Genomic DNA, 227040 nt, shown 5'->3' with positions numbered 1-227040 from the left:
CCACGATCGCCGAGATCGTCCGCGACGCGGGCCTCAAGAAGCAGGCCTGAACACGCGGGAACGTCACGGTGTCATCAGGGCGACGCTTGCGACCAGCCAGCCGAGCTTGCACAGGAGGTGGAGGGCCTGGTCCTGTGCGAAGCTGATCTTTCCCCGGATCTTCGCTTCGTCGATCAGGACGTGCAGGACCCATTCGGCAAGGCCGAGCAGGGCGCTTCCCGTCACCAGCAGCACCACGGCGCCGTGGATGCCGGCATGGGCGACAAGGTGATAGGCCCGCAGCGGCCCCTCGACCTTCGCCTTCACCAGGAAGTCCGATTGCAGGGGATAGTCGGCCAGCCAGTGCCCTGCGCACAGCAACAGACCCATGGTCAGAATTTCGTTCGTCATCGAATGAACTGTGCAGGTTGGGCGTTATGGTCATGCCGCCGGCGGCCGGGGATCCATGCAATCGGCGGGGTGAACCGCTGTTCTATTGAACCGTCCGCATCGCGCTGTTCCCTGGGGAACAGGCTGGCCATGCCGATATGTGGCCTTGTATCCATTGGTCCGCGACAATGCGCCGCCCGCCGCGCCAAGGGCCTGCGGGGCGGCCGCGATGCGGCGTTTGACGGAGGAGGGCGGGTGGCCGGCAGCGATTCCGGCGAAACTAGAGCAGGAAGTCGCCTTTGCCGAGCGCCAGCTTGCCGTCGAGGTCGAGGCGAAAATCGGCGGCCTTGTCGCCGTCGATGTCGCCTTCCACGATGGTGACGGCCTTGCCGTTCGCCGTCGCCGTGTACCAGCGCAATTCGCCGGCATCGCCCGTGAAGGCCTTTCCCCGCGCAAGAAGGGTGAAGCTGTGGCCGGCCTCGGGGCCGTTGGCATCGATGGCGGAAAGGTCGATGCGGTCGCGGCCGGGTTCGAAATCCGTGATGCGGTCGCGCGCCGCAAGGCCGATTTCGGCGGCGCTGCGGAAAACGAAGGTGTCGGCGCCGGCCCCGCCCGTCAGCCGGTCGGCACCCGCCCCGCCGTTCAGCCAGTCGTTGCCTGCGCCGCCTTGGAGCCTGTCGTTGCCGGCAAGGCCCAGAAGCGCGTCATGGCCGCGGCCGCCGGAAAGCGTATTGGCGTGCGAGGACCCGACGAGGAGATCGGCGTCGTTGGCGGTCGAATCATGCGCCGTGCCGTCACCCGAGAGATTGCGGAGGGACGCGGAGGCGACCTGCAGCTCCTCCAGCGCCATGCCCTTGCCGATGCCGTGGGCCGCCTTCAGCCGGGCAATGGCGGGGGCATATTCCCCGAAGATTGAATCGATGCCGGAAAACCCTTTGATGCGGCCGGCGGCATCGGCGTCGAAGCGGCTTTCATAGGAGAGGATCTTATCCCGATGGGCGGCATACATGCGGCCGGCATCGAGCGCTTCTGCCGTCGTCGCCGTGCCTTCCCTCGCGAAGAGCTTGAATTGCTCGGCCTCGACGTAACGCCGGTTGGCGATGCCGGCATGGCCGCCGCCGTTGGAATTGTAGCGGATCTCGTACCAGGCCTCCGCCCGGTCGCCGGCAAGGATCGCGGCCTTCAGCTTCGGCCCGAGCAAAGAGGGCGCGTTGTAGGCCATGCTGAACAGCACGGCGCGCTCGGTGGAGTTTGGGATGCCGGCGAGCCATGTGTCGATCGCCGCCTCGTAGCGCGGCGAGAGCGCGGTCAGCGCCGCCTGGATCTCGGCATTCGAGGAGAAGGCGAAGGTCTTCGGCACGCCGGGATCGCGCGTCGCGTTCCAGTCGGCCATGACCGTGTCGAGCCGGCTGTTGAGCAGGGCGGTCTCGCCTTTGGAATAGCTCTGGTCGATGACGGCCTTCAGCTTGGCCTGCAGCGCCGCGCTCCAGCCGCTGCCGGCGATCGCCTTCAGCACGGGTTCGAGATTGTAGCGCAGGTTGAAGCCGATGCCGATCGTCGGTGCCGGATCGGCCGACGTGTCGAGATAGGCGCGCCGGGTCGAGCCCTCCAGTCCGAGGAGCAGGTCGAAACCCGTCTTCCGGTAGGCGGACGTGGAGAGCCCGGTGAATTTCAGCATCGTTTGTCCCGTTTTCATCGCGTTCGGGCAGCCTAGCGCCCGCCGGGTAAAGGCGGCGCTCACGAAAAGGGGAAACGCTTTGCTAACGCCGCCCCTTGCAACCCGGTCGTACACCGCCATATTGCCGCCAAGACGAATGGAGACGGATGGCATGAGCGAGAGCAGGATCAGGACACCGCAGGAGGTCGTCGGCTTCTGGTGCGAGACGCTGACGGCCAAGGACTGGTGGCAATCGACGCCGGCGCTCGACGCGCATGTGCGCGAAACCTTCGCCGAGACGCATTTCGCCCTCTCGCAGGCGGTGACGGCGCCGTGGCGGGCAAGCCCGGAGGCCCGGCTTGCCGCCATCATCGTGCTCGACCAGTTTCCCCGCAACATGTACCGCGCCTCGCCGATGGCCTTCGCCACCGACTGGATCGCCCGGCGCGAGGCGCGTCTTGCGCTGGAGGTCGGCGCCGATAAGGCCGTTTCCTATGACCGGCGGCATTTCTTCTACATGCCGCTCGAACATTCCGAGGCGCTTGCGGACCAGGATCTTTCCGTCGAGCTCTTCGAGGCGCATGGCGACGAGATGTATCTCGACTATGCCGTCCGCCACCGGGACGTCATCGCCGAGTATGGCCGCTTTCCCCATCGCAACGCCTTTCTCGGCCGCGTCTCGACTCGGGAGGAGGAGGCTTACCTCGCCGAGCCGGGCGCCGGCTTCTAGTTCCGCGGGCATGCCGGTTTAAAATGGCCGCATTCGCGGCTAGAAGGGTGCGCAACCGCATGCCTGTGCTGCGTCGTCTGTTTCCGTTCAACGAGGATGGCCTGTTGCCGACCTTCCGCCTTCTCTCCGTCCTTCTTGCGGTTCTCCTGCTTGCGGCCGCGCCCGCCCGGGCGCAGACCGCGGCCGCACCCGCCATCGACGCGACGCAGATCGAGCAGGCGAGCAGCGACCTCGACCGCGCCAGCGGGCAGCTCAACGCGATTCGCGAGCGGGTGGAGCGGTACAAGGATGACGACGCGCGGCTCGTGGAGCTGAAGATCGAGGCCGAAGCGCTGAACCGGACGATCCTGGCCATCTCGGTCGCGACGCGGCCGCGGCTGGAGGCGATCAAGGCGCGCCAGACCGAACTCGGCGACCCGCCGGCCGAGGGCGCGCCGGCCGAAGCCGCCGTCGTGGTGGAGGAACGCAAGAAGCTTGCCGCAGAGCGCAACGAAATCAACGCGCTGACCGGGGAGGCGGAAAACCTTTCCATCGAGGCGACGAAGCTTTCGAACCGCATCACGGAAATCCGCCGCCGGCTGTTCACCGATGCCATCCTCAAGCGCACGGACATCAACACGGCGCTTTTCACGGAGGCCTCCGGTGCGCTCACGAACGAGACGGCGACGCTCGGCCGCACGGCGACGGCCTGGCTGCAGTTCGTCTGGAAGTTCAAGCGCATGCAGCTTCTGGGCGCCGTCGCGCTGTCGCTGGTGGCCGCGCTCGTGCTGCTCTCCGGCGGCTACCGGCTGTTTTCCCCCGTCATCACGCGTGCCGTGCAGCAGCAGAAGCCGCACTATATCACGCGGCTTTCCGTCGCCTTCTGGTCGACGATCCTGCCGAGCATCGCCGTGGGCGCCTTTGCCGGCACGAGCTATTTCTTCCTCGATACGTTCAACGTGCTGCGCTCCGACATCGCGCCGATCGCCTCGGTCGCGCTGGGCGTGATGGTGGCGATCTTCTTCGTGGCGCAGCTTGCCAATGCGGTCCTGTCGCCCGGTGACGGACATTGGCGGCTGGTTCGCGTGTCCGATCGCGGCGCGCAGCTTCTGTGGCTCTTGATCTTCAGCATGGCCATCGTCAACGGCGCCGACTATTTCCTCGGCACGATCAGCGAGGTGCTGGGCTCTCCGGTCGTGCTGACGGTGGTGAAAAGCTTCTTCGCCTCGATCATCATCGGCGCGCTGCTCGTCGTCACCGCCTTCATCAAGCCGGTGCTGCACCAGGGGGAAACGCCCGACGCGCAGGGGCGGCCCTGGCCGCGGTCGATCTTCGTCCTCCTGATTCTGACCGGCCTCGGGCTCATCTTCGCCTCGCTGCTCGGCTATGTCGGCATGGCCCGCTTCATCGCCACGCAGATCGTCGTCACGGGCGCGATCGTGGTGACCATGTATATCGGCTTCCTCTCCGGCCGCGCCGTCTCGGCGCCCAATGCCTTTGCCGAAACGGCGGTCGGCAAGCGGCTGGAGGAGCGCTTCGGCCTGGGCCAGGTGACGCTCGATCAGGTGGGGCTCGCCGCCGGGCTCAGCATCTATCTGCTGATCTTCGTCTTCTTCGTGCCGCTCGTCCTGCTGCAATGGGGCTTCCAGGTCGCCGACATCGAATCCTGGGCCTACCGCATCTTCACGGAAATCCGCATCGGCAGCATCACCATCTCGCTGATCGGCATCTTCGCGGGCATCCTGCTCTTCGTCGCCGGCCTCCTCATCACCCGCTGGTTCCAGAAATGGGTGGACGGCAATGTCCTGGCGCGCAGCCAGGTCGATGCCGGCGTGCGCAATTCCGTCCGCACCGCCGTCGGCTATGCCGGCGTGGCGCTGGCCGGGCTTGTCGGCATATCGGCGGCGGGCATCAACCTGTCCAGCCTCGCGCTCGTTGCCGGTGCCCTCTCGCTCGGTATCGGTTTCGGCCTGCAGAACATCGTCTCGAACTTCGTCTCGGGCCTCATCCTGCTCGCCGAGCGGCCGTTCAAGGTGGGGGACTGGGTGGTGGCCGGCACGACCGAGGGCTTCGTGCGCCGCATCTCCGTGCGCGCCACCGAGATCGAGACCTTCCAGCGCCAGACGGTGATCGTGCCGAATTCGGTGCTGATCAACGGGCAGGTCGGCAACTGGACGCATCGCAACAAGCTCGGCCGCATCGACATGGCGATCAGCGTGCATGCCAGCAACGATCCGCGCAGGGTCCAGGAGATCCTCACCGAGGTCGTGCGCGGGCAGCAGGGGCTGCTGCGCAATCCCGAGCCCACGGTGGTCTTCCAGGCATTCTCCTCGGCGACACTGGATTTCGAGATCCGGGCCTTTCTTGCGGATATCCTCAACGGCACGGGCGTGAAGTCCGATCTGCGGGCCGCCGCCCTCGAACGGTTCCGGGCCGAAGGCATCGCCATCGGCGCGCCGGCGGCGGCGGAAGTGCCGATCAAGATCTCGCCGGAAGGGGCCGATCTCATCACCAGGCTGCTCGACCAGGCGACCCGGGAGAATCGCCGGCCGGCGGCGGGCCGGCGCCGCAAGCCGGCGGAGGACGGGCCTAAGACCTGACCGCCGTGCCCGATTTGCGGCACATGAACGCCGCATTCACGCTCCATTCAGCCGTTTCCCCATAAAACACATGCAAATCCCGGCGCGGAACGATAGTGTTCCGCAAGGGCTTGTGAACAGGGGCGGCGCCGAGGCGCCGGGCAGAGATGAAGCGAATGATCATGATGCTGCTGGTGTCGGCCGCGATGTCCGCTCCGGCCATGGCGGCCTCGGTGACCAACAAGGACGGCGACACCCAGGTGCTCGTCATCGTGGAGGGCGGCAGCCGCATGGAGGTTGCGCTCGAGCCCGGCGCGACGGAGACGATCTGCCCGTCCGGCTGCTTCCTCACCCTGCCGAACGGTGACCGGATCGCGCTGAACGGCGGCGAGAATGTCGAGATCCAAGGCGGCTCGGCTTCGGTCAAGTAAGCTTCGAGGCGGATATTTCCAGCGGCGCGGAAGATCAACCGCGCCGCTTTTCTTTGCGTGACTGCCTTGTGCCCGGGCGGAAGAGTTCCGCCCACCGCTTTTTCATGCCCTCTAAATTTAACGCTTTCGCAAAGGGTTGCGGCTACGTCTTAATCTGGGGAACATCGTTATTACGAAGGCATATCCATGGCATTTGTCGGCATTTCCGGGATGCAGTATTCCGGCGCGTCTCTCTCGCATCACCGCATCCTTATTGCCGAGGACTCGAATGTCTTCACATCCATGATCTCCAAGCGCCTGAAGGAGCTTTTCGACATCGACGTGGAGATTTGCCGCAGCTTCGAGGAAATCGAACTGGCCTATGACAAGTCCAGCGAGAAGATTACGCTGGCGATCTCAAACATCAATCTGCCGGGCGCCGAAAACGGCGAGGCGCTGAACTATCTGGTCGACCTCAGCATTCCGACGATCGTCTTCACCGGCACGTTCCAGCAGAAGACGCGCGACCAGCTGCTGTCCAAGGAGATCGTCGACTACATCCTGAAGGACAATATCTTCGCGGTCGACATGCTGGCCGAATCGGTCTGCCGCTTCCTCACCAACCACAACCACCACGTCCTGATCGTCGACGACAGCGCGACGGCCCGGGCGTTGCTGACGACGCGCCTCAAGCGCTACAACTTCCGCGTCAGCGCGGCGGAAAGCGGCTCGGCGGCGCTCGCCCTCCTGAAGGCGAACCCCGATATCGGCCTGATGATCACCGACTACAACATGCCGGATATCGACGGTTTCGAGTTGACGCGGCGCATTCGCGGCACGGTCGGGTCGCATCAGCTGCGCATCATCGGCGTGTCGTCCTCCACCGATCGCCTGCTTTCCGCCCGCTTCCTCAAGGCCGGCGGCAACGATTTCATCATGCGCCCGTTCATCGACGAGGAATTCTACTGCCGCGTTAATCAGAACCTCGACACGCTGACCCAGATCAAGACGACCCAGCGGCGCCTGACGGCCTGATTCTCCACAGGATTTTCGTGATTCACCCGGATATGTCCCTTACGTAGCGTGAGATATTTCTTCCCGGATTAACCAGTTGGTAAAACCGGTGGTTTGTAATGCGTTCCAGACCGGAACATCATCAGGGTACTGGACGACGTGGGAGTGGATACAAATCCGCAGCGAGGGCCTGCATTCTTGCGCCATTCCGGCCAGCAGGTGCTGCTCGTGGAGGACTCGCGCATGTTCTCCACCGCGCTCAAGTACCGGCTCGAGCGGGAGCTCGGCCTTTGCGTCACCCATTGTTCCAGCATGGCCGCGGTCCGGGCGATCTTCCAGGGCGATGCGCCGGAATTCGTGCTGGCCGTGCTCGACCTCAACCTGCCCGACGCGCCGAACTGCGAAGCGCTCGACTATGTGATCTCGAAGGGCATTGCGCCGCTGGTCTTCACCGGCTCCTTCAGCGATGCGACCCGGGACCAGATCCTCGCGAAGAACGTGCTGGACTATGTCGTCAAGGACAATCCGTCGGCGATCCAGCAGCTGGTGCTCGCCGTCGACCGCATTCTGACGAGCGGCAAGACGCAGGTGCTCGTCGTCGATTCCGACCCGGAGAGCCTGCAGCGGCAGGTGAACCTGATCGCCAAGCAACGCTTCCAGATCATCGCGGTCGAAAGCGGGGCGGCGGCGCTCGATGCGCTTGATTCGCATGGCGGCATCGACATGGTGGTCTGCGATCTCGCACTTGCCGACATGGACGGCTTCGACCTCCTGAACGAGATCCGCCAGCGCCATGGCGACGATGCCGTGCGGGTCGTCGGCCTGTCGACCTCGGAAGACCGCATGGTGGCCGCCCGCTTCCTGCGCGCCGGCGGCGATGAATACATCCAGAAGCCGTTCCTCGTCGAAGAGTTCAACAGCCGCATCTTCCACGTCGCGGCGATCCAGAAGCGCGTGCAGTCGCTGCACCGCATCGCCGCGCGAGACTATCTCACCGACATCTACAACCGCCGCTACTTCTTCGAGGCGGGGCCGCGGCTCGTCGACCAGGCGCTGCGCCGGGGCGAGCCCATGTCGATCGCCATCCTCGACATCGACCATTTCAAGCGCCTCAACGACACCTATGGTCATGAAGTCGGCGACATCGTGCTGAAGGCCGTCTCGCGCCGGCTCAAGCACCGGGTCGGCGACCGCCACCTCCTGGCGCGGCTCGGCGGGGAGGAGTTCGGCATCATCTTCCACGGCCTGGAACTGGAAGGGGCGCTGGACTATTGCGAGCGGCTGCGCCTGGAGCTGGCGGCCCAGCCGATCAATGCGGACGGCGAGCCCCTGACGATCACCGTCTCCGCCGGCCTTGCGGCGATTTCCGGCCGGGAAACCTTCGACAACTACCTGAACGCCGCCGACCAGTTCCTCTACATGGCCAAGCATGCCGGCCGGAACCGGGTCTTCTCCGAACTGTCGCTGATGAGCGCGCTGGCAAGCTGAGCCCCGCCGCGGCGGGGCCTGGAGCGTTTCCGCTTTTCTCCGGATCGCGAAAAAGCTCCATCCTCTTGTTTCGCCGTAGTTCCGGACGCAAAACCGCTTCGCACTTTTGCTGGAACTGCTCTAATCGATCAGCGGGCGATGGCCGACAGCGTCAGCTTGCGCTCGGCGCGCTCCTGCTGGGGCGAGCGGTTGTAGAGTTCGCGGTAACACTTGGAGAAGTGCGAGGCGGAGACGAAGCCGCAGGCGACCGCCACTTCCACCACCGGCATCGAGGATTGCACGAGCAGGTGGCGCGCCCGGTCAAGCCGGATCTCGAGATAGTAGCGGGCGGGCGAGCGGCCCATCTCCTGGCGGAACAGCCGCTCGATCTGCCGGCGCGAGAGGTCCGCGCTGTCGGCGATCTCCAGCAGCGACAGCGGCTCGGAGAGGTTGCTCTCCATCAGTTCGATGATCGACAGCACCTTGGCGTTCTGCACGCCGAGGCGGGCGCGCAGCGGCAGGCGCTGGCGGTCGTGCGGCCCGCGCACGCGGTCGGTCAGCGCCTGTTCGCAGACGCGGTTGACGAGGTTCTCGCCGAAATCCTGGTCGATCAGGTTCAGCATCATGTCGAGCGATGCGGTGCCGCCGGCACAGGTATAGATGTTGCTGTCGATCTCGTAGAGGTCGGCATAGACGTCGGCCTGCGGGAAGGCTTCGGCGAAGCCCGGCAGGTTCTCCCAGTGGATCGCGCAGCGCTTGCCGGTGAGCAGGCCCGCCTGGGCGAGCACATGGGCACCGGTGCACAGCGAGCCGACGGCGATGCCGCGGTTGTAGACCTCGCGCAGCCAGGCATTGACCGACTTGTTGGAGAAGTCCTCGACATAGATGCCGGAACAGACCAGCACCATGGAGGGGCGGTTCTCGCCGCCGAGATATTTGCGCTCGTCGGCGAGCGAGGAGTTCACCTCGATGCCGATGCCGCTGGAGGAGAGCACCTGCTGGCCGTCCGTCGAGGCGAGACGCCAGGTATAGGCCTCGTAGCCGAGCATGCGGTTGGCGATGCGCAGGGTCTCGATCGCCGCCGAGAAGGGCAGCATGGAGAAGTTGGGCACCAGGAAGAAGACGAGAGAGCGCTTCTTGACGTTTGGCTTGTTCATCGGAGTGTCCATGCTGGAGGCGCGATGTCGCAATCGTTGCAGGCTGTCCGGCAGGCGCGCTAGTATTTTTGCGACACCGAAAGGGATGGTTACGACTGAATCCCACTGCGTATCGCTGAAATGCCAGTGCCTTCCGGCGGAATTGTGTCCATGCCTTCGCACTTGCACATTTGCGACCCTGCCGCCGGCATCGTCCGATTGCGACAGCTTGCCCCGATACACGGGAACCGCGTCGTTCCGTTTGACAACCACGCCCGCCTCGCGACATAGGAAGCAGGATTTTTGCAGGGTGATGTCGATGCTGCCAGATGGATATTCGGATGTGCCGGCGGGCAAGCTCGCCGCCGTGGTGACCTGCCTTGAAATGCGGGCACCGCCGCCCGAGCGCGCCGATCCCGAACAGGCCGGCATCACGCTCGAGCGCATCGCCCGGCCGGAGATCGCCTGGTATCGCGACCTCTACGGCCGCATCGGTGCCGAATGGCTCTGGGCCTCGCGCCTTGCCATGGCCGAGGCCGATCTCGCCGAAATCCTCCATCACCCGGATGTCGAGGTCCATGCCGTGATGAAGGACGGGCGGGGCGAGGGGCTGCTGGAGCTGGATTTTCGCGAGGCGGGCGTCTGCGAGCTCGCCTTCTTCGGCCTGACGCCGGCGATCATCGGCAATGGAACGGGGCGCTGGCTGATGAACCGGGCGATCGCGCGGGCCTGGTCGCGGGAGGGACATCCGCCGATCCGCCGCTTCTGGGTGCATACCTGCACGCTCGACGCGCCGCAGGCCCTGTCATTCTATATCCGCTCCGGCTTCACGCCCGTGAAGCGTCAGGTGGAGGTCTTCGACGATCCGCGGGTGACGGGCATCCTGCCGGAAACGGTGGCGCCAAAGGTGCCGATCCTGCGGCCATGAAAAAAAACCGCCGGAGGGACGTTTGACGTCAGCTCCGGCGGTGTTCGGCGTCGTCTTCCTTTGGCGGGTTGCCGCTACAGTCGTCCGTCATCGTGTGGTCTTGTCCCACGAACGGAAGCCTATGTCCTTGCGCTGGTCGAAGGACAGGCCTTCCAGCTCGCGCTCGGTGCGATAGCGCCGCCAAGCGGAGACGATCCGTTCGAAGGCATCCCGGACGGGACGGGACAGGCTGCCGGCGTGACGGGTGCCAGACGCACGCCGTACCGGACGATGTTCCAATGCTATTGCCATTTCAGGGTCCTTTCGAGCTTGGGAGGTTTCGAAAGGTCGCGACCTTGATCGTGACTATGTCGTAACCTCATGCATCAATCAAACGAATATATTTGATTGGATTGATCAGTGTTCCTCATGGTTGGCAACGGCCGGCCAGTTGATGTCGTCCTTGAGGTAGGGCGGCAGCTGCGCCAGTTCCTCGGCCGTGTGGCGGGCCGCATTGCGCCGGCGGCGGGCTTCGATCGCGTCGCCCACGAAGCGCCGTATTGCGTAGTAAAATCCGTTTCCACGAACCGTAACGGCGAGATCGGCGCCGTTCGCGTATGATTTCTGCGTATCCATGGCGTTTTTCCTTTCACTCGTTGGCTTGTGAGGTTGACTATCCGCCCATCTCGGTTTTCAATCAAACGAAATGAAGTGACAGTTTGCTTCAGATTTTCTGATCCATGGAGGTAGGCATGAACCTGCTGATGCGCCAGACGCTCCCCTTGCTGGAACTCGACATCCTGAAAACCTTCGTGGCGATTGCCGAGACCGGCAACTTCACCACCGCCGCCGAGACGGTGCACCGCACGCCGTCCGCCGTCTCCATGCAGATCAAGAAGCTGGAAGAACTGCTCGGCTGCACGCTGTTCCGCCGCGATGCGCGCTCCGTGGTGCTGACGCATCATGGCGAGGTGCTGCTCTCCTATGCGCGCCGCCTGATCGCGCTCAGCAACGAGGCGGTGTCGCGCTTCATGATGCCGGAAATGAACGGCGTGGTGCGGCTCGGCGCGCCGGACGACGTCGGCGAGCTCATCCTGCCGGAAGTGCTGCGCCGCTTTGCCGAGACCTATCCGTCGATCGCCGTCAACGTGTCGATCGAGACGAGCGGCAACCTGCGCCGCGCCGTCGCCGAGCGGCGGCTCGACCTTGCCATCTTCAATGCCACCGACGGCACGATCCCCGTTCCGGGCGAGGTCCTGCTCAAGGAACAGCTCGTCTGGGCCGGCAAGAACTGCGGCAATGCGCATCTGAAGAACCCGCTGCCGGTATCGGTCTGGGAAGAGGGCTGCATCTGGCGTGCGCGGGCGCTGGAGGAGCTGAGCCGTTCGGGCCGCGATTTCCGCGTCGCCTATTTCTGTGCCCATCACATGGGCCAGCGCGCCGCGATCCGGGCGGACCTCGCGGTCGCGCCGCTGGCGCGCTTCCTGGTGGGGGACGACATGGTGGCGCTCGGCGAGAAGGACGGCCTGCCGGATCTCGGCCACTACCTGATCGGCCTCGTCGTCAACGAGGAGGCCGAGACGCCGGCGCTCGCCGTGGCGGACTATATCCGCGCCGCCTTCGCCCGCATCGAGCGCCGGCCGATGGACATGCTGCAGGTCGCCTGCTGAGACAGGGGCGGCTGATACCCCTCTCTGCCCTGCCGGGCATCTCCCCCACAAGGGGGGAGATCGGCAGGAGTCGGGCACCTTGCTTAAATCGCATCGCTCAAGATGGGCGAAACGCTGCTCCATCCAATCTCCCCCCTCGTGGGGGAGATGCCCGGCAGGGCAGAGGGGGGCAACTCCGAGCCCGGAGGCCGCCGCTATTCCCTGCTGCGCCGCCTGCGCCGCCCGCCACCTTCGCCGCCGCCGTCGTCGGCCAGCACCTTGCGCTCCGGCAGGGTCACCACCTTGGCAAGCTCCGGGAAGGGGTCCACCTTGTTGGGCAGCGCCATGGCGTTGACGAAGAGCTGCTGGAAGCTGGGCTCCAGCGCCGTCTCGATCTTCTCGATGCGGGCCACGGTGCGCTCGATCTCGCGGCGGTGGTCGCGGTTGAGGAGGGCCATGAGCGCGCCCGTGCCGGCGGCATTGCCGACGGCCTTCACCTCGTCGAGGTCGCAGTCCGGGATGAGGCCGAGCACCATGGCGTATTTCGGATCGATGAAGGAACCGAAGGCGCCGGCGAAGCGGATCGTGTCGACATGGTCGATGCCCTGCTTTTCCATGAGCAGCTTGATGCCGGCATAGAGCGCGGATTTGGCGAGCTGGATGGCGCGGATGTCGTTCTGCGTCACGGTGATGCGCGGTTCGCCGTCGTGCAGGAGATAGGAGAAGGTACGGCCGTTCTGAAGGATGCGCGGGCTCCTCTCCGCCATCGCGCCATCGACCACGCCGTCCTCGGAGATGATGCCGGAGAGATACATTTCCGCGACGACCTCGATGATCGCCGAGCCGCAGATGCCGGTGACGCCGACGCTGGCGGCGGCCTCGGCGAAACCGTCCTCGTCCGACCACTTGTCGACGCCGATGACGCGGAAGCGCGGCTCCAGCGTCGCGGGATCGATGCGCACGCGCTCTATCGCGCCCGGGGCGGCGCGCTGGCCGGAGGAGATTTCCGCGCCCTCGAAGGCAGGTCCCGTGGGCGAGGAGGCGGCAACGACGCGGTTCCTGTTGCCGAGCACGATCTCCGCATTGGTGCCGACATCGACCAGCAGCATCATGCGATCCTGCCGATAGGGGCCCTCGGCGAGGGTCGCGCCAGCGGCATCCGCACCGACATGGCCGGCGATGCAGGGCAGGGTGTAGAGCCGGGCGCCGCGGTTCACCTCGATGTCGAGTTCATGCGCCCAGTATTGCAGCGCGCCCGACACGGCGAGCGCGAAGGGCGCCTGGCCGAGCTCCGTCGGGTCGATGCCGAGGAAGAGGTGGTGCATGATGGGGTTGGCGACGAACACCATGTCGAGGATGTCGTGCCGGTCGACCTCGCCTTCGGCGCAGACCTTGCCGATCAGGCCGTTGACGGCCTCGCGCACCGCCTTCGTCATGGCTTCCCGGCCGTCCGGGTTCATCATGACGTAGGAGACGCGGCTCATCAGGTCTTCGCCGAAGCGGATCTGCGGGTTGGACGTGCCGGAAGAGGCGACGATGCGGCCCGACAGCAGCGAGACGAGATGCATGGCGATGGTCGTCGAGCCGATGTCGCAGGCGATGCCGTAGGCCTCGTTCTTGAGGCCCGGATAGAGGGCGACGATGAAGGGGCGCGATGAATCCATGTCGCGGTGGATGGCGGCGGTGACGCCCCAGTTGCCCTTGCGCAGGATCGACTGCACCTGCGGGATGAGGTGGGGGGCGATGAGCAGGTCCTTCCAGCCCCAGTCCTTCTCCAGCATCACCTTCAGGCGGTCGAGGTCGCCGAGCGGCTTGTGCATGTCCGGCTCGTCCACCTCGACATAGCAGAGCTGGATGGCGGCGTTGCGCTCGATGACGCGATCCGTCGCGGCCTTGCGCACGACCTGCGCGTTGATGACGGTGTCCTGCGGCACGTCGACGACGAGGTCGCCGAGGATGAGGGCGGAACAGGAGAGGCGGCGGCCTTCCGGCAGGCCGCGGATCTTCTCGTAGCGCTCCTCCTTCGGCCCCTTTTCCGAGATATGGTCGAGCGAGGAGACGATCTTGTGCTTGGCGAAATTGCCTTCCTGCACCTCGATCTGACAGCGCCCGCAGGTCGCGCGTCCGCCGCAGACGCTCTCGACATAGACGCCCAGCTTGCGCGCGGCTTCCAGGACCGGCGTGCCGACCGGGAAGCGGCCGCGCTTGCCCGAGGGCATGAAGAGGACGAACGGTTCCTTTGCCGAAGCTTCCGTCATGTTGGTCTCGTTCTCACCTTCGATGCGCATCGGTCGTACTTTCTCTTGGGCGTCAAGCGGCGCATCTCAGCCCTTCTTGGCCGAGAGACGTCGCACATTGCGGCGCACGCGCTTGCCATAGGGTTTCAGCGCGGCTTCGGAGACGGCGCGGGCCGTGGCTTCGGGCGAGGCCGCCGTCATCATGGCCTTGGCAACAGCAAAATTGGCTGCCACGACGCTTTCCGCCGTGGCAGCCATCTTTTCGGTGACCATCCGGGTCATCTCGGCGGTGTTCTGCGTCGATCCCGTCAGCGCCGCCATCTGCATCTCGTGGCAGCGCATGGCGATCACGAGAGGCGCCTCCAGCCAGAGGCTGAAGGCGTCGCGACGAAGCTGGCGCCTGCCGGCCACGTTATTCTCGCGCCGCGCCGGCGCCGGCGCGGGCTGCGCGGCCGCCACGGCGACCGCCGCCGGCTGCCGGTGCTGCGGATGCGGCCGCGACGGCGCCGCCTTCGGCGGGCTTGTGGTCGCGGTAGGTCATGATCCAGTTGGTGCAGTTGGCATCCGTGCCGTTGAGCACGTTGGCGGCGCGCACGGCCTCCATTTCCTGCGGGCGGCAGGGGTTCATGATGGCCGAGGTCATGCCGGCGCCGATGACCATGGGGATGAAGCCGGCATTGATGCCGTGGCGGTGCGGCAGGCCGAAGGAGATGTTGGAAAGGCCGCAGGTCGTGTTGACCTTCAGCTCGTTGCGCAGGCGATAGAGCAGCTGGAAGACCTGGCGGCCGGCATCGCCAAGCGCCCCGATCGGCATGACGAGCGGGTCGACGACGATGTCGTGCGGCTTGATGCCGTGGTCCATGGCGCGCTCGACGATCTTCTTGGCGACGGCGAAACGCACGTCCGGGTCCATGGAGATACCGGTCTCGTCGTTGGAGATCGCGACGACCGGCACGTCGTACTTCTTGACGAGCGGCAGGATGGCTTCGAGCTTCTCCTCCTCGCCGGTGACGGAGTTGACCAGCGGGCGGCCCTTGGCGACCTTCAGGCCGGCCTCGATGGCGGCCGTGACCGACGAGTCGATGGCGAGCGGGATATCGACGAGGCCCTGGACGATCTCCAGCGTCTGCACCAGAAGGCCCGGCTCCGTCTCGTTCGGGTTGACCGAGGTCACGCCCGCATTGATGTCGAGCATGGTGGCGCCGGCGGCGACCTGTTCCAGCGCGTCCTTGATGACGGTCTCGAAATTGCCGGCCTGCATTTCCGCGGCCAGCTTCTTGCGGCCGGTCGGGTTGATGCGTTCGCCGATGACGCAGAAGGGCTGGTCGAAACCGATGACGATTTCGCGGGTGGCCGAGGCGACGATGGTGCGTGTCATATAGGGTCCTCTGGGGCGGGGCGCTGGGTCTGGTCTAGCGCGCGATTTCCGGTGTTGCAATGCTGGCGGCGGGCGGAGAGGAAGCCCCCTCATCCGGCCCATCGGGCCACCTTCTCCCCCTGGGGGAGAAGGTGCCGGCAGGCGGATGAGGGGGATATCTCCAACATAGGCGTTCGTCTTCCGGTCAATGGGGATGATGGGCGGCGGTCTCGGCCATCTGCTGCTGGTTCTGTTCGACGCCCTGGCGGGTCCTTTCGATGCGTTCGGCAACGAGCTGGTCGACCGGGTTCGGCTCGCGCTTCCAGGGCTGGCGGCCCTTCAGCACGCCGGAATCATGCACGATCTCCGCGACATATTCCTCCTGCCGGTAGGCCATGACGTGAATGCCGGAAACGCCCTCGATCTCCTTCACCTCGTTGATGATGTCGATGCAGAGCTGCTTGCCTTCCTTCTTCTGGTCCTGGGCGCCCTCGAGCCGCGCGATGACGGAATCGGGAATGTGGATGCCCGGCACGTTGGAGCGGATCCACTTCGCCGTCTTGGCCGAGGCCATCGGGCCGACGCCGACGAGGATGTAGCATTTCTCGTCGAGGCCGAGGTCGCGCACCTTCTTCATGTATTCGCGGAACATCGGCACGTCGAAGCAGTACTGGCTCTGCACGAACTGCGCGCCGGCCTCGATCTTCTTGGCGAGGCGATAGGGGCGGAAGTCGTAGGGCGGGGCGAAGGGGTTGATCGCCGCGCCGAGGAAGACCTTCGGCGGCGTCGTCAGCTTGCGGCCGGAGAGGAACTTCGAATTGTCGCGCATGATGCGCACGGTCTCGAGCAGCGACATGCAGTCGAGGTCGAAGACCGGCTTTGCGCCGGGTTGGTCGCCGGCCTGCACGCCGTCGCCGGTCAGGCACATGATGTTGCACACGCCCATGGCCGCGCCGCCGAGCACGTCGCCCTGGATGGCGATTCGGTTCTTGTCGCGGCAGGCGATCTGCATGATCGGCGCATAGCCCATGCGGGTGAGCAGCGCGCAGATGCCGACGGAGGACATGTGGCAGTTGGCGCCCGACGCATCGACCGCGTTGATGCCATCCACCCAGCCGTCGAAGACCGCGGCGCGCTCGTAGACGTCTTCCGGATTGGCGCTGTCGGGCGGGTTGAGTTCCGTCGTGACGGCGAATTCGCCGCGGCGCAGCACGCGCTCCAGCCGGCCGAGCGAGGAATGGCCGGGCAGGGGATCGAGCGGCAGGTGCGGGCCGAGCGGGTTTTCATCGATATGCGCCATGGATCAGGCGTCCTTTCCGGCAGCGGCGGCTTCCCTGGCCGCGGCAGCCTCGGCCGTCACGCGCAGCCAGGAGGAGGTTTCGCGCAGCGACTGGTTCACCGGTTTCTGCACGTTCATGATGGCATCCCCCTTCGCCATGTTCTGCGATCCCTTCCAGGCCTGGACCCAGACGCAGGGCATGTCCGGCTCCACTTCGCAATTGCCGTTGGCGCGAACGCCGCCGCAGGGGCCGTTGCGAAGCTGCTTGGGACAGTTCATCGGGCAGGACATGCCCGTGGACGACAGCGCGCATTGGCCGCACATGCGACAGTCGAAGAGAAAACCCTTCACATGGCGTTCGACGAAGGTGATCGGCCGCTCGACGCGCTGGTAGCCGAGAAGCTTCCAGACGGGGTGCAGCAGCAGGAAGCCCTGGGCGAAGCGGTGGTAGAACCACTCGAAGAAGCGGGAATGGCGCACGGCCCACAGGCGGACGGTGTATTTGTGCCGGGCCCGGCGGCTCGGCGACACACCGGCCGGGGTGAAGGCGCCGGTGGCGGCCTTCTTGGCGGGGGCGGCATTGCCCGGTTTCTGGACGGCGTCAGCCATTGTCGCGGCCTCCGGCCTTGACGAGGGCGACGAGCCGCTCGCGGTCATAGGCGGCTTCCAGCTCGGCCGCGGCCCTGTCGGCTTCCGCCTCCAGGTCGTCGGAGACCGGAACGGGATCGGCCTTGCGCCATTCGGCGAGGTAGTCGTCCGTTTCGGCCGCGCCGGTGCGCATGGCGCACATGTCGATCGCCTCGGTGAAGCGCAGCGACAGTTCCCGCTTGGCGCTCGTGCGGCCCTTCTTGATGATGACCTGGGCGGGGATGTCGCGCCAGTAGACGATGATGCGGTCTGCCATGTCGAAAATTCTCCTCGCGCTGACAATGCGGTCTGGCCGCGCCGCGGGCTTCACTCGCCACGACTGCCCCATGCTCAAAAACGACGCGGGATTCGACTATACAGAAGGTTTTACCAGATGCCGCGGGTCACGCCGTTCCAGAGCCAGGTCCAGATTGGCGGATGATACCATTGCCGCGAGGGCGCCGCTATTTTCAATGGCTTGAGATTGCCGGCCGCCGCATTGCGCATCGCCTCGACGATGATGCCGGTCGAGGCCGCCGTCTGGAGCAGCGGATAGGTGTGCATCGTGTCGCGTTTGGAAGGTTTGACGCGCTGCTGGTAGAGCACGTCGCCGGTGTCGACGCCGGGATCGACAAGATGCACGGTGGCGCCGAAATTCTCCTCGTCGCGCGCGATGCGCGCCCAGTAGCCGCCCTGCAGGCCGCGATATTGCGGGTTGATGCCGGCGTGGAAGTTGAGGACGGGGCAGGGGATCGCGGCAAGCGTTTGCGCCTTCATCATGCGGCAGCTGACGAGGAGCAGCGCCGCCGGGTGGATTTTCCCGAGTGCTTCGAGAAGTTCGGGGCTGTTGGCGGAGGGTACTGCTATGCGGCGAATTTGCGAATCGGGCGAGGGGTTTACGCCGAACTCCTCGATGATTTCCTGAGCGCGTTTCGTGGTGAAGCGCTTGCCGTATTTCGAGACGACCATGGTCGCGAGCTGGCCGAGCGCCTGCACCCAGCCGAGCTTCTTCGCCCGGCGCCGGATGAAGAGCTTTTTCGATTCGGGCTGTTCCTCGATGACGACGAGGCTCGGGAAAGCGGCCTTGAGGGCGTTGACGACGATTTCCGGGTTGGGGCCGGGCTGGATCAGGAGGGCGATGGTCGGTGCCGTCATCGAGGAGCCTATGCATTTGCGTCCGCCCCTCATCCGGCTGCCGCCACCTTCTCCCCGCAAGCGGGGAGAAGGAAATGCCGCGTCGGTTTCCTCAATCATGACCGGTTCGTCGGGCACGTTCCCTCTCCCCGCTTGGGGGGGGGAGGGTTAGGGTGAGGGGCAATTTCGGCCGACACTGTCGCGCGCGGAGTTTATCGCCGTCTTAAGGCAAGGCGGCATCCGGCCGGATTGGCTAACCGTTCCTTACCGCGCGCGCAAAAGCTCGCCCGTCAGGTCGCCGTAGCCGGTGAAGCGGTATTCGTAGGCGAGGCCGAGATAGTCCGCCGCCTCCTTCGCCTTCTGCTGCAGGCCCTCGTCCTCGACCTGCGAGAGATAGACGAGCTTCTCGTAATTGCCGAAATACATGTCCTTCAGCTGCGGATAACGGTCGAGGCCGAGCGGTTCGATGACGAAGGCGCGGAACTGGCGGGCGAGGAAATCGGTGAGGAAGAAGGAGGTGACGTCGTCGTCCTTGGCCGCAAAGGCCTCGTTGCCGGCGAAGAAGGAGTAACAGTGCGGGCCGGCGATGCGCTCGACGCCCTCGCGCTCGCAGAGCCGGTCGAGCAGGCCGCCGGTGCCGCAATCCGCATAGCCGACGAAGATGCGCGAAAACCCCTCGGCGCGCGCTTCGGCGACCGCCTGCTCCACGCCGGGGGTGATCTTTTCCGGATGGGCGTGCCAGATGGCGGGAAGACAGAGAAGGTCGATATGGGAAAGACCGTTCGCCTCGCGGATTGCGAGGACCTCGCGGGCGATGGCGCCGCAGGCGATGACGCGAACTTTTTCCGCGTTCATGCGTTTACCGGTGGGATTTCCATCCCGAAGTTCTGCGTCAACCACATCCATGAAAAGGGACTCCAATCATGACTGGGACGAACCTGACCCGTATGACCATCGTTCTCGCCGCGCTCCTGGCGCTCAGCGCCTGCGGCAACACCATTCGCGGCATGGGGCGGGATACGGCCAATGCCGTGGATGCGACGCAGGCCGCCGGCCAGGACATCGACAACGCCGCAAACTAAAGGTCGTCAGCAGACGGCGCCGATTCAAGACCGGCGCCGTCGAATTCACGATCAGCCGGCAAGCATGTTGTGCTTGCGCTTCATGAATTCCTTGGCGGTTTCCACGGCCACGGCCGCATCGCGGCAGTAGGCGTCGGCGCCGACGGCCTTGCCGAATTCCTCGTTCAGCGGCGCGCCGCCGACAAGAACGACGTAGTCGTCGCGCAGGCCCTTTTCCTTCATCGTGTCGATGACGACCTTCATATAGGGCATGGTGGTCGTCAGCAGCGCCGACATGCCGAGGATGTCCGGCTGCTCGCGCTCGATGGCTTCGAGATAGTTCTCGACCGGGTTGTTGATGCCGAGGTCGATGACGTCGAAGCCGGCGCCTTCCATCATCATGCCGACGAGGTTCTTGCCGATGTCGTGGATGTCGCCCTTGACGGTGCCGATGACCATCTTGCCCTGCTTCGGCGCGCCGGTGGCGGCGAGCAGCGGGCGCAGGATCGCCATGCCGGCCTTCATCGCATTGGCCGAGAGCAGAACTTCCGGCACGAAGAGGATGCCGTCGCGGAAATCGACGCCGACGATGCGCATGCCTTCGACGAGCGCCTGGGTCAGGACGTCGTAAGGTGCCCAGCCACGCTCGAGCAGGATGTTGGTTCCTTCCTCGATTTCCTCCTTCAGGCCGTCGTAGAGGTCGTCGTGCATCTGCTGCACGAGCTCTTCGTCGGAGAGATCGGCGAGAATGATTTCGTCGTCGGACATGTTGTTTCCTCGTCTCCAGTGGCGCTGCGGGCGGCAGGCTCGTCGTACAAGAAATATCCTTCCTCTTGCGCGGACCTGATTTCGAAAGCGACGTCGCATATGGTGAAAAGCGACCCGCCGGACGCTTCTGTCATCCATAACGCGTAAAGCCGTGAATTGACAGTGCAAACCGAGGGATGGCGCTACGATCGCCGTCGCAATCCGGCTATAGTCGCCACGGTGCCGATATCCAGCGTGCGCCACCGCTTGGCGCTTTGAGAACCGTCCCGCCCCGGCGGCTTGCTAGCATAGGACGAGAGGCGCTTCTCCAGCGCCGGAAGAACAAGGAAAGACGGATCATGAGCGAGGACATTCAGCAGGTGGCAAGCGAGGGCGCCAGTGAAGGCGGCGGACGCCGGTCGCGTGAGGGGCGCGGTGCCGCCGCGCGGCGCGCATCGCGCACGGGAGGCGGTCCGGGCCCCTCGCTGCCCTACATCACCCGCAAGATCAAGGAATACGAGGTCCTCGACGAGGAAGGCCTGCAGCTCATCGAGGCGAATGCCGACCGGGTGCTGGAGGAGATCGGCATCGAGTTCCGCGAGGATCCGGAAGCGCTCCAGCTCTGGAAGGAAGCCGGCGCCGACGTCAAGGGCGAACGCGTGCACTTTCCGAAGGGCCTTTGCCGCGAGCTCCTGAAGACCGCGCCGTCCAGCTTCACCTGGCATGCCCGCAATCCCGAGCGCAGCGTGCATATCGGCGGCAAGGCCACCGTCTTCGTGCCGGTCTACGGCCCGCCCTTCGTGCGCGACCTCGAAGGCAACCGCCGCTATGCGACGATCGAGGATTTCCGCAACTTCGTGAAGCTCGCCTATATGGCGCCGTCCATGCACTCCTCCGGCGGCACGGTCTGCGAGCCGGTGGACGTTCCGGTGAACAAGCGTCACCTGGACATGGTCTACAGCCATATCAAATATTCCGACAAGCCGTTCATGGGCTCGGTTACCGCGCCGGAACGCGCGGAAGACTCGATCGCCATGGCCAAGATCGTCTTCGGCGACGAGTTCGTCGAAAACAACACGGTCATGATGAACCTCATCAACGCCAACTCGCCGATGGTCTTCGACGAGACCATGGTGGGCGCTCTGAAGGTCTATGCGCGGCATAACCAGGCCTGCGTCGTCTCGCCGTTCATCCTGTCGGGCGCGATGAGCCCGGTGACGGTTGCCGGCACGCTGACGCAGATCCTGGCCGAGGTTCTCGCCGGCGCTTCCTTCACCCAGCTCATCCGTAAGGGCGCTCCGGTATTGTTCGGCACCTTCGCCGCCTCGATCTCCATGCAGTCGGGCGCGCCGACCTTCGGCTCGCCCGAGCCTTCGCTCGTTTCCTACGGCGCGGCGCAGCTTGCCCGCCGTCTCGGCATTCCGTTCCGGACCGGCGGTTCGCTCTGCGGCTCGAAGATCCCGGATGCGCAGGCTGCCCACGAATCGGCCAACACGCTGAACATGACGCTGCTTGCCGGCACGAACTTCGTGCTGCATGCGGCCGGCTGGCTGGAAGGCGGCCTCGTCGCCTCCTACGAAAAGTTCATGATCGACCAGGACCAGCTCGGCATGCAGCAGAAGTTCGCCGAGGGCATCGACCTTTCGGAGAATGCGCAGGCGCTCGATGCGATCCGCGAGGTCGGCCCGGGCAGCCACTATCTCGGCTGCGCCCATACCCAGGCCAACTTCCAGACCGCCTTCTACCGCTCGCCGCTCGCCGACAACAACTCGTTCGAGCAGTGGGAGATCGAAGGCCAGAAGCGCATCGAGGACCGCGCCAACGCGCTCTGCCGCACCTGGCTGGAGAGCTACGAGGCGCCCTATCTCGACCCGGCGATCGACGAGGCGCTGCTCGCCTACGTCAAGAGCCGCAAGGACTCGATGCCGGACGCCTTCACCTGAAAGGGTCCCGATCGCGCCAGGGAGCAAGGCGGAGCAACGCGGGTGGCGGACATGATCCAGAAGGAAGTCTGGCGTCCCCACTATGAACTCAAGGGGGACGTGACCCGGTGAGGGGGCGTCGCCCCGATCTCGATACGATCCGTGCGGCTCTGAAGCCGCACGGTCTTTTTTTGCGCGGCACCGTGAACTTCGCCGGGGACGAGGCGGCACCGGACCTTGCGGATGGCCGCCCTGCGGCCAGCGTCGCGCTCGTCGGCAATATCGGCAGCTCGATCTGGCCGGCCTTTTCGCGCTGGCGGGCCGAGCGGGCGGATCGCGGCGGCCCTGACCCGCTCGACGCCTGGTCGAAAGAGGTCGTCCAGGCCGTCGCTGCGGCGGCCGGCGCGACCGCCTGGTTTCCCTCCGATCCGCCCTGGCAGCCGTTCCAGCGCTGGGCGATGCGCGCGGAAGGCCTGAAGGCCTCGCCGCTCGGCATCCTCATCCACCCCGTCTACGGCCTCTGGCACGGCTATCGCGGCGCGCTCGGCTTTTCGATGCCGGTCGCGGATGCGCCTCTGCGCGCCGCGCCGCACCCCTGTGAGCACTGTCGCGACAAGCCGTGCCTGACGGCCTGTCCCGCCGGTGCCGTCCGTCTCGACATGTTCGACGTGCCCGCCTGCCGGGCGCATCTGCGCATGCCGGCGGGGCAGGGCGGCTGCATGGTCGCCGGCTGCCTTTCCCGCGCGGCCTGTCCCGTGGGGGCGGCCTATCGTTACGACGAGGCCCAGCTTCGCTTTCACATGGCGGCGCTGTCGCTTTGATCTTTTGTCGGGCCTGCTGCTAAATTCGCCGCATTGCCGGCGGAGCCAGGGGCATGCGCGCCCTTCTGTTCCTTTCCTTCCTTCTTGCCGCCCTGACCTTGCGGAGCGTTGCCATGGCCGAACCGCCGAAATGCGCCGAGATCGAGCATCTTTCCGGCCGCTACACCGTCTGCACCTTCGACCCCGCGCAGGAGACGATCCGGCTCTTCGGCGCGGCGACGCTCGCCAGCCGCGGCGCGCGCTATGACCAGCTCAACACCCACCTCCTGCGCAACGGTCAGCACATGACCTTCGCCATGAACGGCGGCATGTATCACCCCGACTACGGGCCGGTCGGCCTGCTGGTGGAAGGGGGGCGGGAGGCGGGCGCGCTCAACCGGGGCGATGCGTTCGGCAATTTCTTCCTCAAGCCGAACGGCGTGTTCTGGGTTGGCGAGGGCGGGGCCGGCGTGATGGAGACGGAGGCCTTCGCCAGGGCGGGGCTTTCGCCGCGCGAGGCGACGCAGTCCGGGCCGATGCTGGTCATCGACGGCAAGATCCATCCGCGGTTCCTTGCCGACGGCACGAGCCTGCAGATCCGCAACGGCGTCGGCAGCCTTCCCGACGGGCGGATCGCCTTCGTCATCTCGAACGATCCGGTCCGGTTCCACGACTTCGCGACGCTCTTCCGCGACCGGCTGCACAGCCGCAACGCGCTTTTCCTCGATGGCAGCATTTCCAGCCTCTACGCCCCGGAAATCCGGCGTCACGACCGCAATGCCGTGATGGGCATCATCATCGCCGTCGTGAAAAATCTGCCCTGGTGAGAAATTTTTTCGGAAGGGCACCCAAGGATCGTCGCCCGACGCACGTCTGAAAGGATAGTGCACAGCAATCGGGATGGACCCGTGGAAACAGAACTCGTCGAAAAGGCGGCATCGGGCGACAGGCAGGCTTTCGCCGCGCTTGTCGAGAGCCGCTATGATTTCATCCATGCCGTCGCCTGGCGGTGGTGCGGCGACCGGCAGGATGCCGAGGACGTGGCGCAGGAGGTCTGCATGCGCCTTGCAAGCGCCATCCGCGGCTTCAAGGGCGCGAGCCGCTTCGGTACCTGGCTCTATACGGTGACGCTGAACGCCGCGCGCGACCAGCTGCGCAAGCGGCGCCGGGCCGAATGGCGCGACGCCGCCTATCTGCGCGAACAGGCGGTGCTCGACGGCGCCCCCGCGGAGGACGGCAACGAGGAACTCTGGCAGGCGGTGCGCCAGTTGCCCGAAAAGCAGCGCGACGCCGTGCTGCTGATCTATGGCGAAGGCCTCAGCCATGCGGCCGCGGCCGATGTGCTCGGCTGCGCCGAAACGACGATTTCCTGGCATGTGCACGAGGCCCGCAAGCGCCTGAAGGTGCTCTTGCGCGATGCGGCCGCGTGACGGAAGGACAGACGATGAGTGATCTCGACCTCGAAAAACTCGCCCGCGACAGGGCCCCTGCCGCCGACCCCGCGGCCCGCGCCCGCGCGCTCGCCGCCGCCATGGAGGCGTTCGACGGCGCGGAAAAAAATGCGGCCAGCCCCCAAGGATCGTCCGCAGGCGGGCGTCAAAGCTCCATCTTCAACCGGATATGGAGCCCCATCATGAACCGCAGACTTCTCGCCGGCTCGGCCCTTGCCACGCTGCTCGTCGTGCCCGTCGCCGGCCTCGTGACCTATGAACTGGTGAACAACGGCACCGTGCCGCTCACCGTGACGACGGAGGTCGCCGAAACGTCCGGCGGCCAGGATCTGCGCGCCCGCCAGCAGGAAGCCAAGAAGACCACGCCGAACGCCGGCGAGCTTTCCGCGGCCCTGCAAAGCGGCGAGGCCCGGGACGGCAGCGCAGGGCAGGCGACCGGGGCGGAGGCGAAAGCGGAGGCCGCGCAGCCGACCGACAGGCTGGCTGCCGAGCCTGTTCCGCTTGCCGAAGGCCGGGAAGAGGAGGCCGTCGCGGCCGCGCCGGATTCCTTTGCGCTGGGCGAGGCGGTCGCCACGCAGTCGCTCAGCCGCGCCATCACGCAGCCCTCCGCGACGGCGGACGCCATCGCGATGCCCGTGCCCGCGGAGGACCGCGAGCGTTTCGCCTCGGCCGATCCCAACCCGGTCAAGAGCGTCGCCACCGATCCGGTCTCGACCTTCTCCGCCGATGTCGATACGGCGTCCTATTCCTATGTGCGTCGCGCCCTGCTCGGCGGCGGCCTGCCGGACCGGGAGGCCGTTCGGGTGGAGGAACTGGTCAACTACTTCCCCTATGACTGGAAGGGGCCGGAGACGGCGGAAAAGCCGTTCAACGCCACCGTCACCGTCCTGCCGACGCCGTGGAACAAGGATACCGAATTGCTGCATATCGGCATCAAGGGGTTCGATACGGCGGCGACGGCGCAGCCTGCCGCCAACCTCGTCTTCCTCATCGACGTTTCCGGCTCGATGAACGAGCCGGACAAGCTGCCGCTCCTGAAGGGCGCCTTCCGCCTGCTGGTCGGCAAGCTGAAGGACACGGACACCGTCTCCATCGTGACCTATGCCGGCAATGCCGGCGTGGTGCTGGAGCCGACCGCGGCGAAGGACCGGCAGAAGATCCTCGACGCCATCGACACGCTGCAGCCGGGCGGCTCGACGGCGGGCGCGGAGGGCATCGAGACGGCCTACCGGCTGGCCGAGAAAGCCTTCAAGACGGATGGCGTCAACCGCGTCATGCTGGCGACGGACGGCGACTTCAACGTCGGCCCGGCAAGCGACGACGACCTGAAGCGCATCATCGAGGAACGGCGCAAGAGCGGCATCTTCCTCTCCGTGCTCGGCTTCGGCCGCGGCAACTACAATGACGGCATGATGCAGACGCTGGCGCAGAACGGCAACGGCACGGCCGCCTATATCGACACGCTGGCCGAGGCGCAGAAGACGCTGGTGGAGGAGGCGGGCGCCTCGCTCTTCCCCATCGCCAAGGACGTCAAGTTCCAGATCGAGTTCAACCCCGAGCGCATCGCCGAATACCGCCTGATCGGCTACGAGACCCGCGTGCTCAACCGCGAGGATTTCAACAACGACAAGGTGGATGCGGGCGACATCGGCTCCGGCCACCGGGTGACGGCGATCTACGAGGTGACGCCGAAGGGCAGCCCCGCCGTGCTGAACGACCCGCTGCGCTACGGCAAGGAGAACGCGGCAGCGGCGCCCGTGGCCGAGAGCGGCGAGCTCGCCTTCCTGAAGATGCGCTGGAAGAAGCCGGATGGCGACACGAGCGAACTCGCCACCCTGCCGGTGACCGATGCCAATGCCGTCGCCGACGTGAACGCCGCCGCGCCGGATGTGCGCTTCTCCGTCGCCGTCGCCGCCTTCGGGCAGAAGCTGAAGGGCGTGAGCGCCCTGCAGGACTATGCCTACGGCTCGATCCTCGGCCTTGCGGAAGCGGCGAAGGGCAACGACCCGTTCGGCTATCGTGCGGAGTTCCTGAAGCTCGTCCAGCTCGCCGGCGGCCTTTCCGGCGAGAAGGCGCAATAGGGCAGGCCGCCTTGCCTCAGGCCCGCCGGACTTTGTCCTTGCGGGCAGAGGCAATCGGTACTCCCTCTGCCCCACCGGCCATCTCCCTTTGAGGGCAAGGGATTCGCGCATAGGGGCAGGACGATGCCGCGACCCCTTCTCCCCCGGGGGGAGAAGGTGGCCCGAAGGGTCGGATGAGGGGGTGAGGCAGGTGCGATATTGCAATCATTTACGCCTTCGGTCTCCCCCTCATCCGCCTGCCGGCACCTTCTCCCCCTGGGGGAGAAGGGGTTGCGGCGACGATTGCATTCCATAGGCGATTGCCTTGCCCTCAAGGGGAGATGGCCGACAGGCCGTAGAGGGAACGCCCCGCCATGCGAAACCACCATGCCGCAAGCCGAAGAAACGACCTACGCGGCAGGCTTTTCCTTCGTATCGTGAAGATTGCTTGCGGAGGCGGGCGCGGCATCGCCTTCGCCCCGTCTGCGGGGAGAAGGCGGCGGCAGCCGGATGAGGGGCGCCGTCCAGCGGCGCTCCCTGACCTGCGGCAGGTGGGCATAGCCGCGCTCGCTGCCCTCGACCAAGGTCAGCCCCACATCGCGCAGCAGCCGTATATCCCGCCGCGCAACGAGCAGCCGCAAGGCCTCCCGCTCCGCCTGCCTGCGGCGAAACCGCATCCATTGTTCCAAGAGTTTTCCGATGATTCCCATGGCCTTGCCTTCCCTTGCAGGGCAAGCCAAGCAAAACCGTAGACATTTCACAAACGAATAGCGATTATGGCAGGCATCAGCAAAAGCGATGGCGCCAATGTATCCACCTCTCGAAAGTGACCTGCTCCGCATCTTCGTCGCCGTCGCCCAGGCCGGCAATGTCACGCATGCTGCCGACAGGCTCGGGCGAACGCAGTCGGCGATCAGCATGCAGGTGCGCAAGCTGGAGGAATCGGTGGGCGCGACGCTCTTCGAGCGCGGTCCGCGCGGCGTCGCCCTGACGCGGGAGGGCCAGCGGCTGCTGCCCTATGCGCGGCGCATCGTCGGGCTCGTCGATGAGACCACGGCGGCTATGCGCACGGTGCCGCTGGACGGGCCGGTGCGCGTCGGCATTCCGGAGGAATACAACCAGACGGTCCTGCCCAATGCGCTGGCGGCCTTCGCGGAAGTCCATCCGGATACCGAGGTGACGGTGCTGTGCGGCTACACCGCCCAGCAGCTTGCGGCGCTGGAGGCCGACGAACTGGACCTTGCCATCATCTTCGACTGGTGCGACGGGGTTACCGGCGAGCTGCTGGCGATCGACCCGACGGTCTGGGTCACCTCCGTGGCGCACAACCGGCACCTGGAGCGCCCCATGCCGATCGCCGTCTACTGGCGCTCGAGCTGGTGCCGGGACTTTGCCCTGCGCTCGCTGGAGCGGCACGCGATCCCCTTCCGCATCGCCTATACCTGCGACACCAGCGGGGGCCTGCGCTCGGCGGTCATGAGCGGGCTCACCGTCGCGCCGCTATCGCGCAGCAACATTCCGCCCGGCACGCGCGAGCTGACCGCGGCGGACGGCTTTCCGCCGATCGATGCCTCGCGCGTCGTGCTGAAGCGCAATCCCCGGCGCAGCGGGCCGACCATCGACGGCATGGCCGACATGATCCGCAAATCCTTCGGGCCGCTGGCGGTGCCGGCGGATCAGGCCTTCGGATAGGCCCGTTCGAGGCCGCCCGAGCGGGTAAGGCCGGTACGGAAGGCGACATAGGCGGCATGCTGGCTGGATCGGGCGGCCTCGGTCAGCCGCATCTGCAGGCGCGCTGGCGCCGTCTCGCCCAGCCATTCGCCGAGCCTTTCCAGCTTCAGGGAATTGAGGAAACGGGCGCCGGCGGCGCGGTTGAGATAGAGGTCGAGGCCTTCGAGCAGGTTCTCGTCCTGCTTGGGATTTTCCATCAGAAGGCGCAGATAGGCCTGGTCGGCCTCGCCGAGGGCACCCAGCTTGTCGGCCACGGTCTCCCGGTCGGGAAAGGCTGCAAGATCGGCACTCATGATCGTCCCCCAAGAATCGCTCTGATGCTCATTTCTAACGCAATTCCGGACGCAAAACCGCTGTGGACTTTTGCTGGAATTGCTCTGGATAGACAGGGACAAAGCGGGTCGCCAGCCTGTGACCGAATTTTTGGACTAAAAATCCAATATTGACAAATTATCTATCTTTGGGTTGTTTGTCCGCATGTACGACTCATCAAACGCCGACCTGCTGCTTCGCCAGCACACCGCGACGGCCGCGGCCATCTCGACCCTGCTCTATCCCCATGCCGAGGTCGTGCTGCACGATCTCGAAACGGGATTGATCGCCGGTATCTGGAACGCCTTTTCCGGCCGCAAGGCGGGCATGGAATCGCTCGTCGAGGAGGCGCTGGAGGAGGCCGGCGAGGGCGGCATCTACGGCCCCTACGAGAAGACCGGCGAGGACGGGCGGCGCCTGAAGTCGGTGACGGCGGTGCTGAAGGACGATTTCGGCCAGGCGCTCGGCCTCTTCTGCATCAACATGGACGTGTCGCATTTCGATGCCGCGGCAAAGCTGCTTTCGGCCTTTGCCGGCGCGGCGGCCACCCGCCCGGCCTCGCTTTTCGCCGGCGACTGGCGCGAAGAGATCAACACGGCGCTGCACGACTGGCTGCGCACCCGCGGGCTGGCGCTGACGGCGCTGAAGAAGGGCGACCGGGTGGCGCTCGTCGCCGCGCTCGACGGGCGCGGCCTGTTCCAGACCCGCAATGCCGTCGACCATCTCGCCGGCCTCATCGGCGCCTCGCGCGCCTCGATCTACAATTATCTCGCCGATGCCCGGCGCCAGAGCCAGAAGGACAGGACCCCGTGACCACGCTGCCGGATTTCCGCCTCGAAACCCATTTCTCGCGCTGGGAGTTCAAGGCGCGCCACCACATGACGGCAAGCGATGCTGAGACGATGACCATGTCGGACCTGCTGGCGCTGGCCAGGCCTGAGGATCGCGAGGCCTGGGAGCACGTCGCGCTCGGCTATACCGAGACCTGGGGCGCGCCCGAACTGCGCGAGACCATCGCGACGACCTATGACACGCTGTCGGGCGCCGACATCCTGACCTTCGCCGGCGCGGAGGAGGGGCTTTACTGCGCCATGCTGGCGCTGCTTGCGCCCGGCGACCACGCCATCGTCACCGTGCCGAACTACCAGTCGATGGAGACGATGCCGGTCACCGTCGCCGGTCATGTCACGGGCATCGCGCTCCGGCCGGAAAACCGCTGGCAGCTCGATCTCGACGACGTGCGCGCCGCGCTGCGCCCCGAAACAAAACTCATCGCCGTCAATTTCCCCAACAACCCGACCGGCACCATCGCCGACCAGGCGGTCTTTCGCGGCCTCGTCGATCTTTGCGCCGGGCGCGGCATCCATCTCTTTTCCGACGAGGTCTATCGCGGGTTGGAGATCGACGCCGCAAAACGCCTGCCGCAGGCGGCCGACCTGTTCGACAAGGGCATTTCGCTCAACGTGATGTCCAAGGCCTACGGCCTGCCGGGCCTGCGCATCGGCTGGATCGCCAGCAAGGACCATGCCTTGCTGGCGCGCATGGAGAAGATGAAGCACTACCTCTCCATCTGCAATGCGCGCCCCTCCGAGGTGCTGGCCGGCATCGCGATCAAGGCGCGTGAAACGATCTTCACGCGCAACCGCGCGCTCTGCGCGGAGAACATGGCAAGGCTCGGCGCCTTCTTTGCCGATTATCCGGATCTCTACGAATGGGCCGAGCCGGACGGCGGCTGCGTCGCCTTCCCGCGTTATCGCGGCGCCGACGGCGTCGAGGCGCATTGCCGGCGGCTGGTGGAGGAGAAGGGCGTGCTGCTGCTGCCCTCCAGCCTCTATGTATCCGACCTCCTGCCCGTTCCGCAGGATCGTTTCCGCGTCGGCTTCGGCCGGCGCAACATGGAGGCGGGGCTGTCGGCCTGGCGGGAATTTCTCGCGGAGGAAGCGCGCTAGCCCTTGTGCAGGATGTCGGTCGCCTTGTGGTCGTCGTCGACGCCGTCGATCAGCAGCACGTCGCCATCCGCGTTGCGGGTGCGCAGCGGCAGGATCGCCTGGTAGGCGGGCGAAGCGTACCAGGCCTCGGCGGCGCTGCGGCTCGGGAAGGACAGCATGACGACGTCGCCGGAGAAGCTGCCCTCCAGCACGCGCTTGTTGCCGTCACCGTGCAGCACGAACCGGCCGCCGAAGGGGGCCATGGTGGTGTCGATCGCCTCGAGATAGGCGATGATCTCCGCCCCGAAGGCGACATTGCGAAGATGGGCGAGGGCATAGGTGGTCATGGGTCTCTCCTGTGCGTGGCGGTATGGGAGAAACCTACGGCGCCCTCCGCGGCAGATCGATTACCTTGCGGGTAATGCCGGCGCCTATCTGCTTCCAGAGGTCAGGGCAAGGGAAAGCCGCCCGCGGCGTGGCCGGGGCGGCTGATGATCCTTCGTGCCGGTGGCTGGCCTCAGCCGCGGCGACGGCTGCGTTCGCGGGCGGGCGCGGCGGCGCTTTCGTCGGCGGTCTTGTTGCGCAGCGGGCCGATCGTCTCGATGATCGCGGCGAGCGTCGGGCGTTCGCGCGGCTCGTGCGCGTCGAGCGCCACGCGCATGGCGGCAAGGTGTTCGCAGGACGTGCCGCAGCAGCCGCCGATGATGCGCGCGCCGGCATCACGGGCGAGGCGGGCATATTCGGCCATCAGCGGCGGCGTGCCGGAATAGTAGATTTCCGCGCCGCGATATTCCGGGATGCCGCAATTGCCCTTGACGACGACGGTCGCGGACGGGTCGGCGCCGGTCATGTCGAGCAGCGAGGAGAGGATATCGGAGGCGCCGACGCCGCAATTGGCGCCGACGGCGAGGGGACCTGCGCCGATATCGCCGGCAACGCCGTGGATATCCCGCGGATGCAGGCCCATCATCGTCTTGCCGGCCGTGTCGAACGAGCCGGTATAGACGAAGGGCAGGCCGACCTTGGTGGCGGCTTCCGCGGCGGCGCGGATCTCCTCCGGCGAGGACATGGTCTCGATCCAGGCGACGTCCGCGCCGCCGGCCTTCAGGCCCTCGATCTGCTCGGCGAAGGCGGCGACGGCATCGTCATAGGTCATCGCGCCGAGCGGCACGAGCAGTTCGCCCGTTGGGCCGACGGAGCCGGCGACGATCACCGTGCGCGGCGCCTTGTCGGCGACCGCGCGGGCGATCTCGGCGGCCTTCCTGTTGAGGTCGAAGACGCGGTCCTGCGCATGGTGCAGCTTCAGGCGATGGCGCGTGCCGCCGAACGTGTTGGTGAGGATGATGTCCGCCCCGGCATCGACGAAGTCCTGGTGCAGCTTCGTGATGTTGTCGGGCTTCGCCTCGTTCCACAGTTCCGGCGCTTCCCCGGCTTCGAGGCCCATGGCGAAGAGCGAGGTCCCGGTCGCGCCGTCGGCGAGCAGGAAGGGCTTTTCGGCAAGAAGCTGGGCAAGCGGGTTCGTCGCGGTCATCGGCATATCCTTCTGTTTGTCACATCATATAAAGATTTCTTTATGTGATTGCAACGACGGATTGGCGGCTGGTTCGAGGAAGGCAGCTGAGGAAGGCCACAAACCTCTCTTCCGTCATGGTCGGGCTTGACCCGACCATCCACAGCCGCGGGTGCCGTGTGGACCCTCGGGTCAGGCCCGAGGGTGACGGAGGAGAGGGAAAGGGGTGAGGAGAGGATAGGAGAGAAGAGGGTGAGGAGAGGAGAGGAGAGGAGAGGGAGCAGACCCATTCCCAAACGAGGAAAGGGCGCCCCGGGGCGCCCTCTTTGTTCGTCTGTGGGCGGTTCAGGCCGCCTTCGCCTCGTGGCTGGTCGGCGTCACCATGCTGGAGATGATGGCGTTGAGGCTGATCGCGCCGATCGGCCGGCCCGCCTCGTCGACGACATGGGCGAGCGTCTGGTTGGCCGCCGTCATGGCGCGGGCGGCCATTTCGAGCACCGTGCCCTTGGCGATCGGCATGCCCTCGGGATTGCCCGAGAGCGGCGCCATGATCGTCTCGACGTTGACGACGCGGCCGCGGTTCACCTCTTTCACGAAGGCGGTGATGTATTCGTCCGCGGGGTTCAGCACGATCTCCTGGCCGGTGCCCTGCTGCACGACCATGCCGTCGCGCAGGATCGCGATCTTGTCGCCGAGGCGCAGCGCCTCGTCGAGATCGTGGGTGATGAAGACGACGGTCTTCTTCAGCTCCTTCTGCAGCTCGAGCAGCACGGTCTGCATGTCGACGCGGATCAAGGGGTCGAGCGCCGAATAGGCTTCGTCCATCAAGAGGATGTCGGCATCGTTGGTCAGCGCACGGGCGAGGCCTACGCGCTGCTGCATGCCGCCCGAAAGCTGGTTCGGATAGTGGTTCTCGAAGCCGGCAAGGCCGACGCGGGCGATCCACTGCTTGGCGCGCTTCTCACGCTCCGCCTGCGCCACGCCCTGGATCTCGAGGCCGTAGACGGTGTTTTCCAGGACCGTGCGGTGCGGCAGCAGCGCGAATTTCTGGAACACCATCGCCGTCTTGTGGCGGCGGAATTCGCGCAGGTCGTTCTCGCTCATCCGGCAGACGTCGACGCCGTCGTAGAGCACCTCGCCGGCGGTTGGGTCGATCAGCCGGTTGATGTGGCGGATCAGCGTCGATTTTCCAGAGCCGGACAGGCCCATCACCACCATGATGCCGCCGGCGGGCATGGAGATGTTGATGTCGCGCAAGCCCAGCACATGGCCGTATTTCTGGTTCAGCTCGGCCTTGCCGAGGCCGTTCTTGACCGCATCGACATAGTCGCCGCCGCGGGGTCCGAAGATCTTGTAGAGATTGCGGACCTCGATTGCATGACTAACCATGAATTACCTCCGAATGCTTCTGCAGCCGCTTGCCATAGGCCTGGCTTGTACGGTCAAAGATGATGGCGATGGCCACGAGCGCGAACCCGTTGAGGAACCCGACCGTGAAGAACTGGTTGTTGATGGCCTGGAGCACGTTCTTGCCGAGCCCCCCGACGCCGACCATCGAGGCGACCACGACCATGGCGAGCGACATCATGATGGTCTGGTTGATGCCGGCCATGATGGTGGGCAGGGCGAGCGGCATCTGCACGTTCCTCAGCTTCTGCCAGCCGGAGGAGCCGAAGGCGTCGGCCGCTTCCAGCACCTCCTTGTCGACGAGACGGATGCCGAGATTGGTGAGGCGGATCATCGGCGGCACGGCATAGATGACGACCGCGATGAGGCCCGGCACCTTGCCGATGCCGAAGATCATCACGACGGGGATGAGGTAGACGAAGCTCGGCATCGTCTGCATCACGTCGAGGATCGGGTTGACGAAGGCCTGCACCCGGTCGGAGCGGGCCATGAGAATGCCGATCGGGATGCCGACGATGACGGCGATCAGCGTACAGACCGTCACCATGGCGAGCGTCACCATCGTGTCGTTCCACAGGCCCAATAGCCCGATGGCGCACATGGAGGCGGCGGTGCCGATGGTGATCTTGGTGTTGCGGCTGCCGAAATAGACGATGGCCAGCATCGCGATCAGGATGATCGGCCAGGGCGAGCTGACGAACAGCCGCTCCAGATAGTTCAGAAACCACTGCAATGGCTGGACCATCGCATCGATGATGTTGACATAGCTCCTGACGAGGCTCTTGAAGCCGTCGTCGATGACTTTTCTTGCGCCGCGGATACTCGCGTCACTGAAGGCTGGAAACTTGCAAAGAAAGCCTGGCAACAGTTCGCATAGGCCTGCCATCCTCTTCCCCTCTTCTACCGGAAGTTATTGTCCCGTTCTGCAAGAGCGTTTTCTTGCCTTGCGAACGGGACGGCGCGCACAGGGATATTCTTGTTCTGGTTCCCGGCTTGCAGTCCGTCTTCTCACGAACGGCTGCCTGATACTGTGCTGTTTGCGACCTCTGCAGTTTCTTGAGCGGGCGTCGGGCGGTTTGCCTGCACCCTTGTTCAGGTCGCCGGAAAGCCGGCAGCCGGAAAAGGCTGCCGGCAGGCCGTCGTCAGAGCGCGGCCTTGACCTTTTCCGCGATATCCGGAGCGACCCACTTGGTCCACATGTCCGGATAGGTTTCGAGGAAATGCTTGGCGGCGTCCTCGTTCGTGCCCTGGTTCTCGTCCATCCAGGCAAGCACCTTGCCGACCGTGCCGTTGTCCCACTGGCGCGTCTTCATGTAGTCCATGGCAACGCCGGCCTTTTCGGAGAAGGCCTTGGTCACGACGGTGAACACGTCGGAGGTCGGATAGGAGTTGACCTTGGGGTTGGGGCAGTCCGGCACGGCGGTGCAGGCGTCCCAGTCGGCCTTGTCGTGTTCGACGCCGAAGGAGAGCTTCGTCATCTCGTACTTGCCGAGAATGGCGGTGGGCGCCCAATAGTAGCCGAGCCAGCCGCTCTTCTTCTCGAAGGCGTTGGCGATCGAGCCGTCGAGGCCCGCCGCCGAGCCCGTGTCGACGAGCGTGAAGCCGTCCTTGTCCGCATCCAGCGCGCGGTAGAGATTGTCCGTCGAGACCTGGCAGTTCCAGCCCGAGGGGCAATTGTGCACGGCGCCCTTGGAGGAGTCTTCCGGCGCGGGGAAGAGTTCCGGATGCTTCAGCGCGTCCTGCACGGTCTTGATGTCGGGATGCGCGTCGGCGAGGAATTTCGGGATCCACCAGCCCTCGACGCCGCCTTCCGAAAGCAGCGGCGCGAGCTGGATCAGGCGGCCTTCGGCGATCGCCGCGTCGAGCGGCGTGCGCACGGCGTTGACCCACATTTCGGGCGCGACGTCCGGCTCGCCCTTCTCGTTCATGGAGGTGAAGGTCGGCATCGTGTCGCCGGTCACCAGCGTGACGGTGCAGCCATAGCCGTTTTCGAGGATGAGCTTGTCGACATGCGCGGCAACGCCCGCCGAGGCCCAGTTCATCTCGGCGATCGAGACCTCGCCGCAATCTGCCGCCTGGGCAGAACCGGCAAAGCCGTAAAGGCCGGCAGCAAGGATGGTTGAAGCAAGGAGCTTCTTCATGGATTAAGACCTCCCAGTCTTGGATGCAGCGATCAACCCGGAAGGCAGCGCAGGCTACTGCGTTGTCCCGACTGCCCGAAAGTTTTGCGACAGCCACGGGGATCCGATGCCAGGTGAGGCGAGCCAATCCCCCTGCTGCAGCGACGCCGAGCCTTTTTCTGGTTTGCCGGCGGAACCCTGTCACCGGCGACCTATCTTCGTGCGTCACAAGGGCAGCCTACGGGTTCTCATAGAGAAATCAACCTCCTGTGCGGCCAGGCCATGGCCGCTGGGTTGTCCCGGAGCGCCGAAAGGCTGAAATTCCAGCAACCTTGCGGTGGAAAAAATGGGCGTTTGCTCGCATCAGGGCAAATGATCAGGGTGCAATTCGCGAGGGCGGGTGCGATGGTCGCTGAAAGCGGACAAATCCTGTCCCGAATGCGCCGCTTCGGGCCTTCGATCAATTATCGCAAAAATTTTCAAAAAAGTTCGTGATTCACCTTTGCTTAAGCTTCCGATAACGGTCCGGTAAGGATGTGCCGCTATTGGTTCTTTCACGGCGGGGGACACCGCCGCCTGCTCCGGAAAGGTATTGCGTACCGGGGTGCCTGGGCTCCGACGCGTTCTTGTCGGACGCCGCCATGCGTATTTTGGCAAGCCGTGCATCACCGGAAGGGATGCACGGCTTTCGCCGTTTCAGGGCTGCGAAAGGCAATAAAAAACGCCGCCTCCCGGAGAGAGACGGCGCTGGATACGAGCGGGACCTGACGTCGCGCTCGAAGGATCAGCCGACGTTGCGCGTGCGGATGAAGCCGAGCGGGCCGAGCGGCGCGTCCATGACGACGTTGCGCACGCGGGACTGGCTCTGGGGGGCTTCGCCGTTCCAGGCGATCTGTACGAAGTTCGGCTTGCTGAAGATGAACAGCATTGTCTTTGTCCTTGAAACCCGAAGCCACGCGCCTCGGCTGTGTGATGGCGTTGATATAGGCGTTCTCCGGACGGAAAGCCATGGTCGTTCACGGCGCGATATGTCGCAAAAAGAACAGCATGACAGCCATGCTCGCGGCGCATGGCGACCTTCCGGGAAAAAGCGGCGCCGGCGGCGCGAAGATTGCGGCAAGATTGCGGTAAGTCAGGGCTTTTCGGTAACGAACGGGAATGCTACGAGGGCCGCATGACCAGAACGATCATGCTCCAGGGCACCGGCTCGGATGTCGGAAAAACGGTATTGGTGGCGGGGCTCTGCCGCATTGCCGCCAATCGCGGGCTGAAGGTGCGCCCCTTCAAGCCGCAGAACATGTCGAACAATGCCGCCGTCTCGGCCGATGGCGGCGAGATCGGCCGGGCCCAGTGGCTGCAGTCGCTGGCCGCCCGCGTGCCGTCCTCCGTGCACATGAACCCGGTGCTCCTGAAGCCGCAATCGGACGTCGGCAGCCAGATCATCGTGCAGGGCAGGGTGTTCGGCCAGGCGAAGGGGCGCGACTACCAGGCGCTGAAGCCGAAGCTGATGGGCGCCGTCATGGAAAGCTTCGAGACGATCGCGGACGGCGCCGATCTCGTCGTCGTCGAGGGCGCGGGCTCGCCGGCGGAAATCAACCTCCGGGCCGGGGACATCGCCAATATGGGTTTTGCCACGCGCGCCGGCGTGCCGGTCGTGCTCGTCGGCGACATCGACCGCGGCGGCGTCATCGCCTCGCTGGTCGGCACCCACGCCATCCTGCCGGAAGAGGACCGGCGCATGGTCGCCGGCTATCTCATCAACAAGTTCCGGGGCGATGTGACGCTGTTCGACAGCGGCATTGCCGAGATCGCCCGCTTCACCGGCTGGCCCTGTTTCGGCGTCGTGCCGTGGCTGAGAGAGGCGGCGCGCCTGCCGGCCGAGGATTCGGTGGTGCTGGAGCGGCTCGCCAGGGGTGGGGGCGGCGCGCTGAAGGTCGCCGTGCCGGTCCTCTCGCGCATCGCCAATTTCGACGACCTCGACCCGCTGAAGGCCGAGCCGGAGGTGGACCTCGTCTTCGTGCGGCCGGGCGAGCGGCTTCCGGCCGATGCCGGCCTTGTCGTCCTGCCGGGCTCCAAGTCCACCATTGCGGATCTCCACGAATTCCGTGCCGCCGGCTGGGACCGCGACCTTGCCCTGCACCGCCGCCGCGGCGGCCGGGTCATCGGCATCTGCGGCGGCTACCAGATGCTCGGCAGCCGCGTCACCGACCCGCTCGGCATCGAGGGCAGCGAGCGGGAGGTCGAGGGGCTCGGCCTGCTGGCGGTCGAGACCGAGATGGCGCCGGAAAAGACCGTGCGCAACAGCACGGCCCGCTCCCTGCAATATGACGTGCCGCTCGAAGGCTATGAGATCCATCTCGGCCGCACCACCGGGCCGGACACGCTGCGTCCCCCCGTCAGCATCGACGGCCGGCCGGACGGCGCGATCTCGTCCGACGGGCGGGTGATGGGCACCTATCTGCACGGTCTTCTGTCGAGCGACGCCTACCGCGCCGGGCTGCTTGCCGATTTCGGCATCAAGGGCGGCGGCTTCGATTACCGGGCGAGCGTCGATGCAGCGCTCGACGGCGTGGCGGCGGAGCTGGAGGCGGTTCTCGACCCGCGCTGGCTCGACGGCCTTTTAGCCCGGGCTGATTAAACCGGCCTTCTGAAACGTTCAGCCATCGGGTTCTTCCGCTGCCGGCCTGCCGCACCAAAGTTGCGCCAGAATTCGGTGCGAGGAGTGACGGAAATCCGCCCGGGATCGCCGGGCGCTGGCGCCTTCGCGCGATCCGAAAGGGTGGGATATATGGGTTCTGGACCTCTCGCACGCTCCGTTCTGGTGCGGCTCGGCATCGCCGGCATCGTCGGGCTGTCGCTCGCCGGCCAGCCGGCGGTCGCCTTTGCCCAGGCTGCGACCGGCAAGGAGGCCGGCAGCGCCGGCAAACGCTGGGAAGAGGAGTTCTCGCTCTGGCAGAAGGTCTCCGCCGGCAGCGATGTCGCGCAGTATGAAGGCTACCTGAAGCAATATCCGAACGGCACCTTCGCCTCCATGGCGCGCCTGCGCATCGCCGAACTGCAGGCCACCGCCAAGGCGAAGCCGGCGACGGGCGCCTCCGAGCAGGCCGAGGCGGATGCCAAGGCCAAGGCCGACGCGGCGGCGGCCGCCGAAAAGGCGAAGGCTGAGGAACAGGCTGCCGCGGAAAAGGCCAAGGCTGAAGAAGAGGCCCGCAAGATCGCGGAGGCCGAGAAAGCCAAGGCGGATGCGGAAGCGGCGCGTGTGAAGGCCGAGGAAGAGGCGCGAAAAGTGGCGGAGGCCGAAAAGGCCAAGGCCGAGGCGGAAGCCGCGCGCCTGAAGGCCGAAGAGGATGCGCAGAAAGCGGCGGAAGCCGAAAAAGCCAAGGCCGACGCAGAGGCCGTGCGGCTGAAGGCGGAAGCCGACGCGAAGAAGGCGGAAGAGGCTGCCGCGGCGCGCAAGCTTGCCGAGGAAAAGGCTGCGGCCGAGGAGAAGGCGCGCGCGGAAGCCGCCGCGGCGGAAAAGGCCCGCGCCGAAGAGGCCGCGCGCCTAAAGGCGGAGGCGGAAGAGAAGGAAGCGGCCGCCCGCAAGCTCGCCGAGGCGCAGGCCGCCGAGGCCGAGCGGCTGAAGGCGGAGGCCGCGGCCGCCGCCGAGAAGGCCAGGGCGGAGGAAGCCGCCCGCCTGAAGGCCGAGGCCGAGCGCCAGAAGGCCGAAGAGGCCGCCGCTACGGAAAAGGCGCGTGCGGAAGAGGAAGCCGCTGCCCGGCGCGAGGCCGAGGCCCGGCGCGTCGAGGCGGAAAAGGCTGCCGCGGCCGAGAAGGCGCGGATTGAAGAGGAGGCCGCCGCTGCCCGCAAGCTTGCGGCGGAAAAGGCCGCCGAGGTGGAACGGTTGAAGGCGGAAGCCGCGAAGGCCGCTGCCGACGCCGAGGCCAAGGCCGCCGAGGCGGCCCGCCTTGCCGAGGAAGCCGAAAAACGCGCCGAGGAAGCGGCCGCCGCCGAACGGGCTGCGCAGGCGAACGACACCGCCGCCCGCGAAAACGAAGCGCAGGACGCGGACACGAAGAACCGCGGCCTTGCCGTCGAGCGCGCCGACGATGCGGCGAAACGCGAGGAGGAGACCTTCCAGAAGGCCGTGCTCGACGGTTCGGAAAAGGCCTTCCGCGCCTATCTCGATGCATATCCGGACGGCCGTTTCGTCGCCGATGCGCGCGAGCGCCTTGCGGCGCTGGCAGACACGGCCCGGCAGGCGGCCAAGCCGAAGCAGGAAAGCGAAACGGCCACCGTGGAGACTGAGCGGAAGGCCGAGCAGCCGGTCGTCGACCGCCGCGAGGCCTATATGGATCGTTCGACCCGCGTGCAGGCGCAGCGCTGGCTGAGCATGCTCGGCTTCAACACCTATGGCGTCGACGGCGTTTTCGGTTCGCGCACCCGCGCCGCGATCGCCGCCTGGCAGGGGGCGTCCGGCTACCGTGCCGACGGTTACCTCTCCCGCCAGCAGTACCGCGCCCTCCGGCAGGCCGCGCAATATGCCGAGGCCCGGCAGAATCGCCAGCGCCGCTACCAGCAGGACTACGACGTGCTCGAAGGCCCGGTCGACGGCTATTACGAGCGCTACTACCGCGACGACGGCTATTACAATGGCGGCGGTGGCGTGGTGATCATCCCCGGCTATTGAGATCGCGACGGCCGGACGGCGGTTTCAGCACAGGTGATGACGCTGCCGGTCGATTGACTTCCCAGGGGCGGAAGCATAATCATCCGGGATATTGGATGGTTCCCGGATCCGGAAACGGATCGGGGAGTAAATGGGAATGTGACGCGGCGGACCCAACCAGGGCGCTGCAATCACGGCCGACCCCGCGACTGTAGAGTGGCGAGGGACGCCCATCCGGACGGGAGGATCTGCGCGGAACGGGGCAATGGTGCCTTCGACCCGCGCCGTGACAACCAGCCGGAAAAGCCACTGGGTGGCATCGCGATCAGCAGGGGTTGGACGCCTCTTTCTCTACGAATCGTCCGCCTTTTCGCGATGCCGGAGCCTGGGAAGGCGAGGGCGACCCGCAGGCGTTTTTCAACGCCGGACGCTGCGAGCCAGGAGACCTGCCAGCCAATGCGAAGGACATTTCGTCCGACCTGGGGAGGTTTCCCCGCCGCCTGCACGGAGGTTGTCATGGCTGTTTCGACTACGTCTTCTGTTACCCTTTCCGCCAACGACCGTCTCGTCGCCGGCGTTTTCGCTCTCCTGCTCGGCGCCTTCCTGGTGTTCGGCGCGGGCCTTGCGAATTCCGCCGTGCTGCATGACACGGCCCACGATACGCGTCACTCCTACGGCTTTCCCTGCCACTAAGGAGTTTTCGACATGATCGTTCGTTATCTCCTGGCCGCCCTGGTGGCCGGGCTGTTCTCCGGCGTGCTGATGACGGCCGCCCAGGAGGCCCGGGTCGTTCCGCTCATCCTGCATGCCGAGGAATTCGAGGGCGGCGACGAAGCCGCGCCCGCCGCGGAAGGCACCACGCCCAGCACCGGTACGGAGGGCGCCGCACAGACGCAGGACCATTCCTCGCTCGGCGCCGTCATCCTGGACGTCGCCTCGGCGCTTTCGCCGGTTTCCGTCGCCTATGCCCATGAGGGCGAGGATCACGAGGAGGGCGGCATCATGTTCGGCATGAGCCGGTTCTCCGGCACGCTGCTCGCCAACCTCGTCACCGGCGCCGGCTTCGGCCTGCTGCTCGCCGGCTTCAGCCTCGTTTCCGGCCATCCGATCACGGTGGCGAACGGCGCGCTCTGGGGCGCGGCGGGGTGGCTTGCCGTGCACATGCTGCCGGCCATCGGCCTGCCGCCGGAGCTTCCGGGCTTCCCCGCCGCCGATCTCGGCGACCGCCAGGTCTGGTGGATCGCGACCGTCATCCTTTCGGCGGCCGGCCTCTACCTGTTGTTCCTCAAGCAGAACATCGTCGCCAAGGTCATCGGCATCGTTCTGATCGCGGCGCCGCAGGTCTATGGCGCGCCGCAGCCGGGCGACATCTCCAGCAACGTTCCGGCCGTGCTCGGCGCGGAATTCGCCGTCGCCGCCCTGGCCACGACCCTGTTCTTCTGGATCGTGCTCGGCCTCTCGCTCGGCTTTGCCAACGAGAAGATCGCCAAGGCTGCCTGACATGACATCGACATCGCCCGGAGCCGTCCTGGTTCTGGGCGGTGCGCGTTCCGGAAAATCCGCTTTTGCCGAGAGGCTGGTCGCCGAGACCGGCCTCTCGCGTCATTATATCGCCACCGGCCGCGCCTTCGACGACGAGATGCGCGCGCGCATCGCGCGGCACCGGGAGGATCGCGGCGACGGCTGGCAGACCCATGAGGAGCCGCTGGCGCTCGCCGCGCGCATAAGGGACGTGGCGCGGGCCGACCGGGCCGTGCTCGTCGACTGCCTGACGCTGTGGGTGACGAACCTGATGCTGGAAGAGCGGGACATCGCCGCCGAATCCTCCAGCCTCCTGGAGGCCATCCGGCAGGCGCCCGGCCGCATCGTCCTCGTCTCCAACGAGGTCGGCCTCGGCATCGTGCCTGACAATCGCATGGCGCGCGAATTCCGCGATCATGCCGGGCGGCTGCACCAGAAGGTCGCCGCCCTCGTGCCTGAAGTCTATTTTGTCGCGGCCGGACTGCCGCTGAAAATGAAGGGTTGAGCCATGCTGCAACAGAAGATCCCCGCCACCGTCATCACCGGCTTCCTCGGCGCGGGCAAGACGACGATGATCCGCAACCTCCTGCAGAATGCGGGCGGAAAACGCATCGCGCTCATCATCAACGAGTTCGGCGATCTCGGCGTGGACGGCGACGTGCTGAAGGGCTGCGGCGCGGAGGCCTGCAGTGAGGACGACATCATCGAGCTCACCAACGGCTGCATCTGCTGCACCGTCGCCGACGATTTCATCCCCACCATGACGAAGCTCCTGGAGCGGGAGAACCGTCCGGACCACATCGTCATCGAGACCTCGGGCCTTGCCCTGCCGCAGCCGCTCGTCGCGGCCTTCAACTGGCCCGAGATCAAGACGCAGGTGACGGTCGACGGCGTCATCACCGTGGTCGACAGCGCCGCCGTCGCCGCCGGCCGTTTTGCCGACGACCACGACAAGGTGGATGCGCTGCGTGTCGAAGACGAGAACCTCGATCACGAGAGCCCGCTGGAAGAGCTTTTCGAGGACCAGCTCACCGCCGCCGACCTCATCGTGCTCAACAAGACCGACCTGATCGATGCCGAAGGCCTGAAGTCGGTGCGTGACGAGGTCGCCTCCCGCACCGCCCGCAAGCCCTCGATGATCGAGGCGAAGAACGGCGAGGTCGCCGCCGCCGTGCTGCTCGGCCTCGGCGTCGGCACGGAGGACGACATCGCCAACCGCAAGTCGCACCACGAGCTGGAGCACGAGAACGGCGAGGAGCACGACCACGACGAATTCGACAGCTTCGTCGTCGAGCTGCCCGCCATCGCCGAGCCGGCCGCCTTCATCGAGCGCCTCAAGGGCGTGATCGCCGAACACGACGTGCTGCGCCTCAAGGGCTTCGCCGACGTGCCCGGCAAGCCGCTGCGCCTGCTCGTCCAGGCCGTCGGCAGCCGCGTCGACCACTATTTCGAGCGCGCCTGGGCCCCGGGCGAGGCCCGCGGCACCCGCCTCGTCGTCATCGGCCTGCACGACATGGACGAAGCCGCCGTGCGCGCGGCCATCGCCGCGGCGGTGTGAGTTTCGGCATGAGCGTGCGGCAGTCCCTCCCTTCGGCGTTTCAGGTACGGTTTGGCCTTTGTGGGCGTGCCGTGCCGGTGGATCCTCGGGTCGAGCCCGAGGATGACGGAGGGGAGGAGAGGCCGCAGAGCCTATCGATCGGCGCGGCAGGGACAACCGCGGCTGTTGTCCACTGCCCCTTCCTCCTGTCGTCATCCTCGGGCTCGACCCGAGGATCCGCCCTCCCGGCACGCCGGCAAGGGCAGGGCAATCGCATATGGCGTTCGACGTTGCCGCTCTCCCCTTCTCCCCACCGGGGAGAAGGGGGGGGGGCAACGTTTTCCATCCATATGCGATTGCCCTGCCGGCAAAGCGGAGGCGCTGCATGCACCTCCTCCTAGCGCAGAAGGGAACCATTGCCGACGGCCGCGAGGCGATCGACCTTGGCCAGACGCCGGGCGACATCCTCTTCCTTTCCGCCGCCGACACGGAGCTTGCCGCCATCGCCGCCGCCCATCGCGCGCGCGACACGCAAACGCGGCTGCGGCTCGCCAGCCTCGCCACGCTCTCCCATCCGATGTCGGTGGATACCTATATCGAGCGCACCGCCCGCCACGCCAAACTCATCGTCATCCGCGCCCTCGGCGGCGCCAGCTATTTCCGCTACGTGCTGGAAGCGCTGCTGGCGACCGCCGTTGCCAACGGCATCAGGCTCGTGGCGCTACCCGGCGACGACCGGCCGGACGAGGGCCTCGCGCCCTTCAGCCGCATCGACGACACTGACCGCCAGACCCTCTGGGCCTATCTCAACGAGGGCGGCGCCGACAATGCGGACCGCTTCCTCGCCTATGCCGACGCCCTGGTCTTCGGCGGCACCAAGCCGGAGCCGGCAACGCCGCTGGAAAAGGCCGGCATCTGGTGGCCGGGGCGGGGCGTGGTCGATATCGAGGCGTGGCGGGCGCTGGCAGCGCTCCCCCCCTCCGGCCTGCCGGCCATCTCCCCCTCCGGGGGGGAGATCGATGGGGCCGCGGTTTCCTTCCCATCTGGCGACGCTGCAACCCCGGACGGTGTCGAGGGGGCACGGCCTGGCCTCCTGCCAATCTCCCCCCTTGAGGGGGAGATGGCCGGCAGGCCAGAGGGGGGTGTTGCGCCTCCCGCCTCGGAGGAACGCGCTTCCCCCACCGCCGCCATCTGCTTCTACCGCGCCTATGTCCAGAGCGGCGAGACGCGCCCCGTCGAAATGCTGATCGAGGCATTGGCGGCCGAAGGTGTCCGCGCCCTGCCGCTCTTCGTCTCCAGCCTCAAGGAGCCCGTCTCCATCGAGACGGTGCGGGCCGCCTTCGCCACGGCCCGGCCGGAAGTGGTGCTGAACGCCACCAGCTTCGCCGTGTCCGCCCCCGGCGCCGGCCGCAAGCCGACCGTGCTCGACGAGACCGGTGCGCCGGTCCTGCAGGTCGTCTTCTCCGGCTCCTCGCGCCAGGCCTGGGAGGCCTCCGGCCAGGGGCTGACGGCGCGTGACCTCGGCATGAACGTCTCGCTGCCGGAGGTGGACGGCCGCGTGCTCGCCCGCGCCGTCTCCTTCAAGGCGGCCGCGCGCTACGACGAGCGCGTCGAGACCAACATCGTCAGCCTCGATCCGGTCGAGGACCGCATCCGCTTTTCCGCCCGGCTGGCCGCCGGCTGGGCGCGGCTGCGGCGTGCGGCGCCGGCGGAACGCCGCATCGCGCTCGTCATGGCGAACTATCCGAACCGCGACGGGCGCCTCGGCAACGGCGTCGGCCTCGACACGCCCGCCGGCACGATGGAGGTGCTGCGCGCCATGGCGGCGGAAGGCTACGCGGTCGAAGGCCTGCCGGCCGACGGCGACGCGCTGATCGCCCACCTGATGGCCGGCCCGACCAATGCGGCGGGCGACGGGCGCGAAATCCGCGAAACGTTTTCCCTCAACCATTACAAGGCCTTCTTCGCCTCCCTTCCGAAACGGATTCAGGCGGAGATGACCGCCCGCTGGGGCGCGCCGGAAGACGATCCCTTCGTCATCGGCGACGTCTTCGCCCTGCCGCTTGCCCGTTTCGGGGAGACGCTGGTCGGCATCCAGCCGGCGCGCGGCTACAATATCGATCCGAAGGACACCTATCATTCGCCGGACCTCGTGCCGCCGCACGGCTATCTCGCCTTCTATGCCTTCCTGCGCGGGCATTTCGGCGCGCATGCCATCGTGCACATGGGCAAGCACGGCAATCTCGAATGGCTGCCGGGCAAGGCGCTGGCGCTGTCGGAGGCCTGCTATCCGGAAGCCGTGCTCGGCCCGGTGCCGCATCTCTATCCCTTCATCGTCAACGATCCGGGCGAGGGCACGCAGGCCAAGCGCCGCTCCGCCGCCGTCATCATCGATCACCTGACGCCGCCTTTGACCCGCGCGGAGACCTACGGCCCGCTGAAGGACCTCGAGGCGCTGGTCGACGAATATTACGACGCCTCCGGCGGCGATCCGCGGCGCATCAAGCTGCTGACGAAGCAGATCCTCGACCTCGTGCGCGACATCGGCCTCGACCGCGACGCCGGCATCGCCCGGACGGATGGCGAGGCGGCGGCGTTGCAGAAGCTCGACGCCTATCTCTGCGACCTCAAGGAAATGCAGATCCGCGACGGCCTGCACGTCTTCGGCGTCTCGCCCGAGGGGCGGCTTCTGACCGACCTGACGCTGGCGCTCGCCCGCGTGCCCCGCGGCCTCGGCGAGGGCGGCGAGGCGAGCCTGCAGCGGGCGATCGCGGCGGATGTTTTTGCGGAGGCCGCATCCCCCTCTGCCCTGCCGGCCATCTCCCCCTCAAGGGGGGAGATCGATGGGGGCACGCACCCTGTTCCATCTGCCGCCGAGGCGGTTGGCTTTGACGCGGCGGGGAAAACGGAAACAGGCTCCCAGCCGATCTCCCCGCTTGAGGGGGAGATGCCCGGCAGGGCAGAGGGGGGTGGCTTCCATTTCGACCCGCTCGACTGCATCCCCTCCGATCCCTGGACCGGCCCGCGCCCCGCCATCCTCGCCACGCAGACCGACACCCCCTGGCGCAGCAAGGGCGACACGGTCGAGCGCATCGAACTGCTCGCCGCAAGGCTCGTGGACGGGACGCTTGCCTGCCCGGAAAACTGGCACGCCACCCGCGCCGTGCTCGATGTGATCGAGGCCACCATCCGCCCCGCCATCGCCGCCTGCGGCCCGGCCGAGATCGCCGCGCTGCTGCGCGGCCTCGACGGGCGCTTCATCGAGCCGGGCCCTTCCGGCGCGCCGACGCGCGGGCGGCCGGACGTGCTGCCGACGGGCCGCAACTTCTACTCCGTCGACAGCCGCGCGGTACCGACCCCGGCCGCCTGGGAGCTCGGCCGCAAGTCCGCCGAGCTCATCGTCACCCGCTATGCGCAGGACCACGGCGAATGGCCGACCTCCTTCGGCATCACCGCCTGGGGCACCTCCAACATGCGCACCGGCGGCGACGACATCGCGCAGGCCATGGCGCTGATCGGCGTGAAGCCGACCTGGGACATGGCCTCGCGCCGCGTCACGGGCTTCGAGATCATCCCGCCGGCCGTGCTGCGCCATCCGCGCGTCGACGTGACGCTGCGCATTTCCGGCTTCTTCCGCGATGCCTTCCCGGAGCAGATCGCGCTGTTCGACCGGGCCGTGCGCGCCGTCGGCGCGCTGGACGAGGACGATGCCGACAACCCGATCGCCGCCCGCATGCGGGCGGAGGCGGCTGCGCTGGCAGCCAAGGGCGCGTCCGAGGACGAGGCGCTGAAGCAGGCCGGCTTCCGCATCTTCGGCGCGAAGTCCGGCGGCTACGGCGCCGGCCTGCAGACGATGATGGACGAGGGACTGTGGACGGAGCGCGGCGACCTTGCCGAGGCCTGGCTCGCCTGGGGCGCGCATGCCTATGACGGGACGAGCGACGGCGTGCCGATGCGCGAGCGGCTGGAGGCGCGCATGAAGAGCCTGGAGGCCGTCGTGCAGAACCAGGACAGCCGCGAGCACGACCTGCTCGACAGCGACGAATACTATCAGTTCGAGGGCGGCATGGCCGCGGCGGCGGAGCACTTTTCCGGCAGGCAGCCGGTCGTCTATCACAACGACCTGTCGCGGCCGGAAAAGCCGGTCGTGCGCACGCTGGAGGACGAGATCGGTCGCGTCGTGCGCGCCCGCGTCGTCAATCCCAAATGGATCGACGGCGTCATGCGCCATGGCTACAAGGGCGCCTTCGAGATCGCCGCGACGGTCGATTTCATGTTCGCCTTCGCCGCCACGACCGGCGCGGTGAAGGACCACCATTTCGAGGCCGCCTACCAGGCCTATGTGCTCGACGAGCGGGTGCGCGACTTCCTGATGGAGAAGAACCCGGCGGCGCTTGCCGAAATGGCGGCGCGGTTCGCCGAGGCGATCGACCGGCAGCTCTGGACGCCGCGCTCGAACTCCGCGCGCTTCGAGCTGGACATGCTCGGAAAGAGGAGGGCTTCGTGATGCAGCTTGCCGGCCGCTGCCTTTGCCGTTGCCTGACATTTTCGTTTTCCGGCGACATCGTCAGCACCGGCCATTGCCATTGCGAAAGCTGCCGCCGTGCCACGTCCTCGCCGGTGACGACATTCTTCTGCGTGGCGACGGAGAACCTTGCGTTTCAAGGCGATACGCTCCGCCACTACGTGTCCTCGCCGGGTGTGCGGCGCGGCTTTTGTGGCAATTGCGGCTCGCCGATGAGCTACGAAACGGACAAGCGGCCGGGCATCATCGATCTCTACGTCGCCTCGCTGGTCGATGCGAGCGGGGTTGATATCACCCAGCACGGGTTTTGGAACGAGCGGGTTTCCTGGCTGCATTGCGAGGACGACCTGCCGAAACGGGAAGGCTGACATGAGCGAAAACCACGACGAAACCGCCGGCATGAACGAAGCCGAGCTCGCGCGCCATTCGGAGAAGATGGCGAAGAAGAAGCAGGCGCGCGAAAAGATCATGGCGACGAAGACGGACGAGAAGGGCCTCGTCATCGTCCATACCGGCAAGGGCAAGGGCAAGTCGACCGCCGGCTTCGGCATGATCTTCCGCCATATCGCGCACCGAAAGCCCTGCGCCGTCGTGCAGTTCATCAAGGGGGCCATGGTGACGGGCGAGCGTGACCTCATCGAGGCGCATTTCTCCGATCTCTGCCAGTTCTTCACGCTGGGCGAGGGCTTCACCTGGGAAACGCAGGACCGCGCGCGCGATGTCGCGATGGCCGAGAAGGCGTGGGAGAAGGCGAAGGAGCTGATCCGCGACGAGCGCAATTCGATGGTGCTGCTCGACGAGATCAACATCGCGCTGCGCTACGACTATATCGACGTCAATGAGGTGATCGAGTTCCTGAAGACGGAAAAGCCCTACATGACGCATGTCGTCCTGACGGGTCGCAACGCCAAGGACGAGCTGATCGAGATCGCCGACCTCGCGACCGAAATGGAACTGCTGAAGCACCCGTTCCGCTCCGGCATCAAGGCGCAGCAGGGCGTGGAATACTGATCGCGAGGGAAGCGTCGCCCCTCATCCCCCTGCCGGGACCTTCTCCCCGCAGGCGGGGAGAAGGAGGAAAACGGCGCGCCCGTCGCTCCTCGCCCCGCCTGCGGGGAGAGGATGCCGGCAGGCAGGTGAGGGGTCCTTTCGACGTCGTGCCCTCAGGTCATGACAGGCGGGCTGAAATCCGTAATCACCACCCCAGCCAGATGCGGAGCGGATGGCCCGGATCGGCCATCAGGCGGATGGCGAGCGCGATCGAGGTGATGACGAGGAGCGGCTTGATGATCCTGGCGCCGTTCTTCATCGCGACGCGCGAGCCCGCCTGTGCGCCGAGGAACTGGCCGATGCCCATGACGAGGCCGACCTTCCACAGGACGACGCCATAGGCGAGGAAGACGGCGAAGGCGCCGACATTCGAGCCGAAGTTGAGGAGTTTGGTGTGCGCCGTCGCCTTCAGCACGCCGAAGCCTGCCAGCGTCACGAAGGCCAGCATGAAGAACGAGCCGGTGCCCGGGCCGAACACGCCGTCATAGAAACCGATCAGCGGCACGATGGTGGCGGTGAAGAGGAAGACGCCCATGCGGCGGTGCTTGTCGACATCGCCGATATTCGGCTTCAGCCCGAAAAACACGGCGATGGCCACGAGCAGGAAGGGCAGGATCGCCTTCAGCAGGTCGCCCGGCACCACGGTGGCGAGCAAGGCGCCGAAGGCCGACCCCAGCGCCGAGAGCACGGCCATCGGCATCTGCTCGCGAAGCCGGACATGGCCGGCGCGCGCATAGGCCAGCGTCGCCGAGCCGGAGCCGAACAGGGCCTGAAGCTTGTTCGTGCCGAGCGTTTCGAGCGGCGGGATGCCGGCGATCAGCATGGCGGGGATGGTGATCATGCCGCCGCCGCCGGCGATGGAATCGATGAAACCGGCAAGGAAGGCGGCGAGGAACAGGAAGAGCAGGATATGAAGGGCGATATCGGCCACGGCGGGACTCGGGGAATGCGAGGAGAGGATTGCCAGCCCTTCTGTCAGACTGCGCGGCAAAAGCAAAGCCCGGCGGCCTTGCGCGCATGAAGGTGCTTGCGTCGGCCGGGCAGGACTAGTCAAACAGGCTGGCCGCCGATGTCCCGGCGGCGCCATGAGGGGAGGCCGCGATGCGCGCAGATCAGCAAACGGATGGCGAATGGGAACGGGCGGCGGCCGCGGAGCTGGGGTTCGATCCCGCGCTGGCGCGCAAGCTGCTCGCCGGCATCGAAGCGGGCCTCATCCGCGATGTGCATGCGGTGCTGGTCAGCCGGCACGGCAAGCTGGTGCTGGAGCACTATCGTGAGGCGCCCGACGAAAGCTGGGGCATGCCGCTCGGCACGGTCGCCTTCGACGCCTTGACGCTGCACGACCTCCGGTCGGTGACGAAGAGCGTGGTCGGCCTGCTCTACGGCATCGCGCTCGACCGGGGCCTCGTTCCGCCGCCGCAGGCGCCGCTTCTGGCGCAGTTTCCCGACTATCCGGATCTTGCCGCCGATCCGGCGCGCGCCGGCCTGACGATCGGCCATGCGCTGACCATGACGCTCGGGCTCGACTGGGACGAAGACCGCTCCTATGCCGATCCGCTGAACAGCGAGATCGCCATGGAGAACGCACCGGATCGCTATCGCTTCGTCCTGGAGCAGGCGGTGCTGCATGCGCCCGGCACGCACTGGGTCTATTGCGGCGGGGCGACGGCGCTGGTCGGGGCGGTCATCAAGCGGGGCACCGGCCGGCGGATCGAGGATTTCGCCCGCGAGGCGCTGTTTCAGCCGCTCGGCATTTCGCGGTTCGAGTGGCTGAGTGGGGCGGATGGCGTCGCCTCGCCGGCCTCCGGCCTTCGCCTTTCCGCGCCGGACCTCCTGCGCATCGGCCGCCTCGTGCTGGAGGGCGGGCGTTCCGGCGGGCGGCAGGTCGTCTCGAAGGCCTGGCTCGACGCCTCGCTGGCACCGGCCATCTCGACCGGAGACGGGCTCGACTACGGCCATTTCTGGTTTCTCGGCGCCGCGCCGGTGCCGGCCTTCGGCGGGGAGCGGCCGTGGATGGCCGGCTTCGGCAATGGCGGCCAGCGGCTCTGGCTGATGCCGGAGGCGGATATCGCCTGCGTCATCTTTTCCGGCAACTACAATGCGCCGGACGCCTGGGTGTCGCCGACGCGCCTTTGGCGGGAGATCGTGCTGGCCAATCTCGTCTCGGCCTGAGGCATGGCGCATCCGGCGCGGGCGATGCCGCAATCCGGTTTGACCGGCCCCACGCCCTCCGGTACTAAGAAACCCAGCGACGGTGCCCGCAGGGCGGGCCGAGCGGTGTCCGGTGCGGCCGACCCAGAGGGGCTTCATCCGGAACCGTCGGTGGACGGCAAGGCCGGGCCCTTTCGCGTGGAATTTTGCGAGAGACCCCAATGCGCGCCAAGGCCCCATCCCCTGACACTGGACGACGTCTGCTCGTCCTCGGCCTCGGCTGCGAACGCGGCACGCCGCCGGCGGAACTGCTCGATCTCGCCCTCTCCGTCATCCCGGCCCCCGAGGGCGTTGCCTTCGTCGCGACGCTGGACGCACGCGCGGAAGAGCCGGCCATGCATGCCGTCGCCCGGCATTTCTCCGTGCCGCTGGTGACCTTTCCGGCCGTCCGGCTCGAAGCCGAGACGCCCCGCCTTGCCAATCCTTCCGACCGCGTCTTCGCCATCACCGGCTGCCACGGCGTCGCAGAGGCGGCGGCGCTGGCGCAGGCGGGCAGCGGCGGCAGACTCATCGTGGAAAAGACGAAGTCGGCCCATGCCACGGCGGCGATCGCTGAGTCTTTCCAGCCGCTTGCGGCGTTTTCCTGCGGCATCGATTCCGCGCCTTCGTTTTCCGATTCAAGCCGGGAGCCTGCCTGATGCACAGCCTGTTCGCCGCCCTCCCGCCCATGGAAAGGGGCAGTGTCTGGCTTGTCGGCGCGGGCCCGGGCGATCCCGGCCTCCTGACGCTGCACGCCGCCCATGCGCTCCAGCAGGCGGATGTCATCGTGCATGACGCGCTGGTCAATGCCGAGTGCCTGTCGCTTGCCGGCCCGGACGCGGTGCTGGAATTCGCCGGCAAGCGCGGCGGCAAGCCCTCGCACAAGCAGCGGGACATCTCGCTGCGGCTCGTCGAGCTGGCGCGCGCCGGCAACCGCGTGCTGCGGCTGAAGGGGGGCGATCCCTTCGTCTTCGGCCGCGGCGGCGAGGAGGCGCTGACCCTCATCGAGCACGGCATTCCCTTCCGCATCGTGCCGGGCATCACGGCCGGCATCGGCGGGCTTGCCTATGCCGGCATCCCGGTGACGCATCGCGAGGTCAACCACGCCGTCACCTTCCTCACCGGCCATGATTCCTCCGGCCTCGTGCCCGACCGCATCAACTGGGAGGGCATCGCCAAGGGTTCGCCCGTCATCGTCATGTACATGGCGATGAAGCATATCGGCCAGATCGCCGCCAACCTCATCGCCGGCGGCCGTGCGCCGGAGGAGCCCGTCGCCTTCGTCTGCAATGCCGCGACCGCCGAACAGCAGGTGCTGGAAACGACGCTGGCGCGCGCGGAGGCGGATGTCACGGCCGCGGGCCTCGAGCCGCCGGCCATCGTCGTCGTCGGCGAGGTCGTGCGCCTGCGCGCCTCGCTCGACTGGCTCGGCGCGCTGACGGAGGGCCGCGCGCTGGCGCCCGATCCGTTCGGCTCGCGCAAGTTGAAGGACCCGGCATGAGCGGACTGCTCATCGCCGCGCCCGCGTCCGGCTCCGGCAAGACGACGGTGACGCTGGGCCTGGCGCGCGCCTTCGCCGATGCCGGTCTTAGCCTCGTCTCCGGCAAGGCCGGGCCGGACTACATCGATCCCGCCTTCCACGCCGCCGCCAGCCGCAAGGCCTGCCTCAACTACGATCCCTGGGCGATGCGTCCGGAGCTCATCCGCGCCAATGCCGCGCGGCAGGCCGGCGCGGGGGATTTCCTGCTGGTCGAGGCGATGATGGGCCTTTTCGACGCCGCCGCCGACGGCACCGGCGCGCCGGCCGATCTTGCGGCATTGCTCGGCCTGCCCGTCGTGCTCGTCGTCGATTGCAGCCGCATGTCCCAGTCCGTCGCCGCGCTGGTGAAGGGCTACCGGGACCATCGCGGCGATGTCCACGTCGCCGGCGTCATCCTCAACAAGGTCGGCAGTGCCCGGCACGAGGCCATGCTGCGCGGAGCGCTGGAGGCGAGCGGCATCGCGATCTTCGGCGTGCTGCGGAGCGATCCGCTGCTTGCCCTGCCGGAGCGCCATCTCGGCCTCGTGCAGGCCGGCGAGCATGGCATGCTGGAGACGTTCATCGCCCATGCCGCCGGCGTGGTGACGCGGTGCTGCGATCTGGACCGCCTTGTCGCCATCGCCACGCGACGGGGAGGCGCGCGGGCGGAGGGCACCGTGCCGCGCCTGCCGCCGCTCGGCCAGCGCATCGCGATCGCCCGCGACGTCGCCTTCGCCTTCACCTACGAACATCTTCTGATGGGCTGGCGCATGGCGGGGGCGGACCTCTCCTTCTTCTCGCCGCTGGCCGACGAGGCGCCCGCGGCCGATGCGGATGCCGTCTATCTGCCCGGCGGCTACCCGGAACTGCACGGGGCCGCTCTTGCCAATGCCGCTGCCTTCCGTCTAGGCATGCAGGAGGCAGCGCGCCGGGGGGCGCGCATCTATGGCGAATGCGGGGGCTATATGACTCTGGGGGAGGCTCTGGTTGCGGCGGATGGATCCCGCTACGGCATGCTCGGCCTCCTGCCGCTCGTCACCAGCTTTGCCGCGCGCCGCCGCCATCTCGGTTACCGCCGCGTGACGCCGCTTGCCGGCGCGGGGTTTTCGGCGCCAATGACCGCCCATGAATTCCACTATTCGACCGTCGCCAGCGAGGGCGCTGCGGAGCGCCTCTTCGCCGTCACGGACGCGGTCGGCGAGGACCTCGGCGAGGCAGGGCTTCGCTGCGGAACCGTCAGCGGCTCCTACATGCATCTCATCGATCTTGCGCCGGAGGCGGCATGACCGCGCCGCGCATCGTTCACGGCGGCGGTGTCGCCGCCGCCGCCGGGCGCTTCGGCGGCCGGCCGGAGGACTGGCTGGACCTTTCCACGGGCATCAACCCCAATCCCGCGGCGCTGCCCGAAGTGGATGTCGCCGCCTGGCACCGCCTGCCGGACCGCCACCGCCAGGATGCCGCCCGCTCCGCCGCCGCCGGCTATTATGGCACATCGGGCGCGCTGCCCTTTCCCGTGCCCGGCACGCAATCCGTTATCCAGCTCCTGCCGCGTTTCGCCGCCGCCGGCCGGCGCGCCGCCGTCGTCTCGCCGACCTATGGCGAATATGCCCGCGTGCTGGAAAATGCCGGCGTGGCGGTGGATCGCATCGCAGGCCTTAATGCCGCGAGCGATGCCCATGACCTGGTGGTCGTCGTCAATCCGAACAATCCGGACGGCCGGCTGTTCTCGCGCGAGGCGCTGCTCGACCTTCACCGGCGCGTTGCCGGCAGCGGCGGCCTTCTCGTCGTCGACGAGGCCTTCGGCGACATGCGCCCCGAAGCCGCCATCGCGCCGCTCGCCGGCGACAACATGCCGGGCCTTCTCGTCTTCCGCTCCTTCGGCAAGTTCTTCGGTCTTGCTGGTCTCCGCCTCGGTTTCGTGATCGGCGAGGCGACGGTCGTCGACCGGATCGAGGACGGGCTCGGCCCCTGGGCGGTGTCCGGCCCGGCGCTGACCATCGCCACCGGCCTGATGACATCAGACACCGCCGCCATCCGCCGGTCGATCGACGCGCGCAAGGCGGCGCTCGAATCCGTCCTTGCCGGCGCCGGACTCGATATCGTCGGCGGCACCGGCCTTTTCGCGCTGGTCGACCATGCGGATGCGCCCGCCATCCACGAAAGGCTCTGCCGCCGCCACATCCTCGTTCGTCCCTTCGACTACAATGCGCGCTGGCTGCGCTTCGGCCTTGCGCCGGATACGACCTCGGATGCCCGGCTGGCGGCGGCGCTGGCGGAGGTGATGGCCGGGCGATGAGCGAAACGCTTCTCCTCCTTTTCCTGGCCCTGCTGCTCGACCGCCTTGTCGGCGACCCGGACAGGCTCTGGCGGCGCGTGCCGCATCCGGTCGTGCTGTTCGGCCGGGCGATCGGGCTGATGGACAAGCTCTTCAACGGCAAGCGCCTCTCGGCCGATACGAAGCGCTTCAACGGCGCCGCCGGCATTGCCGTGCTGCTCGCCGCCAGCGCCTTCCTCGGCTTCTTCGTGCACCGGCTGCTCGCGCCGCTCGGCATCGTCGGCGCCCTCGTCGAGATCGCCGTCGTCGCGATTTTCCTGGCGCAGAAGAGCCTTTACGATCATGTGCGTGCCGTCTCCAGCGGCCTGAAGCGCGGCGGCCTTGCGGGCGGGCGGCAGGCCGTGTCGATGATCGTCGGCCGCGATCCGGCAACGCTCGACGAGCCGGCCATCTGCCGCGCCGGCATCGAGAGCCTGGCGGAGAATTTTTCCGACGGCGTGGTGGCGCCGGCGCTCTGGTATGCGCTTTTCGGCCTGCCGGGCCTGTTCGCCTACAAGATGCTGAACACGGCCGATTCGATGATCGGCCACAAAAACGCGAAATATCTCGATTTCGGCTGGGCCTCGGCCCGGCTGGACGATCTCGCCAACTGGCCCGCCGCACGCCTCTCCATCCTCTTCCTGGCCGCCGGGGCGTGGGTGGTGAAGGGCAGGGCGGCGGCGCGCCATGCGATCGGCACGGCGCTGCGCGATGCGGGCCTCCACCGCTCGCCCAATTCCGGCTGGCCGGAAGCGGCCATGGCCGGCGCGCTCGGCATCGGCCTTGCCGGCCCGCGCATCTATGGCGGCACGCGCGTCGACGAGCCGATGATGAACGCCAGCGGGCGCACCGTCGCGACGGTGGCGGATATCGATCTGTCCTTGCGGATCTTCTCGGCCGCCTGTGCTGCTCTTGCTGCCGCTGTATTGCTGGCGGCGCTTCTTGCCGCTTTGTTGTGAGCGCGCCGCGCGGCATTCAATAGAATTTTACATCTTAACTTCGTTTTCTTTTCGTGGCTCCGTCAATATTGTGGAAGGCTGAAACGTCTATATTCTGTCTCGGTGCGAGACTGGCATTAGGGTCTGCACTCCATCAGGATAGGTGTTCTGTTGTCATGGACGGGATTGGATGGAAGCAAACAAGCGCAAGGCAAGGCCCCTTGGCCTTGTCGAGCATTGTTTGCGATCAGGCGGCCCGTCCATGATAACCCTTCGGGCAAGCCGCATTTTGTGCCTGCGGGCGTCAGAAAGGTTTGAAAATGCAGCCATTTCCTGCACCTTTCCTCCTACTCAGGCACAAAATGCGGCTTGCAGAACACCTATCCTGATGGAGTGCAGACCCTAAAGCCATGCGCAAACGAATAGAGGGGAAGTCATGCGTATCTTCTTTGCGACCGCTGTCGCGTTCCTTCTTGTGTTGTTCCAGACCCAGACCGCTCTGTCGGCCAATCTGACCGCCCGGATCAGCCTTTCTTCGCAGACCATGGTCGTTACTCAGAACGGCGCGGTGAAATATCGCTGGCCCGTCTCGACCGGCCGCAAGGGCTATGGCACGCCGACGGGCGCCTGGTCGGCGAAATGGGCCTCGCGCAACCATCGCTCGCGCAAGTACAACAATGCCCCGATGCCCTATGCGATCTTCTTCAAGGGAGGATATGCCGTGCATGCGACCTATGAGACGAAGCGCCTTGGCCGTCCGGCCTCGCACGGCTGCGTGCGCCTGCACCCGGACAATGCGGCGACCTTCTTCCAGCTGGCCAACCGCAACGGGCTGTCCAACACGCGTATCGTCATCACGCGCTGAGACGTCCGCTCAGTCGTTGCCGGCATAGCGCATCAGCCGCTCCATGTCGGGAACGGTGACGTGGCGGTTGTTCTCGATGCGGATGACGTTTTCCTTGCGCAGCTTGGTGAACTGCCGGCTGACGGTCTCGATCGTCAGTCCGAGGAAGTCGGCGATGTCGGCGCGCGAGAGCGGCAGCTCGAAGGCCGACCTGTCGACGCTCTCCGGGTCGATATGGGTGGCGATCAGGTAGAGGAAGCTCGCCACCTTCTCCTGCGCTGTCTTGCGGCCGAGCGTCAGCATCCAGTCGCGCGCCTCGTCCAGTTCCTTCAGGGCTTGCCGGTGCAGCTTGTGCTCCAGTTCCGGCGTCCTCTTGACCAGCCGGTCGAGAACGGCGCGCGGGAAGTTGCACACTTCGCTTTCGGTTGCCGCCTCCGCGGTGATGGCGCTTTCCTCCAGGAAGGGGCGGCCGAGGAAATCGGGGGCGAACTGCAGGCCGACGATCTGCTGGCGGCCGTCCGCCATCACCTTGGTCAGCTTCACGACGCCGCGCATGATGTTGGAATAGTTCACCACCGTCTCGCCCTGGCCGATGACTTCGGCGCCGCTTTCCAGCCGGTGGCGGACGGAGTGCTTGTTGAGTTCGGAAAGCTGCTCGGAGGTCAGCGCGCCGCACACGCCGCCATGGCGTGCCTCGCAGGCGCGGCAAACGAGAGGAATGTCGGAGTTATGGATATCTTGGCGGCGAATTTCCATGTCGGCTTTTCCTTTCGCCCGGCGGCTCCGCGGCGCAATACTGCCGTGCTACCGCACGCGGTCGTGAACATAAAGCGTGCCGCCTCGCGGCAAAATAGCGCTTCCTGACTATTGTCAAATCCTAGCGCACTCATTCCGGCTTTCACTTGATCAAAATCAAATGGTGGCGACCGTTTCGGGTTTATTTCCCGTGTGAGCAAGGAGATGACCATGCAGCACGCCCTCGTCGAACGCCTTTCGTCGCCGGTTCCACGCTATACAAGCTATCCGACCGCGCCGCATTTCAACGAAAGTATCGGGCCGGAGGTCTATGCGCAGTGGCTCGGGTGCCTTGCGGCGGAGAATCGCCTTTCGCTCTATGCCCATGTTCCCTATTGCGACCGGCTGTGCTGGTTCTGCGCCTGTCACACCAAGCAGACGCTGCGCTACGAGCCCGTCGAAGCCTATCTCAAGGGCCTGCATGCGGAGATCGCCGCGATCGGCACGCGGGTGTCGCGGGCGGTGCCCGTCACGGCGCTGCATTTCGGCGGCGGCTCGCCGACCCTCCTGCGACCGGATGACATGCGGGCGCTGAAGGCCTGTCTGGAGACGAATTTCTCCTTCGCGGCGGATGCGGAAATCTCCGTGGAGATGGATCCGAACGATCTGGACGAGGCCCGGCACGATGCGCTGGCCGATATCGGCATGACGCGCGCCAGCCTCGGCATCCAGGATTTCGATCCCAAGGTCCAGAAAGCGATCAACCGCATCCAGACCTTCGAGCAGACCCGCGGCGTGGTGGAGGCCGCGCGGGCGCGGGGCGTGCGTTCGGTCAATTGCGACATCCTCTACGGGCTGCCCCACCAGACGCTGGAGACGCTGGCCGAGACGGTCCTAGCCGTCCTCTCGCTTGCGCCCGACCGCATCGCGCTTTTCGGCTATGCCCATGTGCCGTGGATGAAGAAGCACCAGACGATGATCGACGAGGCGGCGCTGCCTGGCGTCGTCGCGCGGTTCGAGCAGATGGCGCTGGCGGCCGGCATGCTGGTTTCGGCCGGCTACGAGGCCATCGGCATCGATCATTTCGCGCTTCCTGCCGACCGGCTCGCCGTGGCGGCGCGGCAGGGCACGCTGCGCCGCAATTTCCAGGGCTATACCGACGACCAGGCGGATGCGCTGGTCGGGCTTGGCGCCTCCTCCATCGGCCAGCTTTCCGAAGGCTACATCCAGAACATGCCGGCGACGGGCGAATACCTGCGCCGGGTGGAGGAGGGCGGTCTTGCCGCCGTCCGCGGCTATGCGCTGACCGGAGAGGATCGCGCCCGCGCCTTCGTGATCGAGAAGATCATGTGCGATTTCGGCTTTTCCTTCGCTGCGCTCGCCGTGCGCCATCCGGCCTTCTCCGGCGTCATCCGTTCCGAGGCGATCGGGTTCGTCGCTGCGGACCGCGACGGGCTCGCCCGCATCGAGGGCGACCGGTTCGTCCTGACCGCGGCGGGGCGGCCCTTCGCGCGCACCGTCGCCGCGGTCTTCGATGCGCATCTTGCGAGCGGGCGCGGGCGGCATTCCATCGCGGTCTGACCGGCGGCCCACGGCCATGCTGTTTGCGCAACACAGCATCGCCGACTGCGCAGGGCCCTCATCAAACCCATTGGCAATTGCGTCTTATTTCCATATAGGATCGCCCGACTATAGATTCATGAGGTATGGGCGTGACTGCTACATTCGACAAGGTTGCCGACATCATTGCTGAGACGAGCGAGATCGACCGCGAGACGATCACGCCCGACAGCCACACGATCGACGATCTCGGCATCGACAGCCTCGACTTCCTCGACATCGTCTTTGCGATCGACAAGGAATTCGGCATCAAGATCCCGCTGGAACAGTGGACGCAGGACGTCAACGAGGGCAAGGTCGCGACGGAAGAATACTTCGTCCTGAAGAACCTTTGCGCCAAGATCGACGACCTGCGGGCCGCCAAGGCCTGAGGCAACGGCGTCGGCCGCCCTTGCGGCCGCGCTCCTGACGATCCCGGTGCTTGTGGCGCACGGCCTGCCGTTTCCGGCAGGCCTTTCGATTTCCGGAACCTGCCGGAGGTATCCCGATGCTGCTCGAATATTTCCAGATGATCGATCGCGTGGAGGCCGTCGACGGTGCGCGCCGCGTGCTGAGGGCCCGCTCGGTCGTGCCCGCGAAAAGCCCTGTTTTCGAAGGTCATTTTCCCGGCATGCCGCTCGTCCCGGGCGTGCTGCTCATCGAGACCATGGCGCAGGCCTCCGGCTTCCTCGTGCTCGCCGCGACGGATTTTGCCGCCATGCCCTTCCTGATGAGCGTCGACGGCGCCAAGATGCGCAGCTTCGTCGAGCCGGATGCCGTGCTCGACATCGAGGCGGTGCTGGAGCATGACGGGTCGGGTTATGCCGTCACCAAGGCGAAGATCTCGTCTGCCGGCAAGAAGGTCTGCGATGCGCAGCTGAAGCTGCGCACCATGCCGTTTGCCGAAGTGCCGCTTGCCGATATCGTGCGGGCGCGCGCCGGCGAGGTGGGGTTGTTCGAGGCGCTCGACGCGTCTGCGGAAGGAAAGTGAGCATGGCGAAGGCGAACAACGATGTGGTGATCACCGGCGTCGGCATCGTCACCTGTCAGGGTGTCGGGGCGGCGGCGCATGTGGAGATCCTTGGCGGCGCGGGCGCGCCGGCGCTGAAGATCGAGACGGAGCGCTTCGCGCCCTATCCGGTGCACCCGATGCCGGAGATCGACTGGAACCAGCAGATCACCAAGCGCGGCGACCAGCGCCAGATGGAGAACTGGCAGCGCCTCGGCGTGTTCACCGCGGGCCTTGCGCTCGACGATGCCGGCTTCAAGGATGATGCGGACGCCTGCGGCACGATGGACATGATCGTGGCGGCCGGCGGCGGCGAGCGCGATATCGCGGTCGATTCGCTGATCGTCGACGAGGGCCTGAAGCGCAATGACCGCGAGCGCCTGCTCAACGAAAAGTTGACTACCGAGCTGCGGCCCACGCTCTTCCTCGCCCAGCTTTCCAACCTGCTCGCCGGCAACATCTCCATCGTCCACAAGGTCACGGGCTCCTCCCGTACCTTCATGGGCGAGGAGGCGGCCGGCATTTCCGCCATCGAGACGGCCTTTCACCGCATCCGCTCCGGCCAGTCGACGCACACGCTCGTCGGCAGCGCGCTGGTGGCCGAGCGACAGGATGTCATCCTGCTTTACGAAGCGATCGGCGCGCATGCGACGGGCGGCTGGACGCCGCTCTGGTCGCGCGACGAGAAGGCCGGCGGCGGCATCGTCACCGGCACGGCCGCGGCCTTCCTCGTGCTGGAATCGCGCGCCCATGCCGAGGCGCGGGGTGCGCGCATCTATGCGACCATCGACGCCATCGGCGGCGACCGCGGCCCGCGGGACGAGGGACGGCTGGAAGCCCGCCTCGAGCGGCTGGCCGAGGGCGCTGCGGCCGGGGCCGGGACCGTGGTCTTCTCCGGCGCGTCCGGCCAGCACGGCCCGACGGCGCGCGAGAAGGCCTGGCTCGACACGCGTTTTGCCGGCAGCCCGGTGCGCGGCTTCAGCGCGGTCACCGGCCAGGCGCTGGAAGCGCAGTTCCCGCTCGGCCTTGCCATCGCCGCCCTGACGCTCGGCGCGGGCGTCAAGGTCGCTCCGTTCGATGCCGCGGCCGAAGCCGCGATGACCGCAGCGGCGAAAAGCGCCGTGGTCACGACGGTCGGCCATGGCCGCGGCGAGGGCGTCGCAATCCTTTCCGCAGAGAAGTAGGAGCCGGCCATGACGAAAGCCGCTTACAGGGATCATCTCGGTCGCCCGATCGTCGCCGTCACGGGCATGGGCGTCATCACCTCGCTGGGGCAGGGCCTCAAGGACAACTGGACCGCGCTCGTCGACGGCGTGTCGGGCATCCACGGCATCACGCGCTTTCCGGTCGACGGGCTGAACACCCGCATTTCCGGCACGGTCGATTTCATCGAGCTGCCCGTCGAGAACCCGGTCGAGCGCTCCTATGCCTATGCCCGCGAGACGGCGGACGAGGCGCTGGCGCAAGCCGGCCTTTCCGGCGATTTCGGCGGTCCGCTCTTCCTTGCCGCCCCGCCGATCGAGCCGGACTGGCGCGACCGCTTCGCGCTTGCCGACCGCGCCCCGCCGTCGCAGCGTCCGGGCGATGCCTATGACCGCTTCCTTGCGGTGCTGCGTGAAAAGGCCGAACCCGCCCTGCACGAAGCCTGGGCCTTCGGCGCGATCTCCGAACGCCTCGCCGACCGTTTCGGCACCCGCGGGCTGCCCGTCACGCTGTCGACCGCCTGCGCTTCCGGCGCGACGGCCATCCAGCTCGGCGTCGAGGCAATCCGCCAGGGCCGCACCGACCGCGCGCTCACCATCGGCACCGACGGCTCGGTGACGGCCGAGGCGCTGATCCGCTTCGCGCTGCTCTCGGCGCTGTCGACGCAGAACGACCCGCCGACCAAGGCGTCCAAGCCGTTCAGCAAGGATCGCGACGGTTTCGTCATCGCCGAAGGCGCGGCCACACTGGTGCTGGAATCGCTCGAATCCGCCATCGCGCGCGGCGCGAAGGTGCTCGGCATCCTCAAGGGCTGCGGCGAGAAGGCCGATCATTTCCACCGCACCCGTTCCTCGCCGGATGGCGGCCCCGCCATCGCGACGATCCGTGCGGCGCTGGAAGATGCCGGCATCGACGAGAGCGGCATCGGCTATATCAACGCCCACGGCACCTCGACGCCGGAAAACGACAAGATGGAATATCTTTCCATGTCGACGGTCTTCGGCGACACGCTGGCGAATATCCCGGTCTCCTCCAACAAGTCGATGATCGGCCATACGCTGACGGCGGCCGGCGCCGTCGAGGCCGTGTTCTCCATCCAGACCATGCTGACCGGCACCCTGCCGCCGACGATCAACTACACGAACCCCGACCCGGCCATCGTGCTCGACGTCGTGCCGAACGTGAAGCGCGATGCGCGTGTTTCCGCGGTTCTCTCCAACTCCTTCGGCTTCGGCGGCCAGAACGCCAGCCTCGTCATGACGGCCGAACCCGCCTGATAGGAATTTTGCCATGCGCGCCCTCCAGCTTCTCGATGACCGCAAGCTCGAACTCACCGACATCCCGGAGCCGGAGGCGCCCGGCCCCGGCGAGGTGACGCTGCGCGTCAAGGCCGTCGCCCTCAACCATATCGATGTCTGGGGCTGGCGCGGCATGGCCTTTGCCAAGCGCAAGATGCCGCTCGTCATCGGTGCGGAGGCGGCGGGCGTCGTCGAGACGATCGGTCCCGGCGTTGCCAACGTGCTGCCCGGCCAGCTCGTCTCGATCTACGGCGCGCGCACCTGCGGCCTCTGCAAGCCCTGCCGCGAAGGCCGCGACAATCTCTGCGAACATGTCGGCGGCGTGCACGGCTTCCATCTGGATGGTTTCGCGCAGGAGAAGGTCAATCTTCCCGCCCGCCTGCTCGTGCCGGCCCCGCCCGGCGTCGATGCGGTCGGTGCGGCGCTCGCCCCCGTCACCTTCGGCACGGTCGAGCACATGCTGTTCGACAATGCGAAACTCGAATCCGGCGAGACGATCCTCGTCCATGCCGGCGGCTCCGGCGTCGGCACGGCGGCGATCCAGCTCGCCAAGAAGATCGGCTGCACCGTCATCACCACCGTCGGCTCGAACGACAAGATCGAGAAGGCCAAGGCGCTCGGCGCCGACCATGTCATCAACTACCGCGAGGACCGCTTCGAGGGCGTCGTGCGCAAGCTGACCAGGAAGAAGGGCGTCGACGTCGTCTTCGAACATGTCGGCAAGGACACCTGGGCGGGCTCCATGCTCTGCATGAAGCGCGGCGGGCGGCTCGTCACCTGCGGCTCCACCTCCGGCGTTTCCACCGACATGAACCTGATGATGCTGTTCCAGCAGCAATTGAAGCTCTTCGGCTCCTTCGGCTGCCGCATGGAGAACATGGCGAATGCCATGCAGAAGATGGCGCGCGGCATCGTCCATCCGGTCATCGATACCGAAGTGACCTTCGACGGCATCGCGACGGCCCTGGAGCGCATGGAATCGCGCCAGATCTTCGGCAAGATCGTCCTGAAGCTGGATTGACGCCGTGCGGATGATCGTCACACGCCTCGTTCTGGCGCTCAGGAAGTTCAAGCAATGGCTGGTGGCGCAATGCGTCTTCGGCCTGCTCAGCCTTCTGAAGCTCCTGCCGGCGGACGGTGCGATCAACTTCGCCGATCGCGTGGCGCGCTGGATCGGCCCGAGGACGCGCCGCCACACGCTGACGCTCACCAACCTCAGGAACGCCTTTCCGGAAAAGACCGAGGCGGAGATCACGGCGATCGCGCTCGATGCCTGGGGCAATATGGGCCGGCTTGCGGCCGAATATGTCTTTCTCGACCGTCTGTTCGACTTCGATCCCGCGCGCACGGCGCCCGGCCGCATCGAGGTCTCCGGCATTCCGCTCTTCGTGGACCTACGCGACAATCCGCGGCCCTTCATCGTCTTCACCGCGCATACCGGTAATTTCGAGCTCCTGCCGGTCGCCGGCGCCGCCTTCGGGCTGGACGTGACGGTGCTCTTCCGGCCGCCGAACAACCCCTATGTCGCGGAAAGGGTCTTCGAATTCCGCCGTGAACGCATGGGGCACCTGGTGCCCTCCCATGCCGGCTCGTCCTTCACGCTTGCCCGCAAGCTGGAGGCGGGCGGCCCGGTCGGCGTGCTGGTCGACCAGAAGTTCAACAAGGGGCTGCACACGACGTTCTTCGGCCGGAAGGTGCAGACCAACCCGTTGCTTGCCAAGCTGGTGCGCCAGTTCGATTGCGAGGTCTATCCCGCGCGCTGCATCCGCCTGCCGGGCAACCGCTACCGCCTGGAACTGGAACCGGCGATGGACATTCCCCGCAAGGAGAACGGCGCCGTCGATGTCGATGCGACCGCGCAGATACTGAACGACAAGGTCGAGCAGTGGGTGCGCGAATATCCGGGCCAATGGCTGTGGTATCATGACCGCTGGAATATCAAGCGCGGCCTTATTACTTGATTGCTTACTATTCTTTCTTGCCTTGCGAAACCTGAATACGTTCAGCTTCCCGATTTACGCGAATTTTATCGAATTTTGGGTTTGACATCCTCCCGTTCGCTGTTACCATTTTGCTAATGTAAGCGCTTTTGGCGGCATATTTGGGAAGGTAACGGTCAAATTCTATCGGGCTTTGGACAGTTTAAATAATGTAGTGGTGCAATTGCTGTACATTTCAGCAATTCGGGGAGCATGAATTGAAAGCTCTTGTAGAGTTGTTCTGGTTTAAGTATTCACAACTCCAGCATGCCGTGAGGACGGGAAACGACAGGCTCGTTTCGATGCTGGACAAGGAAATCGAGCCGGCGCTTGCCGCCGTGCTGCAAAAGGAGGCGAGCGACGCTTCCGAACTCCGTTCTCAGTTCCAGTTCGTGGTGGATCTCCTGCGGGAGGAGGCGGACGACAAGACCTGCGTGCTCCGGCAGGCCCATCATTTCAAGCTGCTGATGGATCGTTACTTCGGGACGGAAGAGGCCGTCGCGCCGTTCCGCATGGGCATGCCGGAGGTCACGCGTCCCGCCGCCGCGCCGCGCGTGGCGGAGGACGGGCTGCTCAACGAGGCGATCCTCGACAGCCTTCCCGACCGTGTCGCCGTGATCACGACGGACTACCGCTACCTCTATTCCAACCCGCTCAATGCCGAGCGTTTCAGCGAAAAGCCCATCGACCTCGTCGGCCGGCACATCGTGGAGTTCATCGGCGTGCAGCGTTTCGAGAGCCGCGTGAAGCGCAATCTCGACCATTGCTTTGCCGGGGACGTGGTGGAGTATGACTATGTTTCCCCGCGCCGGGGCGAGGTGGTCACGCGTTGCCGCATGACGCCCTGCATGTCGGCGGCCGGCAACGTGCTCGGCGCCATCCTCGTCCTTCAGGAGACGGCACGGTCCCAGGGACCGCTCGCCGCCTGATCCTTCAGGAGGTGAGGCCGGTGCCGCGCAGCATGAACTGCTGTTCGAAGGCGATGTGGCGCCGGATCGACTCGAAGAAGCCGCGGAGCATGTAGCCCGCGGCTTCCGCGTTCACCGTGCCGTCGCCGCTGCCGAGCCGGGTCAGCGTGTCGGTCAGCTCCTCCGCAAAGCACTCGTCCTCGACATGCTCGAATTTCAGCCGGGCGATGGAATCGATGAGTTCCCGGTCGCCGGAGGCGATGCGCTCCAGCAAGGGGAAGACCGTCTCCTCCTCGTAGCGGTGGATGCCGTTGACCAGCGGAATCAGCGACTTGGCCGCATACATGCATTTCTGCCGGTTGACGTTTGCCGGCAGGCTGTCGGCGATGTCCTCCAGCGCCTCGCAAAGCGTCAGCTGTGCGTTGTGGGCCTTCTTCAACCAGTCCAGCGAAACGGCGTCCGTCGGGCGATCGGAAAGCAGCCGGGCGATCCCTGTATAGTCCGTCATGTCAGTTCCCTCGTTTCGGGAGTGCCGCTGCGTTTCGACGCGCGGCTGCGTCAACCTGTCCCTTGATGCCGCTCGCATCCGGTCTTCGCCTTGATCCATGTCAAGGATGCTTCCGGCCGCATCTGCGAAGGCTCAGTCGAGCGCAAGGGCCGATTCCGCGAGGGAACCGGCCGTTGCGGGAAATCGACGAGTTGGGGGATGCCAACGATGAAATTTGTAACGGAAACGATCGTCCTGGCCGTGGGGGCGTTCATCGCGCTGCTCGGCGCGGCGTTTGCCCAGGACAGGCTCTTCGAGGCCCATATGTGGGTCCTCTTCTTCGTGCTGCTTGCCAGCACGCTCTTCATGGTCCGGCGCATCTCCTTCGCGCCGGCCGTCGCGACCAAATCATCGCAGGATGACGAGGGGTATTTCGACGAGGTCGTCAAGTACGGCGTCATCGCGACGGTGTTCTGGGGCGTCGTCGGCTTCCTGGTCGGCGTCGTCGTGGCGCTCCAGCTGGCCTTCCCCGACCTCAACATCGAGCCCTTCCTGAATTTCGGCCGGACGCGCCCGCTGCACACCTCGGCCGTGATCTTCGCCTTCGGGGGCAACGCGCTGATCGCGACGTCCTTCTACGTCGTGCAGCGCACCTCGCGCGCCCGGCTCTTCGGCGGCAATCTCGGCTGGTTCGTGTTCTGGGGCTACCAGCTCTTCATCGTCATGGCCGCCACCGGCTACCTGCTCGGCATCACGCAGAGCCGGGAATATGCCGAGCCGGAATGGTATGTCGATATCTGGCTCACCATCGTCTGGGTCGCCTATCTGATCGCCTTCCTCGGCACGATCATGACGCGCAAGGAGCCGCACATCTACGTGGCGAACTGGTTCTTCCTGTCGTTCATCGTGACGATCGCCATGCTGCACGTCGTCAACAACCTGGCCGTCCCGGTCTCGTTCCTCGGCGTGAAGAGCTATTCGGCCTTCTCCGGCGTGCAGGATGCGCTGACGCAGTGGTGGTACGGCCACAACGCCGTGGGCTTCTTCCTGACGGCCGGCTTCCTCGGCATGATGTACTACTTCATCCCCAAGCAGGTGAACCGTCCGGTCTATTCCTACCGCCTGTCGATCATCCACTTCTGGGCCCTGATCTTCATGTATATCTGGGCCGGCCCGCACCACCTGCACTATACGGCGCTGCCCGACTGGGCGCAGACGCTCGGCATGGTCTTCTCGATCATGCTCTGGATGCCCTCGTGGGGCGGCATGATCAACGGCCTGATGACGCTCTCGGGCGCCTGGGACAAGATCCGCACCGATCCGATCGTGCGCATGATGGTCATGGCCGTCGCCTTCTACGGCATGGCGACCTTCGAAGGCCCGATGATGTCGATCAAGTCGGTCAACTCGCTCAGCCACTATACGGACTGGACCATCGGCCACGTGCATTCGGGCGCGCTCGGCTGGAACGGCCTCATCACCTTCGGCGCGATCTACTTCCTCGTCCCGAAGCTGTGGAAGCGCGAGCGGCTCTATTCGATCCGCATGGTCAACTGGCATTTCTGGCTCGCCACCCTCGGCATCGTCGTCTACGCCGCCGTCATGTGGGTCGCCGGCATCCAGCAGGGCCTGATGTGGCGCGAATACGACGAGCAGGGCTTCCTGGTCTATTCGTTCGCCGAAACGATCGCCGCCATGTTCCCGTACTACGTGCTGCGTGCCGCCGGCGGTGGGCTGTTCCTCCTTGGGGCGCTCATCATGGCCTACAACGTGACCATGACAATCCTCGGCTACCAGCGTGACGAGGCCCCGATCCCGGGCGCCGCGCCGAAGCTGCAGCCGGCCGAATAGGAGGGACCCGATGTCCATTCTTGACAAACACGCGATCCTCGAGCGCAACGCGACGCTTCTGCTCGTCGGCTCGCTCTTCGTGGTCACCATCGGCGGCATCGTCGAGATCGCCCCGCTGTTCTACCTGGAAAACACCATCGAGAAGGTGGAGGGCATGCGGCCTTATTCGCCGCTGGAGCTTGCCGGTCGCGACATCTACATCCGCGAGGGCTGCTACACCTGTCATAGCCAGATGATCCGGCCGTTCCGCGACGAGGTGGAGCGCTACGGGCATTATTCGCTGGCGGCGGAATCGATGTACGACCATCCGTTCCAGTGGGGCTCCAAGCGCACCGGCCCGGACCTTGCCCGCGTGGGTGACCGCTACTCGAACGAATGGCACGTCCAGCACCTGATCGAGCCGCGCTCGGTCGTGCCGGAATCGGTGATGCCGAGCTATTCCTTCCTCAAGGACACGCGGCTGGAGGTGAAGAACGTCGCGATGCACCTGTCGGCCAACCGCGCGGTCGGCGTGCCCTATACGGACGAGATGCTCGAAAACGCCGAGGCCGACCTCAAGGCGCAGGCCGACCCCAATGCCGATACGTCCGGTATGGAGGCCCGCTACCCGAAGGCCAAGCTCGGCGATTTCGACGGCGATCCGGCAAGGCTCACCGAAATGGACGCGCTCGTCGCCTATCTGCAGATGCTCGGCACGCTGGTGGACTTCTCCACCTATGACGACGCCGCCGGTTACCGCTGAGGAGGACGCCCATGGAAACCTATACCGCCATGCGGCACTTCGCCGACAGCTGGGGACTGCTCGCCATGACGCTGTTCTTCCTTGCCGTCGTCGTCTTCACCCTTCGCCCCGGCGCCCGCAAGGCCGCCGAACGGGCCGCTGAAATCCCTCTCAAGGAGGACTGATCATGGCCGAGAAGCATATTGACGAAATCTCGGGCGTCGAAACCACCGGCCACGAATGGGACGGCATCCGCGAACTGAACAACCCAATGCCGCGCTGGTGGGTCTGGACGTTCTACGCCACGATCGTCTGGGCGATCGGCTATACGATCGCCTTTCCGGCCTGGCCGCTGATCTCCGATGCGACGACCGGCATGCTCGGCTGGTCGAGCCGCGCCAATGTCGCCGTCGAGCTTGCCGAGGCCAAGCAGGCGCAGGCCGGCTTCGTCGACCGCATCGCCAAATCCTCCCTGCAGGAGATCATGGCCGACCCGCAGCTCTCGCAGTTCGCGATCGCCGGCGGCGCCTCGGCCTTCAAGGTCAACTGCGCCCAGTGCCACGGTTCGGGCGCGGCCGGCGCGGCGGGCTTCCCCAACCTCAACGACGACGACTGGGTCTGGGGCGGCACGGTGGACGACATCTACCACACGATCGCCCACGGCATCCGCCATGCCGGCGACGACGAGACCCGCATCTCGGACATGCCGGCCTATGGCGATATCCTCCAGCCGGAGGAGATCAAGCAGGTCGCGGCCTATGTCGTCAGCCTGACGGGCACGCCGTCGGATGCCGGCCTCGTCGAGCCCGGCAAGCAGATCTTCGCCGACAACTGCGCCGCCTGCCATGGCGATGACGCCAGGGGCAACCGCGAGATGGGCGCCCCGAACCTTGCCGACGCCATCTGGCTGAAGGGCGAGGGCGAGGCCGCCATCGCCCAGCAGGTCCGTTCGCCGAAGCACGGCGTCATGCCCGCCTGGCTTCCCCGCCTCGGCGATCCGGCCGTCAAGCAGCTTGCCGTCTTCGTGCATTCGCTGGGCGGCGGCGAGTAGGCGCCGGTTCTCTCAAACGACGAAGGCCGCGGAAACCGCGGCCTTTTCTTTTTTGGCAATCCGGCTGGCGGCGCGGCGCTCAGGCGACGACGGTGTTCCGGCCCATCGATTTCGCCCGGTAGAGGTTGCGGTCGGCGGCGGCGAGCGCCTCGACGGGATCGAAGCGTGGCGCGCAATGGAAGACGCCGATGCTGATGCCGAGCGCGATCCGCAGGCCCGACGGCGCGTGCAGGTCGATCGCCTCCACTGCCTCGCGGATCGTCTGGGAATGGTCGAGCATGTGCGCCGGCGTAGCCTCGTCGAGGAAGACGGCGAATTCCTCGCCGCCCAGCCGGCCGACAAGGTCGTTCCTGCCCGCAAGGTCGCGCAGCACCGCCCCGACGAGGCGCAGCGCGTCGTCGCCTGCGGCATGGCCGAAACGGTCGTTGACGGACTTGAAGTGATCGAGGTCGAGGAAGAGCAGGCCGCCGGAACGGCCGCCGTGGCCGCGGGCGTGGAGTTCGGCCATGAAGGTCGCGCGGTTAAGCACGCCCGTCAGCGCGTCGCGCTGTGCCTGGTGCTTGAGGCGGGCATAGGCCTCGGCAAGTTCGTCCTTCGCGCGGGCAAGGGCGGCATTGGCGGCGCGCAGCCGGTCCGCCTGGTAGAAATGCAGGGCCGAGACGGGAATGGAGATGGCGATCGGGCAGGCGATCGTCATGACGAGCCCGGCGCCCGCCACCTCGCCGCCCATGAGGGGTACGAAGGCGAAGCTGATGGCGAGGGATGCCAGGGTCGAGAGAGCGCCGACCGCCAATGCCTTGCCGAGGATTTTGTACATGGAGAGAGCCCGCGTGCCTTTTTGATCGCGGACCCTGACTAGGAGCGTCTTATTGAAAAAGCCTGAATTCGTTCGGTAAAAGGCGCTCGGCCGTTCACATTGACGTTACGGCAGGCACATCAGCGGTCGGACCAGACCGCCAGTTCGTAGCCGTCGGGGTCCGTGAACTGGAAGCGCCGGCCGCCGGGAAAGTCGAAGATCGGCTTGACGATCGTCCCGCCGGCCGCCGTCACCCGCTCCAGCACCTCTTCCAGCGCATCGGCAAAGAGGATGACGAGCGGGCCGCCTTTGGCGTTGACCGGGGCGAGCGTCGTAAAGCCGCCGGTGAGGCGGCCGTCCTGGAACTCGCAGTATTGCGGGCCGTAGTCGGTGAAGGTCCAGCCGAAGGCGCCGCCGTAGAAGGCCTTGCTGGCCGCGATGTCCGCGACGTTGAACTCGATATAGTCGATCTTGCGATCCGCGCCCCTGGTGCTCATTCCTGCACGTCCCTTTCTTCCATCAGTCTCGCCAGCGTCTCGAGGTCCTGCGCTATATGCGCCGCATCCCGTTCGAAGGCTTCATCGTCCATATCCGGTTGCCGCAGCAGCAGGAACATCACCTCCGCGCCATCGCCGTTCGGTGCGATGCGCAGCGCATTGTCCACCACCCGCCCGTCCGGCAGCGTCACCCGGTGGTCGATGACGCCGAAATCGTTGGGCGGGGCGAAGCGCACGCGCACATTGCCGATCGGCCCGCCATCGGCGATCCAGTCCTCTCCGTCGCGCGTCAGCCCGGCGGCAAGGCCCGAGGCCCAGAGCGGCATGTTTTCCGGCCGGGCGGCAAAGGCGTGGACGGCGCGCCAGTCGCGCCGGATGGTGCGGTGGATGATACGGGCGGGCAGGGTGGTCATCGGTTTTCTCCATTCGGTGCCACGATACGCGGTCCCGCACCGAAGTCTTGAACAAAACGGACAGTCAGCCGCGCATCTGCCGCCGGATCTCGCCGGGTGTCAGGCTGGTCAGCGCCAGCACCTCCCGGTTCATGTGCGCCTGGTCGGCAAAGCCGGCATCGGCGGCAAGGCCGGCAAGGGAAGCGCCGGGCCTTGCGATCCGGCCGAGCAGGTCCTGCAGCCGGAGGATGCGGGCCAGCGTCTTCGGCCCGTAGCCGAACTCGGCGATGCTCATGCGCCGCAGCGTGCGCGCCGTCACGCCGATCTCGGCGGCGATGGCGTCCGGCGGCCGGCTTGCGGCGAGCGCATGCAGAGCCGTGGCATCGGGCCGCGAGGCAGGAAGCTCTCCCATCCCGGCTGCGAAAAGCGCCTGAAGAAGCCGCAGCCTTTGCAGCGGGCCCGAGGCCGCAAGCAGGCGGTCGTGGTGGGTGATCAGCCCGTGCGCGCGGATATCGGCGAGAGGCACGACCTTGCCGGTCAGCGCGTCGAGGTCGCAGCGCAGCAGGTGGCGCGCGATGCCGGGCCGCAGGCGCAGCCCGAGGATCGTCTCGCCCGGCCGGAGCCTTGGAAAGGCGGCCGTGCGGTCCGGCCCGGCAACGAGAAAGCCCTCATCCGTCCACAGCAGGTCGACGCAGCCATCCGGTACGACGGCGATGCGTGCGGCGGGCGGGCCCTCCGGCGCACGATGCATCCAGCTGCAGCGGATGACGGCCGAGAGCGCGCCGGCCGCGGCATATTCGCGGTAGTCGCCGTAGCGCTTGGCCAGGATGGTCTCCGTCATCGTGTCCTCTCCGTGCGGCAACCCGCCACGCCCTGCCATTTCCGAAACTTGACGTAGATCAACGATGGAGGCCGTCGTTGGCGTCATTGTGCCGGCACAACGACAGGTGCGGCCGACGACATGCAGCAGAATACCACGACGATCTACAATTCCATCGAGCGCCATGAGGCGGAACCCGTCAACTCGGCGAAGGTTCGCAAGCCGCTCTATGAAAAGCGCAAGAAGATCTTCCCCAAACGGGCGGAAGGCCGCTTCCGGCAGTTCAAGTGGCTGGTGATGCTGATCACGCTCGGCATCTACTACCTGACGCCGTGGATCCGCTGGGACCGTGGGCCGCATGCGCCGGACCAGGCCGTGCTCATCGACCTTGCCGGCCGCCGCTTCTATTTCTTCTTCATCGAGATCTGGCCGCAGGAATTCTTCTTCGTCGCCGGGCTGCTCGTCATGGCGGGCTTCGGGCTGTTCCTCGTCACCTCGGCCGTCGGGCGCGCCTGGTGCGGCTATGCCTGTCCGCAGACCGTCTGGGTCGATCTCTTCCTCGTCGTCGAACGGGCGATCGAGGGTGACCGCAATGCGCGCATGAAGCTCGATGCCGGGCCGTGGACGCTGGCCAAGATCTGGAAGCGCGTCAGCAAGCACGCCGTCTGGCTGGTGATCGCGGTGGCGACGGGCGGCGCCTGGATCTTCTACTTCGCCGATGCGCCGACGCTGCTCGTCAATTTCGCGACGCTCAAGGCGCCGCCGGTCGCCTATATCACCGTCGCCATCCTGACCGCGACCACCTACATTTTCGGCGGGCTGATGCGCGAGCAGGTCTGCACCTATATGTGCCCCTGGCCGCGTATCCAGGCGGCGATGCTCGACGAGAGCTCGCTGGTCGTCACCTACAACGACTGGCGCGGCGAGCCGCGCACCCGCCATGCCAAGAAGGCGATCGCCGCCGGCGAGAGCGTCGGCGACTGCGTCGACTGCAATGCCTGCGTCGTCGTCTGTCCCATGGGCATCGACATCCGCGACGGCCAGCAGCTCGAATGCATCACCTGCGCGCTGTGCATCGATGCCTGCGACAACGTGATGGACAAGATCGGCAAGGAGCGCGGCCTCATCGCCTATGCCACGCTGTCGGACTATTCGGCCAACATGGCGCTCGCCACCGCCGGCGGCACCGTGCCGGTGGATCCGAAGCGCGTGCGCGGTGCCGACGGCGCCTTCGACGGCAAGATCCGGCACTTCGACTGGCGCATCATCTTCCGCCCGCGCACGCTGCTCTATTTCGGCGTCTGGTCGCTGGCGGGCCTGGCGCTGCTTTTCGCGCTGCTTTCGCGCGACCGGCTGGACCTCAACGTCATCCACGACCGCAATCCGCAGTTCGTCGTCGAATCGGACGGCTCGGTCCGCAACGGCTACGCGGTGAAGCTGCTCAACATGATCCCCGAGCCGCGCGTCATCACCGTGTCGATCGAGGGCATGCCCGGCGCGACGATGAAGATCGCCGGCCATGACAGCGCCGACGGCCGCAGCGTCGACGTGCCGGCCGATCCGGACAAGGTGACGGCGCTGCGTGTTTTCGTCACCCTGCCGAAGGATCGGCTTGCAGAAGCGGCCGAAGGCTTCCAGATTATCGCGGAAGACCGGCAGGGCCACGAGCGCGACGTCTATTCCGCCAATTTCAACACGCCGGGAGCAAAGTGATGGCCATGGAACGCAAGGAACAGGGATTCGTCTTCACCGGCTGGCACATGGCGGGCGTCATGGTGCTGTTCTTCGGCACGATCATCACGGTCAACCTGATCATGGCCTGGAATGCCTCGAACAGCTGGAGCGGCCTCGTCGTGCCCAACACCTATGTTGCCAGCCAGCAGTTCAACGGTAAGGTGGCGGAGGCGCGGGCGCTCGCGGCCAGCGGCATCGAGGGCGACCTCACCGTGACGGAAGGCCGCATCGCCTACCGCGTCACCGATGCGAAGGGCGTCCCCCTTGTCGCCGACGACGTCTCGGCGGTCTTCAAGCGGCCCGTCGACGAGCGCAAGGATTTCACGGTCGCACTCGAACCGGCGGGCGAGGGGCTATTCGTGGCCGAGCAGGCGGTGCCGGCCGGCCAGTGGGTCGTCGATATCAGCACGAAGCGGGACGGCGAGAAGGTCTTCCACCAGACCGTGCGCACCGTCGTTGCGGGAGGGTCGAAATGAGCTGCTGCGCACCCGGCACGGAAGGCGCCGTCGAGGCGCAGCGCGCGGCACTGCCCTCCTCGGAGGAGCTGATGCTGGCGAGCCGCCCGGTCGGCGAGGGCCTGCGCCAGAGCGACCTCAGCGTGCCGGGCGTCTATTGCGGTACCTGCATCACCACTGTCGAGGGCGCGCTGAACGCGCTGCCGGCCGTGGAGCGCGCGCGCGTCAACCTCTCCACCCGGCGCGTTTCGGTGGTCTGGAAGGAGGAGGTCGCGGGCCGGCGCACCGATCCGCAGGAGATCGCCGCCGCCATCCGCGCCACGGGTTACGACACGCATCTCTTCTCGCTGGCGGCGGAAGGCGACGACCGGCTGCGCAACCAGCTGATCCGCGCCGTCGCCGTCTCGGGCTTCGCGGCAACGAACATCATGCTGCTTTCGGTCTCCGTCTGGTCGGGTGCCGAGGCCGCGACGCGCGACCTCTTCCACTGGATCTCCGCGCTGATCGCCGGCCCGACGCTGATCTATGCCGGGCGCTTCTTCTACCAGTCGGCCTGGAATGCGCTGTGCCACGGCCGCACCAACATGGACGTGCCCATCGCGCTCGCCATCACGCTCTCCTATGTCGTCTCGCTCTGGGAGACGCTGCACAGCGCCGAGCACGCCTGGTTCGACGCCACGGTGAGCCTGCTCTTCTTCCTGCTCATCGGCCGCACGCTCGACCACGTCATGCGCGACCGCGCCCGCTCGGCCATCACCGGCCTTGCCCGCCTTTCGCCGCGCGGGGCGATGGTCATCCGGCCGGACGGCAGCCGCGACTACCGGCCCGTCGAGGAGATCGCCGTCGGCGAACACCTTTCCATTGCCGCCGGCGAGCGCATCCCGGTCGATTGCCGCGTGCTTTCGGGCGCAAGCGACATCGACCGCTCGATCGTCAACGGCGAGAGCGATCCCTTCGCCGCCGGGCCGGGCACGCGGCTGGAAGCGGGCGCGATGAACCTCACCGGTTCGCTCACCGTCGAGGCCGTCGCCACGGCGCGCGATTCGTTCCTGTCGGAGGTCATCGGTCTCATGGAGGCCGCCGAAGGGGGAAAGGCCCGCTATCGCCGCATCGCCGACCGCGCCGCGCAGATCTATTCGCCGGCCGTGCACCTGCTGGCGCTCGCCTCCTTCCTCGGCTGGGGTTTTTACGACGGCGACTGGAAGCATGCCATGCTCGTCGCCATCGCGGTGTTGATCATCACCTGCCCCTGCGCGCTCGGCCTTGCCGTGCCGGTGGTGCAGGTGGTGGCCGCGGGGCGCCTGTTTGCCGGCGGCGTGATGGTCAAGGACGGCTCGGCCATGGAGCGCCTTGCCGAGATCGACACCGCCGTCTTCGACAAGACCGGTACCCTGACGCTCGGCAAGCCGCGCCTCGTCGACCGGGAAAGGCTCAACCGCACCCATCTCGCGCTTGCCGCGGCGCTCGCCGCCCATTCGCGCCATCCGCTGTCGATGGCGCTGGCGGGCGCCTGGCCGGGGCCGATGCCGCTTGTCGAAAGCGTGACGGAAGTGGCCGGCGGCGGCCTTCAGGCCGAGACGCCCCAGGGCCTCTATCGCCTCGGCAACCGCGCCTTCGCCGGCGGCGGCGCCGCGGCCGGCGGGGAGGAACACGGGCTTTCCGAGGTCGTGCTCTCGCGCAATGGCAAGGTGCTGGAAACCTTCCGCTTCGAGGATGCCCTGCGGACCGGCGCAGGCGAGGCCGTCGCCACGCTGAAGCGCGCGCATATCGCGATGGCGATCCTCTCCGGCGACCGTGCTCCGGCCGTTGCCCGCATTGCCGGCCTGCTCGGCATTCCCCGCTGGCGCGCGGCGCTGTCGCCCCGGGAAAAGACGGAAGCGGTCGCCGAACGGGCGGCCGCCGGCCACCGCGTGCTGATGGTCGGCGACGGCATCAACGATGCCCCCGCGCTCGCTGCCGCCCACGTCTCCATCGCTCCGGCGACGGCGGCGGATGTCGGCCGGCAGGCGGCGGACTTCGTCTTCCTGCACGAGAGCCTGGAGGCCGTGCCCTTCGCGCACGAGACCGCCTGCCGTGCCGGCCGCCTCATCCGGCAGAATTTCGCGCTCGCCATCGGCTACAATGTTATCGCCGTGCCGATCGCCATCCTCGGCCACGCGACGCCGCTGATCGCCGCCATCGCCATGTCGACATCGTCGATCATCGTCGTGGTGAACTCGCTGCGCCTGCGCGGGCAGATACCGGCCTTCGCCGTGCGGGCGGCGGACGAGGCCCGCCCGCTTGATTCCCTGGTGCGCGCGGCATGAACACGCTGATCTTCCTCATCCCCATCGCGCTCTTCCTCGGCGGGCTCGGGCTCGCCGCCTTCCTCTGGTCTTTGAAGAGCGGGCAGTATGACGATGTCGAGGGCGCCGCCTGGCGCGTCCTCGATGATGGCGACGACAAGCCGCAGCGCTGACGGCACGCCGATATGGGGTCATAGAAACCATGCAAGTGGCGGTGAAAATCCCGCCGAAGCCAAACAATCCCTTGTCGTAAATCGATTTGAATGCCAAAACACCACCGCTGGAGCGGAGCTCCTCACTCTCTTTCTGCGCGGCGTTTCCGGCATGGGTCCGGAAGCATCCCACGCCGCGCCATCCTACGGAGGTATGAACGTGGCACAGGCGGAAATCGGTCTCATCGGTCTCGGCGTGATGGGGTCCAACCTTGCGCTCAACATTGCCGAAAAGGGCAACAAGATCGCGGTCTTCAATCGCACGGTGGCGCGCACGAAGGAGTTCTACGAGGAGGCCGGCGCGCTCCAGGGCCAGATCGTGCCCTGCGAGACGATCGAAGAGTTCGTCGCCGCCATCCGCCCGCCGCGGCCGATCATCATCATGATCCAGGCCGGCGCCGCGGTCGACCAGCAGATGGACCTGCTGCGCCCCTATCTCGAACGGAACGACATCATGATCGATGCCGGCAACGCGAACTTCCGCGACACGATGCGCCGCTTCGATGCGCTGAAGGACAGCGGCCTCACGTTCATCGGCATGGGCGTTTCCGGCGGTGAGGAAGGCGCGCGTCACGGCCCCTCCATCATGGTCGGCGGCACGGAGGATTCGTGGAAGCGCGTCGAGAAGGTGCTGACCTCGATCGCCGCCAAGTACAAGGACGAGCCCTGCGTCGCCTGGCTCGGCGAGAACGGCGCCGGCCACTTCGTCAAGACCATCCACAACGGCATCGAATATGCCGACATGCAGATGATCGCCGAGATCTACGGCATCCTGCGCGACGGCCTGAAGATGAGCGCCTCCGAGATCGGCGCCGTCTTCGGCGAATGGAACAAGGGCCGCCTGGAATCCTACCTCATCGAGATCACCGAGAAGGTTCTTGCCGCCAGGGACCCGATCAGCGGCAACCCGATCGTCGACATGATCCTCGACAAGGCCGGCCAGAAGGGCACGGGAAAATGGTCCGCCATCGAGGCGCAGAACATGGGCGTGCCGGCGACCGGCATCGAGGCCGCCGTCGCCGCCCGTTCGATCTCCTCGTTCAAGACGGAGCGCGAAGCCGCCGAAAAGATCCTCGGCCTGCCGGACGTGCCGGCGCTTGAGGTCGCCGACAAGGCTGCCTTCATCAAGGACCTCGAAAGCGCGCTGCTCGCCGGCAAGATCGGCGCCTATGCGCAAGGCTTCGCGGTGATGTCCGCCGCCTCGAAGGAATATGGCTGGAACCTGCCGATGCCGACCATCGCCAAGATCTGGCGTGCCGGCTGCATCATCCGCTCGCAGTTCCTCGACGAGATCACCAGTGCCTTCACCAAGGCGCCGGATGCGGCGAACCTCATCGTCACCCCGGCCTTTGCCGCCATGGTCAAGGAAACCGACGGGGCGCTGCGCCGCGTCGTCGCCGCCGCCGCGCTGCATGGCCTGCCGGTCCCGGCGCTCGCCTCGGCGCTCGGCTATTTCGACAGCTACCGCCGCGCCCGCGGCACGGCCAACGTCATCCAGGCCCAGCGCGACTTCTTCGGCGCCCACGGCTTCGACCGCGTCGACGGCGCCGACAGCCATCACGGCCCGTGGGGCTCCGGCCTTAACGCCTGACGACAACAGACGGCCCGGTCCAAGACCGGGCCGTTTGCTTTCGATGTCATGGATCTGCCCCTCATCCCCCTGCCGGGACCTTCTCCCCGCAGGCGGGGAGAAGGGGGTGCCGAACCGTTTTCCTTCATTCTGCTGAAGGGAGGAAACCGGTTCGCCCAGCCTTCCTCGCCCCGCCTGCGGGGAGAGGATGCCGGCAGGCAGGTGAGGGGCGAGCCTACGCGTCGTCCGTCGGGATCGGGTAGCTCAGCGTTTGCAGCTCCTCCGCCGCCGTCCCCTCGATGCGGCCGATGACGGCCTTGGCGAGTTCCCGGCCGGCGAGGCGGATGTCCTCGCGCATGGTCACGACCTCCGGCCGCAGCCATTGCAGGAACATGTGCGGCTCCTTCGACACCATGTCGATGTCGTGGCCGAGCTTGCGGCCTTTCGCCTCCAGCGCGGCGATCAGCGCCACCGCGCCGCCGCCGCTGCCCGAAACGATGCCGTCCGGCCCGTCCGGCGCGCTGAACAGGGTCTCGGCGGCCCTGCGGATGTCGACGAGGCCGTTGTCGAGATTCACCTGGTTGAAGGGCAGGGCCATCGCGCCGAAATCGCGGATGCCCTTTTCGAACCCCGCCCGCATGTGCAGGTAGAAGGTGAGATAGGGCGGCGGCTGCAGCAGGATGAGCCGCTTGCGGCCGCGCTCCACCAGCTTCCGCACCGCCTCGTAGGCGAAGCGCTCGTTGTCGAAATCGTGATAGGGATGGGTGAGGCCCATTTCCGTGCGCCCGTGCGTGGCGAAGGGAAAGTTGCGCTCCATCATCAGCGCGACGCGCGGGTCCTTCGGCTCGGTGCGCGAGATGATCACACCGTCGGCCGCCCCCGTCTCCAGCACGTAGCGCACCGGGTCCAGCGCGTTGCCCTGCGTGCGGTAGGGCGTCACCACGAGATGGTACTGCGTCGTGGCGAGGACTTCCGAAATGCCGACGACCATGGGGCTCGTCAGGCCCATGATCTCCTCTTCGAGGCTGAGGATCAGGCTGATGACGTTGGTCTTGCCGGTGCGAAGACGCACGCCGGCGCGGTTCGGCTGGTAGCCGATCTGGCGCGCGACGAGGCGCACGCGCTCCTTCGTCTCGGCGCTGATGTCCGGCGCGTCCTTGAGCGCCCGCGAAACCGTGGTGATGCCGAGGCCGGTCATGAAGGCGATCGTCTTCAGCGTCGGCCGCTCGCTCGGATGCGGAAGCGCCGCCGCCGGGCCTTCGCTCATCGTCTTGTCCATCCCCTGCCTGCCACCTCTTCGCATTAGCGGTCGGTTATACATATTTTAACCAGAGCCGCCACTCCTTCATGGGCTTCGCTCCAAAACTGTAACGATGCAGGTTGTTTGTCGAGCGAAAAATGCACGGACTCGCCTTTGCACCGGCGCCGGAATGCCTGTTGCGTTGCGAAAGCGCCAGGTGTTCTACCGCCGGCCCATGGTCTCCATGATCGTTACTGCTCTAATAATTAAATCAATAATAACAATCTATTATTGAGGGGAGCCGAGAGGCTTCCCGCGTTGCGCAATGGGGCGTATTCCCTCCTCGAAAATTCCCGGTACTGGGGAAAACGGGATTTCTGGCCCGGACCCGGTTGCGTGATTAAATCGATTGGGTTACGTTTTACTGCAACGTTTCAGTGAGGGAGGAGACTCATGAAAATGCGCTTTATGGCTGCCATGCTGGCGGCAACCGTGGTCCTGCCGTCCGCCGCCGCCTATGCGACGGACCTGGAGGTGACCCATTGGTGGACGTCCGGCGGGGAGGCCGCGGCGGTCGCCGAGTTCGCAAAGGCGTTCGACGCCACGGGCAACAAGTGGATCGACGGTGCGATCGCCGGCGCCGGCAGCACGGCCCGCCCGATCATGGTCAGCCGGCTGACCGGTGGCGACCCGATGGGCGCCACGCAGTTCAACCATGGACGCCAGGCGGAGGAGCTGGTCGAGGCCGGCCTGCTGCGCGATCTCACCGACGTGGCGACGCGCGAGAACTGGAAGGAGATCATCAAGCCGGCCAGCCTGCTCGACAGCTGCACGGTCGACGGCAAGATCTATTGCGCGCCGGTCAACATCCATTCCTGGCAATGGCTGTGGCTGTCGAACGCCGCGTTCGAAACGGCGGGCGTGCCCGTGCCGAAGAACTGGGACGAGTTCGTCGCCGCCGCGCCGGCGCTGGAGAAGGCCGGCATCGTGCCGCTCGCCGTCGGCGGGCAGGCCTGGCAGGCGGCCGGCGCCTTCGACGTGCTGATGGTGGCCATCGCCGGCAAGGACACGTTCAACAAGGTGTTCAAGGACAAGGATGCCGACGTCGCGGCCGGGCCCGACATGGCCAGGGTCTTCAAGGCGGCCGAGGATGCGCGGCGCATGTCCAGGGGCACGAACGTGCAGGACTGGAACCAGGCGACCAATATGGTGATCACCGGCAAGGCCGGCGGCCAGATCATGGGCGACTGGGCGCAGGGCGAGTTCGCGCTCGCCGGCAAGGTCGCGGGCAAGGACTATACCTGCCTTCCGGGCCTCGGCGTGAACGAGGTCATCTCGACGGGCGGCGACGCCTTCTATTTCCCGGTTCTGGCGGACGAGGAGAAATCCAAGGCGCAGGAGGTGCTGGCCTCCACGCTGCTCGCGCCGGCCACCCAGGTCGCCTTCAACCTCAAGAAGGGCTCGCTTCCCGTGCGCGGCGACGTGGACCTCGCCGCGGCGAACGACTGCATGAAGAAGGGGCTCGACATCCTCGCCAAGGGCAATGTGATCGAGGGCACCGACCAGCTGCTTTCGGCCGACAGCCAGAAGCAGAAGGAGGATCTCTTCTCCGAATTCTTCGCCAATCCCTCGATGACGCCGGAAGACGCGCAGAAGCGTTTCGCCGCCATCATCGCGTCGGCGGACTGATCAGGCGGGCAGTTCCAGCAAGGCTGCGCGGCGGCCTTGCATGCGGAATTGCCGGGAAGGCATCGGCCGGCGGTTCGCCGCCGGCCAGGCGGCGCCCCATGGGCGCTGCCCCTGATCGAGACCAAGGAGGAAGTGACCCATGACGGGCCAGGCACACACCGGTCGTCCCCGCAGACTGCTGCGCAATCTCAGCTCAAAGATTGCCTCCATTCCCATGATGCTCACCGCCGTCGTCATCTTTCTCGGCGGCACGATCTGGACCGTCGTCTATTCGTTCACCAATTCGAAGCTGCTGCCGCGGGCGAACTTCGTCGGCCTCGACCAGTACGAGCGCCTGTGGGACGCGCCGCGCTGGATCGTCTCGATCCAGAATCTCGCCATCTACGGCGCGCTGACACTGGTCTTCAGCCTGGTGGTGGGCTTCGTGCTGGCGGCGCTGATGGACCAGAAGATCCGCTTCGAAAACACCTTCCGCACGATCTTCCTCTATCCTTTCGCGCTGTCCTTCATCGTCACCGGCCTCGTCTGGCAGTGGATCCTGAACCCGGAATTCGGCGTGCAGTCCGTCGTGCGCGCGCTCGGCTGGACGAGTTTCACCTTCGATCCGCTCTACAATGCCGACATCGTCATCTACGGCGTCCTGATCGCCGGCCTCTGGCAGGGCACCGGGCTCGTCATGTGCCTGCTGCTGGCGGGCCTGCGCGGCATAGACGAGGACATCTGGAAGGCCGCGCGCGTCGACGGCATACCGATGTGGAAGACCTATCTCTTCATCGTCATCCCGATGATGCGCCCCGTCTTCATCACCACGCTCGTCATCATCGCCAGCGGCATCGTCAAGGTCTACGACCTCGTGGTGGCGCAGACGAGCGGCGGGCCGGGCATCGCCTCCGAAGTGCCGGCGAAATATGTCTACGACTACATGTTCCAGGCGCAGAACCTCGGCCAGGGTTTTGCCGCCTCCACCATGATGCTCGTCACGGTCGCCATCATCATCATCCCCTGGGCCTATCTCGAATTCGGAGGGCGCAAGCGTGTCTGACAGCGTTACTCTTCCCGTCCCCGCTGCCACCGCCAGGGCCGGGGCCGAACCCTGGGGCGCCAAACCCCGCCGCGCGCTTTCCGGCCGCAACATCATGCTCTACGGCACGCTGCTCGTGGCGGCGCTCTATTACCTGCTGCCCCTCTACGTGATGATCGTCACCTCGCTGAAGGGCATGCCGGAAATCCGCCTCGGCAACATCTTCTCGCCGCCGCTGGAAATCACCTTCGAACCCTGGGCGAAGGCCTGGGCGAGCGCCTGCACGGGCCTCAACTGCGACGGCCTGTCGCGCGGCTTCTGGAATTCCGTGCGCATCACCGTGCCTTCGACGCTGATCTCCATCCTCGTCGCCTCGGTCAACGGCTATGCGCTGGCCAACTGGAAGTTCAGGGGCGCGGACATCTTCTTCACCATCCTCATCGTCGGCGCCTTCATTCCCTATCAGGTGATGATCTATCCGATCGTCATCGTGCTGCGCGAAATGGGCATCTACGGCACGCTGATCGGCCTCGTCATCGTGCACACGATCTTCGGCATGCCGATCCTGACGCTGCTCTTCCGCAACTATTTCTCCGCCCTGCCGGAGGAGCTGTTCAAGGCGGCGCGCATCGACGGGGCGGGCTTCTGGCAGATTTATTTCCGCATCATGCTGCCCATGTCGCTGCCGATCTTCGTCGTCGCGATGATCCTGCAGATCACCGGCATCTGGAACGACTTCCTGTTCGGCGTCGTCTTCACCCGGCCGGAGGTCTACCCGATGACCGTGCAGCTCAACAACATCGTCAACTCCGTCCAGGGGGTGAAGGAGTACAATGTCAACATGGCCGCGACGCTGCTCACCGGCGCGGTCCCGCTCATCGTCTATTTCGTGTCCGGGCGCCTCTTCGTCCGCGGCATCGCCGCCGGCGCCGTGAAGGGGTAAGCCATGCAGAATTCCGTATCGATCAAGGACCTTTCGCTCAGCTTCGGCGCGGTCAACGTGCTGGAGAACCTCAACCTCGACATCGGCGACGGCGAGTTTCTCGTCCTCCTCGGCTCGTCCGGCTGCGGGAAGTCGACGCTGCTCAACTGCATCGCCGGCCTTCTGGAGCCGACGGGCGGGCAGATCTTCATCAAGAACAGGAACGTCACCTGGGAAGAGCCGAAGGACCGCGGCATCGGAATGGTGTTCCAGTCCTACGCGCTCTATCCGCAGATGACGGTGGAGAAGAACCTTTCCTTCGGCCTGCAGGTGGCGAAAATGCCGCGGCCGGAGATCGACAAGCGCATCGCCCGCGCCGCCGAGATCCTGCAGATCGGCCCGCTGCTCAAGCGCAAGCCTTCCGAGCTTTCCGGCGGCCAGCGCCAGCGCGTGGCGATCGGGCGTGCGCTTGTGCGCGACGTCGACGTCTTCCTCTTCGACGAGCCGCTGTCCAACCTCGATGCGAAATTGCGCTCGGAGCTGCGGGTGGAGATCAAGCGGCTGCACCAGTCGCTGAAGAACACGATGATCTATGTCACCCACGACCAGATCGAGGCGCTGACGCTCGCCGACCGCATCGCCATCATGAAGAGCGGCGTCATCCAGCAGCTCGCCGATCCGAACACGATCTACAACGCGCCGCGGAACATGTTCGTCGCCGGCTTCATCGGCTCGCCGTCGATGAACTTCCTGCGCGGCGAGATCGCCGGGCGGGACGGCAGGCCGGTCTTCACGACGAACGGCGTCGATTTCGCGCTCGACGGCTACGATGCGGCCGAGACGCTCCGGCCCGGCCGCAAGGTCGTGCTCGGCGTGCGGCCGGAGCATGTGTCGGTCAACGGCGAGGGTGCCGAAACCCACCAGGCCACCGTCGATATCGAGGAACCGATGGGCGCCGACAACCTGCTCTGGCTGAAACATGCGGGCCATACGCTCTCCGTCCGTGTCGGCGGCGCGCGGCGCTTCGCACCGGGCACGGCGGTGAAACTTTCCTTCGACATGGGGCTGGCCTCGCTGTTCGATGCGGAGACCGAGGAGCGGATCTAGCATGCTGGAAATCGTGACCACCCCCCTCTGGCCTGCCGGCCATCTCCCCCACAAGGGGGGAGATCGGATGGGGCAATGTTTTGCCCATCGCAGGCGTTGCAGTCCAAGTCATGTTCTCCCCTCCTGCCAATTTCCTTTCTTGAAAGCAGGGCGACCGCTTATGGAGCGGAACGGCTGCTCCATCCCCTTCTCCCCCGCGGGGAGAAGGTGCCGGCAGGCGGATGAGGGGGAGGTCGAAGGCGTGAGTGATCCGTTCGAGCCACCCCCTCATCCGGCCCTTCGGGCCACCTTCTCCCCGCGGGGGAGAAGGGGATTTCAGCGCCGGCTTGCCTCATTTGCAATTGCCTTTCCCTCAAGGGGGAGATGCCCGGCAGGGCAAAGGGGGTGTTTCCCCGCATTCATGCTTCAGGGATAGGCGAATGATCCAACAAACCGAAACCACCGCGATCGACCTCTCCGGAACCTGGACGCTCACCGGCGCCGGTACCGGCCACACCGCGCCGATGCCCGTGCCCGGCGACGTGCACAGCGCGCTTCTTTCCGCCGGCCTCATCCCCGATCCCTATGCCGGCCGCAACGAACGGGATGTGCAATGGGTGGCGCTGGAGGACTGGGCGATCGAGCGGACCTTCGACGTCACGCCGGAAATGCTGGAGGGCGACTGGTATCTCGACATAGGCAGCATCGACACCGTCGCCTCCGTCTATGTCAACGGCGTGCTGGTGCTCGATGCCGACAATTGCTTCCGCCGCTACCGGCCGGACGTCACCGAGGCGCTGAAGGCCGGCGAGAACGTCTTGCGGGTGCTGATCCATTCCAGCATCGCCGCCGGTGCCGCGCGGCAGGCGGCGCAGCCCTTCTTCATCCCCTGGCACCCCGGCAATTCGCCGATCCCCAACGGCAACATGCTGCGCAAACCCCAGTGCCATTTCGGCTGGGACTGGAACATCGCGATCGCCCCGCTCGGCATCTACGGCGCAATTTTCCTGCGCCGGCTGGAGGTCGCCCGCATCGAGCATGTGACGACCCGGCAGTTCCACCATGCCGACGGCGCGGTCGATCTCTACGTCACCGCCACCTTCCATGCCGAAGCGCCCGGCATCCTGCCCGTGCATTTTTCGCTCGGCGAGGAGCGGGTCCGGCTCGATATCGGCGTCAATGCCGGGGAGACGCAACTCACCCACATGTTCCGCATCGAGAGGCCGGCCCTCTGGTGGCCGGCGGGCCATGGCGAGCAGGCGATCTATGCCGTCCGCGTCGAGACGCCGGGCGAGACGGTGGTGCGCCGCATCGGCCTGCGCCAGGTCGAGCTGGTCACCGACAGGGACGAGGCCGGAAGCCGCTTCGCCCTGAAGGTCAACGGCCGCGAGATTTTCTGCCGCGGCGCGAACTGGATTCCCGCCGACGCGCTGCCCTCCCGGATCACGCCGGCTGGCGTGCGCGACCTCCTGCAATCGGCCACTGAAGCCAACATGAACATGATCCGCGTCTGGGGCGGCGGTTTCTACGAGCCGGACTGGTTCTATGATTTCTGCGACGAACTCGGCCTGATGGTCTGGCAGGACTTCATGTTCGCCTGCAATCTCTATCCCTCCACCGTCGATTTCCTCGACAATGTCGCCGCCGAAGTCGATTACCAGGTCAAGCGGCTCGCCTCGCACCCCTCCATTGTGCTCTGGTGCGGCGACAACGAACTGGTCGGCGCGCTGACCTGGTTCGAGGCGAGCCGCGAGAACCGCGACCGCTATCTCGTCTCCTATGACCGGCTCAACCGCACCATCGAGCTGGCGATGAGGAAGGCGGCGCCCGGCGCGATCTGGTGGCCGTCGAGCCCGGCCTCCGGCACTCTCGATTTCGGCGATGCCTGGCATGCCGATGGTTCCGGCGACATGCACTACTGGTCCGTCTGGCACGAGAACAAGTCGTTCGACGACTACCGCACCGTGCGCCCGCGCTTCTGCTCCGAATTCGGCTTCCAGTCCTACACCTCCATGCCCGTCATGAGGTCCTTCGCCGCGCCGAAGGACATGAACATCGCTTCGCCGGTGATGGAGAGCCACCAGAAGAATGCCGGCGGCAACGAGCGCATCGCCGGCACCATGTTCCGCTATTTCCGCTTCCCGAAGGATTTCGAGAGCTTCGTCTATCTCAGCCAGATCCAGCAGGGCCTCGCCATCCGCACCGCCGTCGACTACTGGCGCTCGCTGAAACCCCATTGCATGGGCACGCTCTACTGGCAGCTCAACGACACCTGGCCGGTCGCCTCCTGGTCGAGCCTCGACCATGGCGGCAGCTGGAAGGCCATGCATTACATGGCGCGCCGCTTCTTCCAGCCCGTCGCCGTGGCGGCGATCCCCTCGCGGGATGGCGAGACCATCGGCTTTTCCGTCGTCAACGACACGGTGGAGGCGGTGGCGGTGAAGCTCGACACCTGGCTCGTCCCGCTTTCCGGCGAGCGCCGGCCCTACCGCAGCGCCGAAGGCCGATGCGGGCCGGACAGGGCGGAGATGCTGTTCTCCGTCTTTTCCGCCGACCTGCCGGAGGACACGCTGCTCTTCTGGTCCTTCGAGGCGTCCAACGGCATGCGCGGCGAGGGGCACCACGTGCACGGTACCTACAAGGCGCTGGAACTCGAACCGTCCGGCCTCACCCTCGACGTTTCGCCGCGCGAGGACGGCGCCGTCGCCGTCACAGCCAGCGTCAGCGGTCTTGCGCTCCATGTCATGCTCGAGGCCGATGTCGCCGGCCGTTGGTCGGACAATGCCTTCGACCTCACGGCGGGCGAACGGAAAACGGTGATCTTCACCCCGGCCGAACGCGGCGCGGTTCCGAAAATCCATTGGCTCGATCTTCATTCCTGCCAGACGCAATCCGAGTAACCCGAGGAAATTTTCATGCAGACAGTCAGCTTCCAGCTCTACAGCGCCCGCAATTTCCAACCCTTTGCCGAGGTTTTCCGGATTCTCGCAGATGCCGGCTACAAGCAGGTCGAGGGCTATGGCGCCCTTTATGCCTCGCTCGACGATGCCGCGATCCAGCAGGTGAAGGCCGACCTCGACACCAACGGCCTCACCATGCCCACCGCCCATTTCAGCCTCGACATGCTGGAGGCGGAGCCGGAGCGGGTGCTCGCCATCTGCCGCACGCTCGGCATCGCGGCGGTCTACTGCCCCTATCTTCTGCCGGAGGACCGCCCGGCGGACGCCGCCGGCTGGTGCGCCCTCGGCGCGCGGCTGCAGAAGGCCGGCGAACCGATCCGCAAGGCGGGCCTTACCTTCGGCTGGCACAACCACGACTTCGAGTTCTTCGCGCTGCCCGACGGCACCGTGCCGCTGGACCATCTCTTTGCCGGCGGGCCGGACCTTGCCTGGGAGGCGGATATCGCCTGGATCATCCGCGGCGGCGCCGATCCCTTCGCCTGGATCCGGAAATATGGCGACCGCATCGCCGCCGTGCACGTCAAGGACATCGCGCCGAAGGGCGAGAACGCGGAGGAGGACGGCTGGGCGGATGTCGGCCACGGCGTGGTGCCGTGGGGCGATCTCGCCAAGGCGCTCGCCGGCTCGCCTGTCCAGCACTTCATCGTCGAGCACGACAATCCCAGGGACATCGCGCGGCTCGCCATGCGGTCGATCGCGACCATCAAGGCATTCTGAGGACTGACCATCATGAGCAAGGAATACGGAGTCGGCATCATCGGCTGCGGCAACATATCGAGCGCCTATTTCAGGCTGATCCCGACCTTCAGGAACCTGAAGCTGGTCGCCTGCGCCGACATCAACCCGGCCGCGTCCAGGGCGCGCTCGGAGGAGTTCGGCGTGGAAGCGCAGGAGATCGACGCGCTGCTCGCCAATCCCGCCGTCGACGTCGTCGTCAACCTGACGGTGCCGGAGGCGCACTACCCGGTCTCGAAAAGGGCGCTGGAGGCGGGGAAACACGTCTATTCGGAAAAACCCTTCGTGCTGACGCTGGAGCAGGGCGAGGACCTGCGCCGCATCGCCGATGCCCGCGGGCTGAAGGTCGGTTCGGCGCCGGATACCTATCTCGGCGGCGCGCACCAGTTCGTGCGCCATCTCATCGACAGCGGCGCGGTCGGGAAGATCATGTCCGGCACCGCGCATGTGCTGGGGCCGGGCATGGAGAGCTGGCATCCCAACCCGGATTTCTTCTTCGCGCCGGGCGGCGGGCCGATCCTCGACATGGGGCCGTATTACGTCAACAACCTCGTCAACCTCGTCGGGCCGGTGCGGCGCGTCGTGGCGCTCGCCAACCGGGCACATGAGGAGCGCACCATCGGCAACGGCCCGCGCCTCGGCGAGAGGGTGCCGGTGGCCGTCGCGACGAACATCCATGCCATCCTCGACTTTGCCAGCGGCGCGCAGGTCGCGCTGATGGCGAGCTGGGATGTCTGGGCGCATCGCCACCAGAACATGGAGCTCTACGGCACCGAGGGCGCCGTCTTCGTGCCCGACCCGAATTTCTTCGGCGGCACGGTGGAGGTCGCCGGCACGGACCGCGAGCCGAGGGCGGTGGAGGTCTGGGACCATCCGCTGACGGCGCAGAACTATGAGTTCGACTGGGGCCTGCAGGCGAACTACCGTGGCATCGGCCTTGCCGACATGATGGAGGCGGTGACGACCGGCCGCGACTACCGCTGCTCGCTCGACCGGTCGCTGCACACGATCGATGTCCTGACCGCGATCCTGCGCTCGGCGGAGGAGGGCAGGGCGATCGACATCGTGACGACCTGCACGCAGCCCGCGGCGCTGGGCATCGAGGAGGCGCGGGCGCTTTTGCGATGATATCGCCTGCGGCCTGCCCCTCATCCGGCCTGCCGGTCCCCTTCTCCCCGCAGGCGGGGAGAAGGGGATGTGCCGCGCCGGTTTCCCCGAGCAATATCCGCTCGTGGGGCAAGTCCTCTCTCCCCGCTTGCAGGGCGAGGGGCGAATGCCTCTTGTCGCGATGCGCGCGAGAGCGGTATTGAGACTCGCCCATAAAGAACGAAGGAATTTATCATGGCCTGGCAGCCTGCGGACAACCGTTACGACACGATGACCTACAACCGGCTGGGACGGTCCGGCCTGAAGCTGCCGGCGATCTCGCTCGGGCTGTGGCACAATTTCGGCGACGACACGCCGCATGACCGCAAGGTCGACATGTGCCGCACGGCCTTCGACCTCGGCATCACCCATTTCGACCTCGCCAACAATTACGGCCCGCCGCCCGGCACGGCCGAAACCGCCTTCGGCGAGATCCTGCGCACGGATTTCGCCCATCTGCGCGACGAGCTGATCATCTCGTCGAAGGCCGGCTACGACATGTGGCCGGGTCCCTATGGCGAGTGGGGCAGCCGCAAGTACCTGATCGCCTCCTGCGACCAGAGCCTGAAGCGCATGGGCCTCGACTATGTCGATATCTTCTACTCCCACCGCTTCGACCCGGAGACGCCGCTGGAGGAGACCTGCGGCGCGCTCGACCATATCGTGCGCTCCGGCCGCGCGCTCTATGTCGGCATCTCCTCCTACAATTCGCAGCGCACCCGCGAGGCCGCGGCGATCCTGAAGGACCTCGGCACGCCCTGCATCATCCACCAGCCGAGCTATTCCATGCTCAACCGCTGGATCGAGACGGACGGTCTCGTCGATACGCTGGACGAGCTCGGCATCGGCTCCATCGTCTTCTCGCCGCTGGCGCAGGGCATGCTGACGGCGAAATATCTCGGCGGCATTCCGGGCGACAGCCGCGCGGCGCTGAACCACTTCCTCAAGACGGATTTCATCCGTCCCGAGATCATCGACAACATCCGCAAGCTGAACGAGATCGCCGAGCGGCGCGGCCAGACGCTGGCGCAGATGGCGATCGCCTGGGTGCTGCGCGGCGGGCGCATCACCTCCGCGCTGATCGGCGCCAGCCGCTCCGCGCAGATCGTCGATTGCGTCAAGGCGCTGGAGAAGCCGGACTTTACCGCGGAGGAGCTGGCGGCGATCGACACCTACAGCCAGGGCGCGGACATCAACCTCTGGAAGAAGTCCGCCGAACTCGACTGACGGGATCGCTCGCCCGGCGGCAAGGCCGGGCGGCCTCCTCATCCTCTCACCCCGCCTGGCGAACCCAGAGCGGGAAGGGGTCCGGCAGGTTCGTCCAGCGCGCCGGCTCGAAAGCATCCGCCTCGACGAGACAGGTGTCGAGCCGGCGGCGGAGCGCGGCTTCATCCATCGGGTCCGCGCCGATGAAGACGAGCTCCTGCCGCCGGTCGCCCCAGACGGGATCCGACACGCGGGCGATGGCCTCGACCGCCGCCGGGTCCTGCGGCCAGTGCGGGCGCGGCACGGCGGCCCACCAGAGGCCGAGCCGGCCGCTCCTGACCAGCGCGCCCGCCTGGCTCAGTTCGCCGACATGGTGCGGCCGGGTGGCGAGCCAGAAGAAGCCCTTGGCGCGGATGACGCCGGGCCAGCTCTCGTTAAGGAAGGCTTTGAACCGGGCCGGATGGAACGGCTTCCTCGCGCGGTAGACGAAGGCGCGGATGCCGTATTCCTCGGTCTCCGGCACATGGTCCCTGAAGCCGTGCAGTTCCTTGAACCAGAGCGGGTGCTCGCTCGCCTTCTCGAAATCGAAGCGGCCGGTGCCGAGGATGTCGGCGAGGTCGACGCGGCCGAAATCCGTTTCGATGATGCGGGCGGAGCTGTTAAGGCTGCCGACGATCTGGCGCGCGGCGCGCAGGTCGTCGGGGCTCGCCGCGCCGGTCTTGTTGATGACGACGACATCGGAAAACTCGATCTGCTCGACGAGCAGCTCCACCAGCATGCGCGTATCGCCTTCGCCGGCGGTCTCGCCGCGGTCGGCGAGAAAGTCCTCGGAAGCGTAGTCCTTCAGCAGGTTGGCGGCGTCGACGACGGTCACCATCGTGTCCAGCCGGGCGACATCCGAAAGGCTCCGGCCGTTCTCGTCGCGGAAATCGAAGGTGGTGGCGACGGGCAGCGGCTCGGAAATGCCGCTCGATTCGATCAGCAGGTAGTCGAAGCGGTTCATCTCCGCCAGCCGGCGGACCTCGGCGAGGAGGTCGTCGCGCAGCGTGCAGCAGATGCAGCCGTTCGTCATCTCGACGAGCTGTTCGTCGGTGCGCGAAAGGTCCGCCCCGCCATCGCGGATGAGGGCGGCGTCGATGTTGACCTCGCTCATGTCGTTGACGATGACGGCGACGCGCAGGCCGCTGCGGTTGTTCAGCACATGATTGAGCAGCGTCGTCTTGCCGGCGCCGAGGAAGCCGGAGAGCACGGTGACGGGAAGGCGGTTGTCCATGATGTGATTGCCTTTAATGTTATACCATTACATTCGTGAGGCTGAAAAAGGCGGGATGCTCCCGCCTGGTTCTTCGTCGTCTCGCTCCGGCCGGGGCAGGGCGGTCGCCCGTGGAGTTCGACGGTGCCGCTCGCCCTTTCCCCTGCGGGGAGAAGGTGGCCTACGGGTCTCGCCAAAGGCGAGCCCGAGGCAAAGCTCCGGGTCGGATGAGGGGGCACAGGCGGAGATCGTTTGTGTCTTCGCCACCCCCTCATCCGCCTGCCGGCACCTTCTCCCCGCGGGGGAGAAGGGGGTGTGGCGATGGTTTCCCCACAGGCGATCGCCCGCTCAGCTTGCCTGTCCGAGGCAATCGCGCAGCGACGTCGCGATGCTTCGCATCAGGGTGAAATAGAGGTCCGCGCCGGGCTCCAGCGTCGCGGCTTCCGGGTCGAGCGTGCCGGATTTCGCGTCGGTGCCCTCGATGACGACGTTCACCAGCTTGGGCTCGAACTGCGGCTCGGCGAAGACGCAGGTCGCGCCGAGCGTCTTCACCTTCTCGCGGATTTCCGTGAGGCGCGCGGCGCCGGGCATGGTTTCCGGGCTGACGGTGATGGAGCCGGCGGTTTTCACGCCGTAATGGTGCTCGAAATACTGGTAGGCGTCATGGAAGACGATGAAGGGCTTGTCCTTCACGGGGGCGATGGTCGCGGCGATCTCCTTGTCGAGCATGCCGAGCTTTTCGGTGAGGGCTGCGAGGTTCGCCTTGTAGGCGTCGGCATTGCCCGGATCCTTTTCCGACAGGACGCGGGCGGCTTCAGCGGCGATGGCGCGGGCATTGTCGGGGCTCAGCCACAGATGCATGTCGAAGGCGCCGTGTTCGTGCCCTTCATGCCCAGCTTCGCCGGCATGGCCCGCATGGTCGCCTTCGGCCTCCTTGTCGTGGTCGTGGCCTTCCTCGCCGTGGGCGTGATCATGGCCGTCCTCGCCTTCATGCGCATGCGCCTCGAACGGGCCGCCTTCGCGGAAGGGCAGCTTTTCGAGGCCGGGCGCGTCCTCCAGCTCCACGACGGTCGCCTTGTCGCCGAGCGCTTCCAGAGGCTTTTCGAGGAAGGCTTCCAGGCCGTGGCCCACCCAGAAGACGACGTCGGCATCCTGCAGCGCCGCGGCATTGGACGGCTTCAGCGCATAGGTGTGCGGCGAGGCGCCGCCCTCGACGATCAAGGCCGGCTCGCCGACGCCCTGCATGATCGCGGCGACGAGCGAATGGATCGGCTTGATCGACACGACCACGTCCGGCGTTTCGGCCCGCGCGGCGATGCTGCCGGCGGAAAGGAGCGCGGTGGTGAGGAGGAGGGCGCTAACGGCCTTTTGCATGGGGATCTCCGTCTTGAATGGCAATGTAATGTTATTACATCAATTGCGTTATGCTATAACGTGTGCCATACCCTGACGCAACAGGCTTTTGGAAAAATGATGCTGCAGACCCCGACCAAGACCGTCCAGCCGCTCGTCTCGCTTGCGGGCGTCGGAGTTCGCCGACAGGGCCGCTGGCTCGTGCGCGGCGTGGAATTCTCCATCGCGCCGGGCGAGATCGTCACGCTGATCGGCCCCAACGGTTCCGGCAAGTCGACGACCGCCAAGACGGCGATCGGCGTGCTCAAGGCCGACGAGGGCAGGGTGGAGCGCAAGGCCGGCCTCAAGGTCGGCTACGTGCCGCAGAAGCTGTCCGTCGACTGGACCATGCCGCTGACCGTCGACCGGCTGATGACGCTGACCTCGCCGCTGAAGGGCGCGGAGATCGACGCCGCGCTGGAGGCGACCGGCATCCGCCATCTCGCCCGCGCCGAGGTGCAGCACCTTTCGGGCGGCGAGTTCCAGCGCGCGCTGCTGGCCCGGGCGATCGCCCGCAAACCGGACCTCCTGGTGCTCGACGAGCCGGTGCAGGGCGTCGACTTTTCCGGCGAGATCGCGCTTTACGACCTCATCAAGACGATCCGCAACACCACCGGCTGCGGCATCCTGCTGATCTCGCACGACCTGCATGTGGTGATGGCGGAGACCGACACGGTCATCTGCCTCAACGGCCATGTCTGTTGCCGCGGCACGCCGGAGATCGTCAGCCAGAGCCCGGAATATCTGAAGCTCTTCGGCGCCCGCGCCGGCCAGACGCTCGCCTTCTACAACCACAACCACGACCATACGCACCTGCCGGACGGCCGCGTGCTGCATGCCGACGGCTCGATCACCGACGACTGCCGGCCGGACGACGGGCGCCCCGTCGATATCCTGCCGACCGGCGGGCGGGCGGGGCCGATGCGCATCGGCCATGTGCATGGGCCGAACTGCGGCTGCGACCACGGGCCGGCGCCGACCGACCGCGGCGAGGAGCGGCGCAATGCTTGACGATTTCTTCATCCGTGCCCTCGTTGCCGGCGTGGGGCTGGCGATCACCGCCGGGCCGCTCGGCTGTTTCGTCGTCTGGCGGCGCATGGCCTATTTCGGCGACACGATGGCGCATTCGGCGCTGCTCGGCGTCGCGCTGTCGCTGCTGATGGAGTTCAACCTGCTGCTCTCCGTCTTCATCGTCGCCGCGTCCGTCTCGCTCCTCCTCCTGTTGCTGCAGCGGCGCGGCACGCTTTCCACCGATGCGCTGCTCGGCATCCTCTCGCATGCGACGCTGGCGATCGGCCTCGTCATCGTCTCCTTCATGACCTGGGTGCGCATCGACCTCGTCGGCTTCCTGTTCGGCGACATTCTCGCCGTCACGCGCGCCGACGTGGACCTCGTCTGGGGCGGCGGCATCCTCGTCACCTTCGCCATCGTCTGGATGTGGCGCCCGCTGATCGCCTCGACGGTCAACCCGGAGCTGGCGGAGGCGGAAGGCCTGCAGCCGGAACGCACGCGGCTTGCCTTCATGCTTCTGATGGCGCTGGTCATCGCCATCGCCATGAAGATCGTCGGCATCCTGCTGATCACCTCGCTTTTGATCATCCCCGCCGCCACTGCCCGGCGCTTTTCCACGAGCCCGGAGATCATGGCGGTGCTTGCCTCCGTCGTCGGGGCGCTCGCCGTCGTCGGCGGGCTCTTCGGTTCCTTGAAATTCGACACGCCCTCCGGTCCCTCGATCGTGGTTGCAGCACTGGCCCTGTTCATTCTAAGCCTGCTCACCAAGCCGAGGATGAGCGGAGCGGAACATTCGGCGGCAAGCCAGGGAGGTCGGGCATGACCACGCAACCATTGACGCGCAACCAGGGCCTCGTCTTCGACGTGCTGACGCATTCCGAAGGCCCGCTCAGCGCCTATTCGATCCTCGACAAGCTGCGCGACGACGGGTTTCGCGCGCCGCTGCAGGTCTACCGGGCCCTCGACAAGCTGCTGGAGTTCGGCCTCGTGCACCGGCTCGAAAGCATCAACGCCTTCGTCGCCTGCGCCCATCCGGAGGAGGGCTGCCACGCCCACGGCATCACCGCCTTCACGATCTGCGAGACCTGCGGCAAGGTCACCGAGTTCCACGACCATGTCATCGAGGACCGGCTGAAGGGCTTTGCCAAGGACCGCAACTTCAAGACCGGCAAGACGACGATCGAGATCCGCGGCACCTGCGCGGGCTGTGCCTGAGGCTTTCCGCTTTCCTCCGGATCGCGGAAATGCCCTGCTCATGCTGAGTTGACGACGTCCGCGAACCTCTCCTGCGTCATGGTCGGGCTCGACCCGACCATCCATGCCGCGGGTGGAGCTTGGATCCTCGGGTCGAGCCCGAGGATGACGGAGCATTTGGAGCGATGGCTGTCATCGAACTGCATCCGTTTGTTTTTGTGTAAAGCCGCTCCGCACCCTTGCGGGGATTGCTCCCGGTTCAGCTGGCCTGCCGGTTGAAGATCGCCTCGACGGCACGAACGGTCGAAGGGCCGAACTGGCCGTCGAGCTGGCCGGTATAGACGCCGGCATCGGTCAGGATGCGCTGCAGCTCCTTGCGGAAGGCGAGCGACCAGGCGCGGCTGTTCTCCTTCACCTGCCGAAGCGATTCCTGGTGGCCGAGGCGAAGCGCCCGTTCGAACCAGCGGGCCGCTTCCTTCGGATCCGCGTCCTTGACGTCTCCGTCGAGAAGCGCGGCGACATTGTGGACGCCGTATGTGTTGCCCTTGTCGGCGGCCATGCGGTACCAGCGCATCGCCTCCTCCTTGTCCTTCTTCACCGTCCGGCCGTTTTCATAGAAGGTGCCGATATTGTTCATGCCCTGCGCGTCGCCCGCGGCGGCGGCCTTGCGGTACCAGTGCATGGCCTCGACATCGTCGCGCTTGACGCCGCGGCCGTTTGCCAGCGCCCAGCCGAGATTCGTCATCGACGCGGCGCTGCCGCCGTCGGCAGCCTTCCTGTACCAGGCGAACGCTTCCTTCAGGTCCTGTTTCACGCCGAGGCCGAGGTCGTAGAAGTCGCCGATATTCTGCATGGCAACGGGGATGCCGGCATCGGCGGACTTGCGGTACCATTCCAGCGCCGCGTTCAGATCCTCCGGCACGCCCTTGCCGTTGCGGTAGAGCAGGCCGACATTGTTCATTGCGAGGCCATTGCCGAGCTCGGCCGACTGGCGGAACCAGCGCATGGCCTCGGCATAGTCCTGGGACGTGCCTTCCCCGTTCTCGTAGAGGATGGCGAGGTTGCGCATGGCCTGGTGGTTGCCGAGATCGGCCGCCTTGCGGTATGCCGCCAGCGCTTCGGGAAAACGGCCGCCGTGATCCAGCGCGCGGCCGAGCTGGTAGAAGAAGCGCTTTTCCTGCGGATTGTCGCGGATCGCCGCCTCGCAGGCCGGGATGGCGCGGGCGAAGTCTATATCGTAAAAGCCTATCGGCTTCGTGGAAGCGAGCCTGAACGGGTCGTTTTCGGCAGCCGCAAGGCGGTCACACTCCGTTTCGCCCGTCGCCTCCCGCATGCTGACGACGGGCGCGAGATCGGCCATGCGCTGGCGGGCTATGTTGGCGAAAGCGCATGTCGGGAAAAGCCGCAGGTGATCCTCGAACATCACCTTGTCCTTGCTCTCGCGGATCTCGGCCCAGTGTGCCGCCGCATCCCGGCAGGGATCGTTGTGGCCGATCGTGCCGGAGGCATCGGGCGCCAATCCCTTGCCGAGCATGACCGTTTCGAACAGCGAGCCGGTTTTGAAGGGGCGCTGCTTGCCGCCCGTCGCCTCGAACACGTCCTTGGCGACGGCCCGGAGCGCCGCTTCGACCTCGAGGCCCGGCACGACGAGGTGGCGGGAAAGCGCCGTCGCATAGGGGCTCATCGTGCCCTCGCCATCGAGCGCCACTTCGCCCGGCGCCGTGGCATAGCCGATCAGCATGTTGCTTTCCGCGCTGTCCACCCGCGCAAGGCCGCGGGTCGGGATGCCGCGGGTGGAGAGCCGCTTCATGGAGGTCAGGAACGGGTTGTCGCGGCAGGCATCCAGCAGCACGAGCTTCAGCTTCGTGGCGCCCGCCAGCGCATGCAGCAGGTCGTCGAGCAGGATCGTCTCGTATTTGACATCGCGGTCCGAGGCGAGCTTCGCATCGACCGGAATGAGGAAATTGTCGCCGTTCACCTCGATGCCGTGGCCGGAATAGTAGATGAGGCCGATATCGGCGCCGGTGGCCTTCTCCTCGAAGGCGGCCAGCGCCGCCGACATCGCCGCGCGGCCGGCATCCTGCAGCACCGTCACCTCGAAGCCGGCGCCCTCCAGCGTCGCCTTCATGGTCGTGATGTCGTTGGGCGGGTTCTTCAGCACGGTCGCCGGCGCGGCATAGCCGGCATTGCCGATCAAGAGGGCGGCCTTGCGCTCGGCAAGGGCCGGCTGGCCGATGACGACGGCAAGAAACAGGATGGCGAGACGAAGCAGCATGGTCCCCTCACGCGGCCTTCATGGATGGCGGGGGAAGTATGCCGCAACCTTGTCGTGCGGGGAAGTTTCGCCGGTGGATTTTTCCGGTCGAATGCGTGGATCAGAGCGCCTTGAGGCCGTTCTTGAAGCGCTGCCAGTTGCGCACATAGCTTTCGGCCGAGCGGGTGAGGCCGGCGATGGCGGCCTCGTCCAGCGTGCGGATCGCCTTGGCGGGCGACCCGACGATCAGGGAATTGTCCGGGAAGACCTTTCCTTCCGTCACCAGCGCATTGGCGCCGACGAGGCAGTTCCTGCCGATGACGGCGCCGTTCAGCACCGTCGCACCCATGCCGATCAGGGAGTTGTCGCCGATCGTGCAGCCGTGGATGATGGCGCCGTGGCCGATCGTGCAGCCTTCGCCGATCACCACCGGCTTGCCGGGATCGGTGTGCACGATGACGCCCTCCTGGATGTTCGAGCGCGCGCCGACGGTGATCGGCTCGTTATCGCCGCGCAGCGTGGCGCCGAACCAGATGCCGACATCCGCGCCGAGCACCACGCGGCCGATGACATTCGCATCCGGCGCCACCCAGTAGCGCCCGCCTTCGGGAAGCGTCGGCTGCTTGTCGTCGAGGGCATAGAGCGGCATGGGGTCCTCCGGCGGTTCTGATTCCTCCCGCCACTCTAGCACCCCGCCGGGCGGGCGGGGAAAGAAGCGAGGGTGGTTTTTTGGCCGGTGATGGGGTATGAGCCCGGCCATGACGAACGCAGCGACATTCTACCAGCAGGCCGTGACGGCGGGGACGAAGATTTTCGCCACCGCGCCGATGATCGACTGGTCCGACCGGCATTATCGTGTCTTCGCGCGGCAGCTGACGAAGAACGCGCTGCTCTTCACCGAGATGATCGTCGCCGACGCGATCCTGCGCGGCGATCGCGACCGGCTGCTCGGCTTCGATGCGGTGGAACAGCCCGTCGCGCTGCAGCTCGGCGGCAACGATCCGGCAAAACTCGCCGAGGCGTCGCGGATCGGCGAGGGGTTCGGCTATGCCGAGATCAACCTCAATGTCGGCTGCCCCTCGGACCGGGTGCAGTCCGGCACGTTCGGCGCCTGCCTGATGCGCGAGCCGCAGCTCGTGGCGGACTGCGTGGCGGCGATGAAGGCGGCGGTCGCCATTCCCGTCACCGTCAAGTGCCGCATCGGCGTCGACGACCAGGACCCCGAGGTGGCGCTGCGCGACCTCGTCTCGCGCGTGACGCTCGCCGGCACGGACGCCGTCTGGGTCCATGCGCGAAAGGCCTGGCTGCAGGGGCTCTCGCCGAAGGAGAACCGGGACATCCCGCCGCTCGACTACGGCCTCGTGCGCCGGCTGAAGGCGGAGAACCCGGACCTTTTCGTCGGGCTCAATGGCGGGCTCCACACCTTGAGCCAGGCGCTCGAAGAGATGACGGGGCTGGACGGCGTCATGCTCGGACGGGCTGCCTATCAGGATAGCGGCATCCTGACGGGCGTGGACGATCTCTTTCCGCATCCGCTTCACGGGGGCAGCCCGCTGGCCGGCCGTGTCTCCGATCCGGGGGCGCTTTCCGCCGACGATTGGGAGGCGGTGCGGGACGCGATGATGGCCTATGCGGGCGATGTGATCGCCCGGGGCGGACGGGTGGCGCATGTGACGCGGCACATGATCGGGCTCTTCCAGGGGCTTCCGGGGGCGCGGAAATACCGGCAGATCCTTTCCACCGATGCGACCAAGCCGGGGGCGGGGCCGGAGGTGATCGCGGCCGCCTTCGCGGCGGTGCTGTCGGGGCGGAGCGAAGCGGCCGCGGCGGCGGAGTAGCGCTTTCTGTGCACCGCCCCGGGCTCACCACAATTTCGTCCCCTCGGGGTCGGAGACTTTGGAGCAGTTCCGCTTTTCTCCGAATCGCGAAAACGCTCTAGCCCTTTGTTTTGCCGCATTTCCGGACGCAAAACCGCTTCGCACTTTTGCTGGAAATGCTCTAGACAGACGACGCAGTAGAAGAAGACGGACAGGTGGCCGCGTGATCGATCCCTATGCCATGCTCGGACTAGAGCGCGATGCCGACGACAACCAGGTGAAGGCGGCCTACCGCAAGGCCGCCAAGGGCATGCACCCGGATTCCGGCGGCGACGCGGACCAGTTCGCCCGCCTGCAGACCTGCTACGACCTCCTGCGCGACCCCGTGCGGCGAAAAGTCTTCGACGATACCGGCTTCGACCCGCAGCTCGCCGATCCGCGCGACCTCAAGGGCCTGATGCTGCTCGAACCGCTGGTCAACGACGTGATCCTCGACGAGCGCGAGCCCGGCAGCTTCGATCCGCTGGCGGCGATGCGCCGGAAGCTTTCCGACGACATCGTCAAGAGCCGCTTCCACATCCTGGAGCTGGAGCGCCACCGCAACCGCGTGCGCCAGCATATCGACCGGCTCGGCCGCAAGGCGGGCACGGATTTTCTCGGCTCCATGCTGCGCGCCCGCTCGCAGTCGATCGCCGAGGCGATCCGCACCGCGGAAGGGCAGATCCAGGCCATCGAGCAGGCCTATTCCATGCTGGAAGGCTATTCCTACGAGCTCGCCGCCGCGCTCGACCCCCTGCCGGTCGAGGTGAAGGGCGAGGCGGCGGAATAGGCCGGCCGCGCCGTCTCAAACCGTCAGCGGCGGCTCGTCGCCCTCGTAGCGCACCGGCGGCTTTTTCGCCCGCGCGGCGGCGAAGGCGCGGAACTCGGTAAGCGCGGCGCCCCGCAGGAGCGGGCGGGCGACCTCCACCGCGGCGTCCTGCAGGGCGCGGGTCTCGCGCCAGGGCGAGGCGAAGGAGAGCTTGCCCCAGGAATTGCCGAGATCCCGGACGTCGCGCGCGACCGCGGCGACGTCGTCGAACAGGCGGCGCTGCGCCGCGTCGAGATTGGCGAGGCAGCAGGGCTCCTGCGTGCCGTGGAAGAACCAGGCGCAGCGCCCCTGGCGGCGGCAGGCGCGGATGCGGCAGACGCGCTGCGGCAGGGCCAGCATCTCGGCCGCGCGGGCGAGCAGGTGACGGTCGGGCGGGGGAAGCTGGTACGTCCTGGGCATCGGGTTTCCTCTGAGATGGGGGAGGCGGGACCGGGGGTGCAGACATGCCGCGTCCGGCGCTCGCTCCGGGCTTGAAGTCGTGCGGACACGGGTCCGCATCGCCGCGCGTGGAAAAGAACCGCGCCGGGGTTCGTGCATCGGCTTTCGGACGGGGCGCTGGAAGCCGCCGGGTCAGAAATATGTATATGACGCCTTTCAGCGCCCCGTTCGGCGGTTTCTGCCCGCGACTTGGGTCTCTCTGCAAAGGCCGGGTGCAAGAATGTTGGCCGCCGGTTTCCGGGACGGGTTCTGTCCGGTTTTGCGCGCCGGGCGGGCTCGCCCTGAGCCCGGTCCGGACGGAAAGGTTTTTACGCCTTTCCCGGGAAAACGCCGCTCCGGCGGACGATGCCGACGCATCCGTCACGCCCGGCCTCCTTGTGTGCCGCACAGGCACGCCCGACGCGCCGTCCGGGGCTGAAACGACAGGGCCGGTCCGACGCCCTGGCGCTTCCCCCGTGTCGCCGGAGGGAGACCATTTTCCGCGAGCCCCCTTGGCGACGGCTTACGTCCGTCCCCCGCCAAAAGCGCCGACCCCGCCTCGCCGCAACGCCTTGCGGTGTATCCGCGGCGGGATGAGAGGAGTATGGCATGGGTGGGTGGGGGTGGGGAAAATCGCTTTGTTGTGTTGTTTCCGCGCTGAATTTTATTAGCTTAAAATTATTTGTGAAAATCTATCTAATCGTTACTCCATTCGAGTTCTCTGGCGTAATTTTGAAGCTTCGTAAGAATATATTGCGCAACGGAAGATCTATTCTTTGAAGACAAGAAGTCTCCTGATCTCCAAGTGTACTCGATACACGTCACGTCGTCGTTACCATGAATAGCGTTGTCTAGGAATGAGCGGGCAAAATGGTAATTTTGTTTCACAGCTCACATTTGTGAATGAAACAGATTTTTCTGTAAGAAGCCCTTCTATGGAGTCGCGCATGACGCGATTCAAGTTCTTGTCTCTTCCTAGGTTGAAACCTTGTTGGGCGAGGAGATCGAATGCCGCTGCCGCGTCTTCTGGCGGAGTCCCCCGTGCTTCAAAACGAGAGATTTTTTCACCGGATACAAGTTTTCCTAGATCTGACCTACTTAAATCTCGAACCGCTCGTGCAGGCCCGTATCGGCGATATCCGATTTGGTCGAATAAAGGCATTGTATCGGTATAGTTTCGGATACAAGATGCAGCAGCTGTTGGAGGTAGTGAAATTGCACGTGCGTTGAGCTGGACGATTGTCCTTGTCAGAAGACCGCGTCGACTACTCCACCATCGACCTACAACGCTTTGTGATGTAACGGAAATAAGCGCATGCGCATCAAGTAAACCATAATGAGAGGGGGATGTCAGTTGTGACAATACTCCTGGAGTGTTGCTTTCACTCACAAATGCGATAACCAACGAAACCGGCTTCTCAAGTTCTTGTCTGAGTTTTAATACCTGCGCATTAAATTCTTGTGATATTTTTCTCAGATATGCGCCTAACGTCGGATAGGAGCCGGGGTCAAAATTATCAGGATCGACTCCCAGCATTTCTAGGTTCTCAATTTTATTTGATAAGCTAAGTGTATGCTTTGCTATGTTTATCCAAGTTCTTCTTTCTGGTCCGTTCCAAATTATTGGAAGCTTAATGGCCGTTTCTCCCGATATATTTACATAACGTTCAGCCAGCGCATTTGCGGTATTTTGATTTGTCTCCGGCCAAAAGATAATAGAGGGAACGCCACCACTATTCGTTCGCAAAAACCGTTTTATTGCAGACAACTCACTATCTGAGGGAGGATTGTTTTCTCTATGGTCAATATTTACTGGGATAAGTTTTCGATTGTTCGTGGGAAGTTTTCTCGAAAACCCAGATACTGCCTCAGTCAATCCTTGATATGTTAGCTCTCCTTCATAATTCATAGTAGCCGTAAAATCGGATGGAAGCCATTGGCCTATATTTTCAACAAAAGTAGTTTTCCCTATTCCGGTATTGCCGAATAAAGGAACAAGAACGCCTTCGTCCCGAGTGACTACATCTGTTGCAAGTGCTCGTATGCCTAGTACGTCGCTATTGTTTGGTGGAATAAGTATTTTTGCAACATCTGCGCCGAGCTTGCTTGTGAGTCGCTCGTATCGATCCGGAAGAGAGAGTTGTGCTAGTATGTGTTCATGCATAAATTATGCTCCCCGGGCTTCCGTATTTTTTTAAAGTAATTATGTAATTTATATTGTTAAGTATGTGTTTGGCAAGTGTGTTTGATTTTTTTGAGTATAAGCTATAGTTTTCACCTCAATATTTTACCGCCCCGGCCGCCCCGTTTTCCCCTTCGTGCGCCCCTTGCGCTTTACCTCCGCCGGATCCTCATAGCTCCCGACGCCGATCTTCCCCCGTCGGACCGGCTTGGCGTCCTCGGCGCTCGCCGCGCGGTCGGGCTGGCCTTCGGGGAGGGGGGCTTGGCGCTTCTTGGTGCCGATGGTTTCCGGGGGGCGGTCCGGCAGGTCTCCGGTGACGGGTTTTTCGGTGCGGCCGACGGTCATTTCGTCGAGCGTGTTCTTGCGGAAGAGGGATCTGCCCGCCGGGGTCGCGACGTCGCGGCCCATCTCGTCCAGGTGCGGCTTGCGGAAGAGGGGGCGCTCGGTGTCGGTGCCCGGGCCCATGTCGTCGAGCGAGGGTTTCTGGAAGAGGGATTTTGAGGCGACTTCTGCGGCTGTGGCTGTGGATCCTCGGGTCAGGCCCGAGGATGACGGAGGAGAGGTGGGGCGCGATTTTCCCGAGGGCGTGCCGGAGGGGGAAGGGCCGGCCTTTCCGCCCTTGCCACCTTCCTGCGCCTTTGCCTCGTCCCGCGCCATCGGATCGTCCATGACGGCGAGTTCGGCGGCCTTGAGGCGCTTGATCTCGTCGCGGATGCGGGCGGCGGCTTCGAAGTCGAGGTCGGCGGCGGCATCGCGCATCTGCTTTTCGAGCGCTTCGAGATGGGCCTTCAGGTTGTTGCCGACGAGGTGGCCGGCATCGGCGAAACCCTTGCCGGAGACGCCGGAAATGTCGGCGCGGACGTGGTCGCGCTCGTAGACCGAATCGAGGATGTCGGAGATCTTCGCCTTCACCGATTCCGGGGTGATGCCGTTGGCCTCGTTGTAGGCCACCTGCTTTTCGCGGCGGCGGCTCGTCTCGTCCATGGCGCGCTGCATGGAGCCGGTGATCTGGTCGGCATAGAGGATGACCTTGCCGTCGACGTTTCGCGCCGCGCGCCCGATGGTCTGGATGAGGGACGTCTCCGAGCGCAAAAAACCTTCCTTGTCGGCGTCGAGGATGGCGACGAAGCCGCATTCGGGAATGTCGAGGCCCTCGCGCAAGAGGTTGATGCCGACCAGCACGTCGAAGGCGCCGAGGCGCAGGTCGCGGATGATCTCGATGCGCTCCAGCGTGTCGATGTCCGAGTGCATGTAGCGCACGCGAACGCCCTGTTCGTGCAGGTATTCGGTAAGATCCTCGGCCATGCGCTTGGTGAGCACGGTGACCAGCGTGCGGTAGCCGGCCTGCGCGGTCTCGCGGATCTCGCCCAGCACGTCGTCGACCTGGCTTTTGGCCGGGCGCACCTCGACGGGCGGGTCGATGAGGCCGGTCGGGCGGATGACCTGCTCGGCGAAGACGCCGCCGGACTGCTCCAGCTCCCAGCCGCCGGGCGTCGCCGAGACGGCGATGGTGTCCGGGCGCATGGCGTCCCATTCCTCGAAGCGCAGGGGGCGGTTGTCCATGCAGGAGGGCAGGCGGAAGCCGTATTCGGCCAGCGTCGCCTTGCGGCGGAAGTCGCCGCGGTACATGGCGCCGATCTGCGGGATCGTGACGTGGCTTTCGTCGATGAAGATCAGCGCGTTGTCGGGCACGTATTCGAAGAGGGTCGGCGGCGGCTCGCCGGGGCGGCGGCCCGTCAGGTAGCGCGAATAGTTCTCGATGCCGGCGCAGGAGCCGGTGGCCTCCAGCATTTCCAGGTCGTAGCGCGTGCGCTGCTCGAGGCGCTGCGCCTCCAGCAGGCGGCCGGCCTTTTCCAGTTCGGCGAGGCGGTGCTTCAGCTCCTCGCGGATGGACTTGATCGCGCCGTTCAGCGTCGGGCGGGGGGTGACGTAGTGGCTGTTGGCGTAGATTTTTACCGATTTCAGGTCGCCGGTCTTCTGGCCGGTCAGCGGGTCGAACTCGGTGATCGCGTCGATCTCGTCGCCGAACATCGAGATGCGCCAGGCGGCATCCTCAAGGTGGGCGGGGAAGATTTCTATGGTGTCGCCCCTCACGCGGAAGGAGCCGCGCTGGAAATCCATCTCGCGGCGCTTGTATTGCTGGGCGACGAGGTCGGCGAGGAGCTGGCGCTGGTCGAGCCGTTCGCCGACCTCCATCTGGAAGGTCATGGCGGTGTAGGTCTCGACCGAGCCGATACCGTAGATGCAGGAGACCGAGGCGACGATGATGCAATCGTCGCGCTCCAGCAGCGAGCGCGTCGCGGAGTGGCGCATGCGGTCGATCTGCTCGTTGATCGACGATTCCTTCTCGATATAGGTGTCCGAGCGCGGGACATAGGCCTCCGGCTGGTAGTAGTCGTAGTAGGAGACGAAATATTCGACCGCGTTTTCCGGGAAGAAGTTCTTGAACTCGCTGTAGAGCTGCGCGGCCAGCGTCTTGTTCGGCGCGAGGATGACGGCGGGGCGCTGCGTCTCCTCGATCACCTTGGCCATGGTGAAGGTCTTGCCCGAGCCGGTGACGCCGAGCAGGACCTGGCTGCGCTCGCCGTCGGAAAGGCCGTCGACGAGGTCCTTGATGGCCGTCGGCTGGTCGCCGGCGGGCTGGTAGTCGCTGATCATGCGGATCGGAATGCCGCCTTCCGACTTTTCCGGCCGGGCGGGGCGGTGCGGCGTCCAGAGCTTGCCGTCCTTGAACAGCGGGTTGCCGCTCTCGATGAGCTTCGACAGGGCCTCCACCGTAGCGGTGACGCCGGAGCCCTTCTCCAGCGCGGCGGCATCCTCCAGCGAGACGTCGAGGCCGGAGACGGGCATCAGGCCGGCGGCGGCGCGGGTCTTCGGGTCGGACGAGCCGCCGATCGAGACGCCGCGGGATGTCTTGGAGACCGTGACCTGCTCGGTGTGGCGGCGGGCGGCGTTCTCCACCGTCTTGCGGTGCTTGCCCGCCTTGGAGGCGACCTCGCGGCGGCTCTCGACGCTCGCGGCCTCCGCCTCGGCCTCGAGCTGCTTCACCCAGTCGGAGACGCTGCCGCTGAGCGGCGCGCCCTCAAAGTCCGACTGCGGGGCTTCCTCGAAACCGGGGTTCGAGGGCGGGGATTTCTTCGGTGATCTGGCCATGCGGGGAATATGGAGAGAGTCATCCGGAAAGGAAAGGGGGCGTGAGTACAAAAGGGAAACGAATTTGCCGCCGCCCCCGGCCGTTATCCTCGAAACACGGTCTGGGAGCGCGCATGAGCACGGTGGACGAGGCGGCAATGATGCCGAAGGAGGGTTCGCTGGACGCGCTGCACGGCGCGGTGGCGGAGTACAACGCGGCGCGGCCGAAGGTGGCGCGCGACATGTATGTCACCGTGACGCTGCTGCTCGGCGTCTACCTGCTCTTCTCCGTGCTCGTGCTCTATCTCGTCGCGACGCAGATCGAGGAGGACTGGACCTTCGTCACGCTGGCCGCGCTGATCGTCGGGGGGACCTTCGTCTGGAAATTCGCCGTGGCGCCGGCAAAGCGCTTCCAGCAGACGCTGCGCAACCGCATGCTGCCGCTGGTCTTCGGCTTCGTCGACGAGGTGCAGTACGTTCACGGCGCGACGCCGCGCTTCATCGCCGGCATGCCGGGCAAGGAGTTCGTGCAGCGCGACCGCGCCGTGCATGGCGACATGATCGCCGGCGTGCACGAAGGGCTGGCCTTCACGCTTTCCGAAACGGAGCTGAGCACCGGCAGCGGCAAGAGCCGGCAGACCACCTTCAAGGGCGTGATCTTCCATTTCCTGCGGGAGGAGGAGTTTCCCGGCCTCTTGATCGCCGCGCGCAAGCCGAACGCCGTGCACCGCTTCATGCGCGACCTCTTCGGCGGCTCCCGGCTGGCGCTGGTGACGAGCGGCAATGTGGAGGTGGACGTGTCGCACGAGTTCCGCACCGACCGCGCGGAGGCGGCGACGCCGATCGTGCAGGGCACGCTTGCGAAGGCGCTGGACTATCTCGCGAGCGTGTGGCGGGACGATGTGGTGCGCCTCGCCCTCACGGGGCGCGAATGCTACCTGCTGGTGCCGACCAGGAAGGATTTCTTCGAGCTGCCGCCGGTGGATACGCCCATCGACTTCGACCGCTACATCCGGCCGATGATCCGCGATCTCGTGACGCTGCTGGCGACGGCGCAGCTCGTGCGCAAGATCGGCTAGGAACACGAAACGCCGGCGGGGGCCGGCGTTTCGCGTCGCCTGGGAGGAGCGATCAGAGGATGAAGTCACCCTTGTAGAGGTCGCCGAAGGAATCGACTTCCAGGATGAAGTCGGCCTTCTTGTCGCCGTTGACGTCGCCCATGACGAGCTTGGTGTAGTGGCCGTTGTTGAGCTGGGTCTCGGTCCAGGTCAGCTCGCCCTTCTTGCCGCTGAAGGCCGCGCCTTCCTTGGCGACGAAGGTGAAGGCGTCGTTCTTCTTGGTGCCGGCGATGGCGTCGATGGCGGAGAGGTCGATCTTGTCGCGGCCGTCGAACGTGTTCGACTTGAACTGCTCGATCACGTCGCGGCGACCCTCGGCCTTGCCGATCTCCGCAATGCTCTTGAAGACGAAGCGGTCCCCGCCGTCACCGCCCCACATCTTGTCGACACCGGCGCCGCCGATGATGACGTCGCGGCCATCGCCGCCGTGGATCTGGTCGTTGCCCTTGCCGCCTTCGATGTAGTTCTTGAAGTCGCCGCCATAGATGATGTCGTTGCCATTGCCGCCGTAAATCTTGTTGTAGGCGCTGGAGTGGCCGAAAATCCGGTCGTTGCCGCCGTAGCCGTAGATCTTGTAGACGGAATCGCCGTTCATCGGGTCCGCCATCAGGAAGTTGTTCTTGTTGTCGCCTTTGAGTGTAGCCATGGAATATCTCCGGAATCATGAAGCATCGGCGGCGTCCAGCCAACCGGTGCGCATGAATGGTCGGGCGCTGTCCGGCTTGTGAAGCGCAGGAGCGGCGAAAGGATGCAAAGCGCCAGCCCAACGGGCGGCCTTTCGGTGAACGGCTGATTTTCGTCGCTGAACGGCACTCGACAGTTTTCAGGGAAAAAACGATTATTCGCGCAATGAGCACTGTATCGAGTCTGCCATTCATTCCTCACGCCGAACAGAGCGAGTCGCAGCTGCAACGGGCAACGTTGCGCTTCGGCGGGCTGTATCTGCTTGCCGTCTTCCTGAGCTCCAGCCTGCTGTGGGGGCTGGCGGGCACGGATCCGGTCGACTCGGCCGTCGGCAAGGTCTTTCTCCTGGCGATGGCCGCGCTGCTGGCGGCGCTGCTGACGATGCTGCTGGTCCGGCTGAAGGCGCTGCCGCTGCCGGCGAAGGCCGCGCTCTGCTTCACGCTGTCGCTCGTCGGCGGCGTGCTTTACTGCGGCATCGACCATGCGATCTACGCGATCTGCGTCTATCCCGCGGCGCCGGTGTGGGACATGACGGGCATCGCCTACAACGTCATCTACGGCACGTCGCTCTATTTCGGCTGGAGCTGCCTGTTCCTCGCCCTGTGCTACAGTTTCGACCTGCGCGACCACGAGCGGCGGTTGGCGCTGATGCGCGAGGAGGCCATGGCGGCGCAGATGCGGGCGCTGCGCTACCAGCTCAACCCGCACTTCCTGTTCAACACGCTCAATTCGATGGCCGGGCTGATCGAGGAGGGCGAGCGCGACGATGCGCGCGACATGGTCTTCTCCCTCTCGGCCTATCTGCGCACGACGCTGGCGCTCGATCCGCTGCAGGACCTGCTGCTGGAGGAGGAAGTCGCCTTGCAGACCGGCTACCTCACCATCGAGCAGCGCCGCTTTTCCGACCGCATGGGGGTGGAGATCGACCTCCCGGAGGAGCTGCGCAAGGTCCTGGTGCCGAGCCTCATCCTCCAGCCGCTCGTCGAGAACGCCGTCAAGCACGGCGCCTGCCGCAAGGCGGGCGGCGTGACCATCGCCATCCGCGCCAGGCAGGAGGCGGGGCGCCTCTGGCTCCTCGTCGAGAACGACATGGCGCTTGCCGACCAGCTGCCCGGCGCGGCGAGCTTCGGCATCGGCCTCAGAAATGTCGGCGAGCGCCTGGCGCGGCGCTTTCCCGGCGCGAGCGGGTATCACTACGGTCGGACCGGCGATGGCCGGTTCCGCGTGACCCTGACCATGCCCATCAGGACCGCGTGACCGCATGACCGAAATTTCCGTTCTTATCATCGATGACGAACCGATCGCCCGGCGTCGCATGGTCCGCATGCTCGCGGCGATCGACGGCGTGAGCGTTGCCGGCGAGGCCGGCGACGTCCCGCAGGCGCTCGAGCAGATCGCCGCTCTCGCACCCGCCGTGCTGCTGCTCGATATCCAGATGCCCGGCGGCAGCGGCTTCGACGTGCTGGAGCAGACCGGCCCGCACGCGCCGCTGCCGATCTTCGTCACCGCCTTCGACCATCACGCCATCCGCGCCTTCGAATGCAATGCCGTGGACTACCTGACGAAGCCGGTGACGCCGGAACGGCTGCGGCAGGCGCTCGAGCGGGCGCGCGCGATGATCGTCGCCCGCGAGAACCGGGACGCGGTGACGGAGCTGCGCGAAACCGTCGCCGCGCTGCGCAAGGCGCTGCGCGAACAGGCGACGCGGCCGACGCAATTCTGGGTGAAATCGCGCCGGGAGACCATCCGCATCCCTGCTGAAAAGGTGCTGCGGTTCCAGGCCGCCGGCGACTATGTGCAGCTGCACGCCGAGCAGGGCAGCTTTCTCTACAACGAGAGCCTCTCGGCGCTGGAGCGGCGGTTGCCGGCGGAGGATTTCCTGCGCATCAGCCGCAGTGCGATCGTGCGGCGCGACCAGGTGGTGCGCGTGAAGCGCGGGCCGCTCGGCGTGCTGCATGTGGTGCTGCGCGACGAGACGGAGATCAAGGTCGGCCGGACCTACCTGCGGGCGGTGCGGGACGGGCTGATGCAGGGGTGAGGGCGGGCGCGTCGGCGCCGGCCAGCAGATCGCGCAGCATGTCGGCGACATGCTGGACGGCGCGATCCTTTTCGCGGCGGCGGTGCCAGGCGATGTGCAGCGGAAAGCCGGGAACGGGGATCGGCGGCCGGGCGACGTGGAAGCGGGCCGCCGCATCCGCCGGCACGCAATGGCTCGGCATCATGGCGATGAGATCGCTTTCCTCAAGGAGCGGCGGCACCATCAGGAAGCTCGGCACGACGATGCCGACGCGGCGGCTGCGGCCGAGGGCGGAAAGCTGGTCGTCGAAGCCGCTGCGCGTATCGCCGCGGCCGGAGACCAGGATGTGCGGATAGGCGAGCCAGCCGTCGAGCGAGAAGCCGCGGGCGGCCGGATGGTCCCGGCGCATCGCCACGACATAGTGTTCCTCCAGCACCGTCTCGCAATGGAAGGCGGCCGCGTCGACGCTGGGGAAGACCGAGACCGCGATGTCGCTCGCCCCGCGCGCCAGAGCCTCCAGCGCCGCCGATGCGCCATGCCAGGGCTGGATGACGATATCGATGCCGGGGGCGGAGCCGGCGAGCGCCCGGTGCAGCGGGCCGACGATCAGGATGCCCGGATGGTCCGCCGTGACGATGCGCACCGTCCGGCGGATCTCGGCGAGCGGTTCCTCCGGCGCATCGACGACGGCGGCGATGCCGGCGAGGAGGGTCTTCAGCGGGTCGCGCAGCGCGTCCGCCCGCGGCGTCAGGCGCATGCCGCCCTTGCCGCGCTCCAGCAGCGGATCGCCGAACAGGTGGCGGCAGCGGTCCAGCGCGCTCGATGCCGCCGGCTGCGACAGGTTCAGCTTTGCGGCGGCGCGCGAGACATGCGCCTCGTCGAGCAGGGCATCGAGCACGACGAGAAGGTTGAGGTCGATCGATCGCAAATTCATGAAATCGATAATAGCATATATGAATCATCCATTGGAATGATTTCATGCTGGGCGGCATCCTGGTTGCGTCAACACAGGAGACGACGCCATGAGCAAGACACTGATCCTTCTCTTTCACCCCGATCTCGCCCGCTCGCGTGCCAATGCCGTGCTCGCCGCCTCGGCCCTGCGGCTGCCGGATGTCGAGCTCATCGACCTGTACGCGCTCTACCCGGACGGCAGGATCGATGCCGGCGAGGAGGCGGCCCGGCTGCTTTCGGCCGATCGCATCGTGCTGCAATTCCCGATCCAGTGGTATTCCACGCCGCCGCTCCTCAAGGCCTGGCAGGATGCGGTGCTCACCCGCATGGTCTATATCCACGACGAGGCGGAGGGCCGCCTGCTGGCGGGCAAGCCGCTGCTCGTCGCGGCGACGGCGGGCAATGTGCCGGAAGCCTATGCCCCCGGTGGCGCCAACCGGTTCACCATGGCGGAGCTGCTGCGCCCGCTGGAGGCGACCGCCCATCGCTGCGGCTTGCCGTGGCAGCCGCCCTTCCTCGTCTACCGGGCGGACACGCGCGACGAGCTCTCGCTGTTTTCCGCCGGCCGGGACTATGCCGCCCCGCTCGAAGCCTGGCGTAAGGCGGGCGAGCCGGAGGACGATCCGCGCCGCTATCTCGTCGAGGCCTGGGGGTGAGCCTTGGCGGCGATCGCTCCTGCATCGCCCGAAAAGCCGCGGCGCGGCGGTGGGCGGGGCTGGCCGCGCGGCTCCATGTCCCGCAAGCCGTGCCGTTCATAGCCGGGCAGAATTTGGGGTCCGGCATGCTGCGGGCGCTGCATCCCTTCAACGGCGGGCCGATGCTCGCCGTCGCGCTGGTCGTCCTCGCGAAGGCGGAGCGGCGGCCGGACGGGGGGCTGTCCCTCCGGGCGATTTCGGAGCGGCGGCCTTGACGGCGGCGGCGGGTCGGGTATGCCCTTGTCCGACCTCCTTAAGAATCAGGATTCGCGATGTCCTTCAGCCTCACTCCGGCGGCCGTCTGGCCGATCGTGCTGCTCTGCCTCTCCAACGTCTTCATGACCTTCGCCTGGTACGGGCACCTGAAGTTCAAGTCCGCACCGCTCCTCGTCGCGGTTCTGGCCAGCTGGGGCATCGCCTTCTTCGAATATTGTCTGGCGGTGCCGGCCAACCGCATCGGCCACGAGGTCTATTCGGCGGCCCAGCTCAAGACGATCCAGGAGGTGATCACCCTTGTCGTCTTCGCCGGCTTCTCGGTCTTCTGGCTGAAGGAGAGCCTGACCTGGAACCACGCCATCGGCTTCCTGCTGATCGCAGCCGGCGCGACGTTTGTGTTCAAGGGATAGGGCTCCTAAAATAGTCGCATTCCGGCGTAAGCATGGGACGGATCGGATGAGGCTTGCGTGACCACGACCTTTACGACCATGGCGTCGATACGTTTCGGCTACGGCCGAAGGCCAGGCGAGGCGGCGCCGGAGAGCGTCGATGCGCTCCTGCGCCAGGTGGAGCGCGGGACCCGCGAGACCTGCCTCTTTCCCCACGAGGGCATCGAGGGACGGCGCGCGCGCTTTTCCGCCTACCGCGAGCTCAACGTCGCCTACAAGGCGGCGCGCGACAAGGACATGCTGATGACCGTCGGCATGCGTCCCATCAATCCCTACAACATCGCGCTCGTCAACAGCATGCAGCGCGACCGGCACCTGAAGGTCCGCCAGGCCGCCTTTTCGCCCAACGGTTTCTACGAGCGGCTCGTCGCCTTCTGGTGCGATCATTTCACTGTCGATGTGCGCAAGGGCGGCGTCATGCGGCTTCTGGCGCCGATGCATGAGGCGGAGGCCATCCGCCCGCATCTTGCCGGCTCCTTCTCCGATCTCCTGAAGGCAGCCGTGCTGCATCCAGCGATGCTCGCCTATCTCGACCAGACCGCCTCCATCGGACCGAATTCTCCGCAGGGGGTGGAATCCGGCCGCGGTCTCAACGAGAACCTCGCACGCGAGCTCATCGAGTTGCACACGATGGGCGCGGGCAGCGGTTACAGCCAGGAGGACGTGCGCTCGGCCGCCTATGTGCTGACGGGGCTGTGGTGGTATCGGGCACCGGTCTACGAGACGGTCTTCCGCCGGCGTTCGGCCGAGCCGGGCGTCTACCGGGTGCTCGGCAAGGACTACGGCGGCAAGCGGCGGGAGATCGAGCAGATTTATGCATTGCTCGACGACCTTGCTGCACGCAAGGAGACCCGCCGCCACATCTGCCGCAAGCTCGTCGTGCACTTCCTGGCCGACGACCCGCCGGAGCCGGTGGTGGAGGCGATGGTGGCGGCGTGGAAGCGCAGCGACGGGCGATTGCTCGATGTCTACCGGGCAATGCTGGAGCATCCGCGGAGCTGGGAAGAGGAGGGGCGCAAAGCGCGCCAGCCGTTCGACTTCGTTGTCGCTGCGCTTCGGGCGCTGGACGTGCCGGCGAAGACGCTCGAGCCGGTCTATGGCGCGAAGAAGGCCGACCGGCCGGCGGCCGATATCGCTGTGCTCGAGGATGTGACGATGATGACGGCCGACGGCAGGCCGGCGCTGAGGGCCAATTGGCTCTCTGCCGGGACCGTCGAGCGGTTCGGGCAGCCGATCTGGTCGGCGCCGAGCCCGGCAGGCTGGGAGGAGGGGCTTTCCGCCTGGATCACTGCCAGCCAGCTCACCGAGCGCATCGCCTGGGCGCGACGGCTCGTGGCACGCTTCGGCGGCGAGATCGATCCGCGCGTCTTTCTGGAAGCGACGATGGGGGATGCCGCACGGGCGGATACGATCGAGACCGTCTCGCGGGCGCCGAACCGCGCGGTGGGGCTGGCAATGGTGCTGGCCTCGCCGGAATTCAACCGGCGTTAGGAGCAAGGCATGGCACGCGAGATCAACCGCCGAGCCTTCCTGTCCGGGGCCTGCTGCGTGGCGGCCTCGCCGCTTGTCACGCCTGTCAGCTTCGCGGCCATGCCCGGCGACAACCGGCTGGTGACGATCGTGCTGCGCGGGGCGATGGACGGGCTGGCGCTGGTGCAGCCCTATGGCGATCCGGCACTGAAGGTGCTGCGGCCGAAGCTGGCGCTCGGCGCCGACATGGGGCTGCTCGATCTCGACGGCTTCTTCGGCCTGCATCCCGCCGCGGCGGACCTGATGCCGCTGTGGAAGGCGGGCGAGCTCGGCTTCGTGCATGCGATATCGACGCCCTATCGCGACGGCCGCAGCCATTTCGACGGGCAGGACATGCTGGAAAGCGGCGGCGCGGCGGTGCGCGACGAGCGCACCGGCTGGCTCAACCGCGCCATCGCCAGCATTCCGCGCTCCGCCGGCCGCCGGGCGATCGACGTCACCACGACGGCCGAGCTGATCCTTTCGGGCAGCAATCCGGTCGATGTCTGGTCGACACTCGCCGACCTTGCGCTCGCCGAGGACGAGCAGGCCTTCTTTGTCCAGCTCTATCGCAACGATCTGCTCTTCGCCGCCGCAATGCGCGAGGCGACGGCGACGGACATGCTGTCGGACACGGTCCATGGCACGGAAGACAAGCGCGCCACGGGCATTGCCTCCGTCGCGAAGCTGACGGCGGGCATGCTTGCGGCCGACCACCGGATCGCCAGCTTCTCCATTACGGGCTGGGACACCCATCTCAGCCAGACGCGTACCTTTCTGCGGCCGGTCGAGGATCTTGCCGTGGCCATCACAACGCTGAAGGCGAACCTGTCGCCGGCGGTCTGGCGCAAGACGGCGATCCTGGCGATCACCGAATTCGGGCGCACGGCGCGGGAGAACGGTTCGCAAGGCACCGACCACGGTACGGGCGGCCTTGCCGTCCTGGCGGGCGGTGCCGTGGCGGGGGGCAAGGTCTACCGCGACTGGCCGTCGCTTTCGGACAGTGACCTGCTCGACGGGCGCGACCTTCGCCCGACCACGGACCTGCGCCAGCTGGCGGCGGCCATGCTGCGCCAGCAGTTCGGCATTTCGGCGCGGGACCTCGAAACCGCGGTCTTCCCCGGGCTGAGCTTCGACAGGCACGCGGCCTATCTGCGCGGCTGACCCTATTCCAGCATGTCGAAGGCGCGGAAGATCCAGCTCAGCTGGTAGACGATGCCGAGGCCGACAAAGGCGGCGTGGAAGCGGCGGCTGGCCGTTGCGGCGGCAAGAAGGCAGAGCGCGATGAAGGCGACGTTGCGGATCGGATATTCATAGCCGAAGGAGCCGAAATAGGCCTTTCCCTTCAGTGCCGTATCAAGGAGATCGACCGCGAAGACGAGGGCGAAGGCGCCGAAGAACCATTTGCGGCGCGAGTAGAAATAGTCCTCGTAGCCGGCATAGTCGTCGAGCGTCGTGGGAAACAGCAGCACGGCGAGCAGGAAGAACAGGCAGCAATAGCTGATCAGGAAGAGATAGACGCCGAAGCCGATCGTCGTCAGCGCCTGCAGGCGGAACTCCCACCACCAGAAATGCAGGAGGAACAGGAGGAGGAAGCCGGCCCAGGCGAGGTGGACGGGATAGGGCTTCAGCTTGCCCGGATGCTGGATGAAGAGCGCGACGCCCGTCAGCAGGCGCGCAAGGCTGAGGCTCACCACCATGCCGATGACGACGCGCACATGGCTGAAGATGGCGGGATCGGGGGCGGTGTGCTCCATGGCGGGCCTCCCGGCCGCTATTCGACCGGAACGGGGGTCGGATGGCCGTCCTTGTCGAGCGCGACCATGACGAAGGTGGCGCCCGTGACCTTTTCCAGCGTGGTGGTGAGATAGCGCTGTGCCCAGGCCTCGACCGACAGCGTGATCGAGGTGCGGCCGACGCGCACGATATCCGTATAGATGCTGAGCGTGTCGCCGATCTTCACCGGCAGGTCGAAGGCCATTTCCTTGACCGCGGCGGTGACGACGCGGCCCTGCGCGCGCTCGGCGGCGCGGATGCCCGAGGCAAGGTCCATCTGCGCCATGACCCAGCCGCCGAAAATATCGCCCGCGGCATTGGCATCGCCCGGCATGGCAAGCGTGCGAAGGGTGAGTTGTCCATTGGGCCTGCTGGTGTCGGTCATGCGCATCCTCTTCCTGGCTGATACCGGTCTAACGGAATGCGCGCGATGGCGGAAGAGGGCAAGTCGCGGCCGGCCGAAACCCGACGATCGGTATTTTCGAGTATTTTCAAACTCTAAAAATTGATGATCGCAATTTTAGGCGATTTTAAAGGGTTTCCCGGACTTTCGGAAAGGTTGGAGTGCCGCGTCCATTGAGGAGAGCCCGGTGAAGAATCTCAGAATATCCATGCGCCTGTCATTGCTCGTCGGTCTTGCCTTGACCATCGTCGTCGCGGCGCTCGTCTACAGCCTTTATCATTACCAGGAAGCGATGGTGGCCGAGCGCAAGTCGAAGCTGGCGGCGATGGACGAGAGCATGCTGACGCTCTTCCAGCACTATCACGCGCTCGAGACCGCCGGCACGCTGACCCGCGAAGAGGCGCAGACGCGGGCGAAGGACGCGGTGCGGGCGCTGCGCTACGAGGACAGCGGCTACTTCTGGATCAACGACATGAACGCCGTGATCGTCATGCATCCGATCAAGCCGGAGCTCGACGGCACGGACCAGTCCGGCATGGCCGACCCGACCGGCAAGAAGATCTTCATCGAATTCGTGAAAGCCGTGAAGGGAAGCCCGACCGGCCAGGATTTCGTCGACTATCTGTGGCCGAAGCCGGGCTTCGAGCAGCCGGTGCTGAAATATTCGCATGTCGCGGGCTTTGCCCCGTGGGGCTGGATCGTCGGCACGGGCGTCTATGCGGACGACCTTTCCGCCATGTTCCGCCGCAACGCCATCGAAACGGCGGTCATCCTCGCCCTCGGGGGCCTCGCCATCATCCTCGCCGCCTACGGCATCGTGAAGAGCGTGACCGGTCCTGTCTCGCGCCTGAAGGCCTCGATGCAGGCGATCGCCGATGAGGATGTGTCCGGTGACGTGCCGGAAACGGACCGCAAGGACGAGATCGGCGAGATGGCCAAGGTCGTTTCGATCCTGCGCCAGTCGGTTGCCGAGCGCGCCGAGCTTCGTCTTCGCGAGGGCGAGCAGCAGGTTCGCCTCGAGGAGGAGCGCAGCGAGGGCGAGCGCCGCCAGCAGGCCGTGAGCCAGGGCCAGGCGGACGCCATGAACACGGTCGGCCAGGCACTGGAGCGCCTTGCCAATGGCGACCTGACGGTCTCGATCCAGGCGATCGCGCCGGAATATGCCAAGCTGCGCGACGACTTCAACCGTGCCGTCGATGCGCTCTCCAGCGTCATCAACGCCATTGCCCGCTCCACCGACATCGTGCACGGCAGCGCCGGCGGCATCGCGGAGGCGGCCAACAACCTGTCGCACCGCACGGAGCAGCAGGCGGCCTCGCTGGAGGAGACCGCCGCCGCGCTCGACGAGATCACCGCGACGGTGCGCAACGCCTCCGACCGCGCCGCCGAGGCGAGCCGCATGGTGGCCGAGACCAAGCAGTCGACCGGCCGCTCCGGCACGATCGTTCGCGATGCGGTCGCCGCGATGAGCCGCATCGAGGACGCGTCCAGCCGCATCAGCCAGATCATCGGCGTCATCGACGAGATCGCCTTCCAGACCAACCTTCTCGCCCTCAATGCCGGCGTCGAGGCGGCGCGGGCAGGGGAGGCCGGCCGGGGCTTTGCGGTCGTGGCGCAGGAGGTGCGCGAGCTTGCCCAGCGCTCGGCCAACGCGGCCAAGGAGATCAAGGGGCTGATCAGCAATTCGGCGGCCGAGGTCGGCACCGGCGTGGCGCTGGTGCGCTCGACGGGCGATGCGCTGACCGAGATCGAGGCGCTGGTCAACAAGGTGAACGACCAGGTGAACTCCATCGCCACCGCCGCGCGCGAGCAGGCGACCGGCCTTGCCGAGGTGAACACGGCCGTCAACCAGATGGACCAGATGACCCAGCAAAACGCCGCCATGGTGGAGGAAACCAACGCGGCCGGCCAGACGCTGACCCAGGAAAGCGAGCAGCTGAAGACCCTGCTCGGCAATTTCCGGCTGAACGCAGCCGGAGCGGCGGACCACCGGCGCCGCGCGGCATAACGCAAAAGACGATCTCCGGACACGCTTGCCCCGGTGCCCAAGGCGCCGGGGTTTTTCGTTGGGGCGTGCGCAATTGTAGTGGGGAGGTCAGCCGGAAGGCCTGTGTCTCCCCCATAAGGCAATGTTGTCCTGTGTAGTAGCACCCCCCTCTGCCCTGCCGGGCATCTCCCCCTCAAGGGGGGAGATTGGCAAGAGGCGAGGGCAAAGTTCAACCAGCGACGTTTGAAATGGGCGAGACGGCTCTCCGTCCAATCTCCCCCCTTGAGGGGGAGATGCCCGGCAGGGCAGAGGGGGGTGCCACGGAGCAAGCTCATGCCCATCAATCTCGCGGGGCGCCTGGGAACGGTTCCTTTACCCTGTTGCGCGAAAATCCTCTGGAAATGCAGGACGATCGCTTTTCGCGTCCGGTTTCGGGCCTGTCCCGTCCGAATGCGGACAAAAGCGGCCTGCACCATGACCAGACAACAATGTGCGCAACCGGGACCCGCGGGACGCGGGGCAGGGCTGGCGGAAGTGACAATGGGTATTGCGTTTGTTTCTCGTCTGCGCCGACCGCTCGGGCTGTTCCTCGTCCCGGCGATGCTGGCCGCCTGTTCCGGGGGGATGACCCCGCCCGACGACATCGTCGGCGCCATCCGGCCGTCGGAGGAGGTTTCGCAGCGCCCCGCCGCCGATATCGGCGATACGGGTGGGGATCTCGCGGATTACCCGGTCGAGGCTGATACGGCGATGGCCGCGCCTGCACAGAAGAAGCGCCTGCCGATGATCGACAGCGACGAGGCGATGGGCATCACGGAGCCCGTCCAGGCCTCTTCCGGCGTGCTGACCGTGCCGGAAGGCGGCGTCAACATGGATGCGGAGCTCGGTGTCGGGCGCGTCGAAGGGCTGGCGGAGGCGCAGGCGGGCGAGATCGCGGAGGGCAACGCCACCCAGGTCGTCGTCGGCGGCATCGGCTCGGAGACGCCGCAGCAGGTCGGCCAGCCGGCGACGATCCCGATGTCGGAGGCCGGCGTCGAGCTTGGCGAGGCGCCGGACGGCGGCGGCTATCTCCAGGTGCCGGACAAGGCGACGACCCGCCGCCGGCAGGCGAGCGGAGGCGAGCAGGTCGCCTTCCTGCCGCGCCTCAACAACCCGATGCAGATGCCGGAGACCATGGGCGGCATGCCGGCCTCGGAAAAGGCCTGTCGCCAGCGCCTGGCAAAGCTCGGCGTCAAGTTCCGCGACGTGCCGCGCATTTCCCGCGGGCGCTCCTGCGGCATCGCCTGGCCGATCGAGCTGTCCGGCCTTTCCGGCGGCATCCAGATCAAGCCGGCCGCACAGGTCAACTGCCAGATCACCGAGGCCTTCGCGCGCTGGGTGAAGCACGAGCTGGTTCCCTCCAGCCGCGCGCGCTACCTCTCGGGCGTCTCGGCCATCCACCAGATGTCCTCCTATTCCTGCCGCACCATGAACTCGCAGCGCGGCGCCGCCATGTCGGAGCACGCCAAGGGCAACGCCATAGACGTCGGCAAGATCGTGCTGAAGAACGGCAAGGCGATCGCCATCGAGAAGAAGGGCTTCTTCGCCTTCCGCGAGAAGGGACTGCTGAAGTCGGTGCGCAGCGACAGCTGCAAGTACTTCTCCACCGTGCTAGGCCCCGGCAGCGACCGCTATCACAAGGACCACTTCCACTTCGACCTCAGGGTGCGCAAGTCCGGCTACAGGCATTGCAGCCTGTAGCTGCCTGATCCCGGGACAAAAAAAGACCGGCGGGGCCGCCGGTCGAAAAGGGGTGGCAGCGCGTAGGGTGCGGCTGCCTGGAACGTCACATTCCATCACCGGCGCCGGCGCGGACCGGCGAAGATGCAAGGCGGGCTTCCGCGGAGGAAGCGGGCGGATGGGAACCGCCGATCGCTCCCTCAGGGTCGGGAGCAAGGCCGCTGCGCGCAGGGCAATGGAAACGCCTGGAGAGCGGGGTGCAAGGGCGTTCCGGGCGGCCTCGCGTGAGACAATGGTTGAAATGGGTCACGGTTTGATGACAGTGCGGCTTTCGCAAATGCGAAATTCCCGCGAGTCGCCGCCGTCCTGGCGGATCCCCTGGAGCCTGCCATGCCGTCCGTCGCCGATCTTGCCCTCTTCGCGCTCGCGCTCGTCGCGGCGGGTGTCGTGTCCGGCCTGCTCGCCGGCATCTTCGGCATCGGCGGTGGGGCGATCCTCGTGCCGGTCTTCTACCAGGTGTTCGGCTATCTCGACGTGCCGGAGGCGGTGCGCATGCACCTGTCCATCGGCACCTCCATCGCCATCATCGTGCCGACCTCGATCCGCTCCTTCACCGCGCACCGGCTGCGCGGCGCGGTCGACACGGACCTCCTGAAGAGCTGGCTCGTCGCGCTGCCCTTCGGCGCCATCCTCGCCTCGGTCATCGCGGCGGTGATCTCCAGCGTCGGCCTCCGCCTCGTCTTCGTCGCCATCGCGCTGCTGGTCGCGCTGCGCATGCTGTTCAACCGCGATACCTGGCGGGTCGGCAACGAATTGCCGACGGGCATCGGCAACCAGGTGGCGGGCGTCGTCATCGGCACGCTTTCCGGCCTGATGGGCATCGGCGGCGGGGTGCTGAACAACACCTACATGACCTCCTTCGGCCGGCCGATCCACCAGGCGGTGGCGACCTCCTCCGGCGTCGGCGTGCTGATCTCCATCCCCGGCATCGTCGGCTATATCTGGGCCGGCTGGGGCGAACCGGGCCTGCCGCCGTTCTCCACCGGCTTCATCAACTGGGTCGCCGTCGCGCTCATCGTGCCGATCGCGCTCATCGTCACGCCATGGGGCGTGCGGCTGGCGCATTCGATGAGCAAGCGGCAGCTCGAGATCGGCTTCGGCATCTTCCTCATCCTCGTCTCGCTGCGCTTTCTCGCCAGCATCTACGGCTGAGCGACTTTTTTGCGCCCTCAGGGTGAAAATCGGCGAAGGGCACGCCATATAGGGTGTCCTTCCGCATGAAATCCCTCTCTTCGGACCTCCCATGGCGCCCATCGTTTCCATTCGCAATCTCACCAAGAGCTACGCATCGGGGTTCCAGGCGCTCAAGGGCGTCGATCTCGACATCGAGGAGGGCGAGATCCTCGCGCTGCTCGGACCGAACGGTGCCGGCAAGACGACGATGATCTCGATCATCTGCGGCATCGTCACGCCGAGCGGCGGCTCGGTGACGGTGGCCGGCAGCGACATCCTCACCGACTATCGCAAGACCCGCGCGATCATCGGCCTCGTGCCGCAGGAGCTGACGCTCGACGCCTTCGAGACGGTGTGGAACACGGTCGCCTTCTCGCGCGGCCTGCACGGCTGTCCGCCGAACCCGGCGCTGATCGAGCGCATCCTGCGCGACCTCTCGCTCTACGACAAGAAGGACACGATGCTGCGCCACCTTTCCGGCGGCATGCGGCGGCGCGTGCTGATCGCCAAGGCGCTGTCCTACGAGCCGAAGGTGCTGTTCCTCGACGAGCCGACGGCGGGCGTCGACGTTTCGCTGCGCAAGGACATGTGGCAGCTCGTCGAGCGCCTGCGCGCCTCCGGCGTCACCATCATCCTGACGACGCACTATATCGAGGAGGCCGAGGAGATCGCCGACCGGATCGGCGTCATCAACCACGGGCAGATCCTGCTGGTCGAGGACAAGAAGGCGCTGATGGCGAAGCTCGGCCGCAAGCAGATGACCGTGGAACTGGCCGAGCCGCTCACGGCGGTGCCCGATGCGCTGTCGTCCTATGGGGTGACGCTGGCCGAGGGCGGCGGACAGCTCGTCTACGAGTTCGATGCCTCCGGCGAGCGCACCGGCATTTCCTCGCTCCTTTCCGCGCTGTCGCAGGCGGGGCTTCGGGTCAGGGACATCTCCACCGAGCAGAGTTCGCTGGAAGACATTTTCGTGGAACTGGTGGGAGAGGGCCGATGAACATCGAGGCGATCAAGTCCATCTACGCATTCGAGATGGCGCGCACGCGCCGCACGCTGCTGCAGAGCATCGTGTCGCCCGTCATCACCACCTCGCTCTACTTCATCGTCTTCGGCGCGGCGATCGGCTCGCGCATGCAGGAAATCCAGGGCGTTTCCTACGGTGCCTTCATCGCGCCCGGCCTCATCATGCTGACGCTGCTCAACCAGTGCATCGGCAACGGCTCCTTCGGCATCTACTTCCCGAAGTTCACCGGCACGATCTACGAGATCCTGTCCTCGCCGATCTCGACGCTCGAGATCGTCATCGGCTATGTCGGCGCGGCGGCGACCAAGGGGCTGATCGTCGGCACGATCATCCTCGTCACCGCCTCGCTCTTCGTCGACATCTCGATCAGGCATCCGTTCATGATGGTGCTGTTCTTCGTGCTGACGGCCGTCAGCTTCAGCCTGTTCGGCTTCATGATCGGCATCTGGGCGAAGGACTTCGAGCAGCTCAACCTCTTCCCGATGCTGATCATCCCGCCGCTGGTCTTCCTCGGCGGCAGCTTCTATTCGATCGACATGCTGCCGCCCTTCTGGCAGGCGGTGAGCCACTTCAATCCGGTGCTTTACCTCGTCTCCGGCTTCCGCTGGAGCTTCTACGAGATCGCCGACGTGAGCCCCGTCGTCAGCCTCGTGACGGTGCTCGGCTTCCTGGCGGTGTGCCTGACGATCACGGCCTGGATCTTCAAGACGGGCTACAAGCTGAAGAACTAGTCCTTCAGCCGCAGTTCGTCGCGCGTGATCTCGATCGAGCCGAGCGTTTCGAGGAAGCTCATGCCGAGCAGGCTCTGTTCCAGCCGGCCCTGTTCCGTGACCATGCCGCGGATGGCGCCGCGCAGGATGGGGCCGATCGCGACCTGGCGCAGCGTGACGGGCGCGGCTAGCGCCCGGCCGTTGGCGGTGGAGACGTCGATGGAGAAGACGAGGTTGTCCGGGTTGATGCCGAGGCGCATGGCGTCCTCGTAGGACAGCACGACGGAGCTGGCGCCGGTATCGACCAGCATGCGCAGCGGCGTGCCGTCGATCGTCACGTCGGCCTCGTAATGGCCGGAGACGCCCTTGTGGATGACGAGGATCTGCTCGCCGTCGGCGCCCGTCGTCACCACCGCGCGGCCGGGGATGAGGCCGGCGGTGAGCCGGTTGCCGACCTCCTGCAGGTCGAAGCGGTAGAGGTAGCCGGCGGCGAGCGCGAGCATGATCAGGAGCCAGATGCCGGCCTGGCGTATGCTTTCGCCCCATTGCCGGCGCCCGGCCAGAACACCCGCCGCCATCATCGTGGCAAGCGCCGACAGCGTGACGAGGCGGCCGAAATCGTTGTTGTCCATGCCCATCGTGCGGCCGTTGTCATGGTTGAGGATCAGGGCGCCGAGGCCGACGGCGAGGATGCCGAGAAGGACGTAGAGCCTCATGCTTCGTCGCGCTCCCGGGCCATGCGGGCGCGGCGGGTCTCGCGCCGCGGCTTGCGCTCGACGGTGGCGAGGCGGGCCGGCAGCTCGGCCATGATGGCGCGGCGCTCATCGGACGAATAGAGCGTCCAGGCGCCGATTTCATCGCGCGTGCGGCCGCAACCGAAGCAGTAGCCGGTCACCATGTCGATCGAACAGACGAGGATGCAGGGCGATTCCATCGCGGCTCCCGAAAATTGTCCTTCCTATATCGGCAGGTCAGAGCGCCAAGGCAAGGGCGAAGAGCACTGACATTTCCGCGAGCTGCTGCGTGGCGCCGATCGTATCGCCCGTATGCCCGCCGATCTTGCCGAGGGCGGCGCGGTTGAAGGCGATGACGGCGGCGACGGCGAGGACGAGCGCCAGCCCGAGGGAGAGCACGCCGCCGTGCGGCAAGAGGAGGGCGGCGGCAAGGAGGATGCCGCTTGCAAGCGCGACGGTCGTCGCGCCGCCGTCCGGCTCGCCGACCGAGGCGGCGACGCCGCCCTGCCGGGCGGGCGGCAGCAGCGACCAGTGCCAGACCATGGCGGTGCGGCTGGCCGCGGCGACGGCAAGCAGCGCCATGCCGAGGCCGGACGGGGGGAGGGTGGTGGCAAGGGCGGCGATGGCCGCGGCGCGCAGCCCGAAGGAGAGGATCAGCGCGACGGCGCCATAGGAGCCGATGCGGCTGTCCTTCATGATGGCGAGCGCGCTCTCGCGGTCCCGCCCGCCGCCGATGCCGTCGGCGCTGTCGGAAAGCCCGTCCTCGTGCAGCGCGCCCGTGACGAGGACCTGGGCGGCGAGCGTGGCGAAGGCGATGAGCAGCGGCGGCGCATGGAGGGCCGAGAGGAGGGCGGCAAGGGCGGCGACAGGCAGCACGATCAGGATACCGGCCAGCGGGAAGGCGCGCACGGCGCGCGACAGCCGCCCGTCATGGCCGATGAAGTGGCGCTGCGGCACCGGCACGCGCGAGAGGAAGGCGACCGAGCGGGCGGTGTCGTCGATGTAGTCCTGAATGGCCAAGTGAGTCCCCGTTAATGGAAAGGGGGTGCCGTACGGATGGATCCTCGGGTCAAGCCCGAGGATGACGGAGGAGGGGGGCGGTCGGCGACAAAAGCGATGCCGCGACCGCTGTAAGGCCGCTTCGGACGCTTGTGTGCTCCCGGACCGCTTGCGGACGCCTGGACCGCGCTCACCTCTGCCGCCAGCCTGCCCGTTCCTGCCCATGCCTGCACAAGTCTCCGGACCGTCCTGGCCCTTCCTCTCCTCCGTCATCCTCGGGCTTGACCCGAGGATCCACCCGCACGGCACGCCGCCAGACGTCCCATCCGCAAAACGCGGCGCCGGCCGCCGCAAATGCGGTTGTCGGATTCGCGCCCTGCCTCTATTAGGAGACACCAAACACCCGCCTTTGAAAGCCGAAACTTAAGGAATTCCCCAAGATGAGTGCCAGCGGCCTGCCGTTCGATGATTTTCGTGAATTGCTGCGCAACCTGCCCGGTCCCGATTCGGCCGCGCTGGTGGCGGCGCGCGAACGCGACAGGCAGCTCACCAAGCCGCCGGGCGCGCTCGGCCGGCTGGAGGAGATCGCCTTCTGGCTCGCCGCCTGGACCGGCCGTCCGCCGGCCGTGACGCGCCCGCTGGTCGCCATCTTCGCCGGCAATCACGGCGTCACCCAGCAGGGCATCACGCCCTATCCGTCCTCCGTCACCGCGCAGATGGTGGAGAATTTCGCGGCCGGCGGCGCGGCGATCAACCAGATCTGCGTGACGCACGATCTCGGCCTCAAGGTCTTCGACCTCGCGCTCGACTACCCGACCGCCGACATCACGGAGGAGGCGGCGCTCTCCGAGCGCGACTGCGCCGCCACCATGGCCTTCGGCATGGAGGCCGTCGCCGGCGGCACGGACCTCCTGTGCATCGGCGAGATGGGCATCGGCAACACGACGATCGCCGCGGCGATCAACCTGGCGCTCTATGGCGGCACGGCGGAGGAATGGGTCGGGCCCGGCACCGGCTCGGAAGGCGCGGTGCTGGAGCGCAAGGTGGCGGCGGTGAAGAAGGCCGTCGACTTGCACCGCGCGCATCTTTCCGACCCGCTCGAAGTGCTGCGCCGCCTCGGCGGCCGGGAGATCGCCGCCATGGCCGGCGCGATCCTCGCCGCCCGCATGCAGAAGATCCCCGTCATCCTCGACGGCTATGTGGCGACGGCGGCCGGCGCGATCCTGCGCGCGGCCAATCCGGCGGCGCTCGACCATTGCCTGATCGGCCATGTCTCGGCCGAGCCGGGGCACCTGAAGTCGATCGAGAAGCTCGGCAAGACGCCGCTGCTGGCGCTCGGCATGCGGCTCGGCGAGGGCACCGGCGCGGCGCTTGCCGCCGGCATCGTCAAGGCGGCGGCCGCCTGCCATTCGGGCATGGCGACCTTCGTTCAGGCGGGCGTCAGCAACCGGACGTAACGGGCGGCCGGCAAAAAGCCTCAATGGCAGGATTGAGACCTCGAGGCACGCCCGTCACACGGGCGTGTTTCATGAGAGCGGCGACAACGGGATTGCGGGAATGGGTCAGGCACCAATCGAGAAGAAGACGGGCATCAGCCACCTGTTCGCGGCCGCGACCTATTCGGCGGCCGGCGCGCGGCGGCTGCTCGGTGAATCCGCCTTCCGCCACGAGCTGATCGCCTTCGGCGTCGCCATGGTGCTGTTCACCGTGGTCGGCGCCTCGTTCTTCCAGTACGTTGCCATGGCGATCCTCTTCCTCCTGATGATCGCCTTCGAGGCGCTCAACACGGCGATCGAGGAGATCGTCGACCGCGTCTCGCCGGAAATCTCGGAGATGGGCAAGCACTCGAAGGACCTCGGCTCCTTCGCCGTCTTCTGCCTGATCACCGCCAATGCCGTCTATGCCGGCTATGTGGTGGTGTCGCAGTTCATCTGAGCGGTTTCGGGCAGGCTCAAGGCTCCCCGGGTCGAGCCCGAGGATGACGAAAGAAGATAGGGGTGGCTGTCCATGACGGCGCTTCCCCATGCCGCACCGGTTCCATGATCGCACAGCCTATCGTCCCCGCTGTCATCCTCGGGCTCGACCCGAGGATCTGCGAGCCGCATCGCTGCGATCGTCTCAGGCAAAACTCTTCTTGCGCGGGGCGACGGCCTGGGTCTCGGTGACGGCGGGCAGGCTCTGCAGCACGCGCTTGGCCGGCAGGATGGCGATGGCCTCGGTGCCCTCGCGCAGCCTGGATTTCAGGATGAACTCGCCATTGTGCTTGGCGAGGATCGCCTGGACGATCGGCAGGCCGAGGCCGGTGCCCTGTTCGGCGCTCTTGATGGCGATGGAGCCCTGGCCGAAGGCGGAGAGCACGACGGGGATCTCCTCCTCCGGGATGCCGGGGCCGTTGTCCTTGATCGAGATGTACTGGCCGCCGCCGGCAGTCCAGCCCGCCTTGACGAGGATCTCGCCGCCCTGGGGCGTGAACTTCACGGCATTCGATAAGAGGTTCAGGATGACCTGGCGCAGGGCCTTCTCGTCCGCCCAGACGGCCGGCATGTCGCCTTCGACCTGCTCGGAAATGGTGATGTTCTTCGCCCGGGCGCGCAGCTGCACCATGCCGATGCAGTCCTCGGCGATATCGACGAGATGCACGCTGTCCTCCGACAGGTCGTATTTGCCGGCCTCGATGCGCGAGAGGTCGAGGATCTCGTTGATGAGGTTGAGCAGGTGCTGGCCGGAGCGGTGGATGTCGGAGGTGTATTCCTTGTAGACCGGGTTGCTGAGCGGCCCGAGCACCTCGGTCGACATGACCTCGGAGAAGCCGAGGATGGCGTTCAGCGGCGTGCGCAGCTCATGCGACATGGAGGCGAGGAAGCGGGATTTGGCAAGGTTCGCCTCTTCGGCGCGCCGGCGCGCCTCGTCCGACATGGACTTGGCCACTTCCAGCTCGGCGATCAGGTCGTCCTTCTCCGATTGCGAGGAAAGCAGCTGCGCGCTGGTGTGGCGCAGGCGGTTCGTCATGAAGATGAGGAAGATCAGCGCGGCGGAGATGATCGCCGCCATGCCGAAGGTCGCGGGGTCGGGGCGCAGCAGGGCCGAGACGGAGAGCGCGACGACCGTCGGCAGGAAGGCATAGAGCACCGCATGGCGCAGCATCAAGGTGCTGATGGCGGTGACGGCCAGCGCCACGAGCAGGGCCGAGCCCTTGTAGAAATCGAAGGTGACCTCGCCGCACGGGCCGCAGGTCTGCAGGGAGAAGGCGGCCCAGGTGAGGCCCATGGCGACCTGGGCGGCGAGGAAGACGCGCTGCCAGCGGCGGGTGTTGTCGGCGGTGATCTCCTGCGCGCGCGCCCTGCGGGCGACGATCATGCCGAGCGCATGCACGCTGAGGGCCAGGATCCCCCAGGCGACGAGGCCGACTTCCTGCGTGAGGTAGACGCCGACGGCGGCGATCAGCATGACCACGACGGGAATGGCGAGCGCGCTCTGGGCGGCGGAGGCGACGTGCAGCTGCAGCATCTCGCGCTCGAAGCCGGGCGCGATGCCCGTGGCGGTCTGCAGGCGTTCCCGGGTCGCGCGGACGGTGCGCGAAACAGCCTTGTTTCTATGGCTGCGCGACTTGTCGACGATGATCTTGTCGGTCGATGTACTGACGCCGGTACTCATCACGATTGCAACTGTTGCGGACGGCGTTGAATTCTAGGGGGGAATCCTTAAGAAGATGCTGCCGCGCATAAACCATTTGCGAACCATTCCGGCATTTTCCGGAACAGCCCGCCGGCAGCGCGCCACCATCGTGACGTAACGGCATGACGCCGGGGTATTTGCGCCTTTCTCCGAATCGCGAAAACACCCTATCTCTTTCATTTTACGCGGTTCCGGAGGCTGGCTGCCCGCGCGCGCCTTTGCCGGAACCGCCCTTCGCGAGGAACGGAATTCCATGGGGCTTACCAGGCGGGCGCGCGATGTCGGCGTGGCGATGGCGATCCTGGCGCTGACGGCGCTGATCGTGGTGCGCGTCGGCGGCGGTGGCGGCGAGACCTTCACCGGCGCGGCGCGGGCGGCGGACGGCGACACGCTGACGCTCGACGGCCACCGCATCCGGCTCGTCGGCATGGACTCGCCCGAGCTGACGCAGACCTGCCGGCGCGACGGCGCGGACTGGCGCTGCGGCGCCGCCGCGCGCTCGCGCCTTGCCGAGCTGCTGCGCGAAGGACCGATCACCTGCCGGACGCAGGGCACGGACAAATACGACCGCTGGCTGGCGCGCTGCGAGAACACGGCGGGCGATCTCGGCGCGCGCATGGTGCGCGAGGGGCTCGCGGTCGCCTATGGCAGCTATGAGGACGAGGAGCAGTTCGCGCGGGCGGAGCGCAAGGGCCTGTGGGGGGCGGAATTCGACATGCCGCAGCAATGGCGCAGGACGAACGGCCGGCCGCAGGAAGATGTGCACGATGCGGAGCCGGGCATCCTCGACGGGATTCTGCGCGTTTTCGGGCTTTAGGCATTCCAACCTTTTGTTTCGCCGCGCTTCCGGGCGCAAAACCGCTTCGCACCTTTGCGGGAATTGCTTTAGAACGGACGCATGATGGACGATGCGGAACCCGACGGCGCGATTGCCGCCCTTGGCGCGGCGATTACGGCCTGTCGGCTCTGTCGCGACGCGCCGGCGAAGGGGCCCCGGGACCGGCTGCCGCACGAGCCGCGGCCCGTCGCTGTCCTCTCCGATGCCGCGCGCATCCTGATCGCCGGCCAGGCGCCGGGGCTGCGGGTGCATGAAAGCGGCCTGCCGTTCAACGACGCGTCCGGCGACCGGCTGCGCGACTGGCTCGGCGTGACGCGCGAAGAATTCTACGATCCGCGGAAATTCGCCATCGTGCCGATGGGCCTCTGTTTCCCGGGCTACGACGCCCATGGCAGCGACCTGCCGCCGCGGCGCGAATGCGCGCCGCTCTGGCGCGCCCGGGCGATCGCCGCCATGCCGCAGATCGACCTGGTGCTGGCGATCGGCCAATATGCCCAGGCCTGGCATCTGGGGGCGGCGAAGGCCGCCAGCATGACGGAGACGGTGCGCGACTGGCGCCGGCACCTCCATCGCAACGCGGGGCCGGCCGTGCTGCCGCTGCCGCATCCGAGCTGGCGCAACACCGGCTGGCTGAAGCGCAATGCGTGGTTCGAGGCGGAGGTTCTGCCCGAGTTGCGAAAGCGGGTGAAAACCCTTACGGAATGAAATGCAATTCTTTCAATTTGCTGCAATCGCGGTATATGAGGGAATTAAATTTCGTAGGGGAAGTCAATGGACCGTCTGGACCGCAAAATCCTGCGCCTCTTGCAGGAAGATTCCACGCTCGCCGTGGCCGATCTCGCCAAGAAGGTGGGGCTCTCGACCACGCCCTGCTGGCGGCGCATCCAGAAGATGGAAGAGGACGGCGTGATCCGCAAGCGCGTCGCGCTGCTCGATCCGGTCAAGATCAACACCAAGGTCACGGTCTTCGTGTCGATCCGCACCAACGCCCATTCCACGGAATGGCTGAAGCGCTTTTCCGAGGTGATCGTCGAATTCCCCGAAGTGGTGGAATTCTACCGCATGAGCGGCGAGGTGGATTACCTGCTGCGCGTCGTCGTGCCCGATATCGCCGCCTATGACGCCTTCTACAAGCGCATGATCGCCCGTATCGAGATCCGCGACGTCTCCTCGGCCTTCGCGATGGAGCAGATCAAGTACACGACCGAGCTGCCGCTCGACTACATGGTCGTGGACAACCAGAAGAGCGGCGAGGAATAGGCGCTTTGCGCCGCTGCGGCCGGGCTTTCAGGAATCCGGCCGCTTGAAGGTCACGACCACCGTCTTCCAGGCGCCATAGGGCGCAAGCTTCGCCAGCCCGGCAAAGGGCGCGCAGCGCACGACCGCGCGCACCGTGCTGGCGGCGAAGGTTTTTGTCGCGGCATCGCCGCCGACCGGGCCGTCGATTGCCGGAGAGCCGTCGAGTTCGCCCGCTTCCGTCAGGGAGAATTTCACCCGGACCGCCTGCACATGGTCCGGCAGGTCCGCGGGCAGCAGCCAGCACGCGGCGATCTTGCCGTGCAGGGCGGCGGCGAGCGCCTGCCGGCCCGCGTCGTCCGCCAGCGCCGGGGCGGCAAGCGCGGCCCCGGCGGTCAGGGCGAGGAGGGCGCGGCGGAGCGCCACGTCATTTCCCCTGAAGGCGCGCGAGCAGCGAGGACGTGTCCCAGCGGTTGCCGCCCATGTCCTGCACGTCGCCGTAGAACTGGTCGATCAGCGCTGTGACGGGCAGTTTCGCGCCGTTGAGGCGGGCTTCCGAAAGCACGATGCCGAGGTCCTTGCGCATCCAGTCGATGGCGAAGCCGAAGTCGTACTTGCCGGCGATCATCGTCTTGTGGCGGTTGTCCATCTGCCAGGAGCCGGCCGCGCCCTTGGAGATGACCTCGATGACCGCCTCCATGTCGAGCCCCGCCTTCATGCCGAAATGGATGCCCTCGGCGAGCCCCTGCACGACGCCGGCGACGCAGATCTGGTTGACCATCTTGGCAAGCTGGCCGGCCCCCGCCGGACCCATCAGGCCGACCATGCGGGCATAGGCGCCGATGACCGGCCGCGCCTTGTCGAACGTGTCCTTCTCGCCGCCGCACATGACCGTCAGGACGCCGTTTTCCGCGCCGGCCTGGCCGCCGGAGACGGGCGCGTCGACGAAGGCGAAGCCCTTTTCGCGGGCCGCGGCGTCGAGCTCGCGCGCGACTTCGGCGGAGGCGGTGGTGTTGTCGATGAGGATGGCACCGGGCTTCATGCCGTCGAAGACGCCGCCCTCGGCGATGGTGACGGAGCGCAGGTCGTCGTCATTGCCGACGCAGGTGAAGACGAAATCGGCACCCTCGGCGGCTTCCGCCGGGGTACGGAAGGCCTTGCCGCCGAATTCGGCGGCCCATTTCTCCGCCTTGGCGAAGGTGCGGTTGTAGACCGCGACCTCATGGCCGCCCTTGACCTTGAGGTGCCCCGCCATGGGATAGCCCATGACGCCGAGACCGATGAATGCAACCTTTGCCATGCTGTAACCTCCTGCAATCCTTGGCAGGAGGTGTAGCGGATCAACGGTTTTTGGGAAAGTGCTTCTCGTCGGATGCGGTGGGTGCGCCGGTGGATCCTCGGGTCGAGCCCGAGGATGACGGAGGGAGGGTGATGCTGCTCGGGCTCGACCCGAGGATCGGTCGTCATCCGCAAACGGCCGCGTCAGCCGCGGTATTTCGCCAGCACGAGATGGCCGGGGATGGGCTCGCCTTCTTCGAGGCGCACCGTGATGTCGGTGATCTCGACGATGTCGAAGCCGGTCTCCTCTAAGCGCTGGCGGACATAGGCGGCGGCATGGGCAAAACGCTGGTGCGGGCCGACCATGAAGGGGCGGCCGGCGAAGGTCTCGTCGGGCAGGGTCTCGGAGGAGAAGATGAAATGGCCGCCGGGCACGAGGTTTTCGGCCGCGCCGAAGAACAGCGGTTCGAGCGCGCCGAGATAGGGCAGCACGTCCGTCGCGGTGATGAGGTCGAAGGGCTCGTCGTCGTTGTCGTCGAGGAAATCGACGGCCTCGGCGACATAGAGCGTCTCGTAGAGATCCTTGTCGTGCGCGATCTCGACCATGTTCTCCGAGAGGTCGATGCCGGTGATGTCCTCCGCCATGTCGCGCAGCGCGCCGCCGGTCAGCCCCGTGCCGCAGCCGAGGTCGAGCACGCGCTTGAACGGACCCATCCCCAGCGCCTGGAAGCGCTGGCGCACGGTGAGCGGCACGCAATAACCGAGCTGGTCGACGAGCACGTTGTCGAAGACCTCGGCATGCTGGTCGAAGAGCGTGGTGACATAGGCGTCGGGCGCCTTTTCCGGCGTATCGCCGCGGCCCATCGCGGCAAGGCGTACGGCGGCGCCGCCATGGTCTTCCGGATCGAGCGCCAGAACCTCGGCATAGGCCTTGGCGGCGGCATCGAAATCGCCGGATTTTTCCAGCGAAAGGGCGCGGTTGTAGGCTTCCGCGAGCGCGTCTTCGTCGATCTTCTTCATGGAGGCGTCTCTTACGGCCCGGGCAGGGCTTTGGCAATGGCGCCTTTCGGGCGCAAATAGGCATTTATCAATTGCTGAAAGAGGCGCATGATCTTCTTCCCAAAACCAAAAAGACCATTGGGAGGAATGACATGCCCGCCGATACGCCCCCTTTCCCGCTCTCCACCGAAACGAAACGGACCGGCAGTCCGGCGCTGCCCGCAACGCCGATGGAGACGATCAACACGATGGTGCACTACTATCGCGGCGAGCTCGGGCGCATGGCCGGCTGGCGCGACCGCATCGACCGCACCTCGAACTGGGCGATCACGGTGGTGGCGGCGCTGTTGTCGGTCTCGCTCTCGACGCCGACCTCCCACCATGGCGTGCTGCTCTTCGCGATGCTGCTGGTCTCGCTGCTCCTGATGATCGAGGCGCGGCGCTACCGGTTCTTCGACGTCTACCGGGCGCGGGTGCGCCAGCTCGAGCGCTTCTATTTCGCCGAGATCCTTAATCCGCGCGCCGCGCTGGACCTCGACTGGGCCGCGCCGATCGCCAAGAGCCTGCGCAAGCCGGAATTCCTGATCAGCTACCGCGATGCGGCCTGCCGGCGGCTGCGGCGCAACTACTGTTGGCTCTACCTCATCCTGCTGCTCGCCTGGGCGCTGAAGATCTCGTCCTCGATGATGCAGCGGCCGGCGACGGCGGGCAAGGACATGACGCTCGCCTTCGAGCACGTGGTCGCCAATGCGGCGCTCGGGCCGGTGCCCGGCGGCGTGGTGATCGCCCTCGTGCTGCTGTTCTATGTCGCCATCCTCTACTTCTCGCTCAAGGTGGACATGTCCGACAGCGAGCTGGCGCACGGGTCCGTGCACGTCTGATCATGGCTGCGCCTCAGTTGAGAATGAACTCGCCCTTCAGCGCACGCCATTCCGTCGCCGAGATCAGCCGGCGGTGGACGTAGCGCACCGAGTGCAACGGCCCGTCCAGCTTCTCCTGCCAGAATTTCAGGAAGCTCTTCATCTCCGGGAACTCCGGGGCGAGATCGTAGTGCTGCCAGATATAGGTCTGCAGGAGCTGCGGATGATCCGGCATGCGGTAGAGGATCTGGGCCGTGGTCATGCCGTAGCCCTTGAGCTGCATTGCCATGTCGTTCGTCATAGCGACCTCATCGCGTGATGAATGATGGTCCCTATGATTGAGCGCCTGCAGGGTTAATGAAAGGTTTAAATTTGGCCCAAGGCGGGAATATTTCTTTGAAATCAGCGTGTTGGCAGCACTCGTGCGCGAGTGCTGCCAGGTGTTTCAGCGCTTCAGGTGGCGCGTCAGGCGCAGTTCCAGCCAGGCCCAGAGGTTGCGCAGCAGCTCCACCATGAGGAGATAGAGCAGCGCGGCCCAGAGATAGGCCTGGTAGTCGAAGGTGCGCGAGAAGGCGCGGCGGGTCTCGCCCATCAGGTCGAAGACCGTGACGATGGCGACGATGGCCGAGCCCTTGATCATCAGGATGATCTCGTTGCCATAGGGGCGCAGCGCGACGATGAGCGCCTGCGGCAGGACGACCTTGAAGAAGGCGACCTTCTTGGGCAGGCCGAGCGCGGCGGCGCCCTCGTGCTGGCCGCGCGGCACGCTCTCGATGGCGCCGCGCAGGATTTCGGCCTGGTAGGCGGCGGTGTTGAGCGTGAAGGTCAGGAGCGCGCAGTTCCAGGCGTCGCGGAAGAACCACCACAGGCCCCAGGCCTTCAATTCGGCGGAGAAGCTGCCGAGGCCGTAATAGACGAGGAAGAGCTGCGTCAGCAGCGGGGTGCCGCGGAAGAAGTAGACATAGCCGTAGGCGAGCCACGAGAAGACCGGGTTCTTCGACATGCGCGCGAAGGCGAGCGGCAGAGAGATGAGGCCGCCGAGCACGACGGAGAGGCCGACGAGCAGCAGCGTCACGCCGAGGCCGGAGAGGTAGCTCGGCCCGTAACGGGTGAACTTTTCCGGATCCCAGCCGCCGACGATCATCAGGAAGACGCCGACGGTGAGCGCCAGCCAGACGCCCATGAAGATGTTGCCGAAGAAGCGGCCGGCGGTGAAGGGCTTTGGCGGGGCTTCCGGCGGGGCCTGCGGCGGAATGAGGGTGGTGACGACGCTCATCGGGCGACCTCCGAACGTTTTGCCCAGCCTTCGATCGCCGAGAAGACCAGCGAGGAGAGGAAGGCGAGGACGAGGAAGAGCAGGCAGGCGATGGCGTAGAACTGGAAGGCTTCCTTCGTGACGCGCGCGGCGACGCCGGTCTGGCGCAGGATATCCGGCAGGCCGATGACCGAGACGAGCGCGGTGTCCTTCAGGAGCGCCATCCAGAGATTGCCGAGGCCGGGCAGGGCGACGCGGATGAGCTGCGGCAGCACGATGAGGCGCATGGTGCGGCCATGGTGCAGGCCGAGCGCGTAGCCCGCCTCGTACTGGCCGCGCGGAATGGCCTTGAAGGCCGACAGCAGCACTTCCGAGCAATAGGCGGAGAAGACGACGCCGAGCGCGATCATGCCGGCGAAGAAGGCGTTGATCTCGACCGCGCCGCCATAGCCGAGCGCGGCCGCCAGGTTCTGCACGAGGATCTGCAGGCCGTAATAGACGATGAAGAGCGTCAGGAGCTCCGGCAGGCCGCGGAACAGCGTCGTGTAGATGTTGGCCGACAGCCGCAGCGACTTTTCCTCCGACTGCTTGGCCAGCGCGATGAAGAAGCCGATGACGAGGCCGACGGGCAGGGTGGCGATGGCAAGGCTCGCCGTCACCAGGAAGCCGAAGGCGATCTCGTCGCCCCATCCGGCATTGCCGCAGGCGAGCAGCGTGTCGCCCGCAAAAAGGTTGAAGATGCCGACCGGTCCGCAGAGGGGATCGATGATCCCGAGAAATGCGGATACCGCCTCGACGATGGCGGCGAAGAACCCGCTCATGCCAGAAGAACCCCCGATGCGCCTTGCGCTTGTTGTCCGGCTGCCTGATGCATCCGTCTTTTCTTATCTGCACGTTCTCAAACAAAAGGAGCGGGAGAGCAAGCCCTCCCGCCCGTGCATTCTGGTGATGGGTTCAGAAAAAACCCGCATGACAGGGATGCGCCGCGGATCAGTCGCCGTAGACGTCGAACGGGAAGTACTTGGCGTTGATTTCCTGGTACTTGCCGCTGGCGCGGATCGCCGCGATCGCCGCGGTGAACTTGTCGGCCAGCGCCGTTTCGCCCTTGCGCACCGCGATGCCGGCGCCTTCGCCGTTGATGACCGGGTCGACCGGCAGCGTGCCGAGCAGCTTGCAGCAGGCGCCGTCGTCGGTCTTCAGCCATTCGGAGAGCACCACCACGTCGTCGATGACGGCGTCGATGCGGCCGTTGGCGATGTCGAGCTTGTACTCGTCGGCCGTCGGATACAGCTTGACCTCGGCATCCTTCATATGCGCTTCGGCATAGTTGGAGTGGGTCGTCGAGCCCTGCGCGCCGAGCGCCTTGCCGGCAAGGGCTTCCGGGGTGGCTTCCGTGATCTCGCTATCCTTCGGCACGACGATGGCCGGCGGCGTGTTGTAGTACTTCTTGGAGAAGTCGACCTTCTCCTTGCGCTCGGCGGTGATCGACATGGAGGCGATGATCGCGTCGAACTTCTTGGCGATGAGCGCCGGAATGATGCCGTCCCAGTCCTGCGTGACGAAGGTGCACTCGGCCTTCATCTCCTCGCACAGCGCCTTGGCGATGTCGATGTCGAAGCCGGTCAGCGTGCCGTCGGATTCGAGATTGTTGAAGGGCGGGTAGGCGCCTTCCGTGCCGATCACGATCTTCTCGCCTTCAGCCATCGCGGAGGACGCGAAGAGGGCGATGACCGCAGCCGAGGCTGCGAGCGTGAAACGTTTGGAAATACGCATGTTGATCCTCTCTGTTGAAGGCGCTCGGGTTTTTCTTGTTGTCCGGGCCTTGAAGTGAAGCGGGCAAGGGTTGCCCGCTTGGCGCCGATAATCGACCGGTTTTCGCCCAAAAATCAACTGGATTCGCGCCGTCTTTCCGCCCGGTTTCCCCGACAATTTCGCAAGCCCCCTCTGGCCGGACGGCGGGCGCGGCCTATCTCGCGTCTCACCGCGCGCCGTTCAGGCGGGGTTAAGGCGGCGATGGCTAGGCCTTTGAAGACTGTGACGGGCACGTAAACGGCCGGAAGCGCCGGGCGGCCCTCTCCAGAGAGCAAGACGGGACACCGTGAGGATAAAACGATGACTTTCCGCTCCAGACTTTTCGCAACCGTGGCGCTGCCGGTCCTGTCGACCGCGCTGATCGCGACGCCGGCACTGGCCGATGCCCTGATGAAGCCGTTCGAGGTTGCCCAGGAAAGCACCGGCGAAGGCCAGCCGAGCGAAGAGGAGCTGCTGCTCCAGCAGCAGCAACAACAGCAGCAGGACGAGGCGCAGCGCGCCGCCGAGGAAGAGCAGCAACGCCAGGCCGAGGAACAGAAGGCCGCCGAAGAGGCGGAACGCGCCGCCGCCGAACAGAAGGCCGCGGACGAGGACGCCCAGCGCGCGGCGGCGGACGAGGAGCAACGCCGGGCGGAGGAGCAGAAGGCGGCTGAAGACGCCGAGAAGGCCGCAGCCGAAGAGAAGGCGGCCGAAGAGGAAGCCCAACGCGCGGCCGCGGAAGAAGAGCAGCGCCAGGCCGAAGGGCAGAAGGCGGCCGAAGAGGCGGAGAAGGCCGCGGCCGAAGAGAAGGCTGCCGAGGACGAGGCCCGGCGCACCGCCGAGGAAGAACAGCAGCGGCAGGCGGACGACGGCAAGGCCGCCGAAGAGCAGAAGGCGCAGGACGAGCAGAAGCCGGCCGGGGAGGAGCAGGCCGAACAGCCCGCGCAGCAGGACGGCGGCACCTCCGAAACGACGGCCGGCGACCAGCCGATGACCGGGGAGAGCGACCAGCCGACGAGCAGTGAAAGCGGCCAGCCGGCGACCGATGAAAGCGACCAGGCGACGACCGGGGAAAGCGACCAGCCGATGACGGGCGAGGGGGAACAGCCGGCGGTCGCCGGCGAGCAAAGCCCGGCCGAAACCGGCACGGACCAGCCCGCCACGGCCGGGACCGGCGAGACGCCCGCGGCCGAGCCGGTGCCGGAGGTCGTCGAGACGATGACCGAGGAGGAGAAGCAGGAAATCGCCGAGGATCCGGCCACGACCGACGAGACGGTGGTGCTGCCGGTGGAGAACGGGGCCGCCGTGCTCGACAGCGACAAGGACGCCGACAATGCCGGCGGCCAGGCCAGCCGCGAAGAGCGCCGCAAGAAGCGCGAGGAATTGCGCGCGCAGGAGGAGGACGTGCCGGTTCCCGACACCGACGATGCCGCCCAGGCGACGATTTCCGAGGAGGTGCGCGAGGCCGTGCCCGGCAGGATCGAGGCCGCGATCAAGGAAGAAGGCAAGCGCGTGAAGGAGGCGCCCGACTTCGCGGTGCCGGAGACGACCAACATCATCAACACCACCGTGATCAACAACACGGTCATCAACAACAACACCGTCAACAACACGACGATCGACAACAGCGTCACCGAGGTGAATGTCGTCGAGCGCTTCGAGAACCGCACGGTGCTGGAGGCCGGAGACCGGCTGATCGTGCGCGGCGACGACCGCCCGCGCCTGCGCCGTGATTCGGAAGAGGTCTATTACGACAACCTTGCCCGCGGGCGCGTGCGCGAGACGATCGTGCGTCCCGGCGGCGTCCAGATCGTGACGATCTACAACCGCTACGGCGACATCATCCAGCGCTCGCGCGTCGGCCGTGACGGACGGGAATACATCCTCGTCTATGCACCGGAGCTGCAGGGCGACGCCCCGCGTCCGGGCCTCATCGACGTCGGCTACGAGCTGCCGCCGATGCGCCTGCGCATTCCCGTCAGCGACTACATCATCGACACGTCGAGCAATCCGGACCGGGATTATTACGACTTCCTCGCGGAGCCGCCGGTCGAGCGCGTCGAGCGGGTCTATACGATCGACGAGGTGAAGCATTCCGCGCGCCTGCGCGACAAGGTGCGCCGCATCGACCTCGACACGATCACCTTCGCCACCGGCAGCGCCGACGTGCCGATGTCGCAGGCCCGCACGCTGCGCTCCGTCGCCGAGGCCATGCAGAAGGTGCTGGACAAGGATCCGGGCGAGACCTTCCTGATCGAGGGCCATACGGATGCCGTGGGGTCCGACAAGTCCAACCTGGTCCTCTCCGACGAGCGGGCCGAATCGGTCGCGAGCCTCCTGACGGACGTCTACGGCATTCCGCCGGAAAACCTGCAGACGCAGGGTTATGGCGAGCGCTTCCTGAAGGTGAAGACGCAGATTGCCGAGCAGCAGAACCGCCGCGTCACCATCCGCCGCGTCACGACGCTGGTGCGCCCCATGGCGCGGGCGAACTGATCGCATCTTCATGCGTTTAGGTGAGGGCCGCCGGCAGCCGCCGGCGGCCCTCACGCATTCAGCGCAGATTCATCTCACATGAATTAGCGTCTGATAACGAAGGCGGGCGACTTGCGCGGAAACACAAATTCGCCCCAAACCCTGATGCAATAGCGTCGAACGCTGGCAAACGAGGAAACGCCAATGCTTAAGAGAACAAGACTTCTGGCAACGGTGGCCCTGCCCATCGCTTCGCTGTCGTTTATCTGGCAGCCGGTCGAGGCCGCCATGATGCGGCCCGTGCTGCCGCTGGCCGGTCCGGCGCGTGTCGTTCCGGTGCAGGCCGAGGAAGGGCAGTTCGGCGACGACCTGCTCATTCCCAAGCGCCGCAACCGCGAGGACCAGGGCAACGGCAACGAGGGCCGGCAGGAGCGCAAGCGCAACCGCGAGGATGACGGTGGCGGCAAGAACAACCGCGAAGCCAAGGAACAGCTGGACCGCGCCCGCCAGGAGCGCCGCGAGCGCAAGCGCGATGAACAGCGCCAGCAGGACGACCAGCAGAAGGCGCGCGAGGAACGCCGCCAGCGCCAGCGTGACGCCGAGCGCGACCAGCAGCGCCAGGAGGAGAACCAGCAGCGCAACCGCGAGGAACGCCGCAAGAAGCAGCGTGACGCCGAGCGGGAGGAGCAGCGCCGGCAGGACGACCAGCAGAAGACGCGCGAGGAGCGCCGCCAGCGCCAGCGCGATGCGGAGCGCGACCAGCAGCGCCAGGAAGAGAACCAGCAGCGCGCCCGTGAGGAACGCCGCAAGCAGCAGCGCGACGCCGAGCGGGAGGAACAGCGCCGGCAGGACGACCAGCAGAAGGCGCGCGAGGAACGCCGCCAGCGCCAGCGTGATGCCGAACGCGACGAGCAGCGCCAGGGCGAGGAGCGGCAGCGCAACCGCGAGGAGCGCCAGCGCGAGGCCGAACGGGAGCGCAAGCGCCCGGACGAGACGGCGGGGCGTCCTCGCCGCGAGCGCGACAAGGAGCGCGAGCGCATCGCCCGCGACCCGTCGCGCACGACCGGGACGATCGAGCTGCCGTTCATCGACGGTGCCGCGGTTCTCGACAGCGACAAGGACTGGGACAACCGCCGCGACCGCTCGCGCGAGGAACTGCGCCGCGAACGCGAGGAGAAGCGCCGCGACGTGCGCGTGCGCGTTCCCGAATCCGACCGCGATGCGCAGGTCGGCTGGGAAGGGCGTGACCGCGTCCGCTACGAGCCGGGCGACCGGGAGCGGGGCGAGCGCCGCGACCGCCGGCCGCGCTACGAGGACCGCGACGGCTGGCGCGTCCAGCGCGAGGTCGACGACCGCTTCGTGATCAATTTCGGCGACCGCATCATCGTGCGTTCCGACGACGGCCGCCGCCTGTCGCGCCGCGCCACGGAGACCTATTACGAGGATCTGCCGAACGGCCGCGTGCGCGAGGTCATCGAGCGGCCGAACGGTGACCGCGTCGTCACCATCCGCAACCGCTACGGCGAAATCATCCAGCGCTCGCGCATCGACCGCCGCGGCCGGGAATATGTGATGTTCTACGCGCCGGAAATCGACCGCGACAGCCGGCCGACCTTCGTCGATCCCGGCGAGCGGCTGCCGCCGATGCGCCTGACCATCCCGGTCGATGAATATATCGTCGACACGTCCGCGGAAGACAGCATCGACTATCGCGACTTCCTGGGACGACCCCCGGTCGAGCCGGTCGAGCGTGTCTATTCGCTCGACGAGGTGAAGTATTCGGCCCGTATCCGCGACAAGGTGCGCCGTATCGACCTCGACACGATCACCTTCGCCACGGGCTCGGCGGAGATCTCGATGAACCAGGCCTCGACGCTGCGCAGGGTGGCCGAGGCGATGAACGAGATCCTCGACAAGGATCCCGGCGAGACCTTCCTGATCGAGGGCCATACGGATGCGGTCGGCTCGGACGAATCGAACCTCGTGCTCTCCGACGAGCGCGCCGAGGCCGTCGCCAACGTCCTGACCGACGTCTACGAGATCCCGCCGGAGAACCTCGCCACGCAGGGGTACGGCGAGCGCTTCCTGAAGATCGACACGGACGCCGCCGAACAGCTCAACCGCCGCGTCACCATCCGCCGCGTCACCCCGCTGGTGAAGCCGGTGGCGATGGCCGAGTGATCGGCCGGCCCTGACGAACGCAAGGCCGCGGGGTTTGCCCGCGGCCTTTTTCGTTGCGGCTCAGTTTTCCGGTTTCTGCAACCCCGTCACCGCCACGACGAAGTCGGCGATCGTTACCGTGTCGTCGAGGTCGAAGACGGGCAGGGTCGTGTCCAGGACGGGGTGGTCGGCGGCGATGGCGGCGATGTGGGGATCTTCGGGGGCGAGCGGCGTGCGGTTGGCGGCCTCCAGCCGCCGCGCCTCGATCTTGGGGATCGGCTCGCGCTTGTAGCCTTCGATGAGCACGAGGTCGCAGGGCGCGAGGCGCGCGAGGATTTCCCCGAAGCTCGGCTCCGGGGCGCCGCGCAGCTCGTGCATGATGGCGTAGCGCGTGCCGGAGACGATGGTGACCTCGTGCGCGCCGGCTTGGCGGTGGCGGTAACTGTCGGCGCCGACCTTGTCGATGTCGAAGTCGTGATGGGCGTGCTTGATGGTGGAGACGCGGTAGCCGCGCGAGACGAGCTCGCTCACCAGGCGCACGGCAAGGCCCGTCTTGCCGGAATTCTTCCATCCGGCAATGCCGAAGATCTTCGGTCGTGTCATCGTTCCAGCACCCAGAGCCAGTTTTCCGCCTCGTCGAGATCGTCCGGCGTGTTGATGTTGAAGAAGGGGTCGAACTCGCCGCGCGGGGTCTCGATCAGCGGGAAGGTGATTTCCCGGGCCTGGTGGCGCTCGAGATAGCTGCGCACGCGCAGTGCCCCGCCGCCGGCCAGCCATTCGGCAAGGTCCGCGGCGAGCGTGACGGGCCAGAGGGCGAAGACCGGGTGAAGGCCGCTGACCGAGCGCGCGACCGCCATGCGCTCCGGCGTGTCGACGACGCGCGACAGGCGGGCGACGAGATCGGTCGGGAAGAAGGGGCTGTCCGTCGGCACGGTGGCGACGTGGCTCGCCTCGGGGTGGTGGCGCCTGGCATAGTCGAGGGCGGCGAGCACGCCGCCGAGCGGGCCGGCGCGGGCGGCATCGAGATCGGCGAAGACCGGTAGCTCCTCGCCGCGCTCGAAGAGCACCGGGCCGTTGGCATTGACGGCAATGGCCGAGACCTGCGGCTTGAGGCGCCGGGCCGCGCGGTCGATGAGGGCGGCGCCGCCGAGGCGGATGCGCGCCTTGTCCTGTCCCATGCGGGAAGACAGGCCGCCGGCAAGGATCACGCCCACTATCGCATGCGCCGCTGTCATCTCGCTCCCGCCGTCCGTTTCGCCTTTCCGGTCTAGTCGGTGCGGCTGCGGGCCGCAACCCTGTCAGGGGGATTCGGGCTTGGACTCCTGCGCCACGGCCTCCGCCACCTGGCGGCGGTTCTCGCGCGAGAAGGTGTAGAGGCCGGAGGCGACGATGATCATGACGCCGACGGTCATCCAGAAGTCCGGCACTTCGCCGAAGAACAGGAAACCGATGGCGATCGCCCAGATGAGGCTCGTATAGCGGAAGGGCGCGATGAAGGAGATCTCGCCGGTGCGCATGGCGATGACGATGGTCTGGTAGCCGACGAGCAGCAGCACGCTGGCGGCGGCGAGACGGACGAAGGCCTCGCCGGAGACCGGCTGCCAGCCCCCCATCGGCACGATCATCACGGCGCCGGTGACGGTGATCGACACCGCCGTGATGACGCTGATGAACAGCGAGGGCACGGCGCGGTCGATCCGGCGGGTACAGAGGTCCCGCGCGGCAGCGCCGACGACCGAGGCGATGACGTAGACCGCCGCGAGCGAAAAGCCCTCCGGGCCGGGGCGGATGACGATGAGCACGCCGGCAAAGCCGGCGATGATGGCCAGCCACCGCCGCCAGCCGACCTTCTCGTTGAGAAAGAGCGCCGCGCCGAGCGTGACGGCGAGCGGCAGGGCCTGGAGGATCGAGGCCGTGTTGGCGAGCGGCATGGCGCCGAGCGCCGAGACATAGGCGAGCGAGGCGATGATCTCGGCGGTCATGCGCAGGGCGACGGCCGGCTGCAGCACGATCCGCCAGGAACCGAGCGCCCCCATCCAGCGCGCGATGGCGACGACGAGCACCGTCGTCATCAGGCCGCGCACGAAGAGGATCTGGCCGGTGTTCATGGCGCCGGTGACGGACTTGACGAGCGCGTCGTTGCAGGTGAAGCCGGCCATAGCGATGGCCATGAACAGGGCGCCCTTGGCGTTGGCGGTGGGGGTCATGCAGGTGATTCCAGGCGTGTCTTCGTTCTTCTTAGGCGGATTGTCCGCCGCATTCCACCACCATGGAGGGTGGAACAAACGGGGTGATTGCCGCACGAAGCGGCGACTGGATGAAAATTGGGCAGAAAGTATGATGATTCCGGCGCAACAGCTTGAATTTCTGCCGCTTTGCCGAAGGAATTCATTAAGCTTCCCCACCTATCGTTGCGTCATCCCAATGAGCGATCGCATGATGCGACGGGTGGGGGCGGGCCGCCTGATGCAAGATCGGCCGAAGCCCCGGTATCGGATGCCGGCCGCGCTCGCGCTGCGAGCCCGAGCGGCCGCTTCGGCTTTGAGGAACACCCGACGGGATCTTGGTCGTCATAAAACGTCGGGGAACCCATGTCCTTCATCGACCGCCTGCTCCAGCAGCGCCGCATCGTCACCAAGGTGCTGCTGTTCGTCATTCCTCTCGTCGCGCTGATCGCGGGCATCGGCCTCGTCGGTTATTTCACCGCGAGCACGCTGAACGGCCACATGACGGTGACGCGCGAGACGATCAACAGTCTGTCGCATTTCCAGAACCTCCGAACCGGCCTGCAGGACTTCGTCGACAAGCCGGGCGAGGAGACGCGGGCGGCGCTCGGGGCGCGGATCGACGAGCAGGAGGCCGGCATCAACGATCTTGACGCCCTTCTGCCCGATGCGGCCGAGAAGGCGAAGATCGCCTCGGTCGTGGCGCTTGCCGGCACCATGCGCGGGCAGAGCGAAACGCTCTGGTCGATCGACCAGGAGCGCAACGCCGTGACGGCGGGGCTGGAGGAGGCGCTGGCGACGATGGCCAGGGACGGGGCCTTCGCCGAAAAGCAGATCGGCGTCATCCGCAACGAATCGGGCGAGAAGGAAGCCTTCGCCAAGGCGCTGCTGTTCGACGCCGCCGCCTACCAGGGCCTTGCCGAGCGCATCGGCAAGTTCCGCAAGCCCGTCGCGCTGGCGATGAAGGCGGAGGACAAGGTCAAGGCGGCGACGACCTACCTGCCGCAGCTCCTCAAGCAGCTCGACGAATCCAAGGCGATCGCCTCGCCGAAGGCGCTGGAGCAGATCAAGCCCTTCGAGGCGGAGGTGGCCGCGATCAAGGACATCCTTGCCGGCAGCGACGACGCGGACGCCAAGAAGGCGAAGTTCGTGCCGGTGCTCGGCAAGCTCGCCAAGTTCGACGCCGACTTCCTCAAGGAGGCGGGCAAGAATTCCGACACGGCGGCAAAGCGCTTCGTCGGCATGGATGCGGAGATCGCGCTGCTGAAGACGCTGATCACGCTGATGGGCGACACGTTCAAGGGCATCGACGAGACGCGTCTGCATATCAGCGAGCTGCACCGCAAGCTCGACCAGCCGAGCCGCGACGCGGTGCTGGCGGACGTGAAGGCCGTTGCCGGCAGCGCCGCCGAGCTTGCCAAGCTCGGCACGAAGAACGCCGCCCTGCGCGACCTCTCGCAGAAGCTCGCGCCGTCGCTCGCAAGGATCGAGCAGGGCACCCAGGACCTCATCTCCGTCGGCGAGAAGTGGCAGGCCGCGCGCGTCGCCGCCTATGCCTCCGTCGCCGATGCCAGCCAGACACTGGAGCAGTTCGTCTCCAGCGCCCAGGAGGCGGGCAAGAAGGACAGCCAGCGCTCCGCCAACGTCTCGATCATCGCCATGGTCGCCGGCACGCTGCTCGCCATCATCGGCGGCCTGATGCTCGTCGAAACCCTGCGCGGCCCGCTGAAGCGGGTGACGGAAGCCATGTCGCGGCTGGCGAGCGGCGACCTCGACATCAGCATCGACGGCCGCAACCGCGGCGACGAGATCGGCGACATGGTGCGCTCGGTCGCCGTCTTCCGCGATGCGGCGCGGGAAAACATCCGGCTGGAGCAGGAGGCCGAGGCCCAGCGCCAGATGACGGCCGAGGAGCAGGCGCGCCGCGCCAGCGAGCAGGCCCGCATCGAGGCGGAGCAGACCGAGGCGCTCACGGCCCTGTCGGACGTGCTCGGCCAGCTTGCCGCCGGCAACCTGGAGGAAAGCATGACGGAGGCGCTCGCCGCCGAATATGTCGCGATGGCGCGCACCTACAACAATGCGGTCGAGGCCCTGCGCGTCACCTTGTCGGACGTGCGCGCGACGACGATGGAGATCAACGGCGGCACGGGCAACCTCGCCACCTCCGCCGACGATCTCGCCCGCCGCACCGAACAGCAGGCGGCGGCGCTGGAGGAGAGTTCGCGTGCGCTGCGCCAGCTCACCGACATCGTGCGCTCGACGGCCGAAAGCGCCCAGAAGACGGCGGTGTCCGTCGACGAGACGCACAGCTATGCGAAACGCTCCGGCGAGGTCGTGGCCAAGGCGGTGGACGCCATGGGCGAGATCAACCGGTCGTCGGAGAAGATCAGCACGATCATCGGCGTCATCGACGAGATCGCCTTCCAGACCAACCTGCTCGCGCTCAATGCCGGCGTCGAGGCGGCGCGGGCCGGCGAGGCGGGCCGCGGCTTTGCCGTCGTCGCGCAGGAGGTTCGCGAGCTTGCCCAGCGTTGCGCCGGTGCCGCCCGCGAGATCAAGGGCCTGATCTCCGACAGTTCGGCGCAGGTCAGGAACGGCGTCGCGCTCGTCACCGAGACCGGCGAGGCGCTGACCGTCATCAACGAGCACATCTCCTCGATCCATGCGCTGGTCGGCCAGATCGAGGCGGCCGCCGCCGCGCAGTATGACGGCATCAACGAGGTGAACCAGGCGGTGCACCAGGTCGAGCTCATCACGCAGCAGAACGCGGCGATGGTGGAGGAGAACACGGCCGAGATCCACGGCCTGCGCCATCGCGTCGAAGTCCTCAACCAGAAGATCGACCACTTCAAGACGCGCGACCTCGATACGCGCGAGGGCGGTTATTACGGGCAGCACCACGCGGCGTGACGGGCACGCTTTCCGTTTGACGACAAACGCCCTCCGTCGCCTCGGCCGTAAGCCGAGGATCCGTTGCCGCACCCGGAGCGTGGATGGTCGGGTCAAGCCCGACCATGACGGGGAGAGGGCGGTGGTCCTGCCGGTGAGCAAAGAGGGTCGTTCGGCTCTTTCAACGGGTCGGCAAACCTTTTCCCACCCACCGACGTCATCCTCGGCCTTGAGCCGAGGATCCTCAGCCGCAACCGGGTCAGGCCCTAGCCTTACGGAGGAGAGGTTTGCGGGACTTTCTCGGCAGTCTGACGGACGAGGGGACGCCCGGCCGTTTTCGTTTGCGCCATTCCCTTACTTGCCGGCCTCGTAGACCACGTAGCTTTCCGGCACCGTCGGGCCCGGGTCGCCGTAGGTCGGGTCGAACTCGAAGCGGGTCAGCATGAAATCGCCGTTGCGGAAGACCCATTCGCCGCTGTCCCAGGCGTCACCGATGCCGCGCCAGGCGGTGTGGCTGGTGATGGTGCGGGTCTTCTCGTCGAAGCTCGCATTGACCAGCAGCGCGGTGGCGCGGAAGCCGCGGATCTTCGGCTCGGCGGTCAGCCGGCTGTTCTCCTCGTTCGCATATTCATAGGCAAGGTCCGGCGTGGCGAAGGCGATGAGTTTCGGCGTGTCGCTGTCGCCGGTCTTCAGGACGAAGGCGTTGCGGATATTGTAGGCGCCCGAGCCGCAGAACAACTGGTAGAGCTCGGCCTCGATGTCGGGACCGTTCGGGTCGTAGCCGGGCTTGTAGGCGAAGCGGTAGAGGGCGTGGCCAAATCCTTCCGCCTCGGGACCGACCATCGGTACGTCCTCCATGCCGTTCATGTCGCAATCCGCGCCTAGGGCGGCCCTGGCGACCGCCTCGCCGGCGGCGATGCCCTCCGGCCGCTCGGCGGCAAGGCCGAGGGAGGGAAGGGCGGCGACAAGGAGGGCGGGGAGGAGGGCCGGAAGGACGTTCACCAAAACCTCGCTTTCGGCGGGGTCAGCCGCCGGTGACGCTCATGTGGCGGGCGACGGCCGGGCGGTTGCGGCGGTCGATGACGAAATCGTGGCCCTTCGGCTTGCGGGTAATCGCCTCGTCGATCGCCTGCGAGAGCAGGGCGTCGTCGTCGGAGGCCCGCAGCGGCAGGCGCAGGTCCGCCGCATCGTTCTGGCCGAGGCACATGTAGAGCGTGCCGGTGCAGGTGAGGCGCACGCGGTTGCAGCTTTCGCAGAAATTGTGCGTCATCGGCGTGATGAAACCGAGCCGGCCGCCGGTCTCGGAGACCGTGACGTAGCGCGCCGGGCCGCCGGTGCGATAGGCGTTCTCCGTCAGGGTGAAGTCGTCTTCGAGGCGGGCGCGCATCTCCGACAGCGGCATGTAGCGGTCGGTGCGGTCTTCCTCGATCTCGCCCATCGGCATGGTCTCGATGAGGGTGAGGTCCATGCCGCGGCCATGCGCCCAGCGCATCAGATCGGGAATCTCGCGGTCGTTGAAATCCTTCAGCGCCACGGCGTTGATCTTGATGTGGAGGCCGGCGGCCTGCGCGGCGTCGATGCCTTCCAGAACCTTGGAGAGGTCGCCCCAGCGGGTGATGGTCCGGAACTTCTGCGCGTCGAGCGTGTCGAGGGAGACGTTGATGCGGCGCACGCCGCAATCGGCAAGCTCGGCCGCGTGCCGGGCGAGCTGCGAGCCGTTGGTCGTCAGCGTCAGTTCGTCGAGGCGCCCGTCATGCACCTGGCGGCCGAGTTCGCGCACGAGATGCATGATGTTCTTGCGCACCAGCGGCTCGCCGCCGGTCAGCCGGAGTTTTCTCACGCCCTTGGCGATGAAGGTGGAACAGAGCCGGTTCAGCTCTTCCAGCGTCAGCAGGTCCTTCTTCGGTAGGAAGGTCATGTTCTCCGCCATGCAATAGGTGCAGCGGAAATCGCAGCGGTCGGTCACCGATACGCGCAGATAGGTGATGGCGCGCCCGAAGGGGTCGATCATCGGTGCGTCGGACTGCGCGATCGGGTTCGCGCCACCCAGCGGGCCTGCATACGAATTCAAAACACGTCCTCCATTGCCGACATGTCGTGCGCCGGGGGCGCGGCGTCAAGCCGGTGCGGCGATTATGACAGCATTTTGCGCCTTGCGCATCCTTGATATGGCGCATAGTCCTTCGCGAAAACAAATGGAAAGGAAACGGGATGAGCGATCTGTGGCCGACCGAGCTGCGCGTTTCGAAGGACCGCCAGCGCCTCGTCGTGACCTTCAACGACGGCTTGAGCTTCGATCTGTCCGCCGAGCTCCTGCGCGTGCTCTCGCCGTCGGCGGAAGTGCAGGGCCACGGGCCGGGCCAGAAGGTGACGGTGCCGGGAAAGCGCAATGTCGCGATCATCTCGATGACGCCGACCGGCAACTATGCCGTGCGCATCGGCTTCGACGACCTTCACGATACCGGCATCTATACGTGGTCCTATCTCCGGGAACTCGGGGAAAAAGGCGCGGAACTGTTCGCCGCCTATGAGCGCGAGCTTGCGGAGAAAGGCATGAGCCGCGATATTTCGGAGAAACCGCGGTAACATGTCGGACTGCCTGGCGAAGGTAGCGTCCACCCCCAAACGAACGGGAGATGCCCCTTGGCAGGCGAAGCGAATGCAAATGATCTCACCCAGGTCGTCGTGCTCCTGGCCGCAGGCGTGGCGGCCGTGCCGGTCTTCAAGAAGATCGGCCTCGGCTCGGTGCTCGGCTATCTGGCCGCCGGGCTGGTGATCGGTCCCTTCGGGCTCGGCTTCTTCGCCGATCCGCAGGCGATCATCCATGTCGCCGAACTCGGCGTGGTGATGTTCCTCTTCATCATCGGGCTTGAAATGCAGCCCTCCCGGCTCTGGGGCATGCGCAAGGACATATTCGGGCTCGGCGCGATCCAGGTCATGGGCGCCATGGCGGCGCTGACGGGCATCGGCGTGTCGATGGGCTTTCCGCTCGTTCCCTCCTTCGTCGCCGGCACCGGCTTCGTCCTCACCTCCACCGCCATCGTCATGCAGATGCTGCAGGAGCGCGGCACGATGTCGACGCTGAAGGGCCAGCGCATCATCGCGATCCTGCTCTTCGAGGATCTCGCCATCGTGCCGCTGCTGGCGATCGTCACCCTTCTCGGCACGGGGGCAGCGGCGACGGATGCCTCCGACCGCTGGCTTTCCATCGGCATCGCCATCGGCGCCATCGTGGCGCTGGTGCTGGCGGGGCGCTACCTGCTCAACCCGCTCTTCCGGGTGCTGGCGGCCTCCGGCGCGCGCGAGGTGATGACGGCGGCGGCGCTGCTCGTGGTGCTTGGCTCGGCGCTCGCCATGCAGGTCTCCGGCCTGTCCATGGCCATGGGCGCCTTCCTTGCCGGGGTGCTGCTCTCCGAATCGAGCTTCCGCCACCAGCTGGAGGCCGATATCGAGCCGTTCCGCGGCATCCTGCTCGGCCTCTTCTTCCTCGGCGTCGGCATGGCGATCGACCTTGGCGTGATCGCCGCCAACTGGCAGCTCGTGGTGGCGAGCGTCGTCGGCTACATGATCGCGAAGCTCCTCCTGATCTATGTGGTCGCGCGCCTTCTCGGCACCTGCCATGCCGAAAGCCTGGAGCGCGCCGTGCTGATGGCGCAGGGCGGCGAGTTCGCCTTCGTGCTCTATGCAGCGGCCGTTTCCGCCGGCATCCTCAACGGCGAGGAGAACGCCATCCTGACGGCGACGATCATCATCTCGATGGTCCTTACGCCGCTGATGGTCATCCTGCACGACCGCATCGTGCCCAAGCAGCAGCCGTCTACCGAGGGGCTGACCCTGCCGGAGAATGTCGAGGGCACGGTGCTGATGATCGGCTTCGGGCGTTTCGGCCAGATCGTCAGCCAGCCGCTGCTCGCCCGCGGCTACACGCTCTCGCTGATCGACAAGGATGCCGAATTCGTGCGCGACGCCGCCGATTTCGGCTTCAAGGTCTATTACGGCGACGGCGCGCGCATCGACATCCTGCATGCCGCCGGCGCCTCGACCGCCAAGGCGATCCTCATCTGCCTCGACGACAAGGAGGCCGCGGTGAAGATCGCCGAGGTGGTGCGCGAGGAGTTCCCGCTCGTGCCGATCCTGGCGCGCGCCTACGACCGCGGCCATGCCGTCGACCTCGTCCATGCCGGCGTCGACTTCCAGATCCGCGAGACCTTCGAATCGGCGCTGGTGTTCAGCCGCGAGACGCTGAAGGCGCTGGGCGAGGACGAGGATATCGCCGCCGAGGTGGTGGAGGAATTCCGCGACGTCGACCGCGAGCGGCTGGAGCTGGAAATGGTCGGCGGCATCTATGCCGGCCGCCAGCTCATCCGCGGCAACGCCCAGCCGGCCGACATCGTCGCGGCGCGCACCGCGCGCGAGCGCGCAGCGGCGGAAGAGGAGCGGCATCGCCACGAGCAGGAAGAGGCCGGCTGAGGGCTGCCGGTTCGGCTTGCCGATGCCTGCCGCGAGGCTGTGACGCGGATGGCGGCGCTGCGTCGATGTCGGGCATTCCGGTCTTTACGGGTGGCGTCTGCCGGCAGCGTTTTTGCTTTTCCGCGAATCGCGAAAACGCTCTAGTTCTTTGTCTTCACGCCTCGAGCGAAAGGAACCGCCGCCATGACGGCGACGACCGACGACCGTTTCGCCCATTCCGCCTTCCTGCGGGCGCGCGGCACCGCGCAGGAAGGAAAGGTGGCTTTCGCCGAGCTCTTCTTCGACCTCGTCTTCGTGCTGACGATCATCCAGCTCTCCCATTCGCTGGCGGCGCACTATTCGCTGCTGGGCCTTGCCGAGGCGGCGATGCTGACGCTGGCGGTCTGGTGGGTATGGATCTACACGACCTGGGCGACGAACTGGCTGGACCCGGACAAGGCGCCGGTACGCCTCCTGCTCTTCGCCCTGATGTTCCTCGGCCTGATGCTGTCCATCGCCATCCCCACCGCCTTCGACGCCGGCGGCCTGCTCTTCGCGCTCACCTATGTCGCCATGCAAGTCGGCCGCTCGGCCTTCACGGCCTTCGCGATGCGGCGCGACTGGCCGGAAAACAGCCTCAACTTCACGCGGATCACCGTCTGGACGGCGCTTTCCGCCGTGTTCTGGCTGGCGGGCGGCCTTGCCGGGCAGGAGGCGCGGCTCGTCCTCTGGCTGATCGCGCTCGGCATCGAATATGTCTCGCCGGCACTCGGCTTCGTCGTGCCGGGCCTCGGGCGCTCGGCCTTCGGCGACTGGCAGGTCTCCGGCGAGCACATGGCGGAGCGCTGCGCGCTCTTCGTCATCATCTGCCTTGGCGAGACGATCCTCGTCACCGGCCGCACGGTCGCGGGGATGGAACTGCTCGACGGCTTCACCATCATCCTGCTCGCCACGGCCTTCCTTTCGACCGCCACCATGTGGTGGATCTATTTCCGCTTCGGCCATGGCGAGGCGGCGCATCTCATCGAGCATTCGGCTACGCCGGGCCGCATCGCGCGCATGGCCTTCACCTATGCCCACATCCCCATCGTCGCCGGCATCATCCTGTCGGCGGTGGCCGAGGAGTTCGCGCTCGCCCATCCGCACGGCGCCACCGACGTCAAGACGGCGAGTGCGATCATCGGCGGGCCGGTCGTCTTCCTTTCGGGCAACATCTGGTTCAAGGCGGCGATCCGCGGCCGCTGGCCGCTGTCGCATCTCGCCGGCATCGGCGTGCTGCTCGCGCTCTCGGCGATCGTGCCCTTCGTCGAGCCCCACCAGCTCTTCATGGCCGCTGCCGCAGTGTTGCTCGGCGTCGCGCTCTGGGAGTTCCTGTCGCTGAAATCGACGCCTGCGGACGACGTCGCGACGGTCTAGGACATTTCCGGTGAGGTCCGGTTCACCGGAAATGTCCTAGATTTTTGTTTTTACCGCATTATCCAGCGACTTCGCTTCGGCTGGAAATGCTCTAGGCATCGTCCGGCTCATCGTCCGCATCCATCGTCTGGAGGATGTGGATGAGGTCTTCCATCGCTTCGGCCACCTGCAGGCAGCGCTCCGCCGGGGTCGGGGAGAGGGCACGTTCGATCAGCCCGGTCTGGATGGTCATCGCCTCCTCGGTGAGGCTGCGGCCGGCCTCTGTCAGCGACAGGCGCAGCACGCGCTTGTCCTTCGCATCGGCCCTGCGCTCGATCAGGCCGCGCTTTTCGAGCTGCGGCAGCAGCATGCTCATGTTGGAGCGGCCGACGAGCAGCTTTCGCGCCAATTCCTGCTGGGAAATGCCGTCGAAGCGATAGAGGTTGACCAGGATGTCGAGATGCGGCGGCTTGATGCCGAGACCGGCGATCGCCCGGCTCATCGCCTGCTGCATGAGCTGGCAGGCGCGCGCCACGCCGATCCAGCTGCGAAAGCGCGGATGATCCCAGGGGAAGGCTTGATTTTTGTTCATCATTGTACTTTATTGTTCAGTATTGAACATTTTTATGGATTCCCACTATGGCATCCTTTGGATTGAAGGTCATCCGCCTGGCGCTGTCCGGCGTCGCGCGGTTTTCCCCGGATGCGGCCGGCCGCGCCGCTTTCCGCCTCTTTGCGACGACGCCCGGCCGCCGGCCGCGCACGGCGAAGGAGAAGGAGCTTTTCGCGCGTTCCGAGGGGTGGATGCGGCAGGCGGAGCGCGTGCCGCTCGCCTTTGCCGGCGGCAGGGCGATTGCGCACCGCTTTGCCGCCCGCCCGTGCCAGAGCTTTTCCGGCCGGGTGCTCGTGGTGCACGGCTGGGGCTCGCGCGCGGCCTATCTTTCGGCGCTGACGGAAGCGCTCGTGGCCGCCGGCCACGAGGTCGTGGCGCTCGACCTGCCGGGGCACGGTGCCGCGCGCGGGCGCACGCTGACGCTGCCGATGGCCGTCCGGGCGATCGACGCGGCCTGGCAACGGTTCGGCGGCTTCGACTATTTCTGCGGCCATTCCTTCGGCGGGGCCTCGCTCGCCTGTGCGGCGAGCGGCCTCGTGCCGTCGGTGCCGGCGCACCGGCCGCGCCGGCTGGTGACGATCGGCTCGCCGAGCGAGATGACCTGGCTGTTCAAGGACCTCGGCCGTTTCCTGAAGCTCGGGCCGAAGGCGCAGGTCGCGCTGGAGAACCATGTGGAGCGCATCGCCGGCGCGCCGCTTTCGGCCTTCGACGCGGCCAACGGGGCAGGGCGGCTGAAATCCCCCATGCTGGTCCTCCATGCGGAGGACGACAAGGAGGTGCCGGCGCTGCACGCCCGGCGCTACGCCGCCTCCGGCCCGAATGTCACGCTCGAATGGGCGAACGGTTTCGGCCATCGCCGCATCGTCTCCGCCGAGCCGGTGATCGACCGAATCGTGCAATTCCTTGCCGAAGATGCGGCGCGCATCGCCGCCTGACGGGCTTTCCGTCACGCGCCTGTCATGCAAGGGTGCGAAGCGCCGCACTAGGCGCACAGCACGGGAGACAGGCATGAGCATCGTCACTTCGGTCGAGGAACTGAACGCGCTCTACGGCGCGCCGGGCGAGGTCTCGCTCGTCAAGGTGACGGACTACCTGCTGCCGGAATACCGCGCGATGATCGAGGCTTCACCCTTCATGGCGCTCGCCACCGTCGGGCCGGAAGGGCTCGATTGCTCGCCGCGCGGCGATGCCGGCGCCGTCATCCACATCGAGGACGAGCGCACGCTGATGCTGCCCGACTGGCGCGGCAACAACCGGATCGATTCGCTCTCCAACATCGTGCGCGATCCGCGCGTCGCGCTGATGTTCCTCATTCCCGGCTCCAACACGACCATGCGCCTCAACGGCCGCGCCGTGGTGCGCATCGATGCGGAGATCACCGGGCGCTTCGTGATGGACGGGAAACATCCGCGCTCCGTCGTCGTCATCACCATCGAGGAGGTCTATTCGCAATGCGCCCGCGCCGTGCTGCGCGCCGACCTCTGGAATCCGGAAAAGTTCCGCGATACGGCGTGCCTGCCGACGGTCGGGCAGATGCTCGCGTCGGCCAGGAAAGGTTTTGACGGCGCTGCCTATGACCGGGAATGGCCGGGCCGCGCCGCCAAGTCCATGTGGTGAACGCCGGCGAATATCCAGCCGTCGTCGCCCGTCTTGTCTTCGACAATGATCGGCCTCGGCCGGAAAGTGGAGCAGGGAATGCGAAAAGGACTTCTTGCGGCGGCTTTTGCCGCTGTGCTTGCGGTTTCGGCCGGCGCGGCCAGGGCGGATGAGCTGATCGAGAGCTACGGCGCCTATATCGGCCAGGACGATCTCTACAATTCCAGCAACGAGCGGCTGACGCAGCCCTGGCAGGTCATCCGCCAGGACCGCGCCAACGTGCACCGCTTCGGCGTGCGCCAGCCGGGCGACGACCTCGACAGCTTCTTCGCGTCCCCGCGCAACCGCGAGCTTGCCGAGCGCATGATCCGCGCCGGCCGCATCGAGCGCAGCGCCGCCCGCCGGCTGCTCGACGGCGACGTGCAGATCCATGTCGAAATCTGGCGCGGCGCGGGAGGCGACTATATCAACATCTCGGTCAACTAGAGCATTTCCGCTTTTCTTCGAATCGCGAAAACGCTCCATCTGTTTGCTTCTACGCAATTCCGGACGCAAAACCGCTGCGCACTTTTGCTGGAAATGCTCCAGCCGCCGCCTCGCTGCGGCCGTGCTCCTGCTGGCCGCATTCCCGGCCGGTGCGGCGGAGCCCGATCTTGCGGCCCGCCTGGAGCTGCTGGTGGCCGCCTATCCGGAAAGCCTTGCCGGGGTCGAGGGAAACACGCTCCTCTTCAAGGACGGCGGCCCGCCGCTTCAGATCGACGACGGCAGGACGAAGGACCACCAGACGGCGCTGGCTGCCGGCGACGTCGAGGACAGTCTTCGGCAGATCTACCCGCTCGGCGCCTGCGAGAGGACGCCGGAGGTCGATTTCGACCCCGGCCGCATCCGCAGCGATGCGCTGATGATGCGGCTCTACGGGGCTTCGGCGAAGGCGGTCTCGGCCGATCTCGTGCCGGTGGAATGGTTCGGCGAGACGCTGCGCGTGACGAAGCGCCAGGGGGCCGCGGCGGCGCTGGAAAAGGTGCGCGACGCGCTTGCCGCAAGGCCGGAGCTGAAGCGCTATCTCTCGCCCTCGGCCGGCGTCTTCAACTGGCGCAAGGTCTCCGGCGCGAAGAACATGTCCGTGCACAGTTTCGGCGCGGCGCTCGATCTCAACACGAAATTCGCGGACTACTGGGTCTGGTCGGGCGGCAAGCCCGGCAAGGTGCCGGGATACGCCAACAAGTATCCGCTCGAGATCGTCGAGATCTTCGAGCGGCACGGCTTCGTCTGGGGCGGGCGCTGGTATCACTACGATACGATGCACTTCGAATATCGCCCGGACCTCATCGCCATCGCGAAAGCGGCAGGCGCTTCCGCCTGCCGCTGAGGGGATCGTGGGGCCGCCCACCTCTTCCGGGACATCAATCGCGGACGATGACCGTCGTGCCCGTCGTGACCTGGGCATAGAGGTGCTCGACATCCTCGTTCGCCATGCGGATGCAGCCGGACGACTGCGCCTTGCCGAGCGAGGAGGGCTGGTTGGTGCCGTGGATGCGGTAGATGGTCGAGCCGAGATAGATGGCGCGCGAGCCGAGCGGGTTTTCGAGGCCGCCCTTCATCGAGACCGGCAGGATCTTGCCCTTCTTCGCCTCGCGGGCGCGCATGTCCTCCGGCGGCGTCCAGGTCGGCCATTCGGCCTTGCGCGTCACCTTTTCCGAGCCGGTCCACAGGAAGCCTTCGCGGCCGACGCTGACGGCATATTTCATGGCGAGGCCGGAACCGAGCACGTGGTAGAGGCGGCGCTCCGAATTGTCGACGATGATCGTGCCCGGCGCGACCTTCTCGCCGAAGGCGACGAGCTCGCGGGCGATCGGCGCGCGGGAGACGGCGGCGATCTTCTTCTCCGACTTCACCGGCTTGCCGCCCGAAAGGACCTGCAGCCAGCCCGTCTTCTGGGTGGAGGAGGAGAGCGAGGCGACCTCGACCGGATCGACCGCCCTGTCGGCGGCGACGGCAGCGCCTGCGGTGGAAAGGAGGCCTGCGAAGAGTGCGATGGCGAGCGTTTTCATTGTCCTGGTCCCTGTTTCCGGCCGGCGGCTTCATGCCCGGCGCCTTGTTCTGATGGGGACGTTGTAGGACAGCGGTGCCGGCCGCGATGTTCCGGCGGGAACAGGCCTCTCGCCCTGTCAGAAGGGCTGGATCCAGATGAGGCTGCTCAGCATCAGGACGGTCAGCATCGTCAGTTCGAAAAATCCGGTCTGCATGGCGTGTTCCTCCCGCGCCTGGAACGCGTGGCGGGCGCGGCGGTTCCAACCGGGAGGCCAGAATGCGGAACGGCGCCCGCAGGCGCCGTTTTCGGGAGGTGCGGGCTGCCTACTTGCGGTAGATCAGCCAGCTCTTGGTGAAATCCTTCTTCATGCCGTCCTCGAAGGGCATGGTGCGGTTGCGCCCGCCGTTCTTGGCGCAATAGAGGGCGATGTCGGCCTTGGAGTAGAGCTCGCCCGGTCCCTCCGCCCAGGAGGCCATGCAGAAGCCGAGCGATATGGTGATCGGGCCGTAGTTGACGCCGGTCTTGGAGTTCTTGAAGGGCGTGTGCTCCAGCGCGATGCGGATGCGCTCGGCGATCGCCATCGCCTCTTCCTCGGTATTGCCCTCGACGATCATCGCGAATTCCTCCCCGCCGGTGCGGGCGACGAGGATGTCCTTGCGCACGTTCGCGCGGATCAGGCTGCCGACGGAGGCGAGGATCTTGTCGCCGACGGGATGGCCATAGGTGTCGTTGATCTTCTTGAAATGGTCGATATCGGCGAGGATCAGCGCGGTGACGTTGCGCGACAAGGTCGAATTGTAGATGGCGGAGAGCTTGTCGTCGAAGGCGCGGCGGTTGGAAAGCTGCGTCAGGGAATCCGTGTTGGCGATGCGCTTGTACTCGTCGAGTTCCTTGCGCACGATGTCCATCTCGATCGACTTCTGCGCGACGTTCTGCACCATCTCCTTGCCCTGGCTGATGGTGTCGCCGGTCGCCTCCGTCAGCACGCCGATGACGCTCTTGATGATGTCGACGCTGGTGGCGCTCTTGCCGCTGATGCGCACGAAGGTCTCGTCGAGCAGCCTGTTGTAGCTTTCGAGCGAGGTCTGCTCCTGCTTGAGGAGGCGCAGCAGGCCCTCGAGCTCGCCGGCGATCCGCGTGTGCACGCCGTCGATGGCGGTGGTGCCGTGGTGATGGCCGAAATACTGGGCGCCGATCTCGTCCAGTTCCTCCTGCGAGGCCTTGCTGCCGAGCGCGGCGAGCTCCCGCGTCAGCTTGGGGTTGGAACCGATATAGGCCTCATAGAACAGCTCGTAGTTCCGCGGGATGGGAGAGACCCCCATTATGCGCATCGCATAGGTCACTTGCGCGGCGATATCCGGCACTTGGACCTTTTGCGCAACGGCCGTGTTCATGTCGGCTGCTCCTGATTTCCTTCGTTGGCTCCCGACCCGCAAAATTAGACATAAATGCTTTGGGAATGATTAACGGTTGCAGGTGCCGCAACGGCAGGCGGACATCAAAAAAGGCCGCAGATTCAATGATCTGCGGCCCTTGTAAAGAATTTTCGAAAATTCTGCCTCAACCCGGCATGATCATTTTTTCCGGGCGTACAACCGCGTCGAATTCCTCGTTCGTGACGTAGCCGCCGCCGACGGCTTCCTCGCGCAGCGTGGTGCCGTTCTTGTGCGCGGTCTTGGCGATCTTGGCGGCGTTGTCGTAGCCGATCTTCGGGGCGAGCGCGGTGACGAGCATCAGCGAACGGTCGAGCGCGGCCTTGATGTTGTCCTCGCGGGCCTCGATGCCCACGACGCAATTGTCCGTGAAGGAGACCGCGGCGTCGGAGAGGAGCTGGACGGACTGCAGGAAGTTGTAGGCCATCAGCGGGTTGAAGACGTTCAGCTCGAAATGGCCCTGGCTGCCGGCGAAGGTGAGGGAGGCGTGATTGCCGAAGACCTGGGCGCACACCTGGGTGAGGGCCTCGCACTGGGTCGGGTTGACCTTGCCGGGCATGATGGACGAGCCGGGCTCGTTTTCCGGCAGCGCCAGCTCGCCGAGGCCCGAGCGCGGGCCGGAGCCGAGGAAGCGGATGTCGTTGGCGATCTTGAACAGCGCGGCGGCGGCCGCATTGATCGCGCCGTGCGAGAACACCATGGAATCGTGGGCGGCCAGCGCCTCGAACTTGTTCGGCGCGGTCTTGAAGTCGATGCCGGTGATCGCGGTGATGTGCGCGGCGACCTTTTCGGCGAAGCCGACCGGGGCGTTGAGGCCGGTGCCGACGGCCGTGCCGCCCTGGGCGAGCTCGCACAGGCCCGGCAGCGTCATCTCGATGCGCTTGATGGAGGAAGCGACCTGCGCGGCGTAGCCGGAGAATTCCTGGCCGAGCGTCAGCGGGGTGGCGTCCTGCGTGTGCGTGCGGCCGATCTTGATGATATGGTCGAAAGCCTTCACCTTGGCTTCGAGGGCCGCATGCAGGTGCTTCAGCGCCGGCAGCAGGTCATGGACGATGCGCTCGGCGCAGGCGATGTGCATGGCCGTCGGGTAGGTGTCGTTCGACGACTGGCTCATGTTGACGTGGTCGTTCGGATGGACCGGCTTCTTCGAGCCCATGACGCCGCCGAGCATTTCGATCGCCCGGTTGGAGATCACCTCGTTGGCGTTCATGTTCGACTGGGTGCCCGAGCCCGTCTGCCAGACGACGAGCGGGAAATGATCGTTCAGCTTGCCGTCGATGACTTCCTGGGCCGCTTCCGTGATCGCCTTGCCGATGGCGGGGTCGAGGCGGTTCAGCTCCATGTTGGCGCGGGCGGCGGCCTGCTTGACGATGCCGAGCGCACGCACGACCGACAGCGGCTGCTTTTCCCAGCCGATCTTGAAGTTGCCGAGCGAGCGCTGGGCCTGCGCGCCCCAATAGCGGCTGTTCTCCACTTCGATGGGGCCGAATGTATCCGTTTCCGTGCGCGTCGATGTCATTGTGCTTCCCGCTAATACCCATGCGCTTCGGTGAGCCGCCGGCAATGCCGCCGCATGGGAGGCGGCAGGCCGGGCACGCGCGTGCCCCCAAGGCCCCGCGCTGGCGCGAAAAAATCGCGCAAATCTCTGGCCCATCTGCGACGGGGTTGCAAGGGGCGGAATGACCGTGCGGGACGAGACTTTCGGTTAAAATCGATTAGGCCGGCGCGCGATCGCCGGCAGGCCCGGCCGGGGCTTCCGGCGCTGTGCCTTTTCCATCACAATCGTCCGCTCGTTTTTTTCGCGCTCCGGGCGCATCCTCGGGGATTTGCGCTTCCCGCGGAAAAAATCGCCGGCAATTCAAATTTTTACCGGGCCTCATCCGTCTGGCTTGCCAGGTCAGGCGTCACGGATTCGTGAGGTTTTGCGGAGAGGGCGGGAAGGGGCGTTTCCTTTTCATCAACCATCCTTTCCTATAACTTACCGGCCTGCTGGTTCGGGCGCCGCCAGAGACCGTGACGTACGGTTCATTCGGGGAATGGAATACAGATGAAGCTTACCAAGACTGCCATGCTGGCCGCCACGCTGGCTCTCTCCTGCGCCACCATTTCGCTCCATGCGACACCCGCCAACGCCCTTACCGTCATGGAATGGCTGAACGGCAAGAAGAAGCAGAAGGCCGAGCCGCTCCCCGGCGTCACGACCGGCGTGGCGCTGCCCGGCGCCGAGACGAAGCAGGCGGCAAAGCCGCTGCCGCGCGTCACCGGCCCGCGCTACTACACCTACAAGGCGGACGCCCTGAAGCGCGTCGCCGTCGATACGCTCGCCGACCCGGTCGTCACCAGCTCCATTTCGGCCGATGTCGCGCCGGCCGGCGATGCGGGCGTGCGCGCCGCCTTCTCCACCGTCGACGTGCGTGCGACGCCGGATGCCGCCAAGGCGGTCGAGACCTTCTACGGCACGCAGAGGAAATTCGTCTGGATCGACGGCACCGGCATCAACGACAAGGCGAAGACCGCCATCGCGGTGCTGGCCGATGCGGCGTCCGTGGGCCTCGACCCCTGGGACTATGCGGTCAAGATTCCGGCGGAAAGCTTCGACGGCGCCGACATGAATGCGCGCTACAGCGAGCTCGCCGCCTTCGAGGTCGGCCTTTCCGCCGCCGTCGCCACCTATGTGCAGGACGCCGTGCGCGGCCGCATCGATCCGAACCGGATTTCCGGCTACCACGATTTCAAGCGCAAGGAGGTCAACCTCGTCGCGGCGCTGAAGAACGTGGCGATGAGCAGCAATGTCAGGGGCTATCTCGAAAGCCGCTCGCCGGCGAGCGCCGATTTCCGGGCGCTGAAGGCGGAGCTCGCCAAGCTGAGGGCCGAAACGTCGGGCGAGGACCGCGTCGTCATCGCCGAGGACACGCTGCTGAAGCCGGGCCAGAGCAACCCGGAGCTTGCCAATGTCGTCAAGGGCATCGTCAAGCACGGCTCGGATGCGCTGAAGACCGATCATTCGCTTGCCATCGCCACCTACAAGGACACGCCGGAATACACGCCCGAGCTGGTCGCGCTCGTCGAGGCCTTCCAGAAGGAGAACGGGCTGAAGCCGGACGGCGTCGTCGGGAAGGCATCGATCCGCAAGCTCACGGGCGGCGATTCGGTCGCCGACAAGATCGCCAAGCTGGAAGTGGCGCTGGAACAGGCGCGCTGGCTGCCGGTCGATCTCGGCGCCCGCCACGTCTTCATCAACCAGCCGGCCTTCCAGGTCTATTACCATGAGAACGGCGCGGAGAAGTTCTCGATGCGCACGGTGGTCGGCTCGAAATCGAACCAGACCTATTTCTTCGAGGACAAGGTGCAGACCGTCGAGGTGAACCCCTATTGGGGCGTGCCGCAGTCGATCATCATCAACGAGATGCTGCCGAAGCTCCGGAACGATCCGTCCTATCTCGACCGCATGGGCTACGAGGTTGCCGTCGGCGGCCGCGCGGTGGCGTCGTCCTCGGTCAACTGGTACGGATCGACCGCCGGCGTTTCCGTTCGCCAGCCGCCGAGCGGCGACAATGCGCTGGGGGAACTGAAGATCCTGTTCCCGAACAGCCATGCCATCTACATGCACGACACGCCGTCGAAGAGCTTCTTCAAGAGGGACATGCGGGCGTTGAGCCATGGCTGCGTGCGCCTTGCCGAGCCCCGCAAGATGGCGGCTGCCGTGCTGGGCATCAGCGAGGCGGAGGTCGGCAAGGAAATCGCCGCCGGCCGCAACAAGGCGCTGAACGTCAAGGCGGATATCCCGATCTACATCGCCTATTTCACCGCCTGGCCGAACAAGGACGGCGTGGTCGAGTATTTCGACGACGTTTATGACCGCGACAGCTACATGCGCAAGGCCTTTGCCGCCACGCAGAAGGCGCGGCAGGCGGAGGGCTGACCGAGCCCTCCGCTTCAGCTCAGCGGATCCTTCCCGGCAATGGAATGCGAGGCGCCCTCATCGGGCGCCTCTTTCGTTGAGCGATCGTCCTGAAGGCCGATTGGCCGGGAAATCAGGAGCCTGCCGCCATCAGCTCCGCATGGGAATTGAAGAAGCGCTCGAGGCCGTACTGCTTGCCGAACATGATGTCGTGCTGCAGGAAGCGGAAGTCGCGCACCAGCGGATCGATCGTCTTCTTGCGTGCCCAGCCGGCCGTGCCGTTGCCCTTGGCGTCGATCAGCATGTAGCGGTCGATGACGCGCAGCTTATCGTGCACCGCGCCGAGGAAGCCGGTGTAGTAGGGATGCTCGAAGCCGGCTTCCTTGAGGATGTAGTAGGACAGGAAGGCCGGGCTGATCGTGCCGATCTCGTTTTGCGCGCCGGATTTGTTCGACCAGATGACGAGCGGGGTCTCGTGCTCCTTCTTCATCTGCTCGGGAGACCCCTTGCGCGAGGCGGTGATGCCCTTCATGTAGCCGGAATTCTTGTAGACCGTGTTGAGCGGCGGAAGGTGGTCGCCGAAGACGACGATGATCGTCTCGCGGTCGCGTTGCTTCGCCCAGTCCATCAGCATCTTCAGGCTGCTGTCGGCTTCCTTGACGCCCTGGGCGTAGCTTGCCAGCATGCGGTTGTCGCGGGCGTCGAGCCTGCCGTCGACCTTGATGTCGGTCTTCGCGTAGCGGCCGTCGTCATAGGGGCCGTGGCCCTGCAGGGTGACGGTGAAGAAGAAGAACGGGTCATCCTGCATGTCCGCCTGGCGGATGAGCTCCTTCGTCAGCGCCTCGTCGGAGGTGAAGTTGCCGCGCTTTTCCAGCGGGGGCATCTTCCCGACGTCCTTGAAGGTCTCGAAGCCGAAGGCCTTGTAGACGCTCGTGCGGTTCCAGAACCAGCCGGAGAACGGGTGAATGGCGCGTGCCGTATAGCCTTCGGCCCGGAAGAAGGTGGCGAGCGAAGGGATCGGCTTGCGCACATATTGCTGGTAGGGAATCGAGCCCATCGGCAGGAAGGCGTTGGAAAAGCCCGTCAGCGCCTCGAACTCGACATTGGCGGTCAGCCCGCCGAATTCCGGGGAGAAGACGCCGCCGCCCTGGTTCTCGCGGATCACCGGCATCGGGTCGGCCGAGAGCTTCACGCTTTCAAGGCGTGTCGGGTCCCACAGCGATTCGCTCATGACGACGATGACGTCAGGCTTGCCGCGGTGGCTCGTGCCGACCGGCATGGGCTTGGACGGGATCTTGTCGATCGCCTCGGTCATGTAGCCGGCAGGAGTCTGCACGTTGGCCATCGGCAGGTTGATGGCGAAGGCCATGACGAAGCCGTTGTGGCGATAGTTCTCCGCCTGGTCCCACATGATCGGGAAGACCTTCAGCCGGTCGCGGACCCAGGAGAACTCGTTGTAGTCCATGACGGAGACGAAGCCGGCCAGAAGCGGCAGCGCGACGGCAAGCCGCGTCAGGCGCTCCTTCTTCGTCAACGGCCGGAAACGGCGCCAGGCGAAGACCCAGAGGCTGACGAGGCCAACGACCGAGGCGATGACGGCGAGCGCGAGGAGGGCGGCCGTCCACGGCCGGTCCTGCACCAGCACCGGCATCAGCTCCAGGATCTGGCGGCCGAAGAGCAGGTCCGTCGGATAGAGCGGATCGGTGAGGAAGACCTGCTTCTGCTGGGAGATCACGCCCATCAGCACGACGAGCGGCGAGACGAGCAGGACGGCCTTGTGCTGGCGGCCGATCAGCGCGTCGATGGCGAGATAGAGCAGGAAGAAGACGCCGGTCGTGGTCCAGGCCGGTTGTCCGGGATTGGTGAAATAACTCCATGTCTGGTCGAGCGAGCCGCGCGTGACGAATTCGACGACGACAACGGTGAGGAGCGCGAGAAGCCCGGAAACGGCAAGCGAACGCAGGACGGCGAGCGCCTTGGCGTGACGCGCGAAGAAGCCTGCCTCGGCGGCGATCTCTTCGTTTGCATTGATCGCCACGGTGGCGGAGGTGAGCAGGGCCAAGGCCGTCTCCAGATTTCATGAAAGTTTCGTGTATCTGTCATACGGTTGTCATCTTGAACAGGAGATGAACGTTTTCTGCAACGTTCTTCCCCTGTTTTGGTTCCTGCGCCGCAGGGCCGTGGTAATGCGCCGAACCCCTTGAAAACCGGACATTTCCGCCGAAAGCGCCGGCAAAGGTTCCGCCCTTCATTCCCAAAACGCCCGTCATGCTCTAAAGAGCTTGTCGACCGTTCGAGAGTGCGACAGCGACGCGCGGCCGCAGGCTCGGGCACCAGCAGGAGATGGGTCCGCAGACATGACTTCCGATCAAGACATGACCTCAGATCAGGGCAGGGCGACGCTGCGCATCGCGGTTGCGCAATTGAACCCGACCGTCGGCGACGTCGCCGGCAACCTCGCCAAGGCGCGCGCCGCCCGCGAGGATGCCGCCCGGCAGGGCGCCGACCTGCTGCTCCTGACCGAACTCTTCATCTCCGGCTATCCGCCGGAAGACCTCGTGCTGAAACCCGCCTTCCTGAAGGCCTGCCGGCGCGCCGTCGACGATCTCGCCGCCGACACCGCCAGGGGCGGCCCCGGCGTCATCATCGGCTTTCCAAGGCAGGACGAGACTGGGCGCTACAACGCGGTCGCCGTCATCGACGGCGGCAAGGTGATCGCGGTGCGCGACAAGGTGGACCTGCCGAATTACGGCGAATTCGACGAAAAGCGCGTCTTCGACCAGGGCGCGATGCCGGGTCCCGTCAATTTCCGTGGCGTGCGCCTCGGCATCCCGATCTGCGAGGACATCTGGGGCGATCTCGGCGTCTGCGAGACGCTGGCCGAGAGCGGCGCGGAAATCCTGCTGTCGCCGAACGGCTCGCCCTACTATCGCGGCAAGGTCGACATCCGCCACCAGGTCGCCCTGAAGCAGGTCATCGAGACCGGCCTGCCGCTCATCTACGCCAACCAGCTCGGCGGCCAGGACGAGCTGGTCTTCGACGGCGCCAGCTTTGCCTTCAACGCCGACAAGTCGCTCGCCTTCCAGATGAGCCAGTTCGAGGAGACGATCGCGCTCACCACCTGGAAGAAGCATGCGGACGGCTGGGTCTGCGACGGCGGGCCGACGTCGCGCATTCCCGAGAAGGAGGAGGCGGACTACCGCGCCTGCCTGCTGGGCTTTCGCGACTACGTCAACAAGAACGGCTTCAAGAACGTCGTGCTCGGCCTGTCCGGCGGCATCGATTCGGCGATCTGCGCGGCGATCGCCGTCGATGCGCTCGGCGAGGAGCGGGTGCGCTGCATCATGATGCCCTATCGCTATACGTCGAAGGATTCACTGAAGGACGCGGCCGATTGCGCCCGGCTGCTCGGCTGCCGCTACGACATCGTGCCGATTGAGGCGCCGGTGACCGGCTTCCTCTCCTCGCTTTCGGAGCTCTTCGAGGGCACCGAGGAAGGCATTACCGAGGAGAACCTCCAGAGCCGCGCGCGCGGAACCATCCTCATGGCGGTCTCCAACAAGTTCGGCTCGATGGTCGTCACGACCGGCAACAAGTCGGAGATGTCGGTCGGCTATGCGACGCTCTACGGCGACATGAACGGCGGCTTCAACCCGATCAAGGACCTCTACAAGATGCAGGTCTATGCCATTTCGCGCTGGCGCAACGCACATGTGCCGCCGGGCGCGCTCGGGCCGACGGGAGAGGTGATCCCGAAGAACATCATCGACAAGGCACCGTCCGCGGAACTGCGCCCCAACCAGACCGACCAGGATTCGCTGCCGCCCTATCCGGTGCTCGACGACATCCTCGAATGCCTGGTGGAGCTGGAGATGAGCACCGAGGAGATCGTCGCCCGCGGGCATGACGCGGCGACCGTGCACCGCATCGAGCACCTGCTCTACATCGCCGAATACAAGCGCCGCCAGTCCGCCCCGGGCGTGAAGATCACCAAGAAGAATTTCGGCCGCGACCGGCGCTACCCGATCACCAACCGCTATCGCGACCGGGGGTAGGGCGTGGACGCGCCGGCCGCTCGCCCGGCCTTCACCGAGGAGGAAATCCGGCTGATCCGGCTGTGGTCGCTGAGCGACCTTTCGGCCGGTCGGCAGCTTTCGGCGCAGATCGCCTATTTCGCGACGCCGGCGGTTTTCGGCCTCTACGGCCTTGCGACCGGCGGCCTCGTCGTCCTCGGCGTCGCCTTCCTCTCCATCCTGCTTCTCCTCGCCTGGGGTTTCGTCACCACCTGGCGCGACCAGCGCAACCTCGTCCTGATGCAGTCGATCTGCCGGAAACTCTCGGCGGGCGAGGAGAGGGAGCCGACGGGCTTCCCAGATCCGGCCAGCCGGAGTTAAGTTTTCGCTCACCAGCCCGCTTAAGCGAATTTTGCCGTCTGTCAGCTAACCTTCGTTCAACAAAGCCGGGCAAACCGGCGGGGGACAGGCAGGGAAACAATGACGGGCAAGGCGCAAGGGGGCCGCGCGACGCGGCGACGCGGGGTTGGTTTGGCGATCCGCACGGCGGCGGTGATGATCGTCCTGCTCTTCGGGGCCGCCAATTATCTCGTGCTCGACTATGCGATCGAGCGGGCCGACAGCTTTGTTGCCGAGACGGAGCGCACGCTGGTACGCAACGAGTTCAGCCACCAGATCGACCAGGTGGTGCAGTACCAGAGCCAGATTTCCTTCTGGGACAAGACCTTCGACGAACTGAAGGACGGCATGCCGGGCGATGCCTTCGTGCGTGACCAGATCCGCGACTGGATGTGGGCCGACTTCGGGTTCTCCTGGATGATCTTCACCACGCCGGGCGGCGAGAAGGTGCTCGGCGTCCATCGCGGCGACAAGGTCTCCGAACGCAAGGCACGCGAGAAGCTGCACTGGGTGAGCGACCTCACGCTGAAGGCGGAGCGGGCCTACCGGGAGGCGCTGTCGCCCGACCGCGGCGGCTGGCAGGTCGAGGGCGCCAAGGAAGATCCCGACCTCCTGACGCCGGCGCTGCCGCAAATCCACGTCTCCGGCATGCGCCTCATCGACCGGGTCATGAGTATCGTCGTCGTGCAGGCGGTCATTCCGAAGTCGCTCTACATTCCCGCAAGCCGGATGCAGCCGACGCTGCTGATCACGGTCAAGCCCGTCTCGCAGAAGATGCTTCTGAACACCGAGCGGCGGCTCGGCGTGCACGATCTCGGCTTCACGCCCATCGTGACGCAGGAGCCGGGGCTGGTGATGACGCCGGTCGGCGCCGACACCTACAATCCGATGGTCGCCTCCTGGCGGCCGAACATGCCGGGCACCTTCGTGTGGAAATCGGCGCTGCCGCAGATCGCGATGTTCGTGCTGGTCTTTGCCGGCGTCATGCTCTTCGTCACGCTGCGCTTTTCCGCGCTCGTCAAGGCGCTGCAGCGCAGCGAGGCGCAGAACGCCTTCCTCGCGCGGCACGATCCGCTGACGGGACTGAAGAACCGCAGCGGCTTCGACGAGGAGGTGCGCCGCGCGATCCGCAAGGGCGAGGCTAGGCCCTTCTCGATCCTCGCGCTCGACCTCGACCGGTTCAAGGCCGTCAACGACCGGTACGGCCATGCGGCGGGCGATGCGGTGCTGCAGACCGTCGCCCGGCGCTTTTCCGAGCGTATCGGCACGCTCGGCTCGGTGGCGCGCCTCGGTGGCGACGAGTTTTCCGTGCTGCTCACCGGCGCCTTCAGCCGGGAGGCGCTCCTCGATCTCGCCGAGAGCCTCGTGCGGGATGCGCAGACGCCGATCGCGCATGACGGGCAGCTTCTGGCAATCGGCGGCAGCGCCGGCATCGCCCAGTTCCCCGACCATGGCGGCAGCCTGCATGACGTGATGGTGATGGCGGATGCCGCGCTCTATGCGGCCAAGAATGGCGGGCGCAACCGCGCCGTCCATGCGGGCGATATGGGCCGCGACGCGGTTGCCGAGGCCGGCACGGCGCGCGCGGCTTGAGGCCGCTTGTGCTGAAGCTCCCTAGCGCCTTGTTTCCACAGGTTTTCTGGTCAGGGGTCTCTCACATCGCGGCTGACCTTCGGCAAAGGCAATCGGGCCAGCTCGCTTCGGCCTCCAGAAATGAGTTGAGAAACAGTTGGATAGAGGCTTTGCTTGCTGAAGTGAGTCAGGTGCCTGTCGGCTTCTTGCGGTTCGCCGGGAAGCGTCGGCCGGTTTGCGAGGGAGGCATGGCATGAGCGAGGGTGCGCGGCTGGACGGCAAGATCGCCGTCGTCACGGGAGGAACGCAGGGACTGGGCGCGACGATCGCCCGGCTCTTTGCCGAGCGGGGCGCGGCGGGCCTCGTCATCTGCGGACGCAATGCCGCCAAGGGCGAGGCGAAGGCGAAGGAGATCTCCGGCGCGACGGGCGTGGCGACGCTCTATGTGAAGGCCGATCTCGGCGCGGTCGAGGATGCGCGCGCGGTCATTGCCGCCTGCGACGAGGCTTTCGGCCGCGTGGATGCGCTGGTCAATGCCGCGGCCATCACCGACCGCGGCACGATCCTCGATACGAGCCCCGAGCTCTTCGACCGCATGTTCGCGGTCAATGTGCGTGCGCCGTTCTTCCTGATGCAGGAGGCAATCAAGGTGATGCGGCGCGAGAAGACCGAGGGCACCATCGTCAATATCGGCTCGATGTCGGCCAAGGCCGGCCAGCCCTTCATTTCCGCCTATTGCGCCTCCAAGGGCGCGCTGGAGACGCTGACCAAGAACACGGCCTATGCCGTGCTGCGCAACCGCATCCGTGTCAACGGCCTCAATATCGGCTGGATGGCCTCGGAGGGCGAGGACCGCATCCAGCGCGAATTCCACGGCGCGGCCGACGACTGGCTGGCCAAGGCCGAGGCAAGCCAGCCCTTCGGGCGGCTCGTCGATCCGGCCGAGGTGGCGCGGGCCTGCGCCTATCTCTCCTCGCCGGAATCCGGCCTGATGACCGGCTCGGTGATCTGCTTCGACCAGTCGGTCTGGGGCGCCTATGACGGCTCGCCCCATCCGGAGGCACCGCTCTGAGGCGCAGACGCGGCGACATGTGGCGCGGACGGGCTTGATCGCGCCCGCGCGTCGTGCGCATATCCTTCGCGTCAGGTGCCCGCTCCGGCGGGAGAATCGGGAATCCGGTGCGGGCGGAAAGCCTAGGTCCGGAACGTGCCCAACGCTGTGACGGGGATGGTCTGCGCCATGAAAGCTTGAATCGATTCAAGCTTTTGCCACTGGTTGTTCAACCGGGAAGGCAGGCGTCGGCCGCGTGACCCGAAGTCAGAAGACCGGCCTGGCACGATAGACCGAACCGCGCGGACGGCGGCAGGTCGTGACGCATTGTTGGGGAGATGACGATGCGAAGCGAACCCTTGGACCCTCTGGTCCGGGCGGGCGCCTTTTCCCGCGAGGAAAGGCAGGCCGTCTACCGTGCCATCGAAACGCGCCGCGACGTGCGCGACCAGTTCCTGCCCGATCCGCTGCCGGACGATCTCGTCGGCCGCCTGCTGCAGGCCGCCCACAACGCCCCGTCCGTCGGCTTCATGCAGCCGTGGAACTTCCTGCTGGTGCGTGGCGCTGAGACACGGCTGGCGGTGCATGCGGCCTTCCTGAAGGCCAATGGCGAGGCGGCGGCGATGTTCGAAAGGGAGCGGCAGGCGCAGTATCGCGCGCTGAAGCTCGAGGGCATCCTGAAGGCGCCGCTGTCGATCTGCGTCACCTGCGATCCGACTCGCGGCGGCGCGGTGGTGCTCGGCCGCACGCACAATCCGCGCATGGATGTTTATTCCACGGTCTGCGCCGTGCAGAACCTGTGGCTGGCGGCGCGGGCGGAAGGCGTGGGCGTCGGCTGGGTCAGCATCTTCCACGACAGCGACATCCGTTCGATCCTCGGCATCCCCGAGCATGTGGAGATCGTTGCCTGGCTCTGCGTCGGCTTCGTCGACCGGCTCTATGGCGAGCCGGAACTGGCGGTGAAGGGATGGCGGCAGCGCCTGCCGCTGGAAGAGCTGGTATTCGAGGAGCGCTGGCCGGGGGAGGGCGTCAGTTGACGCCGGCATCCACCGGGCGGCCGAGGTCGATGGCGGATTCGTTGGCCGGCAGGAAGACCGGGCCGACCGTGCGCACCTTGCTGTTCGCCGGGTCGTAGTCGCGTTCCTCGACCTTCGCCGGCACCTTGACCGGGGTTTCCACCTTCTTGGGCAGGGTGCGGATGGTGGTGATCGAGCCGGTCTCCGCCTCGTCTCCCGCGCCGGCGCGGGCCGTCTCGCCCTCGCCCTTCAGCGCTTTCTCGCGCTTGATCATCTCCTGGTAATAGGCAGAAAGATTGCAGCCGCAGGTGCCGGGCTTGGAGAGGTCGCGCGTGCGGTAGGAGAAGGCGTTCGGCATCTCGTAATAGGGCCGGCCGGTGACGGTGGAGGTCATCTGCTCGGTTTCCTGGCCGCTGGTCATCGACTGGTAGAACAATTCCGTCTCGGTCTGCGGGCACATCATCGCGCAGACCTTCTGGTCACGCCGGAAGTCGAGCGGCGTCGCGCCGGAGGAGATCGGGAAGAAACCGCCGTCGCAGGTGCGCACGCAGACGGTGCGCAGGTTGCCATGGCCGTTGCTGCCGCCTTGCGTGCGCAGTTGCAGGCGCTCGCTGCCTTCCGGTGCGGTGCCGAGCGGCAGGGTGCGCCTGTCGTCGAGCGTGCGCAGCGTTTCCGTCGCCGCGACCGGCATGACCCTTGCCTCGTCGCCGCAGCCATTGCTTTCCAGGAGGGCGGTGAGGCGGTTGCGCTTGCCCTGCGAGGACGTGCCGCCGGCAAATTCGCGGCGCTTCTTGTCGAGGATTTCGAGGTTGCGCACCATCTTGCCGATGACCGTCGCGAGCGTGCCGCAGGCCTCGGCATTCGCGCCGCCGATGACGATGATGCTGCCGCTCGAGCAGCCGAGACGGCGCTGGTCGCTCCTGGCCTTGCGCAGCTGGATGTTCTGGCGGGCGATGGCGCCGGCATATTTGCGGGCGCTTGCGGTGTCGACCACCACCTTGGGCAGGTTGGCAAGCTCCGCCTGAAGCCGCTCGCACACGCCCGCCGCCGCCGTGCCGCCCGAAAAGGCGAGCGTCAGCCCGGTCGCAATGGCAAGGAGGAGGCGGACAGACCCTTTCAAATCATCGATCCCGTGAATGTGGATGGGCCGCGATCGGCCGCACGTACGGCCCTATCATAGGCCGTGGCGGGGGAAGCGCAACGCGCTCCCGGATTTGTGATTAACGCCGGTCATAAAATATGAGTTGCGTATTCATCTTTTTGGCCGTGCCCCGCAATTGATCTCCCCTGGGCCTTGGTGTAGCACTCTCGTCAAACTCAACAGCCGGTCTGCGCCCTTGCCGCGCAACCGCCCCTGGCGGAAACCGGCCCTTGCAGGCAGGTCATCATGCGCATTTCGTCCATCTTGCTCAGCCCCTGGTACGCGCTCCAGCTCGCGTCCGGCGCAAAATCCTTCGCGGACAATCCCATCATCGGCAGCAAATGGCTGAACCGGAGGGGCCTGCACGAAAAGCGCGTCTCGCTCGCCATGCGCATGGCCGCCTGGCGCCGCAGGAAGCTGGAGAACCTCGTCGCCCCGGAATACCGCCGGCAATATGCCGAGAACGGGTTCGTGAAGATCGAGAACTTCCTGTCGCCGGAGGTCTTCGAGGCGGTCACCCGCGAGATCGCCGAGCGGGATTTCGAGCGCTACGACATGCTGCAGGGCGATACCGTCACGCGCCGCGCGATCATCGACGACAGCGACCTCGAAAGCCTGCCGGGCTTCAAGGCGGCGCGCAACGACCCGCGCATCACAAACCTCCTGCGCTACGTCTCGTCCCATGCCGGCCAGCCGCTGCTCGTCGTGCAGGTGGTGATGGCGCTGCCGTCCGTCGTCACGCAGGGCTCGACCGATCCGCAGACCGCGCTGCACAGCGACACGTTCCAGCCGACGGCCAAGGCATGGCTCTTCCTGCGCGATGTCGGCGAGGAGGACGGTCCGTTCGCCTATGTGCCGGGCTCGCACGAGATGACGCCGCAGCGCCTTGCCTGGGAGCGCCGCATCAGCGAGAATGCCGATGCGATCGAGAACAAGTATTCCGCGCGCGGCTCGCTGCGCATCATGCCGGACGAGCTGACGGCGCTGGGCTATGGCCAGCCGGTCAAGATGACGGTGAAGGCGAACACCCTGGTGGTCGCCGACACCCACGGCTTCCATGCCCGCAGCCCGAGCTACAAGACGACGACGCGCATCGAGATCTACGGCTCGCTGCGCCGCAACCCCTTCCTGCCGTTCACCGGCCTGCACATCGCCTCGCTGCCCTTCATCGCATCCGGCATGAACCGGCTGATCATCTCCGCCATGGGTTTTCGCGCAAAGCTCGGCCTCAAGGGCTCGCCCTGGAAGGATGCCGGCCAGGGCAAGGCCGATGAGTGGTCGAAGCGGCTGAAGCAGCCCTCGGCCTGAGCCTCAAGACCGGACGACCCGGCCGCCGCTCTTGCAACGCGGCCGGTTCGTCCCTAGATTTCCGGCAACGCAATGCCGACCGGATGGTGCACCATGGATTTCAACCCGACCGCAAACCGACTTCGTTTTGTCCTCGGGGAAATCCGTATCCATGCCGCATTCCATCACCCTCTCGAAAATCCGGTGGTCCACGCCTGACGGCCACGCCCTCCTTTCCGATCTCGACCTGACCTTCGGCGCCGAGCGCGCCGGGCTCATCGGCCGCAACGGCGTCGGCAAGACGACGCTGCTGAAGCTCGTGGCCGGCGCGCTGGTGCCGCAGGCCGGCAGCGTCACCGTGAACGGCACGCTCGGGCTCCTGCGCCAGAGCGTGCAGGTCACCCCGCAGGAAACCGTCGCCAGCCTGTTCGGCATCGCCGGGGCGCTCGACCTGCTTTCCCGCGCCGCGCGCGGGGAGGCGGATGCCGACGCCCTTGCCGATGCGGACTGGACGCTGGAGGCGCGGCTTGCCGCCGCACTTGCCCGCGTCGGGCTGGAGGCGGAGCCGCAGACGCCGCTTGCCGCCCTTTCCGGCGGACAGCGCACCCGTGCGGCGCTCGCCGCCCTCATCTTCAGCGAGCCCGACTTCCTGCTGCTCGACGAGCCGACGAACAATCTCGACCGCGACGGGCGGCAGGCGGTCATCGATCTCCTTGCCGGCTGGCGGGCGGGGGCGATCGTCGTCAGCCACGACCGCGCGCTGCTGGAGACCATGGATGCCATCGTCGAGCTGACGACGCTCGGCGCGACCCGCTATGGCGGCAACTGGAGCGCCTATCGCGAACGCAAGGCGCTGGAGCTTGCCGCCGCCCATCGCGACCTTGCGGATGCGGAAAAACATGCCGCCGAGGTGGCGCGCACCATGCAGGTCGTCGCCGAGCGCAAGGCGCGCAAGGACAGCGCCGGCCGCCGCAAGAGGGCGCGCGGCGACATTCCGCGCATCATGCTGGGCGCCATGAAGGAGCGCAGCGAGCTGACGGGCGGCGCGAATGCGCGGCTTGCCGAGGACCGGCAGGTGCAGGCGGGCGAGGCGGTGGCGGCGGCGCGCGAGCGCATCGAGATCCTCCAGCCGCTGACCGTCGCCGTACCGCCGACGCATCTTTCCGCCGGCAGGACGGTGCTCCGGATGGACGGCGTCACCGCCGGCTACCGGGCGGATCACCCGGTCATCCGCGACCTGTCCTTCACCATGACCGGGCCGGAGCGGGTGGCCGTGACGGGGCCGAACGGTTCGGGCAAGACGACCTTGCTGGCGCTCGTCACCGGCGCGCTCGCCCCCTGGCGGGGCAGCGTGCGCCTCCTTGCGGACGCCGCCATGCTCGACCAGAAGGTGAGCCTGCTCGATCCGGCCCTGTCGATCCGCGACAATTTTCGCCGGATCAATCCCGAGGCCGGCGAGAATGCCTGCCGGGCGGCGCTGGCGCGCTTCATGTTCCGCGCGGATGCCGCCCTGCAGGCCACCGGCAGCCTTTCGGGCGGGCAGCTGTTGCGCACCGGCCTTGCCTGCGTGCTCGGCGGAGACACGCCGCCGGCGCTGCTGATCCTCGACGAGCCGACGAACCATCTGGACATCGATTCGATCGAGGCGGTGGAGGCGGGGCTGCGGGCCTATGACGGCGCGCTCCTCGTCGTCAGCCACGACGAGGCGTTTCTTGCGGCGATCGGCATGACGCGCCGGCTGGCGCTTTCGGCGATATGAGATGATGCCGGGCCGCCGCCCATTCCTCCGTCAGGCCGGTTCTCACTCGGCCATCCACGCCGCACCCGGAGCGTGGATCCTCGGGGCAAGCCCGAGGATGACGAAGGCGTGCGGGGGAAGGCCTTGCAGTCCTCAACCCGGTCTCGAGTCGCGTTCCGCCTAGCTCCGGCCGAAACGCGCGATGACTTCGGCAAGCGGCACGTGGCCCTTGAAGGCGCCTGAGCCGGCTGGTGTCTCGCCGCTTTCCACTGCGGTGGCGAACGCGACGGCGGGGTCGGCCTTCAGCCGGCCGCGGATGGCCGCGATGCGGGGCCAGCGGCTTGCCGGGGCGACCGCGTGGTAATCGAGCCAGCGGGCGACGCCGATGAGCACGCCGTCCGCAAGCGTCGGGCGGTCGCCGGCAAGGTAGGGCGTGTCGCCGAGCATCGCCTCCAGCTTGTCGTGCCGCTCGATGACGCCCTCGCGGCCCCAGCGGCGGAGCGACTCCTCCAGCACCGGGTCCGGCGTCTCCAGTTCGAGCGCAGCCCAGAGCGGGCTGAAGGCGCCGGTGAAGCCGGTGTTGAGATAGGCCATCAGCTGGACCATGCGGTCGGCCTCCGGCGTTGCGGGATCGAAGCTGACGCGCCGTTCCGTGTCGCGCGCGGCGATCCAGTGGGCGATGGCCATGGTCTCGGTGATCACCCGGCCGTCATCGGTGACGAGGGCCGGCGTTTCGTGCCGGGCGTTGAGGCGGGCATAGGACGGGTCGCGCATTTCGCCCAGCATGTCGACGCGGCAGAGGCGGTAGGGCTTTCCCAGCCATTCCAGCGCGGCGACGAGGCCCATGGAGCTTCCGGCGGGAAAGCCGTAGACGAGGATCGGTTCCAATGTTCTTCTCCGTGATTTCTGTTGACCACGCTGCGCAGCGACACTGGACCTAAGCCTTGCCTGCCCCCATGTAAATTACGCACATTTTTGTCACCATGCCGGAGCCCGCCATGAAGGATCTCGTTTCCCGCTGCCCGATCGAGGAGGTCATGCAGGTCTTGAGCGGCCGCTGGCCGACCCTGCTGATCTACTACCTGAAGGACGGCACGAAGCGCTTCAGCGACCTCCGGCGCGACAACCCGACCGTCTCGCACCGCATCCTGACGCTCGAACTGCGCAAGCTGGAAAAGGCCGGCATCGTGCGGCGGACGGTCTTCGGCGGCTATCCGCTGCGAGTCGAATACGACCTCACGCCATCCGGCCTGACGCTGCTGCCGCTGGTCGACGCGCTCGGCGACTGGTGGGAGGCGCGGGATGCCGGGCGCCCGGCGCCGCAAACGAAGACGGCCGCCGAGGCGGCGGCCGTTTCGTAAGGCTGGAGCATTTCCGCTTCTCCTCGAATCGCGAAAACGCTCTATCTGTTTGTTTTTATGCAATTCCGGACGCAAAACCGCTTCGCACTTTTGCTGGAAATGCTCTAGGATGACCGGTCAGGCCGGGTTGGAGGCTTCCACCACGGCAAGCGCGGCCATGTTCACCACGCCGCGCGAGGTGACCGACGGCGAGAGGATATGGGCGGGCATGGCGGCGCCGAGCAGGATCGGGCCGACATGCAGGCTGTCCGTCATGGTCTTGACGACGCCGAGCGTGATGTTGGCGGCGTCGAGATTGGGGAAGACCAGGAGGTTGGCTTCGCCGGACAGCGTCGAATTCGGCATGACGCGCTGGCGCAGGGCCTCGGAGATCGCGGCGTCGCCGTGCATCTCGCCGTCCGCCTCGAGCGTCGGGTCCATCTCGTGCACCATCTCCATGGCGCGGCGCATCTTGAAGGCGCTGTCGGAATCGCGCGAGCCGAAGTTCGAATGGGAGACGAGGGCGGCGCGCGGCGTGATGCCGAAGCGGCGGATCTCCTGCGCGGCCATCACCGTCATCTGCGCCACTTCCTCGGCCGTCGGGTCGAAGGTGACATAGGTGTCGGTGAAGAAGGTGGCGCCGCGCTGCGAGATCAGCAGGCTGAGCCCGGAGAAGTCGAGCACGCCCTCCTTCTTGCCGATGATCTGGCTGACGTCGCGCAGGTGCTTGGCATAACGCCCCTCGACGCCGCAGATCAGCGCATCGGCCTCGCCACGCTTGAGGGCCAGCGCGCCGATGACCGTCTGGTTGGTGCGCACGATGGTGCGCGCGGCTTCCGGGATGACGCCGCGGCGGCCGACGATGCGGAAATAGTCGTCGACATAGTCGCGGTAGCGCGGATCGTCCTCGGGGTTCACGACCTCGAAGTCGGTCTGCGGGCGGATGCGCAGGCCGTAGCGCTTGAGACGCGTCTCGATGATCTGCGGGCGGCCGATGAGGATCGGCTTGGCGATGTCCTCCTCCAGCAGCACCTGGGCGGCACGCAGCACGCGCTCGTCCTCGCCTTCGGCGAAGATCACGCGCTTGCGGGCAGCGTTCTTCGCGGCGGCGAAGATCGGCTTCATGATGAAGCCCGAACGCCAGACGAAGCGGTTGAGCTGGTCGAGATAGGCGTCGAAATCGGTGATCGGGCGCATCGCCACGCCGGTTTCGGCCGCCGCGCGCGCGACGGCCGGCGCAATGCGCAGGATGAGGCGCTGGTCGAAGGGCGAGGGGATGAGGTAGTTCGGGCCGAAGCTCGGCGTATCGCCGGAATAGGCGCGGGCGGCGACGTCGGACACTTCCTCGCGGGCGAGGGAGGCGATGGCGCGCACGGCGGCCATCTTCATCTCCTCGTTGATCGTGCGCGCGCCGCAATCGAGCGCGCCGCGGAAGATGTAGGGGAAGCAGAGGACGTTGTTGACCTGATTGGGGAAGTCGGAGCGGCCGGTGCAGATCATCGCGTCCGGGCGGGCGGCGCGCGCCTCCTCGGGCATGATTTCCGGCGTCGGGTTGGCGAGCGCCATGATCAGCGGCTTCTCCGCCATGCGGGCGAGCAGCTCCGGCTTCAAAACGCCGGCGGCCGACAGGCCGAGGAAGACGTCCGCACCGTCGATGGTCTCGGAGAGCTGGCGCTTGTCGGTCTCCTGCGCATAGACGCTCTTCCACTGGTCCATCAGGGCCTCGCGGCCCTTGTAGACGAGGCCCTCGATGTCGTGCACCCAGATGTTCTCGACCTTCGCGCCGAGCGAGACGAGCTGGTTGAGACAGGCAAGCGCGGCCGCGCCCGCGCCCGAGGCGACGATCTTGGCGTCGGAAAGCGCCTTGCCGGCGAGCTCCAGGCCGTTGAGGACCGCGGCGGCGACGATGATCGCCGTGCCGTGCTGGTCGTCGTGGAAGACGGGGATGTCCATCTTCTCGCGCAGCTGGCGCTCCACCTCGAAACATTCCGGCGCCTTGATGTCTTCCAGGTTGATGCCGCCGAAGGTCGGCTCCGGCGCGGAGACGACGTTGACCATCTCGTCCACGGTCGGGGCGTCGATCTCGATGTCGAAGACGTCGATGCCGGCGAACTTCTTGAAGAGCACCGCCTTGCCTTCCATCACGGGCTTGGAGGCGAGCGGGCCGATATTGCCGAGGCCGAGCACGGCCGTGCCGTTGGAGACGACGGCGACGAGGTTGGCGCGCGCCGTGTAGTCGGCGGCCGTGTTGGCGTCGTCGCGGATGGCGAGGCAGGGCGCGGCGACGCCGGGCGAATAGGCGAGCGCCAGGTCGCGCTGGTTGCCGAGCGGCTTGGTCGGGTTGATCTCGAGCTTGCCGGGGCGGGGGTGACGGTGGAAGAAGAGGGCCTGCTGGTCGATGTCGCCGCTTGCCGGACCGTCCTGCGTCCGCGATTTGTCACCCGTGCTCATGATGCTCCCTGCCATATGCTGTTTTTGTTGCGGCCCTTCTTTGCACGAAACCGCCGCGACGTGGTTTTCCGAGTCTTCCATAAAGCCGCAATCAGCGGTCTGTGCAATGCCTATTTGCCATCGAAAAAGGCATAGGTGTGTCATCAATCTGAAACAGGAGTCTGGTTTTCAACGGGGTGAAAGCCGCCCCTTACGACGACCACCGCGGCGGCCGGCCACCCGGAGACAGACGCATGACCGCGACCCTCGCCGACCCGAATGTCCGCCATTTCCGCACGCTGTTCATCTCGGACGTGCATCTGGGATCGAAGGCGGCCAAGGCGGACTTCCTGATCGACTTCCTGCGGCATCACGAAGCCGAGACGATCGTGCTCGTCGGCGACATCGTCGACGGCTGGCGCCTGAAGCGCAACTGGTACTGGCCGCAGGCCTTCAACGACGTCACGCAGAAGCTTCTGCGCAAGGCGCGCAAGGGCACGCGCGTCATCTACATTCCCGGCAACCACGACGAGTTCCTGCGCGACTTCCCGGGCACCCATTTCGGCGGCGTGGAAGTGGCTGACCGCATCATCCACGAGGCTGCCGACGGCAAGCGCTACCTCGTGCTGCATGGCGACGAGTTCGACGTCGTCGTGCGCCATGCCCGCGTCGTCGCCTATCTCGGCGACTGGGCCTATGACGCGGCCATCGCCATCAACGTCGTCTTCGCCGCCATCCGCCGCCGGCTCGGCCTGCCGTACTGGTCCTTCTCCTCCTGGGCCAAGCAGCAGGTGAAGACGGCGGTGAACTTCATCGGCGAGTTCCAGAAGGTGGTCGTCGAGGAGGCGCGGCGCCACGATGCCGACGGCGTGATCTGCGGCCACATCCACCACGCCGTCATCACCGAGATCGACGGCATCCGCTACATCAACAGCGGCGACTGGGTGGAGAGCTGCACGGCGATCGCCGAGCATCACGACGGCGAGATGGAGCTGATCACCTGGCAGATGCTCGCATCGAGCCCTGCCGAGGTGGTTCCGGTCTCGCGCCGGATGCTGGCGATCGAAACCCGGGAGCCGGAGGCGGCGTAAGCCGGCTTTCACCTGTTCGGCCTTCCGGCCCGCGGGCAGAAATAGCGCATTGGCGTACGTACGTCGGCATGCTAGAGCCGGGGCGTTCCAACGCAGGTTCCCCGCCAATGAATGCCCCTTCCGGGTTTACCGTGACCGCCGGCGCGCCGCCGTTCTTCGCCGCGCGCATCGCTCTCGTCTTCTGCGCGCCGATGATGGTCAACGGCATTGCGCTGCCGTTCTTCCCGGTCTGGCTGGAAACGCTGTCGATGAGCGACTTCCAGATCGGCGTCGTCCTTGCCGTGCCGATGTTCGTGCGCGTCTTCACCGCGCCGGTGGCCGGCATCATCGCGGACCGGATCGGCGAGCGTTCGATCGTGCTGCTCTGGTCGGCGCTGCTGTCGCTTTCGACGGCGCTCGCGCTCTTTGCGACCGGGTCCTTCTGGCCGGTGCTGCTGCTCTACACGCTGCAGGGCGCGGTCTATTCGCCCTATGTGCCTATCACCGAGGCGATCATGCTATCGGGCGTGCGGCGCTGGAATTTCGATTACGGCAAGATGCGCCTGTGGGGCTCGCTCGCCTTCATCGTCGCGACGATGATCGGCGGCTGGCTTGCCGGGCTCTACGGGGGCGCCATGGTGCTGCCGGCGATGGCGGTGGCCTTCGTGCTGACGGTGCTCGGCGCGGTGATCGCCCCCAGGATCGGCAAGCCGCGCCGCCCGTCGCCGATCGCCGCGATCGCCACCATGCCGACGAAGAGCACGCTGCGGCAGGCGGATGTGCAGCTCATGCTGATCGGCGTCTCGCTCGTCAATGCGAGCCATGCCATGCTGTTCGCCTTCTCGGCGATCTACTGGCAGAAGATGGGTTTCAGCGGGGTGGACGTCGGCATCCTGTGGAGCGCCGGCGTTTTTGCCGAGGTGGTCTTCTTCCTCTTCGCCGTCCAGTTGCGGCGCCGCTTCAATCTCTGGTCCATGATGACGGTCGGCTGTGCCGTGGCGGTCGGCCGCTGGATCCTCTTTCCCATGGAGATGTCCTTTTCCGGCTATTTCGCGCTGCAATGTCTGCACGCCTTCACCTATGCGCTCATCCACATGAGCGCGCAGAGCCGGCTGGTGGAGCGCGTGGCGGAGGAGCAGGAAGCGGCGGCGCAGGGGCTCTATTTCTTCTATACCGGCGTCTTCACGGCCCTCGCCACCTTCGTTTCGGGCTATGCCTTCAGCTGGTACGGCGTTCACGGCTTCTACCTGATGTCTTTCGTCGCCGCGGCCGGCCTCGTCTCGGTCGTCGCCGGCCGCATCGTCGCGCCGCGCGCTCAGCCCCAGAGCGCGGCGTCCGGCGGATAGACGGTCGAGCCCTCGTAGGTGAGGCCCGGCTCCCGGTCGCGGGCGAGCAGCAGCGGGCCGTCGAGATCGACGAAATCGGCGCCCTGCGCCAGCAGAACGGCCGGCGCCATGCCGAGTGACGTGCCGACCATGCAGCCCACCATGACCTTCAGCCCGTTCTCCTTCGCCGCCTCGCGCAGCGCCAGCGCCTCCGTCAGCCCGCCGGCCTTGTCGAGCTTGATGTTGATGGCGTCGTAGCGGTCGGCAAGTTCCCGGACGTCCTGCGCCTGGTGCACGCTCTCGTCGGCACAGACCGGGACGGGGCGGGCCGCGCCCCGCAGCGCCGAATCGTTGCCCGCCGGAAGCGGCTGCTCGACGAGGGCGATGCGCGCCTCGGCGCAGATGGCGAAGTGACGGGCGAGGTTTTCCGGGGTCCAACCCTCGTTGGCATCGAGGATGATGGCGCTTTCCGGCGCACCGGCGCGCACCGCGCGGATGCGGGCGGCGTCGTCCGCCGTGCCGACCTTGACCTTGAGCAGGGGGCGGGCGGCCTCCTGCGCCGCCTGCCGCTGCATCGCCTCGGGCTCGCCGAGGGAGAGCGTGTAGGCGGTGATGAGCTCCCGCGGCGGCGCGGCGTTGATCACCTGTGAGGTCGGCACGCCGGAAAGCTTCGCTTCGAGGTCCCACAGCGCGCAGTCGATGGCGTTGCGCGCCGCGCCCGCGGGCATGATCCGCGCCAGTTCCTCGCGGCCCATGCCGTCCTCCACGGCGCCGCGCATGTCCTCGATGGCGGCAAGCACGCCGGCGACCGATTCGCCGTAGCGCGCATAGGGAACGCACTCGCCGCGCCCGGAAAGGCCGGAACCGCCGATCGTGCAGGTCACCACCTCCGCCGTCGTCTTGGCGCCGCGGGAAATGGTGAAAGTGCCGGCAATCGGGAAGCTTTCGGTGGTGGCGAGCAATGTGCGGCGCATGGGGCTGATCCTGGCAGGCTTGAAAAAATCGAGGCGGGAAGGCCGCTTTTGCGGGTTCGTTCGGTGACAGACGGGCGGCGAGCCGGTAAGACAGGCGCATGTTGGCCCAAGCACGGGAAGATGCAAGAGACTTGACCGGCGCCCGTTCCCCCCTCGACATCGCGATCGAAACGCTGCCCGGCAAGGACGGGGAGGTCTGGCGCCTTTCCGGCGAATGGGTGAACACGACCGCGGTTGCCGCGAGCAAGCGGCTTGCGGATATCGGCCGCGGGCAGGGCGGCGCGCTGGAAATCGACCTCGGCGGCGTCACGGCCATGGATACGGCCGGCGCCTGGCTGCTGCGCCGGGCCATCACCGAGCGGCAGGGCGAGGGCGGCGCGGTGAGTTTCACCGACCGCGAAGGGACGCATTATGCCGACCTGATTTCGGCATTGCCGGAAAAGCTTGCCGAGCCGCGCGATGAGAGCGGCGGGAAAGGCACGCTGTTCGAGCGCGTCTTCGAGCCGATCGGCCGCAACGTGATGGAGATCTGGGACGATGCGGTCGCCGCCATGTTCATCCTCGGCTCGGCGGTGCGCGGCGCCCAGCTGAAGCTCGGACGGCGCAGCGGCGTGTCGCCCTCGGCGATCGTGCACCATATCGACCATATGGGCGTGCGCGCCGTGCCGATCATCCTCCTGATGTCCTTCCTCATCGGCGCGATCATCGCCCAGCAGGGCGCCTTCCAGCTGCGCTATTTCGGCGCGGAAGTCTTTGTCGTCGATCTCGTCGGCATTCTCCAGCTGCGCGAGGTCGGCGTGCTGCTCACCGCCATCATGATCGCCGGCCGCTCGGGCAGCGCGATCACGGCCGAGATCGGCTCGATGAAGATGCGCGAGGAGATCGACGCGCTGAAGGTCATGGGCCTCAGCCCGGTCGGCGTCCTCGTCTTCCCGCGGCTCGTGGCGCTGACCGTCGCGCTGCCGCTCCTCACCATCATCGCCAACTTCGCGGCCCTCGGCGGCGCGGCCTTCGTTGCCTGGTCCTATTCCGGCATCACCTTCGACACGTTCCTGTCGCGCCTACGCGAGGCGATCGACCTGTCGACCGTGGTGTCCGGCATGATCAAGGCGCCGTTCATGGCGCTGATCATCGGCATCGTCGCCTCGGTCGAGGGGCTGAAGGTGGGCGGCAGCGCCGAATCGCTCGGCCGCCACGTCACCGCCGCCGTGGTGAAGTCCATCTTCGTCGTCATCCTCGTCGACGGCCTCTTCGCCATGTTCTACGCCGCGATCGATTTCTGAGGACATCCATGGAGCAGGTTTCGGCAAAGACGGACGACGTGATGCTCTCGGTCAAGGACCTGACCGTCGGCTTCGGCAGCAATATCGTGCTCGACAAGCTCAATCTCGACATCTACCGCGGCGAGATCCTCGGCTTCGTCGGCGCCTCCGGCACCGGCAAGTCGGTGCTGATGCGCACGGTGCTGCGCCTGCTGCGCCGCCGCTCCGGTACGATCCGCATCTTCGGCCTGGATTTCGACAAGGCGAGCGAGGAAGAGCGTCTGGCGCTTGACATGAAGCTCGGCGTGCTCTTCCAGCATGGCGCGCTCTTTTCCTCGCTGACGGTCAAGGAGAACATCCAGGTGCCGATGCGCGAATATCTCGACCTGCCGCAGGCGATGATGGACGAGCTGGCGCGGCTGAAGATCGAGCTGGTGGGCCTTGCCCCGGAGGCGGCGAACAAATATCCCTCCGAGCTTTCGGGCGGCATGATCAAGCGCGCGGCGCTGGCCCGCGCGCTGGCGCTCGACCCGGCCCTCGTCTTCCTCGACGAGCCGACCTCGGGCCTCGACCCGATCGGCGCGGCGGAATTCGACGAGCTGATCGCCAAACTGCGCGACACCCTCGGATTGACCGTGTATATGGTGACTCACGACCTCGACAGCCTGTTTTCGGTTTGCGATCGCATCGCCGTCCTCGGGCAGAAGAAGGTCATGGTCGAAGGCACGATCGAGGACATGCTGGCCTTTGACGATCCCTGGGTGCAGTCCTATTTCCGGGGCAAGCGCGCGCGAGCGATCGTGCGGAAAACGTAAGGACGTGTCCGGGGCCGGCAGGCTCCGGCGGATGGAACTGCGAGCAGGATAGCCCGAAGCATGGAAACCAAAGCCAACTACGCCCTCGTCGGTTTCTTCACCGTCCTCGTCATGGCCGCCGCCTTCGCCTTCGTCTACTGGATGTCGCAGTATGGCCGCGGCGGCGAGATGGCGCAGCTGGCCATCCGTATCCCGGGCTCGGCGAACGGCCTCAGCATCGGTTCGCCCGTGCGCTTCAACGGCATTCCGGTCGGCTCCGTGCGCAGCCTTGCCATCGACGCCGACGACCCGCGCTTCTCCGTCGCCATGACGGAGGTCTCGACCAGCGCGCCGGTTAAGCAGTCGACGACCGCGGTCCTGGAGGTCCAGGGCCTGACGGGCGCGGCCTATATCGAGCTTTCCGGCGGCAGCGCGGGCGATCCGAACATCCTGCGCCAGGCCGTCGACAGCGAGGTTCCGGCCGTGCTGCAGGCGGAGCAGTCGAGCGTGACGAACATCCTGTCCACCGCCGACAAGATCCTGAAGCGGGCCGACGCGGCGATCACCGACATCCAGGGCTTCGTCGCCGATGCGCGCGGGCCGCTGACGACGACGATCCAGAACGCCGAGCAGTTCTCCGGCGCGCTCGCCCGCAACGGCGAGAAGGTGGACGAGTTCCTGCAAAGCGTCGGCGGCCTTTCGGAGACCTTCCGCAACCTTTCCGGCCGGCTCGATTCGACGCTCGCCTCGGTCGACGAGCTGATCAAGGCGGTCGACCCGAAGAAGGTCGAGGATTTCGTCGGCAATGTCGACAAGATCAGCAAGGACATCGCGGATGCGTCCGGCGACATCAAGGCCACCGTCGACGGCTTCCGCAAGACGGCCGAAACCTTCGATGCCTTCGGCAGGCAGGCGACGGTGACGCTCGACAAGGTCGACAGCCTCATCGCCGCGGTCGATACGCAGAAGGTCGGCGGCGCGATCGACAACATCTCGGTCGCGACCGCCGATGCCCGCAAGGCCATCGCCTCCGTCACCGGCGTTGCCGACCGCATCGGCGCGCGCGAGGAGGACATCGACCAGATCATCACCGACGTGCAGCAGATGAGCAACAAGCTGAACGCGGCCGCCACGCGCGTCGACGGCGTGCTCGCCAAGCTCGACGGTTTCCTGGGCGAGGGGGATTCCGAATCGCTCTTCGCCGAGGCCAAGGCGACGCTGCAGTCGATCAAGCAGGCCGCCGATACGCTGAACGGCCGGATCGGCCCGATTGCCGACGGGCTGCAGCGGTTCTCCGGCTCGGGCCTGCGTGACGTCGAGGCGCTGGTGCTCGACACGCGCCGCACGATCCAGAATCTCGACAGCGCGATCTCCGGTTTCGAGCGCAATCCGCAGCGCCTCCTCTTCGGCGGCGAGACGGTCAAGCAGTATGACGGCCGCAACCGGCGCTGAACCGGCCGTAAAGTGTGGCCCTATCCCCACAACTGCCAACCGCTGGTGGTCCAAGGCAAATTTGTCCGTCCGCGCAGCCGTGACAGCCTGTCGTGCCGCTGCTACACAGGCAGTTACAAGGGTTTGAGGACGACATGACGGGTTCGGGTAAGGGTTTGTTGCGGAACGGGACTGCGGCGCGCGCCGCGCTCGTCGCCGTTCTGGCGGCAATGCTCGCCGCCTGTGGCAGCACGCAGGCCAAGAACGATACGTTCGCGCTCACCTCCGTCGCCACCGCCGACGGCCCTTCGGCCAGGAGCCGGCAGATCCTCGTGCCGCCACCCTCGGCGCTGAAGGCGCTCGACGGCGAGCAGATCGTCATCCGCCCGTCCGCCTCGGAAATCCAGTATCTTGCCGGCGCGCAGTGGAGCGACAGCCTGAGCAAGATGGTGCAGGCCAAGCTCGTGCAGGCCTTCGAGAACACCGGCCGCCTCGGCGGCGTCGGCATGCCGGGGCAGGGCCTTGCGATCGACTACCAGATCGTCACCGACATCCGCGCCTTCGAGGTGCAGACGGCGGGCGCCGATGCGGCGGTGGTGGAGATTTCGGCAAAGCTGCTCAATGACCGCAACGGCACGGTGCGGGCGCAGAAGGTGTTTCGCGCGACGGTTCCGGTCGGCGGAACCGGCAACCCGGCCTTCGTGAAGGCGCTCGACGCGGCCTTCGCCGCGGTCACGGCCGATATCGTCGGCTGGACGCTGGCGTCGATCTGATTTTCTTGATGTGTTCGGTCGGTGATGCGGGGGTGCGAAAGCCCCTCATCCCGCTGCCGCGACCTTCTCCCCGCAAGCGGGGAGAAGGAGCAATTGGCATGGCTTTCCAAATCAGTGCGACGTCATTTGTCTGGGGAAGCCCACAAGGCGCTTCCCTTCGCCCCGCTTGCGGGGAGAAGGTGCCGGCAGGCGGATGAGGGGCCGCACGTCGACGCGCAGCCCTTCCCGTCAGGCGTTCTCAACGCCCTGGATGGCCGAGACCTTCCAGTCGCCGCCGTTGCGGCGCACGAAGGTCCAGATCTCGACGGCTTCCGTCAGGTTGTCCGGATCGCCGGAAACGAGCGCGCCGGTCGCGCGGTCGCGCATCACGTCGATGCTCTCGTAGCGCATGGCGACGGTGGCGTATTCCTCGGCGCCTTCGCGCCAGGCCTCGGCAATGTCGCCCTGCACGAGGTGGATGTCGCGCACCTCGTTCTTCAGGCCCTGGGTGGCGTTGTCGCCGAGTTCCTCGGCGAGGTAGGACATCGCCTCCGGCGTGGTGATCTGGCGCAGCGTGCGGAAATCCTCCGCCGCATAGGCCGCCTGCAGCTCCTTCAGCATGCTTTCGAACTGCTCGAGGTCGGCCTGCTTGATGCCGATCTCGTCGCCGCCCTTCGGCTGCGGCGCGGCCTGGCGGCTGCCGCCGCCGATGCTCGGGATCTTGAAGTCCGGGCCGCCGCCCGGCGCGGCGTTGCGGGCATGGGCGGCGCCGGCATAGGCGGGCGCGTTCTTCTGCGCGAACATGCGGCGCAGGAACAGGAAGACGCCGGCGATCAGCAGCACCTGCAGGATCAGGCCGAGGAAGCCGATGCCGCCGCCGAGGCCCTGGCCGAGCAGCATGCCGACGAGGCCGCCGAGCATCAGGCCGCCGAGCAGCGTGCCGCCGAAGCCGCCGAAGAGGCCGGGGCGCGGATTGGTGGCCGTGGCATTGCGGCCGGCGGAGGGCTGGGCCGACTGCTGGCGCGTCATGGTGCGGTCGATCGGCTGGGCATCCGTCGGTGCGGTGCGCGTCGTCGAGGGCGTCGAGAAGGTGCGGCTGCCGCGGCTGCCGAACCCACCGCCGGCGCGGCGCGCCTCGGCCACGTCCACCACCGTCATCATCACCATCACCGCGACCGCAAGCGTCGCCAGGATGCGTCCAAAGCCTTGTATAAAGATCATTTCCGTCTCTCTTCCCATGCGCCTTGTGGCGCGTCGGACCGGATATAGCGGCTGGAGGCCCGGATTTTAAGGTTCGGCGGCCGGAAATCGGCAGCCTGGGACGGTTTGCGCCATCAAAGGTGTGTTATCGGCGCGGCCAGGCAAGGCCCCTAACGCGAAACGGCCGCCTTGCGGGCGGCCGTTTGTCCGTGCTGTCGGGTCCGCTCAGCTGAAGCGGCCTGCCGCGTGGGCCAGCATGGTGTAGACCTTGCCGGTGTCCGAGGTGAGGTAGGTCTGCGTCATCACCTTGTCGCGGTCGTTGCGGGCCACATCGGCGAGCAGCTTCTCGAAGTCCGAGATGTAGCGGTCGACCGCGGTGCGGAATTCCGGCTCGCGCTCGTATTTGCGCTTGATCTCGTCGAAGGTCTGCTGGCCCTTCAGCGTGTAGAGGCGGCGCGTGAAGACGTCGCGCTCGCCGCGCTGGTAGCGGCGCCACAGGTCGACCGAGGCGTCGTGATCGATGGCGCGGGCGATATCGACCGAAAGCGAGTTCAGCGATTCGACGACATGGCGCGGGTTGCGGTTGTCCGGGCGGGCGGCCTGGCCATCGGAGCGCGGCTGGCCGAACTGGGCTTCCTCGCGCGAGACGGCGCCGCGCAGGAGGTCGCGCATCCAGCCGCCTTCGCCGGCGGTCTTGGCCTCGGTCTCCGCGGGCAGGGGCTGCGGCACGGTGGCCGCGGCGGCACGCTCGAGGCCGAGGCTGCCGCGCAGCTGGACCGGTTCCTCGCGGCGGGGCTCGACGCGGGTTTCCTGCACCAGCTGCTGTTGCTGGACGACCTTGGCCTGGACCACCGCCGGGCGGGAGACTTCCAGCGCGGAGGAGGACTTGCCGATGATGTCGGACAGGTCCTGCAGGGCCTTGATCTGCTCGCTGACGGCGCGGCGCATCTGGGCGGCGTTTTCCTTGGCTTCTTCCGGAAGGTCGAAGGCGCCGCGCTTCAGCTCGCCGCGGGTCTGGTCGAGCTCCTTGCGGATATCGGCGGCGGCGCGGCGGATTTCCTCGGTCGCGCCGGAGAACTTGCCGACGGCCTCCTCGACGGCCTCGCGCAGCGTCTCGCGCATGACGGTCGTGGCGGCTTCGGACTTCTTGCCGCTCTCGGCGAGCAGGCGATCGACATCGGAGAGCGAGGCGCCGACGCTGCCGCGCAGGCGGTTCGCCACTTCCCTGGTCCGCTCCTCGGCGCGGGCGAAGGAGCCCTCGACCGACTGGCCCGCTTCCTCGCCGGCCTTCATCAGCTGCTCGCGCAGCGAATTGGCGGCGGCCTCGGCGCGCTTCTCCGTATCGCTCAGGATGCGGCCGACTTCGGCGAACGAGCTCTGGATGCCGCCGCGCAGGTTGCCGGCGATGAGGTTGGAACGTTCCTCGGCGCGGCTGAAGGCGCCCTCGACCATGCCTTCGAGCGACTGCATGGTCTTCTCGATCTCTTCCGAGCGCTGCACGAGGCCGACGGAGAGCGAACGCAACGCATCCTGGCGTTCTTCCAGCGTCGAGACGAGGTTGGACTGGGCGGCGGCGAGCAGGTCGGAGGCCTGCGACAGGATCTTCGAATGATCCTCGAAGCGCCCGACGATGCTGCCGATCTGGGACAGCGTGCCGGCGGAGATGTCGGACAGGCGATCAACCTTGCCCTCGAGCAGGCGCGACGTGGTGGACACCATGTCGGAAGCGCGCTCGGCGGAGGTGGAGAAGCGCTCGGCCGTGCTCGTCAGGCGGCCGTCGATGGCACCGAGCGTCTGGCTCGCCGCGTCGACGATGCCGGCGATCGCGCCGTTGCTTTCCGAAAGGCGGGCGATCAGGCTTTCGACATTGGCCGCAAGGCCGCTTTCGATCTCGCGCATCGTGCCGGCGGCTTCTTCCGTGCGGCTGGTGATGGCGGCGAGCGTGTCGGCCGTGCGGGCGGAGATCGCGTTGATGAGCGCGGCGTTCTCGTTGCGCAGGCGTTCGGCGCTTTCGCGGGCAACGCCGCTGATGCGCTCGGCCGCGTCGCGGGCGACCCCGCCGATGCCCTCGGCAGCCTCCCGGCCGACGGTGGCATAGCTGTCGATGACGGGGCGGGCCTCCTCGTCGATCAGGCGGGCGAGCTCCTCGGTGCGGCTTGCCAGCATGGAGTTGAGCTCGCGGGTGCGCTCGTCGAGCGTCGAGCGGATGGAGGCGCCGCGCGCCTCCAGCGCCTTCTCGACGTCGCCGAGGCCGGCGCGCAGCGACTGGGCCTGGTCGGCGAGGCGGCTTTCCGTCTCGGCGAAGCGGGCGACGGCGGTCGAGGTGGTTTCCTCGACGGCGCGGGCGAAGGCTTCGTTGCGGGCCGACAGGTTGCCGGCGAACTCCTCGCCCGTACGGGCGATGTTTTCGGCGGCGCGCTGGGCTTCCGCGCCCATTTCCTGGGCCGCGCGGGAAACCGCGCCGCGCAGCGAGGAGCTGAGGCTGGCGAATTCCTCGCCGGTCTTGGCGAGCGACTGGGCCGAGCGGATCGCTTCGGCATCCATGTCCTGGGCGGCTTGCGAAACGGCATCGCGCAGCGTCGCGGCGAGGCCGGCGGCCTTGCCGTCGATCGTGCGGTTGACGTTGTCGAGACCGATGGTCAGCGCCCGGTCCATCGTGCCGAGACGTTCCTCGATGCGGCCGGTCTTCTCGTCGATCGTGCCGGCAATGCGCTCGGCGGCCTCGCCGGTGACGCGTTCGATGTCGCCGGTGCGGGCCGTGAGCGTGCTGTCGATGCGTTCGGCCGCTTCCCCGGCGATGCGGGCGATCTCGCCGGCGCGGTTCGCCAGCGTGCCGTCGATGCGCTCGGCCGCCTCGCCGACGGCGCGGCTGATCTCGTCGGCGCGGTTGACGAGGGCGCCGTCGATGCGCTCGGCGGCATTGCCGACGGTCGTCTCGATCTGGCTTGCCCGGTTGAGGAGCGTGCCTTCGAGGCGTTCGGCGGCTTCGCCGACGGTGCGGCTGATTTCGTCGACCCGGCCGACGAGGGCGCCGTCGATGCGTTCGGCGGCGTTGCCGACCGTCAGCTCGATCTGCGTCGCGCGGGCCAGCAGCGTGTCGTCGATGCGATCGGCGACCTGGCCCACGACGCGGTTGATCTCGTCGACGCGGCCCACGAGGACACCATCGATGCGTTCGGCGGCATTGCCGACCGTCATCTCGATCTGGGTGGCGCGGGCGATCAGCGTGTCGTCGATGCGGTCCGCCGCTTCCCCGGCAACGCGGGCGATCTGGTCGGCGCGGCTTGCCAGCGCGCCGTCGATGCGCTCGGCGGCTTCGCCGGTGACGCGCTCGATATCGCCGATGCGGCCGGAGAGGGCGCCTTCGATGCGCTCGGCAGCGCTGGCGCTGAGGCGCTCGATGTCGCCGACGCGGCCGGAAAGCGCGGCGGCGATGCGCGCCGTCGTCTCGTCGCCGATGCGCTCGACCTCGGCCATCGGCCGGGAGAGGGCGTCGGAGACGCGCAGCGAGACGTCGCCGCCGATGCGGTCGAGGTCGGTGAGGCGTTCCGACAGGGTGTCGGAAATACGCGAGGCGGCGGTGTCGACGAGGCCGGAGACGTGGTCGACGCTGTGCTCGATGCGGGCTTCCAGCTTGCCGAGATTCTCCTCGAGGCGGCTGCCTGTCGTGTCGAAACGGTTGGCGACGTTGTCGACCGTCTGTTCCATGCGGTTGCCGAAGGTGTCGGCCGCGTGAACGATCTTCGCGGAGGTTTCGACCAGGCGTTCGGCAACGGCGCCGACGCTTTCGCGCACGCGCTGGTCGAGCAGGGCGCCGCTGCCGTCGATGGTGCGGCGGAGGGCCTCCTCGTGCTGTTCCATCGACAGTTCCAGCATGCCGGCGCTGGTGGCGATCGAGGTGCCGATCGTGGTCACCTGGTCGTTCAGCGTCTCGGCGAGCTGGTTGCGGCCCTCGCTGATGGCGAGGTTGATCGCGTCGATGCGGTCGTCGAGCGTCGCGCGGATCTCGTCATGGGTGGAGGCGAGCGAACCGGCGAGCGTCGAGGCGCGGCCCGAGAGCTGTTCCATCGACAGTTCCAGCATGCCGGCGCTGGTGGCGATCGAGGTGCCGACGGAGGCGACCTGGTCGTTCAACGTCTCGGCGAGCTGGTTGCGGCCCTCGCTGAAGGCGAGGTTGATCGCGCCGATGCGGTCGTCGAGCGTCGCGCGGATCTCGTCGTGGGTGGAGACGAGCGAACCGGCGAGCGTCGAGGCGCGATCCGAGAGCTGCTCCATCGACAGTTCCAGCATGCCGGCGCTGGTGGCGATCGAGGTGCCGATGGTGGCGACCTGGTCGTTCAGCGTTTCGGCGAGCTGGTTGCGGCCCTCGCTGATGGCGAGGTTGATCGCGTCGATGCGGTCGTCGAGCGTCGCGCGGATCTGCTCATGGGTGGAGACGAGGGAGCCGGCCAGTTCCGACGCGCGGCCGGAGAGCTGTTCGGCGATGTTGGCGGCGCGGCCGGAGAAGGCCTCGGCGAACTCGGCCGCCTGGCCGTGCAGGACGCCCGTGAGCTGCTGGTTGCCCTCGGACAGGACCGTCTCGACGCGGTCTGCCGCCGCATCGATCGCGGACTGCATGGCGCCGGCGCTGTTGGACAGAACCGATGCGAGATTGGCCGTGCGGCCGGTGATGGCGTCGTCGATCTGGCGGGCGGCGCCCGTCAGGGCGTTTTCGACCCGGCTGGCGGCCGCGCCGACGGACTGTTCGAGCTGGCTGCCGGTCTCGTTCAGCATGGAGGAGAGGGCGGCGGTGCGCTCGGAAAGCGCGCCGTCGATGCGGTTGTGGCTGGCGGCGATCGTCGAGGAGATCTCGTCGGCGCGGGCACCGAGCGCGTCTTCCATGCGGGCCTGGGCGGCCTCGATGCCGCTGGCAATCGCGGTGCTGCGGGAATCCAGCGCCTCCGTCAGGCGGCGCTCGCTGCCCGAAATGCTCTCCACCAGCGCGCTGGCGCGGGCGCCGAGCGCCTCTTCCATGCGGGCCTGGGCGGCCTCGATGTCGGTGGCGATCGCCGAGCCGCGGGAATCCAGCGCCTCCGTCAGGCGGCGTTCGCTGCCCGAAATGCTTTCCGCCAGCGCATCCGCGCGGCTGCCGAAGCCGCTCTCGATGCGGTTCTGCACCTCGGCGAGACCGCCGAGCAGGGCCGCGGACTTTTCCGACAGGACCGCGCCCATGCGCTCATGCGCACCGCTGACGGCGCTGGAGATGGCGTCGGCATGGCCGGAAACGGCGTTTTCGATGACTTCCTGGCTGGTGGCGAGCGTGGTCGCGAGCGCAAAGGACTGGTCGGTGAGCGTGCTGCCGAGGCGCTCGATGCTGGAGGTGAGGATGCCGTCCATCGCCTCGCGGCCGCTGGCGACCGTCTCGTTGATGCGCGCGAGGCTTTCCATCAGCTTGCTGTCGAGCGAGCCGGCGCGCTGGTCGAAGGCCTGGGCGAACTCTTCCACGCGCTGGTCGAAGGCGCCGGAGACCCGGCCGACGGTCGCCTGCATGCGCTCGTCGAAGAAGCCGGTGCGCAGGTCGAGGTCCATGACCGTGTCGTCGGCGGCGTTCTTGAGGCTCTGGCGGAACTGCGCGCCCTTCTCGTCGAGCGCGGCGTTCATCGCCTGGAGAACGTCGTCGAGGCCGCCGGTGACGGCCTGCTGGCCGATCGACAGGCTTTCGCTGATCTCGCGGGTGCGGGCGATCAGCGTCTCGTTGAGCTGCTTGGCGCGCTCGTTCAGCGCGGCGTTCAGCTTCTCGGTGTTCGTGTCGAGCGAGTTGGCGCGGGTCTCGAACTGCTGCAGGAGGTCGCGACCGCGGGAATCGAGGGTCTTGGTGAGCTGGTCGAGGCGGCTGTCGAACTCGTTGGCGAGCGCGAGGCCGGACGAGCTCAGCGTCGACAGCAGGCTGTCGGTACGGGCCGACAGCATGGCGCCGATCGTCTGCGTCGCGCTGTCGGATTTTTCCATCAGCATGGCGGCGCGGGTGTCGAGCATCGAGGCGAAGGCTTCGCCCGAGGTGGCGAGGCGCTGGGTGAGGTTGTCGCCGGCGCTTGCCAGCTCGTCCTTCAGCTGCTCGTGCGCGCCGGAGATGGAAGAGCGGATGCGCTCGGCGTGGCTGACGATGGCCTCGCGCTCGGCGCCGAGTTCCTGGACGAGGGTGCGCACGCGCATCTCGTTGTCGGAATAGCTGCGCTCAAGCGCGTTGACTTCCGAATGCACGAGGGTTTCGAGCTCGGTGGCGCGGGCGATGGTGCGCTCGATGCCTTCGTTCATCGCGGAGACTTCGCGGCGCACCGCCTGGCCGACGGCCATGATGCGGTCGCTGGCGACGGTTTCCGGCTCGGAGAGGCGGAGCGCGACCTCCGCCATGGAGCGGGCGGCGCTGCGCAGTTCCTGGGCGCGGGAAATCATGATCGCGAAGGCGAAGAACAGCATGATCGGCATGACGATGGCGACGACCATGCCGATGGCGCCGGGCAGCGCCACGAGGTCGGCGACCGAGCGGATCTGCCAGATCTCGGGCGCATAGAGAAGGTTGGCGACGCCGAGACCGCCGATGACCCAGAGCACGGACATCAGGATGGCCATGCGGATCGAGGCGCGGCCCGAGCGCACGTCCAGCGATTTCAGGATCGCGGCCGGCGTCTTGCGGGAGCCGTCGTTGGCGGGCGTGAAGGCAGGCGTCTTCGGCGCCTGCTCGGGACCGTGGCCCCGTGCGGTCTCGCCGGAAGCAGGGCGATTGGCAGGTTTTTCCTGCGTCTTGTTGGGAACGCTGTTAGCTGGTTCGGGCACATGGGCTTCCGAAGCGTCCTTCTTCGAGGGCGTCTCCGGCGCTAGATCGTCAAAGTCGATTTTCAATGCTTCTTCAAGGGCCTGGAAGGCCTTGTCGTCGATCGACTCGGTGGACTTGTTCGTCGCCATGCGGTTACGCCTCGTTACCATATCCGGGATCGGGCTTCATGCGCGCTGCCGCTGCTCAGGCGCATTCGAACCGGTCCGGTTGGTGGCCGGTCTTGCTGCATACCCTCATGGCAAGCAGCGTCCGGACCGCCGTTCATTCCAAATTCGCTCGATAGACCGAAAAGGCGAAGCGGTGTATCTCCGCCCACGGCTTATCCACCGGGACTATCCGGTCGTATCGTAGTGACACATTAGCCTGTATCACACAATTCATTGCCATCTCCCTTCGCCCGAAACTTAACAGGAAGTTAACATCGGGCGATTCTGTATCGCGATGGAAACCTTGCGAAAAAGGCAATTTTTCAGCCGTTAACCATAGTTTGCGATTCATGCCCATTTTGCGCCGTCTTTTAATCGGATAGCCGCGCCGGCCGCGCAGAATGGCTGTCCCATGTCCCTGTATGGAGCGGCGAATACACCCGTCCCGCATCGACATCTGCGTGCACCACAAGGAAACAAGCGTAAACCGCGTCTATAAGGATATTGGCAAATGGCAGCGCTCAACATCGCATTCGAGGCGCCCGACAATGCAGGCGGCATGTCCCATTCCGGGGAAAAGCCGATCGATCTGGTACATCTGGCCCGCCAGACCATGGGCGACAAGGGGCTGGAGCTGGAAGTGCTGCAGATGTTCGCACGGCAGGCCCGCGCGAGCATGAAGGAACTGGCGGCCTCGGAAGGCGCGGCGCGGAGCGCGGTCGCCCACCGTCTCAAGGGCTCCGCCCAGTCCGTCGGCGCCACCGCCGTCAGCAAGACGGCCGCGGCGCTCGAGGACAATCCGGCCGATGCCATCGCGCTGGCCGGCGTCGCCGCCGCCGTGGTCGAGGCGGAAAACTTCATCCTGAAACTCTGCCGCTGATCGCCGCAGGTCCTGCCGCGTGTCTGAAGCGCATCGCGATCCGACAGATCCGCTTCCTGCGCTTCAGGCCCTTGCTTCACCGCCCGTCGCTGCCGCAAAACCACCGCGCCCGTTGCGCGACGGGCTTTAGCGCTGCGGGAAAAGCCGGCGTCGCACCCGGACCATCCGGAACCTGCCGGGCGCGCGATGTTGACTGGGGAGGGGTTTTGTTGGAAACGTCCGCGGAAAACCGGCGGGCCGACCACCTTTCCGCCGGCCGTTCATTCGTCCGCCCGGGCAGCGCCATCGCCCGCCCCGGGCAGTCTTGAGGATCCGGAAGCCATCATGAGCAAACTCACCATCGTCGCCTTCGACGGCACGCGCCACGAACTGGATGTCGCCAACGGCTCCACGGTCATGGAAAATGCCGTGCGCAACTCGGTGCCCGGCATCGAGGCCGAGTGCGGCGGCGCCTGCGCCTGTGCGACCTGTCATGTCTATGTCGACGACGCCTGGAGCGCGACCGTCGGCCCGCCGGAAGCGATGGAAGAGGACATGCTGGACTTCGCCTACGAGGTGCGCCCGACCTCGCGGCTCTCCTGTCAGATCAAGATGTCGGATGCGCTCGACGGGCTCGTGGTCCACGTTCCCGAGCGCCAGGCCTGACATCTTTCCTTCAGACTGATTGAGGCAGCGGCCGAATCCGACCCGGGTTCGGCCGGCATTTTGTGTCTCTTCTTCGCGCATGAAGAAAAGATCGCGGGTTTCTGGGGGCTCGCAAGAATAGAAGGGCAAAAAAAGAGCCTCGCCGGTCGGTCAGGACGAGCGAGGCCAGGAGGGCGCATCGCAGGCAGGAGAGGGAGGAGACACCTGCTGCTTTGGTAAGGACGCGCCAGGAGAACCTGTTACAAACCGCTTCATGCAACTTCGGGAAGGAAAATCGTCTTCCCGTTCACTGTTGGTATAAAAATACGGCGATTTGCGGAATTGCGCTATCGCTAAAACTAACCAGTCATTTCATGCATGGAAAAGCGCCCGGGCCTTGGCCCGGTCCCGTTCCACTGAAGCTCTTCCAGGAAATACCTGCCTGCAGCGCGCGCCTTTACTCGGTGCGGTTCTTCAGCCGGTGCACCAGGAGGCGCATCATCCGGTCGTTGAAGTTCTTCGATTCGATGCGGTCGAAGCGCGCCTGGTCGGCATCGTGCTTGGAGACGGCATCGGCCGTCGCCCGGTCGACGCGCGCCTGCATGCGCTCGCAGTCGGCTTCGGGCCGCAGGGTCTTCAGCGTGCGTTCCAGGTTGCGGGCGTGGGTGCGGGCGATTTCGGCGTGGCGCTCCTCATGGCGCTTGATGTCGCTCGAAAGCGTATCCCAGATGAGCGCGAGCGACGGGGTGGCGCGCTTGCGGTTCTTCCAGCGCGGCAGGATGATCTCGGTGGAGAGGGTCACCCGCGCCTCGCCGACGGCGCAGCGGCTGCCGCGGCGCACATAGGTCACCGAGCCGCCCCATTTGATCCGGGTGGCGCCGGGATGGCGCGAGCCGCTGCGCTTCATCACCGGTCCGCGTTTCGACAGCTCCTCGTCGAGCTCGGCCGCCGTGCGCCCGCCGACGGAAAAATAGGCGAAGGATTTCGAGGTGATGGTCTCGGCGCGGGCCGGCGGGACGGCGAGGCAGGCGAGGGCGGCAAGGGCCATCAGGCGGGCGATGGTCGTCATTCAGTCAGCATTCCTTTCGCCACCGGATCGTCCGATGCACAGGCCGGCTGAAGGCGCCGGTTGAACTTCCCCCAAGCTTGGGGCATAGGCACGGCGAGCGCAACACCCTTTCCGGGATGCCGCTCGATACCCTTAACTTCAAACCCGTTGATTTAAAGCTAAGGGTGTCGGGGAGATTCTAACGTATCGTAGCGTCCCCGGCGCGCGGCGCCGTCGTTGACTGCGGGAGGAAACCGCCATGTTCTCGCCATTCGAACCCTTTCGCTGGGCGCTCGCCCATGGCCGGTCCCTGGAGCTGGGCCCGCGCGGCATTCTGATGGCGATCGTCAACGTGACGCCGGATTCCTTTTCCGACGGCGGCCGGTTCGACAGCGCCGACAAGGCCGTGGCGCAGGCCATCCTCTGTCTCGAAGAGGGGGCGGAGATCGTCGATATCGGCGGGGAATCGACGCGCCCCGGCGCCGCTGCCGTGTCGGCGGCGGAGGAGCAGGACCGCATCCTGCCCGTCATCGAGGCGCTTTCTGGCACGACGGACGCGCTCATCTCGGTCGATACCTACCGGGCCGGGACGGCGCGGCTTGCCGTTGCGGCCGGCGCCCATATCGTCAACGACGTGCACGGCCTGCAGCGCGAACCCGACATTGCCGGCATTGCCGCCGAAACCGGGGCGGGGCTCTGCATCATGCATACCGGCCGTGACCGCGAGAAGCGGCCGGATGTGGTGGAGGACCAGTATCTCTTCCTCGGCCGCTCGCTGGAGATCGCCCGGGCCGCGGGCATCGCGCGCGAGGCGATGGTGCTCGATCCGGGCTTCGGCTTTGCCAAGGATACGGAGGAGAGCCTCGAACTGATGGCGCGTTTCGGCGAGCTTTACGGCTTCGAACTGCCCATCCTGGCCGGCACGTCGCGCAAGCGCTTCGTCGGCGCCGTCACGGGGCGCGAGGCGGAAGGCCGGGATGCCGGCACGGCCGCCACCACCGCGCTGCTGCGGGCTGCCGGCGCGGCGGTCTTCAGGGTGCACGATGTCGCAATCAACAGGGATGCGCTGGCGATGGCGGATGCTATGCTCGCCGCGGGGCGCAAGGTGACGGCACGCGAGGCGCGCGCCTGACAGGCAGCCAGACAGGAAAGACCATGACCACCACCTACACGATCACGCTCAAGAACTGTGCCTTCTTCGCCCGCCACGGCCTGCACGATGCCGAGGAATTCCTCGGCCAGCGGTTCTTCGTCGACGCGGAGCTGGAGGTCAAGCCGCTGCGCCCGCTCTCCGACGACGCGATCGAATCGACCGTCGACTATGGCGTCGCCTTCCAGGAGATCGAGAAGATCGTCACCGGCCAGCGCCGCTATCTCATCGAGGCGCTGGCGCAGGAGATCGCCACCGTGCTCTGTGCCCGCTTCCCGCAGATTTCGCGCGCACGCATCACGGTGCGCAAGCCGAATGCGCCGGTGCCGGGCGTGCTGGACCATGTGCAGGTGACGGTCGATCATGCCGTTTGAGCCCTTCCGCCGGGCCGCGCTCGGCCTCGGCGGCAATATCGGCGATCCCGTGCGCGCCATGGCCGAGGCGCTGCGGGCGCTGGACGCGCGGGACGATTGCCGCGTCACGGCCGTCTCGCGGCTCTACCGCACGCCGCCCTGGGGAAAGACCGATCAGGACTGGTTCTTCAACGCCTGTGCGCTGGTCGAGACGACGCTCGCGCCCGAGCCGCTGCTCGACACCTGCCTTGCCATCGAGCGCGACATGAAGCGCGAGCGCAAGGAGCGCTGGGGCCCGCGCACCATCGACATCGATGTCCTGACCTATGAGGGCGTGGCGCAATCCGGCGGGCGGCTGGAGCTGCCGCATCCGCGCATGACGGGGCGCGGCTTCGTGCTGATGCCGCTTGCGGACGTGGCGCCCGACCTCGCGGTCGAGGGACGAACGGTGGCCTCCTGGCTGGAGGATGCGGATGTCGCGGGCATCGAGCCGGCGAGCGCCGGACCGGAATGGTGGAAGACTACTTGATCGAGCCGACGGCGATGTCGTCGAGATTGCGGTCGAGCGAGACGCCGATGACCGGCACCATCTTGTCCTCGACCTTCACCGAGATGGTGATGTTCATCTTGTTGTCGCCTTCCAGGCGCGCGATCATCGCGCCGTTCAGCTTCTGCCGGTTGATGCCGACGACCACCTTGTTGCCGTTGACCTGGCCGGAGGTGATGTCGAGGCCCTTGCCGGCGGCGCCGTCGAGGAACTTGCCCTTGTAGGTGCCGCCCGACCGGGTGATGAGGGCGGACATCGGCTGCTTGAAGACGCCGACGCGGCAGAAGCCGTCGAGCTGGATGCCGGCGCCCTTGGCCGGCGTGGTGTCGCCCGTCAGGTCGCAGGCGAACTTGGTGCCCTTGTACTTGCCCGCGACGATCTCGCCCTTGCCCTGCCAGCTGCCGGTGACCTGCTCGAAGAAGGCCTTGTCGCGCGGGCCGGCGGAGGCGGGAAGCGCGACGGCGGCGGCTGCGAGGAAGGCCGCTACGGAGACGCGGGCGATCAAAGAAGTGCGCGAGTACATGAACGATCCTTGATGGGCGACGGCCATCCGGCCTGCTTGTGTGCGACGAGATTTGCGCGAAAATGGTTAATGGACGGTTTCCGCCCGTCTTGCCCTTCGTCATTTACCCGCGGTGCAGGCCCGCAAAACCGGGGTGTTGCAACGATCCCACAGTGCTGCGGCGTCCTTTGCGCGCCGTGATTGAAGCACGGCGCCGCAGATTACGCCTCGTCGCGCCGGCCGCCCGCCATGTTCGGCGTCAGGTCGCCGATGAAATCGCCGATGCCGGGCCGTTTCAGCGCGCGGAAGGGCATGGGCCGGCAGAGGTCCATGGCGGCGATGCCGATTCGCGCCGTCATCAGGCCGTTGATGACGCCTTCGCCGAGCCGGGCGGAGAGTTTCGAGGCGAGCCCGTGGCCCAGCACCTGCTGCACCAGGCTGTCGCCCATGGCGATGGAGCCGGTGACGGCAAGATGGGCGATGACGTCGCGCATCAGCCGCAGCATGCCGATCTTGCCGGGGCGCCCGCCGTAGAGCTCCGCCATGCCGCGCACCAGCCGGCTGCTCTCGTAGATGACATAGCCGAGATCGACCAGCGCCCGCGGGCTGACGGCGGTGACGATGGAGACCCGCTTGGCGGCGCCGAGGATCAGCGCGCGCGCCTCGCGGTCGAGCGGCGCCATCAGCTCGCGCTCGGCAAGGTCGACGAGGTGGGCCGCGTCGATGATCTCGCCTTCGGTCTCGGCAAGGCGCGCGCGCCCGCGCGCCGTCTGCGGCCGGGCGGCGACGAGATGCACGAGGCGGGCGAGGATGGCACGGCCGACCGACGGGCTCGGCGAGAGGGCGGCCTCGGCGACGTCGCGCTTGAGGTCCTGCACGGCGGCGAGGCGGCGCAGGCCGATCAGCTCGCGCGCGACGAGGCCGAAGACGGCGAGGACGGCGATGGCGGCGGCGGCGACGGCAAGATAGCCGAGCCAGTCGTTGCGGCTGAAGAGATCGCGGATCAGCGCATCGACCCAGAGGCCGATGGCGAGCGAGACGAGGAGCCCGAGCGCGCCGAGGGCGATGCGGCCGAGCGTCAGGCGGCGCTTGCGCGGGGTTGCGACCGGCGGCGTCAGGTCCGGCAGGTCGGCGGTGGTGGCGATGAAGGGATCCTCGGCATCCGGCGTCAGCGTGACGGCGTCGTCGAAGGCGGCGGGAGCACGGGGCTTCGTGCGCTCGGGCGGCTGCGGGGAGCCGGCGGGCAGCGAGAAGGCGGCGGGCTTGCGCGGGCGGTCGTTCATGCGAGCCGGTCTCCGATCAGGTATTGCAGCGCGCGGTCGAGGCGGATGTGCGGCACGGAGAGCTTCAGGCCGCCGCCCGTCTCCTCGATATGCGGCGGGCGGAAGCGCACGAAGTTCAAGAGATGCGGCGCCTCACCTTCAGGCAGGGATTCAAGTTCCTTGAAAAGCGAATCCGGATCCTTCGGCAAGTCCCCGGGAAATATGGCTGTTTTCCGTTCGCCGTCAAAAATCTCGCCGTTGATCCGCTCGCCGGCCATGGGCACGCCGACGATGACCGGCAGGTCCTCGCCTTCGTGCTTGACGGTCGCCTCGCGGGTGGCGCGCACGGACGCGAGCGCCATCACCTCGATGCCGGCGCCGCTCATGCCGATGCGCTCGATGGCGCGCTCGACGAGGCGGCGGGTGACGGCTTCCAGCCGCGCATGGCTCTCGTGGTGCAGGTGGTCGGCCTTGGTGGCGGCAATCACGATGCGGTCGATGCGGCGCGTCACGAAGGAGGAGAGGAAGCTGTTCGCGCCGGCGCGGAAACAATCGAGCACGTCGCCGAGCGCGCGCTCCAGGTCATGCACGGCCTCGGCGCCGCGGTTGATCGCCTGCAGGGCGTCGATCAGCACGATCTGCCGGTCGAGCCGGGCGAAGTGCTCGCGGAAGAACGGGCGCACCACATGCGTCTTGTAGGCCTCGTAGCGGCGCTCCATCATGGCATGCAGCGATCCCCTGGCGGGGTGGCCTTCCTGAAGGTTCGGCAGCGGCGCGAAGGTGAGGGCGGGCGAGCCTTCGAGATCGCCGGGCATCAGGAAACGGCCGGGCGGCAGGGTGGAGAGCGAGCGCTCGTCGGATTTGCAGGCCTTCAGGTAGGCGGTGAACGCTTCCGCCAGCGTGCGCGCCGTCGCTTCCTCGGCTTCGGCGGCAGGGTCCATGGTGGCCGACAGCGCCAGCCAGTCGCGCGCCAGCTCCGCGCGGATGCCGGACTGCGCCAGCGCCACGGTGTTCGCGCTGAAGGCGCGGAAATCCTGCGCGAGCAGCGGCAGGTCGAGCAGCCATTCGCCGGGATAGTCGACGATGTCGATCGACAGCCGTCCGGGCGAGAAGAGGCGCCCCCAGCCGGAGGCGCTCTCATAGTCGAGCGTCAGGCGCAATTGCGATATGGCGCGGGTCGAATCCGGCCAGAGGCGGTCGGCGACCAGCGCGCGGATATGGTCTTCGTACTGGAAGCGCGGCACGGCGTCGTCCGGCTGCGGCTCCAGCCGGATTTTTGACACGCGCCCCGAGCGCCCCGCCTCGAACAGCGGCAGGCGGCCGCCGTTCAGGAGATTGTGCACGAGCGAGGAGATGAACACGGTCTTGCCGGCGCGCGACAGGCCCGTCACGCCGAGGCGGATCGACGGGTTGACGAGATTGGTGGCGCGGCCGGTCAGCGCGTCGAGCGCGAGCAGGGCTTCGTCGGTCAGGGTGGTCAGGCTAGGGGGCAAGGTCTCTTTCCAGCATCGAAGGCGATATAGGAAACGAAATCCGGCGGAAAAAGAGGCCGGCCCTTTCGCTCAAACCATGTCGCGCACACGTCCGTAGCGGTTTTGCGCCAATGCGATGCGGAAAATCAAGGTGTGCGCCGGGAAGATCGCGATGCGCGTCAGTGCGCCGGGCGCGGCGTCATGAAGCCGGCAAGGCAGGCGCCGCGATAATCGTCCTCGGTCGGGCGCTCGTCGAAATCGAGGATGGCGAGGCCCGCCGTCGGATAGCCGAAGGGCGCGGCGGTCTCGGCGATCTCCTTGCCGACGAGGCGGTGGAAGAATTCCTCGATCATCGGATTGTGGCCGACGATCATCACGGCGCTCTCCTGCCGCTCCGCGAAGGCGAGTTCGGCATAGGTATCGACCGAGCCGGAATAGAGGGAATCGACATAGTCGATCGTCAGTTCCTCGCTGACCGAGCGGTGGAAGGGCTCGGCGGTCTGGCGGCAGCGCGTGGCGGTGGAGGAGATGATGAGGTCCGGCCGGTAGCCCTGGTCGGCCGCCTCCTCGGCGATCACCTCGGCTTCGGCAAAGCCGTCGTCGTCGAGGGCGCGGTCGAAATCCGACTGGCCGGGCCCGGCCCAGGCGGCGCGGGCGTGACGAAGGATGTAGAGCCGGAAGGCCGGCGTGCCGAGAGATGCCAAGTGTGTCCTCCATCCGCCTGCGGCAGATGATCCGTGCCGCGCTCCGACTTCATGTCCGTCCTTGCCGGAAAGATCAACCGGTTTTGCGCGCGGGCGTGTTCACGATCGTGTCGGATGCCGCCCGGTAGGCCAGCGTGTCCTCCAGCCGCTCGGGCCTTGCGAAATAGTAGCCCTGCATCATGCGGCAGCCGAGACCGCGCAGCGCCGCGACCTGCTCGTGGGTCTCCATGCCCTCGACCACGCAGACGCAGCCGATGTTGCGGGAAAGGTCGACGATCGTCTTGACGATGCTGCGGCTGAGTTCGTTCGTGGCGATATCGACGATGAAGCCGCGGTCGATCTTGATCTTGGTGAGCGGCAGCTTGTGCACATAGCTGAGGCTGGAATGGCCGGTGCCGAAATCGTCGAGCGCAATGCCGATGCCGCGCTCGGCGAAACGGCGGATATTGTCGGCGGCGAGCGTGAAGTTGCGCATGACGGCCGTCTCCGTCACCTCGATGTCGAGGCGGGCGGGATCGACGCCGCTTTGCGCGATGATCTCGAGAAGCGCATCGACCGTCCTGTTGGAGACGACATCGCGGGTCGACAGATTGACGGAGAGGCGGATGTGGTCCGGCCAGCTCCGCGCCGCCGCCAGCGCCTTCTCCATCACGAACTCGGTCAGCCGGCCGATGATGCCGGCCCGTTCGGCGGCACGGATGAAGATACCGGGCGGCACGGTGCCGAGGACCGGGCTTTCCCAGCGGGCCAGCGCCTCATAGGCGGAAATGCCGTTCGTGTCCGCGTCGACCATCGGCTGGAAGACGAGGTACATCTCCTTCTCGAAGTCGGCGGCGCGCAGCGCCTGCTGGATGCGGCCCTGCTCGTTGATCTCGGCCTCGTGCTCGGCGGAGAAGACGACCGTCGTGCCGCGAAAATTCTGCTTGGCGAGGTAGAGGGCGAAATCGGCGCGGTCGAAGAGCCGGTCGGCCGTGGTACCGGCCTCGCCGAGGATCGAGATGCCGAGCGAGCCGGAGACCCGCGCCGCCTGGCCGTTGAAGACATAGGGTTCCTGAAGCGCGGCGCAGATCTCGTCGCCGAGCGCATGGAGCCGCTCCGCGCTGGCCGGGCCCTCGAAGACGATGCCGAACTCGTCGCCGCCGAGGCGGGCCGGGAAAAGACCCCGGCCGGCAAAGGCCGTGAGCCGCTCGCCGACCTCGACGAGCAGCTTGTCGCCGATGCCGTGGCCGAACGTGTCGTTGACCGGCTTGAAACCGTCGAGGTCGATCAGGCCGAGGGCAAGGCCCGTGCGGTTCTTCTCCGCCCGCGCGATCCGCGTTTCGAGCTCGGCGCGGAACTGGCGACGGTTGGGCAGGTTGGTCAGGCTGTCGAGATTGGCGAGGCGATGGTTCTCGTCGCTGAGGCGCTGGGTTTCCGCCTGGCGCGCCGTCAGCTCCTTCTGCGACCGGATGAGGGCGCCGAAATCCCGGTAGTAGGTGAAGAGGATGAACACCATGGCGACCGTGACGAGCGCGACGTTGAGCGCGAGCGCGGTGAAGACCGGATTGCCGGAGGTGCCGAAGAAGACCGTGAACGGTCCGAGCACGATGGCCGTCAGCGCCAGCGCGGCGGCGCGCAGGTGCATCAGGCAGAAGATGCAGCCGACGACCGTGTTGGCGATGTAGAAGGCGACATGGGACTGCTGGTAGGCGTCGCCATAGGGATAGAGGCTGAGCGACCAGGCGCAGAAGCCGGCGCCGAGCAGCGCGGTCAGGCGATAGGTCGAACGCAGCCGGCCGACCGCCTCTTCATGGGTGTAGCGCCGGTTTCGGCTGAACCACCAGTGCACGAGGCGAAACAGGCTGACGGCATAGAGTGCGCCTGGAATGTAAAGGGTGAGATAGGCGGGGGCCGCGCCGAAATGGGTGATGGTGAGGGCGACAGTATTCGTCACGAGCATGAAGTAGAGCAGCGGCACCTGCTTGGTAAAAGCGGCAAGCTGCGCCTGGACGAGCTCCGGATTGCCGGATTCGATCGAAAGAATGGCCTTCGTCCTGCTGAACATCGATGCGTGCTCCTGCCCTTGCGGTTAGAGAGAAGCACGAGTTGCTAAAATAAGTCTGAATCCGCGGGCGAACAGGCTCGCGAAAGAAAATCGTCCTATCCTCCATAGCTGATCGCGAGTCCATGCCTATATTTGCGGCAGGACGACACGCGAGGCAGGCGATCCGGCGCCCTTTCGGCTATAGTGCGGGGATGTTGGTGGCCGGTTTCGCCATCCTGTTGTAATCTTGATGAAATATTCGTCTGGCAAGGTTCAAAAAAGAGGCATGCGCGAAAAACCGTGGGTAAGTTCCTGCACACTTGAAACACGCTACCCGTGGGGATATACAGCGCGCCTTGAGATGTTCTTCAGGAGAATCGCGTTGAGTGAGAAGATCGATCTTAGCAATTTCGTCCTCGACGAGGACGATGAATTCATGAACGCAAACCAGCGGGCTTACTTTCGAGCGAAGCTGAACGCCTGGAAAAACGACATCCTGCGCGAAGCGCGCGAAACCCTCGACCATCTGGCAGAAGAAAGCGCCAACCATCCGGATCTTGCGGACCGGGCGTCTTCGGAAACCGACCGTGCCATCGAACTTCGGGCACGCGACCGCCAGCGCAAGCTGATCTCCAAGATCGATGCGGCGCTGCAGCGTCTCGACGAAGGCACCTACGGCTACTGCGAGGAAACGGGCGAACCGATCGGCCTCAAGCGTCTCGACGCCCGCCCGATCGCCACGCTTTCGATCGAGGCGCAGGAGCGCCACGAGCGTCGGGAGAAGGTGTATCGCGACGAGTAAGCCTTTCCCGCGGATCCGAGGAGGTCCGAGGGCAGGGTTCGCGGTGATCGAACACCGGATGTTTCCGGTGCTGGCAGGCTTCGTGCTGCCCGGTGCCGGAAAAACGAAAATCAAAGCCGCTGGAACCGTCGTGTCTCCAGCGGCTTTTTTCTTGCGACAAGCGGGAAGGAGCCGCCTTACGCCTTGCGGTTGGCGGCGATTTCGCCGAGCAGGCGCGCCATTTCCGCTTCCGTTTCCTCGCGGCTCTTCGCGGGAGTTTGCCCGTGGCCGATCGTTGCGGCGGTCTGCGTCGGGTTGAGCGTCGGCTGGGCGGCCGTGCGGGCTGTGGTGCTCGATGCGGCCGTGCTGGCCATCTCGGCTTCGAGGATCTTTTCGAATTCGCTGACGAGGGCCGGATTGTCGGCAAGCTGGGATGTCGGCTTGGCGAGCGTCGGGTTGGCGATGGGGCGCTGCACCGCCTGGCCGGCGGTCGCCTGCGCGGTGGTCGTTGCCGTCGCCGTCGCCATGGATTGCGGCAGGACACGCTGGCGGTTCTGTTCGAGCACGTCCTCGATGCGGCGCTCCGGCGCGCGCTGCTGGAGGCCCGTCTGCGCCTGCTGGGCCGTCTGGACCGGCTGGGCGACGGTCTGTGCCGGGGTGGTGCGGGGGGCGACGTCTTCGTCGCCGGCATAGAGCACCTTGGCCATGGACGAGACGCCCTCCGGGGTTGCCGCGGGGCGGCGCTCCGCGGTGCCGGTGGTCGCCGCGACCGCGCCGGCCGAAGCGGCCGTGCGGGCCGCGTCTAGGGTCTCGGCCGTCTTCACCGGCGTTTCGTGCCGCACCGGCGCGGGTTCGGCGCGCTCGGTCTTCTGCCCGGCCCTTTCGGCGGCGGGCTGGGCGCTTTCGGCCGATGCCAGGGCGATGCGCGTCTCGATGACGATGTCGGTCGGGCCGCCGATCATCAGGAGGTGTTCCACGTCGTCCCGGCGCACCAGCACGAGGCGGCGGCGCGTGTCGATCGCCGCGGCATCGAGCACGGCAAGGCGCGGCGCGCGGTTGCGCCCGCCGCGGATGAAGGGCGAGGAGGGGCGGCCCCGGATGATCCAGAGCACCAGCGCGAGGCAGAGCAGGCCGAGCAGCACCACCACCGCGGCGATGACGAACTTCGTGCCGTTCTCTGCGAGGATCTCCTGGAACATGGCGCGGTCACTCCTTCTCGGCACTTTGGCTCGGCACTTTGGCTCGGCAGTTTGGCCTGTTGGCCGACGGGCTGCATTTGACGGCTTTTCCCGGGCTCCTACAAGCGCGGCGCACCGGTTGTCCAGCGCGTATTGCCGTCGTCATCGTCGCGCAAGTATGGCAGGCTAGGAGAATTGCCATGCCCTGGCCCGGAATATTCCCTGTGAATTCGTGGCCTTGCTTTCCCTCGACGGCTTTTTGCGCTTCCCTCGTGCGGATAAACATGATTCTGGCATCGGGTTCGGGTCAAGCGCAAGGCCCGCACTGTTGCAGACGAGGGATTGATGACGACGATGAAGCGGCCGGACGGGGATGATGTGCCGATCGTGGACCGCGGCGTGCGGCCGGCGGTGGCGCTGCGTGTGGTGCTGCTCGCGATCGTGCTGGCGGCGTCGGCCGGGGCGTTCATCGTCTTCAAGAACCAGCTCGACAACGAGCTCGTGCTCGGGGTTCTCGGCGTCCTCGCCATGGCCGGCATCTTCTTCGTCGTTTCCGCGCTGATCGGCTTCATCGAGGTCATGCCGCAGGCGACGCGCTCGGACGAACTGGCGCGCGCCTTCCTCGATTCCCATCCCGACGGCACGGTCGTCACCGACCGCAAGGGCCGCGTCGTCTACGCCAATGCCGCCTATGGCGCACTGACGGGTGCGAATGGCGCGGCCGAAGTGCTGACGCTCGAAACCCTGCTGTCACGCAATCGCGATGCGACCGAGGCCGTCTACCGCCTGACGAACGGCCTGCACGAGGGCAAGGAGGGGGCGGAGGAGTTCCGCGTCCCCAAGTCGCTCAACCCGGCTGCCTCGGGCGGTTCCGGCGCGCAGTGGTACCGCCTCAAGGCGCGCATCCTGCCGAACCGTGACAAGCCGAAACAGCCGCTCTACATCTGGCAGATCTCCAACATCACCTCCGAGCGGGACGACCAGGAGCGCTTCTTCAAGGAGTTGCAGAACGCCATCGACTATCTCGACCACGCGCCGGCCGGCTTCTTCTCCGCCGGCCGCAAGGGCGAGATCGTCTACCTGAACGCGACGCTTGCCGAATGGCTCGGCATCGACCTGGCCAAGTTCCACCCCGGCTCGCTGTCGATCGCCGAGGTGGTGGCGGGCGAGGGGCTGGCGCTCATCCAGTCCGTGCAGGCCGAGCCCGGCCTGAAGCGCACGGAAATGCTCGACCTCGACCTGCGCAAGACCAACGGCCAGAGCCTGCCGGTGCGCATCGTGCACCGCGTTTCAACGACGCGCGACGGGGCGCCGGGCGAAAGCCGCACCATCGTTCTCGCGCGCGAGGAGGGCAGCGCGAACGACCAGTCCGCCTCGATCGCCTCCATGCGTTTCACGCGCTTCTTCAACAACACGCCGATGGCGATCGCCTCGGTCGACGGCGACGGCCGGATCCTGCGCACCAATGCGCCGTTCCTGAAACTCTTCTCGGGTGTCGTCTCGCGCGACGATATCGACCGCGGCGCCAAGCTCGAGACCATCGTGCACGAGACGGACCGCCTGCGCCTGCAATCGGCGCTCGACGCGGCGAAGGACCGGCAGGGCGACATCGCGCCGCTCGATTCGCTGCACCCGGCCGATGACGGCCGGCATTTCCGCTTCTATGTGAACGCCGTCATCGACCAGAGCGACGAGGCGCCGGAGGAGGCGGCCATCGTCTATGCCGTCGAGATCACCGAGCAGAAGGCGCTCGAGACGCAGATGGCGCAGACGCAGAAGATGAACGCGGTCGGCACGCTCGCCGGCGGCATCGCGCACGACTTCAACAACGTTCTGACGGCGATCCTGCTTTCCTCCGACCACCTGCTCCTGTCCGCCCGCCCGTCCGATGCGAGCTTTGCCGATCTCATGGAGATCAAGCGCAATGCCAACCGGGCGGCCGTGCTGGTGCGCCAGCTGCTCGCCTTCTCGCGCAAGCAGACGATGCGCCCGACGGTGCTGAACCTCACCGACGTCATCGGCGACCTGCGCATGCTCGTCGACCGCATGACCGGAACCAACGTCAAGATCGACGTCGAGTACGGCCGCGATCTCTGGCCGGTGAAGACCGACCTCGGCCAGTTCGAGCAGGTGCTGATCAACCTTGCGGTGAACGCCCGCGACGCCATGCCGGAGGGCGGCACGATCACCTTCCGCACCCGCAATGTGGAGGCCGAGGAGGCGGCGGCGCGGAACCTGCGCGACCTGCCGCCGGGCGACTATGTGGAAGTGGAAGTGGCCGACCAGGGCACCGGCATTCCGCCCGAGATCATCGACAAGATCTTCGAGCCCTTCTTCACGACGAAGGAGGTCGGCAAGGGCACCGGGCTCGGCCTCTCCATGGTCTACGGCATCGTCAAGCAGTCCGGCGGCTACATCTATCTCGATTCCGAGGTCGGCCGGGGCACGACCTTCCGCATCCTCATGCCGCGCCACACCGAAGAGGCGGTGCCGGCGGAGGCGACCGGCGATGCGCGCGCGCTGCCGCAGGCGGGTGACCAGCCGGCGGCCGTGGCCACGCAGGCGGCGGACAAGGAGCCGCGCGACCTTACCGGCGGTTCGGCCGTGGTGCTGCTCGTCGAGGACGAGGAGGCCGTGCGCCGCGGCGGCAAGCGCATGCTGGAGACGCGCGGCTATACCGTGCACGAGGCCGGTTCCGGCGTGGAAGCGCTCGACATCATGGAAGAGCTGAACGGCGCCGTCGACATCGTCGTCTCCGACGTGGTCATGCCCGAGATGGACGGCCCGTCGCTGCTGCGCGAGCTGCGCAAGTCCTATCCGGACCTCAAGTTCATCTTCGTCTCCGGTTATGCGGAGGACGCCTTCGCCCGCAACCTGCCGGCGGACGCCAAGTTCGGCTTCCTGCCGAAGCCCTTCTCGCTGAAGCAGCTCGCCGAGGCCGTGCGGGAAATGCTCGACGCCTGAGCGCCTTCCCGCTCGCCGTACGCCCTCGGGGCAGAGCCACGCAAGGAAAATGAAGACCGCGTCGGCGGATGCGGCCAAGCCGCTGACAACGTCCGCAAACCTTTCCTTCGTCATGGTCGGGCTTGACCCGACCATCCACAAACCGTTGAAAAGAATGGATCCTCGGGTCAAGCCCGAGGATGACGGAGTATTGGGAGCGAGTTTGTCATCAAGCTGAACGCATCGGCAGATGCGGTTTTTTCCTTGCCCGTCGATCATGGTCAATGGTCGGTTAACCGCTTGCCGCTAGTGTCGAACCCGTATTGCGTATCGGGGCTGCCTTGCATGTGGACCAAACACCATAAGAAGCGGAAATTCGGCCGGCTGGCTCTGCCGGTAATTACAGTCGCATTCCTCTCCTACTTCGGTTATCATTCCGTCCATGGCGACTTCGGTCTCAGGGGGATGGAGGAGTTCGAACGGCAGAGAGTGACGCGCCAGGCGCGTCTGGACGTCCTCGTGCGGCAGCGCCAGACCCTGGAAAAAGAGGTGGCCCTGATGAGCGACGGCTCGCTCGAGCGCGACATGCTCGACGAAAAGGCACGCTCCTATCTCAACATGTCCAGAGCCGACGAAATCGTGATTTTCCACTGAGAAAGTCGATTAACCGAAATCTGGTTAATCGTAAATCTGCCTTACTAATCAGTGGTTTGCAAAGAATATAAGCCATGCATTTATGGCATTGCTGAGGCGGACTTTCTCCCCTATGGTTTCCTTCAAGAGGCAAACATAGGGAGGAACGAATGGCTCCGCGTAAAACCGCGTCCACGTCCAGCCGCAAAACCGCGGCAAAGCCTGCAAAGAAAGACTTCACCGGCGGCACGATTGCCGAATTCTCCAAGGAAGACGATCTTCATGCCTACCGCGAGATGCTGCTGATCCGGCGTTTCGAGGAAAAGGCCGGCCAGCTCTATGGCATGGGCTTCATCGGCGGCTTCTGTCACCTTTACATCGGCCAGGAAGCGGTCGTCGTCGGCATGCAGCTGGCGCTGAAGGAGGGTGACCAGGTCATCACCGGCTATCGCGACCATGGCCACATGCTCGCCTGCGGCATGAGCGCGCGCGGCGTGATGGCGGAGCTGACCGGACGCCGCGGCGGCCTTTCCAAGGGCAAGGGCGGCTCCATGCACATGTTCTCCAAGGAGAAGCATTTCTACGGCGGCCACGGCATCGTCGGTGCGCAGGTCTCGCTCGGCACGGGCCTCGCCTTCGCCAACAAGTACCGCGGCAACGACAATGTCTCGCTCGCCTATTTCGGCGACGGCGCGGCCAACCAGGGCCAGGTCTACGAGAGCTTCAACATGGCTTCCCTCTGGAAGCTGCCGGTCATCTACATCATCGAGAACAACCGCTACGCCATGGGCACCGCCGTCTCGCGCGCCTCGGCCCAGACGGACTTCTCGCAGCGCGGCGCGTCCTTCAACATCCCGGGTTTCCAGGTCGACGGCATGGATGTGCGCGCGGTCAAGGCCGCTGCCGACGAGGCCGTCGAGCACTGCCGCTCCGGCAAGGGCCCGATCATCCTCGAAATGCAGACCTACCGCTACCGCGGCCACTCCATGTCCGACCCGGCGAAGTACCGCTCGAAGGACGAGGTGCAGAAGATGCGGTCCGAGCACGACCCGATCGAGCAGGTGCGCGCCCGCCTTCTGGAAAACAAATGGGCAAGCGAGGACGACCTCAAGCAGATCGACAAGGACGTCCGTGACATCGTCGCCGACAGCGCCGATTTCGCGCAGGCCGATCCGGAGCCGGATGCATCCGAACTCTACACCGACATCCTGCTGTAATCCGGGGAGGGACACCAATGCCAATCGAGATTCTCATGCCCGCCCTGTCTCCGACCATGGAGGAGGGCACGCTCTCCAAGTGGGTCAAGAACGAGGGTGACGCCGTCAAGTCCGGCGACGTGATCGCCGAAATCGAAACCGACAAGGCGACGATGGAAGTCGAGGCCGTCGACGAAGGCGTGATCGGCAAGATCCTGATCGCCGCCGGCACCGAGGGCGTCAAGGTGAACACGGCGATCGCCGTGCTCCTGCAGGACGGCGAGAGCGCCGATGCCATGGCTGTGCCGAAGGCTGCGGAAAAGCAGGCCGAGGCCGCCGGCCCGAAGGTGGAAGAGGCGGAAAAGCCGACCCAGCAGGGCTCCGCCGCCGCACCGGTTCCGGCGCAGCCGAAGGGCGAAGTCGCCGCCGATCCGGATATCCCGGCCGGCACCGAAATGGTATCGACCACCGTGCGCGAGGCGCTGCGCGACGCCATGGCGGAAGAGATGCGCCGCGACGAGGACGTCTTCGTCATGGGCGAGGAAGTCGCCGAATACCAGGGCGCCTACAAGGTCACGCAGGGCCTCCTGCAGGAATTCGGCGCCCGCCGCGTCATCGACACCCCGATCACCGAGCACGGCTTTGCCGGCGTCGGCGTCGGTGCGGCGATGACGGGCCTCAAGCCGATCGTCGAGTTCATGACCTTCAACTTCGCCATGCAGGCGATCGACCAGATCATCAACTCCGCCGCCAAGACGCTCTACATGTCCGGCGGCCAGATGGGCGCGCCGATCGTCTTCCGCGGCCCGAACGGCGCGGCGGCGCGCGTCGCCGCCCAGCACTCGCAGTGCTACGCCGCCTGGTACAGCCATATTCCGGGCCTCAAGGTGGTCATGCCCTACACGGCGGCCGATGCGAAGGGGCTCCTGAAGGCGGCCATCCGCGATCCGAACCCGGTCATCTTCCTCGAAAACGAAATCCTCTACGGCCAGAGCTTCGACGTGCCGAAGATGGACGATTTCGTGCTGCCGATCGGCAAGGCGCGCGTGCACAAGAAGGGCAACGACGCCACCGTCGTCTCCTTCGGCATCGGCATGACCTATGCCATCAAGGCGATCGCGGAACTGGAGAAGGACGGCATCGACGTCGAACTGATCGACCTTCGCACCATCCGCCCGATGGACCTGCCGACGATCATCGAATCCGTCAAGAAGACCGGCCGCCTCGTCGTCGTCGAGGAGGGCTATCCGCAGTCCTCCGTCGGCACCGAGATCGCGACCCGCGTCATGCAGCAGGCCTTCGACTATCTCGATGCGCCGATCCTGACGATCGCCGGCAAGGACGTTCCGATGCCCTATGCCGCCAATCTCGAAAAGCTGGCGCTGCCGAATGTCGGCGAAGTCGTCCAGGCGGTCAAAACCGTCTGCTACAAATAAGGGGAGGGCGCCGAAATGCCGATCAACATTACGATGCCCGCCCTCTCGCCCACCATGGAGGAGGGCAACCTCGCCAAGTGGCTGGTCAAGGAAGGCGACACCGTGAAATCCGGTGACGTCATCGCCGAGATCGAGACCGACAAGGCGACGATGGAGGTCGAGGCCGTCGACGAGGGCACGGTCGCCAAGATCGTCGTTCCCGCCGGCACGGAAGGCGTGAAGGTCAACAGCCTGATCGCCATCCTCGCCGCCGATGGCGAGGATGTGAGCGCCGCCGCTGCCGGCGGCGGTTCGGCGCCCAAGGCGGACGCCAAGCCCGCCGAAGCCAAGCCGGCCGAAGCCAAGGCCGAGGCGCCGAAGGACGCGGAAAAGCCGGCTGCTGCGGCCCCGGCTGCCACCGCATCCGCAGGCCCGGCTCCGGCCAAGGACGGCAACCGCGTGTTCTCCTCGCCGCTTGCCCGCCGTCTCGCCAAGGAGGCCGGCATCGACATTTCGGCGGTTTCCGGATCCGGCCCGCACGGCCGCGTGATCAAGAGCGACGTCGAGAAGGCTGCGGCCTCCGGCGGTGCCAAGCCCGCTGCCGCCGCAGCGCCGGCTGCTGCCGCATCCGCCGCCCCGGCCGCCGCGCCGAAGGGCATGTCGGACGATGCCGTGCTGAAGCTCTTCGACGAGGGCTCCTACGAGCTCGTGCCGCATGACGGCATGCGCAAGACCATCGCCAAGCGCCTGCAGGAATCCAAGCAGACGATCCCGCACTTCTACGTGTCGGTCGACGTGGAGCTCGACGCGCTGCTGGCGCTGCGCGCCCAGCTCAACGATTCGGCGCCGCGCAGGGAAGACAAGCCGGCCTACAAGCTTTCGGTCAACGACATGGTGATCAAGGCCATGGCGCTCGCGCTGCGCGACGTGCCGGACGCCAACGTCTCGTGGACCGATACGAACATGGTCAAGCACAAGCACGCGGATGTCGGCGTCGCCGTCTCCATTCCGGGCGGCCTGATCACGCCGATCATCCGCAAGGCGGAACTGAAGACCCTGTCGGCCATCTCCAACGAGATGAAGGACCTCGGCAAGCGCGCCAAGGAACGCAAGCTGAAGCCCGAGGAGTACCAGGGCGGCACGACCGCGGTCTCCAACATGGGCATGATGGGCGTCTCGAACTTCGCCGCCGTCGTCAACCCGCCGCATGCGACGATCCTGGCGGTCGGCGCGGGCACGGAGCGGGTCGTGGTCAAGAAGGGGGAGATGGTCATCGTCAACGCGATGACGGTCACCCTCTCCACCGACCACCGCTGCGTCGACGGCGCGCTCGGCGCCGAGCTGCTCGGGGCCTTCAAGCGCTATATCGAGAACCCGATGGGGATGCTCGTCTGAGACGCTTTCCCTCCCCCTTGCGGGGAGGGTGTCCGCGCAGCGGACGGGTGGGGGTGCCGATTGGGGCAGGAACGGTGAACATGGTCTGGAATCGCGAAAAATCGAATCCGCCCAGTCGTGAAGCGGCGATGAACGCGCCGCGCCTTCGCCGCTCGATGACGGATGCGGAACGCCGCCTTTGGGCCGCGCTTCGCAAGGAATTGCCGGGCATTCCGGGAACTCATTTCCGTCGACAAGTGCCAATCGGTCGTTACGTCGCGGATTTCGTATGTCTGGGCAGGAGGCTCGTTATCGAGGTCGACGGTGAAATCCATGCCGATGCGGGACGGAAAAGACGAGATGTCGAGCGGGAGGCTTATCTTCGTGAACAGAATTTTCGCGTCATTCGTTTCCAGAACCGCGAAGTGATGCTGGATATGATGTCTGTCCTTGGAAGGATCGCCATGGAACTCCGCGGAACCACCCCCACCCCTGACCCCTCCCCGCAAGGGGGAGGGGAATATTCCGGGGGGATGCTGTGAAAACCATTCTCTGCTACGGCGACAGCCTGACCTGGGGCTACAACGCGGAAACGCTTGACCGGCACGCTTTCGAGGATCGCTGGCCGAGCGTGCTCGCCAAGGCCCTCGGGCCCGGTGTCGCCGTGATCGCGGAGGGCCTCAACGGCCGCACCACCGCCTATGACGACCATCTGGCCGATTGCGACCGCAACGGTGCGCGCATCCTGCCGACGATCCTGCACAGCCACGACCCGATCGACCTCGTCATCCTGTTTCTCGGCGCCAACGACATGAAGCCCGCCATCTGCGGCACGGCCTTCGGCGCGGTGCAGGGCATGGAGCGGCTGGTGGAGCTGGTGCGCCACCACGCCTGGTCGTTCGACGCGGCGGAAGGGCCGGAGGTGCTGATCGTCTCGCCGCCGCCGCTCTGCGAAACGGCGAACACCGCCTTCGCGGCCATGTTCGCCGGCGGCGTGGAGCAATCGGCGATGCTGGCGACGCTCTATGCGGACCTGGCGGACGAGCGCGGCTGCGGCTTTTTCGATGCGGGCTCGGTGGCCGAGACGACGCCGCTCGACGGCGTGCATCTCGACGCGCGGAACACGCGGGCGATCGGCAAGGGGCTGGAACCGGTCGCGCGCATGATGCTCGGGCTTTGACCGGGATCAAGGAGGGAAGGCGCGGGCGCGCTAGGCTGTCACCATCATCAGAAGAAGGAGATGGACATGCCGAACACCCCGCACCAACTGGCAGAGGAATTTCCGGAGCATCTGGCCAAGATCCGCCACCTGCGCGAGGTCGATGGCCACTTCCACCGGATTTCCGAGGAATACCAGGCGGTGAATCTCGCGATCCACCGCGCCGAGACGGATATCGAGCCCGTCGCCGACGTCCACATGGCCGACATGCGGAAGGCGCGGATGCGGCTCAAGGATGAAATCTACGGGATGCTGACGCGGCCGGAAAAGGTCGAAGAGCTTCCCTGAGGGGCGGAGTGCTTCCGCTCCTCGTCAAGGCCGCGGCGGCGTCAGCCGATCGCGGGCGCAGAAGAACAACAGAGGAGTGGAAGCGCTCATGTCGAATGCCTACGACGTCATCGTTATCGGTTCGGGACCGGGCGGGTACATCGCCGCGATCCGCGCGGCGCAATTGGGCCTGAAGACGGCCATCGTCGAGCGCGAGCATCTCGCCGGCATCTGCTCCAACTGGGGCTGCATCCCGACCAAGGCGCTGCTGCGCTCGGCCGAGATCTTCCACTATGCCCAGCATCCGGGCGATTACGGCGTGAAGATCGAGGGCACGGTGACGCCGGACCTGAAGGCGATCGTCGCCCGCTCGCGCGGCATCGCCCAGCGCATGAACGGCGGCGTCGGCTTCCTGATGAAGAAGAACAAGGTCGACATCATCTGGGGCGAGGCCAAGATCACCAAGCCCGGCGAGATCGTCGTCTCCAAGACGAGCAAGGCGATCCAGCAGCCGCAGGCGCCGCTGCCGAAGAACGTCCTGCCCGAGGGCACCTACAAGGCCAAGCACATCGTGATTGCCACCGGCGCCCGTCCGCGCGCGCTGCCGGGCATCGAGCCGGACGGCAAGCTGATCTGGACCTACTTTGAAGCGATGAAGCCGGAGGAAATGCCGAAGTCGCTGCTCGTCATGGGCTCGGGCGCCATCGGCATCGAGTTCGCCTCCTTCTATCGCACGCTCGGCGTCGATGTGACGGTCGTCGAGGTGATGAAGACGGTGATGCCGGTCGAGGACGCGGAAATCTCGGCGCTCGCCAAGAAGCAGTTCGAGAAGCAGGGCATGAAGATCCATCTGGAGGCCAAGGTCGCCAAGGTGGAGAAGGGCGCCAACTCTGTCACCGCCCATGTCGAGATGAAGGACGGCAAGGTCGAGAAGATCACCGCCGACCGCATGATCTCGGCCGTCGGCGTGCAGGCGAACATCGAGAATATCGGCCTTGAGGCGCTCGGCGTGAAGACCGACCGCGGCTTCATCGCCATCGACGGCTACGGCAAGACGAACGTGCCGGGCATCTATGCGATCGGCGACGTCGCAGGTCCCCCCATGCTCGCCCACAAGGCCGAGCACGAGGCCGTCATCTGCATCGAGAAGATCGCCGGCCTGCCGAACGTGCATCCGATGGACAAGGCGAAGATCCCGGGCTGCACCTATTGCCATCCGCAGGTCGCCTCCGTGGGCCTGACGGAAGCGAAGGCCAAGGAGCAGGGCCGCGACATCCGCGTCGGCCGCTTCCCCTTCGTCGCCAACGGCAAGGCGATCGCGCTCGGCGAGGACCAGGGCCTCGTCAAGACGATCTTCGACAAGAAGACGGGCGAACTTCTGGGCGCCCACCTCGTCGGGGCGGAAGTGACCGAGCTCATCCAGGGCTTCGTCATCGCCATGAACCTGGAGACGACCGAGGAGGAGCTGATGCACACGATCTTCCCGCACCCGACCATTTCGGAAACGCTGAAGGAAAGCGTGCTCGATGCCTATGGGCGTGCACTGAACGCTTGAACGTGCTAAAGCCCGCCTCCACATGAGGCGGGCTCAGGCTCTCGGAAAAATGCCGCGAACCTCTCTTTCGTCATGGTCGGGCTTGACCCGACCATCCATAAGCGTCGGAGGGGCGGGGCGAGGTTTGACAGCAGCCCGAGCCTGCCGCAGATAAGGCTGGCTCGAAATTTCGGGTCCGCAAGACAGGCGCAGAAGCCTGCTAGAAAGTGGAATCGACATGGTCACCATTCTCGACCGCACCAATCTTGATCCCAACGCTCCGCGGGTGCGCCATCCGGAAAAGGCCCATCGGCCGGATACGGAAGTGCTGCGCAAGCCGGAATGGATCCGCGTCAAGGCGCCGGTTTCCAAGGGCTACCAGGAAACGCGCGACCTCGTGCGCTCGCACAAGCTGGTGACGGTGTGCGAGGAGGCGGGCTGCCCGAATATCGGCGAGTGCTGGGACAAGAAGCACGCGACCTTCATGATCATGGGCGAGATCTGTACCCGCGCCTGCGCCTTCTGCAACGTGGCGACGGGCAAGCCGAATGCACTCGACATGGAAGAGCCGGAAAACGTCGCCAAGGCCGTCCGGCAGATGGGCCTGTCGCATGTCGTCATCACCTCCGTCGACCGCGACGACCTTGCCGATGGCGGCGCGGAGCACTTCGAAAAGGTGATCTGGGCGATCCGCGCGGCTTCGCCCTTGACGACGATCGAGATCCTGACGCCGGACTTCCTCAAGAAGCCGGGCGCGCTGGAGCGCGTCGTCGCCGCCAAGCCGGACGTCTTCAACCACAACATGGAGACCGTGCCGGGCAATTACCTGACGGTTCGTCCGGGTGCGCGCTATTTCCACTCCGTCCGCCTTTTGCAGCGCGTGAAGGAACTGGACCCGACCATGTTCACCAAGTCGGGCATCATGGTGGGCCTCGGCGAGGAGCGCAACGAAGTGCTCCAGCTGATGGACGACCTCAGGACCGCCGATGTCGACTTCCTGACCATCGGCCAGTACCTGCAGCCGACCCGCAAGCACCACAAGGTCGACCGCTTCGTGACGCCGGAGGAGTTCAAGTCCTATGAGACGGTCGCCTATACCAAGGGCTTCCTGATGGTCTCCTCCAGCCCGCTGACCCGCTCCTCGCACCATGCCGGCGACGACTTCGCCCGGCTGAAGGCTGCGCGAGAAAGAAAGCTCTCCATCGCCGCCGAGTAAAAGTCCTTGGCCAGCACGATCCGGCTGCTACATTGCCGCTTTGACCGTGGAGGACCGGATGAGCAAAGGCAGCGTTCTCGCCAGGATCGGGAATATCCTCCTGGCGCCCATTCACGCTTTGCAGATCCTTTCGGGAAACAAGGAGTTCCGCAACCCGATCCTCGGAAGCGAGCGACTGAACCGCAAGGGCCTTCACGTCTGGCGGGTGAAAACCGCCGCCAGAATTGCGGGCTGGCGCCGAAAGCGGCTTCGCCATCTCGTCACGAAGGACGAACGATCCTTCTTCGCGGCCAATGGCTTCATCGAGCGCCGTAACCTCTTGTCGGACGAGGACTTCAAGGCGCTGGTCCGCGAGGTCGAGTCCCTTGAGGCACCCGCACGCGAAATGCGCGAGGGCCGCGCCGTCACCCGCCGTATCCCCCTGACCCCGGATGTCCTGGCGAAAAACCCCGCGATAAAGGCATTCCTGAACAGTGAACGATGGACCGGCCCGATCCGTTATGTCGGCGGGTTCAATGTCGAACCGGTGCTGAGCATCCAGACTATTTTCGGCACGCCTTCGCAGGGCGCCGGCGAGATGGATCCCCAGACCGACCTGCATACCGACACGTTCCATTCCACCGCAAAGGCCTGGTATTTCCTCTACGATGTGCCGGCAGACGAGGGGCCTTTCACCTATGTCGCGGGCTCGCACAAGCTGACGCGGCGCCGGCTTGCGTGGCAGAAGCGGATGAGCATTCTGGGGTCGCGCGGATGGACCGGCGGTTCCTTCCGTATCCCGCTGTCCGCGATGAAGCGCCTCCATCTGCCCATGCCGACGAAATTCGCGGTGCCGGCCAATACGCTCGTCGTCGGCGATACATTCGGGTTCCATGCCCGGGGCTATTCCGCGCGCAGTTCCGTTCGGGTGGAATTCTACGCATCGCAAAGGCCGAATCCGTTCCTGCCCTTCGTCAATCTCGATGTCGCCCACATTCCCTTCGTGCGCGGACGCAAGGAGGTGATCGGGTGGTATCTGGAGGATTGGCTTGTGCGCCTCGGTTTGCAGCGTGAGATATGGCGACCGATCGGCCAGGCCCGTCCGCGGCCTGACATTCCTTCGAACCACACGCCGTCTTGATCTTGCCGCTCGCTGCGTCTAGAGCGTTTCCGCTTTTCTTCGAACCGCGAAAACGCTCTATCTGTTTGTTTCAACGCATTTCCGGACGGAAAACCGCTTCGCACTTTTCCTGGAAATGCTCTAACGCCGTGCGGCACGGATTGCCAACCCGCCGACGGCCGGATGTCCATGAGAAAACCCATGACTGTTTCGATCACGATCGGGGAGGCTGCCGAGCGGCTGACGACGGCGAACCGCGTGCTGGTGATCGGTTGCTCGGGCAGCGGGAAGTCGACGCTGGCGCGAAAACTCGGCGAGCGGCTCGGTTTGCCCTATGTCTCGATGGACCGCGAGATCTTCTGGCTGCCGGGCTGGACGGTGCGGCCCCGCGCGGAGGCCCTGGCGCGCCTGCAAGCGATTGTGGCGCAGGAGCGCTGGATCATCGACGGCACCAGCCCGGGCACCTTGCCGGTGCGCCTGCCGCGCACGCATCTCGTCCTCTGGCTTCGCCCGCCGCGCTGGACGTCGCTTTACGGCGTGCTCTCGCGCTGGCTGAAATTCCGCGGCCGGTCGCGGCCGGAGATGGCCGATGGTTGCCCGGAGCGGATGACGCGCGAATTCCTGACCTATATCTGGAACTTCGAGAAGACGGAGAGCCCGGAAATCGATGAGAAGCTTGCGGCATATGGCCCTGATGTGCCGGTTTGCGTGTTGAAATCCAAGGCGGAGAACCGCCGGCTACTTGCCATCCTCGCGCGGCAATATTAGCTCTCGGCCATGCCTCAGTTCGAAACCCGCCGTCCGGTCCCCCACACGCCAGAACAGATGTACGACCTCGTCGCCGATGTCGAGCGCTACCCGGAGTTCCTGCCACTTTGCGAGGCGCTGACCGTGCGCTCGCGCAAGGAGCGCGACGGCAAGGAGCTCCTGGTCGCCGACATGACCGTCGGCTACAAGGCGATCCGCGAGACCTTCACCACCCAGGTCCTCCTCAACCGCGCCGAGCGGGCGATCGACGTCAAATACATCGACGGGCCGTTCCGCTATCTCGACAACCGCTGGCGCTTCGAGGCGGCGCCGGGCGGCGGTTGCTCCGTACACTTCTTCATCGACTACGAATTCAAGAGCCGCATTCTCGGCGCGCTGATGGGCTCGATGTTCGATCGCGCCTTCCGCATGTTCACCGACGCCTTCGAAAAACGCGCTGCGGCGATCTACGGCAGCTGAACAAAACGGCGCGACCATCCGTCATTCACCCGAGGATCAACGGCCGGGAGGCGGACGATGGGTGCTGTGACGATAGGGCGCTTGCGCATTCTTGTGCTGGCTTCTTCGATGTTCGCGGCCGATGGCGCATCCGCTGAGCCCGACCTGACGCTGATGCGCAAGCCCGGAAGCTATGTGCTGCTGCTCGATGCCGACAAACGCCCGATCGCCGGCAACTACTGGCTCTCCGAAGGGCTGAAGGTGACTACGCGTTCGCGCAGCCCCGGCGCCTATCCCGAGTCGCTTCGTTACAGCGACCAGGATTTTCCGCCCGGCCGCGTCGCCAACATGTATCTGTTCCTCAACGGGAAGGAGACGGTGACGCCGGACATCAGGGCCGTGCCCGTCGGCGAGACGGCGACGGTGACGCGCAGGTTCGAGCCGCTGGGGCAACTGGCGGGAAAGGTCGAGGCGCGAAGCCTCACCTACACGCTCACCACCGTCGCGGTCATCTCCGAGGCGATGGCGGGAGCAAAACTCCTCAGCCGGATCTACGAGATCGCGCCTGTGGATCCGGCGAACAAGGAGATGGACTGGGGACGACGGGTCTATATCGAGACCCTCGACCTCGACATTTCCCGCGAGCAGGCGGCGCGCGTCGCCGACATCGAGACCGGCAAGGCCGGCAGCACGGGGGATTTCGAGGGCATCTATGCCAGCCGCGTGCTTGCGGACGACGACTATGCCGCATGCATGGCGGAGAAGCGCGCCGGCAAGGAATATCAGGACGCCGTTCGCCGCGAGCACGAGACGAACGATGCCTGGATGGCCAAGGAATACCTGGCGACGGGCGTTCCCTGGTGGGAGCAGGACGACGCGGCGGTCCGCATGGAGGCCTTGCTCGACGTCACCGGGCTCTGTCTGCCCGGAGCGGCGAAATAGCTCAGTCCGCTTCCGACAGTTCGATCAGCATTTCGAGCGCCGTGCGTACCGTCGCAAGGCGCACGGCGCTGCGGCCGATATCGCCGTAGCGCATTTCCCGGTGCAGCGTTTCATGCCCCCTGCGGGCCGCGGCGAGGTGGACGAGGCCGACCGGCTTTTCCTCCGAACCGCCGCCGGGCCCGGCGATGCCCGTCACGGCAACCGAGATGTTCGCGGCGGAATTGCCGATGGCGCCTTCGGCCATCTCGATGGCGGTCGGGCGGGAGACGGCGCCGTGCGCCTTCAGCGTCGCATTGGCGACGCCGATCATCTCGCGCTTGGCCTCGTTGGAATAGGTGACGAAGCCCCGGTCGAAGACGCTCGACGAGCCCGATATCTCGGTGATCGCGCCGGCGATGAGGCCGGCGGTGCAGGATTCGGCGGTGGCGATCAACAGGCCGCGCTCCGTGAAATCGGCGACGATTTTTCGCGCGGTGTCTTCGATGTCCTTTGGCCAGAGGCTCATGCGTCGGTTCCCCCGTAGACGACGGTGGCGGTGGCGATGGCGGCGATGCCCTCGCGGCGGCCGATGAAGCCGATCTTCTCGTTGGTCGTCGCCTTGACCGAGCAGCGGTCGATGGAGATGCCGAGGAAATCGGCAAGGTTGCGGCGCATCGCCTCGCGGTGCGGGCCGACCTTGGGCGCCTCGGCGATCAGCGAGACGTCGGCGTTCATGATCGTGCCGCCCTTTGCGCGCACGATGCCGGCGGCATGTTCGAGGAAGATGCGCGAGGCCGCGCCCTTCCATTGCGGATCGGAGGGCGGGAAATGATCGCCGATATCGCCGGCCCCGCAGGTGGCGAGCAGCGCGTCCGTCAGCGCATGCAGCGCGACGTCGGCGTCGGAATGGCCGGAGAGCGTCTGGTCGTGCGCGATGAAGAGGCCGCAGAGCGTGACGCCGTCGCCGTCGACGAGCTGGTGCACGTCATAGCCGTTGCCGGTGCGAACGTCCGGCAGGCCGTGGGAAAGGCGCTGGTCGGCCATGGCGATATCCTTCTGCAGGGTGAGCTTGACGTTGCCGGCGCTGCCTTCGACGAGATGCACGCGCACGCCAGCCCATTCGGCGATCGAGGCGTCGTCGGTGAAATCCGTGCGGCCGGAGGCGCTGGCGCGGCGGTGGGCCTCCAGGATGGTGGCGAGGTGGAAGGATTGCGGCGTCTGGGCGGCGAAGAGGCCGGAACGCGAGACGGTCTCGGCGACATTGCCGTTGGCGTCCGCCCGCTTCAGCGTGTCGGCCACCGCGACGGCCGGCAGCACGGCGCGGGCGCCGTGCTGGAAGGCGGCGAGGGTGCGCTCCAGGATGGCGGGCTCGACGAAGGGGCGCACCGCATCCTGGATGAGGACGTGGCTGACCGCGTCCGCCGGAAGGGCCTCCAGGCCGGCCAGCACGGACTGCTGGCGCGTCGGGCCGCCATGGACGACGGTGAGGCGCTCTCCGGCGGGAAGGGCGGCGGCGCGGGCCGTTTCGAACAGGGCCGCGTCATCGGGGTGTATCACCATTACGATATGCCGGGCGTGCGGCCAATTGACAAAGAGATCGAGCGTATGGGAGATGACCGGCCTTCCGCCGATGCGCCGATACTGCTTGGGGCCTTCGGCATGGCTGCCGGCCCGTTCGCCTCGCCCGGCGGCGACGATCACCACACCGCAGGATAGCGCATTTTCCGCCAGCATTTCGGTCTCGCACCTCCCGGTTCAAAGCGTTTTGAGGTGGTTTAGCCGGAAGGATGGCGCAATTCCAGCGTCCTTTGGAAAATTGCGGCGGCATGTGATTGCGGCTTGGCAAGAACGACAAGAATGGCTAAAAATAGTGCACAGACATGACTTGCTTGAAAGATGAGCATTTGACGATCCCCTCCCTGTCAGCGCCGCTCGATGTCGGCGGCCGGAGCCTTCGCAACCGGGTGGTTCTGGCGCCGATGTCCGGCGTCACGGACCTGCCGTTCCGCGATCTCGCCTGGCGTTTCGGCGCGGGGCTGGTGGTGACGGAGATGGTGGCGAGCCGCGAGCTGGCGCTGAACGCGCGGGAAAGCTGGTCGCGCATCCGCAATTGCGGCATCCGGCCCCACATGGTGCAGCTTGCCGGCCGCGAGGCGCACTGGATGGCCGAGGCGGCGAGGATCGCCGAAGGCGAGGGCGCCGACATCATCGACATCAACATGGGCTGCCCCGCCAAGAAGGTGATCGGCGGCTATTCCGGCTCGGCGCTGATGCGCGATCCCGACCATGCGCTCGGCCTGATCGAGGCGACCGTCAAGGCGGTGAAGGTGCCGGTGACGGTGAAGATGCGGCTCGGCTGGGATCATGGCTCGATCAATGCGCCGCATATCGCGGCCCGCGCCGAGGCGGCGGGAGCGGCGATGATCACCGTGCACGGGCGCACGCGCATGCAGTTCTACGAGGGCAGGGCCGATTGGGACGCGATCCGCGCGGTGCGCGACGTGCTCTCCATTCCGCTGGTGGCGAATGGCGATGTCGATACCGCGCAGGATGCCGAAGACATCCTGCGGCGTTCCGGCGCCGATGCGGTGATGGTCGGGCGCTCGGCGCAGGGCCGGCCGTGGCATCCGGCGGTGCTGGCCGGCGCCTGCGCGCATCCCTCGACGGCGGAGATCGCCGTCCTCGCGGTGGAGCACTATCGCATGATGCTCGATTTCTACGGTGCCGAGGCGGGGCTGCGCCATGCGCGAAAACATCTCGGCTGGTATCTGGAGCGTTTCGCTCCCGGCTTCACCGGCCCGGCCAAGGCCGAGCTCATGACGGCGCGCGACAGCGATTTCGTTGCCGACAGACTGGCCGAGGCGCTGCTCGCCGGCGCGGCGTCGACGCTTGGAGAGGCCGCATGACGGGCAAGCCCCAGGACCCCAATGTCGCGAAGGCGCCGGACTTGGCGCTCGCCGTGCTCAACGCCATCCAGAACCCGGTCATCCTCGTCGATGCGGGCGGGCTGATCGCCTTTGCCAACTGGGAGGCGGAATCCTTCTTCGGGGCGAGCGCCGGCTATCTCGCGCGGCACGACATTTCCACCTTCATTCCCTTCGGCAGCCCGCTCCTGACGCTGATCGACCAGGTGCGCGAGCGCAAGGCGCCGGTCAGCGAATACCGCGTCGACCTCAGCTCGCCGCGGCTCGGCGCGGAAAAGCTCGTCGATATCTACGTTGCGCCCGTGACGACCGAGCCGGGTTCGGTGGTGGTCGTCATCCAGGAACGCTCGATGGCGGACAAGATCGACCGGCAGCTCACCCATCGCGGTGCGGCCCGCTCGGTGACGGGGCTCGCCTCCATGCTGGCGCACGAGATCAAGAACCCGCTGTCGGGCATCCGCGGCGCCGCACAGCTTCTCGAAACGTCCGTCGGCGACGAGGATCGGGCACTGACGCGGCTCATCTGTGACGAGACGGACCGCATCGTCTCGCTGGTCGATCGCATGGAGGTGTTTTCCGACGAGCGGCCGGTCGACCGCGTGCCGCTCAACATCCACTCCGTGCTCGACCATGTGAAGATCGTCGCCAAGGCGGGTTTTGCGCGCAACATCAAGATCACCGAGCTCTACGACCCGTCGCTGCCGCCGGTCTTCGCCAATCGCGACCAGCTGGTGCAGGTGTTCCTCAACCTCATCAAGAACGCCTCCGAGGCGATCGGCGACCGGCCGGACGGCGAAATCCAGCTGACGACCGCCTACCGCCCGGGCATCCGCCTCTCCGTCGCCGGCACGCGGGAGAAGATTTCGCTGCCGCTGGAATTCTGCGTGCACGACAACGGGCCGGGCGTGCCGGCGGATCTCCTGCCGCATCTCTTCGATCCCTTCATCACCACCAAGACCAACGGGTCGGGCCTCGGCCTTGCGCTGGTGGCGAAGATCATCGGCGGGCATGGCGGCATCGTCGAATGCGACAGCCAGGGCTCCCGGACCACCTTCCGCGTGCTGATGCCGGCCTCCCGCGGCGTCAGCGAAGACGACGACTTTCCCAAGACCAAAGGACATGATTGATGACAGGCGCCACAGTCCTCGTTGCCGATGACGATGCCGCGATCCGCACGGTTCTCAACCAGGCTCTCAGCCGCGCGGGCTATGACGTGCGCATCACCTCCAATGCGGCGACGCTGTGGCGCTGGATCGCCGCCGGCGAGGGCGATATCGTCGTCACCGACGTGGTGATGCCGGACGAGAACGCCTTCGATCTCCTGCCGCGCATCAAGAAGGCGCGGCCGGACCTGCCGGTGCTCGTGATGAGCGCGCAGAACACCTTCATGACGGCGATCAAGGCCTCGGAAAAGGGCGCCTACGACTACCTGCCGAAACCCTTCGACCTCACCGAGCTGATCGCGATCATCGGCCGCGCGCTGTCCGAGCCGAAGCGGAAGCCCGCGCGGCTCGACGACGACACGCAGGACGGCATGCCGCTCGTCGGCCGCTCGGCGGCGATGCAGGAGATCTACCGCGTGCTCGCCCGGCTGATGCAGACGGACCTGACGCTGATGATCACCGGCGAATCGGGCACCGGCAAGGAGCTGGTCGCCCGCGCGCTGCACGACTACGGCAAGCGTCGCAACGGCCCCTTCGTCGCCATCAACATGGCGGCGATCCCGCGCGACCTCATCGAATCGGAGCTGTTCGGCCATGAGAAGGGCGCCTTCACCGGCGCGCAGAACCGCTCGACCGGCCGCTTCGAACAGGCCGAGGGCGGCACGCTCTTCCTCGACGAGATCGGCGACATGCCGATGGATGCGCAGACGCGGCTTCTGCGCGTGCTCCAGCAGGGGGAATATACCACCGTCGGCGGGCGCACGCCGATCCGCACCGACGTGCGCATCGTCGCGGCGACCAACAAGGATCTGAAACAGTCGATAAATCAAGGGCTTTTCCGGGAAGATCTCTACTATCGCCTTAACGTCGTGCCGCTGCGCCTGCCGCCGCTGCGCGACCGGGCGGAGGACATTCCGGACCTCGTGCGCCATTTCGTGCAGCAGGCGGAAAAGGAAGGGCTCGACGCCAAGCGCTTCGACCAGGAGGCGCTGGAACTGATGAAGGCGCATCCCTGGCCGGGCAATGTGCGCGAGCTGGAAAACGTCGTGCGCCGGCTCACCGCGCTCTATCCGCAGGACGTCATCACCCGCGAGATCATCGAGACGGAGCTGCGCGCCGATATCCCGGACAGTCCGATCGAAAAGACCGCGGTGCGCAGCGGCTCGCTCTCCATCTCCCAGGCGGTGGAGGAGAATATGCGGCAGTATTTCGCCAGCTTCGGCGATGGCCTGCCGCCGACCGGGCTCTACGACCGCGTGCTCGCCGAGGTGGAGTATCCGCTGATTCTCGCCGCGCTCACCGCCACCCGCGGCAACCAGATCAAGGCGGCCGACCTGCTCGGCCTCAACCGCAACACGCTGCGCAAGAAAATTCGCGAGCTGGGTGTATCTGTGTACAGAAGTTCGCGCTCTGCTTGACTTGATGGCCGCAGGCGTTGCATTTTGGCCACAATCTGTTGCTTGAGGGTAACAGAGGGGTTTGCGGCCGAATAGGCGCGCGTGCCTGATCGTCATGGATGCGGGCGCGGACGCGGCCGGTCCCTCGCGCGATCGGCGCTGCTCCGGAAAACACGAGAAGAACGCCGGTTCCCTTCTGGGTGTCCGGCCGGGGAAGCGATGCGGCAGATGACGGAAGGCGTGAGCCTGCTCTCAGGCGAAAACGGTAAGGCGGCGGGCAGCGACCGGCGTGCCTCCTTCGCTTTGCCGGGCCTTGTGCTGGCCGGCGGCGCGCTCGTCGCCGCGACGATCTCGCTGTTCATCCTGCTCGGGCTGACGCCGATCAAGCCGGAAGCCAATGTCGTCATCGCCTCGGCGGCGATCAACGCGGTCTTCATCGTCGGCCTGGTGTTCCTGATCGGCCGCGAGATCCTGCGGCTCCTGCGCGCGCGCAGCCGCGGCCGCGCCGCCGCGCGCCTGCATGTGCGCATCGTCGCGCTGTTCTCCATCGTCGCGATCACGCCCGCGGTGCTCGTCGCCATCTTCGCCTCCATCACGCTCGATGTCGGCCTTGACCGCTGGTTCTCCATCCGCACCCAGTCGATCGTCAGTTCCTCGCTCAACGTGGCGCAGGCCTACGTGCTGGAGAATGCGAGCTACCTGCAGGGCCAGACGGCCTCCATGGCGAACGACCTCGACCGCAACCGCCAGCTCTACAGCCTCGACCGCACCGGTTTCATCGATCTGATGACGCGCCAGGCGCGCGGCCGCGGCATGCTCGGCGCCTTCCTGCTGCGCGCCGACGGTTCGACGATCCTGCAGGCGAACATCCAGATCGAAAACGAGCTGCCGGCCGTGCCGGAGGATGCCCTGAAGGCCTCCGCCGCCGGCCAGCCGACGCTGATCCCGCCGGGCGGCACCAATCTCGTCGGCGCCATCATCAAGCTCGACAACATCCCGGAAGCGTTCCTCTACACGATCCGCACCGTCGATCCCGAGGTCATGCGCTCCATGCGGTTGATGGAGGAGAACACGGCGGAATACCGCGCGCTGGAGGCCGGGCGCACGACCCTGCAGATCGCCTTCGGCGTGCTCT

Annotated in this window: 208 protein-coding genes and 2 riboswitches (2 of these 210 only partly in view); of the genes, 131 read left to right on the top strand and 77 right to left on the bottom strand. The window is 66.3% G+C overall.

Features of this window, described 5'->3' with window-relative positions:
• Nucleotides 1–50: the 3' portion of a hydrogen peroxide-inducible genes activator gene (locus AABF56_RS09565; protein WP_244769486.1), read on the top strand. Its footprint begins 850 nt before the window's first position; only the last 50 of its 900 coding nucleotides appear in the window; its start codon lies off the left edge, out of view; its stop codon occupies nt 48–50.
• Nucleotides 51–63: 13 nt separating this feature from the next.
• Here the strand turns inward: AABF56_RS09565 and AABF56_RS09560 are convergent, their stop codons facing one another.
• Nucleotides 64–390 (bottom strand): DUF3307 domain-containing protein, encoded by a 327-nt coding sequence (locus AABF56_RS09560; RefSeq protein ID WP_272805738.1) that lies wholly within the window; start codon nt 388–390, stop codon nt 64–66.
• A 259-nt stretch (nt 391–649) separates the two neighbouring features.
• The gene (locus AABF56_RS09555; RefSeq protein WP_272805737.1) at nt 650–2047 is read right to left on the bottom strand and encodes a M10 family metallopeptidase C-terminal domain-containing protein; all 1398 of its coding nucleotides are present in this window, start codon (nt 2045–2047) and stop codon (nt 650–652) included.
• A gap of 151 nt (nt 2048–2198) precedes the next feature.
• Here AABF56_RS09555 and AABF56_RS09550 point away from each other — a divergent pair, with 151 nt between their 5' ends.
• From AABF56_RS09550 to AABF56_RS09530, 5 genes are all read left to right on the top strand, one after another.
• Complete coding sequence (locus AABF56_RS09550) at nt 2199–2756, top strand: DUF924 family protein (RefSeq protein ID WP_272805736.1); 558 nt, start codon at nt 2199–2201, stop codon at nt 2754–2756.
• A gap of 59 nt (nt 2757–2815) precedes the next feature.
• The gene (locus AABF56_RS09545; protein WP_272805735.1) at nt 2816–5335 is read left to right on the top strand and encodes a mechanosensitive ion channel domain-containing protein; all 2520 of its coding nucleotides are present in this window, start codon (nt 2816–2818) and stop codon (nt 5333–5335) included.
• Between the two features lie 146 nt (nt 5336–5481).
• Entirely contained in the window at nt 5482–5745 is a 264-nt protein-coding gene (locus tag AABF56_RS09540) for a hypothetical protein (protein WP_244769490.1), read from the top strand.
• Between the two features lie 186 nt (nt 5746–5931).
• On the top strand, nt 5932–6759 hold the full coding sequence (locus tag AABF56_RS09535) for a response regulator (protein ID WP_244769491.1): 828 nt from the start codon (nt 5932–5934) through the stop codon (nt 6757–6759).
• A 177-nt stretch (nt 6760–6936) separates the two neighbouring features.
• On the top strand, nt 6937–8226 hold the full coding sequence (locus AABF56_RS09530; RefSeq protein WP_272805734.1) for a GGDEF domain-containing response regulator: 1290 nt from the start codon (nt 6937–6939) through the stop codon (nt 8224–8226).
• 128 nt (nt 8227–8354) lie between these two features.
• Here the strand turns inward: AABF56_RS09530 and AABF56_RS09525 are convergent, their stop codons facing one another.
• The gene (locus tag AABF56_RS09525) at nt 8355–9362 is read right to left on the bottom strand and encodes a GlxA family transcriptional regulator (RefSeq protein ID WP_133032976.1); all 1008 of its coding nucleotides are present in this window, start codon (nt 9360–9362) and stop codon (nt 8355–8357) included.
• A 298-nt stretch (nt 9363–9660) separates the two neighbouring features.
• Here AABF56_RS09525 and AABF56_RS09520 point away from each other — a divergent pair, with 298 nt between their 5' ends.
• On the top strand, nt 9661–10269 hold the full coding sequence (locus tag AABF56_RS09520; protein ID WP_288077890.1) for a GNAT family N-acetyltransferase: 609 nt from the start codon (nt 9661–9663) through the stop codon (nt 10267–10269).
• A gap of 87 nt (nt 10270–10356) precedes the next feature.
• Here AABF56_RS09520 and AABF56_RS09515 read toward each other — a convergent pair whose 3' ends face one another.
• Both AABF56_RS09515 and AABF56_RS09510 read right to left on the bottom strand, forming a co-directional pair.
• Nucleotides 10357–10560 carry a hypothetical protein gene (locus AABF56_RS09515; protein ID WP_244769495.1) on the bottom strand — a complete coding sequence of 68 codons (204 nt, stop codon included), beginning with the start codon at nt 10558–10560 and terminating at the stop codon, nt 10357–10359.
• 105 nt (nt 10561–10665) lie between these two features.
• On the bottom strand, nt 10666–10884 hold the full coding sequence (locus tag AABF56_RS09510) for a hypothetical protein (protein WP_272805732.1): 219 nt from the start codon (nt 10882–10884) through the stop codon (nt 10666–10668).
• A 116-nt stretch (nt 10885–11000) separates the two neighbouring features.
• Here AABF56_RS09510 and AABF56_RS09505 point away from each other — a divergent pair, with 116 nt between their 5' ends.
• Nucleotides 11001–11918: a LysR family transcriptional regulator gene (locus AABF56_RS09505; protein WP_244769497.1), complete on the top strand. Its 918-nt coding sequence runs from the start codon at nt 11001–11003 to the stop codon at nt 11916–11918.
• Between the two features lie 194 nt (nt 11919–12112).
• On the opposite strand, the gene AABF56_RS09500 is transcribed toward AABF56_RS09505, so the two are convergent.
• The 8 genes from AABF56_RS09500 to AABF56_RS09465 all read right to left on the bottom strand — a co-directional run bounded on the left by AABF56_RS09500 (nt 12113) and on the right by AABF56_RS09465 (nt 19386).
• Entirely contained in the window at nt 12113–14185 is a 2073-nt protein-coding gene (locus AABF56_RS09500) for an ASKHA domain-containing protein (protein ID WP_272805731.1), read from the bottom strand.
• 36 nt (nt 14186–14221) lie between these two features.
• The gene (locus AABF56_RS09495) at nt 14222–14545 is read right to left on the bottom strand and encodes a hypothetical protein (RefSeq protein WP_272805730.1); all 324 of its coding nucleotides are present in this window, start codon (nt 14543–14545) and stop codon (nt 14222–14224) included.
• A gap of 1 nt (nt 14546) precedes the next feature.
• Nucleotides 14547–15512, bottom strand: coding sequence for a methyltetrahydrofolate cobalamin methyltransferase (locus tag AABF56_RS09490; protein ID WP_064330372.1), 966 nt, complete (start codon nt 15510–15512; stop codon nt 14547–14549).
• Between the two features lie 184 nt (nt 15513–15696).
• Entirely contained in the window at nt 15697–16791 is a 1095-nt protein-coding gene (locus AABF56_RS09485; RefSeq protein WP_272805729.1) for a methylenetetrahydrofolate reductase, read from the bottom strand.
• 3 nt (nt 16792–16794) lie between these two features.
• A complete protein-coding gene (locus AABF56_RS09480; RefSeq protein WP_244769502.1) occupies nt 16795–17379 on the bottom strand; it encodes a methylenetetrahydrofolate reductase C-terminal domain-containing protein in 585 nt (194 codons plus the stop codon).
• Complete coding sequence (locus tag AABF56_RS09475) at nt 17372–17674, bottom strand: virulence factor (protein ID WP_064330369.1); 303 nt, start codon at nt 17672–17674, stop codon at nt 17372–17374. The genes AABF56_RS09480 and AABF56_RS09475 overlap by 8 nt, the downstream gene beginning before the upstream one ends.
• Nucleotides 17675–17784: 110 nt before the next feature.
• Nucleotides 17785–18552, bottom strand: a complete 768-nt coding sequence (locus AABF56_RS09470; RefSeq protein ID WP_272805728.1) for a formyl transferase — start codon at nt 18550–18552, stop codon at nt 17785–17787.
• 243 nt (nt 18553–18795) lie between these two features.
• Entirely contained in the window at nt 18796–19386 is a 591-nt protein-coding gene (locus AABF56_RS09465) for a DUF1638 domain-containing protein (RefSeq protein WP_272805727.1), read from the bottom strand.
• A gap of 92 nt (nt 19387–19478) precedes the next feature.
• Here AABF56_RS09465 and AABF56_RS09460 point away from each other — a divergent pair, with 92 nt between their 5' ends.
• Nucleotides 19479–19613: an entericidin domain-containing protein gene (locus AABF56_RS09460; RefSeq protein ID WP_244769674.1), complete on the top strand. Its 135-nt coding sequence runs from the start codon at nt 19479–19481 to the stop codon at nt 19611–19613.
• 51 nt (nt 19614–19664) lie between these two features.
• Here the strand turns inward: AABF56_RS09460 and AABF56_RS09455 are convergent, their stop codons facing one another.
• The gene (locus AABF56_RS09455) at nt 19665–20360 is read right to left on the bottom strand and encodes a corrinoid protein (RefSeq protein ID WP_064330367.1); all 696 of its coding nucleotides are present in this window, start codon (nt 20358–20360) and stop codon (nt 19665–19667) included.
• A 338-nt stretch (nt 20361–20698) separates the two neighbouring features.
• On the opposite strand from AABF56_RS09455, the gene AABF56_RS09450 reads away from it, so the two are divergent.
• From AABF56_RS09450 to AABF56_RS09430, 5 genes are all read left to right on the top strand, one after another.
• The gene (locus AABF56_RS09450) at nt 20699–22282 is read left to right on the top strand and encodes a trimethylamine methyltransferase family protein (protein WP_272805726.1); all 1584 of its coding nucleotides are present in this window, start codon (nt 20699–20701) and stop codon (nt 22280–22282) included.
• Nucleotides 22283–22389: 107 nt separating this feature from the next.
• Nucleotides 22390–23082 carry a ferredoxin gene (locus tag AABF56_RS09445; RefSeq protein WP_272805725.1) on the top strand — a complete coding sequence of 231 codons (693 nt, stop codon included), beginning with the start codon at nt 22390–22392 and terminating at the stop codon, nt 23080–23082.
• A gap of 53 nt (nt 23083–23135) precedes the next feature.
• Nucleotides 23136–23888, top strand: a complete 753-nt coding sequence (locus AABF56_RS09440; protein ID WP_272805724.1) for a phosphodiester glycosidase family protein — start codon at nt 23136–23138, stop codon at nt 23886–23888.
• An 81-nt stretch (nt 23889–23969) separates the two neighbouring features.
• Nucleotides 23970–24491 carry an RNA polymerase sigma factor gene (locus tag AABF56_RS09435; RefSeq protein WP_272805723.1) on the top strand — a complete coding sequence of 174 codons (522 nt, stop codon included), beginning with the start codon at nt 23970–23972 and terminating at the stop codon, nt 24489–24491.
• Nucleotides 24492–24505: 14 nt separating this feature from the next.
• Entirely contained in the window at nt 24506–26593 is a 2088-nt protein-coding gene (locus AABF56_RS09430; RefSeq protein WP_272805722.1) for a YfbK domain-containing protein, read from the top strand.
• Between the two features lie 389 nt (nt 26594–26982).
• On the opposite strand, the gene AABF56_RS09425 is transcribed toward AABF56_RS09430, so the two are convergent.
• Complete coding sequence (locus AABF56_RS09425) at nt 26983–27282, bottom strand: hypothetical protein (protein WP_272805721.1); 300 nt, start codon at nt 27280–27282, stop codon at nt 26983–26985.
• A 97-nt stretch (nt 27283–27379) separates the two neighbouring features.
• Between AABF56_RS09425 and AABF56_RS09420 the strand changes: the two genes are divergently transcribed.
• Nucleotides 27380–28264 (top strand): LysR family transcriptional regulator, encoded by an 885-nt coding sequence (locus tag AABF56_RS09420; RefSeq protein WP_244769511.1) that lies wholly within the window; start codon nt 27380–27382, stop codon nt 28262–28264.
• Here AABF56_RS09420 and AABF56_RS09415 read toward each other — a convergent pair.
• On the bottom strand, nt 28249–28596 hold the full coding sequence (locus tag AABF56_RS09415) for a hypothetical protein (RefSeq protein ID WP_272805720.1): 348 nt from the start codon (nt 28594–28596) through the stop codon (nt 28249–28251). The genes AABF56_RS09420 and AABF56_RS09415 overlap by 16 nt on opposite strands.
• A gap of 184 nt (nt 28597–28780) precedes the next feature.
• Here AABF56_RS09415 and AABF56_RS09410 point away from each other — a divergent pair, with 184 nt between their 5' ends.
• Entirely contained in the window at nt 28781–29428 is a 648-nt protein-coding gene (locus AABF56_RS09410) for a helix-turn-helix transcriptional regulator (RefSeq protein WP_272805719.1), read from the top strand.
• The gene (locus AABF56_RS09405; RefSeq protein ID WP_272805718.1) at nt 29425–30564 is read left to right on the top strand and encodes a pyridoxal phosphate-dependent aminotransferase; all 1140 of its coding nucleotides are present in this window, start codon (nt 29425–29427) and stop codon (nt 30562–30564) included. The genes AABF56_RS09410 and AABF56_RS09405 overlap by 4 nt, the downstream gene beginning before the upstream one ends.
• On the opposite strand, the gene AABF56_RS09400 is transcribed toward AABF56_RS09405, so the two are convergent.
• The 6 genes from AABF56_RS09400 to AABF56_RS09375 form a co-directional block, all read right to left on the bottom strand.
• On the bottom strand, nt 30561–30890 hold the full coding sequence (locus AABF56_RS09400; protein ID WP_272805717.1) for a DUF1330 domain-containing protein: 330 nt from the start codon (nt 30888–30890) through the stop codon (nt 30561–30563). The two genes, AABF56_RS09405 and AABF56_RS09400, sit on opposite strands and share 4 nt — an antisense overlap.
• A 170-nt stretch (nt 30891–31060) precedes the next feature.
• Nucleotides 31061–32074 carry a betaine--homocysteine S-methyltransferase gene (gene bmt / locus AABF56_RS09395; protein WP_272805716.1) on the bottom strand — a complete coding sequence of 338 codons (1014 nt, stop codon included), beginning with the start codon at nt 32072–32074 and terminating at the stop codon, nt 31061–31063.
• A gap of 324 nt (nt 32075–32398) precedes the next feature.
• Nucleotides 32399–33442, bottom strand: coding sequence for a quaternary amine ABC transporter ATP-binding protein (locus AABF56_RS09390; protein ID WP_272805715.1), 1044 nt, complete (start codon nt 33440–33442; stop codon nt 32399–32401).
• The gene (locus tag AABF56_RS09385; protein ID WP_272805714.1) at nt 33435–34346 is read right to left on the bottom strand and encodes an ABC transporter permease; all 912 of its coding nucleotides are present in this window, start codon (nt 34344–34346) and stop codon (nt 33435–33437) included. The genes AABF56_RS09390 and AABF56_RS09385 overlap by 8 nt, the downstream gene beginning before the upstream one ends.
• 256 nt (nt 34347–34602) lie before the next feature.
• Nucleotides 34603–35601, bottom strand: a complete 999-nt coding sequence (locus AABF56_RS09380) for an ABC transporter substrate-binding protein (RefSeq protein WP_244769518.1) — start codon at nt 35599–35601, stop codon at nt 34603–34605.
• A 763-nt stretch (nt 35602–36364) separates the two neighbouring features.
• On the bottom strand, nt 36365–36508 hold the full coding sequence (locus AABF56_RS09375; protein ID WP_023517380.1) for a hypothetical protein: 144 nt from the start codon (nt 36506–36508) through the stop codon (nt 36365–36367).
• Between the two features lie 246 nt (nt 36509–36754).
• Here AABF56_RS09375 and AABF56_RS09370 point away from each other — a divergent pair, with 246 nt between their 5' ends.
• The 9 genes from AABF56_RS09370 (at nt 36755) to cobO (ending at nt 48822) form a co-directional block, all read left to right on the top strand.
• Complete coding sequence (locus AABF56_RS09370; protein ID WP_272805713.1) at nt 36755–38218, top strand: cobyric acid synthase; 1464 nt, start codon at nt 36755–36757, stop codon at nt 38216–38218.
• A gap of 150 nt (nt 38219–38368) precedes the next feature.
• A complete protein-coding gene (locus tag AABF56_RS09365) occupies nt 38369–40249 on the top strand; it encodes a peptidoglycan-binding domain-containing protein (RefSeq protein ID WP_272805712.1) in 1881 nt (626 codons plus the stop codon).
• Between the two features lie 79 nt (nt 40250–40328).
• A riboswitch (cobalamin riboswitch) is annotated at nt 40329–40696 on the top strand.
• A 48-nt stretch (nt 40697–40744) separates the two neighbouring features.
• Nucleotides 40745–40921 (top strand): CbtB domain-containing protein, encoded by a 177-nt coding sequence (locus AABF56_RS09360; protein WP_050743285.1) that lies wholly within the window; start codon nt 40745–40747, stop codon nt 40919–40921.
• Between the two features lie 12 nt (nt 40922–40933).
• Nucleotides 40934–41728: a CbtA family protein gene (locus AABF56_RS09355; protein ID WP_272805711.1), complete on the top strand. Its 795-nt coding sequence runs from the start codon at nt 40934–40936 to the stop codon at nt 41726–41728.
• Nucleotide 41729: 1 nt separating this feature from the next.
• On the top strand, nt 41730–42254 hold the full coding sequence (gene cobU, locus AABF56_RS09350; protein ID WP_244769522.1) for a bifunctional adenosylcobinamide kinase/adenosylcobinamide-phosphate guanylyltransferase: 525 nt from the start codon (nt 41730–41732) through the stop codon (nt 42252–42254).
• Nucleotides 42255–42257: 3 nt separating this feature from the next.
• On the top strand, nt 42258–43307 hold the full coding sequence (gene cobW / locus AABF56_RS09345; protein WP_272805710.1) for a cobalamin biosynthesis protein CobW: 1050 nt from the start codon (nt 42258–42260) through the stop codon (nt 43305–43307).
• A 364-nt stretch (nt 43308–43671) separates the two neighbouring features.
• Nucleotides 43672–47793 (top strand): cobaltochelatase subunit CobN, encoded by a 4122-nt coding sequence (gene cobN, locus AABF56_RS09340; protein ID WP_272805709.1) that lies wholly within the window; start codon nt 43672–43674, stop codon nt 47791–47793.
• Complete coding sequence (locus AABF56_RS09335; protein WP_272807479.1) at nt 47793–48179, top strand: GFA family protein; 387 nt, start codon at nt 47793–47795, stop codon at nt 48177–48179. The genes cobN and AABF56_RS09335 overlap by 1 nt, the downstream gene beginning before the upstream one ends.
• A gap of 1 nt (nt 48180) precedes the next feature.
• A complete protein-coding gene (gene cobO, locus AABF56_RS09330) occupies nt 48181–48822 on the top strand; it encodes a cob(I)yrinic acid a,c-diamide adenosyltransferase (protein WP_272805708.1) in 642 nt (213 codons plus the stop codon).
• A 184-nt stretch (nt 48823–49006) separates the two neighbouring features.
• Here cobO and AABF56_RS09325 read toward each other — a convergent pair whose 3' ends face one another.
• Complete coding sequence (locus tag AABF56_RS09325; protein WP_272805707.1) at nt 49007–49792, bottom strand: TSUP family transporter; 786 nt, start codon at nt 49790–49792, stop codon at nt 49007–49009.
• Nucleotides 49793–49962: 170 nt separating this feature from the next.
• On the opposite strand from AABF56_RS09325, the gene AABF56_RS09320 reads away from it, so the two are divergent.
• The 7 genes from AABF56_RS09320 (at nt 49963) to AABF56_RS09290 (ending at nt 56687) form a co-directional block, all read left to right on the top strand.
• On the top strand, nt 49963–51033 hold the full coding sequence (locus tag AABF56_RS09320) for a serine hydrolase domain-containing protein (protein ID WP_272805706.1): 1071 nt from the start codon (nt 49963–49965) through the stop codon (nt 51031–51033).
• Nucleotides 51034–51233: 200 nt separating this feature from the next.
• A complete protein-coding gene (locus tag AABF56_RS09315; protein WP_272805705.1) occupies nt 51234–51710 on the top strand; it encodes a cobalamin biosynthesis protein in 477 nt (158 codons plus the stop codon).
• A complete protein-coding gene (gene cobA / locus AABF56_RS09310; protein WP_244769529.1) occupies nt 51710–52552 on the top strand; it encodes a uroporphyrinogen-III C-methyltransferase in 843 nt (280 codons plus the stop codon). Before AABF56_RS09315 ends, cobA begins: the two co-directional genes overlap by 1 nt.
• A complete protein-coding gene (locus AABF56_RS09305; protein ID WP_272805704.1) occupies nt 52549–53856 on the top strand; it encodes a cobyrinate a,c-diamide synthase in 1308 nt (435 codons plus the stop codon). The genes cobA and AABF56_RS09305 overlap by 4 nt, the downstream gene beginning before the upstream one ends.
• On the top strand, nt 53853–54866 hold the full coding sequence (gene cobD / locus AABF56_RS09300) for a threonine-phosphate decarboxylase CobD (protein ID WP_272805703.1): 1014 nt from the start codon (nt 53853–53855) through the stop codon (nt 54864–54866). The genes AABF56_RS09305 and cobD overlap by 4 nt, the downstream gene beginning before the upstream one ends.
• A complete protein-coding gene (gene cbiB, locus AABF56_RS09295) occupies nt 54863–55843 on the top strand; it encodes an adenosylcobinamide-phosphate synthase CbiB (RefSeq protein WP_272805702.1) in 981 nt (326 codons plus the stop codon). Before cobD ends, cbiB begins: the two co-directional genes overlap by 4 nt.
• Before the next feature lie 415 nt (nt 55844–56258).
• Nucleotides 56259–56687 carry a L,D-transpeptidase gene (locus tag AABF56_RS09290; protein WP_244769533.1) on the top strand — a complete coding sequence of 143 codons (429 nt, stop codon included), beginning with the start codon at nt 56259–56261 and terminating at the stop codon, nt 56685–56687.
• Between the two features lie 9 nt (nt 56688–56696).
• On the opposite strand, the gene AABF56_RS09285 is transcribed toward AABF56_RS09290, so the two are convergent.
• Nucleotides 56697–57422 carry a Crp/Fnr family transcriptional regulator gene (locus tag AABF56_RS09285; RefSeq protein WP_244769534.1) on the bottom strand — a complete coding sequence of 242 codons (726 nt, stop codon included), beginning with the start codon at nt 57420–57422 and terminating at the stop codon, nt 56697–56699.
• Nucleotides 57423–57632: 210 nt separating this feature from the next.
• On the opposite strand from AABF56_RS09285, the gene hemN reads away from it, so the two are divergent.
• The 8 genes from hemN to AABF56_RS09245 all read left to right on the top strand — a co-directional run bounded on the left by hemN (nt 57633) and on the right by AABF56_RS09245 (nt 65418).
• The gene (gene hemN / locus AABF56_RS09280; RefSeq protein WP_272805701.1) at nt 57633–58982 is read left to right on the top strand and encodes an oxygen-independent coproporphyrinogen III oxidase; all 1350 of its coding nucleotides are present in this window, start codon (nt 57633–57635) and stop codon (nt 58980–58982) included.
• Nucleotides 58983–59107: 125 nt separating this feature from the next.
• Nucleotides 59108–59392, top strand: coding sequence for an acyl carrier protein (locus AABF56_RS09275; RefSeq protein ID WP_133033009.1), 285 nt, complete (start codon nt 59108–59110; stop codon nt 59390–59392).
• Nucleotides 59393–59508: 116 nt separating this feature from the next.
• Nucleotides 59509–59991 (top strand): 3-hydroxyacyl-ACP dehydratase FabZ family protein, encoded by a 483-nt coding sequence (locus AABF56_RS09270; protein WP_272805700.1) that lies wholly within the window; start codon nt 59509–59511, stop codon nt 59989–59991.
• 2 nt (nt 59992–59993) lie between these two features.
• Nucleotides 59994–61193: a beta-ketoacyl-ACP synthase gene (locus tag AABF56_RS09265; RefSeq protein ID WP_272805699.1), complete on the top strand. Its 1200-nt coding sequence runs from the start codon at nt 59994–59996 to the stop codon at nt 61191–61193.
• A gap of 9 nt (nt 61194–61202) precedes the next feature.
• Nucleotides 61203–62489 carry a beta-ketoacyl-ACP synthase gene (locus AABF56_RS09260; RefSeq protein ID WP_272805698.1) on the top strand — a complete coding sequence of 429 codons (1287 nt, stop codon included), beginning with the start codon at nt 61203–61205 and terminating at the stop codon, nt 62487–62489.
• Between the two features lie 13 nt (nt 62490–62502).
• Nucleotides 62503–63531 (top strand): zinc-binding dehydrogenase, encoded by a 1029-nt coding sequence (locus tag AABF56_RS09255; RefSeq protein ID WP_272805697.1) that lies wholly within the window; start codon nt 62503–62505, stop codon nt 63529–63531.
• A 10-nt stretch (nt 63532–63541) separates the two neighbouring features.
• On the top strand, nt 63542–64471 hold the full coding sequence (locus tag AABF56_RS09250; protein WP_272807478.1) for a lipid A biosynthesis lauroyl acyltransferase: 930 nt from the start codon (nt 63542–63544) through the stop codon (nt 64469–64471).
• A gap of 320 nt (nt 64472–64791) precedes the next feature.
• Nucleotides 64792–65418 (top strand): PAS domain-containing protein, encoded by a 627-nt coding sequence (locus tag AABF56_RS09245; protein WP_272805696.1) that lies wholly within the window; start codon nt 64792–64794, stop codon nt 65416–65418.
• A gap of 4 nt (nt 65419–65422) precedes the next feature.
• Here the strand turns inward: AABF56_RS09245 and AABF56_RS09240 are convergent, their stop codons facing one another.
• On the bottom strand, nt 65423–65905 hold the full coding sequence (locus AABF56_RS09240; RefSeq protein ID WP_272805695.1) for a hemerythrin domain-containing protein: 483 nt from the start codon (nt 65903–65905) through the stop codon (nt 65423–65425).
• A 207-nt stretch (nt 65906–66112) separates the two neighbouring features.
• Here AABF56_RS09240 and ccoN point away from each other — a divergent pair, with 207 nt between their 5' ends.
• The 4 genes from ccoN to ccoP are packed head-to-tail and all read left to right on the top strand — an operon-like array spanning nt 66113 to nt 69507.
• Nucleotides 66113–67735 carry a cytochrome-c oxidase, cbb3-type subunit I gene (ccoN, locus tag AABF56_RS09235; protein ID WP_244769542.1) on the top strand — a complete coding sequence of 541 codons (1623 nt, stop codon included), beginning with the start codon at nt 66113–66115 and terminating at the stop codon, nt 67733–67735.
• 10 nt (nt 67736–67745) lie between these two features.
• Nucleotides 67746–68477, top strand: a complete 732-nt coding sequence (gene ccoO, locus AABF56_RS09230) for a cytochrome-c oxidase, cbb3-type subunit II (protein ID WP_272805694.1) — start codon at nt 67746–67748, stop codon at nt 68475–68477.
• Nucleotides 68478–68488: 11 nt separating this feature from the next.
• On the top strand, nt 68489–68641 hold the full coding sequence (locus tag AABF56_RS09225; protein WP_064330326.1) for a CcoQ/FixQ family Cbb3-type cytochrome c oxidase assembly chaperone: 153 nt from the start codon (nt 68489–68491) through the stop codon (nt 68639–68641).
• Between the two features lie 2 nt (nt 68642–68643).
• Nucleotides 68644–69507 (top strand): cytochrome-c oxidase, cbb3-type subunit III, encoded by an 864-nt coding sequence (gene ccoP / locus AABF56_RS09220; RefSeq protein ID WP_244769544.1) that lies wholly within the window; start codon nt 68644–68646, stop codon nt 69505–69507.
• Between the two features lie 79 nt (nt 69508–69586).
• On the opposite strand, the gene AABF56_RS09215 is transcribed toward ccoP, so the two are convergent.
• The 4 genes from AABF56_RS09215 to AABF56_RS09200 all read right to left on the bottom strand — a co-directional run bounded on the left by AABF56_RS09215 (nt 69587) and on the right by AABF56_RS09200 (nt 72033).
• The gene (locus AABF56_RS09215; protein WP_272805693.1) at nt 69587–70324 is read right to left on the bottom strand and encodes a GGDEF domain-containing protein; all 738 of its coding nucleotides are present in this window, start codon (nt 70322–70324) and stop codon (nt 69587–69589) included.
• Between the two features lie 119 nt (nt 70325–70443).
• Nucleotides 70444–70800, bottom strand: a complete 357-nt coding sequence (locus AABF56_RS09210; protein ID WP_244769546.1) for a VOC family protein — start codon at nt 70798–70800, stop codon at nt 70444–70446.
• Nucleotides 70797–71213, bottom strand: coding sequence for an SRPBCC family protein (locus AABF56_RS09205; protein ID WP_272805692.1), 417 nt, complete (start codon nt 71211–71213; stop codon nt 70797–70799). The genes AABF56_RS09210 and AABF56_RS09205 overlap by 4 nt, the downstream gene beginning before the upstream one ends.
• A gap of 64 nt (nt 71214–71277) precedes the next feature.
• Nucleotides 71278–72033: a helix-turn-helix domain-containing protein gene (locus AABF56_RS09200; protein ID WP_272805691.1), complete on the bottom strand. Its 756-nt coding sequence runs from the start codon at nt 72031–72033 to the stop codon at nt 71278–71280.
• A gap of 120 nt (nt 72034–72153) precedes the next feature.
• Here AABF56_RS09200 and ccoG point away from each other — a divergent pair, with 120 nt between their 5' ends.
• The 5 genes from ccoG (at nt 72154) to gndA (ending at nt 78289) form a co-directional block, all read left to right on the top strand.
• Entirely contained in the window at nt 72154–73725 is a 1572-nt protein-coding gene (ccoG, locus tag AABF56_RS09195; protein ID WP_272805690.1) for a cytochrome c oxidase accessory protein CcoG, read from the top strand.
• Nucleotides 73725–74222, top strand: a complete 498-nt coding sequence (locus AABF56_RS09190; protein ID WP_272805689.1) for a FixH family protein — start codon at nt 73725–73727, stop codon at nt 74220–74222. Before ccoG ends, AABF56_RS09190 begins: the two co-directional genes overlap by 1 nt.
• Nucleotides 74219–76507 (top strand): cation-translocating P-type ATPase, encoded by a 2289-nt coding sequence (locus tag AABF56_RS09185; protein ID WP_272805688.1) that lies wholly within the window; start codon nt 74219–74221, stop codon nt 76505–76507. Before AABF56_RS09190 ends, AABF56_RS09185 begins: the two co-directional genes overlap by 4 nt.
• Nucleotides 76504–76659 carry a cbb3-type cytochrome oxidase assembly protein CcoS gene (gene ccoS, locus AABF56_RS09180; RefSeq protein ID WP_064330319.1) on the top strand — a complete coding sequence of 52 codons (156 nt, stop codon included), beginning with the start codon at nt 76504–76506 and terminating at the stop codon, nt 76657–76659. The genes AABF56_RS09185 and ccoS overlap by 4 nt, the downstream gene beginning before the upstream one ends.
• Before the next feature lie 199 nt (nt 76660–76858).
• On the top strand, nt 76859–78289 hold the full coding sequence (gene gndA / locus AABF56_RS09175) for an NADP-dependent phosphogluconate dehydrogenase (RefSeq protein WP_272805687.1): 1431 nt from the start codon (nt 76859–76861) through the stop codon (nt 78287–78289).
• A 214-nt stretch (nt 78290–78503) separates the two neighbouring features.
• On the opposite strand, the gene AABF56_RS09170 is transcribed toward gndA, so the two are convergent.
• The gene (locus AABF56_RS09170; RefSeq protein ID WP_288084999.1) at nt 78504–79547 is read right to left on the bottom strand and encodes a LacI family transcriptional regulator; all 1044 of its coding nucleotides are present in this window, start codon (nt 79545–79547) and stop codon (nt 78504–78506) included.
• Nucleotides 79548–79961: 414 nt separating this feature from the next.
• Here AABF56_RS09170 and AABF56_RS09165 point away from each other — a divergent pair, with 414 nt between their 5' ends.
• The 8 genes from AABF56_RS09165 (at nt 79962) to mgrA (ending at nt 90294) form a co-directional block, all read left to right on the top strand.
• The gene (locus AABF56_RS09165) at nt 79962–81197 is read left to right on the top strand and encodes an ABC transporter substrate-binding protein (RefSeq protein ID WP_244769554.1); all 1236 of its coding nucleotides are present in this window, start codon (nt 79962–79964) and stop codon (nt 81195–81197) included.
• 139 nt (nt 81198–81336) lie between these two features.
• Entirely contained in the window at nt 81337–82239 is a 903-nt protein-coding gene (locus AABF56_RS09160; RefSeq protein WP_272805685.1) for a carbohydrate ABC transporter permease, read from the top strand.
• A gap of 94 nt (nt 82240–82333) precedes the next feature.
• Nucleotides 82334–83161, top strand: a complete 828-nt coding sequence (locus AABF56_RS09155; RefSeq protein WP_272807477.1) for a carbohydrate ABC transporter permease — start codon at nt 82334–82336, stop codon at nt 83159–83161.
• Between the two features lie 3 nt (nt 83162–83164).
• Nucleotides 83165–84247: an ABC transporter ATP-binding protein gene (locus tag AABF56_RS09150; RefSeq protein ID WP_272805684.1), complete on the top strand. Its 1083-nt coding sequence runs from the start codon at nt 83165–83167 to the stop codon at nt 84245–84247.
• A gap of 419 nt (nt 84248–84666) precedes the next feature.
• Nucleotides 84667–87126, top strand: coding sequence for a beta-mannosidase (locus tag AABF56_RS09145; RefSeq protein WP_336314380.1), 2460 nt, complete (start codon nt 84667–84669; stop codon nt 87124–87126).
• 15 nt (nt 87127–87141) lie between these two features.
• Nucleotides 87142–87903, top strand: a complete 762-nt coding sequence (locus AABF56_RS09140; RefSeq protein WP_272805683.1) for a sugar phosphate isomerase/epimerase family protein — start codon at nt 87142–87144, stop codon at nt 87901–87903.
• 12 nt (nt 87904–87915) lie between these two features.
• A complete protein-coding gene (locus AABF56_RS09135; RefSeq protein ID WP_272805682.1) occupies nt 87916–89049 on the top strand; it encodes a Gfo/Idh/MocA family protein in 1134 nt (377 codons plus the stop codon).
• 213 nt (nt 89050–89262) lie between these two features.
• Nucleotides 89263–90294, top strand: coding sequence for an L-glyceraldehyde 3-phosphate reductase (gene mgrA / locus AABF56_RS09130; protein ID WP_272805681.1), 1032 nt, complete (start codon nt 89263–89265; stop codon nt 90292–90294).
• A gap of 46 nt (nt 90295–90340) precedes the next feature.
• Here mgrA and zigA read toward each other — a convergent pair whose 3' ends face one another.
• Both zigA and znuA read right to left on the bottom strand, forming a co-directional pair.
• Entirely contained in the window at nt 90341–91546 is a 1206-nt protein-coding gene (zigA, locus tag AABF56_RS09125; RefSeq protein ID WP_272805680.1) for a zinc metallochaperone GTPase ZigA, read from the bottom strand.
• Nucleotides 91547–91873: 327 nt separating this feature from the next.
• A complete protein-coding gene (gene znuA, locus AABF56_RS09120; protein ID WP_272805679.1) occupies nt 91874–92899 on the bottom strand; it encodes a zinc ABC transporter substrate-binding protein ZnuA in 1026 nt (341 codons plus the stop codon).
• A gap of 99 nt (nt 92900–92998) precedes the next feature.
• Here znuA and AABF56_RS09115 point away from each other — a divergent pair, with 99 nt between their 5' ends.
• Genes AABF56_RS09115 through AABF56_RS09105 form a run of 3 tightly spaced genes read left to right on the top strand, consistent with a single transcriptional unit; the run spans nt 92999 to nt 95143 of the window.
• Complete coding sequence (locus AABF56_RS09115) at nt 92999–93928, top strand: ATP-binding cassette domain-containing protein (RefSeq protein ID WP_443021098.1); 930 nt, start codon at nt 92999–93001, stop codon at nt 93926–93928.
• A complete protein-coding gene (gene znuB, locus AABF56_RS09110) occupies nt 93921–94751 on the top strand; it encodes a zinc ABC transporter permease subunit ZnuB (protein ID WP_272805678.1) in 831 nt (276 codons plus the stop codon). Before AABF56_RS09115 ends, znuB begins: the two co-directional genes overlap by 8 nt.
• Nucleotides 94748–95143, top strand: a complete 396-nt coding sequence (locus tag AABF56_RS09105) for a Fur family transcriptional regulator (RefSeq protein ID WP_133033032.1) — start codon at nt 94748–94750, stop codon at nt 95141–95143. The genes znuB and AABF56_RS09105 overlap by 4 nt, the downstream gene beginning before the upstream one ends.
• Nucleotides 95144–95381: 238 nt before the next feature.
• On the opposite strand, the gene AABF56_RS09100 is transcribed toward AABF56_RS09105, so the two are convergent.
• Both AABF56_RS09100 and AABF56_RS09095 read right to left on the bottom strand, forming a co-directional pair.
• Entirely contained in the window at nt 95382–97397 is a 2016-nt protein-coding gene (locus AABF56_RS09100) for a caspase family protein (protein WP_272805677.1), read from the bottom strand.
• A gap of 100 nt (nt 97398–97497) precedes the next feature.
• The gene (locus AABF56_RS09095) at nt 97498–98025 is read right to left on the bottom strand and encodes a gamma carbonic anhydrase family protein (RefSeq protein WP_272805676.1); all 528 of its coding nucleotides are present in this window, start codon (nt 98023–98025) and stop codon (nt 97498–97500) included.
• 109 nt (nt 98026–98134) lie between these two features.
• Between AABF56_RS09095 and dusA the strand changes: the two genes are divergently transcribed.
• Both dusA and AABF56_RS09085 read left to right on the top strand, forming a co-directional pair.
• Entirely contained in the window at nt 98135–99214 is a 1080-nt protein-coding gene (gene dusA, locus AABF56_RS09090) for a tRNA dihydrouridine(20/20a) synthase DusA (protein WP_272805675.1), read from the top strand.
• 220 nt (nt 99215–99434) lie between these two features.
• Complete coding sequence (locus AABF56_RS09085; RefSeq protein WP_244769678.1) at nt 99435–100022, top strand: J domain-containing protein; 588 nt, start codon at nt 99435–99437, stop codon at nt 100020–100022.
• 15 nt (nt 100023–100037) lie between these two features.
• Here AABF56_RS09085 and AABF56_RS09080 read toward each other — a convergent pair whose 3' ends face one another.
• From AABF56_RS09080 to uvrB, 3 genes are all read right to left on the bottom strand, one after another.
• The gene (locus AABF56_RS09080) at nt 100038–100460 is read right to left on the bottom strand and encodes a hypothetical protein (RefSeq protein WP_272805674.1); all 423 of its coding nucleotides are present in this window, start codon (nt 100458–100460) and stop codon (nt 100038–100040) included.
• An 850-nt stretch (nt 100461–101310) separates the two neighbouring features.
• On the bottom strand, nt 101311–102642 hold the full coding sequence (locus tag AABF56_RS09075) for a hypothetical protein (RefSeq protein ID WP_272805673.1): 1332 nt from the start codon (nt 102640–102642) through the stop codon (nt 101311–101313).
• A 123-nt stretch (nt 102643–102765) separates the two neighbouring features.
• On the bottom strand, nt 102766–105813 hold the full coding sequence (gene uvrB / locus AABF56_RS09070) for an excinuclease ABC subunit UvrB (protein ID WP_272805672.1): 3048 nt from the start codon (nt 105811–105813) through the stop codon (nt 102766–102768).
• Between the two features lie 113 nt (nt 105814–105926).
• On the opposite strand from uvrB, the gene AABF56_RS09065 reads away from it, so the two are divergent.
• Nucleotides 105927–106871, top strand: a complete 945-nt coding sequence (locus AABF56_RS09065; RefSeq protein WP_272805671.1) for a hypothetical protein — start codon at nt 105927–105929, stop codon at nt 106869–106871.
• 52 nt (nt 106872–106923) lie between these two features.
• On the opposite strand, the gene AABF56_RS09060 is transcribed toward AABF56_RS09065, so the two are convergent.
• Nucleotides 106924–107556, bottom strand: a complete 633-nt coding sequence (locus AABF56_RS09060) for a M10 family metallopeptidase C-terminal domain-containing protein (protein WP_244769595.1) — start codon at nt 107554–107556, stop codon at nt 106924–106926.
• A gap of 203 nt (nt 107557–107759) precedes the next feature.
• Between AABF56_RS09060 and AABF56_RS09055 the strand changes: the two genes are divergently transcribed.
• Complete coding sequence (locus AABF56_RS09055; protein ID WP_272805670.1) at nt 107760–108851, top strand: sensor histidine kinase; 1092 nt, start codon at nt 107760–107762, stop codon at nt 108849–108851.
• A 4-nt stretch (nt 108852–108855) separates the two neighbouring features.
• Complete coding sequence (locus AABF56_RS09050; RefSeq protein ID WP_272805669.1) at nt 108856–109632, top strand: LytR/AlgR family response regulator transcription factor; 777 nt, start codon at nt 108856–108858, stop codon at nt 109630–109632.
• Here AABF56_RS09050 and AABF56_RS09045 read toward each other — a convergent pair.
• Nucleotides 109577–110545, bottom strand: a complete 969-nt coding sequence (locus AABF56_RS09045; RefSeq protein ID WP_272805668.1) for a LysR family transcriptional regulator — start codon at nt 110543–110545, stop codon at nt 109577–109579. The genes AABF56_RS09050 and AABF56_RS09045 overlap by 56 nt on opposite strands.
• An 88-nt stretch (nt 110546–110633) precedes the next feature.
• Here AABF56_RS09045 and AABF56_RS09040 point away from each other — a divergent pair, with 88 nt between their 5' ends.
• The 5 genes from AABF56_RS09040 to AABF56_RS09020 are packed head-to-tail and all read left to right on the top strand — an operon-like array spanning nt 110634 to nt 114598.
• Nucleotides 110634–111221, top strand: coding sequence for an NAD(P)H-dependent oxidoreductase (locus AABF56_RS09040; RefSeq protein WP_272805667.1), 588 nt, complete (start codon nt 110634–110636; stop codon nt 111219–111221).
• Nucleotides 111218–111475 carry a hypothetical protein gene (locus AABF56_RS09035; protein WP_272805666.1) on the top strand — a complete coding sequence of 86 codons (258 nt, stop codon included), beginning with the start codon at nt 111218–111220 and terminating at the stop codon, nt 111473–111475. The genes AABF56_RS09040 and AABF56_RS09035 overlap by 4 nt, the downstream gene beginning before the upstream one ends.
• Nucleotides 111476–111532: 57 nt before the next feature.
• Complete coding sequence (locus AABF56_RS09030) at nt 111533–111886, top strand: DMT family protein (RefSeq protein ID WP_272805665.1); 354 nt, start codon at nt 111533–111535, stop codon at nt 111884–111886.
• Between the two features lie 57 nt (nt 111887–111943).
• A complete protein-coding gene (locus AABF56_RS09025) occupies nt 111944–113416 on the top strand; it encodes a DUF1800 domain-containing protein (RefSeq protein ID WP_272805664.1) in 1473 nt (490 codons plus the stop codon).
• A 9-nt stretch (nt 113417–113425) separates the two neighbouring features.
• On the top strand, nt 113426–114598 hold the full coding sequence (locus AABF56_RS09020) for a DUF1501 domain-containing protein (protein ID WP_272805663.1): 1173 nt from the start codon (nt 113426–113428) through the stop codon (nt 114596–114598).
• A 2-nt stretch (nt 114599–114600) separates the two neighbouring features.
• Here AABF56_RS09020 and AABF56_RS09015 read toward each other — a convergent pair whose 3' ends face one another.
• Nucleotides 114601–115191, bottom strand: a complete 591-nt coding sequence (locus AABF56_RS09015; RefSeq protein WP_272805662.1) for a hypothetical protein — start codon at nt 115189–115191, stop codon at nt 114601–114603.
• Nucleotides 115192–115208: 17 nt separating this feature from the next.
• Entirely contained in the window at nt 115209–115595 is a 387-nt protein-coding gene (locus tag AABF56_RS09010; RefSeq protein ID WP_244769603.1) for an acyl-CoA thioesterase, read from the bottom strand.
• 205 nt (nt 115596–115800) lie between these two features.
• Between AABF56_RS09010 and AABF56_RS09005 the strand changes: the two genes are divergently transcribed.
• From AABF56_RS09005 to AABF56_RS08985, 5 genes are all read left to right on the top strand, one after another.
• The gene (locus AABF56_RS09005; RefSeq protein WP_272805661.1) at nt 115801–117621 is read left to right on the top strand and encodes a methyl-accepting chemotaxis protein; all 1821 of its coding nucleotides are present in this window, start codon (nt 115801–115803) and stop codon (nt 117619–117621) included.
• A 525-nt stretch (nt 117622–118146) separates the two neighbouring features.
• The gene (locus tag AABF56_RS09000; RefSeq protein WP_272807475.1) at nt 118147–119340 is read left to right on the top strand and encodes an extensin-like domain-containing protein; all 1194 of its coding nucleotides are present in this window, start codon (nt 118147–118149) and stop codon (nt 119338–119340) included.
• A 369-nt stretch (nt 119341–119709) separates the two neighbouring features.
• On the top strand, nt 119710–120531 hold the full coding sequence (locus AABF56_RS08995; protein WP_272805660.1) for a sulfite exporter TauE/SafE family protein: 822 nt from the start codon (nt 119710–119712) through the stop codon (nt 120529–120531).
• A gap of 91 nt (nt 120532–120622) precedes the next feature.
• Entirely contained in the window at nt 120623–121549 is a 927-nt protein-coding gene (locus tag AABF56_RS08990) for an ABC transporter ATP-binding protein (RefSeq protein WP_244769606.1), read from the top strand.
• Entirely contained in the window at nt 121546–122307 is a 762-nt protein-coding gene (locus tag AABF56_RS08985) for an ABC transporter permease (RefSeq protein ID WP_244769607.1), read from the top strand. The genes AABF56_RS08990 and AABF56_RS08985 overlap by 4 nt, the downstream gene beginning before the upstream one ends.
• Here the strand turns inward: AABF56_RS08985 and AABF56_RS08980 are convergent.
• From AABF56_RS08980 to AABF56_RS08970, 3 genes are read right to left on the bottom strand one after another with little or no spacing between them, the layout of a single operon-like run.
• Nucleotides 122304–123002 (bottom strand): retropepsin-like aspartic protease family protein, encoded by a 699-nt coding sequence (locus tag AABF56_RS08980; RefSeq protein ID WP_244769608.1) that lies wholly within the window; start codon nt 123000–123002, stop codon nt 122304–122306. The two genes, AABF56_RS08985 and AABF56_RS08980, sit on opposite strands and share 4 nt — an antisense overlap.
• Nucleotides 122999–123220 (bottom strand): DUF1289 domain-containing protein, encoded by a 222-nt coding sequence (locus tag AABF56_RS08975; protein ID WP_244769609.1) that lies wholly within the window; start codon nt 123218–123220, stop codon nt 122999–123001. The genes AABF56_RS08980 and AABF56_RS08975 overlap by 4 nt, the downstream gene beginning before the upstream one ends.
• Before the next feature lie 37 nt (nt 123221–123257).
• Entirely contained in the window at nt 123258–124040 is a 783-nt protein-coding gene (locus tag AABF56_RS08970; protein WP_272805659.1) for an adenosylcobinamide-GDP ribazoletransferase, read from the bottom strand.
• A gap of 419 nt (nt 124041–124459) precedes the next feature.
• Here AABF56_RS08970 and cobT point away from each other — a divergent pair, with 419 nt between their 5' ends.
• Nucleotides 124460–125476 carry a nicotinate-nucleotide--dimethylbenzimidazole phosphoribosyltransferase gene (gene cobT / locus AABF56_RS08965; RefSeq protein WP_244769611.1) on the top strand — a complete coding sequence of 339 codons (1017 nt, stop codon included), beginning with the start codon at nt 124460–124462 and terminating at the stop codon, nt 125474–125476.
• Between the two features lie 100 nt (nt 125477–125576).
• Nucleotides 125577–125954, top strand: a complete 378-nt coding sequence (locus tag AABF56_RS08960) for a diacylglycerol kinase (RefSeq protein WP_244769612.1) — start codon at nt 125577–125579, stop codon at nt 125952–125954.
• A gap of 183 nt (nt 125955–126137) precedes the next feature.
• Here the strand turns inward: AABF56_RS08960 and AABF56_RS08955 are convergent, their stop codons facing one another.
• On the bottom strand, nt 126138–127673 hold the full coding sequence (locus AABF56_RS08955; protein ID WP_244769613.1) for a sensor histidine kinase: 1536 nt from the start codon (nt 127671–127673) through the stop codon (nt 126138–126140).
• A gap of 274 nt (nt 127674–127947) precedes the next feature.
• Here AABF56_RS08955 and AABF56_RS08950 point away from each other — a divergent pair, with 274 nt between their 5' ends.
• The 3 genes from AABF56_RS08950 to AABF56_RS08940 all read left to right on the top strand — a co-directional run bounded on the left by AABF56_RS08950 (nt 127948) and on the right by AABF56_RS08940 (nt 129792).
• Nucleotides 127948–128511: a thermonuclease family protein gene (locus AABF56_RS08950; RefSeq protein WP_272805658.1), complete on the top strand. Its 564-nt coding sequence runs from the start codon at nt 127948–127950 to the stop codon at nt 128509–128511.
• An 81-nt stretch (nt 128512–128592) separates the two neighbouring features.
• The gene (locus tag AABF56_RS08945) at nt 128593–129237 is read left to right on the top strand and encodes a uracil-DNA glycosylase family protein (protein ID WP_272805657.1); all 645 of its coding nucleotides are present in this window, start codon (nt 128593–128595) and stop codon (nt 129235–129237) included.
• A 66-nt stretch (nt 129238–129303) separates the two neighbouring features.
• Nucleotides 129304–129792: an Lrp/AsnC family transcriptional regulator gene (locus tag AABF56_RS08940; RefSeq protein WP_064329937.1), complete on the top strand. Its 489-nt coding sequence runs from the start codon at nt 129304–129306 to the stop codon at nt 129790–129792.
• A gap of 27 nt (nt 129793–129819) precedes the next feature.
• On the opposite strand, the gene AABF56_RS08935 is transcribed toward AABF56_RS08940, so the two are convergent.
• The 3 genes from AABF56_RS08935 to AABF56_RS08925 all read right to left on the bottom strand — a co-directional run bounded on the left by AABF56_RS08935 (nt 129820) and on the right by AABF56_RS08925 (nt 132066).
• Nucleotides 129820–130194, bottom strand: coding sequence for a hypothetical protein (locus AABF56_RS08935; protein ID WP_272805656.1), 375 nt, complete (start codon nt 130192–130194; stop codon nt 129820–129822).
• A 1-nt stretch (nt 130195) separates the two neighbouring features.
• Nucleotides 130196–131086 (bottom strand): NAD(P)-dependent oxidoreductase, encoded by an 891-nt coding sequence (locus AABF56_RS08930; RefSeq protein WP_272807474.1) that lies wholly within the window; start codon nt 131084–131086, stop codon nt 130196–130198.
• A gap of 164 nt (nt 131087–131250) precedes the next feature.
• Nucleotides 131251–132066 (bottom strand): class I SAM-dependent DNA methyltransferase, encoded by an 816-nt coding sequence (locus AABF56_RS08925; protein ID WP_272805655.1) that lies wholly within the window; start codon nt 132064–132066, stop codon nt 131251–131253.
• 131 nt (nt 132067–132197) lie between these two features.
• Here AABF56_RS08925 and AABF56_RS08920 point away from each other — a divergent pair, with 131 nt between their 5' ends.
• Nucleotides 132198–132926 carry a DUF2270 domain-containing protein gene (locus AABF56_RS08920; RefSeq protein WP_398431444.1) on the top strand — a complete coding sequence of 243 codons (729 nt, stop codon included), beginning with the start codon at nt 132198–132200 and terminating at the stop codon, nt 132924–132926.
• Between the two features lie 13 nt (nt 132927–132939).
• On the opposite strand, the gene AABF56_RS08915 is transcribed toward AABF56_RS08920, so the two are convergent.
• From AABF56_RS08915 to AABF56_RS08900, 4 genes are all read right to left on the bottom strand, one after another.
• Nucleotides 132940–133206: an usg protein gene (locus tag AABF56_RS08915; RefSeq protein WP_244769619.1), complete on the bottom strand. Its 267-nt coding sequence runs from the start codon at nt 133204–133206 to the stop codon at nt 132940–132942.
• 144 nt (nt 133207–133350) lie between these two features.
• The gene (locus AABF56_RS08910) at nt 133351–134181 is read right to left on the bottom strand and encodes an ABC transporter permease (protein ID WP_272805654.1); all 831 of its coding nucleotides are present in this window, start codon (nt 134179–134181) and stop codon (nt 133351–133353) included.
• A complete protein-coding gene (locus AABF56_RS08905) occupies nt 134178–134981 on the bottom strand; it encodes an ABC transporter permease (RefSeq protein ID WP_244769621.1) in 804 nt (267 codons plus the stop codon). The genes AABF56_RS08910 and AABF56_RS08905 overlap by 4 nt, the downstream gene beginning before the upstream one ends.
• A gap of 169 nt (nt 134982–135150) precedes the next feature.
• Complete coding sequence (locus tag AABF56_RS08900) at nt 135151–135933, bottom strand: ABC transporter substrate-binding protein (protein WP_272805653.1); 783 nt, start codon at nt 135931–135933, stop codon at nt 135151–135153.
• A gap of 339 nt (nt 135934–136272) precedes the next feature.
• Between AABF56_RS08900 and AABF56_RS08895 the strand changes: the two genes are divergently transcribed.
• Both AABF56_RS08895 and AABF56_RS08890 read left to right on the top strand, forming a co-directional pair.
• The gene (locus AABF56_RS08895; RefSeq protein ID WP_272805652.1) at nt 136273–138447 is read left to right on the top strand and encodes an OmpA family protein; all 2175 of its coding nucleotides are present in this window, start codon (nt 136273–136275) and stop codon (nt 138445–138447) included.
• Between the two features lie 183 nt (nt 138448–138630).
• A complete protein-coding gene (locus AABF56_RS08890) occupies nt 138631–140607 on the top strand; it encodes an OmpA family protein (protein WP_272805651.1) in 1977 nt (658 codons plus the stop codon).
• A gap of 60 nt (nt 140608–140667) precedes the next feature.
• On the opposite strand, the gene mobB is transcribed toward AABF56_RS08890, so the two are convergent.
• The 3 genes from mobB to AABF56_RS08875 all read right to left on the bottom strand — a co-directional run bounded on the left by mobB (nt 140668) and on the right by AABF56_RS08875 (nt 142793).
• Entirely contained in the window at nt 140668–141189 is a 522-nt protein-coding gene (gene mobB, locus AABF56_RS08885; RefSeq protein WP_272805650.1) for a molybdopterin-guanine dinucleotide biosynthesis protein B, read from the bottom strand.
• Nucleotides 141186–141821: a molybdenum cofactor guanylyltransferase MobA gene (gene mobA, locus AABF56_RS08880; protein WP_244769626.1), complete on the bottom strand. Its 636-nt coding sequence runs from the start codon at nt 141819–141821 to the stop codon at nt 141186–141188. Before mobA ends, mobB begins: the two co-directional genes overlap by 4 nt.
• 63 nt (nt 141822–141884) lie before the next feature.
• On the bottom strand, nt 141885–142793 hold the full coding sequence (locus tag AABF56_RS08875; RefSeq protein WP_272805649.1) for a DMT family transporter: 909 nt from the start codon (nt 142791–142793) through the stop codon (nt 141885–141887).
• 384 nt (nt 142794–143177) lie between these two features.
• Here AABF56_RS08875 and AABF56_RS08870 point away from each other — a divergent pair, with 384 nt between their 5' ends.
• On the top strand, nt 143178–145721 hold the full coding sequence (locus tag AABF56_RS08870) for a methyl-accepting chemotaxis protein (protein WP_272805648.1): 2544 nt from the start codon (nt 143178–143180) through the stop codon (nt 145719–145721).
• A gap of 333 nt (nt 145722–146054) precedes the next feature.
• Here the strand turns inward: AABF56_RS08870 and AABF56_RS08865 are convergent, their stop codons facing one another.
• Together AABF56_RS08865 and moaA are read right to left on the bottom strand one after the other, a co-directional pair.
• Entirely contained in the window at nt 146055–146702 is a 648-nt protein-coding gene (locus tag AABF56_RS08865; protein ID WP_272805647.1) for a DUF1176 domain-containing protein, read from the bottom strand.
• A gap of 22 nt (nt 146703–146724) precedes the next feature.
• A complete protein-coding gene (gene moaA, locus AABF56_RS08860; RefSeq protein WP_272807473.1) occupies nt 146725–147711 on the bottom strand; it encodes a GTP 3',8-cyclase MoaA in 987 nt (328 codons plus the stop codon).
• Between the two features lie 200 nt (nt 147712–147911).
• Here moaA and AABF56_RS08855 point away from each other — a divergent pair, with 200 nt between their 5' ends.
• From AABF56_RS08855 to AABF56_RS08845, 3 genes are all read left to right on the top strand, one after another.
• Nucleotides 147912–148286, top strand: a complete 375-nt coding sequence (locus AABF56_RS08855; RefSeq protein WP_244769630.1) for a gamma-butyrobetaine hydroxylase-like domain-containing protein — start codon at nt 147912–147914, stop codon at nt 148284–148286.
• A gap of 57 nt (nt 148287–148343) precedes the next feature.
• Nucleotides 148344–150170 (top strand): monovalent cation:proton antiporter-2 (CPA2) family protein, encoded by a 1827-nt coding sequence (locus tag AABF56_RS08850; protein WP_244769631.1) that lies wholly within the window; start codon nt 148344–148346, stop codon nt 150168–150170.
• A 183-nt stretch (nt 150171–150353) separates the two neighbouring features.
• Complete coding sequence (locus AABF56_RS08845; protein ID WP_272805646.1) at nt 150354–151565, top strand: low temperature requirement protein A; 1212 nt, start codon at nt 150354–150356, stop codon at nt 151563–151565.
• A 91-nt stretch (nt 151566–151656) separates the two neighbouring features.
• Here AABF56_RS08845 and AABF56_RS08840 read toward each other — a convergent pair whose 3' ends face one another.
• A complete protein-coding gene (locus tag AABF56_RS08840; RefSeq protein ID WP_272807472.1) occupies nt 151657–152136 on the bottom strand; it encodes a MarR family winged helix-turn-helix transcriptional regulator in 480 nt (159 codons plus the stop codon).
• A gap of 47 nt (nt 152137–152183) precedes the next feature.
• Here AABF56_RS08840 and AABF56_RS08835 point away from each other — a divergent pair, with 47 nt between their 5' ends.
• From AABF56_RS08835 to AABF56_RS08820, 4 genes are all read left to right on the top strand, one after another.
• Complete coding sequence (locus AABF56_RS08835) at nt 152184–153092, top strand: alpha/beta hydrolase (RefSeq protein ID WP_244769634.1); 909 nt, start codon at nt 152184–152186, stop codon at nt 153090–153092.
• 73 nt (nt 153093–153165) lie between these two features.
• Complete coding sequence (locus tag AABF56_RS08830; RefSeq protein ID WP_272805645.1) at nt 153166–153774, top strand: pyridoxamine 5'-phosphate oxidase family protein; 609 nt, start codon at nt 153166–153168, stop codon at nt 153772–153774.
• Between the two features lie 78 nt (nt 153775–153852).
• Nucleotides 153853–154239, top strand: a complete 387-nt coding sequence (locus tag AABF56_RS08825; RefSeq protein ID WP_244769636.1) for a hypothetical protein — start codon at nt 153853–153855, stop codon at nt 154237–154239.
• A 121-nt stretch (nt 154240–154360) separates the two neighbouring features.
• The gene (locus AABF56_RS08820) at nt 154361–155122 is read left to right on the top strand and encodes a M15 family metallopeptidase (RefSeq protein ID WP_272805644.1); all 762 of its coding nucleotides are present in this window, start codon (nt 154361–154363) and stop codon (nt 155120–155122) included.
• A gap of 34 nt (nt 155123–155156) precedes the next feature.
• On the opposite strand, the gene AABF56_RS08815 is transcribed toward AABF56_RS08820, so the two are convergent.
• The 3 genes from AABF56_RS08815 to fumC all read right to left on the bottom strand — a co-directional run bounded on the left by AABF56_RS08815 (nt 155157) and on the right by fumC (nt 158737).
• Entirely contained in the window at nt 155157–155804 is a 648-nt protein-coding gene (locus AABF56_RS08815) for a L,D-transpeptidase (protein ID WP_272805643.1), read from the bottom strand.
• Nucleotides 155805–156108: 304 nt separating this feature from the next.
• Nucleotides 156109–157179 (bottom strand): GGDEF domain-containing protein, encoded by a 1071-nt coding sequence (locus AABF56_RS08810; RefSeq protein WP_272805642.1) that lies wholly within the window; start codon nt 157177–157179, stop codon nt 156109–156111.
• A 166-nt stretch (nt 157180–157345) separates the two neighbouring features.
• Complete coding sequence (fumC, locus tag AABF56_RS08805; RefSeq protein WP_272805641.1) at nt 157346–158737, bottom strand: class II fumarate hydratase; 1392 nt, start codon at nt 158735–158737, stop codon at nt 157346–157348.
• 528 nt (nt 158738–159265) lie between these two features.
• On the opposite strand from fumC, the gene AABF56_RS08800 reads away from it, so the two are divergent.
• The gene (locus AABF56_RS08800) at nt 159266–161140 is read left to right on the top strand and encodes a L,D-transpeptidase family protein (RefSeq protein ID WP_272805640.1); all 1875 of its coding nucleotides are present in this window, start codon (nt 159266–159268) and stop codon (nt 161138–161140) included.
• A gap of 112 nt (nt 161141–161252) precedes the next feature.
• Here AABF56_RS08800 and AABF56_RS08795 read toward each other — a convergent pair whose 3' ends face one another.
• Entirely contained in the window at nt 161253–163181 is a 1929-nt protein-coding gene (locus AABF56_RS08795; protein ID WP_443021097.1) for an LTA synthase family protein, read from the bottom strand.
• Nucleotides 163182–163494: 313 nt separating this feature from the next.
• Here AABF56_RS08795 and AABF56_RS08790 point away from each other — a divergent pair, with 313 nt between their 5' ends.
• The 5 genes from AABF56_RS08790 (at nt 163495) to bluB (ending at nt 169191) form a co-directional block, all read left to right on the top strand.
• Nucleotides 163495–165174, top strand: a complete 1680-nt coding sequence (locus AABF56_RS08790) for an NAD+ synthase (protein WP_272807470.1) — start codon at nt 163495–163497, stop codon at nt 165172–165174.
• Nucleotides 165175–165177: 3 nt separating this feature from the next.
• Nucleotides 165178–165513, top strand: coding sequence for a hypothetical protein (locus AABF56_RS08785; protein WP_272805639.1), 336 nt, complete (start codon nt 165178–165180; stop codon nt 165511–165513).
• 150 nt (nt 165514–165663) lie between these two features.
• Nucleotides 165664–167124, top strand: coding sequence for a sensor domain-containing diguanylate cyclase (locus tag AABF56_RS08780; RefSeq protein WP_272805638.1), 1461 nt, complete (start codon nt 165664–165666; stop codon nt 167122–167124).
• Nucleotides 167125–167356: 232 nt separating this feature from the next.
• Complete coding sequence (locus AABF56_RS08775) at nt 167357–168175, top strand: SDR family oxidoreductase (protein ID WP_272805637.1); 819 nt, start codon at nt 167357–167359, stop codon at nt 168173–168175.
• A 56-nt stretch (nt 168176–168231) separates the two neighbouring features.
• A riboswitch (cobalamin riboswitch) is annotated at nt 168232–168452 on the top strand.
• A 46-nt stretch (nt 168453–168498) separates the two neighbouring features.
• The gene (gene bluB, locus AABF56_RS08770) at nt 168499–169191 is read left to right on the top strand and encodes a 5,6-dimethylbenzimidazole synthase (protein WP_272805636.1); all 693 of its coding nucleotides are present in this window, start codon (nt 168499–168501) and stop codon (nt 169189–169191) included.
• Here bluB and AABF56_RS08765 read toward each other — a convergent pair.
• A complete protein-coding gene (locus AABF56_RS08765) occupies nt 169184–170290 on the bottom strand; it encodes a DUF2865 domain-containing protein (RefSeq protein WP_244769647.1) in 1107 nt (368 codons plus the stop codon). The genes bluB and AABF56_RS08765 overlap by 8 nt on opposite strands.
• Before the next feature lie 267 nt (nt 170291–170557).
• On the opposite strand from AABF56_RS08765, the gene AABF56_RS08760 reads away from it, so the two are divergent.
• Both AABF56_RS08760 and AABF56_RS08755 read left to right on the top strand, forming a co-directional pair.
• Complete coding sequence (locus AABF56_RS08760; protein WP_272805635.1) at nt 170558–171619, top strand: phytanoyl-CoA dioxygenase family protein; 1062 nt, start codon at nt 170558–170560, stop codon at nt 171617–171619.
• A 151-nt stretch (nt 171620–171770) separates the two neighbouring features.
• The gene (locus AABF56_RS08755; RefSeq protein ID WP_272805634.1) at nt 171771–173357 is read left to right on the top strand and encodes an ABC-F family ATP-binding cassette domain-containing protein; all 1587 of its coding nucleotides are present in this window, start codon (nt 171771–171773) and stop codon (nt 173355–173357) included.
• Between the two features lie 159 nt (nt 173358–173516).
• Here AABF56_RS08755 and AABF56_RS08750 read toward each other — a convergent pair whose 3' ends face one another.
• On the bottom strand, nt 173517–174224 hold the full coding sequence (locus AABF56_RS08750; RefSeq protein ID WP_272805633.1) for a glutathione S-transferase family protein: 708 nt from the start codon (nt 174222–174224) through the stop codon (nt 173517–173519).
• A 110-nt stretch (nt 174225–174334) separates the two neighbouring features.
• Between AABF56_RS08750 and AABF56_RS08745 the strand changes: the two genes are divergently transcribed.
• Nucleotides 174335–174697, top strand: a complete 363-nt coding sequence (locus AABF56_RS08745) for a winged helix-turn-helix transcriptional regulator (protein WP_272805632.1) — start codon at nt 174335–174337, stop codon at nt 174695–174697.
• Between the two features lie 117 nt (nt 174698–174814).
• Here the strand turns inward: AABF56_RS08745 and AABF56_RS08740 are convergent, their stop codons facing one another.
• A complete protein-coding gene (locus AABF56_RS08740; RefSeq protein ID WP_272805631.1) occupies nt 174815–177127 on the bottom strand; it encodes an NADP-dependent malic enzyme in 2313 nt (770 codons plus the stop codon).
• 233 nt (nt 177128–177360) lie between these two features.
• Here AABF56_RS08740 and AABF56_RS08735 point away from each other — a divergent pair, with 233 nt between their 5' ends.
• On the top strand, nt 177361–178197 hold the full coding sequence (locus AABF56_RS08735; protein ID WP_272805630.1) for a UDP-2,3-diacylglucosamine diphosphatase: 837 nt from the start codon (nt 177361–177363) through the stop codon (nt 178195–178197).
• A 107-nt stretch (nt 178198–178304) separates the two neighbouring features.
• The gene (locus AABF56_RS08730) at nt 178305–179522 is read left to right on the top strand and encodes an MFS transporter (protein WP_272805629.1); all 1218 of its coding nucleotides are present in this window, start codon (nt 178305–178307) and stop codon (nt 179520–179522) included.
• Here AABF56_RS08730 and dgcA read toward each other — a convergent pair.
• Nucleotides 179492–180475 carry an N-acetyl-D-Glu racemase DgcA gene (gene dgcA, locus AABF56_RS08725; RefSeq protein WP_272805628.1) on the bottom strand — a complete coding sequence of 328 codons (984 nt, stop codon included), beginning with the start codon at nt 180473–180475 and terminating at the stop codon, nt 179492–179494. The two genes, AABF56_RS08730 and dgcA, sit on opposite strands and share 31 nt — an antisense overlap.
• Before the next feature lie 98 nt (nt 180476–180573).
• On the opposite strand from dgcA, the gene AABF56_RS08720 reads away from it, so the two are divergent.
• The 4 genes from AABF56_RS08720 to AABF56_RS08705 all read left to right on the top strand — a co-directional run bounded on the left by AABF56_RS08720 (nt 180574) and on the right by AABF56_RS08705 (nt 184735).
• A complete protein-coding gene (locus tag AABF56_RS08720; protein ID WP_272805627.1) occupies nt 180574–181758 on the top strand; it encodes an ABC transporter permease in 1185 nt (394 codons plus the stop codon).
• A gap of 8 nt (nt 181759–181766) precedes the next feature.
• Complete coding sequence (locus tag AABF56_RS08715; RefSeq protein ID WP_244769657.1) at nt 181767–182552, top strand: ABC transporter ATP-binding protein; 786 nt, start codon at nt 181767–181769, stop codon at nt 182550–182552.
• Nucleotides 182553–182612: 60 nt separating this feature from the next.
• Nucleotides 182613–183983, top strand: a complete 1371-nt coding sequence (locus AABF56_RS08710; protein ID WP_244769658.1) for an MlaD family protein — start codon at nt 182613–182615, stop codon at nt 183981–183983.
• 134 nt (nt 183984–184117) lie between these two features.
• Nucleotides 184118–184735: an ABC-type transport auxiliary lipoprotein family protein gene (locus tag AABF56_RS08705; protein ID WP_244769659.1), complete on the top strand. Its 618-nt coding sequence runs from the start codon at nt 184118–184120 to the stop codon at nt 184733–184735.
• 228 nt (nt 184736–184963) lie between these two features.
• Here AABF56_RS08705 and AABF56_RS08700 read toward each other — a convergent pair whose 3' ends face one another.
• Nucleotides 184964–185935, bottom strand: a complete 972-nt coding sequence (locus tag AABF56_RS08700) for a Tim44 domain-containing protein (RefSeq protein WP_272805626.1) — start codon at nt 185933–185935, stop codon at nt 184964–184966.
• A 204-nt stretch (nt 185936–186139) separates the two neighbouring features.
• Complete coding sequence (locus tag AABF56_RS08695) at nt 186140–192856, bottom strand: apolipoprotein A-IV repeat region-like domain-containing protein (RefSeq protein ID WP_272805625.1); 6717 nt, start codon at nt 192854–192856, stop codon at nt 186140–186142.
• 529 nt (nt 192857–193385) lie between these two features.
• Between AABF56_RS08695 and AABF56_RS08690 the strand changes: the two genes are divergently transcribed.
• Together AABF56_RS08690 and AABF56_RS08685 are read left to right on the top strand one after the other, a co-directional pair.
• Nucleotides 193386–193754, top strand: a complete 369-nt coding sequence (locus tag AABF56_RS08690) for an Hpt domain-containing protein (RefSeq protein ID WP_272805624.1) — start codon at nt 193386–193388, stop codon at nt 193752–193754.
• Between the two features lie 324 nt (nt 193755–194078).
• Entirely contained in the window at nt 194079–194399 is a 321-nt protein-coding gene (locus AABF56_RS08685; protein ID WP_023512203.1) for a 2Fe-2S iron-sulfur cluster-binding protein, read from the top strand.
• Between the two features lie 436 nt (nt 194400–194835).
• Here the strand turns inward: AABF56_RS08685 and AABF56_RS08680 are convergent, their stop codons facing one another.
• Nucleotides 194836–195447 (bottom strand): DUF922 domain-containing Zn-dependent protease, encoded by a 612-nt coding sequence (locus AABF56_RS08680; RefSeq protein ID WP_443021096.1) that lies wholly within the window; start codon nt 195445–195447, stop codon nt 194836–194838.
• A gap of 238 nt (nt 195448–195685) precedes the next feature.
• Here AABF56_RS08680 and folP point away from each other — a divergent pair, with 238 nt between their 5' ends.
• The 3 genes from folP to folK are packed head-to-tail and all read left to right on the top strand — an operon-like array spanning nt 195686 to nt 197458.
• Nucleotides 195686–196558, top strand: coding sequence for a dihydropteroate synthase (gene folP, locus AABF56_RS08675; protein WP_272805623.1), 873 nt, complete (start codon nt 195686–195688; stop codon nt 196556–196558).
• 23 nt (nt 196559–196581) lie between these two features.
• The gene (folB, locus tag AABF56_RS08670) at nt 196582–196950 is read left to right on the top strand and encodes a dihydroneopterin aldolase (RefSeq protein ID WP_133035251.1); all 369 of its coding nucleotides are present in this window, start codon (nt 196582–196584) and stop codon (nt 196948–196950) included.
• Nucleotides 196940–197458: a 2-amino-4-hydroxy-6-hydroxymethyldihydropteridine diphosphokinase gene (folK, locus tag AABF56_RS08665; protein ID WP_272805622.1), complete on the top strand. Its 519-nt coding sequence runs from the start codon at nt 196940–196942 to the stop codon at nt 197456–197458. Before folB ends, folK begins: the two co-directional genes overlap by 11 nt.
• Here folK and AABF56_RS08660 read toward each other — a convergent pair.
• From AABF56_RS08660 to AABF56_RS08640, 5 genes are all read right to left on the bottom strand, one after another.
• Nucleotides 197451–197999, bottom strand: a complete 549-nt coding sequence (locus tag AABF56_RS08660; RefSeq protein WP_244769666.1) for a hypothetical protein — start codon at nt 197997–197999, stop codon at nt 197451–197453. The two genes, folK and AABF56_RS08660, sit on opposite strands and share 8 nt — an antisense overlap.
• A 200-nt stretch (nt 198000–198199) precedes the next feature.
• A complete protein-coding gene (locus AABF56_RS08655; protein ID WP_272805621.1) occupies nt 198200–199261 on the bottom strand; it encodes a YcjF family protein in 1062 nt (353 codons plus the stop codon).
• The gene (locus tag AABF56_RS08650; protein WP_272805620.1) at nt 199258–200733 is read right to left on the bottom strand and encodes a YcjX family protein; all 1476 of its coding nucleotides are present in this window, start codon (nt 200731–200733) and stop codon (nt 199258–199260) included. The genes AABF56_RS08655 and AABF56_RS08650 overlap by 4 nt, the downstream gene beginning before the upstream one ends.
• Before the next feature lie 158 nt (nt 200734–200891).
• Nucleotides 200892–201416: a SixA phosphatase family protein gene (locus AABF56_RS08645; protein ID WP_244769669.1), complete on the bottom strand. Its 525-nt coding sequence runs from the start codon at nt 201414–201416 to the stop codon at nt 200892–200894.
• A gap of 73 nt (nt 201417–201489) precedes the next feature.
• Nucleotides 201490–203460, bottom strand: coding sequence for a putative bifunctional diguanylate cyclase/phosphodiesterase (locus AABF56_RS08640; RefSeq protein ID WP_338341908.1), 1971 nt, complete (start codon nt 203458–203460; stop codon nt 201490–201492).
• A 361-nt stretch (nt 203461–203821) separates the two neighbouring features.
• Here AABF56_RS08640 and dksA point away from each other — a divergent pair, with 361 nt between their 5' ends.
• A complete protein-coding gene (dksA, locus tag AABF56_RS08635; protein ID WP_064330228.1) occupies nt 203822–204241 on the top strand; it encodes an RNA polymerase-binding protein DksA in 420 nt (139 codons plus the stop codon).
• A 176-nt stretch (nt 204242–204417) separates the two neighbouring features.
• Here the strand turns inward: dksA and AABF56_RS08630 are convergent, their stop codons facing one another.
• On the bottom strand, nt 204418–205419 hold the full coding sequence (locus AABF56_RS08630) for a flagellar biosynthetic protein FliO (RefSeq protein ID WP_272805618.1): 1002 nt from the start codon (nt 205417–205419) through the stop codon (nt 204418–204420).
• A gap of 324 nt (nt 205420–205743) precedes the next feature.
• Between AABF56_RS08630 and cckA the strand changes: the two genes are divergently transcribed.
• The 14 genes from cckA to AABF56_RS08560 all read left to right on the top strand — a co-directional run bounded on the left by cckA (nt 205744) and on the right by AABF56_RS08560 (nt 220442).
• Nucleotides 205744–208362 carry a cell cycle histidine kinase CckA gene (gene cckA / locus AABF56_RS08625; protein ID WP_272805617.1) on the top strand — a complete coding sequence of 873 codons (2619 nt, stop codon included), beginning with the start codon at nt 205744–205746 and terminating at the stop codon, nt 208360–208362.
• A 324-nt stretch (nt 208363–208686) separates the two neighbouring features.
• Entirely contained in the window at nt 208687–208995 is a 309-nt protein-coding gene (locus AABF56_RS08620) for an FtsB family cell division protein (protein WP_244765317.1), read from the top strand.
• A gap of 149 nt (nt 208996–209144) precedes the next feature.
• On the top strand, nt 209145–210191 hold the full coding sequence (pdhA, locus tag AABF56_RS08615; protein WP_244765318.1) for a pyruvate dehydrogenase (acetyl-transferring) E1 component subunit alpha: 1047 nt from the start codon (nt 209145–209147) through the stop codon (nt 210189–210191).
• A gap of 17 nt (nt 210192–210208) precedes the next feature.
• A complete protein-coding gene (locus AABF56_RS08610; RefSeq protein WP_244765319.1) occupies nt 210209–211606 on the top strand; it encodes a pyruvate dehydrogenase complex E1 component subunit beta in 1398 nt (465 codons plus the stop codon).
• A 15-nt stretch (nt 211607–211621) separates the two neighbouring features.
• Nucleotides 211622–212980, top strand: a complete 1359-nt coding sequence (locus AABF56_RS08605; RefSeq protein WP_272805616.1) for a pyruvate dehydrogenase complex dihydrolipoamide acetyltransferase — start codon at nt 211622–211624, stop codon at nt 212978–212980.
• 80 nt (nt 212981–213060) lie between these two features.
• The gene (locus AABF56_RS08600) at nt 213061–213501 is read left to right on the top strand and encodes an endonuclease domain-containing protein (RefSeq protein ID WP_272805615.1); all 441 of its coding nucleotides are present in this window, start codon (nt 213061–213063) and stop codon (nt 213499–213501) included.
• Nucleotides 213498–214139 (top strand): SGNH/GDSL hydrolase family protein, encoded by a 642-nt coding sequence (locus AABF56_RS08595; protein ID WP_244765322.1) that lies wholly within the window; start codon nt 213498–213500, stop codon nt 214137–214139. Before AABF56_RS08600 ends, AABF56_RS08595 begins: the two co-directional genes overlap by 4 nt.
• Nucleotides 214140–214205: 66 nt before the next feature.
• Complete coding sequence (locus AABF56_RS08590) at nt 214206–214466, top strand: YdcH family protein (protein ID WP_244765323.1); 261 nt, start codon at nt 214206–214208, stop codon at nt 214464–214466.
• A gap of 88 nt (nt 214467–214554) precedes the next feature.
• A complete protein-coding gene (gene lpdA, locus AABF56_RS08585) occupies nt 214555–216000 on the top strand; it encodes a dihydrolipoyl dehydrogenase (protein WP_272805614.1) in 1446 nt (481 codons plus the stop codon).
• Nucleotides 216001–216166: 166 nt separating this feature from the next.
• Nucleotides 216167–217195, top strand: coding sequence for a lipoyl synthase (lipA, locus tag AABF56_RS08580; protein ID WP_272807468.1), 1029 nt, complete (start codon nt 216167–216169; stop codon nt 217193–217195).
• Between the two features lie 205 nt (nt 217196–217400).
• Complete coding sequence (locus tag AABF56_RS08575) at nt 217401–218315, top strand: phytanoyl-CoA dioxygenase family protein (RefSeq protein ID WP_272807467.1); 915 nt, start codon at nt 217401–217403, stop codon at nt 218313–218315.
• 180 nt (nt 218316–218495) lie between these two features.
• Nucleotides 218496–219062: an AAA family ATPase gene (locus AABF56_RS08570; RefSeq protein ID WP_272805613.1), complete on the top strand. Its 567-nt coding sequence runs from the start codon at nt 218496–218498 to the stop codon at nt 219060–219062.
• A gap of 9 nt (nt 219063–219071) precedes the next feature.
• Nucleotides 219072–219521 (top strand): type II toxin-antitoxin system RatA family toxin, encoded by a 450-nt coding sequence (locus AABF56_RS08565; RefSeq protein WP_272805612.1) that lies wholly within the window; start codon nt 219072–219074, stop codon nt 219519–219521.
• Nucleotides 219522–219578: 57 nt separating this feature from the next.
• Complete coding sequence (locus AABF56_RS08560; RefSeq protein ID WP_272805611.1) at nt 219579–220442, top strand: hypothetical protein; 864 nt, start codon at nt 219579–219581, stop codon at nt 220440–220442.
• Between the two features lies 1 nt (nt 220443).
• Here the strand turns inward: AABF56_RS08560 and AABF56_RS08555 are convergent, their stop codons facing one another.
• Both AABF56_RS08555 and AABF56_RS08550 read right to left on the bottom strand, forming a co-directional pair.
• Nucleotides 220444–220947, bottom strand: a complete 504-nt coding sequence (locus AABF56_RS08555; RefSeq protein ID WP_272805610.1) for a CinA family protein — start codon at nt 220945–220947, stop codon at nt 220444–220446.
• Nucleotides 220944–222155, bottom strand: coding sequence for a bifunctional 2-C-methyl-D-erythritol 4-phosphate cytidylyltransferase/2-C-methyl-D-erythritol 2,4-cyclodiphosphate synthase (locus AABF56_RS08550; RefSeq protein WP_272805609.1), 1212 nt, complete (start codon nt 222153–222155; stop codon nt 220944–220946). Before AABF56_RS08550 ends, AABF56_RS08555 begins: the two co-directional genes overlap by 4 nt.
• 146 nt (nt 222156–222301) lie before the next feature.
• Between AABF56_RS08550 and dusB the strand changes: the two genes are divergently transcribed.
• The 4 genes from dusB to AABF56_RS08530 all read left to right on the top strand — a co-directional run.
• On the top strand, nt 222302–223327 hold the full coding sequence (dusB, locus tag AABF56_RS08545; RefSeq protein WP_272805608.1) for a tRNA dihydrouridine synthase DusB: 1026 nt from the start codon (nt 222302–222304) through the stop codon (nt 223325–223327).
• The gene (locus AABF56_RS08540; protein ID WP_272805607.1) at nt 223324–224472 is read left to right on the top strand and encodes a two-component system sensor histidine kinase NtrB; all 1149 of its coding nucleotides are present in this window, start codon (nt 223324–223326) and stop codon (nt 224470–224472) included. Before dusB ends, AABF56_RS08540 begins: the two co-directional genes overlap by 4 nt.
• Nucleotides 224472–225926: a nitrogen regulation protein NR(I) gene (ntrC, locus tag AABF56_RS08535; RefSeq protein WP_244765334.1), complete on the top strand. Its 1455-nt coding sequence runs from the start codon at nt 224472–224474 to the stop codon at nt 225924–225926. The genes AABF56_RS08540 and ntrC overlap by 1 nt, the downstream gene beginning before the upstream one ends.
• Before the next feature lie 207 nt (nt 225927–226133).
• On the top strand, nt 226134–227040 hold the start of the coding sequence (locus AABF56_RS08530; RefSeq protein WP_244765335.1) for a sensor histidine kinase NtrY-like. 1367 nt of this gene lie beyond the right edge of the window; the window shows 907 of its 2274 coding nt (coding positions 1–907); the start codon lies at nt 226134–226136; the stop codon falls past the right edge of the window.

The sequence above is a fragment of the Shinella sp. WSC3-e genome, from assembly GCF_945994535.1.
Taxonomy (GTDB): Bacteria; Pseudomonadota; Alphaproteobacteria; order Rhizobiales; family Rhizobiaceae; genus Shinella; species Shinella yambaruensis.
The sequence above is the reverse complement of the archived record's forward strand: the minus strand, read 5'-3'. Positions and strand labels throughout refer to the sequence as shown.

Bases quoted from the DNA above. Each gene is read 5' to 3' on its own strand.
- AABF56_RS09560 (WP_272805738.1), bottom strand. From the start codon at position 390: ATGACGAACGAAATTCTGACCATGGGTCTGTTGCTGTGCGCAGGGCAC.
- AABF56_RS09555 (WP_272805737.1), bottom strand. From the start codon at position 2,047: ATGCTGAAATTCACCGGGCTCTCCACGTCCGCCTACCGGAAGACGGGT.
- AABF56_RS09550 (WP_272805736.1), top strand. From the start codon at position 2,199: ATGAGCGAGAGCAGGATCAGGACACCGCAGGAGGTCGTCGGCTTCTGG.
- AABF56_RS09545 (WP_272805735.1), top strand. From the start codon at position 2,816: ATGCCTGTGCTGCGTCGTCTGTTTCCGTTCAACGAGGATGGCCTGTTG.
- AABF56_RS09540 (WP_244769490.1), top strand. From the start codon at position 5,482: ATGAAGCGAATGATCATGATGCTGCTGGTGTCGGCCGCGATGTCCGCT.
- AABF56_RS09535 (WP_244769491.1), top strand. From the start codon at position 5,932: ATGGCATTTGTCGGCATTTCCGGGATGCAGTATTCCGGCGCGTCTCTC.
- AABF56_RS09525 (WP_133032976.1), bottom strand. From the start codon at position 9,362: ATGAACAAGCCAAACGTCAAGAAGCGCTCTCTCGTCTTCTTCCTGGTG.
- AABF56_RS09520 (WP_288077890.1), top strand. From the start codon at position 9,661: ATGCTGCCAGATGGATATTCGGATGTGCCGGCGGGCAAGCTCGCCGCC.
- AABF56_RS09515 (WP_244769495.1), bottom strand. From the start codon at position 10,560: ATGGCAATAGCATTGGAACATCGTCCGGTACGGCGTGCGTCTGGCACC.
- AABF56_RS09510 (WP_272805732.1), bottom strand. From the start codon at position 10,884: ATGGATACGCAGAAATCATACGCGAACGGCGCCGATCTCGCCGTTACG.
- AABF56_RS09505 (WP_244769497.1), top strand. From the start codon at position 11,001: ATGAACCTGCTGATGCGCCAGACGCTCCCCTTGCTGGAACTCGACATC.
- AABF56_RS09500 (WP_272805731.1), bottom strand. From the start codon at position 14,185: ATGCGCATCGAAGGTGAGAACGAGACCAACATGACGGAAGCTTCGGCA.
- AABF56_RS09490 (WP_064330372.1), bottom strand. From the start codon at position 15,512: ATGACACGCACCATCGTCGCCTCGGCCACCCGCGAAATCGTCATCGGT.
- AABF56_RS09485 (WP_272805729.1), bottom strand. From the start codon at position 16,791: ATGGCGCATATCGATGAAAACCCGCTCGGCCCGCACCTGCCGCTCGAT.
- AABF56_RS09480 (WP_244769502.1), bottom strand. From the start codon at position 17,379: ATGGCTGACGCCGTCCAGAAACCGGGCAATGCCGCCCCCGCCAAGAAG.
- AABF56_RS09475 (WP_064330369.1), bottom strand. From the start codon at position 17,674: ATGGCAGACCGCATCATCGTCTACTGGCGCGACATCCCCGCCCAGGTC.
- AABF56_RS09470 (WP_272805728.1), bottom strand. From the start codon at position 18,552: ATGACGGCACCGACCATCGCCCTCCTGATCCAGCCCGGCCCCAACCCG.
- AABF56_RS09465 (WP_272805727.1), bottom strand. From the start codon at position 19,386: ATGAACGCGGAAAAAGTTCGCGTCATCGCCTGCGGCGCCATCGCCCGC.
- AABF56_RS09460 (WP_244769674.1), top strand. From the start codon at position 19,479: ATGACCATCGTTCTCGCCGCGCTCCTGGCGCTCAGCGCCTGCGGCAAC.
- AABF56_RS09455 (WP_064330367.1), bottom strand. From the start codon at position 20,360: ATGTCCGACGACGAAATCATTCTCGCCGATCTCTCCGACGAAGAGCTC.
- AABF56_RS09450 (WP_272805726.1), top strand. From the start codon at position 20,699: ATGAGCGAGGACATTCAGCAGGTGGCAAGCGAGGGCGCCAGTGAAGGC.
- AABF56_RS09440 (WP_272805724.1), top strand. From the start codon at position 23,136: ATGCGCGCCCTTCTGTTCCTTTCCTTCCTTCTTGCCGCCCTGACCTTG.
- AABF56_RS09430 (WP_272805722.1), top strand. From the start codon at position 24,506: ATGAGTGATCTCGACCTCGAAAAACTCGCCCGCGACAGGGCCCCTGCC.
- AABF56_RS09425 (WP_272805721.1), bottom strand. From the start codon at position 27,282: ATGGGAATCATCGGAAAACTCTTGGAACAATGGATGCGGTTTCGCCGC.
- AABF56_RS09420 (WP_244769511.1), top strand. From the start codon at position 27,380: ATGTATCCACCTCTCGAAAGTGACCTGCTCCGCATCTTCGTCGCCGTC.
- AABF56_RS09415 (WP_272805720.1), bottom strand. From the start codon at position 28,596: ATGAGTGCCGATCTTGCAGCCTTTCCCGACCGGGAGACCGTGGCCGAC.
- AABF56_RS09410 (WP_272805719.1), top strand. From the start codon at position 28,781: ATGTACGACTCATCAAACGCCGACCTGCTGCTTCGCCAGCACACCGCG.
- AABF56_RS09400 (WP_272805717.1), bottom strand. From the start codon at position 30,890: ATGACCACCTATGCCCTCGCCCATCTTCGCAATGTCGCCTTCGGGGCG.
- bmt (WP_272805716.1), bottom strand. From the start codon at position 32,074: ATGACCGCGACGAACCCGCTTGCCCAGCTTCTTGCCGAAAAGCCCTTC.
- AABF56_RS09390 (WP_272805715.1), bottom strand. From the start codon at position 33,442: ATGGTTAGTCATGCAATCGAGGTCCGCAATCTCTACAAGATCTTCGGA.
- AABF56_RS09385 (WP_272805714.1), bottom strand. From the start codon at position 34,346: ATGGCAGGCCTATGCGAACTGTTGCCAGGCTTTCTTTGCAAGTTTCCA.
- AABF56_RS09380 (WP_244769518.1), bottom strand. From the start codon at position 35,601: ATGAAGAAGCTCCTTGCTTCAACCATCCTTGCTGCCGGCCTTTACGGC.
- AABF56_RS09375 (WP_023517380.1), bottom strand. From the start codon at position 36,508: ATGCTGTTCATCTTCAGCAAGCCGAACTTCGTACAGATCGCCTGGAAC.
- AABF56_RS09370 (WP_272805713.1), top strand. From the start codon at position 36,755: ATGACCAGAACGATCATGCTCCAGGGCACCGGCTCGGATGTCGGAAAA.
- AABF56_RS09365 (WP_272805712.1), top strand. From the start codon at position 38,369: ATGGGTTCTGGACCTCTCGCACGCTCCGTTCTGGTGCGGCTCGGCATC.
- AABF56_RS09360 (WP_050743285.1), top strand. From the start codon at position 40,745: ATGGCTGTTTCGACTACGTCTTCTGTTACCCTTTCCGCCAACGACCGT.
- AABF56_RS09355 (WP_272805711.1), top strand. From the start codon at position 40,934: ATGATCGTTCGTTATCTCCTGGCCGCCCTGGTGGCCGGGCTGTTCTCC.
- cobU (WP_244769522.1), top strand. From the start codon at position 41,730: ATGACATCGACATCGCCCGGAGCCGTCCTGGTTCTGGGCGGTGCGCGT.
- cobW (WP_272805710.1), top strand. From the start codon at position 42,258: ATGCTGCAACAGAAGATCCCCGCCACCGTCATCACCGGCTTCCTCGGC.
- cobN (WP_272805709.1), top strand. From the start codon at position 43,672: ATGCACCTCCTCCTAGCGCAGAAGGGAACCATTGCCGACGGCCGCGAG.
- AABF56_RS09335 (WP_272807479.1), top strand. From the start codon at position 47,793: ATGCAGCTTGCCGGCCGCTGCCTTTGCCGTTGCCTGACATTTTCGTTT.
- cobO (WP_272805708.1), top strand. From the start codon at position 48,181: ATGAGCGAAAACCACGACGAAACCGCCGGCATGAACGAAGCCGAGCTC.
- AABF56_RS09320 (WP_272805706.1), top strand. From the start codon at position 49,963: ATGCGCGCAGATCAGCAAACGGATGGCGAATGGGAACGGGCGGCGGCC.
- AABF56_RS09315 (WP_272805705.1), top strand. From the start codon at position 51,234: ATGCGCGCCAAGGCCCCATCCCCTGACACTGGACGACGTCTGCTCGTC.
- cobA (WP_244769529.1), top strand. From the start codon at position 51,710: ATGCACAGCCTGTTCGCCGCCCTCCCGCCCATGGAAAGGGGCAGTGTC.
- AABF56_RS09305 (WP_272805704.1), top strand. From the start codon at position 52,549: ATGAGCGGACTGCTCATCGCCGCGCCCGCGTCCGGCTCCGGCAAGACG.
- cobD (WP_272805703.1), top strand. From the start codon at position 53,853: ATGACCGCGCCGCGCATCGTTCACGGCGGCGGTGTCGCCGCCGCCGCC.
- cbiB (WP_272805702.1), top strand. From the start codon at position 54,863: ATGAGCGAAACGCTTCTCCTCCTTTTCCTGGCCCTGCTGCTCGACCGC.
- AABF56_RS09290 (WP_244769533.1), top strand. From the start codon at position 56,259: ATGCGTATCTTCTTTGCGACCGCTGTCGCGTTCCTTCTTGTGTTGTTC.
- AABF56_RS09285 (WP_244769534.1), bottom strand. From the start codon at position 57,422: ATGGAAATTCGCCGCCAAGATATCCATAACTCCGACATTCCTCTCGTT.
- hemN (WP_272805701.1), top strand. From the start codon at position 57,633: ATGCAGCACGCCCTCGTCGAACGCCTTTCGTCGCCGGTTCCACGCTAT.
- AABF56_RS09275 (WP_133033009.1), top strand. From the start codon at position 59,108: ATGGGCGTGACTGCTACATTCGACAAGGTTGCCGACATCATTGCTGAG.
- AABF56_RS09270 (WP_272805700.1), top strand. From the start codon at position 59,509: ATGCTGCTCGAATATTTCCAGATGATCGATCGCGTGGAGGCCGTCGAC.
- AABF56_RS09265 (WP_272805699.1), top strand. From the start codon at position 59,994: ATGGCGAAGGCGAACAACGATGTGGTGATCACCGGCGTCGGCATCGTC.
- AABF56_RS09260 (WP_272805698.1), top strand. From the start codon at position 61,203: ATGACGAAAGCCGCTTACAGGGATCATCTCGGTCGCCCGATCGTCGCC.
- AABF56_RS09255 (WP_272805697.1), top strand. From the start codon at position 62,503: ATGCGCGCCCTCCAGCTTCTCGATGACCGCAAGCTCGAACTCACCGAC.
- AABF56_RS09250 (WP_272807478.1), top strand. From the start codon at position 63,542: ATGATCGTCACACGCCTCGTTCTGGCGCTCAGGAAGTTCAAGCAATGG.
- AABF56_RS09245 (WP_272805696.1), top strand. From the start codon at position 64,792: ATGCTGGACAAGGAAATCGAGCCGGCGCTTGCCGCCGTGCTGCAAAAG.
- AABF56_RS09240 (WP_272805695.1), bottom strand. From the start codon at position 65,905: ATGACGGACTATACAGGGATCGCCCGGCTGCTTTCCGATCGCCCGACG.
- ccoN (WP_244769542.1), top strand. From the start codon at position 66,113: ATGAAATTTGTAACGGAAACGATCGTCCTGGCCGTGGGGGCGTTCATC.
- ccoO (WP_272805694.1), top strand. From the start codon at position 67,746: ATGTCCATTCTTGACAAACACGCGATCCTCGAGCGCAACGCGACGCTT.
- AABF56_RS09225 (WP_064330326.1), top strand. From the start codon at position 68,489: ATGGAAACCTATACCGCCATGCGGCACTTCGCCGACAGCTGGGGACTG.
- ccoP (WP_244769544.1), top strand. From the start codon at position 68,644: ATGGCCGAGAAGCATATTGACGAAATCTCGGGCGTCGAAACCACCGGC.
- AABF56_RS09215 (WP_272805693.1), bottom strand. From the start codon at position 70,324: ATGTACAAAATCCTCGGCAAGGCATTGGCGGTCGGCGCTCTCTCGACC.
- AABF56_RS09210 (WP_244769546.1), bottom strand. From the start codon at position 70,800: ATGAGCACCAGGGGCGCGGATCGCAAGATCGACTATATCGAGTTCAAC.
- AABF56_RS09205 (WP_272805692.1), bottom strand. From the start codon at position 71,213: ATGACCACCCTGCCCGCCCGTATCATCCACCGCACCATCCGGCGCGAC.
- AABF56_RS09200 (WP_272805691.1), bottom strand. From the start codon at position 72,033: ATGACGGAGACCATCCTGGCCAAGCGCTACGGCGACTACCGCGAATAT.
- ccoG (WP_272805690.1), top strand. From the start codon at position 72,154: ATGCAGCAGAATACCACGACGATCTACAATTCCATCGAGCGCCATGAG.
- AABF56_RS09190 (WP_272805689.1), top strand. From the start codon at position 73,725: ATGGCCATGGAACGCAAGGAACAGGGATTCGTCTTCACCGGCTGGCAC.
- AABF56_RS09185 (WP_272805688.1), top strand. From the start codon at position 74,219: ATGAGCTGCTGCGCACCCGGCACGGAAGGCGCCGTCGAGGCGCAGCGC.
- ccoS (WP_064330319.1), top strand. From the start codon at position 76,504: ATGAACACGCTGATCTTCCTCATCCCCATCGCGCTCTTCCTCGGCGGG.
- AABF56_RS09170 (WP_288084999.1), bottom strand. From the start codon at position 79,547: ATGGACAAGACGATGAGCGAAGGCCCGGCGGCGGCGCTTCCGCATCCG.
- AABF56_RS09165 (WP_244769554.1), top strand. From the start codon at position 79,962: ATGAAAATGCGCTTTATGGCTGCCATGCTGGCGGCAACCGTGGTCCTG.
- AABF56_RS09160 (WP_272805685.1), top strand. From the start codon at position 81,337: ATGACGGGCCAGGCACACACCGGTCGTCCCCGCAGACTGCTGCGCAAT.
- AABF56_RS09155 (WP_272807477.1), top strand. From the start codon at position 82,334: ATGCTCTACGGCACGCTGCTCGTGGCGGCGCTCTATTACCTGCTGCCC.
- AABF56_RS09150 (WP_272805684.1), top strand. From the start codon at position 83,165: ATGCAGAATTCCGTATCGATCAAGGACCTTTCGCTCAGCTTCGGCGCG.
- AABF56_RS09145 (WP_336314380.1), top strand. From the start codon at position 84,667: ATGATCCAACAAACCGAAACCACCGCGATCGACCTCTCCGGAACCTGG.
- AABF56_RS09140 (WP_272805683.1), top strand. From the start codon at position 87,142: ATGCAGACAGTCAGCTTCCAGCTCTACAGCGCCCGCAATTTCCAACCC.
- AABF56_RS09135 (WP_272805682.1), top strand. From the start codon at position 87,916: ATGAGCAAGGAATACGGAGTCGGCATCATCGGCTGCGGCAACATATCG.
- mgrA (WP_272805681.1), top strand. From the start codon at position 89,263: ATGGCCTGGCAGCCTGCGGACAACCGTTACGACACGATGACCTACAAC.
- zigA (WP_272805680.1), bottom strand. From the start codon at position 91,546: ATGGACAACCGCCTTCCCGTCACCGTGCTCTCCGGCTTCCTCGGCGCC.
- znuA (WP_272805679.1), bottom strand. From the start codon at position 92,899: ATGCAAAAGGCCGTTAGCGCCCTCCTCCTCACCACCGCGCTCCTTTCC.
- AABF56_RS09115 (WP_443021098.1), top strand. From the start codon at position 92,999: ATGCTGCAGACCCCGACCAAGACCGTCCAGCCGCTCGTCTCGCTTGCG.
- znuB (WP_272805678.1), top strand. From the start codon at position 93,921: ATGCTTGACGATTTCTTCATCCGTGCCCTCGTTGCCGGCGTGGGGCTG.
- AABF56_RS09105 (WP_133033032.1), top strand. From the start codon at position 94,748: ATGACCACGCAACCATTGACGCGCAACCAGGGCCTCGTCTTCGACGTG.
- AABF56_RS09100 (WP_272805677.1), bottom strand. From the start codon at position 97,397: ATGCTGCTTCGTCTCGCCATCCTGTTTCTTGCCGTCGTCATCGGCCAG.
- AABF56_RS09095 (WP_272805676.1), bottom strand. From the start codon at position 98,025: ATGCCGCTCTATGCCCTCGACGACAAGCAGCCGACGCTTCCCGAAGGC.
- dusA (WP_272805675.1), top strand. From the start codon at position 98,135: ATGACGAACGCAGCGACATTCTACCAGCAGGCCGTGACGGCGGGGACG.
- AABF56_RS09085 (WP_244769678.1), top strand. From the start codon at position 99,435: ATGCTCGGACTAGAGCGCGATGCCGACGACAACCAGGTGAAGGCGGCC.
- AABF56_RS09080 (WP_272805674.1), bottom strand. From the start codon at position 100,460: ATGCCCAGGACGTACCAGCTTCCCCCGCCCGACCGTCACCTGCTCGCC.
- AABF56_RS09075 (WP_272805673.1), bottom strand. From the start codon at position 102,642: ATGCATGAACACATACTAGCACAACTCTCTCTTCCGGATCGATACGAG.
- uvrB (WP_272805672.1), bottom strand. From the start codon at position 105,813: ATGGCCAGATCACCGAAGAAATCCCCGCCCTCGAACCCCGGTTTCGAG.
- AABF56_RS09065 (WP_272805671.1), top strand. From the start codon at position 105,927: ATGAGCACGGTGGACGAGGCGGCAATGATGCCGAAGGAGGGTTCGCTG.
- AABF56_RS09060 (WP_244769595.1), bottom strand. From the start codon at position 107,556: ATGGCTACACTCAAAGGCGACAACAAGAACAACTTCCTGATGGCGGAC.
- AABF56_RS09055 (WP_272805670.1), top strand. From the start codon at position 107,760: ATGAGCACTGTATCGAGTCTGCCATTCATTCCTCACGCCGAACAGAGC.
- AABF56_RS09050 (WP_272805669.1), top strand. From the start codon at position 108,856: ATGACCGAAATTTCCGTTCTTATCATCGATGACGAACCGATCGCCCGG.
- AABF56_RS09045 (WP_272805668.1), bottom strand. From the start codon at position 110,545: ATGAATTTGCGATCGATCGACCTCAACCTTCTCGTCGTGCTCGATGCC.
- AABF56_RS09040 (WP_272805667.1), top strand. From the start codon at position 110,634: ATGAGCAAGACACTGATCCTTCTCTTTCACCCCGATCTCGCCCGCTCG.
- AABF56_RS09030 (WP_272805665.1), top strand. From the start codon at position 111,533: ATGTCCTTCAGCCTCACTCCGGCGGCCGTCTGGCCGATCGTGCTGCTC.
- AABF56_RS09020 (WP_272805663.1), top strand. From the start codon at position 113,426: ATGGCACGCGAGATCAACCGCCGAGCCTTCCTGTCCGGGGCCTGCTGC.
- AABF56_RS09015 (WP_272805662.1), bottom strand. From the start codon at position 115,191: ATGGAGCACACCGCCCCCGATCCCGCCATCTTCAGCCATGTGCGCGTC.
- AABF56_RS09010 (WP_244769603.1), bottom strand. From the start codon at position 115,595: ATGACCGACACCAGCAGGCCCAATGGACAACTCACCCTTCGCACGCTT.
- AABF56_RS08995 (WP_272805660.1), top strand. From the start codon at position 119,710: ATGCCGTCCGTCGCCGATCTTGCCCTCTTCGCGCTCGCGCTCGTCGCG.
- AABF56_RS08990 (WP_244769606.1), top strand. From the start codon at position 120,623: ATGGCGCCCATCGTTTCCATTCGCAATCTCACCAAGAGCTACGCATCG.
- AABF56_RS08985 (WP_244769607.1), top strand. From the start codon at position 121,546: ATGAACATCGAGGCGATCAAGTCCATCTACGCATTCGAGATGGCGCGC.
- AABF56_RS08980 (WP_244769608.1), bottom strand. From the start codon at position 123,002: ATGAGGCTCTACGTCCTTCTCGGCATCCTCGCCGTCGGCCTCGGCGCC.
- AABF56_RS08975 (WP_244769609.1), bottom strand. From the start codon at position 123,220: ATGGAATCGCCCTGCATCCTCGTCTGTTCGATCGACATGGTGACCGGC.
- cobT (WP_244769611.1), top strand. From the start codon at position 124,460: ATGAGTGCCAGCGGCCTGCCGTTCGATGATTTTCGTGAATTGCTGCGC.
- AABF56_RS08960 (WP_244769612.1), top strand. From the start codon at position 125,577: ATGGGTCAGGCACCAATCGAGAAGAAGACGGGCATCAGCCACCTGTTC.
- AABF56_RS08955 (WP_244769613.1), bottom strand. From the start codon at position 127,673: ATGAGTACCGGCGTCAGTACATCGACCGACAAGATCATCGTCGACAAG.
- AABF56_RS08950 (WP_272805658.1), top strand. From the start codon at position 127,948: ATGGGGCTTACCAGGCGGGCGCGCGATGTCGGCGTGGCGATGGCGATC.
- AABF56_RS08945 (WP_272805657.1), top strand. From the start codon at position 128,593: ATGATGGACGATGCGGAACCCGACGGCGCGATTGCCGCCCTTGGCGCG.
- AABF56_RS08940 (WP_064329937.1), top strand. From the start codon at position 129,304: ATGGACCGTCTGGACCGCAAAATCCTGCGCCTCTTGCAGGAAGATTCC.
- AABF56_RS08925 (WP_272805655.1), bottom strand. From the start codon at position 132,066: ATGAAGAAGATCGACGAAGACGCGCTCGCGGAAGCCTACAACCGCGCC.
- AABF56_RS08920 (WP_398431444.1), top strand. From the start codon at position 132,198: ATGCCCGCCGATACGCCCCCTTTCCCGCTCTCCACCGAAACGAAACGG.
- AABF56_RS08915 (WP_244769619.1), bottom strand. From the start codon at position 133,206: ATGACGAACGACATGGCAATGCAGCTCAAGGGCTACGGCATGACCACG.
- AABF56_RS08910 (WP_272805654.1), bottom strand. From the start codon at position 134,181: ATGAGCGTCGTCACCACCCTCATTCCGCCGCAGGCCCCGCCGGAAGCC.
- AABF56_RS08905 (WP_244769621.1), bottom strand. From the start codon at position 134,981: ATGAGCGGGTTCTTCGCCGCCATCGTCGAGGCGGTATCCGCATTTCTC.
- AABF56_RS08900 (WP_272805653.1), bottom strand. From the start codon at position 135,933: ATGCGTATTTCCAAACGTTTCACGCTCGCAGCCTCGGCTGCGGTCATC.
- AABF56_RS08895 (WP_272805652.1), top strand. From the start codon at position 136,273: ATGACTTTCCGCTCCAGACTTTTCGCAACCGTGGCGCTGCCGGTCCTG.
- AABF56_RS08890 (WP_272805651.1), top strand. From the start codon at position 138,631: ATGCTTAAGAGAACAAGACTTCTGGCAACGGTGGCCCTGCCCATCGCT.
- mobB (WP_272805650.1), bottom strand. From the start codon at position 141,189: ATGACACGACCGAAGATCTTCGGCATTGCCGGATGGAAGAATTCCGGC.
- mobA (WP_244769626.1), bottom strand. From the start codon at position 141,821: ATGACAGCGGCGCATGCGATAGTGGGCGTGATCCTTGCCGGCGGCCTG.
- AABF56_RS08875 (WP_272805649.1), bottom strand. From the start codon at position 142,793: ATGACCCCCACCGCCAACGCCAAGGGCGCCCTGTTCATGGCCATCGCT.
- AABF56_RS08870 (WP_272805648.1), top strand. From the start codon at position 143,178: ATGTCCTTCATCGACCGCCTGCTCCAGCAGCGCCGCATCGTCACCAAG.
- moaA (WP_272807473.1), bottom strand. From the start codon at position 147,711: ATGATCGACCCCTTCGGGCGCGCCATCACCTATCTGCGCGTATCGGTG.
- AABF56_RS08855 (WP_244769630.1), top strand. From the start codon at position 147,912: ATGAGCGATCTGTGGCCGACCGAGCTGCGCGTTTCGAAGGACCGCCAG.
- AABF56_RS08845 (WP_272805646.1), top strand. From the start codon at position 150,354: ATGACGGCGACGACCGACGACCGTTTCGCCCATTCCGCCTTCCTGCGG.
- AABF56_RS08840 (WP_272807472.1), bottom strand. From the start codon at position 152,136: ATGAACAAAAATCAAGCCTTCCCCTGGGATCATCCGCGCTTTCGCAGC.
- AABF56_RS08835 (WP_244769634.1), top strand. From the start codon at position 152,184: ATGGCATCCTTTGGATTGAAGGTCATCCGCCTGGCGCTGTCCGGCGTC.
- AABF56_RS08830 (WP_272805645.1), top strand. From the start codon at position 153,166: ATGAGCATCGTCACTTCGGTCGAGGAACTGAACGCGCTCTACGGCGCG.
- AABF56_RS08825 (WP_244769636.1), top strand. From the start codon at position 153,853: ATGCGAAAAGGACTTCTTGCGGCGGCTTTTGCCGCTGTGCTTGCGGTT.
- AABF56_RS08815 (WP_272805643.1), bottom strand. From the start codon at position 155,804: ATGAAAACGCTCGCCATCGCACTCTTCGCAGGCCTCCTTTCCACCGCA.
- AABF56_RS08810 (WP_272805642.1), bottom strand. From the start codon at position 157,179: ATGAACACGGCCGTTGCGCAAAAGGTCCAAGTGCCGGATATCGCCGCG.
- fumC (WP_272805641.1), bottom strand. From the start codon at position 158,737: ATGACATCGACGCGCACGGAAACGGATACATTCGGCCCCATCGAAGTG.
- AABF56_RS08800 (WP_272805640.1), top strand. From the start codon at position 159,266: ATGAAGCTTACCAAGACTGCCATGCTGGCCGCCACGCTGGCTCTCTCC.
- AABF56_RS08790 (WP_272807470.1), top strand. From the start codon at position 163,495: ATGACCTCAGATCAGGGCAGGGCGACGCTGCGCATCGCGGTTGCGCAA.
- AABF56_RS08775 (WP_272805637.1), top strand. From the start codon at position 167,357: ATGAGCGAGGGTGCGCGGCTGGACGGCAAGATCGCCGTCGTCACGGGA.
- bluB (WP_272805636.1), top strand. From the start codon at position 168,499: ATGCGAAGCGAACCCTTGGACCCTCTGGTCCGGGCGGGCGCCTTTTCC.
- AABF56_RS08760 (WP_272805635.1), top strand. From the start codon at position 170,558: ATGCGCATTTCGTCCATCTTGCTCAGCCCCTGGTACGCGCTCCAGCTC.
- AABF56_RS08755 (WP_272805634.1), top strand. From the start codon at position 171,771: ATGCCGCATTCCATCACCCTCTCGAAAATCCGGTGGTCCACGCCTGAC.
- AABF56_RS08745 (WP_272805632.1), top strand. From the start codon at position 174,335: ATGAAGGATCTCGTTTCCCGCTGCCCGATCGAGGAGGTCATGCAGGTC.
- AABF56_RS08740 (WP_272805631.1), bottom strand. From the start codon at position 177,127: ATGAGCACGGGTGACAAATCGCGGACGCAGGACGGTCCGGCAAGCGGC.
- AABF56_RS08735 (WP_272805630.1), top strand. From the start codon at position 177,361: ATGACCGCGACCCTCGCCGACCCGAATGTCCGCCATTTCCGCACGCTG.
- AABF56_RS08730 (WP_272805629.1), top strand. From the start codon at position 178,305: ATGAATGCCCCTTCCGGGTTTACCGTGACCGCCGGCGCGCCGCCGTTC.
- dgcA (WP_272805628.1), bottom strand. From the start codon at position 180,475: ATGCGCCGCACATTGCTCGCCACCACCGAAAGCTTCCCGATTGCCGGC.
- AABF56_RS08720 (WP_272805627.1), top strand. From the start codon at position 180,574: ATGTTGGCCCAAGCACGGGAAGATGCAAGAGACTTGACCGGCGCCCGT.
- AABF56_RS08715 (WP_244769657.1), top strand. From the start codon at position 181,767: ATGGAGCAGGTTTCGGCAAAGACGGACGACGTGATGCTCTCGGTCAAG.
- AABF56_RS08710 (WP_244769658.1), top strand. From the start codon at position 182,613: ATGGAAACCAAAGCCAACTACGCCCTCGTCGGTTTCTTCACCGTCCTC.
- AABF56_RS08705 (WP_244769659.1), top strand. From the start codon at position 184,118: ATGACGGGTTCGGGTAAGGGTTTGTTGCGGAACGGGACTGCGGCGCGC.
- AABF56_RS08700 (WP_272805626.1), bottom strand. From the start codon at position 185,935: ATGATCTTTATACAAGGCTTTGGACGCATCCTGGCGACGCTTGCGGTC.
- AABF56_RS08695 (WP_272805625.1), bottom strand. From the start codon at position 192,856: ATGGCGACGAACAAGTCCACCGAGTCGATCGACGACAAGGCCTTCCAG.
- AABF56_RS08690 (WP_272805624.1), top strand. From the start codon at position 193,386: ATGGCAGCGCTCAACATCGCATTCGAGGCGCCCGACAATGCAGGCGGC.
- AABF56_RS08685 (WP_023512203.1), top strand. From the start codon at position 194,079: ATGAGCAAACTCACCATCGTCGCCTTCGACGGCACGCGCCACGAACTG.
- AABF56_RS08680 (WP_443021096.1), bottom strand. From the start codon at position 195,447: ATGACGACCATCGCCCGCCTGATGGCCCTTGCCGCCCTCGCCTGCCTC.
- folP (WP_272805623.1), top strand. From the start codon at position 195,686: ATGTTCTCGCCATTCGAACCCTTTCGCTGGGCGCTCGCCCATGGCCGG.
- folB (WP_133035251.1), top strand. From the start codon at position 196,582: ATGACCACCACCTACACGATCACGCTCAAGAACTGTGCCTTCTTCGCC.
- folK (WP_272805622.1), top strand. From the start codon at position 196,940: ATGCCGTTTGAGCCCTTCCGCCGGGCCGCGCTCGGCCTCGGCGGCAAT.
- AABF56_RS08660 (WP_244769666.1), bottom strand. From the start codon at position 197,999: ATGTACTCGCGCACTTCTTTGATCGCCCGCGTCTCCGTAGCGGCCTTC.
- AABF56_RS08655 (WP_272805621.1), bottom strand. From the start codon at position 199,261: ATGAACGACCGCCCGCGCAAGCCCGCCGCCTTCTCGCTGCCCGCCGGC.
- AABF56_RS08640 (WP_338341908.1), bottom strand. From the start codon at position 203,460: ATGTTCAGCAGGACGAAGGCCATTCTTTCGATCGAATCCGGCAATCCG.
- AABF56_RS08630 (WP_272805618.1), bottom strand. From the start codon at position 205,419: ATGTTCCAGGAGATCCTCGCAGAGAACGGCACGAAGTTCGTCATCGCC.
- cckA (WP_272805617.1), top strand. From the start codon at position 205,744: ATGACGACGATGAAGCGGCCGGACGGGGATGATGTGCCGATCGTGGAC.
- AABF56_RS08620 (WP_244765317.1), top strand. From the start codon at position 208,687: ATGTGGACCAAACACCATAAGAAGCGGAAATTCGGCCGGCTGGCTCTG.
- pdhA (WP_244765318.1), top strand. From the start codon at position 209,145: ATGGCTCCGCGTAAAACCGCGTCCACGTCCAGCCGCAAAACCGCGGCA.
- AABF56_RS08610 (WP_244765319.1), top strand. From the start codon at position 210,209: ATGCCAATCGAGATTCTCATGCCCGCCCTGTCTCCGACCATGGAGGAG.
- AABF56_RS08605 (WP_272805616.1), top strand. From the start codon at position 211,622: ATGCCGATCAACATTACGATGCCCGCCCTCTCGCCCACCATGGAGGAG.
- AABF56_RS08600 (WP_272805615.1), top strand. From the start codon at position 213,061: ATGGTCTGGAATCGCGAAAAATCGAATCCGCCCAGTCGTGAAGCGGCG.
- AABF56_RS08590 (WP_244765323.1), top strand. From the start codon at position 214,206: ATGCCGAACACCCCGCACCAACTGGCAGAGGAATTTCCGGAGCATCTG.
- lpdA (WP_272805614.1), top strand. From the start codon at position 214,555: ATGTCGAATGCCTACGACGTCATCGTTATCGGTTCGGGACCGGGCGGG.
- AABF56_RS08570 (WP_272805613.1), top strand. From the start codon at position 218,496: ATGACTGTTTCGATCACGATCGGGGAGGCTGCCGAGCGGCTGACGACG.
- AABF56_RS08565 (WP_272805612.1), top strand. From the start codon at position 219,072: ATGCCTCAGTTCGAAACCCGCCGTCCGGTCCCCCACACGCCAGAACAG.
- AABF56_RS08560 (WP_272805611.1), top strand. From the start codon at position 219,579: ATGGGTGCTGTGACGATAGGGCGCTTGCGCATTCTTGTGCTGGCTTCT.
- AABF56_RS08555 (WP_272805610.1), bottom strand. From the start codon at position 220,947: ATGAGCCTCTGGCCAAAGGACATCGAAGACACCGCGCGAAAAATCGTC.
- AABF56_RS08550 (WP_272805609.1), bottom strand. From the start codon at position 222,155: ATGCTGGCGGAAAATGCGCTATCCTGCGGTGTGGTGATCGTCGCCGCC.
- dusB (WP_272805608.1), top strand. From the start codon at position 222,302: ATGACTTGCTTGAAAGATGAGCATTTGACGATCCCCTCCCTGTCAGCG.
- AABF56_RS08540 (WP_272805607.1), top strand. From the start codon at position 223,324: ATGACGGGCAAGCCCCAGGACCCCAATGTCGCGAAGGCGCCGGACTTG.
- ntrC (WP_244765334.1), top strand. From the start codon at position 224,472: ATGACAGGCGCCACAGTCCTCGTTGCCGATGACGATGCCGCGATCCGC.